Source organism: Glutamicibacter sp. NPDC087831 (assembly GCF_044742845.1).
Lineage (GTDB): Bacteria > Actinomycetota > Actinomycetes > Actinomycetales > Micrococcaceae > Glutamicibacter.
This window is the reverse complement of sequence record NZ_JBIUVH010000001.1, coordinates 1,102,433-1,333,118: the sequence shown is the minus strand read 5'-3', so window position 1 is coordinate 1,333,118 and position 230,686 is coordinate 1,102,433. Positions and strand designations below refer to the sequence as shown.

Genomic DNA, 230,686 nt, shown 5'->3' with positions numbered 1-230,686 from the left:
GAGCTAACATGAAATCCACTTATTTGGGATTCCGTGCGACTGAGTTGTCGCCAACCTCTGAGCTTCTGGGCTCTCTGCATGCTTCTAAATCCGATATTGGAGACCAACACCTACTGGCATATACACCGGTTGCGAGGGTCAATCCCTATCAGGCCCTGTGTTACAAGCAATTTCCGAATGAAGGAATTCTGGCGGCGCCCGTTCTCCAGCCGGCTAAGTTTTTGGATCTGCAGAACTTATCCCTGAGGCCACTAACAAAGACTCTGCATTTACACTGGAACTCATGGATGACCCAGGGGATGGAAGACCCGGAGCGTGCCAGAATGATGGGCTTGGGTATGGCTGGAAGGCTGCAACGTCTCCAAAAGTTCGGTTTCAATATTGTCTGGACTGTTCATAACGTCTATCCGCATGACGCAATGCATGTACATGTTGAACTTGAAATCCAGCAACGGATCGCCGACACTGCAGACGTTTTACACGTGATGTCTGGAGCCACGGCCGATGCTATGTCAGGTATTACCGAGATTGATAGTTCCAAGATTCTAGTTTCACCGCATCCGAGCTATAAAGGTGCCTACCCTGATTATGTGAGCCGAGAGGACGCGCGAGCGGCGTTAGGAATCCATGGCGACGAGATTGTTTTCCTTGTTTTTGGTGCACTTAAGGCTTACAAGGGTCTAAGCCGTACGCTCGATGCGTTTGATCATTTGGTTGCCAAGAACCCCATGCAGCGATTTAGAATGATATTTGCTGGTAAAGCAGACAACTCAGATGAAGTGCAAGAGTTTATAACCAGAGCGAACGTTCACCCACGTGTTTTGATCGAAGACTCAAACATACCAACGGATAAAGTGCAGTACTTTATGCGCGCGTCAGATGTTGGAGTTGTTCATTATGCTCGATCGTTGAATAGCGGTGCCGCGTTATTGTACGGCGCATTCGATCTCCCAATTGTTGCTTCGGCGACTCCTACGTTTCTGGCGGAACTAAATTCAGAGAGTACGATTTTTGTAGAGGATGAAACCGTAGCGTCCCTAGCAGATTCCATGATGGAATCCATAGATCTAATCGGGAGTAAGGCTGTTCTAGCGGCCATTTCTGCCGAACAGAAGAGACTTTCCGCAGATAAAGTTAGCTCGCAGTTTGCCCAGGATTTGCTTATACGACTCAAGTGACGGACTTGTTGAAATCAGCAGTTAATCGACTGGGCAAAGAATAGTTACATAATTCCTATCGCCAATCAGCCACTCCGATTTTTTTTGGGGCTGGTTGGCGCGGAATTATGAACTAAGCATATTGATTTCTCTGAGTCGTTTTCTGACCGTCGCGTCGACTTTCTGGCGTTTGCGGTACTTCTTTAGACGGCTGATGTGTAATCAAACTTACGTGTTGGTGAATTATCGACATTATGATTTCGCTCGTTGCTTGACCACAATCACGTGAAGACTAGGTACGCGAGGCCGGTTCTGCTTGATCGGGGCAAGGTCAACAGTATGTATTCATGGGCGTGTGAAGTCGTTTTACTGGGAGCCCGCATCATCAACGCCTACACATTGCTGGCGGGGCCCAACCTTGCTGGAATCGAACGATTGTGCCTGGCGACAATGGACGAATATTTCACCGACAACCCAATGGGTCAGGAAGTGTTTCGCTGAATTGCTATCGCTAGGTTGTGTCAAACCTCGGCTCTTCCAATCGAACCGCTAGAATTACTTGCGGATAGGACTACAAAGTTGAGGGAGTTTCCTCGTTGAAACGATCGAATCGCAAGACCGCTCAAGCAATGAGTTCGCGTGCCGAACTTTTTAGCATTAGACAGGAATATCTGAATCTTGAAGGTGACTTTGAGATCAGGGTACTGGATGATTTGGCTAAGTACCGTGCGCAATCATCGAAATTATCGCGGGAGAACGAGTCTCTGCGATCGCGCAAGGTGAAGTCAGATGGTCTAATCGCAAGGCTCGAACGAGAACTTGCTGCCGCTAAGGACGCACGACAGAAATTCAGCCGTGAGGCATCGATTCTCAAGAAGCAACTCGCGAATGAGCATGACCGGGCCGAGAAATTCAAAACGGCGTATGAGAATCTAAAGAACCATCCGGTCGTTAGAGCCGCACGCGGTTTGAAGAGCCCCTTTGCGCGTAAGCCTGTTGCTCCTCGCCAGGTTCAAAAGAATGTTCCAGTCCTGGCGGCATCACCAAGCATTTCCAACTTCGACAATGTAAGTCGGCCAGGCAGTCCTGCCGGAACCGGCATCGAAGAAAGCTTCATCGATGCTATTAAGCGTGAAGCGGATGCATATATAGCCCGTTACCGCGACCAGGGCGAGATTGTTGAACCTTCAGAAGGGTTAGTTGCTCTTGCTGCGAAGGAGGAATCGCCTTCAAGCTTCGGAGCCTTGCACGATCAGATTCTGGGACAAGCCCGACTATTCGATTCCTTGCCGGTAGTTCCGCCGAAGACCTCTACGCCTGCTTATATGCCGCAGCCGGATAAAGTGATGTATTGCGCGCACAGCACTGGCGAATACAACAGCAACGGTTATTCGACGCGTACGACTGGTCTCACCACTGCCGTCACCGAAGCCGGCATGGATCTCTTCATTGCAGCGCGACCTGGCTACCCTTGGGACTCCAAAGTCAACAAGAAGATGCCGAAAGAAAAGCGCCTGATTCGCGATTACCAGGGCGTCGATACGTACTTTAACCCAGGTGTGTCACTACGTAGCGATCCACTGGATAAGTTTGTGCAGATCGCGGCGGATATCTATGTTCGCGAAGCGATGATGAATCGACCTTCAGTAATCGTTTCTGCGTCCAATCACATTACGGCGTTGCCAGCATTGATCGCAGCTCGTCGTCTTGGAATCCCGTTCATCTACGAAGTACGTGGGCTTTGGGAAATTACCGCAGCCGCTGGTAACGAAACCTGGCATAAATCGGAACGATTCGAACTAGCACGCCGCATTGAGACTCTGGTGGCGAACGAAGCGGATCGCGCCTTCGCAATCACGGAGGAAGTCCGTGAGGAACTGGTGAAGCGCGGTGCAGAAAGAGACAAGATTGAAATCTTGCCGAATGCTGCGAACATTTTCCAGTACGTCCCTCTCCCAGCTGAGCGATCGAAGGTCGTTGACAAGAAAAAGAAGGGCGAGTTCCTTCTTGGATATGCTGGCAGCCTTGTGGACTACGAGGGGCTGGATCTACTAATCAACGCGGTAGCCGAGCTACCAGAATCTCTGTCGCACGTTGGCGCACTAATCGTTGGCGACGGCTTGGTCTTACCCGCGCTCAAGCGGCAAGTGACCGAATTGGGCTTGGAAGAGCGAATTCGTTTCACCGGGCGCGTACCGAATGAACAAATCAACGATTACCTGGCAATTTTTGACGCCGTGGTCTGCCCGCGAAAATCGAATATTGTTACAGAACTAGTTTCACCATTGAAGCCTATTGAAGCAATGGCTGCAGGCCGTCCGGTGATCGGTTCCAACGTTTCGCCAATTGCTACGTTGCTTGGTACCGATAGTGCTCGAGGCTTGCTCTTCGAAGCGGATCAAGTGCAGTCCTTGGCTGAATCGATCGCCCTCCTGGCTAATGATCCGAGGACCGCGCAGGATATGGGGCGTCGTGCCCGTAAGTGGACGGTAGAGAACCGTACATGGCCAATCGTGGCAAAAACTTTCGTTGCCCAAGCTGCCAGTGTCCAGAGCCGTAGGCCAGCGGGCAAGAAGCTTAATGAGATTCGGATGGCTCTTATCGCTGACGAATTTACGACCTCAACCATCAGCCGCGAAGTTAATGTGGTGTCGCCAACTCCTGAGAACTGGCGAGAAGCCTTGACATCGAATCCGGTCGATGTGCTCTTCGTAGAATCGGCGTGGGCAGGCAATGATGGAACTTGGACCCGCAAGGTCGGTTACTACGATGATGAGCAATGTGCGGATCTAGTAGCGCTAATTGGCTACTGCCGCAGCAAGAACATCCCAACAATCTTCTGGAACAAGGAAGACCCGGTTCACTTCAATCGATTCCGCCGTACCGCAAAGTACTTCGACGTTGTTTTGACTACTGACGCCAACTGCTTGCGGGACTACTGGGATCACCGTGGTGGAAATCTCAAGGCGTTGGGCAGCCTTTCCTTCTGGGCGCAAGCGGAAATCCACAATCCAATGGGATCTTCCCGCACCTACTCGCATACTGTGGCGTACGGTGGCTCCTATTATGGTGATCGTTATGCGGAGCGTTCGAAGGAACTGCGCGCAATCCTCGAGGGAGCACGTCCCCAGGGGCTGACCATCTATGATCGCCAAGCCGATAATCCTGAATCGCCATACAAGTTCCCACCAGCATTGCAGGACTATGTCCAGGGTGGTCTGACTTACGAAGAAATGGTAGAGGCTTACAAGTCTCATCCGGTGCACGTGAACGTTAACTCGGTGAATGCCTCGCCAACTATGTTCTCCCGTCGAGTTTTCGAGCTTGCGGCATGTGGTACTCCGGTAATTAGCGGCAAGAGCTTCGGCGTTACTTGGATGTTTGATGGGTCGGTTCCTGTGGTCGGTTCGCGCCGGGAATCGGAACTGATTTCAACACTGTGGATGAACTCCGAAGCTGATCGCGTGGCCGATGCTTGGGAGCCATTGCGTGTGACCTTCCGCAAACATCTGGCGCACCATCGTTTGGCCATGGCGCTTCGCATGGCTGGTCTCGCAGTTGATATCCCGACTTTGCCATCACTTGGCATTGAACTGAAGACGTTAACCGAAGAAATTGCTTGGGATCTTGTAGCAGCTAGCGTGCGACCTATGCAGGTATACGTTGCCGGGTTCAACGACGATGATACTGCAGTAAACATTCTGCGAACTGCAGGAATTGCAGTAATGAGCAATGACGCAGTTCGTGAAGCAGAGGTGATTGCCTCCAACGCTGAAGAAATTCTCCAAGATCATCAGGTTCTTGAAGACATGCTAACTGCCATGTTCTATGGCCAAGCTGCAACGGTACAGGTCTCTGACAAGTACGTGGGTACGCAGGGCCTGCCGCTCTGGATGCGCGAGCACGTGGATGCGCAGCTGCCCACCTTGACGCGCAGTAGCAACATCGCAGATTCTGCCGTAGAGACCATATGCCTTCGACGCCCACTTGACGTCGAAGAAGCGGACGGCACGCTCATTGACAATCCTGCGTCCAAGGACTCGCAGAACATCCTAGTCGCGGGACATGACCTGAAGTTTGCCGGGTCAATCATGGCCGGGATATCCGAACACGGGCACAACCTGAAGATCGATAAGTGGGACGGCCACGCTCAGCACAATGTTGAAGAGAGCCAGGATCTTCTAGAAGATGCTGACACGGTGTTCTGCGAATGGTCACTTGGCAATTTGGCGTGGTATTCAACGCATTTGAAGCCCGGGCAGAAACTGGTTACCAGATTCCACTCGCAGGAACTATTCACGGATTACCCTCGATCGGTGAACTTCAAGAAGGTTGACAAGGTGATCTTTGTCAGCGAGTTGATCCGAGGAATGGCGATTCAAAAGTTCGGAATTCCTGAGGAAAAAACGATGGTCATTCCTAACTCTGTGGATACCAGGAAGCTGGATCTTCCCAAGTCCGATGATTCTCAATTTGTATTGGGCTTCGTCGGCATGGTTCCGCAGATGAAGCGATTCGACCTCGTGCTTGATCTACTGGAAAAGTTGCGTGCAATCGATAGCCGCTTTATGTTGCGCGTCAAGGGCAAACGACCAGAAGATTACCCCTGGATGGCTGCACGCGAGGAAGAAATGGCCTTCTACGAGGCGCAGTATGCTCGTATTGAAGAATCTGATCTACTCCGCGGTGCTGTGGTCTTCGATCCTCAAGGCGATAATATGGCCCAGTGGTACCAGGAGATCGGTGTTGCCGTATCCACCAGTGATTTCGAGTCCTTCCACTTCACTCTTGCAGATGGAGCGGCATCTCGTGCGTTGCCGGTAGGCCTGGCCTGGCCGGGAGCGGAATGGCTGTACCCGAATGAGTGGTTGCATGCAGACACTGCGTCAGCAGCTCAATACGTGATCAGTCAGGTACAGGATCAAGCGAAACTGGCAGAGCAGGTTGAATCTGCACGCGAGTTCACTGTGAAGAACTACGATTCCAACGATGTGCTTGCTCGAATCATGAATGAAATTGAAGCTAACTAGCGCTCTTTAGTGCTTTTCTCTAGTGAGGTGCGTTCAGTGGCAATCGCCACCGAATGCACCTCACTGTATTATTGATCTAGTCTGCATTGAAGATAAAGTGAGTTGAGAAGTGAAAATTGCATTAGGGGACTTCCGAAAAGCACTTTGGCATCTTCGCCAGGGTGGTCCACAGCAATTGCAGGAGTGGTACCAGCGCCGCAACTATGATTTGCGCATCGGGGGACAGCAGCGCTACTTGCGAACAGATGTTGAGAAATTGCTTGGACTGCAATTCCCACCGGTAGAATTTGAACCTTCAGAGGACCACGATGGAAAGTTAAACGTTGCCGTCATTCTTGATGATTTCAGCGCGAAAGCTTGGGCGCCTGAATGGAACTGCACCTTTATCACCCCCAGCTCATGGCAGGATGAACTTGAAACACGAGAATTTGATCTTCTCTTCGTGGAGTCGGCCTGGGCTGGAAACAACAAGTCTTGGCAGTACCACCTAACCGGTCCGTCGGCACCTCGACCAGCGTTTGTCGAGATGGTGGAAGCGTTTAAAGAACGATCTGTTCCAGCAGTTTTCTGGAATAAAGAAGACCCACCGCACTTCGCCGACTTCCTCGATTCTGCAAGGCTGTTCGATGTCGTTTTCACATCAGATTCCCGCAAAATTCCGGAATACCATGAAGCACTGGGCCATGAACGTGTCGCAGCGTTGAGCTTTGCAGCTCAGCCGAAGTTCCATAATCCGGTACGGACACTTAGCCAAGAACGCCGAGATGTAGCTTTCGCCGGAATGTATTTTGCGGACAAGTACCCCGAACGACAAGAACAGATGGAGATCGTGCTTGGCGGAGCCATGGATATCTCGCCAAAGCTCACTAGCGGGCTAGACATTTTCTCCCGGCAGCACGGCGGAGACGCGAAGTACCAGTTCCCGGCACCGTATGACCAGAATGTTGTCGGCTCGCTCGACTATGACAAGATGCTTTCTGCGTACAAGAACTACAACGTTTTTCTGAACGTCAACTCCGTGGTCGATTCGCCAAGCATGTGTGCCCGTCGAATATTCGAGATCACCGCCGCTGGCACTCCTGTGGTTTCGGCTCCAAGCGCAGCGATAGAGAATTTCTTCACGCCTTCAGAGGTACTTCAGGTATCCACCAGGGAACAAGCATCTAACTCGATTCGCAGCTTGGTTCGGAGCCCAGAACTTCGCCAGCGAATGGTCCATATGGGTCAGCGCAGGATCTGGAAGAACCATACTTATGCGCATCGTGCTCAACAGGTTGAACAATTCGTTGGGATCCGTTCTGCTCACGGTCAGCCAATGTCCATGTCCTGTACTCCAAAGGTAAGTGCGATTGTTTCGACCATAAGGCCTCACCAGCTTCAGCATATATTCGAGACTGTAGGGAAACAGAAGGATGTTGAAGTTGAGCTCGTCCTCGTGGCTCATAAGTTCTCGGCCGCCACTGGACAACTGGCCGATATGGCATCAGCAGCTGGAGTAGCGAACTACCAACTGCTTGAGATGGGTGAAGAAAATACTTTGGGTGACTGCCTGAACGCCGCGGTGGCCATGGCCAACGGCGACTTCATCACCAAAATGGATGATGACGACCTATACGGGGAGTACTATCTCTTCGATCAAGTTTCAGCGCTTCGATACAGTGGCGCCTCGATAGTAGGCAAGCAGGCGCATTACATGTACCTCGCGGATTCAGATGCTACTTTGCTGAGATTTGCCGAACGTGAGCACCGCTTTACAAACCTCGTGATGGGTCCGACGATGCTTGGCCGCGCGCACGTTTTCCGCGAGACACCCTTTGATACACGTAACCGTGGCGAAGATACAAGATTCCTAAAAGACGTCATTGAACGTGGAGGAACCATTTATTCGAGTGACCGTTTCAACTTTACCCAGATGCGCGGGAATGATGGGCTAGCGCATACCTGGGATCTGAGTGATGCGGAGTTGACTGCAACTGGTAGTATTCAGTGGTTTGGACGCAATGATAAACATGTCTTTTTCTAGGAAAGTCTTATTGTGCAAATAGTACGAGGTAAATCAGGGGAGTGAAGAAGATGAAAGTTATGCTTCTGACTCACTCGTTCACGCCTGAGATCTCGCCACCTCAGCGACGCTGGTCAATTATTGCCGACGAACTGGGGCAATTGGGGCACGAAGTTACTGTAGTGACCCCGAAATCAAATCGGATTGCAACTAAACGGCAAAGTCGTCTTCTTGATAATCATTATTTGAATCTGCAGCACTATCCATCAATGCGTCGTTCCAAAACGATGCTCGGAAAAGTATTGAAGCATGGCGTTGATGCAGTTTTGAGCGTCCCTGCTGCATTCCGAGGGCAAAAGCCTGACGTTATTATCGCAACTGTCCCAGCAATTCCAACGCTAATTGTTGGCTTCGTGGCCAGCCGTTTACGGGGTGTACCCTTAGTTGTCGACCTCCGGGATGCTTGGCCAGATTTGCTCAGTGAATCACAAGTTATCAAGTTCCGCTGGGTCGAGCCAGCTATTTCGAAGATCATCAGTTTCGTTGTGAATAAAAGCGATATGCTCGTCACGGTGACGTACGGCCTGGCGGGGAAGATGAAGCGAAATGGCGTGAAGAACGTCGCCACAATCACCAACGGCGCTGAAACCGAACGCGAAGATCTTACAGTTTCTCAACGCGAGATCGATGGCGAATTCCATATTCTCTATCTAGGGAACATTGGTCGGAGCCAGGGTCTGGAGACCGTTATCCGAGCGATGGAGTACGTACCAGAATTTGTACGTCTGCGCATTGTTGGCCAGGGTACTGAAAAGAGTAAATTGATGAGCCTAGCGATGGATCTTGGGCTTGATATTGACTTCCAAGACCCTGTCTACGGCCAGGAGGTACTGGAAAATTACTCGTGGGCGGATACATGCCTAGTTTCTCTGCGTCCTGACTGGCCGAGCTTTAATCACACAGTGCCTTCGAAACTCTATGAACTTCTTTACTTGAATCTGCACGTCAGCGGTTTGGTCAGAGGAGAAGCAGCGGAAATTATTCGTGATTCCGAGGCTGGGACTGTGATTGAACAAGATGTACCTTCCCTGGCCGCTTACATTAACAACTTGGTTGCGAACCCTGGAATTTTGCGGACCGATCGTCGCGGGACCGACTGGGTCAGGAAACATGGATCGCTACGTCAAGCCGGGCGGGAATATGCCGAACTACTAGCCACAGTCGTCGATGCGTACTCCAAGAGATAGAGCAGAACTTTTGAATCTAAAAGTCATTCCGAATGCAATCAACACCGGTAATTTGGTACTTTCCAACATTGCTGATGATCCTACTTATTTTGCGCTCCAAGTTGCTCGCCGCTTCAAGTCCAAGCCGGTTCTACGCTCGTTGATTATTACTCTTGGGAGTGATAAATCCAGCATTCGGCTACGCGCGCTCTCGGCCATGCTGAAGGATGACACTAGTGCCCTGCTCTCTGCCTGCAGAGAATGGTTAAGCTCCGACAGCAACCCAAGGCAGTCAGTATTCCTGGCTAACCTTTGCATTGCTTCCAATGAGTGGGAACTTGCAGAAGAATTACTCAATAGGGGCAAACCTTCCATCGCCCACGTACGTGCCAAGGCCCGTCTATTGTGGTCATTGGGCTGGATGACAGATGCCATTGAGCTGTTGCAGCAGAATCGCAGTGGCCGTCAACTTCGTCACTATGAATCAGAATTGGCATCCTTCAAGGGGGCAGAGCCCTGTCTTTCTCCGCTCCGTACCGCCGGTATATCGACTAGCGCGACTCGTTCTGTTCTTTACGTTGCTACCAATTCGTTGCCACACACTGGTAGCGGTTACGCACAACGAACTCATTCAATTCTCGCGTCATTAAGGGATGCAGGATGGGGAGTCAAAGGACTTACCCGTGTGAATTATCCCTTGAATATCGGCAAACTATCCGTCTCAGAAGCTGACGTGGTTTCTGGTATCGAATACCAGCGCTGCCTGCCTTTTCCAGCGAAGCATGACTTCACCGGAAGAATCCAGCAACAAGCTGAAGACCTACTGAGCAGAGTCCTTCAAGAGGCCCCTTCTGTACTTCACACGACGACAGATTTTTCTAACGCTCTAGCGGTTAAGTCCGTTGCAGAAGCGACCGGTATACCGTGGGTTTATGAAGTTCGCGGACAGCTGGCAGACACGTGGCTTTCTACGCGTCCCGAGCGCTCGAAAGATTCAGAACGATACCGACTATTCGTGGAACGCGAAGCGTTTGTAGCTCGGCATGCCGATCATGTCTTCACCTTGGGCGATGCCATGAAACGCAACCTGATTGACGCGGGCGTTGATGAATCAAAGATTTCAATATTACCGAACGGGATAGGGGAAAAGTTCCTAGAGGAACCCGTGCCCAGGGTCCAAGCTCGTGCGCAGCTGGACCTCGATTCTGAAGCATTTTATGTGGGGACGGTTAGCAGCTTGGTCCCTTATGAGGGGCTTTCGACAGTTGTCCGTGCTGTTGCTGAACTTGCGAAGCAGCACAAGGAGTTACGTTTGTTGATCGTTGGCGATGGTACGGATCGCGAGAATCTGATCAGTCTTGCCAAAAGTCTAGGCATCGCCGCGCGTTGTGTTTTTCCTGGTCGCATTCCGCGGGAACAGTCGCATGTCTATCATGCTGCGTTGAACGCTTTCGTCGTGCCACGAATTGACTCTGCTGTCACTCGCTCGGTAACTCCGCTCAAACCAGTTGAAGCAATGGCATCGAACGTAACTGTCTTGGCATCCGATCTTCCTGCCCTGCAGGAGCTGATCACTGACGGTGAGAACGGTCACTTGATACCTGCGGGGGATGTGGCTGAGTGGGCCGAAAATATCGAAAAGTTGATTTTAAACCAAGGGGCAGCTGAACGCATGGGCAAGTCAGGGCGGGAATTCGTGCTTGCCAATAGAACTTGGGAGCAAAACGCGCTTAGCGTTGTCCAAGTTTACGAGCAAGTAATAAGTAAAGCTCCGTGACAATGAGGCTGTCGCTGAACTCAGTGATGGGATATGGTTTATAGGGCTAATCTTGCACTTCTTGTGCTTCAAGATCAGCTTGCAGGCCCTTTCGTAGGGAACATCGCTCGTACCAGAAGGAAAGTCACTTTAGTGAACAACATTAAAGAAGTCGCCGTAATCGGTTTGGGTTACATCGGATTGCCAACTGCTGCAATTCTTGCCTCGAAGGGCATCACCGTAAAAGGCGTCGATGTAACTCCTCGAACTGTAGAGGCAGTCAACAAGGGCGAGGTGCCGTTCGTAGAGCCGGCGTTGGGCGAATTCGTTTCCGCCGCGGTGACTGCAGGTACCTTGTCTGCAAGCTTCGATACTCCAGAAGCTGAAGCGTACATTGTTGCTGTGCCAACGCCGTTCAACGATGACTACACCGCTGACCTTTCATACATTGAGGCTGCAGCAGAGGGCATCGCTCCAAAGCTGAAGGGCGGCGAACTGGTTATCCTCGAGTCGACCTCGCCTCCAGGTGCAACCCAGCACCTCTTCGACTACCTGCTGAAGAAGCGTCCCGACCTGAACAAGGACAGCCTGCTTGTAGCACACTGCCCAGAGCGCGTACTTCCTGGCTACGTCATGGAAGAATTGGTCACCAATGACCGTATTGTCGGCGGTATCACCCCAGAAGCTGCAGAGAAGGCCAAGGCTCTTTACGAGACCTTCTGCCAGGCAGCTATCCTCACCACCGATGCTAAGACTGCTGAAATGGCAAAGCTGGTCGAGAATTCGTACCGCGACGTGAACATCGCCTTTGCTAACGAATTGTCGGTCATCTCCGACAAGCTGGGCATTGACGTTTGGGAACTGATCTCCCTGGCCAACCGCCACCCACGCGTAAACATTCTTCAGCCCGGTCCAGGTGTTGGCGGTCACTGCATCGCAGTTGATCCATGGTTCATTGTCTCGGCTGCTCCTGAAGAATCAAAGCTGATCCGCATGGCTCGTAACACCAACGATGCAAAGCCGAACTGGGTTATCGACAAGGTTGTAGAAGCTACAAAACTCCCATCCTTCAACGGCAAGGTAGCGGTCATGGGTTTGGCTTTCAAAGCGAACATTGACGACATGCGTGAATCGCCATCGATTGCGATCGCTCGCAAGTTGGCTGAAGCCAACCCAACCGTCGAGTTCCTTGCAGTGGAGCCACATGTAGAAGAATTGCCTAAGAATCTTGCGGGCATCGCCAACCTGAAGCTGGTTGCAACCGATGAAGCCCTAGAATCGGCAAGTGTAATTACTTTGCTGGTCGACCACGACCAGTTCAAGTCCGTACCAGCAACCGCGCTGGCCGGCAAGGAAGTTATCGACACTCGCGGTCTCTGGCGCTAGTTCTCCAAGCTGACAAGGTATATATCTATGAAGAAGATCATGCCGATCTATGGCACTCGTCCTGAGGCCATCAAGGTTGCGCCGATCGTCAAGGCTTTGAAAGAAGCTGACGAGTTTGAATGCGTTGTTGTCGTAACTGGACAGCACCGGGAAATGCTGGATCAGGTCAACGAGCTCTTTGGCATCACGCCGGACTATGACTTGGACGTCATTCAGCCGCGCCAGACCCTGAATGGTCTGCTTACTAAGACCATTGCTGGTCTTGACGAGATTTTCGAAAAGGAAAAGCCTGACGCTGTAGTGGTCCAGGGCGACACCACCACTTCGACGGCTGGCGCAATCGCTGCTTTCTACCGTGGTATCCCAGTGGTTCACGCTGAGGCTGGACTTCGGAGCTATGACATCTTCTCTCCATTCCCGGAGGAAGCTAACCGCAAGCTGACCAGCCAGATCGCCAGCCTGCATTTGGCTCCAACGTCGTTGAGCAAGCGTAACCTTGAGCGTGAAACGTTCAAGGGAAGTGACATCGTTATCACCGGTAACTCTGTCATTGACGCACTGCTGACTGTTGTCGAAAAGAAGGTTCCTTTCTCGGATCCCAAGTTGGAAGAATTGGTTTCTTCTGACAAGCGCATTGTTCTGGTGACGACGCACCGTCGTGAGAACCAAGGCGAACCAATGCGCGGCATCGGCCGTGCATTGGCAAAGCTCTCCAAGGCGGAACCAGATGTTGAATTCATCTTGCCGTTGCATCGCAACCCTGCGGTTCGCGAAGCGTTGCTTCCGGAAATCGATGGACTGCCTAACGTGACTTTGACCGAGCCGCTGGCTTACGGCGAATTCACTCGCATCATTGATGCTTCGACCGTCGTCTTGACCGATTCCGGTGGCGTCCAGGAAGAAGCTCCAAGCCTCGGCAAGCCTGTTCTGGTCATGCGCCTGAACACCGAGCGTCCTGAAGCTGTTACCGCGGGTACCGTACGCCTGATCGGCACCGATGAAAACCGCATCTTCGAATCGGTCACTGAGCTGTTGCATGATGAAGCGGCTTACAACGAAATGGCTAACGCTGTAAACCCTTACGGTGATGGCAGGGCTTCCGTACGTACCGTCGCTGCAATTGCAGAATTGCTTGGCGTAGGTTCGCGTATCGAGGAATTCGATTCCAGTCTGTCAGATCCAGAAGACATGATGCGGGCAACCAGCATCTAGTTCCGTTCAAAAGACCAGTTCAACACCAGTTGAACTGGTCTTTTCTGGTTTACACCGGAAAGAGTCATGCGATGCAGGCCCTTTCAATATGGTTTGCCTAGTTTTATCAGTACGATCGAATCATGATGAATCAAACTGCAATATTTATTGATGCCGGATTTCTGCTCTCACTAGGCGGTCATCGTGCCGCCGGAACGACCTTAAGATCAGCCTTTACAACCCATTACGAGGCGCTGGTACGCGGGATCGTGCAAACCGTAAAGAAGAATACGGGTCTTAATAACCTCCGCGTGTATTGGTATGACGCCTCGAAAGACGGGCTATTTACTGAGCAGCATAAGCGGATTGGCTTGATACCCGGCGTTAAAGTGCGCTTAGGTCGTATCTCTTATAACGGAGAGCAAAAAGGTGTGGACCTGAGACTGGCGCTGGACCTTGTAGGGGTTGCCCGTAATGGCTCGGCATCAATTGCTTACTTGGTCTCCGGCGATGACGACCTCGCCGAGGCCGTCGAAGAAGCGCAAGACTTGGGCATGAAAGTAGTGTTACTAGGCGTAGCGAAATCCGATAGCCGTCTTGGAGTAGCCTCGGTGGCTGAACACCTGGCTTTGACCGCTGACTACATTGAAATCGTTTCGAATCAACTATTGGATAGCGCATTCACCAAGGTTCTTGAATGGGACAAGAATCATTCTGAAAAGACGTCTCTAATTGCTAGTGCGTCTTTGGAGACAGAAGCAAAGCCAGCAGCGAAGCCATCGGTTCCTACTCCTGCCGTCATGGCTCAGAAGCCAGTTATCAGGCCAGCCGTTGAACCGGAAGCCGAACCTGTGGTGATCTACTCCAGTGGTGGTGAAGCTTCTGGCTATCAGGGTTCCGCGGCTTATGAGCAACAAGAGTTGAAGGTTGCAGAAGAGATCGGCGCAAAGGTTGCTGAATCCTGGCTTGCCTTCACGACACAGTCTGACGTAGTAGAACTCATTGCTGACAAGCCGCAGCTGCCACCCGAAATTGACAGGACTTTGCTCAAGGATTGCGCTCAAGTGCTTGGGGAATGGAAAACTGATCAGCAGATCATCCGCCGCACACTTCGTGGCGCCTTCTGGGAGTATTTGGGCAAGATCATGTGACGAGTCAGTACAATCTGGAAATCCGCTTTCCGACGCTAGCTAAGGTAAATTTATATCGTGACTTCTCAGCAGAAACCTTTTTACATCACCACGGCTATTTCTTACCCGAACGGTACCCCGCACATTGGGCATGCCTACGAGGTAGTGGCTACCGACGTTATGGCTCGATTCAAGCGCCTGGATGGTTTTGACGTCTTCTTCCTGACCGGCACCGATGAGCATGGCCAGAAGATGATGCAGACCGCAGAGAATCTTGGGGTCACGCCGGCTCAGCTGGCCCAGCGTAACTCGGATGCATTCCAGGCCATGAATGATGAGCTGGGTACAAGCTACGACCGCTTCATCCGTACCACTGATGCAGACCATCATGCGGCTGCGCAGGAACTCTGGCGCCGCATGGAAGCCAATGATGACATTTACTTGGATAAGTACGCAGGATGGTACTCGGTACGCGATGAGGCCTTTTACACCGAAGACCAGACGGAAGTGCGCAAGGACGGTATTCGTTATGCCGTTGAAACCGACACTGAAGTTACTTGGACTGAAGAAGAGTCCTACTTCTTCCGCTTATCCAAGTACCAGGACAAGTTGCTGGAGTACTACCAGAACAACCCTGAATTCGGCGCGCCACGTTCCCGCTTCAATGAAGTAGTACGGTTTGTCGAAGGCGGTCTGATGGACCTTTCGATCTCTCGAACGACCTTTGATTGGGGCATCCCGGTACCGGGCAACGAGAAGCATGTCATGTACGTGTGGGTAGACGCGCTGACCAATTACCTGACGGGCGTTGGATTTCCGGACGTTGAGTCTGCTTCTTTCCAGAAATACTGGCCGGCAGATGTCCACGTGATCGGCAAAGACATCTCGCGATTCCACGCGATCTACTGGCCAGCATTCTTGATGTCTGCAAAACTGCCATTGCCTAAGCGCGTCATGATCCATGGATTCCTGCATAATAACGGCGTGAAGATGTCCAAATCCCTGGGCAACACTGTTTCCCCAGATGATTTTGTGAACCGTTATGGCTTGGACCAGGTACGCTACTTCTTCTTGCGTGAAGTTCCGTTCGGTGCCGATGGCAGCTACAACCACGAGACCATCGTTGCCCGTATTAACGGTGACCTGGCCAATAACTTCGGCAACCTTGCACAGCGTTCACTTTCGATGGTCGCAAAGAACTGTGGGGGAGTAGTCCCGACCCCGGGCGAATTGCTGGAAGCTGATCAGCAGATTCTGGAAGCAGCCGGCAAGCTGCTGGAGATCAACCGAGATGCTTTCTCGCGTCAGGAATTCAGCAAGGCACTTGAATCCGTTTGGCACGTTCTGGGCGATACCAATGCCTACTTCGCTGAGCAGGAGCCATGGAAGCTGAAGAAGACCGATCCTGAGCGTATGGCTACTGTCTTGTACGTGACCATTGAGATTGTCCGCAAGGTGGCGTTGCTGCTTCAGCCAGTATTGCCGCAGGCCATGACTTCTATGCTCAATGCGTTGGCAGTTGGCGAAGGTTCGGCGCGAACCTTCGAGTCCTTTGATAGCGCTTTGGTCCCAGGCACTGAGCTCCCAGCTCCTTCTCCTGTGTTCCCACGTTACGAGGAAGAGAAGTAAGAATTTTCCTGAGAGGAAATTGAGGAGTTCTGCTTGATTCTGAATCCGAGCAGAACACCTCAATTTTTTTCATTCAGTCAGGGTGTGACGACTCCGGTCTGGTAGGCGATGACTACAGCCTGGACCCGGTCACGAGCTTCCAGTTTGGCCAGAATATGACCCACATGGGTTTTGACTGTAGCTTCTGACAGGAATAGTTTTTCTGCGATTTCCGGGTTGGAAAAACCTTCTGCAATCAGGCCAAACACTTCCCGCTCGCGAGGCGTCAGCGATTCAACCGCGGCAATCAGGTGATCCTTGTGCTGTGACGAGCTCTTCTTGAGCATTGGCGCCATGTGGTCCAGCAACCGTCGAGTGGTCGATGGCGCTATGACGGCATCTCCTCGATTGACGGTGCGTACTGACTCCAAGAGTTCTTCTGGGGGCGCATCCTTCAAAAGAAAGCCGCTGGCGCCGGCTTGAATGGCGCTTAGCGCATATTCGTCCATGTCGAAAGTCGTCAGCACGATGATCTTGGGACCATCAGCGGCCTTCTTATCTGGATCCAATAGGCGTTCGGTAGCTTCGATGCCGTCCATTTCCGGCATTCGCACGTCCATCAAGATGACATCCGCCTGAGCCATCAGTGGTGCAGCTAGTGCTTCACGGCCATTGCCAGCTTCAACAATGACTTCCATATCCTCTTGGGAATTAATGAGCATTCTGAAGCCACTGCGAACCAAGAGCTGATCATCGACCAAGCCGACCTTGATGGCATCTGTATTAGGCATTTGAATATTAGTCCTCGGTGTAAGGGATGAAAACATTAACGGCGAAACCGCCCCCGGTCCGGGGGAGTGCAGTGCAGGTACCTTCATATAAGGCTACGCGTTCTTTCATTCCCTGCAGACCTTGTCCTACGCCTTCCAGGACGATGGAACCGGCACCTCGCCCATCGTCGCTGACGCTCAAATTCAGGCCCCGGGAAGTCCACTCAATATGGACTTGGGTCTGTGTATCAGGACCAGCGTGCTTAATGACATTTGTGAGCGATTCTTGAACGCATCGATAGATTGTGAGCTCCGCGCCTGCCGGTAGTTCTTTCCGCGGGGTTCCAGAAGTTTCGAGATGGACATTCAGTCCGGACACGGCAACGCTTTCTACGAGTTCAGGTACGTTTGCCAATGACGGAAGAGGGCGATTCTCCAATTCCTCATCTTTGCGTAGAACTCCCAGAAGCCTGCGCATTTCTTTCAGTGAAGCGCGGCCAGTATCTGAAACTGTCTTCAGGGTCTCGATGGCAATCTCCGGGTCTTTCGCCGCCGCATATCGTGCCCCGTTAGCCTGGGTGATGATGACAGAGAGCGAATGGGCCACGATGTCATGCATCTCGCGGGCGATGTGGTTTCTCTCGTCGGAAGCTGCCAGGGCGCGCTCGGTGAGGCGTTCTTTCTCGAGGCGTTCGGCGTGATCCCTCAGGGACTTCATGGCCAGACGCCTCGTTCGCGCTAAGTCACCGAAGGTCCAAGAAAGGGTGACAACCAATGCAAGACCCACGAAAGAAATCATCATGTCGAAGGTGAAGACGGGGGATGGATCAGGCGAGTACCTTGAGGCGCCGAACATGCTGAACGTCGCCAACAACGCGCCAATCAGCCCCAGCCCCAGCGTGCTGAATGACTGCCAGCGTTTCCCGTAGACAGCCATGGTATAAACCATGATTGGAACGGATACTTGCGAGAACATCATTAGCCCGTCAAAGCCCAGTTGCAATACATGCCCGGTGGCGACAACGAGGGTCGCTGCCCATGGGCAGCGACGCCGCACCATCAGCGGAGCTGACTGGAGAAGAGAAATGCTCAGCACGGCGAGAACGGCGGCAACTGACATCGAAGAAGCGAGGCTGAGGGCGGCCGGTATGCAGAACAGCGTGTACAGCAGGCCGGTGATGAAATCTACCCGTCCGGGATTCTCGCGGATCCAACCGTCAATTCGACGGTGGGGATTGGCAAAGATCAAGAGTTCCTGCAATTCAACGTTTTAGTAGCTGTTGATCCGTATAGCGAAGCAAAGGATCTGTTTATCCAAGGTTATCGGCAATGAAGACGGCGATGCCTCATGCCCAGGGAGGAAATATGTCGGCGGAAACTCATCAAATCTCATTATTTGAGATGAACTCTCAAATGGCGGACGCTAGTCGATAGAATCTGTGCCATGGGAAATGTAATTGATATTGCGGTCATTCCGGGTGACGGTATTGGCCCAGAAGTTGTTGCCGAAGCGGTTAAGGTTCTGAAGTTCGTCACTAATGGTGGCAAGAACGAGATCAAGCTGACCGACTACAAGCTTGGTGCAGAGCATTGGCTGGCGACTGGCGAAACACTTCCGGATGCGACGCTGGAAGCTCTTAAGAAGCACGATGCCATTCTCTTCGGCGCTGTTGGCGCTGCCCCTGGAGATACGCGCATTCCGTCCGGAATTATCGAGCGCGAAATGCTTCTGAAGCTCCGCTTCTCGCTGGATCATTTCGTGAATCTGCGTCCGGCTAAGCTCTATCCTGGAATTGAGAGCCCCCTGGCTAACCCCGGTGAAATTGACTTCGTGGTGGTTCGCGAAGGTACCGAAGGCCCGTATGTAGGCAACGGCGGTTCGGTGCGCACGGGCACCTCGCATGAAATCGCTACCGAAGTATCGGTAAATACCGCCTATGGTGTGGAACGTGTTGTCCGCGACGCATTCCGCCGTGCATCAGGGCGTGAACGCAAGCGTGTCACCCTGGTGCACAAGCACAACGTGCTGGTGCACGCCGGGCATTTGTGGAAGCGCACTGTCGAAATGGTGGCGCAGGAATTCCCAGAGGTTACCCACGATTACCTGCACGTGGATGCGGCTACCATCTTCTTGACCACGGACCCATCGCGTTTCGACGTGATTGTCACTGACAACCTCTTTGGCGACATCCTCACCGACCAGGCCGGCGCCATTACCGGTGGTATTGGCCTGGCAGCCAGTGGCAACATCAATATGGACCGTACCTACCCATCGATGTTTGAGCCGGTTCATGGTTCGGCTCCTGATATTGCCGGCCAGCACAAGGCAGACCCAACCGCGGCGATTCTGTCCGTGGCACTGATGCTTGATCACCTCGGGTTGGCTGAAGAAGCTCGCACAGTTGAGCAAGCTGTTGAAAAAGAGATCACTTCACGTCAAGAATTGACCGATAATCGCACCACAAGTGAAATTGGCGATGCAATTGTGGCGTTACTGGCATAAGCTGAAAGTGACGTTTCTGGTTAGCTGATAGCCAGTAGCAAATTCCACGAACGGATGTTCCGCTGAGGCGTGGAGCATCCGTTCTTTGTTTATTGAACTAGGAAGTCCAGGGTAGATGGAATTCACCGAAAATCTCTCAACGAATCGCAAGAGCGAACAGGACCGAGCCGGCGTCTTGGCTAATCCTGGGTTCGGAGACTTCTTCACTGACCACACCGCAGTCATCGACTGGTCAGCAGACGATAGCGGCCGTAACGGTGAATGGCATGATGCTCGAATTGAGCCATACGGCCCTATCGCCATGGACCCGGCCGCTTCAGTTCTGCATTATGGCCAGGAAATCTTCGAAGGCCTGAAGGCCTACCGCCACGCCGATGGTTCGGTATGGACTTTCCGCCCGCAGGCCAACGCTGCCCGCATGAATAAGTCGGCTCAGCGCCTAGCACTCCCGCAGCTGGATGAAGACGTTTTCGTCGACTCGCTGCGCAAGCTGGTAGCAACGGATATCGATTGGGTTCCTACCGGTGACGGTGAAGCCCTGTACCTGCGTCCATTCATGATTGCTACCGAAGCATTCCTCGGTGTGCGTGCAGCGCGTGAGGTTTCCTACCGCGTCATCGCCTCTCCAGCAGGCAATTACTTCGGTGGCGAACTCAAGCCAGTGGCCATTTGGGTATCGAAGAACTACGCACGAGCAGGCCGAGGCGGTACAGGTTCGGCTAAGTGCGGTGGCAACTACGCGGCCTCGCTCGTAGCCCAGCTGGAAGCTGAAGAAAACGGCTGCAAGCAGGTTCTGTTCCTTGACTCCTTCAATGACAATGCCGTTGAAGAGCTCGGGGGCATGAATGTCTTCTTCGTAACGAAGGACAACAAGCTGGTGACCCCAGCGTTGACCGGAACCATTCTTGAAGGCGTGACCCGTTCATCGGTCATCCAGCTCGCGAAGGATCGCGGCATGGAGGTGGAAGAACGCAAGATCACCCTGGATGAGTGGCGTGAAGGCATCGCCTCAGGCGACATTGCCGAGGTCTTTGCTTGCGGTACAGCGGCGGTGATCACCCCAATCGGCCTGCTGAAGAACGGCGAAGAGCTCATTGGTGAGGAGAATGCTGCAGCCGGTGAGGTGACCATGTCCATTCGCGAAGAACTGCTGGGAATTCAGCGGGGTACCGTGGAAGACCGTCACGGTTGGCTGGAACGTTTGGCGTAAAGCTAGCTCAAAGTTGCTGGTCTCGAGACTTATAGTCTCGGGACCAGTGGTTTTTAAACCGAATTGGTCATGTGCAAACGCAGTTGCTAGCGTCAGTACGTAGCAGACGCTGCTCCGCTGCAAGAAGTTCTGGGGCCGATCGAACGGAGTAATGTTTGTCTGGAGAAGAGCGCAGGGAAAATAGAAGCATTGCAAGACGAAGCTTGCTCGGTCTGGCTGTTGTTGGTGGAACCGCCGCAGGGCTTTCTTTCCTCTTCCCGGACCGTCGGGCCTCTGAGATTAGCGCTCCTTCAGTGACCCCGTCTCCGAGCCCCACGCCGAAACCGACTCCCGATATGCGGTATTTAGCGAATCTGAAGAGTGGGAAGGAAATTAGTGGCCATGAAAAGGTCTTCGGCAGAGCATATTCGACGCTGAAGATTCTAGAGGCGGTACCTCTAACCAACTATCGCAATTCTTCGAAGCTTCGGTTGGCGGTGTCTGTTGTCGGGCATATCAATGAACTGCAAATAATCGATCCCTCCGTCGGCAACGCTATTCACACGTTGAATTTGCCCGATGACAGCGGGCACGGAATTGATTCGATGGTTTGGGATGAACCCCGGCAAAGACTATATGTCAGTGTGGACGGGAGTGTTCTCGCATGGAATCCAGCGATTCCTGAGCAGTTCAATACCCTGGTGGACGTTGAAGGCGCCTCGGTTGCATATGAGCTTCGGCTTGATTCGAGCGGCAATTTATGGGGAGGGACCTATCCACTCGGCGCAAGCTTCAACTACAACGTCGAAAGCAAGAAACTTCGAGTGTTTGATCGTGTAGCCGAAGACACCGACTATATCCGCCGGCTGGCATTGGATGGCCGGGGCAGGGTATGGATGGGAACGGGGTCTCGGAATCCTAGGATATTCACCTTTGAGGCGGGGAAGCCGGATGCAGTACGTGAAATAAACCTTCCAGTGGATGTGGCCCATGGATTCATTGGGTCAATCGACCCTATCGGGCACTACCTCGCTGTTACCGTTAGCTCCGTTTCCGAACAACTCATACTCGATACCCGGACGATGAAATGGCACGAGCCAGTGACCCGGGTATGGGCATCGCGCGAGATTTCCAAGGCCAGTTCGGGGAGATTCTTCAGCATCACTGCCGGCCATCTGCATTCAACTGCATTCCAGGGAATGGACGACAAGCAGCTCGGAAAAGTCGAGGCGCGCGGCATCTTGTGCATCATTCCGCAGAATGGGCGCATCCTCATCATCAGTACGACAACCGATGGGATTCTCTGTGAAACATTCGATCTGGGTTTGAATCGCGTACGCGCTACCCGCGAAATCCGATTGACCCCGAGCGCCATCAAGATCCAATCGCTGCTCGGACACAGTGACGGAAACATCTATATCGGAGGATACAAGGCGAACGGTGTCGCCGCATTGAATCCGGAAACTGGCGTTCGTTGGAACTCCGGCGATGACGAGCAGGTGATCAACCAGATCGAAGGAATGGTCGAATACGACCAGAACAAGACCTATATCGGTTCCTACGGTAGCGCTGACCTGGTCCTCATGGAAACACCTCAAAACAATGCCGACAGAAAATACGACCGCATTGCACGTCTGCTCACCGAGTACTCGCAATCGAGGCCCTTCGGCTGGGCATCGAATTCATCCAGCGTGTTTTTCGGAACTGTTCCGGAATATGGAGTCTCAGGCGGTGTTCTGGGGAAGATTGATCCTGCTACTGATACGGTCTCTTGGGTTCTTGACGGGGATGGCAAAGGATTCGTTTCAGGCCATTCCATCATCGGGCTAGCCGCCGATGAATCGCATCTCTATGGCACCACTTCGGTGCGCAACGGATATGGCGTTGAAGATACGAAAAGTCCTGCCAAGGTCTTCAAGATGCACATAGCGTCCCGCAAGATCCTCTGGGAAACAAGTCCTGTGGAATCCGCGGGCGCGTTGTATTCACCTGCGATTACCGGCGGTTGGCTGGCCGTAGCCGATCTGCAAGGTGTGGCCTTGCTGGACTTGGACAGCGGACAGTTGAAGAAACGGCATATCGTCAACAACGTTAAAAACACTTCCTATCGTCCTGGATGGCTAGCTGCAGACGTAAGGGCAACGCCGGATGGGCAGAAGATGGTTCATGCTGCAGGGGGCGGAATAACAGTGTTGGATTATGTTGCAGGAACTACTCATTCCGTTGTGTCCACACGAAGCCATGACCGGCATGGCACCAGATTGACCGTTGGTGCCGACGGCCACGTGTACGGGATTCTAAATCAAACCACACTGGTGCAGCTTGCCCTGGAGCCGGAATTGCCCTAGCCGAGTTCGCGGCGACGAGCCGAGGTGGATTGCCGTCCGAGGATTTTCTTTCCCTTCATTAGCCGTATTTCATAGTCGCAGTTCCTGCAGTGAAGGAAAAGCCGAGACGTCATAGTTTAGGCTTGTATTCATGCGCATTGCACGATTTGTAGTAGATAGCGACCCGCTGTACGGCGTCGTCGACGGTAACGATATTCATGTTTTGGCTGGAGATCCATTTTTCCAGGGGATCAAGACCACTGGTGCTACGCACTCCTTGGATGATGTTCGGTTGGTAGCCCCGATCATCCCTCGCTCAAAGGTGGTGGGCTTTGGCCGCACGTACCGCGAGCACGCCAAGGAACTTGGAAATGAAGTTCCTGCTGAGCCGCTGATGTTCTTGAAACCGAATACTTCCGTAGTCGGCCATGGAGACCCCGTCACCCTGCCGGAGTTTTCAAATGAAGTTTCCTTCGAAGGTGAACTTGCCGTGGTGATCGGCCGTATTTGCAAGGACGTTCCAGCCGACAAAGCGCAGGACGTGATCTTCGGCTACACGGTAGCAAACGATCTGACCGCCCGCGATGCTCAGCGCACCGATCCGCAATGGGCTCGTGCCAAGGGCTTTGATGGTTCTTGCCCGCTGGGCCCGTGGATTGAGACCGAGATTGCCGACCCGGATGATCTGGGAATTATCAGCCGCGTCAATGGAGAGGTTCGCCAAGATGGAACTACCAACGACATGATCTGGCCAGTCAACGAATTGGTTGCTCGTGCGTCCGAAGCTTTCACCTTGCTGCCAGGCGATGTCATCATGACCGGCACCCCGGCGGGCGTCGGCTTAGTAAATGCAGGCGACGTTGTCGAAGTGGAAGTCGAAGGTATCGGTTCATTGAGAACCGTCTTCCGTCGCTAGGAACCATCACTGATGTTGTGAGGCTTTCGATCGCTAATGTGATCGGGAGCCTCGCGCTTTAACTGCAAGTTTCTTTGCAGAAGGCATAGAATGAAAACATCATGACTGATCTTTCGTTGATTCCCGTTGTTACCGAAGATACCCCGGTACGCGTTCGTTTTTGCCCATCCCCAACTGGTACCCCTCACGTAGGTTTGATCCGTACTGCCCTTTTCAACTGGGCCTACGCGCGTCACACCGGCGGCAAGATGGTCTTCCGCATCGAAGACACCGATGCCAAGCGTGACTCCGAAGAAAGCTACAACCAGCTTTTGGATGCTCTGGCATGGTTGGGTATCGATTGGGACGAGGGCGTCAACGCGGGCGGTCCGCATGAGCCATACCGCCAGTCGCAGCGTGGTGGCATCTACGAGGACGTCATTGCCAAGCTTCGTGCTGCAGGCCATCTGTACGAGTCCTACTCGACCCCAGAAGAAGTTGAAGCACGCCACAAGGCAGCCGGCCGTGACCCGAAGCTGGGCTACGACAACTTCGACCGCGAGCTGACCGATGAGCAGAAAGCTGCATTCAAGGCCGAGGGCCGTGAACCGGTATTGCGTGTTCGCATGCCGGATCACGACATCACCTTCAACGACTTGGTACGTGGCGAGATCACCTTCAAGGCTGGATCCGTTCCCGACTACGTGGTGGTGCGCGCCAACGGCAAGCCACTGTACACCCTGGTCAACCCAATCGATGATGCGCTGATGGGTATTACCCACGTACTTCGTGGCGAAGACCTGTTGTCCTCGACCCCACGCCAGGTCGTCTTGTATGCGTTGCTGCACGATATCGGCGTTGCCCAGTACATGCCGCGCTTTGGCCACCTGCCATACGTTATGGGACAGGGCAACAAGAAGCTCTCCAAGCGTGATCCAGAATCCAGCGTATTCCTGCACCGCGACAATGGTTTCATCCCGGAAGGCCTGCTGAACTACCTCGCGCTGCTTGGCTGGTCGCTGAGTGCTGATGAAGATATCTTCTCGCGTGAACAGCTGGTAGAAGCCTTTGACGTAGCAGATGTGCTGTCCAATCCTGCCCGCTTCGATGTGAAGAAGGCAGAAGCAATCAACGGAACCCACGTGCGCATGCTCGAAGCACAGGATTTCCGTGATCGTTTGGTTCCTTACCTGAAGGCCGCTGGCCTGGTGGGCGAAGAGCTGACTGAACGTGAAAACGTCATCCTGGACCAGGCTGCACCACTGGTGCAGGAACGTATTGCCCTGTTGGGTGAAGCGACCGACATGCTTGAATTCCTCTTCAAATCTGATGACGAAATTGTCATTGACGAGAAAGCGCTCAAGGGAATGCCGGCAAACCTGGTTGAGGTTGTCGATGCTACCGTCCAGGGCCTCGAAACCCTTACCGAATGGAACGCCGAAACCATCCAGGCAGCACTGCGCACGAAGCTTGTGGACGAACTGGAACTGAAGCCTCGTCAGGCATTCGGTCCAGCCCGTGTTGCTATCTCCGGAAAGCGCGTATCTCCACCGCTCTTCGAGTCCATGGAAATTCTTGGACGCGAGTCGAGCCTCAAGCGTTTGCGCGCATTTGGCGAGTCCCGCTAGCTATTCGCCGAAAGCCCGCTGAGAAGCAATTTGAACGCCTCGGATGGTTCCAGTCCTGTGACTGGTTCTGTCCGAGGCGTTCTCTTTGAGTTTGATGACGTGCGCGTAGATTTGCAAACGCCCGCAATCCGCGGTTTCTTGTCCATGTCGGAGCCGGAGCTGGCGAATCTGTATCCTGAGTGACTGGCCGGAATTGCGGCAGGTCTTGCGGATGATGGTGCTTATGTCCGGGAGAGGTGCATGGCAGGCGGGCTTATGTTCATGGGGCAGCGAGAAGTGCGGTTCCTGCGTCCGTGGAGTTTGGCAGGATTAACCGCGTCACGCGCTACGTTTATACGCCTTGGATCGCTGGATACGATACCGCCGGTGTTCCTAAACCCCATTTTTGTCCCGTTCCTTGGCCGGTACGCTGAACTAGAGGGTCTGCCGGCAAAGGCGCTTTGCATAGGGGATGACCCTGTTGGCGGCTATCAATGTGCCGTTGACGCGGGACTCCAGTATTTTCTCACGGACAGTGCCTCACTTCACAAGAATTTCTCTGGTTAACTAGTGGAGGTTTTCGGATCTCTGACAGCTGTTCCTGGTTGATTTTCCGCGGATTCTGCGTGGGGTACCGGTCGCGGGACTCGATTTGTGTACTGAACATTAGGCCGGTATAGTTTTATCTCGTGCTACGGCAGTGGCCGGAATGACGCTCAGCTGAATTCCGGAAAGGCCAAGTCACAGTGGGATATGGTGTAATTGGCAACACAACGGTTTCTGGTTCCGTCATTCTAGGTTCGAGTCCTGGTATCCCAGCGCTTCACCAAAGAGATTTGGTGAGCTGAAGATTTATCTTCAGCATACGGCCCCATCGTATAGCGGCCTAGTACTCCGCCCTCTCACGGCGGCAACACGGGTTCGAATCCCGTTGGGGTCACCACAGTAAAACCGCGGAGAATTCCGCGGTTTTTGCGTTTCCCGGACAAAATCTGCATCAGGCTCGCGGGTTTCCCTGTTGGCATGAGGCAAGATAGTTCTCATGGAGTCGAATTCAGATCTGGCTAAGAGCTCAGGGCAGGAAACTGCCTCGCAAACCGAAATTGGCAGTGATTCCGCGGCGCGTTTGAGCGAGCTCCAGGAGCTGCTCGAAGAGCTTTCCTTTGTAAATGGCCAGCCACGAGAAGCCTCTGCCTTCGAAGAACTGCGCAACAAGGCATTGCATCAAATCTCGGACTACCTGATTCCACGAGTTTCGAATCTCGGCGCACCGCTACTGCTGGTCGTCGGTGGCTCCACGGGCTCGGGCAAATCGACTCTGGTCAATTCCCTCCTGGGGGAACCCGTCAGTCTCTCCGGCGCTGTGCGTCCGACCACGCGGACTCCGGTCTTGGCTTTCAACCCTGTTGACCAATCCTTCTTTGAATCTGAACGGATTCTTCCCGAACTTAAACGCGTAGCCGGCCGTGGCTTCAATGCACATGCCGGAGCAGCCAGTAACCATGCGCTGTTGATGACGCCTCGTGAGCAGGTTCCACGAGGTTTGGCCATCCTCGATGCCCCGGATATCGACTCGGTTTCCGACGAGAACAGGGAATTGGCGGGCCAGCTTCTGAACGCAGCAGATCTGTGGATTTTTGTCACCACAGCCAATAGATACGCCGATGCTCTTCCTTGGGATATGCTCACCGAAGCCGGCGCACGGAAAATTACCGTCTGCGTCGTCTTGAACAGGGTGCCACCGGGAGCCGAAGACGATATTGTTCCGGATTTGAAACGCCTGTTAAGCGAGAAGGACCTGGATCCGTCGTTGCTGCATGTCCTGAACGAGACGCAACTGGATGACCAGAAATTGATTCCAAGTGAGCACGTGGAACCCTTGCTCGCATGGCTGAACTCATTGGCAGCAGATTCCGCTAAACGGCAGCAGATTGCGGCCCAAACACTTGACGGCGCGTTGCGGCGCGCCACCGCAGATGTCAGTGAGCTTATCGCTGAACTGCAAGAGCAGGAGAAACAGCTCGGTGAATTGCGCGCCCTTACCAATGAGCGCTTTGAGCAATCGTTGGCCAGAATTAGCGATTCCCTCAATGACGGCTCATTGCTGCGTGGCGAAATCCTGGCCCGGTGGCAGGACTTCGTAGGAGCGGGCGAGCTGCTGCGCGGAATCGAAGGCGCCATTGGACGGATGAGGGATCGTGTTGGCGCATTCCTGACTGGAAAACCGCCAGCGACCCATCGTGTTGAACAAGCCATCGAATCAGGCCTGCACATGGTCTTCATTGCCGAGGCAACCAAGGCCTGCCATGACGTTGACAGATCGTGGAAGAACACGCCATTTGGCCAAGCGCTACGCTCTAATCTGCAATCGCCGCGCCCGCCACAGGATCTCAATGAGCAAGCTTCGGAAAGCATCCGGCTTTGGCAAAAAGATGTCTTGGACATGATTCGGCAGGAGGGCGCCGGGAAGCGCAAGACGGCCCGCATGGCGGCATTTGGAGTCAACGGGGTGGCGGTCATCCTGATGGTTGTGGTCTTTGCGTCAACAGCGGGCCTCACCGGTCTGGAAATCGGTATTGCCGGCGGCTCCGCATTGGTAGGGCAGAAACTGCTGGAAGCAATTTTTGGCGAGGATGCGGTACGTCGCATGGCCACCAAAGCCCGCAAGATGCTTGACACCCGGGCACGGGATCTACTGGATAGGACCTCGTCGATCTATCTGGACGAGTTAGCTGCAAAATCGCAGCCGGAGCTTGCCGATCAATTGGGCAAGATTACCTCAGCCTTGAGCAGCAAAGGGGCTCACTAATGTCCGAGCGCAAGATTCTCAGAGCAGTCAGCGGTCTCAACTCGCAAATCAACAGCATCGTGGAAGCGATGCAGCTTGCAGAACCATATCTGGAACCAGAAACCATCGATCTAGCCGCGGACGTTATCACGCGTGCTGAATCTCGGCGCCAGCTTTCATCCGAACATGTGGTTGTAGGACTTTTCGGTGCCACGGGCAGCGGAAAATCAACGATGTTCAACGCTTTGGTAGGGCAGGAGTTGGCGGCCACGGGTGTCATCCGCCCGACTACTACTGATACTGTCGCTGCAATCTGGGAACCAGAAGGATCAAGCGAACTACTGGACTGGCTGGAAGTGACTACTCGCCACGTCATGGGCGATCAGGACAGCCGGGCGCAACCTGGCAAGAAAAAGAAGTTCGACTCCGGTCTCTTGCTGTTGGACCTACCGGACATGGATTCCACGGCAGTGGATCACCACAAGATTGCTGCTCGTTTGGTGGGCCAAGTGGATTATCTGGTATGGGTGCTTGATCCGCAGAAATACGCCGACGCGTCAATACACCATGGATATCTCAATTCCTTGCGCAGCCAGCAGGGGAACCTGCTGATCGTCCTGAACCAGATCGACAAGATTGCAGAACACGAACGCAAGCAAGTCGTCGATTCCTTGCGCGGCATCTTGGCAACGTCGGGTTTGGAGAACCTTCCCATCGTTTGCGCCTCTGCTGCCACGGGTGAAGGCGTCGCAGATGTGCATGCCAAGATTGCGGCCGCGGCGAAAAACAAGGCACTTTCCACACGTCGGCTCCGCGCAGATGTTGATCAAGTCATCCACCGCCTGAGTGAGGAACTCCAGGTGGAGAAGGTGCGCCTGCCTAGCCAGCTGCACCAAGCGGAGTTGGAGCGTGTGATCGCAAAAGCGCACGGCGCCCAGTACATTGCTGACGCAGTGGAGACCTCCTACCTGCTTCGGGGTGCTTCGCGAACAGGATGGCCTTTGACCACGTGGCTGGTGAAGCTGCGCAACGATCCGCTGAAGCGGATGAATCTCGGGCGCCGGCATGAAGACACGGAATTGTCCTTGACTTCGCGTCCAGAGCTTTCTGTCGCGGAGACTGCGGCTATCGAACATGGCATCGACCAGTATGTTTCCGAGGCTTCCAATGATCTTCCGGAAAGCTGGAAAGAGCCACTGCGTGAAAAGGTGCACGCGAATACGGAGGTACTACATGACGGCATCGATGCGGCTATAGCCGGGACACCGCTGGGTGTTGAACGGTCATCCTGGTGGTGGCCGGTAGTTAAAGTCATCCAATGGGTGGCACTTCTTGCGGCCTTGGGCGGCGCCTTGTGGCTCGCGGGCTATCCGGTGGCTGGATACTTCCAATTCGACCTGCCGCAGGCTCCCCGGGTTGAAGGAATCGCTGTCCCGACGCTGCTGGTTTTCATAGGAATACTGCTGGGTATTGTCCTTGGCTTGGCTTGCTCGTTTGTCAACCGAATAGTCGCTAAAGTTAAGCGTAGGAAAGCGTTGAAGAACATTGAACGCTCGGTATCCCACTTGGTCAGGCAGGCCGTGATTGATCCTGTTGACCAGCATTTGGACACCTTCAATAGTTATTCAGCATTGATCACCTCAGCAGCCAAGAAAGCCGATTAGAACTCTGTGACTACAAACCAACCAAACGTCGATGCAACGGTAGGTGACCTTGGGGAACAAGGCATCCTGGACGCGATGTTGCCGCTGCTTGATTCAGAACAAGCAAGTCTCGGGCCCGGCGACGACGCAGGTGCGCTGCGCGTGCGCGGAACGGAAGTTCTCGTCTCCGTGGATACCCTGGTTGAGAATCAAGATTTTCGGTTGATCTGGCCCAGCGGGCTAGAGCATAGAGCCTATGACATCGGGTGGAAATCCATTGCACAGAATGTTTCGGACATTAATGCAATGGGCGGTCACGCTACTGGCGCCGTGATTTCTTTGTCCCTGCCGAAGGACACTTCCTTGGAATGGGTCAGGGACTTCAGCCGCGGCGTTGCCGAGGCTATACAGGGACTTGGCGCACAGGAACTTACCATTCTCGGGGGAGACCTCGGGAAGTCCCAAGAAATTTCCGTTACCACTACCGTTCTGGGCGAATGCGAGCATGGCAAGGTCCTGAGGAGCGGAGTCCAAGTTGGCGACCGCATTGCCGTGGCGGGACGTGTCGGTGCTGCTGGGGCAGGGCTTTCCGTCCTGGAACATGATCGCAACGAACAAGGCTGGAGCCGGGCGGTGCGCCGGCTGGTCCAGGCGCAGTGCCGTCCCGTGCCACCGTTGGAATCCGGCCCGCGTGCCGCGGAATCGAGTGCTACAGCCATGATGGACATATCTGATGGGCTGATCCGTGACGCTGGTCGCTTGGCCAAAGCCAGCCATGTGAATCTCGAGTTAGAGTCTTCCGCATTGCAGGATTATGCTGTTCGCTTGGAAGCCGCCTCAGAACTGACCGGCACCGATCCTATGTCGTGGGTATTGTACGGCGGCGAAGATTTTGGACTCCTTGCTGCCTTCCCAGAGGGAATTGAAATCCCAGAGGAATTCACCGTAATTGGTGCTGCCAAGCCGGCTAACGGCCGCCGCGCAGTAGTGAAACTCGATGGCAAGGTCTCAAAGCCTGAGACAGGCTTTGACCACTTCGGCTAGCTGCTCCGAACGTGCTTCATGAGTTGGCTACGCGCGGTCATTCTGGATGCGCAGCAGTTCGGAAAGCTCGTGGGCGGCGCTAGTCACGGCTTCGTGGTGAATCTTCCCTGGCTGGCGCGTGAGCCGTTCAATCGGGCCGGACAAGGACAGCGCCGCGATGACTCGTCCGGACTGCCCGCGAACTGGTGCTGATACGGAAGCTACACCTGGCTCGCGTTCGCCCAGCGACTGGGCCCAGCCACGCCGACGGACGCCAGCCAGAATTGTCGGCGTGAAGCGCGCGTGATGCAATCCGTCGACCATGCGTTCATTGTCTTCCCAGGCGAGCAGAATCTGGGCTGCCGAGCCGGCTTTCATGGACAGCTGGGTTCCAACAGGGATGGTGTCACGCAGGCCGACTGGACGCTCAGCACTGGCGATGCACACACGATAATCGCCCTGCTTGCGGAAAATCTGCGTGCTTTCACCGGTGAGGTCGCGAAGCTTGATGAGCACGGGGCCAGCGGCGCTGACCAATCGGTCTTCGCCAGCGGCGCTGGCGAGTTCCACCAGACGGTTCCCCAGTTCAAAGCGGCCGTGCATGTCGCGTCCCACCAATCCATGGTGAACCAGCGATTGGGCAATACGGTGCACCGTAGGACGCGAGATTTCGGTGAGTTCTACCAGCTGGGACAGGGAAGTGGGACCATTCTCCAATGCGTTGAGAATGGCTGCTGCCTTGTCCAGTACGCCTACGCCGCTGCCTGTTGTCATGGTTCCAGTATCACGTCTCAGTATTTGAGATTCAAGTCCGCATACTGGAAAAGTCGATCTATGAAGTGTCAAAGTTGGAGTATCAAATGTTCGTAGCTTGAGGAGTGTGTCGCATGTCCGCCATGCAGTCGCCCCAGACATTGGCAGAAAAAGTCTGGAATGCACATGTTGTGCGCCGAGGAGAAGGCGAAGGCGAAGCCCGCCAGCCGGATTTGATCTACATTGATCTCCACTTGCTGCACGAGGTGACCTCGCCGCAGGCCTTCGAGGGCCTGCGCCTGGCTGGCCGTCCGCTGCGTCGTCCGGACCTGACGATTGCTACCGAAGACCACAACACTCCCACGCTGGATATTGACAAGCCCATTGCCGACCTGACCAGCCGCACCCAGATCCACACCCTGCGGGATAACTGCAAGGAATTCGGTGTCCGCCTGCACTCCTTGGGCGACAAGGAGCAGGGCATCGTTCACGTGGTAGGTCCGCAGCTGGGGCTGACCCAGCCAGGCATGACTGTGGTCTGCGGTGATTCGCATACCTCGACCCATGGCGCCTTCGGAGCCCTGGCTTTGGGTATCGGCACCTCGGAAGTCGAGCATGTCATGGCCACCCAGTCGCTGAGCCTGAAGCCGTTCAAGACCATGGCCATTAACGTCGAAGGCACCTTGAAACCTGGTGTTACCTCCAAGGACATCATCTTGGCGGTCATCGCCAAGATCGGTACCGGTGGCGGCCAGGGATACGTGCTGGAGTACCGTGGTTCTGCGATTCGCTCGCTGTCCATGGATGCCCGCATGACCATCTGCAACATGTCCATCGAGGCTGGCGCCCGTGCCGGCATGATCGCTCCGGACGAGACCACCTTCGAATACGTCAAGGGGCGCCCGCACGCACCAGCCGGTGAAGACTGGGACGCCGCCGTCGAGGACTGGAAGCAGCTGCACACCGATGAAGGCGCGCGCTTCGACGCTGAAGTCTTCTTGAATGCAGACGAACTCGAACCATTTGTCACCTGGGGTACCAACCCCGGCCAGGGTGTCTCGCTGTCTGAGAATGTGCCTTCTCCGGAAGACTTCGAAGACGAGAATGACCGCAAGGCTTGCGAGCGTGCCTTGAACTACATGGGTCTGACCGGTGGCACTCCGCTGAAGGACATCCGCGTGGATACCGTCTTCCTGGGGTCCTGCACCAACTCCCGCATGGAGGACCTGCGTGCAGCTGCCCAGGTCATCAAGGGCAAGGAAAAGGATCCTGATGTCCGCATGATCGTGGTACCCGGCTCGGCGCGTGTTCGGCTGGAAGCCGAAGCAGAAGGCCTGGATCAGATTTTCAAGGATTTCGGTGCTGAATGGCGTTTTGCAGGTTGCTCCATGTGCCTGGGCATGAACCCGGATCAATTGGCCGAGGGGGAGCGCTGCGCGTCCACCTCCAACCGCAACTTCGAAGGACGCCAGGGCAAGGGCGGACGTACCCACCTGGTGTCGCCGCTGGTGGCCGCGGCTACCGCAATCCGTGGAACACTCTCGTCGCCTAGCGACCTCGTCAACGCACCGGCTTCGGTCTAGGAAGGATCACCGTCATGGAAAAGATTGTCAGCCACACCGGTATTGGTGTTCCACTGCGCCAGAGCAATGTGGACACGGACCAGATTATTCCTGCCGTTTACCTCAAGCGCATCACCCGCACCGGATTCGAGGATGCGTTGTTCGCGGGTTGGCGACGGGATGAGAACTTCATCTTGAACCAGGAACCTTTCAATACGGGCTCCGTGCTGGTGGCAGGTCCCGACTTCGGCACCGGTTCTTCGCGCGAGCACGCTGTCTGGGCGTTGAAGGACTACGGATTCAAGGCTGTGATCTCCGCTCGTTTTGCCGATATTTTCCGTGGCAACTCGGGCAAGCAGGGACTGGTTGCTGCTGAAGTGGCCCAGAGCGATATTGAATTGATCTGGAAGGAACTGGAGAACAATCCAGGCACCACGGTCACCGTTGACCTGGAATCGCGTACGGTCCAGTGCGGTTCCATCTCGGCACCGTTCCAGATTGACGACTACACCCGCTGGCGCCTGATGGAAGGCCTGGACGATATCGGCCTGACCTTGCAGCATGAGGAAGATATCACCGCATACGAGGCCAAGCGTCCTGCGCATAAGCCGCAGACTTTGCCGGCACGAACCGCAGGCTAAGCACCGAGTTCAAAATAAATGGAATGGTCCGCTCCTCCCTGACGTTGTTAGGGGTGAGCGGATTATTGCATTCCTAATGGAATGATTTTCGGCAGAGCATAATAGGTCTGTCTGAAAGCATGCTCACAAAGTGTGCGCCACGAGATGATCTGGGCATACTGGCAGGTACAGAGGCGGTATGCTTACTTAGTCCTGCCAGTTCGAAAGCCTAGAAGCTTCGGCGGGCGATAACGACTACGCGATGAGGTAATTCATACATGGGTAAGATCCTGACGATCCATGGTGGTGTCCCGCTCAAGGGCACCGTACGAGTCGGCGGAGCAAAGAACCTAGTGCCAAAAGCCATGGTCGCGGCTCTGCTTGGCGATACCCCTTCGGTATTGCGCAACGTACCGGAGATCAAAGATGTAGCTGTCGTGCGCAGCCTCCTTGAAATCCACGGTGTCAAGGTTGACCAGGACCCTGAAACCGGCGATCTGACCATGGACCCTACCCAGGTCAAGACCGCCTCGAACCAGGCGATCGATGCCCATGCCGGTGACTCGCGTATCCCTATTCTTTTCTGCGGACCATTGATCCACGCCCTGGGCGAAGCGTTCATCCCGGATCTGGGTGGCTGCCGCATCGGCGACCGCCCAATTGACTTCCACCTGGAAGTGCTGCGCGACTTTGGAGCGATCGTTGACAAGGCTGCCGATGGCATCCGCATCTCGGCCCCTAATGGGCTAACCGGCGCCAAGGTTGAACTGCAATACCCAAGTGTTGGCACCACCGAACAGGTCCTGCTCTCGGCCGTTCGAGCCAAGGGTGTCACCGAAGTCAGCAACGCGGCCATTGAGCCAGAAATCCTTGACCTGATCTCGCTGCTGCAGAAGATGGGCGCCATCATCTCCGTGCACCGCGACCGCGTGATCCGCATCCAGGGTGTCGAGAAGCTTACGGGCTTCGACCACTCCGCTTTGCCTGATCGCAACGAAGCCGCGTCATGGGCCTCTGCCGCGCTGGTCACCAAGGGCGACATTTTCGTCCAGGACGCGACCCAGCGTGATTTGACTGCTTTCCTGCACGTCTACCGCCAGATCGGTGGTGAATTCGACGTCAAGTCCGACGGTATTCGCTTCTATCATCCAGGTGGAGACCTTAACCCACTGATCCTGGAAACCGACGTTCACCCGGGCTTCATGACTGACTGGCAGCAGCCGCTGGTAGTGGCCCTGACCCAGGCCAAGGGCGTATCGGTCATTCACGAGACTGTGTATGAGAACCGCTTCGGATTCACCGATGCGCTGGTTCGCATGGGTTCCACCGTCCAGGTTCACACCGACTGCCTCGGCTCCACCCCTTGCCGCTTCGGACAGCGCAACTTCAAGCATTCTGCTGTTGTCGTAGGCCCAGCGCAGCTGACCGGTGCCGACATCGATGTTCCTGATCTTCGTGGCGGTTTCTCCCATTTGATCGCTGCTCTGGCTGCCGAAGGCACCAGCAAGGTCACCGGCATTGAGATCATCAACCGAGGCTACGAGCACTTCATGGAGAAGCTGCAGGCCCTGGGCGCAAATGTCGAGCTGAGCAACTAAAGGGGATCCGAATCGTGGTAAAGATTCTGGCCCCTGGCGAATCTGCTAAGACTAAACGGGTTTTCTCGCTATTGGCGGGCATTGTCCGTTCTGCCATGAACGGTTTGATGGGCAAAACGTGGAAGGGCTTCGAAACCCTCCCTCCGGGCGGGTACATCCTCTGCCCCAATCACCTGACCGAGATTGATCCGCTGGTTGTCGGCCATGCTATTTACAGCAATGGCCGGCTGCCACGCTGGCTGGCCAAGGAATCCTTGTTCAAGATCCCAGTGCTCGGATGGATGCTGCGCGAGACCGGCCAGGTTCCGGTGTCACGCAGCGCATCCAATGCTGGCGAATCGCTGGCCGCGGCCCGAAAAGTCCTGGACGCAGGCGGGGTCATAGTCATCTACCCGGAAGGGACGCTGACCCGCGACCCTGATCTGTGGCCAATGGTAGGGCGAACCGGTGCCGCACGTTTGGCCCTGCAGACTGGCGCACCAGTGGTACCGATGGCTCACTGGGGCGACCAGGAACTGCTGCCGCGCTATTCCAAGAAAATGTATCCGTTCCCGCGAAAGCACGTCACCGTGTCAGTTGGCCAGCCCGTGGATCTTGATGACTTGCGTGGTGGCCCGCGTACTCGGGCAGTGCTGCAAGAAGCCACTGATCGCATCATGGACGCGATCACCGCACTGACCGCAGAACTGCGCCAAGAAGAAGCACCAGCTGCGCGGTGGGATCCCAGCAAGCATGGCCAGTCGAAGACTGGCCGCAATTTCGATACCCCGGATAACTAATTACCTTGATCAACACCTTCCAGAGGACTGACATTGACTAAGCCGCTACCACGCAAAATCGCCGTCATGGGCGCTGGCAGCTGGGGGACAACCTTCGCCAAGGTACTTGCTGATTCCGTTGCAGACAAGGGCATCGACGTTCAGATTTGGGCCCGTCGCGAAGACGCCGCCAATGAAATCAATGAACGCCACACCAATTCACGCTACCTGCGCGAAACCAAGCTTCCGGCCAACATCACGGCATCATCGGATCCGAAGACCGTTCTCAACGACGCTGACCTTGTCGTCTTGGCGATTCCGGCTCAGTCGTTGCGCCAGGAATTGGCGAAGTTCAAAGAATTCTTTGAACCCGGTGCGGTCTTGCTTTCACTGATGAAGGGTCTTGAACGCGGGACCGATCTGCGCATGAGCCAGGTCATCGCCGAAGTCACCGGGCTGCCTGCAGAGCAGATCGCTGTGCTGTCCGGACCAAACCTGGCAATGGAAATCGCACGCGAGCAGCCAACGGCTTCGGTCGTGGCCTGCACCGATTCTGATATTGCGCAGTGGATTGCTGAACTGTGCTCCGCTGCATACTTCCGTCCCTACACTAATGACGATGTCTTGGGTGTTGAGCTTGGCGGAATCGTCAAGAACATCATCGCCCTTGCCGTTGGCATGTGCGATGGCATGGGAATGGGCGATAACACCAAGTCCACCGTCATCACGCGCGGCTTGGCTGAAACCACTCGCTTGGTCCTCGCCCTGGGTGGCCGTTTGGACACCTTGGCAGGTCTTTCTGGCCTAGGCGACCTTGTGGCTACCTGTTCTTCCTCGCTCTCCCGCAACAACACTGCAGGACGCCTGCTTGGCCAGGGGCTCTTCTTGGAAGAGGTCAATGACCGCATGTCGCAGACTGCGGAAGGCATCAAATCAGCACGTGCCGTATTCGACCTGTCCCAGGCCCATCACGTGGAAATGCCAATCACCGAAGCGGTGGTCATGGTCCTGGAGGGCACCTTGAGCGTTGAAAATATGGCTGCACGCCTGTTGTCGCGTGAATTGAAATCTGAAGGAGAACGTCACTAATGACTGAACGCAAGCTCCGCGTCCTCTTGCTCTTCGGTGGCCGTTCCTCAGAGCATTCCGTTTCCTGCGTTACTGCGGCCGGCGTCATGCACGCCATCGACCGCGAGCGTTTCGAAATTGTTCCGGTGGGTATCACCCGCGACGGCGGTTGGACCCTGCTGGACGAGGATCCAGAAGGCTGGGCACTGAATACTGGCAAGCTGCCAGAAATTTCCTCGGTGGATCATCCGGTGCATCTTTCCACCGACGCGCAGAAGACATCATTGCTGTCCTACTCGGACTCCACGGTGGCAGATCTGGGCGAGATCGACGTGGTCTTCCCGTTGCTTCATGGTCCGTTCGGCGAGGATGGATCAATCCAGGGCATGCTGGAAATGGCTGGCGTTTCCTACGTTGGCTCCGGTATCGCAGCCAGTGCGATGGGCATGGACAAGCATTTCATGAAGGTAGTCTTCGAAGGAGCAGGCTTCAAAGTAGGCCCGTACGAAGTCATCACCAACAAGCAGTGGCTGCGCAACAGCGAAGCTGCCATGAAGCGTTGCGAAGACCTGCAGTACCCGTTGTTCGTCAAGCCGGCCCGCGCGGGATCCTCGGTAGGCATCACCAAGGTAGACGAGCCTTCGGGGCTTCGTGCCGCTATTGAGATTGCCCGTGCTGAAGATCCCAAGGTGATCATCGAGCAGGGGATCGTTGGCCGTGAAATCGAATGCGGTGTTCTTGAAGGCCGCGGCTGCGAACCTTCGCGTGCCTCATTGCCAGGCGAAATCGCGGTGGCAGATAATGAGCACACCTTCTATGATTTCGAAGCGAAGTATGTTGATGGCGCCGCCGCCGAGCTCAGCTGCCCAGCAGATTTGAGCGAAGAAGCCACTCGCCAGATCCGCGAACTTGCAGTCAAGGCCTTCGATGCTATTGATGCAGAAGGCCTATCTCGAGTTGATTTCTTCCATACTCCCGAAGGGGAGTGGATCATCAATGAAATCAACACCATGCCCGGCTTCACGCCGTCAAGCATGTACCCGCAAATGTGGGCCAAAACGGGAATTGAGTACCGTGAACTTATTGATGAGCTGATTGGGCTGGCTACTGACCGGAATATCGGTTTGCGCTAATCCGGGAATAGCCGTTAAAGCGTGAGGGTGTGTTGAAGAATCAACACACCCTCAGGCTTTGCTTGTAGGCGATCCGCTTACAAGTTCACTGACTTGTCAACGCTGACGCACTTTTTGGAAGCCGGGATCTTCTGGGCTGCATCCGACAGCGTGGCCAGCACGGTACTTGACGGGATGACGTTAGGATCCAAGACGACTTCGGTCGCTGGCGTCCGGCCATAAGTAGTCAAGGTCCAGATACCTGATTCTTCATCCTCATTCGCTACCCAGTCGACGTCATTCACGGATACACAGGGGTCAGTAGTGGGTCCTGGAACTTCGACACCGCAACGCAAGACAACTTTTGACGGGTCGCCCCAGGCCGAGGTTGCCTGCGAGGTCGTTGAACGGCGCTCGGCATCATCGATGGCTTCAGGCAGGACGACCATCATTTCCGCACAAAGCGGGTTGGCTGCGTCCGGGGCAGCATCCACGGAAGCGGCTGATGCGCAGCCTGCAAGTACTGGTAGTAATAAAGTACCGCTCATCACCAATGCCGAAGTTTGAGCAAGTTTTCGGTTAAGTTTTGGTGACAGTCGGGCTTTCAAGCTGATTTTAGACACGTTATAAGACTACATCGGCACTCTGAAAGATAGGATGTACAGAGTTGAAACTGTGAAAGGTAGCAAATGTCCTTTGAAGAGCACCCAGCGCGACCGCGCAAAAAGAAAAAGCGCACCGGGCGAGCCATCGTCTTAAGCGTGCTTGCCCTCGTCATGGTCGCGGCGCTTGTTGCCGCCGGTTACCTTTGGAACCTTGGCAGAACTTTCGACTCTGAAAGCCAGACGATTACGGATGCCTTCCCCGCGGAAGAAACTCGTCCTGAAGTCAATGACGAGTCCAAGGACGCCGTCAACATCCTGCTGCTCGGAAGCGATACTCGCGCAACTCGTGAGGCGGATGAGGACAGCGAAGACTTTGGTACCCTGCCTAACGGTGGCCGCTCAGACACCATGATGCTGGTTCATATTCCTGCAGACCGCGAGAATGTGTTTGTCACCTCCGTCATGCGCGACACCTGGCTTGATATTCCGGGCGTAGGCACTGCCAAGATCAACCGCGCTTTTGCCAGCGGTGGAGTGCCCAAAGCAGTCGAAACCCTTGAGGGGCTCTTTGGCGTTCGCATTAACCACGTCGCGTCCGTCGATTTCGAAGGATTCAAGGGTCTAACCGACGCAGTGGGCGGAGTTACCGTCAATAACCCGCGAGGCTTCAAGCAGTCAATTGTTAATGGCATGTACTTCCCAGAGGGTGTTCAAACCCTGGACGGTGAACAGGCACTGGCATTTGTCCGTGAACGCAAGTCCTTCCCAGGCAGCGACTACGAGCGCGTCAAGAACCAGCAGCTTTTCGTCAAGGCTTTGCTTGGTCAGTTGATGTCCAAGGAAACCCTGACCAACCCGGGTAAGGTCTCTGAAGTTGTTTCTCAAATTGCACCGTTCATTGCAGTTGATGAAACTCTGGATTCTGGCAAGGTTGCCTCTTACGCTTCCTCCATGCTGAACCTGCGTTCGAACGATATGGAATTCTTCACCCTTCCTAACAAGGGCCCGGGACGTTCGGCCGACGGACAGTCAATTGTCATTCCGGATATGGAAGTGATTGAGAAGTTTGGCAAGGCACTGCAAGAAGACAAGATGGCAGAGTTCGTAGAAAATACTGACCTGTCACGATAACTCCACTGAAGGACCAACTTTCCATGACTCCCCAAAAACTCGATACCTCGGTGCGTGCCATCAGAGAATGGCTCGCACGGAGTGTCAAGAGTCTCGGGAACCATTCTGACCGGCTCAATGCCATCAACGTTTTCCCGGTAGCAGACGGAGATACGGGCAGTAACCTGTATCTGACTGCACGGGCAGGTCACGATGCAGTGAGTAAACTGGAAAGCGACGACATCGGTGGCTTCTTAGAAGTTGCCGCGCGCGCGTCAATGGAATCGGCGCGCGGCAACTCTGGAACCCTGTTGGCTGTATTCCTCAGCGGCCTGAGTGAACCGTGGGTCGGTTACGAGCGGCTTACCGCGCCGCTGCTAGCCCTTGGGCTTGAACGTGCCAAGGTGCGCTCATGGTCAGCACTTAGCGAACCAGTCGAAGGCACCATGCTCTCCGTGATCAACGCCATCGCGTTGGCCGCAGGCTCAACCCTTGCTCACTTGAAGTGCGATTTAGAAAGCCGTGCAGCGTTGGACACGGTATTGACCCAGATGAGCCAAGCGGCTCGATTGGCAGTGAAGGGAACTGAAACAGAGCTCCCGTCCCTCGTTGAAGCCGGTGTAGTAGATGCGGGCGCGGTGGGCATGCTGATCATCATCGATGAACTTTGCGCTGCTATTCGAAGCGACGCCACTGATTTTGAGTCCTACGAGAAATTCCATGGCTATCAGGTCCAGGATCCGCATGTTCATCTGAACAATGACACTGAAACCGGCGTCGAAGTCATGTGCACTGTCTCTCTGGACGCATTAGGCGCTGCTACTCTGCGCGGTCAGCTAGATGCCATGGGCAATTCCGTGATCATGTCCCCGGTAAACCAGCTTGAAGAAGACACCTACCGTTGGCGCGTACATGTGCATGTTCCGGAGTCTGAAAAAGCCTTGGACCTGATCAAGAAATACGGTGACCCAGTGAATATCAGCGTCACCGACCTGTGCACCCACGATGGCTGAAACAACGCTGACCACGTTTGAGAATGCAGAACTCTCAACATTCCTCGGAAATAAGAACGCCACCGCGCTGGAAAAGGCATTCGGCTACAGCACAGTGGGGGAGTTCCTCTGGCATTTTCCGCGGCGCTATGTCGAAGTAGGCGAACTTACGCCGATTTCAGAGCTTCCCTTTGACGAGCACGTCACCGTTGTGGCCCAGGTGGTCAACGTTAGCCAGCGACAGATGCACTCGCGTCGCGGTTTCATTTTTGAAGTGACCGTTAGCGATGAACTCAGTGCAGGCGGCCAAGAGCTGAAGATGACCTTCTTCAATGGTTACCAAGCCCGAACGGACCTGGATATTGGAACTATTGCAATGTTCAGCGGCAAGGTTGGCTGGTACCAGGACCACCTGCAGCTGAGCCAGCCCGAATACGCGATCCTGGATGAGGCATCACAAGCGGATCCGCGCCCTATCCCGATCTATCCGGCCTCGGCGAAGATGCCGAATAAGCGCATCAGGGATTTGATGGCGTTGTTGATGGAAGAATTCACAGATCAGAATCTTCCTGAATTTCTTCCAGCAGACCTCCTACGCACCCATCATTACCCAGTACGCCATCAAGCGTTCTTGGATCGACATTTTCCCAAAGAAATCAAGCAGGCTTACGTCGCTCGACAGCGCTTGGCCTTTGAAGAAGCCTTCATGCTGCAGCTGGCATTAGGGGAACGCGGTCGCCAGCTGGGAGCGCAGAAAGCTATCCCGCGTCCACAGGTGACAGGACGACTGGCCGATAAATTTGATGCCATCCTGCCGTTTACCCTCACTGAAGACCAGCTCCTTGTCGGAGAACAAATCTCTGCCGATCTGGCACAGCCACATCCGATGCATCGATTGCTGCAGGGAGAGGTGGGCTCCGGCAAGACCATTGTCGCGCTACGTGCCATCTTGCAGGTGATCGATGCCGGAGGCCAAGCAGCACTCCTTGCACCGACAGAAGTCCTGGCCGCACAGCACTATGCGTCTATCAAGAAGATGCTTGGCAACCTTGCAGAACCCGGATTGTTCGGCGAAGGCGAAGGAACTGGAGTCGCGCTCCTGACAGGTTCGGCAAAAACTGCACAGCGTCGTGAAGCTCTATTAGGTATTGCCAGCGGTGAAACAGGACTGGTGATTGGGACGCATGCCCTGCTGGGCGATCAGGTGCAATTTGCTGAACTTGGCCTAGTCGTCGTGGATGAGCAACATCGTTTTGGCGTTGAACAGCGCGATGCCTTGCGGGCTAAGGCGGCCGGCTCTGTTCCGCATACACTGGTCATGACCGCTACGCCGATCCCGAGAACCGTCGCTATGACCGTGTTCGGCGATTTGGACACGTCGACAATCAAGCGCATGCCCGCCGGGCGCGCACCGATCCAAACGCATATTGTTCCCATGCAGCTGACCGGTTTCCGGGACAGGTTGTTCTCAAGGATCATTGAGGAAGTCGGGAAGGGCCACCAAGTCTATGTGGTGTGTCCAAGAATTTCGGACACGACAGCGGAACAAGGCGTTCTCCTAGCGACCTATGAAGATTCTGCCGGACAAACCATGAGCGTCGAAGCCATGCAGGAGTTGCTGGGTGGGATGCCTGAATTTGTTGGGATACGTACCGAAGCGCTGCACTCGCAACTGGATGCAGCAGACAAGCAAGAATCCATGGATTCCTTTGCACGTGGCGAAATTGACGTGCTGATTTCTACGACTGTCATTGAAGTCGGTGTTGACGTTCATAATGCGACGTTGATGGTGATCATGGACGCTGAGCGCTTTGGCATCTCGCAGCTCCACCAGCTGCGTGGCCGCGTAGGCCGTGGCGGATTTCCCGGGACGTGCCTCATGACCACATGGTTGGACGCGGACCATCCGTCGGTTGGACGTTTGAAGACGATCGAGTCAACAATCGATGGCTTTGAGCTAGCCGAAGCAGACTTGGCGGAACGCAAAGAAGGAAACATCCTCGGCGTTCAGCAATCGGGTAGCCGATCGTCGTTGCGGGAACTGAGCATCATCAAGGATCGCTCGCTCATTGAGCGGGCTAGAACCGATGCGGGTCTCCTCCTTGCCGATGGCAACTGGGGACGTCATCACCCCGGACTCCTGGTGGCTGCCGGGAATTGGCTTGATGAGTCCACCAAAGAATATTTAAATAAGAACTGATTGAAGGTAGATCTAGGCAATGAGCCGAATAATCGCTGGAGCCGCTGGCGGGCGTCCACTGAAGTCCGTACCTGGTGATGCAACACGCCCTACAACGGACCGGGTCAAAGAGGCTCTCTTCTCCCGTTTGGAAAGCTGGGATATCCTCTCTGGCGCACGAGTACTGGATCTCTTTGCAGGATCAGGGTCGCTAGGCGTCGAGACAGCCAGCCGCGGGGCGCGGCAGGTTGTTCTGGTAGAAAAGGCGCCCAAAGCGGTCTCTGTTTGCCAGCAAAATGCGGCACTGGTGAATAAGGTTCTGAAGACCGATACCGTTACGGTTCAGCGCGGGAGTGTTGATAGCGTCCTCGATGGGTATTACAACGCGGTTTCGGGAGTGCCCAGCAAGACCTTTGACGTGGTCTTGCTGGATCCTCCTTACCCGCTGACTGAAGAAGAACTAGCTGTCACGCTCGAGAAGATATCCAGAATCCTAGCTGAAGATGCCACCGTGATCGTCGAGCGTTCCGGTCGTTCACCAGAACCAACATGGCCGAGCGCCATGGAGAAGTTCGCCGACAAGAAATACGGCGAAACGCACCTATGGTTTGCAGAACCCATCTAGATCCATCGAATGGCGAACCTCTGACGGGTGTGGTCCCGCTGCCTGGCATTGGAGTATTAGATCGTCCCGGAATCGTTGGCGGGACGCTGTCAATATCAAGTTCCCGGGGAAGCGCTTGGTAAACATTTCCGGACTTGAACTCAGCATCACGAATTCAAAGCTGGAACCTGCTGCCTCAACTTGAGAACAAGTGAAATCCAAGGGAGGATCATCGCCAATGTTCACAAACAGCAATCCGTCGTTGGCCAATGAATTCTTGAGTTCTGCGTAGTAGCCGTCGGTGGTGAGGTGTTCTGGTGCGTCCGGCCCAGAGAAGATATCCAGTACGATGACGTCAAACTTTTCATCGACCAGTTGTTCGGCAAGCACGCTCCTTGCATCGGCAACAATTGGGGATAGATCGCAGCCTTGAGGCAAAGGCAGATGCGTGAGAACGAAATCAAGAAGTTCCCGCTCAATGTCTACAGCTACGTGAGTACTCGACGGATAAACCACACTCGCCCAGCGAGCCAGAGTCAAAGCGCCTGCGCCGAGATGCAGCATCTTCATTGGACGCTCCTCTGGGCGCAGGACCTTCAGATGATTGGCAATGCGCGCGAGATATTCGTAGAAGACTTCTTCCGGATGCGAAAGATTGACATGCGACTGGGGCGCGTCGCCGATGGCGAGTATTTTTGACCCGGGGACCAAGTCATCGTCGTAAATCGTGGCGTGTTCCTGGACAAAACCAAGCCACCGTTTAGCCAGCTTTCGTGTCAATTGGAGAGCACCTCTGGCAGGCGCTGCAATCGCTGAACTGCATCGGAAATCACGTCAGGCTTTTTGCAGAAGGCGAAGCGCAGCAGGCCCTGGTAGTCATTTCGGTTTTCGGGATGGACAAAGGCCGACATCGGTATCGCCGCAACTCCGAGGTGCTCGGGCATCATTCGTGCTACTTCAGCAGCATCATTCAATTCAAAGCCACGTACATCAGCAACCAAGAAGTAGGTACCCTTTGGGCGAATCACCGGGATGCCAGCTGTTTCCAGACCTGATGCGAGAATTTCTCCCGACTGTCCGAGATCGGCGGCGAAGCGCTCGAAGAAGGCGTCTGGAAGTTGCAGGGCTTTCGCTACTGCCGGTTGGAACGCTGGGCCCGAGGAGTAGGTCAGGAACTGTTTCACTGTACGGACAGCAGTGATCAGTTGGCGAGGACCGGTTGCCCAGCCTACTTTCCAGCCAGTAAAGGAGAAAGACTTGCCCGCTGAAGAAATGGTGATGGTTCGCTCTGGTCCACCGGGCAAGCTCGCGATGGGAACATGTCGCACACCGAAAGTCAGATGTTCATAGACCTCATCGGCGATGATGATGCAGTTGTGCTGATGCGCCAGGGCAATGATTTCTTGGAGCACTGAAACATCTAATACGGTGCCAGTTGGATTATGGGGATTATTCACGAGGATTACCCGCGTCTGGTCAGTGACTGCACGTCGAAGGTCATCCAAATCTGGTTCGAAATTCGGAGCCTTGAGCTGAACGACCTTATGCACAGCGTTGGTCAACCCAATCATGGCTGCATAGGAGTCGTAGTAAGGCTCAAAGGTCACAACTTCATCGCCAGGTTCCAGGAATGCCAGCAGAGAAGCGGCGATGGCTTCAGTTGCGCCTGTGGAAACGACAATCTCAGTCTCCGGGTCAAGCTTCAACGAATAGAACCGTTCCTGATGCGCAGCGATAGCTTCGCGGAGGTTCAGGGTCCCTGAACCTGGTGCGTATTGGTTAGCGCCATTTTGAATTGCGTCGATGGCAATTTGCTTGATTTCTGGTGGACCCTCGGAATCGGGAAACCCCTGGCCTAGATTGATGGCCTTGTGGTGATTCGCTAATGCGGTGATTTCTTCAAAGATCGTCACTCCGGGCTGTCCATTGGAATCTAGTAGGTTGGCACCATATGCGGTTCGCTGCCATGGAGTGAATTCAATGCTCATGAGTCCATTATCGTCTCGTACAGAGGAACGAGGGTATTAAGTCATGGAATCTTTACGAGACATTCACACCAGATCGCTAATTTGACATGAGTTCTTGATAGATTCAGTTCATGCGAAGAGCGGTATGCCCGGGTTCTTTTGACCCAATTCATAATGGACACGTCGAAATCATTGCGCGTGCGGCGAGCCTTTTTGATGAGGTGATCGTGGCAGTGTCCACGAATTACTCCAAGAAGTATCGCTTCAGCGAAGACGAACGAGTCGCCATGGTAGAAGAAACTGTCGGTGGACTGCGTGGGGTTTCCGCTGTGCCGATGGGCCAGGGGCTGCTAGCTGATTTCTGCAAGGAGCAGGGAGCGGAAGCAATCGTCAAGGGATTGCGTAGCACTGTTGACTACGCCTATGAGATTCCCATGGCCACGATGAATCGGCATCTGACAGGTGTTGAAACGGTCTTCCTTCAGGCTGATACGCGATACACGCATCTTTCCTCATCTCTGCTCAAGGAAGTACAGGCTCTTGGCGGGGACGTTGATGAGTACTTCCCGCGCGCTGTAATCAAGAGGCTTACTCATCCGTAGGTAGTTGCGCAATACTGTCGCCATTAACTAATCCGAAGATAGGGGATTCAACACTATGTCTGCACCTCGCGCTATTACCAAAGCGGTCATTCCGGCAGCCGGTTTAGGGACACGTTTCCTTCCTGCAACGAAGGCAATGCCAAAGGAAATGCTCCCAGTCGTCGACAAGCCAGCGATTCAATACGTTGTCGCCGAAGCTGCTCGTGCTGGGCTTAATGATGTCCTGATGATTACCGGACGAAACAAGCGCGCTCTTGAAGACCATTTTGATCGTGTTCCGTCACTGGAAGCGTCTTTGGAAGCGAAGGGTGATACGAAGAAGCTCGCGTTGGTGCAAGATGCCACAGCGTTGGGGGATATCCATTATGTACGGCAACGCGATCCTCGCGGGCTGGGTCATGCAGTCTTATGTGCCAAGCAACATGTAGGGGATGAACCATTTGCGGTTCTTCTCGGTGATGACTTGATCCATGAAGATGATGACTTGCTTTCTTCCATGATTGACATTCAAAAGTCGACTGGCGGTTCAGTTATTGCTCTGATGGAAGTTGATCCGAAACAAATCAGTGCTTATGGATGTGCAGATGTGTCCCCGGTAGAGGATGCCGACTACGTCAAAGTTAATGGATTGGTTGAGAAACCGAGCGTTGAAGAAGCACCGAGTAATCTAGCTGTCATTGGACGTTATTTACTGCATCCCCGTGTATTCGAGATTCTGAAGCACACGGCTCCCGGTAGGGGCAATGAAATTCAGTTAACGGATGCTCTACAAGAGTTGGCGACTGCCGACGGGGAGGGAGCTGGTGTGCACGCTGTAGTTTTCCGAGGTCGGCGTTACGACACAGGCGACAAACTAAGTTATCTGCAAGCGAACATTGCCCTTGCTGTGGAGAACGAAGAACTCGGGGCCAACTTGAAGACTTGGCTGAAGAATTTCGTTAGAACTCTAGAAGACTAGTTCTTGACCTAGGCTACTCAGGATAATCACATTTATCTTGGGTAGTCTTTTTCATTGCGCGAAGTCACCCAGGCTGCCGTTGACCTTGGGGGATCGTTGCCCGGTGGAGTAGGAATGAGAATAGTGCAAGACCAAGATTCAGTCTTTTTGTCGCGGAGCGCGCGGACTCGATCTGAACGTCGGAAAAAGAAGAGAACACAAGGCGTCGTCGTGTCTGTAGTTGTAGTGCTCCTGGTGGCAGTGCTCAGCACCGGCTATGTTCTTTTCGATTTGCAGCGCCAGTTCAACACGAAATCTAATACCGTGGATTTAGGATTTTCAGACGCCGAGGAGCAAGCTCGTCCGATCAAAGATCCTGAAGATAAGTCCATGAATGTCTTATTACTGGGCGTCGATCATGCAGATGAAGGTACTGCCGATGCTCAAGCTCTTGATGGGGCAGTTTCACAACGTAGCGATTCAATGATGCTTGTTCATATCCCGGAAGACCGCTCACAGGTCTACGTTATGTCGATGGTTCGAGACATGTATCTGGAGATTCCGGGGCATGGAAAGAACAAGCTCAATGCCGCGATATCGCTTGGCGGGGTTCCTCTGTTGATGCAAACGATTGAAGGACTCTTCAGCACCAAGCTTGATCATGTAGCCATGGTTGATTTCGAAGGGTTCCGTGAATTATCGACTGCTCTCGGTGGTGTGACTGTAAATAATGAGATCCCATTCACGGCAAACGACACGGACTACTTCTACCCAGCCGGCGACATCACGCTGGAAGGCGACCGCGCACTTCGGTTTGTGCGCGAGCGAAAGTCGTTTACCAATGGTGATTACCAACGTGTCGCGAATCAACGCAAGTTCATCGCTGCAGCAGCAAATCAGGTGCTCTCATCAGGAACATTAACTAACCCTGTCAAGCTGTACGACATCGTCGACAAGGTTTCTCCCTATCTCACCTTTGACGACAACTTTGATGCCGCAACCTTGGTCGGACTGGGTTTGCAACTCAAAAACGTGGACACGGAGAATATGGAGATGTTCACCATGCCAACTGCTGGAACATCGACTAGTGCAGACGGGCAATCAATAGAATTGGCAAGCGAACTCGCTATTGCTCAAATTAGCGAAGCTTTGCAAGGCGATGCCATGGCTGACTACCTTCGCGAAAACCCGCCTGAAACACCGTAAGTAGTAGATGTGGGATGTACTACACCAAGCTGAAGAGCGAAAGCCAGAAGAACAGCTCTCCATCTACTAGACTTTGTACATCTATGCTTAGCCGATAATGCATCAAGAAGCATTCGAACAAGAGGACATAATTCGCATGACAGTTGCAGATGAGGCCGAAAAATACGGCTTGCACCGTGTTGGTGCAAGACCAACATTGGTCAACTATCTGAAGCAGACATGGCAACGCCGCGAGTTCATTTATGAGCTGGCTAAAGCACGCGTCCAATCGCAGAACCAGCGAAATCGCCTGGGGATGGTATGGATCGTAATCAAGCCGACATTCAATGCTTTGGTGTACGGATTTGTCTTCGGCATCTTGCAGGGCGGCGCACGAGGTGTCGATTTCCCCGTTTATGTCGTGATCGGCGTTTTCCTTTTCGAGTTCTTCTCAACCTCGATGAACGGCGGAGCCAAGTCGATCACGGGGAATGCGGCTTTGGTGCAATCTCTTGCCTTCCCACGATTATCTCTGCCTGTCGCTCAGGTTACCCAGAACTTGCTGACTCTCATGCCAATGATCGCAGTGATGTTCATTTACGCTCTGATTCTTGGTACCAGCCCTAAGTGGACTTGGTTTGGGATTATACCGATCCTTGCAATCTTTACTGTTTTCAACCTCGGAGTCGCGTTAATTTGTGCTCGCATCACTGTGCACGTCCGTGACTTCTCGAACGTGTTACCCATGATTGGCCGCGTTCTGTTTTACACCTCAGGAGTGCTTTTCAGCGCAGAACGACTTCTGAATCATTGGCCCTGGATGATTGCAATCTTCGACATACATCCGATATATCAGACCCTGCAATTGGCTCGTGGATTCATCATGGATCATGCTGAGTATGACCCGCAGGCATGGTGGGTTATATCCGTTTGGGCAATTTTCATGCTTATCGCTGGGTTGATCTTCTTCTGGAAGGCCGAAGAAAGGTACGGACGTGCGAATTAGTTTCGATGATCTGATTAACCCGCAGCTGCATCCGGAGTACGAGCCAGCGCCTATATTCTCAGATGACACCTCCTTCATCGATGTTGTGACGCCTGACCAAGTCGAGTCGCAGTCGATTACTGTGGATTCGTCAAGGCAGCCTGTCGTCATCGTCGATAATCTGCATGTGAAGTATGAGGTGTTTGCAAGTGGCAAGGCAATTGGAAACGCAGGCGCCCGCCGCCTTCTCCAACCAAAGCTCAGAGGTGTTCGAACAGTTCATGCGCTCAAGGGAATTTCCTTTGTCGCCTATGAAAATGAATCAATCGGTGTAATTGGTTCGAACGGCTCGGGCAAATCCACGTTGCTTAGGGCCATCACTGGACTGACTCCGCCATCGGATGGCGCAGTATTCGCTCGTTCACGCCCCAGCCTACTTGGCGTAGGCGCAGCTTTAATCCCCGATCTTTCAGGCGACAAGAACATTACCCTAGGCGGGTTGGCGCTTGGATATAGCCGCGCTGAAGTCGAGAAGATGCGGGAAGAGATTACGAAATTTGCCGAGCTCGAAGAGTTTATCGACCTCCCAATGCGTACATATTCTTCGGGCATGGGCGCAAGGCTAAAGTTCGCGATTGCAGCTTCTAAAAAACATGACATCCTCATTGTTGATGAGGCTCTTGCTGTAGGCGATGCGAAATTCCGAAAGCGCAGTGAGGCCAAAATCCGCGAAATCCGGGATAGCGCGGGTACCATTTTCAATGTTTCCCACTCTATGAATTCCATCAAGGAAACCTGTGATCGTTGCATCTGGATTGAAAAGGGTGTGCAAATGATGGATGGTGACACTGCTTCAGTGATAAAGGAATATCAGAAATTCTTGAAAGCGAAGAAGTAAGGCCCGCATGACTCAACTTCCTGGCGTTTCCTATGTCATGCCCGTGCTGAACGAAGCGGACTACCTTGAAGAAGCGGTAAGTTCGATCTTGGGGCAGGACTATTCTGGCGAGAAGGAACTTGTACTAGCATTAGGGCCCAGTACTGATACAACATACAACGTTGCCCGACGCCTGGCTGATGCCGACGCAAGAATCGTATTAGTCCATAATCCTCTTGGCAGAACACCCATTGGTCTCAACTTGGCTATTCGGGCGTCTACTTTGCCGATAGTTATTCGCGTCGACGCCCATAGCGAGCTGCCGTCGCACTACACACAACGTGGAATCGAAACTCTTTTTCGCGTGAATGCGCACGACGTTGGGGGACTGATGGACGCAAAAGGGCGTACACCTGTCCAGCGAGGAATCGCAGCGGCTTATCATTCGAAGTTTGGTTTTGGCGGACCGGCATATCATTCGGGTGCCCCAGAAGGCCCTGCTGAATCTGCGTACCTCGGTATCTTTCGTCGCGAAGTATTTGAAGAAGTCGGTTACTACAACGAGGAACTATGGCGAGCCCAGGATTGGGAACTCTGCTTGCGTATTCGCCAGGCGGGCCACACCGTTTGGTTCGATCCAGAACTAAAGGTCGGCTACTATCCGCGTGATAGCTTCAAATCCTTGATTAGCCAGTCCAAGGCCTCGGGGACTTGGCGAGCAGAAATTGCGCGGCGCTTCCCTGAAGGTAAGTCGTTGCGCCACGATGTTCCACCACTATTGCTTTTGGGGGTTGCAACGGGACTAGCGGCAACTGTAATTGAGCCGCTAGTTCGCGAAGCAGCCCCAACCGGTGTGAGCGTAGTTTTGAACTTGGCCAAGGCCGTACCTGCGGTCTATGCAGCGATCGCGTTGGCTGCGGGGCTGACTAGCAACGCAAAAGGATTGAAAGACAAGTTGCTGGCAGCATGTGCTTTCCCCGCAATCCATTTGCCTTGGGCTTTTGGATACATCAAGGGTCGTTTTTGCGGGGCAGCCGGCACTGTCGACAAAGGGCGCGTTAGGTAATCATGGTTGAACGTCCAAAGAATCCAACGCTCGAACAGCTGCGTGCGGTCTGCCAACCTCCGGAAGTCCGTGCGCGTAAGAATGCCGAGCACTGGACAGCTGAGCTGTACCTGCGCCATATCTCCATTTACCTCACCGCAATACTGGTGCGCACGCGTATCAGTGCCAATGGCGTTACCGGCTTGATGATTCTTGCGGGTTGGTTCATGTCTCTAGCGCTGTTGATTCCTGGCATCTGGGGACCGTTGCTGGCAGTAATCTTGTCGCAGCTCCAGCTGTATTTTGACTGTTCTGACGGAGAAGTCGCACGTTGGAGGGGAACTCAATCTCCCCGCGGTATTTTCATTGACATGGTTGGGCACCACACAACAGAGGCGCTGATCCCAATTGCTTTGGGCTACCGGGCCTTCATAGAACTGTCTGCGGATGATTCCTCAGTTGAGCAGGCCTGGCCTACACTGTTCATGGCCGCTTGCCTGTCGGTTCTTCTGGTCCTGAACCGTTCGCAGTCACTCATGGTTCATGCAGCCAGAGGCATGGCTGGCCTCGGAAAATTGCCGGATACTGCAGCCGCCAGATCAGTTCCAACAACTTCACTCGTTGGAAAGCTGCGTTCCCTGGCTCGCTTCTTGCCATTCCATAAGCTCCTGCACGCAGTTGAACTATCGCTGATCATTCTTGGATGCTCGGTTATCTCCGCAATCGTGGGTATTCCAGGAGCCGCCGAAAAGTGGATGGTCTGGATCCTATTGCCGGCATGCGTCCTAGTGAACTTTGGGCATTTCCTTTCCAATATGGCCTCGTCCCGGCTCAAAGCATAGTTTGACCTAATTCCGTATAGCCCACCGCCTTAGAGGACAAATGCCTGCAGAGATCAAACCGACCATCGGCGTAGTTGTGTTGACCATGGGTAACCGCCCGGTTGAGCTCCGACGCGCCCTGGAATCTTTGCTGGCCCAACGTTCAGTGCAGATTGACGCTGTAGTCGTAGGCAACGGATGGGATCCAACGGATATCCCTGAAGGGATCAAGACTCATTTTCTTCCAGAGAATTTGGGCATTCCGGCCGGCCGCAATGCTGGAGTGAACCAGATAAATGGCGAATACTTGTGCTTCCTCGATGACGATTCATGGTTCATCGATGATGACTTCTTGATTACGGCTGTCGAACGGTTCAAGCATTACCCTCGCATGGGGCTGTTGCAGCCGCGCATCACTGATCCTGAAAACGAAGAACAGAATCCACGACGTTGGATCCCGCGCTTGAAAAAACGAACGGCAGTGGAACCAAGCAAAGTTTTCCACGTGGGGGAAACTTGCCTAGTTACTACCCGTAGAATTTTTGATTCCACGGGTGGCTGGGCGGGGGGATTCTGGTACGCGCATGAAGGCATCGAACTTGCCTGGCGCGTATGGGACACAGGCACTTACGTCTGGTATGCCGGCGACATGCAGATTGGCCATCCGATCGTGGATCCACGACGCCACGACGAGTTCTATCGTTTGAATGCCCGAAACCGGGTGTGGCTGGCTCGCCGTAACTTGCCCGTGCCGCTGCGTTGGATCTATCCAACAACCTGGATGCTCATTGAGTGCTTGCGGCTGCGACACAACAAAAGCGCTGTGTCCCAGTACATAGCCGGATGGCGGGCAGGTTGGACCGGCAGCCCCTGGTACCGTGAACCACGGCCTAAACTTAGATGGAAAACAATAGTTCGCATGACCCTCGCGGGTCGTCTGCCTATTATCTAACGACGAACACAAGTGAGCGCCACTAGCTAAGCAAGCGAAGCTATTACCTTACTTCGAAAGGGACCCATGACTAAAACTGTTTTGACGTACGGAACTTTTGACCTGTTCCATATCGGCCACCTGAATATCCTGAAGCGTCTCAAGGAGAAGGGCGACCGCCTGGTTGTTGGCGTATCCACTGATGAGTTCAACGCCATCAAGGGCAAGAAGCCTGTAGTTCCTTTCGAACAGCGTCTTGAGATCGTCCAAGCCATCAAATACGTAGACCTCGCCATTCCCGAAGAGAACTGGGAACAGAAACGTACTGACATCAAGAAGTACGATGCAAAGGTCTTCGGCATCGGCGAAGACTGGAAGGGCAAGTTTGACGACCTCGGTGATGAAGTCGAAGTTGTCTACCTTCCACGTACCTCAGGTATCTCGACAACCGAAATGAAACGTGTCCTGAGCGAGTTCGATGAGCGACATGTCACGTCGTTAAAGAACACATTGGACACTTTGAGCCAGATCGTGAAGGAACTGAGCTAGTAAACTCGTTTAGTTGTAAGTTGTTGTTTTCGAGATTTGAAAGTACTCATGGCTAGCGAGCACATCACAGACTCCATCAAGTCCAGCGTAAAGGGCGCCCTGCAAAAAGTGGGGCGACGTCCGGAAGCAAAACGGATATCCCGTCTGATGGGGCTAACCGGTCGTCCGTCGGCCAATGTGAATGTTGGTGTATCCAATATTCCGGTACCAGGATCTGTAGCGGTTTACTTCGGAGATGGCGCTGACAAGATCTATCAGGTGACTCAGTGGCTTCCGGTGCTTGAAGAACTGCATGTGAAAGAAGAAGTACTGCTGGTCTTCCGTACTTTGAGTGCTTTCAAAGCGGCGGAGAAATTTACAGACCTGCCAAGGATCTATGTACGCCGATTGACTGATCTCATGGATCTGTATGATGACAATGACCTGAAGCTGGTCATATACACCAACAATTCGCGCACGAATTTCCAGTCCCTGGATCACCCAAGGCTTGTTCACGTGCATGTAAACCATGGTGAGAGCGACAAACTCTCGATGGTTTCGAATAAGGCCAAGGCCTACGACAAGGTTTTTGTCGCAGGCCCTGCAGCCATCAAGCGCCACGAGGCAATGTTGATTGACTTCGAGTTCAACAAATTGGAAGTCACCGGTCGTCCGCAGCTGGATATCAACTTCGAACTCGAATTGGAACCAAGCGAGAAGTTCGATGTCATGTATGCGCCGACGTGGGAAGGGGAAAACGAAGACAACAACTACACCTCGTTGGACAAATATGGTGTTGCCATTGTCGAGTCATTGTTGGAGAACCCTTCTTGGCGCGTCGTCTATAAGCCGCACCCACGAATTCAGGAAAGCAATACTCCTGGCGTTGCTCAGGCACACGCACGCATTCTGGAAATGATCGAAGCTGCCAATGAAGCCGGCGCAGAGCACGTGATATCCGAACAGGGCAATATCTTGGCCATGTTCGAGTCGACCGATGCGCTGATTACCGATGTTTCCAGCGTAGGCCTGGACTACCTGTACCTCCACCCGGGCAATCCGTTAGTCATTTCCGACCGACGTACCAACCGCGAAATTCTTCACCGCGATGCACCAGTTGCGCAGGCCTGCCACGTAGTAGACCAAGATAGCGTGAAGAACGTTGGAGACCTGCTCGCCGATGCACTGACTCGTGACGGACACAAAGATCAGCGCATTGAAATGCGCCAGTTCTACTTTGGCGACCTGAACCGAGGGGATTCAACTAAGCGATTCCAGAACGTCATTCAGAAGCTGATTGTTGAACGTCAAGGAAAGCTGGAGAACTTCCGGGGTTGGCACAGCTAGAGGTCCGCTGACTCCTTGGTCCCAATTCGTACCATACGAATTGGGACCAATTGCTTTAAGCGCCAGATAATGACAACGCTCCAGTCGAAGCAGACTCTATGGCCATTTGCAGGTGTCCGTGGCGGTTTCAAACTGATTTGATCGCCCATGGGCGGTAATCTTAGACTGTGGATCACATGAAATGACGGCCACTGCCGTGTGGTGCTAGCGGCCTATTCATGTTGTACACGCGCGATTTCCAGGCTGTTCCGCTGAACGACTTAAGCGGGGGATAGCAGCTAAAACATTGAAGGACACTATTCGTGGCAGTTGAAATTCGAGCTATGCAAGACTTGGCGCAGTCAGCGATGCAGACTTTGCGTACCCAGCGGTTAAAGCGCAAAAAGTATCGCTACTACAGCGGCTACCAAGAGCTGAACCTTGCAATTCGTGATGAAGTTCTGCATCTGGACGCTAGCGTTGCCCATCCCGTGCAATCCGTTTCGGTATTACACGGTAGCCACATCGTTCTTTCTGTTGCGCCACTTACGTCTGATCTAGTCAAAATCGGTCACGATGAATCCCATCGAATCTATGCTGAGATCTCTCTGGATCCCCTTCTTGATCGGTGGCAAGACTATCGCGAACTCGCTTCCAGCAACGAAGAGCCGGAATCCAGCGTTCCTGATTCGGATGACGCAGATGACAACCAAGTGACTCTGGAAAATGACCTGTACGCCGGTACGGTTCGTCTTGCACTGACCTTCAGCTCCGAATTCGATCAATTGCCTCCGGGAATCGCATGGTTGCAGCTAACTGAAGACGGTGAACTGCTCAGGCGCAAAGAGGTCCGGGAACGGATCGACGCCGGGGAACTAATCCTCAACGGCCCTGTTATCGCCCACCGTATTCTGGGGCGGTTTTCGTCGACTACTTTTAGCCATGACACGGTCTATAATTCAGGCGAACGCAGCGTAGGACTTTATATCAATAAGAAGGCCGAAGTGGCTTTGGCCCTGAACCGTCCTCTACGCTTCAAATATCGAATTCGTACTGACATCACCCGGATCCACGACGGCATGCTGTCGTTGGGCGGAGTTCTGGAAACGCAGAGCGACCGGTTGTCCTCAGTCACTTTGCAACTGGTTGGACGTAAATCGGAATTTGCAGTTGAAGTTCCAGCGGAGCTGGTTTTCGACGAAAAGCATGCAGCAAAGCGCTTTGGACGTGCTATCTACAGCTGGTCAGCAACCCTGGATTTCAAATCTGCTGACTGGGAGGCGATCGATCGTGGCGATAACTACGATCTCTATCTGCTGGCGACTTCGAATTCCAGCGGTGAGCTTGCACGCATTCGAGTGACTCGTACCCCGTTTGCCGTGCGCAGCACGACGCGTGCAGATGCGGTGACAATCGGTGAAAAGACTCTAGCGATTTCTCCGTATTTCACCTTCAAAGCAAAATCAACATCGGTGATTTTGGAAGTGTTCGACAAAGAAGCCTTTGCCGTACTTGCTAACGCTAAACAGCGCAGTTTCCCAATCAGCCAGCCATCGGATTCGAAGCCGATTTGGATCGTCGGCGAACTATCCTACAAGGCTCAGGACAACGGGCTGCATCTGTTCAAATACCTGCGCAAAGAACGCCCAGATATTGATGCATACTATGTCATCGATGAGAAAGCTCCCGATTTGCGGAATTTCGATTCCATGGATCACGTCGTTTTCCATGGCAGCAAAGAACATTTTGAATTGGCTATTCGTGCGCAACGAGTCATCGGCACGCACCATGCCGATTACTTGTACCCAACAAGGCACCATAGCTTCTCCTCGCGTTGCCGCGCTACTCGGGTGTTCTTGCAGCATGGCGTCATGGGAACCAAATGGATGGTTCCTAACTACGGCAAGAATTCACCTGGCTTTGCGACGGACCTTTTCATGGTTTCCTCTGAGCGCGAGAAGCAGTACATCGTTAGGGACTTCCTCTACTCGCCTGGCGAAGTCAAGGTCACCGGGCTATCGCGGTTCGATTCCTTGCTGGCGACGGATTTGAGTGTTAACGAGAACATGCTCCTGATCATCCCAACGTGGCGTGATTGGTTGCAGAATGAGGAAGTTTTCCTAGAATCGGACTACCTCGAGCAATGGAAAAACCTGCTTAATTCGGCGGAACTTGCAGAATTAGTCCAGAGGTATGGCCTGGAAGTTGTTTTCTGCCTCCATCCCAACATGATGCAATTCAGGGATCATTTTGCTGGCGCGCCCGCTCGACTAATTGTCCAAGGTGAAATTGACGTCCAGGAACTAATCAAGACCGCGGCAATCATGGTCACGGATTACTCTTCAGTGAACTTTGACTTCAGCTTCCTGCACAAGCCTGTTCACTACTACCAGTTCGATCGCTCTCGCTTCTTGGGACCGAGCGGATCGCATTTGAACTTGGACGACGAATTGCCAGGCCGCATTGCCTTTGACGCAGAAACATTGCTGGATGATCTTTCACGTACCCTGCAACGAGGGAAAGCCATGGAAGACAAGTACCGCCAACGTGCTGACGTGTTCATGACCCATCGGGACCAAAACAATTCGCAACGCATAACGGAAGAAATCGAGCGAGCCGAGCTGCGCGGCAGACCCAACGTTGGCTGGCGTGCCGAATTGCCGGTTAAGTTGAAGAACAAGTTCCGTAGGAACAAGCGGTACTTTGACGTCATGCGCAAGCTATACAAGTTGTACAAGCTTGCTCCCATGGAAGAAGACCTCATCGTCTTCGAATCGGGTCTCGGGAATCAGTACGGCGACTCTCCTCGGTATATTTACGAGGAATTGCTGCGACAAGGTGACACACGTCGCAAGGTATGGGTTTACTCGGGAAAGCACCGCTTCTCCGATCCTTTGACGACTACCGTTAAGCGATTGTCACCGGAATATTTCTGGCACCTCGCACGGGCAAAATACTGGGTGAATAACCAGAGCTTCCCGCACTATGTGAAGCGTCGCGCGAAGGGAGTGTTCCTGCAGACCTGGCACGGAACACCACTCAAGCAGATGGCACTCGATGTTCGCGAAGTTCAAGGCCGCGATGTGGGGTATCTTGAGCGTGTTACACGAGCAACGCGCCAATGGACGCACCTCATTTCGCCTTCTCGCTACACGAGCGAGATCATGCGATCCGCCTATGCATTCTCAGGCGAAGCCGTGGAGCTTGGCTATCCCCGAAACGACATCTTGACCGGTACCGACGTTGCTGAGCAAGAAAAGCGTGTTCGTGATGAGCTTGCAATACCCCCAGGAATCAAGACCGTACTTTACGCGCCGACATTCCGTGACGATGCGGCTTCAAGCCGCGGTAAATTCAGATTCGACCTGCCAATGGATCTGGAGGAGTTCGACCGTCGTTTTGGCGAAGATACCATCTTGATGTTGCGCATGCATGTGCTGGTATCAAATGCCGTGTCGATTCCGGAGAGCCTGCGGCACCGCATTATCGATGTCTCGAGTCATCCAGATATTCAGGAACTGTACCTTGCTTCTGATGTATTGATTACTGATTATTCGTCGGTGTTCTTCGACTACTCGCTGTTGCGACGACCAATTATCTTCTATGCATACGATCTGGAGAACTACCGGGACAATCTGCGTGGTTTCTATTTGGACTACGAGAGTGCGTTGCCTGGCCCAATTGTTGAAGAAGAGAGCGACCTTTGGGATGCACTATCGTCAGCCTTGGCGGGGGTTGATCTGCCAGGGGTGAATCGAGACGAATTCATTGAAAAGTTTGCCCCAAACGATGACGGACATGCTGCGCGACGCGTTGTTGAGCGCTTCTTCAAATAAGGAAGACTCCGCAGCTTATTGAAATTGTGTTGCCGGGCCTCTTGCAGGCCCGGCACCACTATGCTGCTGAAGCTGGCTAGTGATCAGTGACGCTGTCTTCTTGCACTAGCGCCAGCGTTTCTGCAATGAAACGTTGCATGCTGGCACCGGGGGAAACGTCGCCAAAGTAGTAATTGACCAGTCCTCGTAGCTGCGGGTTGCTGCCGGCCAAGGCCTCTCGCGCCAGCCGGCTGATTTCCGTTGCCGATGCAGCTGTAAGGGCAGGCACCTGTTGCAGCGCTGGAGTTTCATCAACTGTAGCCTCGGTGGACACTGGTTGCGTCACGAACATTGGTTTCCCTGTCGCCAAAAAGTCATAAGCAACTGCGGAAATGTCAGTCACGCAAAGGTCGGCAGCTGACCACTGCCAGCCCCAGTGGGCCGAGTCATCGAAAATGAATTGGGCTTTTGAAGTTTCGCTGTGCGCCCTCAGCTGTTTTCGGATTCTTTCTACGCCTTGCCCATAGGGTTTCGCACCCATTCCAGAACGTGGATGGGGACGAAAAATAACGTTGAATCCGCCGTCCTTGATCAGGGCGTCAATTAATTGTTCACCATGGGATAGTACTGAGCCATAATTCATGGAAGGCCGGTCGCCTTCCCACGTTGGGGCATAGAGAAGTGTTGGTAGTTCCTTATTCAGGTTCACCGGCGACGCATAATCCACATCTATTTGCGGACGCCCAATTAACCGGCATCGCAACGAAGCGTCGAAATTGCGCAAGTGATTTACCAGGCGATCTTTAGCTGCTTCACCGGCTGAAAATACATAATCGTAGGCCTTGAGCTGGTTGGACCACATGTAGGCTTTTTCGCTTTCGCCATGGCAGATGAAGACATGATTAGGCGCATTGAACCGCATGATTTGAAAGTTCCGGATATTTTGATTCACGTAGAACACCACACGTAGATCCTGGGATTGCATGAATCGCTCAACATCTACAACGGCGGGGGCGAAGTGAATCGGTAGCGGGCATTCCTTGCGCAGCGACAGTGCAGTATCAGGACTTCGTACGATGATTACCACCGGCACGAATTCTGCCAAGGCTAAAAGCGGTTCGTACCATTGCCTGATCTGGTAGGCGTTGGCCATCTCATCGGGAAAGTGCAGCGCTACCTTGTACCGGTCAGCGTCCACGGGCAGGTGACGTAGTTCTGTGGCGTGGTTCTGAATGAACTTCAGGTGTCGCCGTGTCTCAAAGCGCGATTGCACTTTCTTGACGACGCTATTGACGGTTCGTAACACTTTCACAGAGAATCCCTCACCACTTAATTCGAAGCATGACCAAGCATAATTCGCTGGGCAGGCTTTCTTCGGGACGTTTGCTATAAGCCGTTTTGCGTCGCGCTCGCCCGTGGCGTTATTCCGATTCTTCTTCGAAGTCCGCGGCCCGGATTGCAAGGTCGGGAATGTTGGATTAGCAACGCGTGCAAGTAGGGATCGGCAGGTCGTCTACGATATGCTGTGGTGAGTGCAACACCGGCATCGAGCTCTGAAAACTGGTTTCAGTTTGGGAACTTGGCCTACGGCAAGCTAAGATGAAATGTCGGACTATGTTTCTATAGGAGTCATCATTAGCGAAAAGCGTTCTGATCGATCGTCACACGGCGAACTCGATCGCAACTCGCCTCTGGTTTTTTCAACCAGGGAGCTCGGCCGTTCGCCTGGCTCAATGAAAACTCTCAATGAGCAGGTTTCGGCACCCGCAGATGTGGGAAATGCACTCATCGGTATTCGTGGAGGATCTGAGCTTGACTTAGATCTTCGCTTTGAAGCCGTGCATGAAGGAATTCTGGTATCGGGTACCGCTACAGCGCAAATCGCTGGGGAATGTGGACGATGCTTGGAGCCCATCGAGTACGACTTCGAGGCTGATATTCAAGAGCTCTTCTATTATGAAGAGAGCGAAGAATTCGAAGACGATGATGATGTGGATCAGTATTGGGTGGTCGGTGACTTGATTGACATCGATCCGGTAGTACGGAGCGCAGTGGTTACCGCCCTGCCGTTCCAGCCGGTTTGCCGGGAAGATTGCTTGGGGCTCTGCAGTGAATGCGGAATCAGTCTCAACGATGACCCTCAGCATGATCATGAGATTCTGGATCCACGTTGGGCAGCGCTAGCGCAGCTGTCCGACATTGTCGCAGAGGATGCGACAAATGATAAAACGTCAGACAAGAGAGAAGAGAAGTAGTCGTGGCTGTTCCAAAGCGGAAGATGTCCCGTGCGAATACTCGTGCCCGCCGTTCTCAGTGGAAGGCTACCGCACCGAACCTGGTGAAGACCGTTGAAAACGGTCGCGTAACCTACAGCCTGCCTCACCAGGCTAAGGTTGTCACCGACTCGGCTGGTACCGAATTGTTCCTTGAGTACAAGGGTCGCAAGGTCGCAGACGTCTAAGACATGTCTTCAAAAGAAGAACTTATGAAGCGTCTCGGAATCAATATTGATTCCGAGACGTTTCGTCTTGCATTTACCCACCGCTCATATTCCTATGAGAACGGTGGCATTCCAACGAATGAACGCCTTGAATTCTTAGGCGATTCGATTCTTGGCTTCTGCGTTGCAGAATACCTATACGCAACTTTCCCGAATCTGCCAGAAGGCGATCTCGCGAAGCGGCGAGCGGCTATCGTCAGTACCCGCGCATTGGCGATCATTGCCCGTGATCTGGAAGTGGGGGAGCACCTGCTCCTAGGACGTGGGGAAGCCCAGTCCAACGGAGCCAATAAATCCTCCATTCTGGCAGACACCATGGAAGCAATTCTTGGGGCCACCTATTTGGTTCAAGGCATGGAAGCTGCGCGCTCGTTTGTGCTTCGTTTCGTCACTCCACTGCTGGAAGATCATCGGCTGCTGGGCGCGACGACTGACTGGAAAACTGTAATCCAGGAAGAAGTAGCTTCCCAAAAGCTAGGCGAGATGCACTACCAGGTCACTGGTTCCGGTCCCGACCACGCACGCACCTACCTTGCCGAACTCCGCATCGGAAACGAGGGATACGGCCAGGGACATGGGCCATCCAAGAAGGAAGCTGAGCAGGAAGCGGCGCACAAGACTTGGCTGTTGCTGCATCCAGGTGAGCAGCTACCTAAGGGATAGCGTTTAGTTCATGCCAGAACTGCCAGAAGTTGAAGTAGTCCGAGAAGGACTGGATAAGTGGGTTCGCACTCGAACGGTACTAACCGCTCAAGTGCTGGACCCGCGTTCCGTCCGCCGTCATACCGACGGTGTTGAAGATTTTGAACAGACATTGAGTGGTTGCTCTATCGCTTCTGTGGTTCGCCGCGGCAAGTTCCTCTGGATGGACCTCGAAGGCCTTTCAACTCCTGCAGCATTGGTTGCCCACCTCGGCATGAGCGGTCAACTTCTTGTAGAAGAACCTGATGCTCCCGATGAGAAACATCTAAAAGTCAGGCTCTCACTCAGCGAAAAATCCGATTTCCCCAACGAACTGCGTTTTATAGACCAGCGAATCTTTGGGGGAATGTTCCTCTCCCCACTGGTTGCAACATCTGATGGTTTGCCTGCCGGAGCCGGGTCGCTAAAAGCATCGATCCCACAGGCGGCTGCTCACATTGCCCGAGACGTGATGGATCCTCACCGCAAGCCCGAAGACCTGTACGTCGCGCTTCGCAAAAAGACGACAGAACTCAAGAGAGCCATTCTGGACCAGGGGATCATTTCCGGAGTCGGCAACATCTATGCGGATGAAGCACTTTGGCAAGCAGGCCTTTCAGGTTTGCGCAATACTGGCACTATCAGGCGTCCAGAAGTGCAACGCCTCAATGATGCTTTGGTTGATGTGATGACACGCGCCCTCGCCGCTGGTGGTACGAGCTTTGATTCTCTATACGTGAATGTTAACGGCGCTAGCGGTTATTTCTCCAGGTCCTTGAACGCCTACGGGCGCGAAGGCAAAGCCTGTTTGCGTTGCAGAGAAAACGGCCGTGAGTCTCTGATTCGTCGTGATCCCTTCATGGGCCGTTCTTCCTACAGCTGTCCCGTGTGCCAGCCGCGACCACGCCGAACAAGACGTTAGCTGCGATTCCAAAGTATCGTTTACTCGTGGCTGGCACTCCCGGGGATCCGATCAAGAGGCAACACGCGATTCGTGCTAGCCACGGGAAGTCAATTCACATGTTCGATGAACAACGACTACGTGATCCTGAACCCCACAGTGACGATTCCGTCCCAGGCTGAAAGCTGTGCGGATTGTCCGCAAAAGTCCGAAACTTTATCGACAAGTGGTTGTGCCGCAGACTCTGAACTAGCGGCAACAAATAATTCAAGTGCACCATCCGGGCGGCTTGTAATTTTACCTGAAATGCCTCCAATTCGTGCTAATTTCTTGATGGTTCTACCTGAATATGGACGTAACTGAACAGAACCGCTCTCAGAGTCGAAAAGGTACCTTTGACGAAACGGAAAACCGTGCTTAGGCAGTGCGGGTAACGTTAGTTTCGAAGCCAAACCTTCTGCGAACAGATTACGCACCGCAGAGGGATCAAAGCGGATCGTTTTGAACGAGTCACCGGTGGGCCTGGAAGAGCTAGGGAAGAACGAGTCAAGTATGGCTTTTGGAACGTCGCGACCAGTGCCGATCGATGGATACATATTCACGCCAATCTGTGGCCGCGAATTGATTTCAATTATCACGTAGTTTGTCTCTTCAGATCCGTCGTAGAGCACGTCTACTCCAGCTATATGGATATTTGGGAGAACGCGCACTGCTCGTATCGCGGCTTCCTTGATAGCATCAGGAATAGTCTCTGTTACGTCCTGGACATCGCCACCGGCAGATGCATTTGCAACCCTGCGTAATGTCACTTGTTGATTTTTCCGTGGAATAGTGTCAATGGTCAGTCCTTGGTCCGTCAGACACTTGCGGACCTCGTAATCAACTTTGATTAACCCAGAACCCAAAAATGGATTTCTGGTCCGACGGTTGTTTTTGATGGCGATTAGTTCTTCGATGGTGGATCTTCCATCACCAACAATATTGGCGGGTATCCGCTTGACCGCGCCGACAACACGATTTCCTATCACAAGTAGACGGTAGTCGTCTCCTCCATGATGACGCTCTAAAAGGATCGTATCTTGTTTAAGCATGACAGTCAGTTCATGGAAAGCATCCCGAAGTTCGTTCCAATCGTTGAGGTTCGAGAAGACACCACGGCCCATTGAACCTTGATTTGGCTTCAAAACGAGAGGATATCCCATTATTAAACCGAGTTCACGCAGCTGTTCGTATGTTGTGTTCGATGTCTCTAGCAGAATACTCCGTGGCGAAGGTATTGCGTGTCTTGCGAGTATCTGGTTGGTTTCTCCCTTTCTATCGAGGCGAAGATAGTCTGCTCGTGGGGTAAGTGAGTCGGGCCTAGCGAAATTGAAGTCGATCGTAGTGGTGCCATCTGAAATGGAGTAGAGGTGTAGCTCGGGCGCCGTGAATGTCACTTCTAGTCCTCGTCGCCATGCTTCTAAAGCGATCGCGAAACTTGAAAGGCCACTACTCCCCAAGCGCCGGCCCATCAATCGAGATGAGAAGTGAACGGGCCAAACTACTACCATGCTTATCTCCTTCGAGGGGGGGGGCACCCAACTAATCTATGTTCTCGTAATCATTGTTTCACGGATGGTCGTCAACTGAATCGTGACCCAACGCGTTCGTCTCCCCCGAGTTTGGCTGAAGTTATTCTATTCGTAAGTGACACAGCTGCGCGATTTATTCTGCCTATATTTTTGATTGTAGAAGTGCGAATCTTAAGCTAGCAGCTGGGGACACACATCGCCTATAATCAATAGTTCTACGCCACCACTTGCGCGGTGGAGAACCCGCATTCAACAATGTTGCTAACCTAGGGGACAAGAACCCAGTCGGACGTGAAAGCCTTCATGGCATGGTTTGCACCTTTAGGAAAAATTCTGGCTCGGTATCTACCTTTCCGCGTTACAGTGAAGGCCATACTTTTAACCAACCCTCGGTGCTCGTGTACTAGTTCGTTTTCGTAGTAAATACGGATCACTGCTCGTGTGTCTTTGCTGCAACGATCAAGTCGAAGAACATGGTTAAGGCAAAGCAGAGTACCAAACTGTGATCTTTGACGATCCTTCACTTCGACTCCTTCCTGTGGAATGGAAGGGAGGGCACTAGAAACCTTTGGAGTCTCCTGCAGGCTAGTTATTTGCTTTGGGGTGGAGTTTCCGAGCTTCTTCGCTTCAAAGTCGAAGGTTGTGATGAAGGTAGTTACACTTTCCGACCGGCCCTCGAATATAACTTGAATCTGTGAGCCAGGGACTTTGTGACCAAAACTCGGAAAGCGCCATCCTCGCGGACGAGATCCACTCCGCCCGGTAAAGCGAATGATCTTCTGGATATCGACGCCAGAAAAATCGAGCCTGATGACAGGTAAGGAATCGATACAACCTATGACATAATTCTCAAAGATTTCAACTCTGAGAAACGGACCAAAATTCCAAATTAATGAGTAGATATGGTTAGATTCTGAAATTAGTTTGTCTACCACTCGGATGCGTTGCAGATCATCGGACATGAATAATGATCGATTATGGATAGTGCCGGTGAACCTGGAGTTTGATGCTCTTACATAAATTTCACCCAGTTCTCCGACTCGGCTGCGAGTCATCGACACATGGTCATATTGTCTGTCATGCCGGGATAAAGATTTATGATCCAGCACAATTGAATTGTGTGCAAATTGACTGAAAGCATACTTTGTCATGGCATCTTGCATTTGATAGCCGAAAGGTCCAGCTTCAGTCAGTAATTCGTAGCCATATTTCCAAAGGTACACGTGGAGATCATCCGAATGTTTGTGGTAGGCCCCGTTGTATGCAGCTATAAACGCCAGATATCCAGCCGAACTATCGCTCCAAGACGTGCGATGAAAAAAGTATCCAGAGACCGGTTCCGACAATGTGCGGGTACCGGGTTCACTACCTCGCGAACCGCAAGAAGACACGTAAGCAAACTCCTCGCTATTGAAAACGTTGTTCCGTGCTCCTGAAAGAGCAACTTGCGCAGTATCACTTAGTGGGAGAAATTTCCCGTCTGGTTGAACACAATGAATCGTATGCGATTCGGCACTCGCGAGTATCTTGCTTAGCTCAGGGGGAATAACACCGAAAGCAGCCTCCATGAACAATGAGTGTTCGTGAATATGTCTAGCTATCATTAGGTGATAGGACGGACTGTGTTCGATATGCACTCCTTCGGACGTGAAGGAATATGCAAAATACTCAGAAATACGCGTCAGGGAGCGGGCTAAGAAGTTGGATCGAGTGGCATGCTCTGCCCAGTCAGCATAAACTGCATAGTCTCGCAGAGACTTTGCCTGGAACATACCGTGATTGTTTTTTCCAGCATAGAAATCGTCTGTGTACAGGAGTGCCGCGGTTTGGTCCATTAAACGTTGTAGTTCACTGATCAAACGGGTTCTTTTATGCCTCATGCAAAGTTGATGTAAATGGATAGCTGCAGCTAATCTTTGCGCGGTGGTTTCATCATGATAAACAGTCTTGTAGCTTAAATCGGATTCCTGCAATGAGCCATATTGTTCAATCCAGATTAGAACGAAATTTTCAACATGGTCGAAGTCTTCGGCGGAGGACTCCAAAGCTGCGTACCACCCAGAAAGAAATATCCACCCCTGTACAAAACGATTCACGCTATTATTATTCGATAGTTGAATAATTCCATTCATTAATATCTCCACAGATCCCCAGTTGGGATGTGAGAGCGAGCCGGACAGAGTAAAATTCTGGAGATTCCTGAGTGTGCTCATGGTTGAACTTGATTTAAAACGATTCACGATGTACTGACGAATGCGGATTTGGTCCAGAGAATCGAAGACGTCAGGATCGTTGATATTTCTCTCCAATGAAAACAACTTTCTACGTGATCCTCTGGAAGTTCAGAGAAGAGTGCTATCTAGTGAATGTAGAGTCAAATGCAAGATATTAACACTTCAATAAATTTTATCATTGAGTCACCAGCATACATATTTTTCTGAAAGCAATGGAGTACTATTTCCATTCAGTAAAAAGTACCCGCGCGGAAACAATAAGGATTAATTTGGGCGAAAGAACTTCTCGAAGCTCACAAAAATCGAGAGGTGCTTGAAGGGTTGATAGCAGACTCGGGCGTCAAGATCCACGCAAGATCACGAAAAGTCGACCACTGTTTACCGTACGCGGTTTGATGCCACTGTCTTTCGAGAGAAAGATGACACAATACCCAAGAAGTAGCCTTCCGAAGATCGTGACCGTGCCGTACATCTGGTCCTGGATCGGCTCCCCGAACACCCATGCGTGCACGCGGCTTGCAAGGTCTTTGCTCCGATGCTGGATGCCGGTCCCGAGTCCTTGCGTCGTTGGGTGTTCCCGACCCAGGTTGACACCGGAGTGAAGGATCGGTCAACCACCGATTATCAGGATTAGCGCAAGCGCCAACCTGCCCAAAACCGGGATCTGAAGGAAGTCAATGAAACCCTGAGGATTACATCGATTCTCTTCGCGATGAAGCTGGACCCTCGCCGACGCTGATCTGCCGGGGCATTGAACAGTTCAGGGCCGAAGGTTATGTGGTCGAGTTGATCTGCGCCGTCCTCCGCCAGCAGGCGTGCGGGTCGATGCACGAACCAGCGGGTCTGGAAAACAAGACAGCGGCCACTGCGCGCCATCGAGGACGCCTAGATCATCGACTCGTGGCGCGGGCGCCGCGATCCAGATGCTAGGGGAGCGGCTTGGGCCGGAAATCCTCTACAGTCGTCAGAAGATTGCCGCATAGCTGCGCCGCAGAGGCTTCCCCGTGCTCTCCAAACACACGGTTGACCGGCTAATGCGGGACACGGGCACGAACGGCCTGGTCAGAAGACACGCCCTGCATCGCCACCCGTGACGGTGTATGTTTAAAAGTCAGCTCGGTGAGCTTTATCTGGTTAATTTTCAGGTCGCAATCCAGCCCGTTGATCTGTTGTGCGCTGGACGTACAGCTTCACCGAGGGCGATACCAGTGCCAAGTGGCTCATCTCGTTCGCGCCATGTTGTTATACTCTTGCTCTGCATTGCGCTCAGCGGCTTGCGGGCATTCATATTTGAATCATTCGCCCGTATCAGCCTCGCCAGTGCGTTATTGACTCGAAGCCGATCAGTAATCATCTGGTCGCGCCTGACGCTATGTACTCTAAGCGCGGTCTGCACATCGCCTGCTCGACGGTCACACAGCTTTTCAAGATCCATTACTAGTGCCGACCTAGTTGCTGTATTTTCGTCCAGATTGTCTGTTTTCCCTTGCCTCGGAGCCATTTGGCTGAAGGAGTGGGCGCTTCAACCACACCACATATCTTTCCGGCGTTAGTCGTTCGGACATGTCGGCTCCGTAAGAACCGGTGGACTCGCCCAAGCTAAGAACAGTGTCGATATTGTCCTCGGTTCGGCGCCTGATCCAGGTTGCTACATGGGTGAGGCCGGTGGAACTGGTCGAGAAGGTTTCTTGAGCCAGAACCCGACCTGAAGCCGATTCGAAAATCGCGTATGCATGCGTTGCTGCGTGAGTGTCAACGCAGAAATTAAATTGCTAGTGATCAGCCGTAATTGGCATAAGATGCCGCCTTCTTGTGAGCCGTGTCGTGTCCGATATCGGCCCGGGAGAAGTTCACTACGAGGCAGGCCTGTATGGGGCCACAATCCACGAAGATTGGGGTTGGCTTCTAGTCAGGCCGTCGCGGTAGTCGGGGTCGATGCCTGTCCGTCCAGCCAGACGGACAGATACCGGAAATGACACCCTTTAGGAGTCAATTGGTTCATGAGTCACATCGGGTCCAAGGAACCAATATCACCCTGCCAGCTAGTCCCAGGCCAGCCCCTACAAACAGTTACAGACGGTTCAGAAGGGATTGCGAGCCCTACATTTCTTTCAGGTTCACCTCGCTATAAGTCGAAGAGGGCTTACCGCTAATAAACTCGTATTCTGCTGGCGCACCAGCAGTATTCGCTTCTATGATCCTATGGATAGATAAAGGCTAGACGTCGTGACACGGATGGATAGCCGAGAGTAGAAATGTCCCCTCCTTCAGGAAGTATGCAAGATACCGGAAACGTCTGAGAATACTTCGTTGTTCTCTGGAAATTTCCTGGTGCCTATCGAAACCTGCATTGCTGAAAGTGTTTCTAACTTTCGATAAAGTATCATTCTGCTCGAAGTGGAGATGTTCTATGGATCGCAGATGGCCGGATGATGACTAATTTGTATAAGCAGCTGCTGCTGCTATGAACTTCAGGTGCATTTCGAAAGATAAGTTATCAAGGTGTTATATTGGGCGAATGGATAATATTTCTGTCCCAGAAGCTGCGGATTCCAAAACGATAACTCGCACCGTTGCGCCCGTCATCAGATATGACCCATTGCGACAAGACGGCGCTAAAATGGCTCTCCTGAACGGGCAATCCACAAACGTTGTCGGAGATAGAAGATACACGATAGACGGAGCGGCTATATTCGACGGCCGCGTCATTTCGGCTCGTGAGAATCTAGATTCTCTCGTCCCGTTGATCGCTGGTAGTGATACGCTTCGGAGCACCGGAGCAAGCTGGATATCTCGGACCCGCAACCCCAATGCTCTATTTGTGGTGGACGAGACGAACCAAGAAGCCGTAGTGGTGCCAGACCCGCTCGGCGGCGCGATAGTCTACTACTACAATGTAGAAGGGAAATACTATGCTTCAACAGATATAGCTTCATTGAATAGCGCATTGCAAGCTGACGGTGTTCGAACGACTAAGTCATACAATTTCCAAGTCGAACGACTTTTAATTGGTAATTGTGGTACTAGTGATTCTAGCTATGACGAGATTCAGACACTAGATTCATTTGAATTCATCCAGATCAAATCTGGAACATTCCAAATAGTTAATATGAGAAATGAACTTTTGGAAAGCAACTCAGAATCTTATTTCGAGTTGCTCAGGAAGACGCGGCAAGACATTATCGAGAACGTTGTTGCTGTCGCAGGGTCTCGTTCTCAGATGAAAATCGCTCACATTACCGGCGGGTTTGATTCGCGTCTGGTGCTAGGAGCAATCACCCACGCAGGAGTAAAGGATAAGTTCAGATTTTTCTGTTCCGGTCCCGAGAAAACTCGGGATCGAATCATCGCGGATGGCTTGACCGAGCAATACGGATTAAAAAGGACAACTGGTCCAGGACTTGTCCCTGGACCAGCGCATTCCATCACTGAGCGACTTTTAGGTCCGCTATTTCACAGTGGGGGAATTCTTACCACAGGTCCTAATGGTAGAGAGATCCCAGTCGATGTTGTTGCTGTCGGTGGTGGATACGGCGAAATGTACCGAACCGTCTATGCAGACCGATTCGCCGAAATTGACAGGAATGATCCGAATGCAGCTATGCGGTCGATGCTTCCATGGTCTAACAAAGATTCTACGTATATTTCAGAGGAAGCCTGGGCCTCCTTATCACGGTCGATCAACGCAAAATGGCAGTCGGTCGCCGATCAGTACGAAGAAAAGGATTTCCGGGGTGATGCCCTATGGATACATCGTCGCGCTAGGTTTCACTTTGGACAAGGTTCGATGGCCTGGAGCCGCGTAGGGACCCGAATCGATCCGGCTTATTCCCTCCATGGATTCAGGCTCGCAATGTCAACACCAATTCTCCTACGTTCGGGTAATGCCCTAGGCTACGATCTCATGCAATCATTCGATCCGGATCTGGTTAGCTTCGAGTTTGATAAACCGCGCTTTGAATCTGACGAATTCCAGAACTTGAGACGATTCAATGGTGTGCGTTCGTTGCCTTTGGGCAGACCGAGTTCTTATGAAAATGCTCCCAGCACGCCTCATACCAAGAATCGTGTCATTCCTAACACGTTGGATCCATTTATTTTGGACGATAAGAATCCCACTGCCGCGGAGAGAGCAAAATTCGTCGAGCAGGCAAACCGTCTTGGCGTTAATTTTTGGCAGTCCGCTAGTTATACTGATGCTCAATCTGTTTTGACCAGGATGTTAGCGGATAAACAAATTCGTGGAGCGGCACCGGACTTAAACTGGGCGTACGTAAACGACCTATTGAAAGACAAACCCTTAACTCGTGGACGAATCAGGGATATATATTCGGTAGTCGCCTTAATCTCCTGGCATGCATCATAACAAAACTGGGCACCGTTCTTTACCCCTTTTCTCGTATAAATCGTGGGGTAAAGAACGGTCCATGGCATATCAACCCAAAATATTTAAGATTTAGGGTAGCTAGATAAATTCATCTAGAGAGGTCAAATCCTTAACCGCGAGGGTTGTATTCATCAACTCCCGTAGGACAGACCCAATGAGCGTCCCGGATGGCGGAGCATGGCCCAATGCGAACTCTGCTAGGTAGACACCATGGTCATCTCCCAATAGATTTTTCCCTTGTACCAACTCACGCGTTGTCGTCTTGAACCAAAGCGGCTGCAAATGTTCTATACGGTGTGAATCACCTAGATTTTGAAGGTAAACCAATCTGCGCGGTCTATGTAGAGTTGATTCAGTGACCACTGACGTTCGTGACGCACGATCAGTACGGATTCGGCAGTATTCTTTCCAATCATCGCGGCGCAGAGTGTCGTGCGAAAAATTGTATTGACTACGAAGATAGTCCTTGACGAATCTGGGGGAGTATTCGAATATATCGGTTTGTGGGTTCCAAACCAATGTCGTAGTTCGGCTCGAAGTGTCTAGCCCGGCGTTCAAAGCAGCATATCCACCACCGGATCCACCAACCAGAATCAGTTCAGTCTCTATAATCTGATGCAAGGCATCGAGAGTTGCGGACAGGTTTTCTCCGAAATTGTCGGTTGCGTCCCCTAAGTACCAGGCCAGCTTGAGATCGCGATCAGCATCGAGAGCTGGATCCGCAATCGCAATCAATGGTAGCCCAAGCCTCTTAGTCATGCCGAGACCGGAAAAAAATGGTCCTAATTGAGTGGTTCGATTCGATATCGCTCCACTGAAAAATATCGGAGTAGCCTTATGAGTAGTCTCTTTAATATTTTCGTTGATGTAGAGGTCAATGTTTTTCTGCCCAGCTGCAAACTGGATAGTGTGAATTCCCGGAATGCGATTCCACGTATTCCTGAAATGCTCTAAAGAATCCCACAAATAGTGAAACTGTTTCCATTGTGCGTAGTTCGAATAGTTCATATTAAAATCTCACCATACCTAAATTTTTTGATTAAATATCAGTGCGATGTTTTTGGATCGATTTAAAATGCTCAAATTTCTTACCTGAAATGAGGTCCGTTCTCAATCGGGCATCTGCGCTCACCAAGTGGTTGCCTAAAGAATTGTCGATCGATGCAGCGAATAGATGTGCACCCCCAGGCTTGGGAGTAATTTCATTAACAACGGCACCGCTTGGTGAGGCCAACAAATCAACTCTGACAAATGGTGCTGGAATGCTATGACCTATTCGCTCAGCGATTTCGTAGAATTCTGGAGGAATCCCGTGCCCAACAAAAAGTTCCTTCGAGTATTTACCTGTGTTAACTAGGTTTGAATAGTTGTCATACCAGCAACGTTGTACTTTAGGAATGCGAACGGTCTCCAGCGCAAGGAGCGGCTGACCGTAAAAGGTGTAGAATTTAATGTCGCGAGCAGGCTGGTCTACGACTTTATCATCAAGAATCAAACGTTCGCGGATCCACTGATCTTCCTTGATCTTACCGCTCGTTATAAGATTCTTCATACACTGGCGTAAGTCAGTGAAATTAGAAATTGTGTGATTATTAACAAGGTCTATGATGGAATCAGCGGTTATGAGAAATACGCCCTGCGACATGACTCCTGTGAGTGGCTTTACGACAGTATTTCGCTCAAGGGGTATTTGATCGTGGTTAAAACTCCTCAATTCTAGTGCAGGGCTAGACAGTCCAAGACTTTCAGCGAAGGCATAGGCATTTAGTTTCTCGTCCAATAGCCACGCACTATTCTCTCGGTGGCCGAAAGCTTTTCTGCTCTCCCAATAGAGTAATGAATGAAAAGAAGCAGGAGGCTGATGGGCAGGGTGTGGTTTTAAAGTCCGCGGCCTTATCATCTGTTTGTTAAGTCCGAAGTCAAAAGGTAGGCTCGAAACTACTTCCATGGAAGAATTGGTTCGAATCATGCACGTAAAATGGTATTTGCCCGGAGCTAGAGATGGTGGCGTTTCCCATGTGTTCGAACTGCCTGCTTTGGACGTCGCGGTGACCTCGTTGCCACGGTGCAGTTTGAACGTGTATTCGGCGTCGTCAGGTCCGCCCGTCAGCCGCGCGTTGACTTTTAGGCCCAAACCTCTTGTCAATAATCTATAATTAGTCATTTAGTGTCCTAGCCCTTAGCGAGTTCTTCAATTATTTTATTGTAGAAGTCGTTTTGGTAGTGGTATTGAGAAGGGCCCCATTTGTGATTTTTGTCAGATAGAGAAATCTCAGGTCCTGGTTCTATGGTTGCGAAACCTAATCCAGAAAGGTAATCGTAGTATCGTTGGTATAGGGTGTTCGCCGATGCTGAGTCCATGCCCCTGAATTGCGGAGTTGGAGTTCCCTGTATCGTTATGTCTGTCCAATTTGCCTTGATTAAGCGCGATTTTTCCAAGAGCCCCTTAGCCTGCAATAGGATCTTTAGTTGATCCGCGGATTTTGACCAAATATCAAAATGCCTATCGCTACCAAATCGAATTAGCGTTCGTGGAATCTTAAACGTTGACAGTAGATTTGAGCTAACAAGTTCAGTGGAATTCGTTATATAAGTTCCGCCGTGTATGCGGTATGCGCCTAGGCGCTCACTCAATATATCGAACAGGAAGATATCAATTTCGTCACTGTTTTGGATGATTTTAGGGAAAAGGGAGGACTCGATGTCTCCTCTAACCATTCGAGAGTTAAAGTTTAGCGGCAATGACTGAACTGGAATTCGTTTTTCGGGCTTAGATGCCGCACTAATTAGCGATTGCCTCGCGACATAGTGCGTTAAGGAGTTTTCATTTTTTATTAGCTCGTATGTGTCGCGCGAAACGCAACCGCCGTATACGAAAAATTTCTTCATTTCGTCCTGGAAAGTCGTTTAGATATCGTAAACATTCATATCTCGTCTGTATTGGCATGTATTCTTGTTGCTATAATACCGGTATTCTGATGTGCGGTCGCGAAGGGGAGACTCAGTGTCAGGCTTGGACCTCTTGGAGGGATCCAGTCGGACTTGAGAAATTCGAATGTCACTTGACCTTAGGGTGTTGGAAGTACATCGGATTCAGAACCGCAGGAAGTACGGAAAACTACGTTAGCTCAGACAAGATTTGCTCATTGAACGGCGCCCAAGCGTCAACAGCCCACTGGCCAAAGCCTTTGTCGGTGAGCGTCACACAGGCCAGACGATGTTCCGGGTCCACCCAGAGGAATGTGCCGGACTGGCCAAAATGCCCGAAAGTGGTACCGGGATGGTTTGCACCTGTCCAGTGCGGCGCTTTGGATGAACGGATTTCAAACCCGAGTCCCCAATCATTCGGGTTCTGCCGGCCATAGCCGGGCAGAATTCCAGCCAGGTTCTCGAAATGCACACGCGTTGCCTCGCTCAATGTTTCTTGCGCCACGATAGTTGGGTGCAAAAGTTCGGCAGCGAATTTTGCTAGGTCCGTAGCGGTGGAGCGGCCATCCTTTGCGCAGCTGCCGGCAATTTCCGTGTCAGCCATGCCCAGGCGAGCGAAGACCGCTTCCTGGGCATACTGGGCCATGCTGATTCCGGTCTGTTGTTCCAGATGCTCTGCGAGCTTTTCAAAGCCGTAGTTGGAGTATCCGCGTTTAGTCCCTACAGCAAAGCGGATGGTTTCCGAATCAAAATCGTAGCCTGCGGTGTGCGCCAACAGGTGGTGCACGGTTGAACCCTCTGGCCCTGCAGGGTCTTCGAGGGTGATGGCTTCTTCTTCCAGAGCAACCAAGAACGTGTAGGCACTGAGCAACTTGGTCACCGAAGCCAAGGGGTAAACACGTGCAGTATCGCCGTGCTGGTCAACGATTGCACCATTGCCGTTCACCACCACGGATACCGCGTTGTCACTTGGCCACTGGTCAATCTGCGTCAGAATGCTCATAGAATGATCTATCCCTCGATTTTCTTCCTCGGATTTTGCGAGCACAACCAGATAATCCCCAGTGCGCTTCGCTAGAATTGCCACAAGGATTGGGTTTGATTGCCCAACCCAACTTTAGCGATTTGGCCCAAACATAGGAACTTCACGCCGTGCATCTCAAGACTCTCACCGTTCGCGGATTCAAGTCTTTCGCATCGGCGACCACTTTTGAGTTTGAACCGGGTGTCACGGCTGTTGTAGGACCTAACGGTTCCGGCAAGTCCAATGTGGTTGACGCGCTGTCCTGGGTCATGGGTGAACAGGGTGCCAAGACGCTTCGCGGCGGCAAGATGGAAGACGTGATCTTTGCTGGCACTTCTGGCCGCCCACCACTGGGCCGTGCCCATGTGTCCCTGACAATCGATAACTCTGATGGCCAGCTGCCTATCGACTACGCAGAAGTCACTATCTCCCGCACGCTGTTCCGTACTGGTGGCTCCGAATACGCCATTAATGGAAGTTCGTGCCGTCTTCTGGACATTCAAGAGCTGCTTTCGGATTCCGGTCTGGGTCGAGAAATGCATGTCATTGTCGGACAGGGGCAGCTGGACCGCATCCTGCACGCTACTGCTGAAGATCGGCGTGGCTTCATCGAGGAAGCGGCCGGCGTGCTCAAGCACCGCCGGCGCAAGGAGAAAACCCTGCGCAAGCTTCAAGCGATGCAAGGAAATCTGGATCGCCTTGAAGATTTGAGCGCCGAGGTTCGCCGCCAATTGGCTCCGTTGGGACGGCAAGCGAAAATCGCTCGCCGTGCGCAGACGGTGCAGCTCGATGTCAGGGATGCAAAGTCCCGCCTGCTGGCAGATGATTTGGTCACACTGAACAACAAGCTTGCCCAGGATATTGATGACGAATCCAAGATCCAAGCTCAGCAAGAAGACGCTGCGGCACGCCTGGAACGCATCAAGAAGCACATCGCTGAACTGACTGCCCAGATGGAAACCATTACCCCGCGACTGGTTCAGATCCAGGAAACGTGGGTTTCGTTGAGCACGCAGGCAGAGCGTTATCGATCGCTGGCCGCGTTGGCTCGTGAACGCGGGAAATTGCTGGAAAGCAATGAAACCCATTTCGATTCCAGCCGAGATCCTGAGCGTTTGGAAGCTCAAGCTGAGCGAATGAGCGAAGAACTTGAGGAACTTGAAGAAGCTCTTGAAGACCGCCACGAGATTCTTGCCGAAGCTGTAGAGGCTAAAGAGCAGGCCGAGGAAGCATCACGCGCCGAACAGCAGCGAATGGCTGCCATGCTCCGTGCCGCAGCGGACCGTCGAGAAGGCATGTCACGGCTCGCCTCGCAGGTGGCTTCCGCACGCAGCCGTGTCGACGTGACCCGGGCCGAAATATCCCGACTCCAGGAAAGCGTCCAGTCCTTCGACTCGGACCTTGAATTGGATTTGCGCTCTCACGCAGAAGTTGCCAGTGATCTTGAAAAACAATTGGCTGGCGAAGCCCAACTGAATATCGATTTTGAGAGTTTAGATCGGGAACACGCAGCATTGTCAGAAGAGCACAATGCCGATAGCCAGCGTGAACGCGAGCTATCGGTGCGTGTTTCCGGATTGCGTGCTCGCCTTGAAGCCCTGAAGCTGAACTCCAAACCAGATGATCAGTCGTCACAGCTTCTTGGATCAACATCCGGACTGCTCCTCGGTCGTTTGGGGGAGCTGATTACGGTTAATCCGGGATATGAACAGGCCATCGCCGCGATTTTGCGTGACAGTGCCGAAGCTTTGGTAGCCAAGAACCTCGGTGATGCGTTGGATCTCATCGAGGACCTCCAACAGCAGCAGGCCAGCCAGGTATTCCTGCACGCCGAAGTTCTGCCAAGTGGTGCAAAGGCTACTGCAATGCCTAATGCCGTCAGCGCTCGTGAAGTTGTAGCTGCCGATGGCCCGCTGGACAGCTTGCTTGATCAGCTTCTTGTTGGCCATTACATCATTGAGGAAATGAGCCAAGCACCTGCGGCCTTGGTGCAGAACCCATCTGCGCTGCTCACCACCTTGGATGGCATCACGGTTTCGGCAGTCCGCAGTTCCGTGGGGGACTCAGCAGGCGCTTCCCTGATCGCGCAGCAGGCCTTAGTGGAGCAGACGGAAACTGAACTCTCCCAGTGCCAGGAAGAACTTTCCACAGTCGAGCAAAGATTGGCTCAGCGGGGACCAGAGCTTTCCATCGCTCAGCAACAGCGAGATGAAGCCCTGTCGGCGCTGGCTGAATCTGACGCCACCATTGATGAATTGTCCTCGTATCTGGCACGTCTTGGACAGAAACTTCGCAGCGCGCGATCGGACAAAGCCAAGCTGGAAGAAAAGCTCGAAGCAACGCTGGAGAAGCTGGAAATCGAGCAGGAATCTCTGGAAGAGATTACCGAGCGCATGGAGCTAGCTTCAACGGATCAAGATGAAGAAACCGTTGATGACGCGGCACGAGCGGCTCTTGCAGATGCTGCAGCCGCGGCACGACAGCAGGAATTAGAAGCCCGGCTTGCCTTGCGCAGTAGTGAAGAGCGCGTTTCTGCGTTGCGTTCGCGCGTTGAGGGTCTGCGCCGCACTGCGGCAGCTGAGCGCAATCACCGTGAAGTTGCAGCTCGTCGAGCGGAGCAGCGCAAGGCGCAAGCAGCCAATGCGATCCGTATTGAGCAAGCTGCTGAGCGCGTCCTGCGTTTCATTGAAGTATCGGTATCGATGGCTGGCCAAGAACGCGAAGAGCTGGCTGGAAAGAAATCCGAACTGGAATCCATGCTGAGCAGCCAACGCAAGGAAGCGGAGCAGCTCTCCGCCGAGCTGGCCCGTCTTGCTGATGCTGTGCATCGTGATGAGATGGCCCGTGCGGAACTGCGGATGCGCATTGAGAATCTTGAGACCAAGGCCCTGGAAGAACTGGGATACACCCCTGATCACCTCATCGCCAACTACGGTCCAGACCAGCTGATTCCGGAGGCCCTCGACGAAGATGACAAGTGGGGCGCGCTGCGGCAAAACGTTGATGAAGAAGGCAATCCTGTCGGCACCCGGGCATATGATCGCGTCGAGCAGGAAAAGCGGCTGAAGAAGTCCGAACGCGACCTGGCGGCCTTGGGCAAAGTCAATCCGTTGGCACTTGAAGAGTTCGCTGCCTTGGAGGAACGCCATAAGTTCCTCTCCGGCCAGCTCGAGGATTTGAAGAAGTCCAGAGGGGATTTGCAGCAGATCATTGCCGACGTTGATTCCCACGTCGAGCGGGTGTTCACCGAAGCCTACAACGACACCGCCGTTCAGTTCAGGCGGATCTTCGATCGCCTCTTCCCAGGCGGCGAGGGCCAGCTGGTGCTCACCGATCCCGAGAATATGCTCACCACAGGCATCGAGGTGGAAGCGCGTCCGGCCGGCAAGAAGATCAAGCGGCTCTCGCTGCTCTCCGGTGGAGAGCGTTCGCTGACTGCTGTCGCGTTGCTGGTCGCCATCTTCAAGGCTCGCCCGTCGCCGTTCTACGTGATGGACGAGGTGGAGGCGGCCTTGGACGATATGAATTTGGGACGCCTGATCACGATCTTCGAAGAGCTGCGCGAGTCATCGCAGCTGATTGTGATTACCCACCAGAAGAAGACCATGGAAGTAGCTGATGCTCTGTACGGCGTCACTATGCGCGGAGACGGGGTTTCTACAGTGATTAGCCAGAAAATGGAACGAGCTGTGACGACGTAGCTATTGCGGTAAAGTAGGGATTTGCAGGGGCGAACTTGCATGCTCCGTAATTCACTGTCTCTACTGAGGATGACATGGCATTTTTCCGTAAACGTATCAATGATAACCCTGCTGTTTCGAAGAGTCCGGCACATCGGGAAACAGGGGAGGAGGATGTCCTCCCGAGCGGGTCGATGCTCCAGGGATCTTCTCCATTGGTGAGTGTGGTTATTCCCGTTTATAACGCCATGCCGTTCCTTACGGAACTGCTTAATTCTCTAGAAGCCCAGGACCTGGAACCAGAAGAATTTGAAGTCATTGCAGTGGATGATGGCTCGACGGATTTTGGCGGAGAGATTTTGGATGTCTATGCGAAGCGAAATTCGAACTTCATCGCCTTGCATCAAGAGAACAGTGGTTGGCCGGGCAAGCCGCGCAATGTAGGCATTGAAAATGCGCGTGGAGAATATGTTTTCTTCATCGACAGTGATGACCGGCTCGGTCCCCAAGCGCTCAGGCGCATGACTTCATTTGCGCTGGAGCATGACGTGGATGTCCTCGTTCCGAAAATGGTCGGTTTGGACGGCCGGAGAGTTCAAGCGAAGCTGTTTGAAAAAACAATTCTCGATGTGGACTACGACTTCATTCTGCGGACCCTTTCGCCGCAAAAGATGATCCGGCGACGGCTTCTCAATTCGCATGGCATCCGCTTTGTCGAAGAAAAAGTCAGGCTTGAAGATGGCATCGCCATGGTCGAAGCCTATTCCGCTGCTCAGCGAATCAGCATCCTGGGCGATTACAACTACTACGAGATCCGGCTAAGGTCGGACGGCCAAAATATTAGTACGCAGCAAATCGATCCTGCCGGTTACGTAGGTTCTTTGACCAAGATCGCGGAAACTATCGCGACGTACACTGGGCCGGATCTGGAAGTGGCCAGGAAGCGCATTGCCGGATTGTTCGTTCGCAAGGGTTTGCGTTTCTATGACGGACAACGTTTCCTGCGTTATACCGCCGAACAGCGCGCAGCATGGGTGTCGAGCCACAAGAGCTTCTTGGAAACCTTCCATCTGGATAATTCTGCAGCGCTCTTCAAGCCGCAAGAGGCAAAGCTGGTCGACGCCATCCTCGCCGGCGACTTGGAATACCTGGAGCAGCTTGCCCAGAATAAAATGGAAGCTGAGAAAGCGCCTGCAGTTGTTTCGGTCGAGAATACTGCTGAACGCATCTGTCTGGTCGTCGATTTTCCAGTCTCGGGACCGTCGCCAATCGGCATTCATATAAGGGATCGAGACACCGAAACCGTGGCAAGAGGCGAGCTTGCAGTTGACGAAAGCGGATCGCGGCTCACTGCATCTTTCCCGCGTGCCGCCGTGCTTGAATCGATTTCTCGCTTGGGCAACATCTTCATCGAGTATCAGGGCGTTCCTGCAAAGCGGATCAGGATGGGGAAAAGCGTTGCGAGCCAGGAATTCTCGGGTTTGCTGGTCTACGCAACAGCCAATGGGTATATGAGCATAGATGCTCGCCAAGCTAAGTAGCACCGCGCTATAGGGAGCCGGGGTACCAGCCTTTCCCGGGACAGGCTCCCTCCTGCAGAACACAGAGAGGCTCGTAGTTGCCCCAAACAGCAACTACGAGCCTCTGTGCAGCTAGGCGAACCCTAACTCGCAACGCCTACGAACACGTATTGAGGGTTCCGTCATTTCGGTAGGCAACAGTCTCGTCGAGAACCAGCGGACCGCCAATCAGCACATTAGTCCAACCTTCCATGCCGGTCAGCGCTGAGCCTATGGACTTAGGCAGGCAGGACTTTTTAGCCAGCAGCATTGGCGCGCCGTTGTAGCCTGCAGCAACGGCACCGCTCAGTCCGTCGGGGAAGCTCTTGCCGTTGGCAATGAACTGGCGCTGCGCACCATTTGGCCAGAAGGCCTTCGCGATGACAGCACTGGTGTCATAACGCGTTTCTCCGCCGTAACGAGCGATCCTGGCATTCGGAAGCGCTTTTCGGATCTCGTTTTCCGCATTTCTGGAGATTGCCAGTGGCCCACCAGCCAAGTACACGGTGGAGGGATTCAGGCGCTTGAGCTGCTTCAAGATGGTGCTTGGCACGTATTTCTTACTGCTCAGCAGCAATGGAGCCTTGCGGTCTGCCGCGACAGCTGCCATGGACAGGGCATCAGGGAACGAGCGTCCAGATGCCACAAACACGTTCTTGGCAGAAGACCAATTCGTAGCAATCTCTGCGCTGGTTCCATAGCGCGTGTTTCCTGCTTCTCGGGATACCGGTGCATACTTCTTCAGCTGCGTGAACGTCTTGCTGCTGACTGCGGTTGGGCCACCTGCAATGACGATGCGGGACGGATTGAGCCGCTTGATTTCCGCAGCCACTGCGCTCGGCAGATAGGCCTGCTTGGTCAGCAACAGGGGTGCATTGTGGCGGTTGGCCAGCGAGGTAACTGATAGTGCGTCAGCGAAGTGCTCGCCGGAAGCCACGACAACAGTTTTGGCCCCGTAGGGGAAGGTGCGCTTGGAGATCGCAACAGGCGTTCCATAACGGTTGGCGCCAGACATGCGTGATGGGCCCAAGCGGGTCGGCCAGACATCCATATTGCCAAAGTAGCTGGTAGTCAGCTTGTACTGCGTGCTGCGGCGGTTCTTCGCGAAGTCGCGCAGCGACGTCAGATCGCCGTTCCACACGTTGGCATCCACATTCTTCGTTGACCCCAACAAATTGGAGTTGGAAGAATACTGCCAGACATTGAACGTGGTCCAGCCTTCAGGAAGTTCGCGGGGATTCTTCGCAACGTCAGCGGTGGGGAAGATCGAGACATGCAGTGGCCAGGACTTGAACGCTGCGGAATCACCCGTGCACTCATCCCACCACGACTGGGCCGTGTAGATCATCGGCAGGCGACCGGTCTTGGCCTTGACAGTATTGCCGAAGTCCTTGATCCAGGTAACCAATTGGGAAGGCGTCATGCCGTAGCACATATCGCCCTTGCCCTGCGGATAAGCGGTCTTGTTGTACGGGTTCCACTCGATATCCAGCAGTGGGGGCATGGTGTACCCGTCATTGGTCCACCCACCACCGTTAGCCATGAATTCCCTGGCCTGAACAGCACCGGAAGAATGGGCAGGCATGGCGAAATGGTACGCACCGCGAATCAGGCCGGCATTGCGCGACTTGGTGTAGTTCTGGCTGAACTTAGGGTCCTTGTACAAGGAAGAAGGCCACGACTGGGTGGCCTTGATGTAGGCGAAACGTGCCCCGTTTGTCTTGGCAGTGGACCAGTCCACGTCGCCCTGATGGCGGGAAACATCGATCCCAAGGGTGCCGGGTGGACGCCAGGTCCGCAACTCATCAAGTGAAGCCGGCGCACCCACCTGGAACGGAACGGATGCCGCAGAATCATTTGAAGACAGCTTCGCGAGATCCGCTAGCTCGTCCATGGTAGGGATCGTCGCGTCACCGGTTTCGGCAATTCGCTTGGCTCCCTGGCCCAGCTGGGCATCGAGGTGCTCGAGCTCCATTTCGGCCAGCGCCTTGTCGGCTAGCCGTACGCGTTCTTTCTTGGAAAGATCATCGTCTTTGGACAGTGCCTTGGAAATTTCTTCAGCTGCTGGAGTGGCAATAGCAGCCGGCGCACTTGGTGCTGGCGCCTCGGACTCAACTTCGCTGGTGCTGGTCCCAGTGGCCTCGGCCTCGCGAGACGGCGTAGACGATGGTTCCGGCGCATCAGCCACGGTAGCAGTGGGCGAGGGAGACTGAACAGTTTGAGCGGAGGGCTCTTCTGTTGGCGAGGCGAACCCCGGACCAGCAGAAAGCGGGATGGAAAGTGCGGCTATAACCGCAATTGATAGAGCTTTGGATCGTCGCGTCCGGATAGCCGGCATGGATTCCCCTGAATAATCGAGTGCAAGTGAAATGGCGAAAGCCTTTGCTAGTATATCTACCCGATGTTTCCCGGCAAGATTCCGGGAATTAATATCGCCGCCGATGCCAAGGGAAATCTAAAACTGCGGAATTGCTTAATCGGCCAATTCCACCGGTTTTATGGTCTTTGGAACCAACAGCCAGGCAATCACTCCGACCAGGCCCACGACAGCCGAAATGTTGAAGGCCAATTGGAAGCTGATCATGTCGGCCATGGCCCCGGCCAGCAGCGGGCCGATGATGGAGCCTAGATCGGTGCACATCTGGAATCCGGCCAGTGCCTTGCCGCCGTTGCGGCCGGAACCAATCACGTCAGCCACGGACGCTTGCTGTGCTGGGCCCAGCAGCCCGCCGCCAATGCCTGCCAGGACCGAGAAGACGATGAAGCCAGCCAGGGAGGTCGAATACCCCATCGCGCCAATGGACACGAGCAGGACACTCATGCCAATGACCACGGGGATCTTGCGTCCAATGCTGTCTGTCAGGCGACCGGAGAACACCAGTGCGCAACCATTGCCGATGGCAAACACCGTCATGGAGATTCCGGCGGCCGTGGCACCCATGGTTTGGCCGAACACGGCCAAGGCGAAAAGCGGGATCATGCTGTTGCGCACGCCGAACGCCAGCCAGCCGTAGCTGAACCCGGAGAACAATGCCGCCCGGTAGGCGGGGGAGACCAGCGCCTCGCGGGTGGTCACCACTTCAATATCGGAATGCCTTGATCGCGGGTTTGCCGCATCTGCATCCAGATCGCGGCGACGGCCCAAGGCCATGTAGACCACGCCTGCGGCAATCACCAGGGCGGTACCGTAAATCAAGAACGGAATACGCATGCCCAGCGGGGCAAGCAAGGTTCCAAGAACCGGGCCGAAGACGTTGCCCAAGAGGAATGAGCCGGCGTACAAGCCTGAGATGCGTCCACGGGATTTCTCCGGAGCCAGGCGCGCAATTAATGCCATCGCTGAAATGGTGAACATGGTCGAACCGAACCCGCCCAGTCCACGAGCAATCAATAGCTGCGTATAGTCCTGGACCACCGCGCAAAGCAAAGTCGATACCGCTACCAGCAGAACGCCAGTGACGTAGATCTTGGGCTCGCCGAGCTTGCCTACCAGAACGCCTGCTACCGGTGCGAAAATCAAACGGGTAAAGGCGAAAATGCTGACAATAATCGTGGCGGCCGCATTGCCGACATCAAAGCTCACTGCATACTGGGGCAAGATGGGGGCGATGAGCCCGAAACCCAATGCGATGATGAATGCCGCAACCAGCAATACGCTGATCTCTTGGGGGATGGGCGCCTTGGCAGCACGGGTGGTTTTCAATGCCATATCAATTGAACAGATGGTTCTGCCGCTCAGCGAGCAGTAACCCTCAGCCTTTCTGGAACGACGAGCGGGGCTAAGCAACCCACCTGCCAGTCTAGCCTTGAATGCAAAATGTGCTGATGCTGGTGCTGCCTGCCATATGATCCCTAAATCGTTGGAGATATGAGACGATTTAGAGCGTGTCTGATTCGCTTATATTAACCATCATCATTGTCGCGGTTGTTGCCGTGGTGGCCATTGGCGTCATTGCCTTCGTCACCAAGGGCCGCAAGCCCAAGACTCCGTATACGTCAGAGCGCGATGCAGACGACTTGCCAGCTGGCCAGAGCGCTGAGGGCGATACTGATGCCGCAGCGGACACCGCCGGTGCAAGCGATGCGCCTGTCGCGGTCCAAGAGCCTGCCGCACCTGCTGCGCCACAGCTCGATGTTCCAGAACCAGTGCAGGGCCGTCTGGCCCGGCTGCGTGCGCGACTGACCAAATCCAACAGCATGTTCTCCAAGGGCCTGCTGGCCCTGCTCAGCCAAGACTCGATTGACGAGGATGTCTGGGAAGAGATTGAAGAAAATCTGCTGATGGCAGACCTGGGTACCGAGCCTGCGCTTGAGCTTGTTGACGCACTGCGTGAACGAGTGAAGATTGAAGGCAGCAAGGACCCGGCTCGCGTCAAGGCAATGCTTCGCGAGGAACTGCTCAAGCTGGTGGATCCTAGCCTGGACCGCAGCTACCTGCCTGAACCGCATCCGGACCGCCCAAGCATCATCATGGTGGTCGGGGTCAACGGTGTTGGCAAGACCACCACCATCGGCAAGCTGGCGCGAGTACTCGTTGCGGAAGACAAGGACGTCCTGCTGGGCGCCGCCGATACCTTCCGTGCCGCCGCCGCCGAGCAGCTGGCTACCTGGGGCGACCGCGTGGGCGTGCCTACCGTGCGTTCCGAGATCGACGGCGCCGACCCGGCCTCCGTTGCCTTTGAAGCCGTTTCCGCGGGCATCGAGCAGGAAGTCGACATTGTCATGATCGACACCGCCGGCCGCCTGCAGAACAAGGTCGGCCTGATGGACGAGCTGGGCAAGATCAAGCGTGTGGTCGAGAAGAAGGCCACCATTGACGAAGTCCTGCTGGTGCTCGATGCGACTACCGGGCAGAACGGCCTGCAGCAGGCCAAGGTCTTCTCCGAGGTTGTCAACGTTTCGGGTATCGTGCTGACCAAGCTCGATGGCACGGCCAAGGGCGGCATCGTCGTGGCTATCCAGCGTCAGCTCGGTGTTCCGGTAAAGCTCGTGGGATTGGGCGAGGGCCCGGATGATCTCGCGCCATTCAATCCGGAAGACTTCGTGGACGCACTGCTCGAAGGCTAATCGATAATTCCATATTTTCTTGATCTCCCCGTCGTCTCCTGCGGCGGGGAGATCTTGTTTAAGCGGGCGCTGCGCATCTGCAATTCCTGCACAGAGCGGTTTTGTTCCTGTTGGGCCATGGGGCGCACACAGGGGTTGGAATCAAGGAAATCTTGCAGTGAGGTCAGTCACACCACTCGATCCCGGGTCCGAAACTCTCCTTGGGGCCTCCACGGAAAAGATCTAGTCAGTGAGTGAATGGAACTTTTCCGGCGCCTTCTGGCCGCAGGTCACCCAAGGAAGCAGTGACCAGCGCTACAGAAAACGTCCAGATTACTTGGGTAAAGATGTTTTCTGGGGAAGTGTGTCCCTTCAATCTGTACGCACTGCATGAGGGATACTCCGGTTGATTCTGGATGCCCCCGTGCGGCCAGACCAGCCGGTAAAGGATCCATCCAGAAGTGTCGTCGAACCAAGACCTGCCCATACCAGTCAAGCAGGACCCTCAGCCCAGAGCCTTCCGCATGGACATCCAGGGCCTGCGCGCCATCGCCGTAGGTGTTGTTGTGCTGTACCACTTCTGGGGGCACTATCTGCCCGGCGGCTTCGTCGGAGTCGACGTGTTCTTCGTGATCTCGGGATTCCTGATCACTTCGCATCTGCTCGCCAAGCCGCCGAAGAATATTGGCGATGTCGTCAATTTCTGGATGAGGCGAGTCAAGCGGCTGATCCCTGCCTCCTTCTTGGTGATCCTGGCCAGCGTATTGGGCATCTGGTTCTTCGCACCGTCCACGGTGTGGCAGGACTGGGGGCTGCAAGCGATGGCCGCGACGTTCTACTTCCAGAACTGGTACCTGGCACTGACCAAGGTCGATTACCTTGCCGAAGGCGAAGCTCCAAGCCCCTTCCAGCATTTCTGGTCCCTGTCTGCAGAAGAGCAGTTCTATTTCGTATGGCCAATTCTGATCGGCGTGCTGATCTTCGCCGCAATCAAGTCCGGAATCAAGCCGGCAACCGCCGCGTTGGCCGGAATCAGCGCCGTCTTCTTGATTTCCTTCGGATACTCGCTATACGCAACCGCGACTGAACCGGGCAGCGCGTACTTCTCGACCTTTACCCGAGTCTGGGAATTCTCGGCAGGCGCCCTGGTGGCGGCTTTGGGAGCGCGTGCGTATGCGGCCAAGAAGGATGCGATGAGCTTGATCGGGTCGTGGGGCGGAGTCCTTGCCATCGCATTCAGCGCGGTGGCCTTTACCGGGCAGATGCCGTTCCCCGGATACATCGCAGCGATTCCCGTATTCGGCACCGCACTGATCCTGCTCTGCCATTCCACGCATAAGTACTCGCCGAACATGTTCTTGAGCAGCAAGCCGTTCCAGTTCTTCGGTGACAATTCCTATGCCATCTACCTCTGGCATTGGCCGCTATTGATCCTGATGCCGTTCATGGTGGATGACTTCAAATGGCCCCAGAAGATCATTGCCCTGGCCTTGACGCTGGTTTTGGCTGTTTTGACGCAGAAGTTTGTCGAGGTTCGATTCCGTAAGTTCATTGACGCCTCGGTACTGCTCACGGCGCCACGCTTCCTTGCCACGGGCAGCCTCGTCTTGGCTTTGGTTGCCGGAGCTTTCTACCTCAACACCGAACGCATTATCAATGACGCCCAAGACGTCGACAAGGCCTTGGCCCAGGTCGAAAAGGAGCTGGGCGAAGACTGCTTCGGTGCCGCGTCGCTCAGTGAATCATGCGGTGAAGCAGTGAATATCGAGACGGCCTACCAGCCGGTGGCTCCCGCCCCGGTAGTTGCGAAGACCGACAAGCCGGTTGTCTACAAGGACGATTGCTTCGCCAGCCAGGACGCCGACTACAAGGACCGCCCGGTATGCAACTACGGTGATGGCAAGATCAAGGTAGCACTGGTTGGAAACTCGCATGCAGGCCAGTGGATTCCTGCCTTGGAACCTATGGCGAAGAAGAATGGCTGGAGTATTGATACCTATTTGGCCAGCCGATGCGCCGTCATGGGCGAACCCCAGGTCTTTGACTCCAAGGCACGGGAAAAGGGCTGCGCTGATTATGGCAGCTGGGTGACCAAGCAGATCGAAAAGGAAGACTATGATCTGGTGATCAGCTCCAACCGCCAGTCCCTTCCGGTTTCCGGATACGAAATGGAAAACACCGCTGAGCCTGCCCAGAAGGCCTACGAAAAGATTCTCCAGGACTGGGCCGGCACCGGCGCCGCTGTAGCGGTCATCCGGGATACGTCCTTCCCGGGGGAGACCGTGGAGAATGTGCCTGACTGCGTGGCCTCCAGCGATGGCGAATTCAGCGAATGCAGTGGCGAGGCGAAGCAATGGATTCCGATGGATCCGCAAGCCGACGCGGTGAAGGCCCTGGATAAGCCGAATATTATCGACGTCGACATGAATGACCAGCTGTGCGAGGACGGACGCTGCTTTGCGGTAGTCGGTGGCATCGTGGCCTATTGGGACCACTCGCACCTGACCGAAACCTTTGCCGAGTCCCTGTCCCAGACCCTGGAATCCCGGCTGAAGAAGGAACTGGATTCGAAGGAACTGTTCCCGGCAGCATAGGGCTTTGCGGCACCTTGCTCGATAGGCTCTGGCTTCAACGCATTAATTGCGTTGCAGCCAGAGCCTATTTCTGATTCCTGATGCCCGTGACTGCCCCAGGAGCATCGCGGCCCGGGCGAAAAGCGGAAACGCTTGGCTCATCGGGCAGCCAGAATCGCCAGGGGAACTGCGGACCGCCGGCTATCCCCGCGACGCCAACAAGGGGTCCGGTGCGCAAAGCCTCCGGGGGACCAGAGGCAGCATGGAGGGTAAAGGGTGCAGCGAACAGATCCAGCCCGTCATGTTCCAATCTCGTGAGTCCCAATGCGGTGGCCAAGTTCCCCGGTCCACGGGCCAGCTGGATTTCCGGGATGGGATTGCGGGCGTAGCGGATGGGCCGCTTCTCCAGTCTTCGTGCGTGGGCCAGGTCGGCGCCGGAAATAATTTCGCCAGAACGTATCAGCACCCCGGACGCAGCTCCTGGCGGTGAGCAAACGAAATTCAGGGCGTAATGCATTCCATAGGTGAAGTACACGTACGCGTGCCCGGGTTCCAGGAACATGGACGCGTTGCGATCGGTTTTCCTGTCCTTCGAGTGGCTGCCCGGATCATAGGGCCCTGCGGTTCCCAGGCCCATGTACGCTTCGGTTTCGGTGATGCGCACGCTGACCGGTCCATCACTGGAATCCACGGTGAGTACTGCCCCGAGCAACCGGGGCGCAACGTCCAAGGCATCGGGCAAGAAGAAAGATCGGTCCATGCTTCCAGTGTGCCTGCTCCAGCTAAATTGTCCCCGGCCCCTGTAAGGATCATGGGTACTTGAAACTTGGGGGTTCAAGCAACTCGCACTCGTGAAATGGGGAATGAGCATGAAAAGGTTCTTAGCAACTGCAACCGCACTGGCCGGAATTCTATCGATGGCTGCCTGCGGGGTATCGGCAGAAGAGTTTGAGGCTGCGCAAACCTCGAGCGCAGCCATAGCTGCTGAAAAGGAAGCACTGCAAGCCCAGCTGGCAGAAGCAGAAGTGCAATTGGCCCTGGCCCCAAGGAAGAAGCAGCAGAGCTTCGCGCAGCCGCGGCTGAGAAAGCCACGGCCAACAAGGCCAAGAAGGTCACCAAGCGTGCTCTGGCGCACATCATGAAGCAACCGGACTCGCACATTGATCAGAATGTGATTCTCTACGGGCTGGTCACCCAGTTCGACTCCGCGACCGGTCCATGCACCTTCCATACCGAGCTGAGCCACGCGCAGGTGGGCAAATACGACTACGAGCACAATCCGATGTTCACTGCCGGTGACGGCCTGGCGGACTGCGAGGCGCCGGATGGCGTCGTGGCCGAGGGCATCGTCCAAATCACCGCCACGGTGACCGGATCCCTGAGCTACGACACGAGAATCGGCGGATCCCCTACGGTGCCGAAGTCCCGAGTCGTGAAGATCAAGCGGCTATAGCCGCTGCCGGCGTCCGCCCCGGGCTGTTCTTTTGACCGTCGGCCAGCAGCACCGTGAACTGTTCGAAACGGCGGCGAAACATTGCCGAGAAGCAAACGTTACCCCCGGCAGGAACTTGATACACAGCGGAAACGAAGCAGCGAGTGTTCGGAAACATCGGGCGCGTTAGATAGTCATAACACCACCGATACACCGAATACCTTGAGGGGAAGTGATCCAGATGGAGTTGGATGTAGCCAGCTTATGGATCCTGATAGCTGCCGCACTCGTATTGCTGATGACACCGGCACTGGGACTTTTCTACGGCGGCATGACTCGCGCCACCGGCGTGGTGAACATGATGCTGATGAGTTTCTCCGCCGCGGCGATCACCGCCGTTGTCTGGGTGCTCTGGGGCTACTCGTTCTCCGCCGGGGAACCAGCCATCGCCGGAATCGTCGGCAATCCAATCAGCGACTTTGCCATGCACAATACCGAGCAGTCCGAGCTGCTCGCCGCCGGATTCGCCGGTACCTTCGCCATGATCTCGGTAGCCATCATCTCCGGAGCCATCGCCGACCGTGCCCGCTTTGCGCCATGGCTGTTCTTCGTCCCGCTGTGGGTCACCCTGGTGTACGCACCGGTGGCCTTCTGGGTCTGGGGTGGAGGCTTGCTCTCCGCAGACGGATTCCTGGGCAGCATCTTCGGCGAAGCCATTGACTTCGCCGGCGGCGCAGTGGTCCACACCAACGCAGGTATCGCAGCCCTGGTCCTGGCCCTGAAGTTGGGCCAGCGCCACAACTTCCACGATCGTCCGCAGCCGCACAACACCCCGCTGGTCATGCTCGGTGCCGGCCTGCTGTGGTTCGGCTGGTTCGGTTTCAACGCCGGTGCGGCGACCACCGTCGAGCAGGCTGGACTCATCTGGGTCAACACCCTGGCAGCTCCGGGTGCGGCCGTCCTTGGCTGGATCCTGGTTGAGAAGCTTCGCGGTTCCCGCCCCAGCTCGCTGGGTGTCGCCTCCGGCCTGGTGGCCGGCCTGGTCGCCATCACCCCTTCCTGCGCAGATGTGGCCCCGTGGGCCGCGATGCTGCTGGGCGTACTGGCTGGCGCCGGTGCAGCCTGGGCAGTGAACTTGAAATGGAAGCTGGGCTACGACGACTCGCTGGATGTTGTCGGCGTGCACCTGGTCGCCGGCTTGATCGGAACCCTGTTCCTGGGCTTCTTCGCCCTGCCAACCGAGGAGAGCGCTGGCGGACTGTTCTACGGCGGAGGCGTCGCCCAGCTGATCGCCCAGGCAGCCACCCTGATTGTGGTCATGGTCTTCTCCGCGGTGATGACCTGGGTCATCGCCACGGTCATTGGAAAGTTCAGCCCATGGCGTGTCGCGGCAGATATCGAAATTGCCGGCATCGACGAGGCGGAGCACAACGAAAATGGATACCAGCTGGTTTCCAAGTAAGGAGCGGAATCTGGAAAATAACGCAGCACAAGCACGAGGGGCAGGGCGTTTCTGAAACGTCCTACCAGGACCGCCGGTGGGCCATGCAGCCACCGGCGGTCCTGGCGTGTTCACGCCCGGGGGCGGGCACATGTGTAAATCATGGGAATCGCCTAGTTCGCTGGCATCAGCGGTGCACCGGCCCCTAGCGTGGCATTCACCAGCCGATTATTCCCAAGCAGCTAGGAGAGTGCCATGGCCAGCGAACCACAACAGCAAGCAAGCCCGGGAGGGGAACCGGTCTTGTCCGGCCCCGGCCAGGACAGCGAATTCCTGACCACCAACCAGGGAGCTCCCGTCAGCGATACCGACCACTCGCTGAAAGCCGGAGAGCGCGGGCCCACCTTGCTGCAGGATCACCACCTGCGCGAGAAGATCATGCATTTCGACCATGAGCGGATTCCGGAGCGCGTGGTCCACGCCCGCGGGGCTGGCGCCCACGGCTCCTTCATCAGCTACGGCAACGCCTCCGAGCTGTGCCGGGCCGATTTCCTCAAGCCGGGAAAGCAGACCCGGGTCTTCGTGCGGTTCTCCACCGTGGTCGGTTCCCGCGGCTCGATGGACACGGCCCGCGATACCCGCGGCTTTGCCACGAAGTTCTATACCGAAGAGGGCATTTTCGACCTGGTGGGCAACAACATCCCGGTGTTCTTTATCCAGGATGGCATCAAGTTCCCGGATCTGGTCCATGCCGCGAAGCCGCACCCGGATACCGAGATCCCGCAGGCGCAATCGGCCCACGATACCTTCTGGGATTTCGTCTCCCTGCATACCCCTGCCCAAGCCCACGTGATGTGGCAGATGAGCGACCGCGCGATACCCCGCTCGCTGCGCATGATGGAAGGCTTCGGCGTGCACACCTTCCGCATGGTCAACGAGGCGGGCAAAGCGTCACTGGTGAAGTTCCATTGGAAGCCCAAGCTCGGCGTGCACTCGCTGGCCTGGGAAGAGTCCCAGCTGGCCGCCGGCGCGGATCCGGACTTCCACCGCCGCGATCTGGCCGAAGCCATTGACGCAGGCGCCTACCCCGAATGGGAACTGGGCGTGCAGATCTTCCCCGACGACGGCTCGGGGGTCTTCGAAGGCATCGACCTGCTGGATCCGACGAAATTCGTGCCAGAAGAACTGGCCCCGGTCCAGCCGCTGGGCAAGATGGTGCTGGACCGCAACCCGGAGAACTACTTCGCGCAGACCGAGCAGGTCGCCTTCCACCCCGGGCATCTGGTGCCGGGCATCGATATCAGCGACGACCCGCTGCTGCAGGCGCGGCTCTTCTCCTACCTGGACACCCAGCTGACCCGCTTGGGCGGACCGAACTTCGCGCAGATCCCTATCAACTCGCCGGACTCTCCGGTCAACGACATGTTCCGCGACGGCTTCCACCAGCACCGGGTGCCCAAGGGCATCGCGCCGTACAAGCCGAACTCGCTGGATGGCGGCTGCCCGTACATGTCGCAGGTTCTCTCTGGCCAGCAGCCTCCGCTGGACTTCCCGCAGCCTGTGGCCTCCGGGAAGAAGGTGCGTTCCGAGCCGGCCAGCTTCTCGGACCACTACAGCCAGGCGCGCCTGTTCTACATCAGCCTCTCGGCCGTGGAGCGCGCCCACGTGCAGCAGGCCTACTCCTTTGAACTGGGCAAGTGCACCGATACCGCGATCCGCCAGCGGCAGGTGGAATGCCTGGCGAAGATCGATACCCAGCTGGCCGCCGGGGTCGCCCAGGCACTGGGCCTTCCGGCACCGGCCGCAGTGCAGCTGGATGACCCGGTGGCCAGCCCCGCGCTGTCCCAGATCGGAAAAGCCTGGCCAGTGGACGGGCGCAAGGTCGGGGTGGTGTTCAACAGCGGAAACCACCAGCACGTGCCGGCAATAGCCCAGGCGCTGGCCGAACGGGGCATGTCCCCGCTGCTCGTTTCGGCCTCCGGCGGCGAGGTGGCCCCGGACCTGCCCATTGACCGCACCTACCTGACGGCGCGCTCCATCGAATTCGATGCGCTGGTGCTCATCGGCCCGTTGCCGCCGGCCCCGGACGCCGCGGTTGCGCTGGATGCCAAGGCCGGCGCCTTGGGGGCAGGCGGGGTTCCCATCGACCCGCGCGTGGCGTTGCTGGTCGCGGAGGCCTACCGGCACAACAAGGCCATCATCACCCTGGACGGGCTCTCCGATGGCCTGCTGCAAGCGGTGGGCCTGGAAGATGACGCGCCGGGCATCGCGCTGGTCGAGCTTTCGGCGGTGGCCGAAAGCGCCGAACAGCTGCTGTCCACCCACCGCGCGTGGGAGCGTTTCCCGGTCGCCGAGTAGCAGCGTGGCCCAGCTGGCCTAGCGGGCGGCGCGGCAGGTGCATGATTCGATTTGCCTGACGCGCCGGCCTGGCCCAGCAGCAGGGCCGGCGGCAATCAACTGGCACAGATAGCTGATGAAGAGAGGTGCAAGATGCCTTCAGGAACCGATAGCCATGCCGGGAACGGGAACGCGGCCGAAACCGCTGCCAAGGCCCGGCACGCTCCTGGACCCGATGCCGAATCCAAACCCGGTTCCCCGCCGGATATGCACTCCAGGTCATGGAAATACGCGGGCAAGCGCTCCATCAGGGAATTCTCCCGGAAGAAATGCACGGATATGGCGGCCTCGCTGACCTATTTCGCGATGCTCTCCATCTTCCCGGCCCTGCTGGCGGTAGTCTCCCTGCTCGGAGTTGCCGGCCAGGCGGAGAACATGACCCGCAACATCCTCTCGCTGATCGAGGAACTGGCCAGCAAGGAAGTGGTCGAAACCCTGCGCCAGCCCATCGAGCAGCTGGCATCGGCCCCGTCGGCAGGCCTGGCGCTGATTGCCGGTCTGCTCGGTGCGCTATGGAGCGCCTCGGGGTATGTCGGGGCGTTTGGACGGGCAATGAACCAGATCTACGAGGTGGCCGAAGGCCGGCCGTTCTACAAGCTACGCCCGCTGATGCTGCTGCTGACACTGGTGCTTCTTGTGGCCGTGTCCGTGCTGGGGATGCTGCTGATCGTCTCCGGTCCGCTGGCCCAGGCGCTGGGCAACGCCATGGGGCTGGGCGAGGGCGCGGTGGCGATATGGAATATCGCCAAATGGCCGGTGATCGTGCTGTGCGCGATTGTGCTGGTGGCCGTGCTCTACTACGGGGCTCCCAATGTGAAGCAACCGAAGTTCCGCTGGATCAGCCTCGGCTCGGCCATCGCGCTGCTCGTGCTGGCGGTAGCGACCGTAGGCTTCTTCTTCTACGTTTCGAACTTCGGCAACTACAACAAGACCTACGGCGCCATCGGCGGGGTCATCGTGCTGCTGCTGTGGCTGTGGATCGCTAACCTGTCGCTGCTGTTCGGCGCGGTCTTCGACGCGGAAGCCGAGCGCGGGCGCCAGCTGCAGGCGGGGATTGCGGCCGAACGCTCGGTCCAGCTTCCGCCGCGGGATACCAAGGCCAGCATGAAGCAGGAGGAAAAAGAAGAGCAGGACATCAGCGACGGACGGCAGCTGCGTTTCGCCAGCGAGCTGGACGCCGAAGAGCAAGCGGATGCGGAATCCAGGCGGAACCCGGAAAGCTGAGCAGGAGCCGAAGCTGGCAATCGCCTGGGCGCCCCTTGGCGCGGGCCAGCACCTCGGTAGCGTGTGAAACGACCAGATCATTCCAAGACAAAGGAGCTCTTCATGGCCAACGACGAGGCAAGCAAAGTCATCAGCATCATCCAGGACCTGCGGATCGCCATGGTCTCAACCCTCAGCGCTGGACGGCTGGCCAGCCGCCCCCTGACGCTGATTGAAGCCACCGACGAAGGAGAACTCTGGTTCTTCTCTACCGCCGACGCCGGGATTGTCCAGGAAATCCGGGCCCAGGGACTGGTCAATGCCGCGTTCAGCGGATCCAAGGCGTGGGTGTCGGTCAGCGGCCACGCCGAGGTGGTGCTCGATGTCGCCAAGAAGAAGGAACTGTGGAACGCCGCGGTGGAGACCTTCGCCAGCGAAGGCCCGGAATCTGCGCAGACTGTGCTGCTGCGCGTCGATGCCGACTCCGCTGAATACTGGGAGAACCCCGGTGGGGCAGCGAGCCTGGTGGCCGGCTGGGTGAAGCAGAAGCTCACCGGCAAACCTGCCGAGCCCGGGGACTCGAATAGCGTCGAACTCTAGGACGCCGAAAACCGCCAACGGCCGCTGCTCCAAATTCCTGGAGCAGCGGCCGTATTCCTGTGCACATTGCCTGGCGCAGAGCTATGCCCCATGGATTCGTATCCATGGGGCATAGCTGGTGGTGCGGTTTAGGACAGGTCGTCCTTGACATCCTTGGCGGCGTCCTTGACGTGTTCTCCTGCTTGCTTTGCCTTGGCGGCGGCCTGGTCCTTCACGCCTTCGGCTTGCAGGCGCTCATTATCAGTGGCATCGCCGTAGGCCTCCTTGGCCTTGCCAGATGCTTCCTGGGCCTTGTTCTGGATCTTGTCTCCAATTCCCATGATTCTTACCTCCTGTGTGGATCTGGTTACTGACAACTTGAACTATAGGGCAGATTGCAAATTGGGGTTCCGAAGCTGAAAGTTTGCTTGCGGCCAACTTTGCAGATCATCACAGTGCCGCCGTCGCGGCGGCCAATCCCATAAACTGCCTCGCTGCGTTGCGCTGTTCTTTGCGGTTATCAGGAGTCATTCAGCTGGGCCGGGCACGAATGGGCCGTGACCTAGACTGGCCAAAAGTTCCGCGCAGAGAAGGAGAATCGATGGACCAGCGGCCGGTGTCGTTTAGTGCAGCCGAACCAGGATCCCGCCCCCGCAACAGCGAGTTATGGTGGGGCGCCGAAGTCGCGGTGCGTGCGGCCGCCGTGCGCTGCGAGGGCAACCCGGAAGCGATGCTGCGTACGCTGGAAAGTTCGGGGGAGGAACCTCCGGTGCCAGCGGCCGGACAGACCCAGCGCCTGTGGGAGCTGCTGGCCTCCGTGGCCGCCACCGACCTGGTCGCGGCCAGGACGCTGGAACCGCATTTGGATGCCGCGGGAATCCTGAACCAGGCGGGCATGTCGTGGCCGGCCGGCACTGCATGGGGCGTTTTCGCCGCGCAGCCGCCCAACGCCACCCTGGAAGCGGTTCGCCAGTCCGGCGGGGGATGGGAGCTGAACGGCACCAAGCCCTGGTGCTCGTTGGCCGCGCAGCTGACGCATGCCCTGGTCACCGCCCCCACGCCCGATGGTGGCCGGCTGTTCATGGTTTCCTTGCGGCATCCGGGCGTTGAACCGGCATCGGATGCCTGGGTCAGCCGCGGCATGGCGCAGCTGCCCAGCGGCAGCGTGAACTTCACCGGCGTGCCGGCACAACCGGTGCAGGACGCCGGCTGGTACCTGTCCCGTCCCGGGTTCGCTGTCGGGGGCGTTGGCGTGGCCGCCTGCTGGTTCGGGGCAGCGGTGGGAATCTACCGCCATCTGCTGCGCAGCGCCCAAGCGCGCACCCCGGATCAGCTGGCCCTTGCTTGGCTCGGCGAAGCAGACCGCTTGCTGGCCAGCTGCGCCGCGCTGCTGGAACAGGCCGCCGGGCTGGCCGATGCCGGAGCGCTGGATGCCATTTCGGCCCATCGGGTCCGCGGCCAGGTGGCCGGGGCCTGCGAGCGGGTGTTGCAGCTCAGCGGCCAGTCCACCGGTCCGGGCCCGCTGACCGCCGATGAGGAGCATGCGCGGCGTGCAGCTGACCTGGGCATATATCTGCGCCAGCACCACGCGGCCCGCGACGACGCGGCGCTGGGCCAGTTGATTGCGGACCGCGCCGGAACGGAAAGTGGCAGCGCATGGTGAACTTCACGCATCAGGACCAGGGAACATCTGCAAGCTGCTGGCAGCAGGCTGGGCTTGAGCGGATCGCCGCACTGGATCCGGAGAAGCTCTTCCACGCAATCGCATCGGTGGTTGTCCTGGCCGCCCACCCGGATGACGAGACGCTGGGAGCCGGAGGGCTGATCCGCATGGCCCTTGGCCGGGGGATCGATGTCCACGTGATCGTCTGCAGCTTCGGGGAAGCCTCGCATCCGGACTCCACCACACACTCCCCGGCCCAGTTGGCCGCGCTGCGCCAGGCCGAGCTGGCCGAGGCCATGGACACGCTGCGCGCACAAGGACCGCGCAGCGGAACGCTGCATCTGCACTGCTTGGGCCTGGGCGACGGGAAACTCGAAGCGCAGCAGGAGCCGATCCGCGCAGCCCTTGAGCAGCACGCCGGCGAGCGCTGCCTGATCGCCAGCACCTACCGCAGCGACGGGCACCCGGACCACGAAATCCTGGGCCTGCTCGCCGCGGACTGCGCCCTGGCGCACAATGCCTGCCATCTGGAATTCCCCATTTGGTTCTGGCACTGGGCGCAACCGGACCGGCAGCCCAGCTTCAGGCATTGGCGCCGGCTGGCCCTGGATGCATCCAGCGCGGATGCCAAGGCCCGCGCCCTGGAGGCCCACCGTTCCCAAACCAGGCCGCTGTCCGCCCTGCCAGGAGACGAAGTCCTCCTTAGCGAAGGCTTCCTGCAGCATTTTTCCCGCGGCGCCGAGATCTTCCGCGCCACCTGGCCTGGCCACAAGGACGCCGCGTCGGCTCCGGTGGTCTTCGACGAGCTCTACGGGCAACGCGAAGATCCGTGGGAATACCGCAGCAGCCGCTACGAGCAGCGCAAGCAGCAGATCCTGCTCGCCTCCCTGCCCCGGGAACAGTATGCGGCGGTTTTGGAGCTGGGATGCTCCATCGGGGTGCAGAGCGCCGAACTGGGCCGCCGCAGCACCAGCCTGCTGGCGGTGGATGCCAGCGCTACAGCGCTAGTCCAGGCCCGGCGTGCCGTGGCCGGAATGGAGCATGTCAGCTTGCTGCAGGCCACGGTGCCCCAACAATTTCCGCAGCTGGAGCCGGGGAGCGTGCAGCTGGTAGTGCTCAGCGAGATCGGCTATTTCCTGGCCGCCGACGAATTGGCGCAGGTGCTCGCCGCCAGTGCTGCCGCACTGGAAGCCGGCGGAGAGCTGGTGCTCTGCCATTGGCTGCATCCCATTGAAGGCTGGCCGCTGGACGGGGAGGATGTGCACCGGATGGCGGGAGAACTGGGGTGGGAGCGCATCGTGGAGCATCGCGAGGCCGATTTCCTGCTTGAAATACTGCGCAAGCCCGCTGGTGCCCATGGGTAGGCAGCTGGCGGCCATGGCGGTCATCATCCCGGCCCATGACGAGGAAGAACGCCTGGGCCGCTGCCTGGATTCGGTGCGCGCGGCCATGGACCGGTTGGCGCGTGCCCGCCCGCAGCTGCAGGTCCGGGCCATCGTGGTTGCCGATAGCTGCACCGACGGCACGGTACAGGTTGCCCAGCGGCAGATTAGCGCAGATCAGCGGATCAGCTTGCTGCAGGCCAGCTTCGGTAATGTCGGAGCCAGCCGGGCTGCCGGGGCACGCCACGCCCTGGCCAGCTTCGGCGCGGACGCGGACCCGAGCGCCATCTGGCTGGCCAGCACCGACGCGGATACCTGCGTCGCCGAGCATTGGCTGGAGGGCTTTGCCACCCTGCACGCCGGCGGGGCCGATGCGGTGGCCGGAACCGTGGAACCGGACCGCGGCGAACTCGATGAGCATATCTTCGCCTTATGGGAGCAGGCCTACCAGCCGATCGAGGGGCATGGCCATATCCACGGCGCGAACTTCGGAGTGTGCGCTGCTGCCTACCTGGATGTTGGAGGCTTCGAGCCCTTGGCGGCCCGGGAGGATGTGGCCTTGGTCGAGGCGCTGCGCCGCGCCGGCTACCGGGTCCAGGCCACGGCCCGCCTGCAGGCGATCACCTCGGGGCGCTTGCGCGGGCGGTTGTGCGAGGGCTTCGCGGACTATCTTGCCGCGCTGGATCACCAGATGCTCCACGCCCGGTAGTGCCCAAGTAAGCGGTCCCGGTCCCTGGCATAGGAACAGCCCCCGGCGAATCTGCGCGGATGCGCGATTTCCCGGGGGCTGTGCCCGTTGCGGCGGTGCTTGCGGTTACACGCTGCTGCCGGACTCCTGCGTGGCGTACCTGTGTCCCAGCTTGCTGGCGTCGAAAGCCGGAACCGCGTGGGCGAGCGCAGTGTATTGCCAGTACTTCACACGGAATGCAGCCATTCCGCTGTGCTCGGCCTGGCCGAACAGATCCTTGATCTTGCTGCGCGGCGCGCTGGCCTGAACCACTTCCAAGACTGGAGACGGCTCGGAAATGTGCAAGAACTTCAGTTCCTCGGTCTGCGGTTCAACCATCGCGACCAGCACCGGCCGCTTGTGCACCGAGACCAGGCCCATCACATCATCGAGCGCTTCCAAAGGCTGTGTCATGACCACTGGCATTCCTTGGGTCCAGCCATAGCTGCTCAGATGCCTTCTTCCCTCGCGTGATCCCAGCAGCTCTGCTACGCGCAACGCGGTCTGGGACCTGACTAGCCTTCCTGGCATGTGAACTACCCTCCACTTCTAGACGATACTTCTCACTTCAACAATGCAGTTATCTGTCCCTCCGGACTGGGCAGCGTGGCCCTTGAAATGCGCTGTGGACCCTGCGGCCAGCGGTGGGGACTTGATAAAAAATTATCATTGGCCCACCAAGTTGTTGCGAACAGGCCGCGATTCTGAGGAAATTCCCAGACTTTATTCTTTACTAGTCAGTATCCCTATTCAGCTACCGTGGTTGCGCTGCTGAGCGCTGTACCCGCCAGTGCCATCCAGCGCGCCGCGGCTCAGTCCCGCCCAAGATCACGCAGCGCCCGGTGCGCCGCATGCCAGCCGGCCATGCCATGCACCCCGCCGCCCGGAGGGGTGGAGGAGGAGCACAGGTACAGTCCCGGCACGCCCAGCGAATAGGGATTCAGCGAGGGCGAGGGGCGGAAGAACTGCTGGGTGCCGGCCAGTGATCCGCCGCCGATATCCCCGCCGACCAGATTCGGATTCCAGGCCTGCAGCTGAGCCGGGCCGGTGACTACCCGCTGCACGATCCGGTCCTTGAAGTCCGGCGCGAACCGCTGGATCTGCGCATCGATGAGCGCCCCGGCATCCCCGTCATAGCCTTGGGGCACGTGGGCGTAAGACCAGATGACCTGGCGGCCGGCCGGGGCGCGCGAGGCATCGGCGCTCGAAGGCTGGACCACCATCACGAACGGGCGTTCGGGCATTGACCCGGCGGCGACCTGGCGCTCGGCCCGGGCCAGCTCGGCGGCATCGCCGATCACATGCACGGTGCCGGCCTGCGCGGTGCGCGCATCCTTCCAGGGGATCGGTCCATCGAGCAGGTAGTCCACCTTGTAGGCCGCGGTGCCATGGCGCCAGCGCTCGAACCGCCGGCGCAGGCGTGCCGGGAGCTGGTCGCCGGCGAGCTGCACCGCTTGGCGGGGCGTGGCATCCAGGAAGGTGAGGTCCGCATCGGGAAGCTGCGCGAGGTGGGTGATCTGGTGCCCGGTATGGATCTGCACCCCCAGCCCGTCGAGCACCCGCAGCAGCGCGTCGATGATGCTGCCGGTGCCCCCGTGCGCCACCGGCCAGCCCCAGGATTGGCCCAAGGCCCCGAAGAGCGCGCCGAATCCCGAGGTGAACGGGTGGGAGAGCGGCAGCATGGAATGCGCGCTGGATCCGGCGAAGAGCGCCGCGGCCTGCCGGGTCCGGAACGCGGCGGAAGCCAGCAGCTTCGCCGGCGGCAGCGCGCGCAGCCCGAAGCGTGCCATGAGCACGGGATGCGGCGGGATGCCCAGCAGCGGGCTGGTGGCGTTGTCCAGGATCTCCTGCGGATGGCGCACCAGCGGGCCATGCAGCAGCTGCCAGATCTTCCGGTCTGCGGGGAACTGCGCCATGGTGGCTTCGAGGTCCTGGTGCAGGAAGACCGACTCGGCGTCGTCCAGCGGGTGGGCCAGCGGATAGCCGTGGAAATCCCACTGCAAACCATGTCCGGCCAGATCGAAATGCGCGAAGGCGCGGCTGCCATAGGCGAAGGGGTGGGCGGCAGCTCCCAGGTCCACAATGGTGCCTTCGCCCAGCGTGCTGCCGGAGGCCGCGGCACCGCCGGGACGGGCGTTGCGCTCGAAGACCTGGACGTCGAATCCCTGCTCGGCCAGGACCGCCGCGGCGACCAGCCCGTTGGGCCCGGCGCCGACAATGTTCGCTTTCCTGCCGGTCATGGGCGGTGTTCCCCCTGCTCATCGTTCACTGGCGGGGCGAAGCGCTCGGGCCAGGTTTCGTCGCTGAGCGCCTTGAGCTGGCTGATCTGCGACTCGGCCCGGTGCGACAGGTCCTGCAGCAGCGTCTGGTCCAGGCGCGGATCATGGGGCAGCATCAGCAGCAGCGTCTGCCACATGCGCAGCTTGGCATTGAGCAGCCCGGTGAGCACATCGAGCTGCACCTGCGCGGCAGCCAGCTTGCGCATGCGCAGCGGATTGAACGGGTTGACGTGCCCGGCCAGCTTGGCCGCCGGAGCGAGCAGGCGGGCCATCGGCCGCTTGGTGCAGCCCAGCCGGTCCATGATCCGTTTCAGGTCATCCTGATCCGCTTGGACCTGCTGGTGCAGCGATTCGAAGCGCTGGGCATAGGCGGTGTCCGCCCAGGTGCCGTGGGCGGCCTTGAAGTGGTTCAGTCCCGATTCGGAACCCAGCAGGTGTTCGCTCAGGTACCGGTGCAAGGTCGTCTGGTCGATGGTGTTGTGCGGCATGGGCCCGTCCTTAGTTCTCGCCTGGGGTCGCAGTCTTCTGCTGGCTGAAACGCTAGGGCACCGGCCGCCGCTGGCCAATGGCCGGGCACTGATCCGCAGGCTGCACCCAGCATCCGGCGGCTATCGGGCGGGGAAAGGCCGGGCTTCGAGCAGCCGCGCCAGATGCGCCGCGTTGCGCGTGGCGATCTGCGTGGCGTTCGCCGTGACCTGCGGGGTCTGGTCCAGATCCTGGTAGTCGGTGGTGTGCATGGCCTGCCCCACCCAATAGGTGGAGCCCTGGGCCGGCAGGGTGAACCCGACATCGGCCAGGCCCTGGCCCAGATCCGCAATCACGTGGTGCGCGCCGTCCTCATTGCCCACCACGGCCACCACGCCCACCTTGCCGAAGAGGATCGGGCGGCCCTGCTCGTCGGTCTGGGACAACTCGGCATCCAGCCGCTCCAGCACTCGCTGGGCCAGACTCGAGGGGTGGCCCAGCCAGATCGGGGGTGGCCAGCACCAGGATGTCCGCGGCCAGCAGCTTCTGCCGGATCCCCGGCCACTGGTCGCCGCCTCCCATGTCCTTGAGCACTCCGGGCCTCACGTCGAAATCGGCAATGCGCAGGATCTCGGAGTGGACCTGGTGCCCCGTGAATTCCGCCGCCACCTGCCGGGCCAGCAGATCGCTGCTGGAGGCTTTGGGCTAAGGGGAAAGGGTGCAGACCAGGATCAGTGCATTGATCGGTGTCTGGGCCATGGCTATCATTCCTTGTCATCGAGGGTGCTCCCGGGCAGCCGGATCAGCGCTTGATGCGTGCATCAACGCGTGCGGCCAGCTGCGTGGCGGTCTGCATCGCCCGCTCCAGCGATGCTGCGGTATCCCATAATCCGGAGTGCTGCGCGTGCGCCGGGCCGAAGGGCAGCTGGGACAGGTCGTAGCGCAGGTTGCTGCTGGCGGCCTGCAGCACTGCGCGGACCATGCCCAGCGCTGCGGCGACATCGGCCACCAATTGCGGTTTCGCATGCTGGTCAAGCCAGCGCAGGTCATTCACTGCGGTCATGGCCAGCGCGCCGAGTGCGGCCGAGGATTTCGCGGCCTGCAAGCAGGCCTCGGCGAGCTGGCGGTCGCGCTGCTCCGAGGGCGGTTGCGCGGAGGCTTCCCCGAAATCCGCGGAGGCCTTGGCATCCCGGTCGGCCAGGCCCAGCGCGTCGATCCGCAGCTGCTTGGCCCGGGCCTGCAGGCCGGCGAGCTCTGCGTGGGCGGGTCCGGAGGCCGAGACGTAGCCGGCGGACATGGACATCAGCGCGGCGGCAGCACCGAGCATTAGTGCCGCCGCCGCTCCGCCGCCCGGGTTCCCGTCCGATTCGGCCAGTTCTTCAAGCCAGCGTCCTATGCGCGCCTCGCTGATCGGACGCTGCGGGCCGCTATTCGCCATGCCCCTGGTCTTGGCTCATCGAGCCTTCACCGGGAGGGGTTTCGCCCGGCGGCACCGAACCGCCCGGCTCCAGTCCGGTAATCAGTTGCTGCTCTGGGTCGGGGTTGGATGTGGCTGCGGCTTCGCGATTGGCCTCTTGGGCTTCATCCAACTGTGCGTCGGGCTGCGACGCGGAGGATTCCTGCGGGTCCATCGGCTGCTCCTATTCTGCATCTGGGCTGCGGGCTGGGGATCCAGCCCTTGTCCGCTCACGCTAGGCCAGGGCCCCGGCGGGCTCAACAGCACCGGGCGATTCACACGGAACGCACGGATTGCGGTGCGCTGCCTGCCGGAATTCAGCTGGCCGGCGGCAGTCCAGGCGCCAAGTGCTTGAGCACTGCGGCGTGCAGGCGCGCATCGCCCAGCAAGCGGAAATGCCCCAGTGTAGGCAGCTTGATGTTGGTGGCTCCGGCCAGGTCGCAGCCGCCGGGGATGTGCGGGTCGAAGCTGCTGTAGATGGAGATGATCCGGGAATTCACGCTCAGGTTGGCCGAGAGCTTGAGCAGACCCTGGTCGTTGGGCGACAGGGAACGCAGGGAGCGGACCGGCGCATAGCGTGCATAGCGCGAACCGGAGAAGGGGGTGCCAATGGCGATCATCCGATTGATCCGGTAGCCCTGCGGCGAGGCGGACATCAGGTACTTGCCGATCAGACCGCCCTTGCTGTGCGCCACCAGCACCGCATCGTCGAGCTGCGCCCGGCCCAGGTAGCTGGAGACCACCTGGGACATCTCCGGCACCGTGCCGCGGTTGAAGCCGAGCTGCGGGATCACGTGCACCGGGTGGCCGGCCTGGTGCAGCGCGTCGGCCAGCGGGAGCAGGAATTTCCAGGATTCCCAGATACCCGGAATCAGCACCACCGGTTCGGCTGCCGGATGGCTGCCGGAGCGCAGCCGGCCGGCCTCCGTACCTGGCAGCAGCGAACGCAGCTGCCAGGCACCGGCATAGAGATAATCCTGCAGCCAGGCGCGGGACAATACCGCCCACCGCGATAGCCTGCTGGACAGGGTGCTGGTCTCCACCGGTGCTCCTTTGCTGCGTGTTGCGCTGTGGGACCGGTTGCGCCGAGGCGCAGTCCCAAGAGCATTATCACCACATGAGTAGGGCTGAGTCCGGCAGCGACATTGCCCGGCCTGGGGAATTCCGGGCGTGGGGCCGCCGGCCGTCCCGCTGCCGCGACGAGCCGAAGCGCTCTTCATGGCCCGTGCCAGCCCACGAGCCAGGTGGGGGCTCTAAAAATTTCAGCCCGAATCGGGTTACCGCGGGTGCTGGCTGGGATGGCGAGGCATGGTGCTTTGGCGGATTCCAGGGTGCTTCGGGCCTCGCCCAGGTCCCGAAACCGCATCGAGCCGGTACTGGATTTCCACGCGCGTGGCGTGGCCGCGATGGCGCAGGGGGGAAAGAGGTGGTGCATGGAATCCTCACGCTGCTGAAGAGGCTTCAACTAGCCATGGATTAATCATCGTGCCGGGGCTATTCTGAGGTTCTGTTGAGTAGTTGCAGTTTTTGGGGGACTGGCAAGTTATGAAACGACAACATCATGGTTTAAGCAGTTCTGTGCCGCGCGGCGTTTTGGGGAATGGCCGGCGGCTTCCGTATGGGGCGCTGGCCATTGCCGCGGCTTTCGCTTTAAGCAGTGCATTGGCTTGGCCCGGGGCGGCCGGTGCAGTGCCAGCCAGAACCCAATCAAGCACACTGGCCTTTCCCGCCGCGCCAGCGCCGGCGCTCGGGAGCGAGGCTGTCACCGCACCGGATCTGGGCGGAACATCCGCTCTCCAAGTGCTCGGACTGAGTTCACTTGGCGGAAGAACTGGAAGGTCCGCGCCCGACCCGCTGGCCCACGTGGCCGCCAATCGGGCAGCGATGACAGCAAAGACAAGCCCTGGAGCGCTGGCACAGCCCGCGCCGCTAGCTGCCGACCAGGGCATTCGTCCGGCAATGCTGAGCCCTGGTTTGCTCTTGGAGCATCCAGTGGCCACCCGCCGGATTTCCAGCCCGTACGGTTGGAGGTTCAATCCGACCGGGTTCGGCCGCCAAATCCATATCGGCCAGGACTATCCAATTTCCTGCGGTTCGCCCGTGCGCGCCAGCGAGTCGGGCCGGGTGGTCGTCGCGGGCTGGGCCGGGCACTCGGGCCAGCGGGTCACCATCGACCACGGGCATGAGGTGCAGACCGGGTACAGCCACAATTCGCTCTTGCTCGTCAGAGTGGGCGAGCTTGTTATCCAAGGCCAGATCATCGCCCTGGCCGGGACCACCGGCAACTCCACGGGGTGCCATGTGCACTTCGAGGTCATCGTCAATGGCCAATGGCATAATCCGCGCAACTACCTTCCTTCAGGCGGAGGGCAGCGCCAGGCATTGTTCGCTTCGACGCAATTTGCAGTCGATGCCGGCAGCGCGATCCGCCATCAACCGGCAACAGGAAGAAGCGGGCAGTACACCGGGGCGGCCAGGCATCACGGATCGGCCCGAACTGAGCATCCAGCGCCGCCGAAGACCACGAGGCACTCCCACGCGGATCCGCTCCAGCCGCCAGCGGCGAGCAAGAAGAAACAAGCCGCGCCAGCCAAGCCGAAGGCCCAGCTGAAAAAGGAATCCGGCAAACTCCGCCCGACCCCGCGTCCGGCGCAACCGGCACCAGAGCCGAGCAAGAAACTCGAGCCGCCGCAAAAGTTGAATACCGGAAGCCCGAAGGCCACGCCATCTGCATCAGCGTCACCAGCACCCGTTTCGGCCAAGCCGAGCGCGCCGAGCGTAGCGCCGACGCCCAGCACTGCACCAGTTGCTGAGCCGAGCCCGTCGGCGGCGCCGACCGCCTCGCCAAGTCCTTCGGCATCACCTTCCAGCGTGTCGCCATCAGCTACGGATAGCGTTCCGGAGGCAACGGAATCGACCAACTCCACGCGAACCTCTGAACCAACCCAAGTGCCTGGACCCAGCGAGGAAACTGGCGTCGAGCCCCGGGAGGACCAGGGCCCAGGCGGTAAAGATGCTCCAGCCAGCGAGGAACCCACCGACCCCGCAGCTCGTGTCGAGCGCCAAATAGGTGCAGCCCAACCCAAAACCGTGGACTTGCAAGCACAAGAGCCGGAGAAGAAACCGCCAGTGGCCAAGGCCCTGCCACCGGCCAAGTCCACAACTGCGAAAAAGCCGGCCGCGAAGGAAGTACCGGCTGAAAAGTCCAAGCCCGAGGTCGCGGTGCCGGCTGCGAAAAAGCAAGCCAAGCCGCCAGCGAAGCCCAAGGCCCCGGCCAAGCCTAAAGTTGCAGCGCCCGTGAAGCAGGTCGCCAAGGCGCCGGTAGCAACTCTGCCCAAGTCCAAGCCGAAGCCCACGCCTGCTATTGCAGCGCCGGCAGTGCAAAAAGTTGCCCCGGCACCGGCCAAACCGAAGCCTCAGGCGACAGCGGCGGTGAAGCCCCAAGCGGGCGCCCCGGCCAAGCTCCCGCAGGCGCCGGCTGCAGCCGCACCACCTGCCAGCGAGGCCAAGCCGTAGTCCGTGGCTGCCCGGTCCCTGATGCTGCTCCCGTCCCTTTGGGCGGGAGCAGCGTGGCGCTGGGGAAGAGACAACGGGTGAAACGCTGCACAGCTGGTTAGTCCAGCGCCCGATTATTGATATTCTTGGGAGTTGAGTCCTGTGCGATTTTCCAATGCGCACCACAAGACCTATCGAAAGAAGTGCCCGGCACGTGTTTAATTCACTTTCCGATCGCCTGACAGCAACCTTCAAGAACCTGCGCGGCAAGGGCCGCCTGACTGAAGCGGATATCGACGGTACCGCACGCGAGATCCGCCGCGCCCTGCTTGACGCCGACGTTGCCGTACCGGTGGTCCGCGGCTTCGTGGCCCAGGTGAAGGAACGCGCTCTGGGTGCCGAGGTCTCCGAGTCGCTGAACCCGGGCCAGCAGGTCGTCAAGATCGTCAACGAGGAACTCGTTGGCATCCTGGGCGGGGAAACCCGCCGCCTGAACCTGGCCAAGAACCCGCCGACGGTGATCATGCTCGCCGGCCTGCAGGGTGCCGGCAAGACCACCCTGGCCGGCAAGCTGGCCAAGCACCTGAAGTCCGAGGGCCACACCCCGTTGCTGGTGGCCTGCGACCTCCAGCGCCCCAACGCCGTCAAGCAGCTGCAGATCAACGGCGAGCGTGCCGGCGTGCCTGTCTACGCGCCGCACCCGGGCGTCTCCTCGGAATTCGACACCGCCACCGGCGACCCGGTAGCGGTAGCCCGCGACGGCGTGGCCGAGGCCAAGGCCAAGCTGCACGACATCGTGATTGTCGATACCGCCGGCCGCCTGGGCGTGGACACCGAGATGATGGCCCAGGCCGCGAACATCCGCGCCGCCATCAACCCGGATGAAGTCCTCTTCGTCATCGACGCGATGATCGGCCAGGACGCGGTCAACACCGCCCAGGCCTTCCACGAGGGCGTCGACTTCACCGGTGTCGTGCTCTCCAAGCTCGATGGCGATGCCCGCGGCGGCGCCGCCCTGTCGGTCGCCTCGGTCACCGGCAAGCCGGTCATGTTCGCCTCCACCGGCGAGAACCTGGACGACTTCGAGATCTTCCACCCGGACCGCATGGCTTCGCGCATCCTGGACATGGGCGATGTGATGACGCTCATCGAGCAGGCCGAGAAGAACTGGGACAAGACCGAAGCCGAGCGCATGGCGAAGAAATTCGCCGACCAGGAAGACTTCACCCTGGACGACTTCCTGGCCCAGATGGCCCAGATCAAGAAGATGGGCTCGATGAAGAAGCTGCTGGGCATGATGCCCGGCGCACAGATCTCCCGCCAGCAGCTCGAGCAGTTCGACGAACGCCAGATCGACCGCGTTGAGGCCATCGTCCGTTCGATGACCCAGCACGAGCGCGTGGCTCCGAAGATCATCAACGGCTCCCGCCGCGCGCGTATCGCCAAGGGTTCGGGTGTTTCGGTCTCCGAGGTGAACCAGATGCTGGAGCGTTTCGCCGAAGCGCAGAAGATGATGAAGAAGATGGCTGCCGGCGGCGGCATCCCGGGCATGCCGGGGGCCGGCAAGGGCGCTGCCCGCAAGGCGAAGGCCAAGGGCAAGGGCAAGAAGCAGCAGAAGTTCGGCAACCCGGCCAAGGCCGCGCAGGCCGAGCTGGAGGCCAAGAACAAGAAGGCCGCCGCCCCGAGCGGTGCCGCCTTTGGGCAGGGCGCCAACCAGGACTTCGATTCTTCGAGCCTGAACCTGCCGGCGGGCTTCGAAAAGTACCTTGGCAACAAGTAGCAACCAGTCCTTGCAGGGCGGCGACCAGGAGCACACGCTGGTCGCCGCCCTGACTCTTTTCTTCGAAGAACCCCAGGCGCAGCAGGCCGAAGCCAAGGTCCGCGAGCTGCTGGCCGCCCGCGAAGTGATCTCGCTGGTCTCCGTGCCGGTGCCCTGGAACGGGCTGGCGATGATCGAGGCCAGCCTTGCGGTGAACCACGAGGGGCTCTTGCTGCTCGCTGGCGCCGCGGGCGCCATCAGGCTGGGCCAGCAGGTCGAGGACTTCGCGCTGGCGCTGAAGCTGGGCACCGGTGCGCTGTACATCGACCAGGACGACGCCGAGGTGCAAACCGGGGAGCCCATCGAGGATCCGCGGCTCGATGCCATGCCGCCGGGGCGGACCGTGGCCATCGGCGCGCTGAACGAGCCGGACATGGGGGTGTGGGCCGCGGCGAGCAAAACCAGCTGGCAGCTCCTGCCGCCGGAATCCGCCGGCGCGGCCGTGGCCGTGCACGAAGGCTTCCTGGTGGGCGGCGTGCTGGCTGCCAGCCAGCATCCGGCGATCATGCTCAGCCGCACCGGCGCGCGCTTCACCGCGAGCTTCTGGTTCGACAAGCAGCCTGCCAAGCTCGGCGGGCACCCGGCCTGGGTGCACATCTGGCCGGTCGCGGCCAGCCCCGCCTTCTGGCCTCAGGCCTCAACACCCGCCCGGCGCGAACTGGACTGGCTGCTCGCCAACCAGGACAGCGTGGATGGCCAGGAACTCGACGAGCTGGCCGGGCTTGTGGTCGATGCCGAGAACATCGAGCGGCTCAAGCTGGCGCTGGTGGGCACCGGCAGCCTGCAGTCGGCCCAGCGGGTGCTGGAGACCTTCGGGCATCCACCGGTCCTGGCCCGCTATCTGGACGACGCCGATCTTCCCGGGGGCGCGCGATGGATCGAACCGGTGTCAATGGCCAGGGCAGTGGGCCGTGCACTGATCACCGAATCCCGCACCTCTGGTGCCCGGCCGCGATGGTACAACACGTTGTCGTGGAAACCCGCCGCGCAGCTGGCGCTGGGGCTCATCGAGGCCCTGGTATTCTCGCTGGTGCTTGCGGCCACCCATTGGCAGCAGCCCTGGGCGCCGCCCTGGGTAATCGTGCTGCTGCTGGTGCTCGGCTATGTTGATGCCACCGGGAACACCGTCCTCGGCGCGGTCCGCTGGTTCCGCGCCCGGCGCCGGCGCTAGCGCCAGGCAACCACCCGGGCGCTGCCTGCCAGGACGGCACGGGTTACCGCCTATGATTGACTTATCGCCATATCCAAATAACCAAAGGGGTTACTTTTCGTGGATTCAACCGGGTTCAACTACCTCAACCTAGAGTTCATTTTCATGGGCGACAAGCCTGAATCTGCACAACTGGTACGCACCGCGCTGGCCGATCGCCGCCTGCTGGGTTTCATCGGCGGAGCTGTTGAGCGCGAGAATTCCACTGAAGTAGCCGCCGAGGTGGCCACGGTGAGCGAAGCCCGCGATGCGGTGCTCTACCGCATCGATGCCAAGGGCAAGCTGCGCGAAGGCTCGCGCGTGACCAAACTGGTCCACGAACTGAAGAACTCCACCGGCGCCGACTACGTACTGGTTGACGGGGACGAAATTGACGGCCCCAACCCGGATGACGAGCAGCTCGGCGAGTACGGCGGCACCAACGAGCTGCTGCACGGGCCAAAGCTCAAGGGTTCCGAGCTGGTGCTGGCAGCCGGCTTTGCCGAGAACGAGATCACCGTTTGGGAAAATGCATCCGGGCTGATGGCCATGCCCAAGGAACCGGTCTATGCCCCGAGCATCTCGCGCTCGAACCGCCCGTACCTGTGCTTGGACCGTACCGGCAATGTCATTACCGCAACCATCGAGGCCAAGGGCCCGCGCCGGACCATGTTCGGTTCCTCGGTGTCCATGGTGGTGGACCTGGAACGCACGGCAATCCTGGAACCGGAAGCCGGCTCGCCGGCAGCGGTGCGCCTGGATGAGCTCAACAGCTTGCTCTTCGGCTGGGACGAAGAAGAAATGCAGATCATCGAGCAGCTGATTCCGGATCCGGCCGACCGCTCCGAGGCCCAGCAGCTGCTGTGCAGCAGCGGGGACCTGAAGGACATGAAGCGCCTGGTCTCGCTCTTCGGCTTCGACCCGCGCAGCATCGATTATCTCACCGGCCGCCCGCTGCCCGAAGACCGCAGGGTCATTGCCACCGGCGGCCCGTTCAAGACCTTGAAGTCCGCACTGGCTGAGCAGGAGCGCGAGGCCAAGGGCCTGGAACGGCTGCTGCACCGGCACAACTGGAATCCGAAAGCGCTGATGGGTTCGGGTGCCGCCGTACTGGCCTCCGGCGCGGCAGCACACCTGGTCCTGGCCAAGAGCGGCAAGTTCGCCTGGTTGCCCAAGCCGGCGCGCCAGCTGCTGATGCTGGCCTGGTACGCCGACGGCGCCTTCTATCTGGGCAAGGGCATCGTCGATGCGCTGAAGGCCAAATGAAACATTGAAGCACTTTCTTTAACGCCGGACCGATCGTCCCTTGATGCGTACTGAGACTTTTATGATACCTATCTGAGAAATTTCCTTCAGTCGCGCTGAGTTCTAGTTTTCTGTCGGATCAAAGTAAGTAGTATATTTAAACGAAACGTTCTCTTTTCTGGTGTCAAGACTTCAAATTTTTGTGCAACCATAGCGTTTACGCGGAATCATAATTTCACTCCAATCACCCTGAAATCTTGAATTCAACAAAATTTAACCAACTTTCTAACAGTATTGCCGCTACTTGTTGTATGGTTCCTTGCATTATTCAACCAGAATAAGGGTTTTGCGGAACTTATCGTATACTCGATCGCTAGAGGCTGGTTCGGTTTTCTTGAGAAGGAATTTCGGTAAATGAACTTAATTTGGGAAACTCTTGCATCTATCTGTCTCGGTGCAATTGCAGGTATTCTACTCAAGCCTATATTTCGTGCTTATGCGTTGGAGTGGCCTGCGCAGTACTCTGATGTAGCCAACGTCGTAGACTCGGGCAGTAGCCGAAATCACTGGGTATATTTTGTTTTTCGCTTCGTTCCTGTGCTTCTTACTTCTGCGCTGCTTGTTGGAGTAAACAGCGCTTTCGAATTGAGTTCTTTCTGGTCGATAGTTGCACTTATTGTCGTTCATCTCGCTGTTACGACACTTTCTCCAGGTGTCTGGCGTGACGTAGGTCGTCAGTCATGGGGAACTAAGGTCAGGCGAGTGCTTGTTCATACATTGTCGCTTCTGATAGTGGTGTTTGCGGCAGTGATCCCGTACCTGCTTCGAAGATTCACGGATGTCTGGACTCCGAGTGCACTTGAGTTGAAGGAAGCCTTCTGGGGCTCTTTATTGATAGGCGCGTTGTTTCTGCTTTATCGCAAACTGACTAGGTTTACTGAAGCGCAGTCGCAATTATCGATTCAGGACATCCTAGGGAAAATTAGCAAAAGTAACCAGTCCTTAGTTCTAAAATATGCAAGGAAGTATTCGACTTCTCCAAGATTTATTATTTCGATAGTCGCCACGGAAAACATTAATCGCCCTGTTGTTCTGCGTCGTTTCGAACGTGCGGTGGGTTTGATTTTTCCAAAAGGCACCTATGGAATTGCTCAGATCTTCTCAGAGAATCCAATTAACGATGAAGAGTCGATTCGACGTTTATGCAGAAAATATGAGGGTTTTTTTCCTGTTGAATTAGACGATCGCTTCAAACGGGTAAACCTTATAGCCAAATTTGCGGAACATAATGTTGGGTCGAAATTCATAGATCAGGCAACGAGTATTTACGACTTATTTATGGAGGAGTTCCACGCGAAATCAGATAATGTAGATTATGAAAATGATCTACCTGTATTGATGTTGGTTAATTCTCGTGTGGTCGGCGCAGGTGTTCAAATTCGCTTTTCAGTTTCGTCAGATGTTACTCAAGTCAGTCTTGAATGCGATGGTGTTCCGATTGGATTAAAGCGCGAAGAAAGTACTTGGTTGGACAGAGATGTGCATGAAGGAATGTTGACTTGTCCTTTGTCTGGTTCGATTGTGATTAGGGGACAATCTAGTGGCTATGAGGACGAAGTTACTCTAAAAATTGGTAGTGATTGGGCCCTGTTATCTTAGCTATCCCATCTGAAGAGACACGACAGGATCGGGCAGCAGTTTGGTGCGCACGGTGACTGTATTGGCATCGTCCGGAAAATTTTGTCGTCCGACGAGGACAGGCTGCACCGCTCAAATTTCATTAATCCTGTATCTCAGTATGCGGATTTCATCTGAAACGATTGCGTCAAGCACAAAGGGTGCTATGTAAGGCCTTTACTCACCCGCGTTCCTTCAGCTCAGGGAAGTCGGTATCGCGGTATTCGCCGCTCGGGGTCGTGCCGGCCGCATGCTGCTCTTCCTCCGCCAGGCGCAGCTCCACGCGGCGGATCTTGCCTGAAATGGTTTTGGGCAGCGCGGAGAATTCGAGCCGCCGGATCCGCTTGTACGGCGCCAGGTGCTCGCGGCAGAAGCCGAGGATGTCCTTGGCGATCTCCGCGCCTGGCTCGACGTGCGATGCCAGCACCACAAAGGCCTTGGGCACCGAGAGCTTCAGTGGATCCGGCGAAGGCACCACCGCCACCTCGGCCACCGCGGGATGCTCCAGGACCACTGACTCCAGCTCGAAGGGGCTGAGCTTGTAGTCGCTGGATTTGAAGATGTCGTCGGCACGCCCCACATAGGTCAAGACGCCCTCATCATCGCGTTCGGCGATATCTCCCGTGTGGTACACGCCGCCACGCAGCGCCTCGGCGGTTTTCTCCGGATCGGCGAAATAGCCCTTCATCAACCCGGCAGGCCGGGGATCCAGTCGCAGGCAGATTTCCCCGATTTCGGCCAGCTGCCCGGTGGTCGGATTGCGCAGCTCCACCGCATAGCCCGGCATCGGGCGGCCCATCGCGCCGACCTTCACCTCGGTACCCGGCGAATTGGCAATCTGCACGGTGGTCTCGGTCTGCCCGTAGCCATCACGGATCACCTGCCCCCACGCGGTGCGCACCTGGTCGATGACTTCGGCGTTCAACGGCTCGCCGGCAGAGACCAGCTTGCGCGGGGGAGTCTGCAAGCTGCCTAAGTCCGCCTGGATCAGGTAGCGCCAGACGGTGGGCGGTGCGCAGAAGCTGGTGACCTTCTCCGTATCCATCTGGTTCATCAGCGCCAGCGGATCAAAGCGCTCGTAGTTGTAGACGAAGACCGTCGCTTCGGCGATCCACGGGCCGAAGAAATTCGACCAGGCGTGCTTTCCCCACCCGGGGGACGCCACATTCAGATGGACATCGCCTGGTTCCAGGCCGATCCAGAACATCGTTGCCAGGTGGCCGATGGTGTACGAGGTATGGGTGTGCTGGACCAGCTTCGCCAACGAGGTGGTGCCCGAGGTGAAGTAGAGCAGCATGTTCTCATCGGCCAGGGTCGGGGAGTCCAGGCGGAATTCGGCCGGAGCGTCGTGGGACTTGGCATAGTGCAAGGTCCCTTCGGCGGCCTGCCCGCGGACTTGCACGATCCGGTAGTCCCCGGGGACTGCTTCGAATTTGGCGACCTGGTCATGGCTGGTGATCACCCAGTTCGCGTTGCCGCGCTCGATGCGGTCGGCGAGGTCCGCGCTGACCAGCTGCGTGGTGGTCGGGATGATGACCGCACCGAGCTTCATGCCGGCCAGCATCACTTCCCAGAGGGCCACCTCGTTGCCCAGCATGACGATGATGGTATCGCCGCGCTGCAGGCCTTCGTCGGAAAGCCAGCGGGCCACCTGGGTGGAGCGGCGCGAAAGTTCGGCCCAGCTGTAGCGTGCCGAGCTGCCATCGGGTTCGGTGAGGATCAGTGCCGGTTCGTTGGCTCGCGCCGGGTCCTTGGCTACCTCGTCGAACCAGTCATAGGCGAAGTTGAAATCGGTGAATTCCGGCCACGTGAACTCCGCCCGAGCCCGGTCGTAGTCATCGCGTGCCGCCAGCAGCAGATCGCGTGCTGCCCGGAACTTCTCGGTATTGCCCATGGGGGTCCTTTGCGTGATGGGCGCCTGCGCCCGACAGAATTCTTCGGTCTTCAGGATTCAATATACTTCAGTGCACAGTTCTGGCGAATTGTTGCGTCACCATGCGTGGTGCAGGTGCTGAAGTTCACGAATTTTGTCCACTAGCTTCCTGTGCGGGCATGCATAGTGACCGAATGCCCGATCCGGCTGAACCCGCTGGCGGGGACGCTGCCGGTGGCGGGCTGGCCAAGGCGCCTGCGAGCAGTGCCGGGTAGGCAACTGGACTCGCAGATGCCGATGGTCTAGCGTCTGGAATATGCCAAAGGAAGAGACCCCCGCCAAGAAGCACAACCCCTTGTTGGTCTTGGGAAAAATCAGTTCCATCCTCGATTCCTTTTCACTGCGCCAGCCGGTGATGAACTTGGCCGATATCCGTGAAGCAACGGATTTGCCTGCCTCCACGGTGCAGCGGCTTGTCGCGAATTTGGTGGGACAGGGTTTCTTGGACCGCGAGGATGACGGCTTCCGCATCGGGATGAAGATGGCCTACTGGGCCGCGCCGGCGACCCGGGGGCGGGAAGTGCTGGACGTCATCAGCCCATCGTTGCGCGAACTGCGCGACTTCACCGGGGAAACAGCCTGCCTTTTCCGTGCCGAGCAGCAATTCCGCGTGTGCGTGGGCATTGCCGAAACACGCCACGCGCTGCGCAGGGAAATGCACCTGGGCGAGCTCGCCCCATTGCATGCCGGATCTGCCGGCCGCGTGCTGCTGGCCTGGAAGCCCGAGCTCATGCAGCGGTTGCAGGAATCACAGCTGCAGCCGTTGACCGATGCCACGATTACCGGCATGGCCAACCTGGAAAAAGCGGTTCAGCAGACCCGCGCCGATGGCTTCGCGATCACCACGGGGGAGCGTGAAAGCGGGGCCTCGGGACTGTCCGCACCGGTGTTCGATTCCGCGGCGGGCCTGGTGGCGGCGGTGACCATCAGCGGACCCACCCTGCGCATGCCGCGGGAGATCTGCCAGAGCTGGATCGAGCCGTTGCTGGACACTGCTGAACGGATGACCCGGCTGATCGGCGGACGCTTCCCGGGCGAAACCCACCGGCCTTCCGCCTAGCGCCGCCCGCCCGGTCCGAGGGCTGCGGCGGCACCAGGCAATAGCGGCACTAGAGGCTGGTACCGCAATCCGGGGTGGCATCAGAGGGGATCACCCAGGCAAAGGCTTCTGCCTTGGAACGCGCCCCCTGGGCCGACTTGGAGCGGTTCGGCTCGCCCAGCTCCTGCAGCAAGGATTCGGAGAGCCCGACGAGCCCGGCAAAGCGCTGCGGCGTGAGCCATGGCGGCTGGGTAGCGAAGAGGATGTCCTCGCTGGAAGTGTTCCCGCTGGCCCCGGGGGCGAAGGGACAGCCTCCCAGGCCGCCGAGCGCTCCATCAACCAGGGTGGCTCCTGCCGAAATGGCTGCCAGCGTATTGGCAACACCCAGCCCCCAGGTATCGTGGCCGTGGAACACGATGCGCCGTTGCGGGGTTTCGCCGCGCACCCTGGAAATGAGCGAGGCGACCTGTGCCGGAACTGCTTGGCCCAGGGTGTCGCAGATGACGATGTCGCTGGTGCCCTCGGCCCGTGGATCGTTGGCGATGTCCAGCACGCGCTCGGCGGGGACTTGCCCCTCGAAAGGGCAGGTGAACGAGGTGGCCAGGCATAGCTGGATGCGCCCGCCGGCTTCCTGGGCATAGCGCACGGCTTCTGGCAGGGCGGCAAGGCTTGCCTCCGTGCTGCGCCCGATATTCGCCTGGTTGTGCGCATCGGAAACAGAGAGGCAATACTGGAAGTTCCGGATGCCCGACTTGGCCGCCTTGGCCACATGCCCCGGGGTCGCCACCCAAATCCAGCAGCGTTCCAGCTCGTCGGGGCGCAGCCCCCGGGCAACTTCGAGGGTATTGGCCATGGGCGGCACCAGGTCGGCACGCGCCATGGAGCCGAGCTCGATTTCCTGGACTCCGAGCCGGATCAACTCGCGCACGGTCCTGATTTTCTCCGGGGTGCTCAAAAGCTTCCCGGTCAGCTGCAGCCCGTCACGCAGCGTGACGTCGCGCAACGCGGCTGCGGGGGTGAATGAGTAGCTCACGCGATATTCCTTTCGCCAGCCGAGGCTTGCGCAATTTGCGCATCGGTCATTCCCAGCAATCCGCCCAGTACCTGTTCGGTATGCTCGCCGAGGTCGGGGCCGAGGTTCCGAATAGGCAGCGAGGTGCCTCCCATGACCGGGACGATGCCGGGGAAGCCGACACCTTGCAAGGTTTCCTCGCCGGTGGAGACATCCAGATGCTGGATCATGTTCCGGCAGATGTATTGCGGCTCGTTGGCAATGTCCTTGGCGGTGTAGATCGGGCCGGCAGGAACTCCTGCCGCATCGAGGATGGCCAGGGCCGTGCTCGAATCCACGCTTGCGGCCCACTGGCCAATGGCGGCATCCAGCATTTCCCTTGCCTCCCAACGCTGGGCATTGCCCTGCAGCCGCGGATCGGCCCCGAGCTCCGGCCTGCCGATGGCTTCCATGTAGCGGCGGTAGATCCCGTCACCGTTTCCGGCGACCACAATGCTGGCCCCATCGGCGCAGACATAGGCATTGGATGGCGCAATGCCTTCCATGCGTCCACCGGTGCGGGTCCGGGTTTCGCCGTAGGCGCCGTGGTCCGGGAGCAAAGATTCCATCATGGAGAACATCGCCTCGTGCAGCGCCACATCGATCACGCGATGGTCCAGACCGAGGGAGGCCTTTTCCCCGCGCGCCATCTCCCGCTGGTAGAGCGCCATCACCGCGCCGAACGCGGCATACAGTCCGGCAATGGAATCGCCAATCGATACGCCGACACGAACCGGCGCGCGATCTGGATCGCCCACCAGATTGCGGAAGCCGCTGAAGGCCTCGGCCACGGCGGCAAAGCCCGGGCGCTCGGAGAGCGGCCCGGTCTGGCCGAAGGCCGAGATGCGGGTGATCACCAGGTCCGGATTCACGGCGCTGAGTTCCTCTGGACCCAGGCCCCACTTCTCCAAGGTGCCCGGACGGAAGTTTTCCAGCAGCACATCGCAGTGCTTGGCCAGTTCCAGCACGGCCTCCCGGCCGGCGTCGCTGCGCAGGTCCAGGACGATGGACTTCTTGTTGCGGTTGATCGTCCGGTACAGCATCGAGACGCTGCCCTTCTTGAGCCGCCAATTTCGCAGCTCGTCCCCGGTTCCCGGGCGTTCCACCTTGATGACTTCGGCGCCGAAGTCCGCCAGGAGCCGGCCTGCAGTGGGGGCGGCAATGTAGTTGCCCAATTCGAGAACGCGGACACCCTTCAATGGGGCGATGTGCTCTGACATGTTCTGCCGTTCCTTTGCTGTCGCGCTAAATGAAGATGTTGAGGATCATGACCATTCCAAGGGCCACGATGGATGCGACCGACACGCCTACGCTGACGGTCTTAAGGGCACCGCGCACGGTCTGCCCGAACAACGACTGCAGGAGCCAGAAGGTGTTCGAGGTGACATGGACCATGAACAGCGCTCCGGAACCTGCCGCCAACGCGATGAGCACCGGGTCGATGCCCAGGCTCGGGGCGATCGGTGCCAAGAGGCTTGCGGCAGTAATCCCGGAAAGGGTCACCGAGCCAACGGCAATGTGAAGCAGGGCCGCGATGCCCCAGACAACTACCAGTGGTGCAACGGTGCTGGCCGAGAAGAACTGGCCCATGATGTCGCCCAATCCAGCCGTGGAAACCGTGGCTGCCAAGGAGCCGCCGACACCGGTCAGCAGCAGGATCTGCCCGCTTTCCCTGAACCCGCTGGCCACGCCGCGGTCAATCGCCTTCTGGCCGATGGTGTAGCGTGCCACGGCGATCGTTCCGACCAGGCCGATGAGCAGGGCAACTACCGGATTGCCGACCAGCTGGATCCAGCTGGCCTCATAGCCGAGGATTTCGGCCAGCGCGCCGCTGGCGATGAGCAGCAAGGATGCGAGCAGCGGCAGGAAGAGCAGGAACAGGGGCGCCTCGCGGCGCTGCCCGGTCTGCACCGCGGTGGCCGCGGCGGCCGTTCCGGCGTTGCCGGTGCGTGCCGCATCCTGGCCGGTCCCTTCGCCGCGCTCCAGCTTGCGGGTTCCCGGTGTCGGCTCGTCTTGCGCCAGCAGCTGCTCATCGCTCTCGGCTTTCCAGAAGCCGCGGTCGAAGAAGAAGGACATGATGGCGACGGAAATCAAGACCGTGGGCACGACGACCAGCAGGCCGAAGATCAGCATCTTGCCCAGGGGAACTTCAAGCATGCCGGCCAAGGCGACCGCGCCGACGCCAGGAACCATGAGGACGATGCCGACCTCGCCGGCGATGGCCATGGCCGTGGCAATGCGCGCGGTTCCGTGCTTGCCGATTTTCGGCGCCATGCGCCGGGCCAAGGGGGCCGCGATGACCAGCAGCACATCGAGGAAAATGGTCTGCAACGCGGTGCTGACAGCCAACGCCATGGTGTATGGCAGTCGTTTGGGGCCGAAGGTGTTCAGCAGGTGCTCGACCAGGCGGCGGATGGCGCCGGTCTCATTGAGGATGGAACCCATCAGCACGCCGAAAGCCACCAGGAGTCCGACTTCCACCATGATGTCGCCGAAACCCTGGGTGATGGTCTCGATGGTCTTGGTGACTCCCAAGCCGGTGGATAGGCCCAGGTAGAGCGAGCCAATGACCAAGGCGATGACTGGGTTGACCTTGAATCTCACGATAAGCACCACGGCGGCAAGCACGGCCACCGCGGTATTTATCAGAATCGCGATATCGGACATGTTGGATCCGTTCTAGAGGAATCGGGGAGCAGTGTGACATAAGCCACGGCATAAGAACTCATAGTATGAGTGTCAGCTCACGATGTAAACTATTGGCTTCTTAAGCGGGAAACCTCTGGAAATAAACCCGATGCGAACCCTGGCGGCTTGACGCGAGGAAGGGGAGTAGCGATGGGCTGGCGAAAGTTTCGAGGGAAGAGAAAAATCCAGGGCGCCTGCCGAAGCCATGTCCGGAACGCGCCCTGGATGCTCGAGGTCTCTACCCCTTGAGATTCGGGAAGTCGGTGTCCCTGTATTCGGTGCCCGCCGGGGCGCCGGCGCGGTGCCGGTCCTCTTCAGTCTGGCGCAGCTCCACCCGTCGGATCTTGCCCGAGATCGTCTTGGGCAGGTCCGCGAATTCCAGCCGGCGGATGCGCTTGAAAGCCGAAAGGTGCTCGCGGCAGTAGGCCAGGATCGATTCGGCTAATTCCGGTCCGGGCTCATGCCCGCCGGACGCGACGATGTAGGCCTTGGGCACCGTGAGCCGCAGCTCATCCGGTGCTGGAACGACGGCCGCTTCGGCCACGCCCGGATGCTCAATCAGAACCGATTCGAGTTCGAAAGGGCTGATCTTGTAGTCGCTGGATTTGAAGACGTCATCGGCGCGCCCCACATAGGTCAGGACGCCGCGTTCGTCCCGCTCGGCGATATCCCCGGTGTGGTAGACCCCGTCCCGGAAGACCTCATTGGTCTTTTCCTCGTTCTCGAAATAGCCTTTCATCAGCCCCAGCGGGCGCTGGGCGGTGACCAGGCAGATCTCGCCCACATCGCCTTCTTCCCCGGTGACCGGATCGCGCAGCACGATCTCGTAGCCGGGCATCGGGCGCCCCATGGCGCCGATGGTGATGGGCTCTGCCGGGGGATTGGCGATCTGCACCGTGGTTTCGGTCTGCCCGAACCCGTCGCGGATCACCTGCCCCCAGGCCTTGTGGACCTGGTCGATGACCTCTGCGTTCAGCGGCTCGCCGGCCGAGACCAGTTTCTGCGGCGGATGCTCCAGCGCACCGAGGTCGGCCTGGATGAGCAGGCGCCAGACGGTCGGCGGCGCGCAGAAGCTGGTGACCTGCTGGGCGTCCATCTGGTTCATCAGGGCCACTGGATCGAAGCGGTCGTAGTTGTAGATGAAGACCGTCGCTTCGGCGATCCACGGGGTGAAGAAGTTGGACCACGCGTGCTTTGCCCAGCCCGGCGAGGCGACGTTCAGGTGGACATCGCCTGGTTCGAGGCCGATCCAGAACATCGTGCTCAAGTGCCCGACCGGATACGAGGTATGCGTATGCTCGACCAGCTTGGCCTTCGAGGTGGTGCCGGAGGTGAAATAGCGTAGCAGCGTTTCATCGGCGCGGGTCGGATGCTCCAGTGCGAAGGCCGCTTCTGCCGCGGACGACTGGGAGTAGTCGAGGATGCCAGCCGGCGGCTGCCCGCCGATCTGGATCAGCGTGTAATCGCCCGGCACCGATTCGAACTTGGGGATTTCGCCCTCGTTGGTGACGACCCATTGGATATGGCCGCGGGCAATGCGGTCGGCCAGATCGGTGGGCGTCAGCTGCGTGGTGCACGGGACCATGACCGCCCCCAGCTTGATGCCTGCCAGCATCGATTCCCAAAGCTCTACTTGGTTGCCCAGCATGATGGCGATTGAATCCCCGCGCTTGATGCCCTGGTCGCTGAGCCAGCGCGCAAGTTGGGTGGACCGGGTTGATAGTTCTGCCCAGGTCCGCTGGGTGCAGCTGCCGTCGGATTCGGCGATGACCAGTGCTGGGCGCTCGGAGCGCTGCGGATCCCGGGCGACGTGGTCGAACCAGTCGAAGCCGAAATTGAACTCGGTGAATTCCGGCCATGCGAACTCGGCGCGAGCCTGGTGGTAATCCTCCCTTAGCTCCAGGAGACGGTCACGGGCTGCTCTGAATTCTTCGGTAACGCTCACAACTAACCTTCCGTAGCTCTGGGTAAACCACCAAAACCCAAGGTGAGGTGGATCACCAGTCAATATACTTGGAAGTCCTAGCGAGTGGCAGATCGCCACCGATATAAAACCGGGCCACCCCATGATTGCTGTGCGAAGTCGGACTGAATCCCGGTCCCTGGTTACGCGGTGGCCAGAGCCCAGCTAGCAGTTTGTTCCCGATATCCCGTCTGCAGCCGCGGCGTGTGGCCTTGCATTATTTCTGGGGTCCGACTGCCCGGATGCAGGCTTCTTCGTTGTTGGCCTTTGAGGTCTTCGGCCAGGGCTGTTAATGCTGCATTTCCAGGGCAGTGGTTTTACCGATCCTCGCGGATGCAACCCGTACGCCGGGGCAACGGCATGGAATGCAGTGGCTGCAGTGTGGCCCGGGGCCGCTGCGGAATCTGCCTGATCGGCGAGCTCGTCTGCCTGTTCCATTGTTGTCGCATCAGCGGTTTCGCTTGCGACCGGAGTAGTTGAAGCGGGTAGAAACGTGCTGTTGATTGATCTGGATCCACGAGCAGTCCAGGCCTATCCTCTATTAAGTGCCGACGAAGAAATGGGACTGGGTGACCCATGGTTAAAGCCAAGCGGCTTTGTCCGGGCAGCCCATTTTCCGTGAAATCTGAGTATCAACTGCGATGCCCCATGGAAACAGGGATCGGGTTGCACTTGGGGATAGAGTCTCTCGAAGACGGCTAGAAGTTGTACCATATCCAGTACTGACCAAGGAGGGGCATGGCAATCACAGCGAGTGAGGCGCGCCGCGATCTTTGCGGCTTGATCGAACGAGTCAATCTTGACCGTGCCGAAGTGGAGATCTTGTCAAAGCGCGGATCTGCAGTCCTCATGTCAAAAGATGAGTATGACTCTCTGGTGGAAACGAGCTACCTTCTGCGCTCGCCGAGGAATGCGCTCCGCCTGCTTGCTTCGCTGGAAGCGGTACGCGGTAGCCAAGTGTCCGAGCGTGGACCTATTGATCCCTGAGTGAAAGACTGCTGACCTGGACGGCTGCCGGCTGACTATTTCCACTGGCAGACCCAAGATCGCAAAACGCTCAGGCGCATCCATGCGTTGATTGAGGCTGTGCTGCGCTGTGACCCATTTGAGGGTATTGGCAAGCCTGAACTGTTGAGGCGTACCCTGGCTGGCGCGTGGTTGCGCCGCATTGATGAAGCTAATTGACTGGTCTATATTGCCGATGATCGCGCGGTGGCAATCCTGCAGGCCAGATACCGTTAGTGAACGGTTTCAAGCATTCGGTCGCCTGGCAGGCGTGCGTTGTCGCGGCGCTTCGAGGGGAACGCGCGGGCGATATCTCTATTGATGGGCAGATCGCTTCCAGGGACGGCCGCAAGGGTCCGGCACGCATGGTCCGTGCGGGGCACGTTGTAATCCCAAGCTGACTCTTTGTCCTGCCGGCAGGGCGTGCTCAAGATATTCGGCAGCCGCTGGCCCGAGGCATTTGACCCCATTGCCCGGGTGAATGGCTTCGGGGATGTCGATGTTCAGCAGCTGGACTCGAGTTTCTGCGCCCGCCACCCTGGCATCCATGGTGTCGCCATCGCCATCGGCAACCCGGGTGGCCGTACCGCGATTCTCCGATCCGCCACTGCTGGTGAGTTCTATGGCACTGGCAAACAGCGACCTTGCTGCCGCAAGGAAATCCGGATGGCCTTCGTAGTTTTTGCAGCGGGGTTCTTGGTGTGCGAGCAGGGGAGGCTAATGCCATCCCCGGAACAGAATTCGCTGTGATCGGCTGAACATCCCAATTTCATTGAAGCATCAAGTAATTTGCGATAGGCTGTTAATCAATAGGGAATCGATGCACTTGGAAAAGGAGCTTGCCATGTCAGTACTCCAGCAAGACAAACTAGCGGCCAACACCCACATGAACGCAGTCCAGCTCAAGGTCGGCGACATGAAAACCATGAGCGAGTACTACCAGAAGGCCCTGGGCCTTGAAGTGCTGGCCGAATCAGCCGAAGGCACCCGCCTGGGCCGCGGTACCCAGGAACTGGTCAACCTGCAGAACGCGCCAGGACTGCAGCTCCCGTCGCGCAACGAAGCGGGCCTGTTCCATACCGCGCTGCTCTTCGACACCAAGGCTGATCTGGCTGCGACCGTCCTGTCGGCAGCCCAGTTCGACCAGAGCCGCTTCGTGGGCAGCTCCGATCACCTGGTATCCGAAGCGTTCTACTTCACCGACCCGGAGGGCAACGGCATCGAGCTGTACTGGGACCGCCCGCGCGAGACCTGGAGCTGGAGCGGCGGCGAGGTGGCCATGGACACCATCTACCTGGATCCGAACAAGTTCCTCAATGAGCACCTGACCGAGCAGTCCATTGCCGGACAGCGCAAGGCCGCCGCGGATGTAGGCCACGTGCACCTGCAGGTGGGCGATGTCGCAACCGCCCGCCAGTTCTACGTCAGCACCCTGGGCTTTGACGAAACCACCACCCTGGGCGAGCAGGCACTGTTCGTCTCGGCTGGCGGGTACCACCACCATATGGCCATGAACGTCTGGAACTCGCGCGGAGCCGGCCCGCGCAAGGACACGCTGGGGCTGGGTGAAGTGCTGATCAACGTCCCGACCGAAGAAGAAGTGGGCAAGCTGGCCGAGCGGCTGGCCTACGCCAAGGTGGCAAACCACCACACCGGAGCCGAACTTCGCTTCCGGGACCCGTGGAACAACGAACTGCGCGTCGCCGTAGGCTAACGCGGATCCAACGCCCAGAGGCTTTAGTGCCCCCGGGCGCTCGCCGAATCGGCGAGCGCCCGGGGGCACTTCCTGTCTTCACCCGGTTCCGGTGCCCAGGGCCTCCAGGTGCTCGGCAATGGTCTTGGCGGTCAAGGGCCTCGTCTGGAATGGCCGCACAGTCCCTGCCTCGGCCTGCTCGAGCACCTGCTGGGCGAAGGCGGCCGGGTTGGCCACGTCCAGGTGGGTCAGGTTCTCCGGGGCGTACTGCCACCACTGCGATGCCTGGAGGGCCTGGACGGTCGGCGCATCGAAGCGGTCGCGGATCTTCTTGGCCGGCAGGCCGCCGACCACGGTGTACGGCTCGACGTCGCTGGTGACTACGGAATTCGAGGCGGTGACCGCGCCGTCGCCGATGGCGACCCCATGGCCCAGCGTGACCTTTTCGCCGATCCATACATCGTTGCCGATGGAGATCTTCCCCGGCGTGTAGCCGTACTTCGTCGTGCCCAGATCCACGCCGTGATCAGCCGCGTAGGTGCGCATCAGCAGCCGCTGGTTGTAGAACACCGGGCTGGTCGATGCCCACTCCAGGGGGTGCTTGGCTCCCATGACAGTCATGCCCTTGGCGATCGAGGTGAACCGTCCGACGCTGATGGCCTTGTTGAGCTTTGAATGGGTGTAGGAGAACGCGCCCATGCGCGGAAGGGCTGTTCCGCTGGTTCCCCAGAAGGTGGTGTAGGGATCCAGCGCGAGGTCTTCCCGGTAGCTGATCCACGCCTCGGGATTGCAGGTGCTTCCGGTGTCCTGGAAATCCTTCATGCCCGGAACCGTCATGAGGATCCGGTGGCTTTTGAGCAGCGGTCGCAGTTGGGACATCTGAATTCGCATGCGATCGACTTTATGGGACCGGACTTGGAGAATTGTCAGCAAGTCCCGAACGCGCGCTGGATGCGACCTGCTGCCCGGCTACTGCTTGGGGCGGAAGGAGAGGTTCTTGTGCGTGGTGAAGTACGGCAGGATCATTGATTCGGGCAGACCCAGGCGCTTCATTTCCATGGCCCTGCCCACGCGCAGGCGCAGGTTCACGTCCACCGCCGCATCCTGTTCCTGGGTCTCGCCCAAGAGCTGCGGTTCCACATCGAAGACCGCCAGCTGCTCGTCCACACTGCTGCTGGCCACGGCCGCGATTTCTTCCTTGCTGTCCCGATTGACGAAGACCAGCTCGAAGGTTGCCGGATCGGGCAGGTCTTCGACGTGGGCCCGATGCTCCACCCGCACCTGCAATCCCTGGCCGTCAGGGAAGTCGACGCCCCGCAGCCTTGCTTCGAAATGCGGGACGCGGTTCTTCGCGCCGAGCTTCTTGAGCATCTTCGCTATGGACATGGTGTCCTCCCAAAGTGAGACTAGATCGCGGGCTTGGTACTCGCTGGCAAAAGTGCGGGCCTGCTGCGACATCCGGGCGGCCAGGGCGGGATCGTCCATGAGCTGCTGCACCCGGTCGGCCATGGCCTGGATATCGCCATGGCGGACCAGGAAGCCGTTATGCCCATCGGTGATGCTGTCGGCAGGGCCGAAGTTGATGTCGAAGGACACCGGGATGCATCCCTGGGCCTGGGCCTCGAGGATGACCAGCGCCTGGCCCTCGTTGGTCGAGGTGAATAATTGGGCCGTGCAGGAAGCGAAGTGCCGGGGGAGCTGGTCGGAGTAGCCGTGGAAGATCACCGACTCGCGCAGGCCCAGCTCGGCGGCCCGTTCCGCTAGCGCGTCGCATTCGCTGCCCTGGCCGACAATGTGCAGGGTTGGCCGCTTGCCGCGAAGAGCCAGCTCGTGGAGGACATCCAGGGCGGCGGCTACGTTCTTGTTGGGGGTCAGCGAGCCGGCCACGATCAGGCTGGTCGAGCTGCGTGCCGGTACCGGCGGTTGCACGGTGGACGGGTTCAGCGGGTTGGGAATGACGAATGCCGAGTCGGCTTCGCCGAAGCGGTCGACATAGGCCTGGCGCTGGGCGTGGGTCAGGAAGACGAAGGCATCCCAGTTGGAGCGTTCTTCGATGATGGGCCCGTGGCCCTTGGAGAGCTGGCCGCTGGCAAGGTCCTGCCCCTTGGCCACATGGATGCTGTGGAACGCGAACACCTTGGGCACGTGCACCGGTTTCCAGGAAGCGAGCATGGCCGCGGTGTACTTGCTGTCGATGACCACCAAGGAGTTCGGGTGGTCGACGATCTGCGACAGCCAATGGCGGTAGAACGACGCCGCGCTGGGGAAGCGGGCCACCAGGGTTCCGCTGCGGTCAAAAGCCTCAACGATGCGGCGGGCCTTCCCGTCGTGGAACTTCATATCGGACAAGAAGGCGGTGCCATCGGCCCGGTAGTACGTGGTCTTCTTGATCCCGCCTTCGGGGCCGGCAACGCTGTGCTCGCAGAACAAGGCGGCGTCCTGGCCAGGGTGGTGGACGGACTCGCGCACCGTGAAGTCCAGGCAGCCCGGTTCGGCCTTCCGCTCGGGGATGCTGGTCTGCGGCTGCAGGTCATGGTCCGCCAGGTGGAGGTAGGGATTGAGCACCCGGACCGTGGGCGAAAGCTTGCCGCGCGCGACGAGTTCCTCGACGATCTGCGGGAGCTGTTCGTTGGGGCCGAAGGTCACCACCGCGGCAGAACCGTGCCGCTGGGCGAAAGCGGCCGCGCGCTGGGTACAGACGGTGGTCATCCCGCCGAATTCGCGCTCAAGCTTCCACGTGACCATGTAGGCGTCCAGCTGCTGTTCCCTGATATCCACGGAGAATGATCCTTAGTTTGACCACGACAAAGTTAATTTCGCGCGAGGATATGCAGTTCCTCGCGCCACATTCCAGACTACGCGGTGAAGCTAGGCGGGCGCTGGGAAGACGCCGTCGTGTCGGCCTCGATTTCCCTGGCCTGCACCGCAGGGATGGCCCAGTGGCCGAAGAAGCCGCCAACGCGGATTCGAACGTATCCTCGAAAATGCCATGGCGCTCGCCGAAAGCCGTGGGAGAATCGCCGGGAAGGCTCCAGCCCTTGCTCTTCGGTGCGAAACTTCCTATGGTTCAGGTTATGGGGTACTCTCCCCACATTTGTTGGAGGCGCAGCGCGTCTCCGGTAAAGGACGGCACGTCATGTCGAGCAAATCCCCACGCAAGGGCGAAGCGAAAAAACCAGGCAAGAGCATCAAGGAAAAGCGCGCTGAGAAGCGGCTGAAGCACGCGGAGGTCGCTGTCGATCCGGTGCGCAAAGCTGCCAGATAACCACTGATTGGCACCGGTTCCCGCGCGCGGAGCCGGTAAATGAATCGAGTCCCTGCCTACGGCGAACGACGCCGGGCAGGGACTCGAGTATTTTAATTGCCGGTTTTCCGGGCGCCGCTTAGGGCAGCTGCGGGTCGACCTCGAAGTGCTCGGCGACCTGGGTGATGACCTCGTGGGCGCCCTGCAGCGACACCGAGGAGAGGAAGATCGAGTCGTCGACCTGCATGACCTCGCCTTCCAGCTTCTCCCACAACGGGTTGGAGGTGAACTTGTCTTCCTGGGCGCGCGACGCGTCGCCCTCGGCGCCTTCCGGGGCCCAGGTGGACTGGAAGATCACTTCGGCGTCGGCCTTCAGGATTTCCTCCGGCGACAGCGGAACGAAGATCGACTCGGTGGTATCCGGGGCATCCTCCGGGCGCGGAATGCCCATGTCCACCATGATCTCGCCGATGAACGAATCGGTGGCGTACAGGCGCGCGGTGTCCTCGCCGGCGAAACGCACCAGCGAGTAAGTGGTCTCGGGCTTCTTCGCCAGGATTTCCTTGCCCACCGCGGCGGCGCGGGCCTCGTAGTCAGCCACGGCCGTTACCGCCTGCTCCTTCTTGCCCAGGGCCTCGCCCAGCAGCACCACGTTTTCCTTCCAAGTTGGTCCGGTGGACTCGGAGAAGATGGTCGGGGCGATCTTGTTCAGCTGGTCGTACATGGCGCCCTGGCGCACGTCGGCGGAGATGATCACGTCCGGCTCGGTGGCCAGCAGCTTTTCCAGATCCGGTTCGGTGATGGTGCCGACGTTCACGGCTTCGTCGGTCTGCTCGGTGATGTCGCCGAGGTACTCGGGGAAGGGATTGTTGCCCTTGCGGTATTCGGTGTAGGCCACCAGCTCGGCTCCCAGCAGCATGGCGGCATCCACGTAGGAAGGGTCCAGTGCGGCGACGCGCAGCGGGCGTTCGGCCAGCTCGGTGGTGCCGCGGAAGTGCTTGATGGCCGCCGGGAAGCTGGAATCGGCTTCCGCGGTGGCGGCGGTTTCTGCTGGCTCGGTGCTCGGGGAAGAGCTGGCGCAGGAGGACAGGGCCAGTGCGGCCGCGGCCAGGGCGGCGCTCAGGGCGAGAATGCGGGGAGTGTGCATGCGAGTGCTTTCCATGAAGGTGATTGACTAATTAGCGCATGATGTATTTTTGCTTGCCCCACTTAGGCAAGGGTAAGCTTAGCGCGCGAGAAGAACAGTAGCATGGATCCGGCCGTCCTGGTCAAGGTCCTGCGACATCATTGCTTCGCATATCCTGCACGCACCCGCCGCGCACTCCGCGGCCCGAGAAAGGCCACCGACCATCGACCGCACCACACCGCGCATCAGCTCGCTGCTGGCCCTGGCCGCCGGCGTGGGCGCCGCCATCGGGCTCAGCCTGTGGATCGGCAGCACCACCTCCAGCTTCGCCGAGCTGCGCCACGCGCTGCTGGCCCCCGACGGCCAGGTCAGCGACATCGCCATTCGCGAGATCCGCTGGCCGCGCACCGTTACCGCGCTGGCCGCCGGCGCCGCTTTGGGCATGGCCGGCACGCTGATCCAGGGCCACACCCGCAACCCGATAGCCGAACCCGGCCTGCTGGGCATCAACCAGGGCGCGGCCCTGGCCATCGTCTCGGTCGCCGCTTTCACCGGCCCGCTGCCGGCGTGGACCCAGGCGCTGCTGGCCCTGGGCGGAGCGCTGCTGGCGGCCCTGGTGGTCTTCGGCATCGGGCGCATCGACGGGCGCGGGGGATCGCCCATCACCTTGCTGCTGGTGGGCGCCGCGGTCACCGCGCTCTGCGCCGGAGTGGTGTCGGCCATCGTGCTGCTCAGCGAGGCCGCCCTGGAAACCCTGCGCTTCTGGCAGGTCGGCTCCGTGGTCCAAGGCTACGAATCCTTCTTGTCGCTGTGGCCGCTGCTGGTGGCCGGTACCGTGCTGGCGCTGGCCAATGCCCGCGGGCTGAACGCGCTGACCCTGGGCGAGGATTCCGCCCGCAGCCTCGGGGTCACCGCCCTGCATGCCCGCGGGCTGGGGCTGGCGGCGATCGTGGCACTGTCCGGGCTGGCGGTCACCCTGGCCGGGCCGATCGCCTTCCTGGGCCTGCTGGTACCGCATATTTCGCGGCGCATCTTCGGCGCCGACTACCGCTGGGTGATTCCCGGCTCGGCCCTGTGCGGCGCGCTGCTGCTGTGCGTGGCCGATGTGCTCGGCCGCATGCTGGCCCGCCCCGGGGAACTGCCCGTGGGCGTGGTCATCGCGCTGCTCGGCGCGCCCTTCTTCATCTACGTGGCCCGGCGCCGCAAGGCGGTCACCGTATGAGCGCCCCGGCGATCCGCACCCCCGCTTCCGCGGTGCGCGCCCGGCGCGCTGTGGCTACCGGCCTGATCCTGCTGGCCGTGGCCCTCGCGGCCTTCTGCCTGCACCTGGCCATCGGGGGCACCCCGATCGCGCTGGGCGATGTGGTGGCCACGCTCTTCGGCGCGGCCCCGGATCCGCGCACCGAGCTGTCGATCATCGAGTTCCGGCTGCCGCGCAGCGTGGCTGCGGTGCTGGCCGGGGCCGGCTTCGGAGTGGCCGGGGCGCTGACCCAGAACGTGGCGCGCAACCCGCTGGCCAGCCCCGACATCCTCGGGGTGACCAACGGCGCGGCCCTGGGCGCAGTGGCCGTGCTGGCCCTGAGCGTGCACGCCGGCGGGCGTTCGGAACTGCTGGTGCACTACGGGCTGCCCATTGCCGCCACCTTGGGCGGCTTGCTGGTCTCCGCCCTGGTCTTCGCGCTGGTCTGGCACAGTTCCCTGGAAAGCAACCGGCTGGTGCTGGTGGGCCTGGGCTTTTCCGGGCTGTGCGCCGCACTGACCTCCTGGATGCTGACCCTGGGAGAAATCTACAACGCCCAGCAGGCGCTGACCTGGCTGGCCGGGACCATCAACGCGATCTCCTGGGCCGACCTGGCCTTCGCGCCGGCGGTCATCGCGCTGGGACTGGCCGCGGCCGCGCTGCTGCGCAACCAGCGCGAGGTGCTGGCGCTGGATTCGGATACCTCCCGCGCGCTGGGCATGAACCTGGGGCGCGACCGGGTCCTGATGCTCGGCCTCGCCTCGCTGCTGGCCATCGCCGCGACCGTGATCGCCGGGCCGCTGGCCTTCGTTGCGCTGGCCAGCGGGCATGCCGCGCGGCTGGTGGCCCGCGGCACCATCCCGCCGGTGCCCCATGCCGCGCTGATCGGGGCGATCTTCGTGCTGCTGGCCGACCTGGTTGCGGCCCGGGCTTTCCCGGTGATCCTGCCCGCCGGGGTGGCCACCGCGGTGATTGGCGCCCCGTACCTGATCTTCCTGGTCATCCGCCAATCCAAGGTCCGCCAACGCGGCTAGCGGTTTATCCACAGTTGGCGATGGCTGCCAGCTCGGGCCTCTGGCCGCGCCCATGATGGGTCCATGGGCATCCACCAGCTAGCCGCAGCGATCCAGATCCTGCGCGAATCCATCACCGGGTCGCTCCCGCGCGGAGCGATCCAAGTGCTCCTTGAGCTGATGGCTTCCTGCTGCGCGCTGCTGGCCAAGCTCTCCTGCACCCTGCGCGAGTCCGATGACCCGCGGGTGGCGGCGGGGCATGCACGGCTGATTGAAACGCTCTACCGCTACACCCTGCGGGAGCAATTGCACTGCGCTATCCATCTCGAATCAACCGGCGCCCACCTGCTGGAAGACGATGAGCTGGCGGCCATTTCCGCATCGCGGACCAGCTACGACCGCCCCGCCCGCCAGCATTCAGGCCGCGCCCACTACCAGAACACCGGCGACTTCCTGGCCAGCTGGCTGGGGATCAACGCCCATGAGGGGCAGCACCGGGTGAATGACGCGCACCTGCTCATCGCCCGGCGCCTCATGGATGGCAGCACCGCCGCGCCGCGCTTGTCCCAGCTGGCCAGGCTCTACGCCGAAGCGCCGGACCTGGACCCGCGGCTGATTGCCCGCACGGCCCGCGCACTGGACAAATTCGAGCCGGCTGACACGAGCTTCCAAGGCCGGCCGCTGGAATCGTCCGCCCGCAATGAACAGGGCCAGCTGCTCGATCACCAAGCCGCGGCCCTGCTGCAGGAACCTGACCGTGCCACCCGCGAGACCCAGCTCGCGGCAATGCTTTCCGCTGAGCGCAAGGCCCGCAAGCAAACCAGGAACCCGGCACCCGGCATCTATCCGCGAGGCACCGTGGGCGACTGCGACAAGTACGAGCTCTACATCGCCGGGACCCAGCGCGAGGAATTCCGCTCCACCCTGGCCCAGGCCGATAACCCGCGTACCAAGGCAGGCAAAGCCGCCCGTGCCGCCAAATCCGGTTCAGGCGCTGCCCCTGATGATGGCCAGAACGCCTCAGAGGACCAGCAGGAAGCGGATCCCGGGGCAAATGCCGGGCAATCAGCCACCGACGACCTGTTCAGCAGCAAGGAACCACCACCGCCATGGGCCCAGGACGGGCACGGGGAGGAAGAATCCTTGTCCGGAGCGCAGCAACAACCTGACAAGCTTGTTGATGAGCAGGAAACGCGCGGCGCAGGCCGAGCAGGTGAAGGCCTCCAAACGTCCCTGCTGCTTGGCTATGGGGAGGTTCCGGTGGCCCAGCGCCGGCTCAACGCACTATTGGCCGCGCTGAGAGCGCGCACGGCAGGTGCCGCGCCCAATGGAATCATTCCAAGGATCGGCATCCATATCCAGTTGCGCGATCCGCAGGATCTTGGCGATCCGGCCAAGCTTCGCGCCACCTCCGACCACGGGGTGAAACTCGATTCCGCGGACACCGCACAGCTGATCTGCCAAGGCGAGATCTACCGGGTGGTCTTCGGACCCGATGGGCAACCGCTGGATGTAGGACGCAAGGAACGCTTCTTCACGGATGCAATGAAGCGCGCAATTTTCGCCCGCGACCGCGGATGCATCGTCCCGGGATGCACCGCACCGCCTGAAATGCTCGAATACCATCACGACAACTGGTGGGAACGTGGCGGGTGCACTTCATCGCGCAATGGCAGCTGCCTGTGTCGGAGGCACCACCATGCCATTCATGCAGGATTGCTGACCCTGGTTACCGTTGGGGGACTGGCTCACATCCTGCTGCCCAAGCACCTGGACCCGATGCAGGTACCGCGAAGAAACAGTGTTCCGGTGGCCGCCTGAGCACCCGGAGCCGCGAACTGCTGCACCTGCCGGCGTGGCCAAGATGCTATGGGCGCGAGAGCGCAACTTTCAGTCCGAACCCGATCAGCACTGTCCCGGTGATCCGGTCCATCCAGGACACCGACTTCGCGGAGCCCAGCCAGCGGCCAGCGATCCGAACCCCGTATACCAAGGCCACTGCCCACACCAGGGTCAGTGCAACATGCACCGCCGATAGCCCCATGCCCATGAATAGGGCGTTGGTGCCCGCCGGGGTGAACTGCGGGATCGCGGCGATATAGAAGACGCCGATCTTCGGGTTCAGCACGTTGGTCACCAGCCCGGTCAGGTAGGTTCGATACCTGCTGTGCGATACCGGGACATGGATCGTGGCCAACTGCTTGCCCCGCAGGCTCCGATGGATCATCTGCCCGCCCAGGAACACCAGATAGGCTGCGCCGGCATAGGCCAGCACCTGGTAGGCCAGGGATGAGGCGGCCAGAATTGCCGAAGCTCCCGCGGCCGCGGCCACACCCCAAACGAATACTCCCGTGCAGATCCCCAGCGCCGCCAGCAGCGCTTCACCGCGTCCCCGGGCAATGGCCGATCGCAGGATCAGCGCGGTATCGACACCCGGAATCAACGTCATCAGGGCGGCAACTATACTGAAACCCAGCAAGGCGGAAGCAACGGTCATGCACTCAATGCTAGAAGCTGCAGCTGGGCGCAGGCCCCAGGGTGAGCAAGCTCATGATCTTCGCCCGACGCGCGGGGCCAATTAGAGTTGGCCACCGCGCACGCTCTCTGGCATAATTGCAGGGTACTCGATTCGCAGTGGCCCCTCTCTCCGCTATGAGTCCTGTCCTTTTAGAATCCGACCAGTAAGGCCTGCCCCACAGGTGCTAAAAATTGGATTCGACCATGTTGAGAAACAGGAGACCACAAAAGTGGCCGTAAAGATTCGTCTGAAGCGCTTCGGTAAGATGCGCGCACCTTTCTACCGCGTTGTCGTCATGGACTCGCGCGCTAAGCGCGATGGCCGTGCCATCGAGGAGATCGGCAAGTACCACCCAACCGAGAACCCATCGGTTATCGAGATCGATTCGGATCGTGCACAGTACTGGCTGTCCGTTGGCGCTCAGCCAACCGAGCAGGTACACGCACTGCTGAAGATCACCGGTGACTGGCAGAAGTTCAAGGGCATCGATGGCCAGGAAGGCACCTACAAGGTTGCCGAGCCTAAGCCAGCATTCGTTGCTCCTGACAAGGGTTCGGTGATCCTCCCAGAGGCAATCACCAAGAAGGCTGAAAAGCCAGCTGCTGAAGAGGCAGAGGCCGAAGCTACCGAGGCTGAGTAACAGTGCTCGTTGACGCGCTAGACCACCTGGTACGCGGGGTTGTCGAGGAACCGGAAGACGTCAAGGTCGCCTTGAAGTCCACCCGCCGCGGCGACCTGCTCGAAGTACGTGTGAACCCTGAGGATCTAGGTCGTGTGATCGGACGCCAGGGACGCACCGCACGAGCACTGCGCACCGTAATGGCAGCGTTGGCCAAGGAGCCGGTACGTGTCGATGTAATCGACACCGACCGTCGCCGAGGCTAAGCAACTTAGAGGTCTGGCTTTTAAGTTGGCTTCGAAACGAAAGGAGTTTCCGTCCTAACTAGTGACGGAAACTCCTTTCGTGTTTACCCCTAGAATTTCCATTCCAGTCTCCCGGCACACGCCACGGAACACAGTGCAGAAAGAGCAGCAGACTATGCGATTGCAGGTTGCCCGCATCGGCAAGCCCCACGGCATCCGTGGCGAAGTCACCGCCCAGGTCATGACCGACACCCCGGAAGAGCGCTTCACCGCTGGCGAAGAACTCATCGTCGTCGACGGCCCGGTCAAGACGCTGACCATCGCCAATGCGCGCTGGAACAAGACCATCCTGCTGCTCTCCTTCAAGGAAATCGCCGACCGCAACCAGGCTGAAACCCTGCGCGGCGCGCGCCTTGAGATTGAAGTTTCCGATCAGCCGGAAGATGACTCGGACGAATGGTACGAGCATGAACTGCTGGACCTGAAGGTCATGCTCGATGGCGAGCAGGTCGGTACCATCACCGCACTGCGCACCAATCCCGCCCAGGACCTGCTGGTCTTCGAAGACGCTGACGGCCAGGAGATCTACCTCCCGTTCGTCGACGAATTCGTCCCGGAGATCGATCCGGAAGCCGGCATCGTAGTCATTACCCCGCCGGCAGGCCTGCTGACCTTGAACAGCGATGAAGACGGCAGCGACGAAGAGGGACAAAAGTAAGCCATGCGTCTTGACGTCATCTCGATTTTCCCTGAGTACCTCCAGCCACTCTCGCTTTCGCTGATCGGCCGCGCCGCCGAAGACGGCATCTTGGATCTGAACGTCACCAACCTGCGCGACTTCACTGCCGACAAGCACCGCAAGGTCGACGACACCCCGTACGGTGGCGGCGCCGGCATGGTGATGATGCCGGAACCATGGGGACAGGCACTGGACGCGGTGCGCCCAGCCGATGCTGGCGGCCCCAAGCCAACCCTGATTGTCCCTTCGCCTGCAGGCGCCGTCTTCAACCAGCAGATGGCTTACGACCTTGCCGAGGAAGAGCATCTGGTCTTCGCCTGCGGCCGCTACGAAGGCATCGATGAGCGCGTCATCGAATACGCGCACGAGAACTTCAACGTCATCCCCGTATCCATCGGCGATTACGTGCTCAACGGGGGAGAAGTGGCCGTGATGGTGATGGTGGAAGCCATCGCCCGGCTGATCCCAGGAGTCATCGGCAACCCGGAATCGCTGGTAGAAGAATCCCACTCGGATGTTCTGCTGGAATACCCGGTGTACACCAAGCCGGCCTCCTGGCGCGGCCGCGATGTCCCCGAGGTGCTGCTCGGTGGCAACCACCAGCGGGTGGGACGGTTCCGCCGCGACGAGCAGATCAAGCGCACCGCAGCGCGTCGCCCCGACCTGATCACGCAGCTGGATGCCGAGAGCCTGAACCGCAGGGACCGCGATGCCCTATGGCACAGCGGATTCGCGCTCGTTGACGGTGCCATAACCCCCAAGTCCGAATTGGACTGGGCTACCGGCGCCGGCACCGAGAGCGACTAAGAGGCCAAAATCACTCGAAAGCCATTTCGGGCAAACTCGCATCGGCTTCGCTGATACGGCATAATTGTTTCTTGGTGTGTTTTTGTTCGACTCCTGCCGCAGGGGGAAGCTCGAGCCACAGAAGACCGCCGCACCGTTTGCTAGAGGCAATCGGTGGTACAACGTTCCGGGGATTTCACTGGTTTCGACCGGTGTCGGGCCCCGCTACGAGGATTCGGTGACCTGCGGCATTGATCCTAGGAGATGCACTATGCATATTCTTGACTCTGTTAACGCAGCCTCGCTGCGCTCCGACGTTCCAGCCTTCGGCCCAGGCGACACCCTGAAGGTTCACGTCAACATCATCGAAGGCAAGAACTCCCGTGTTCAGGTCTTCCAGGGCTACGTCCTTGGTCGCCAGGGCCAGGGTGTTGGCGAGACCTTCACCGTTCGCAAGGTTTCCTTCGGCACCGGTGTTGAGCGTACCTTCCCAGTTCACTCCCCAATCATCGACAAGATTGAGGTTGTGACCAAGGGTGACGTTCGTCGTGCAAAGCTGTACTACATGCGCGATCGTCACGGCAAGGCTGCTCGCATCCGCGAGAAGCGCGACTTCAGCGCAAAGAAGTAATCTGCGTTCTTCAATGAACCGGATTGCACGCACTGAGCGGGCAACAATGAAGCGCCGGGCCTTTTCATGGGTCTGGCGCTTCGCTGTACTCGCCATCACTCTTGGTCTGCTAGCCACCATCGTCATTCGCGCCACCCTGATCGACGTCTTCCATATCGAGTCCAACTCCATGGAATCCACGCTCAACCCTGGCCAGAGCATCGCCGTAGACCGCCGCGCTTACTCGGATGCCGAACCGCAACGCGGAGACATCATCGTCTTCGATGGCCGCGGCTCGTTCCTGCCCTACGCCAAGGCCAGCTTCGCTGATGATCTGCTGGGGGCGTTCAGCCTCACCGGGAGCAGCAATAAGTACGTCAAGCGCGTCATTGGCGTTGGGGGAGACACAGTGGAATGCTGCAGCGCCGATGGGCGACTGCTCGTCAACGGCGAGCCTGCAGACGAGCAGTACATCTTCGCCGGGGACGCTCCGAGCGAACAGAAGTTTTCCGTAGAAGTGCCGGTTGGCCGCTTGTGGGTCATGGGCGATCACCGCTCCACTTCCAAGGATTCGCGGGCATTGCTGGGCGCAAGCGGCGGCGGAATGATCAGCGTCGAGCGCGTCACGGGCAAAGCGACCGAGGTGATTTGGCCGCTCGATCAGCGTTCAGTAATCAGATGACACGCCGTAACAACCGGCGATTTTGATAGCGCCAGATGGGTAGAACTACCCATCTGGCGCTATTTTTCTAGGTTAATGGAATTAATTCGGATGGATTTCCATCCCACCCGATTTGCTGTGCAATTGGTGTGTAAATTTCGCGACAACACTCAGGATCCACCAAGCTGACTAGGGATTAGAAAGAGAAGTCCAATCTTAAACCAATACTACTGGCACGTAAGTTGTAACCAAGCTCGATGAGGGTAGAGCTATTTGACTAGGTGAAACGGGTTCTGGAATTTATATTTTTGTTGGATTCGATGGTTGAAAAGCTGTGTCGGAACAAAGTATTGTTTCATTTTGGTAACAACACCTGTGCTTACGCGCGCGCCCTTAGGTAAGGGGACGCGCGGGCACTCGCACCATAAATCTGGGAGAAGCATTAATGCCACATCCAAAAAAGAAGACTGCGCAACGCGGCATCGTTGCAGCAGCCGCGACCGCCTTGGTGGTCGGCTCTAGCTTCATGCCTGCCGCAGCGGCGCCAACGGCCTCCGAATCGCCGTCTGCGTCCGCTACGGCAAGCGAGAAGCCTTTGGCCAGCGAAACCGCTCTGGACACCGAGGGGCTCGACAAGGCTATTGAGAAGGACCTCAATAAGTCCGTTGAAGAGTACGTCAAGGACGGGGAGACCAGCGACGCTGCTTCCAAGGTCCGCGATGAACTGAATGCGAAAGGCATTGACGCCACTGCCTCGGTGAAGGACGGCAAAGCCGAGATCACCGTAAGCAAGAAGGACGCTGCCAAGGCCAAGGAGATCGTCAAGGCCAGTGCAGCTCCGGCTCCTATCGTAGTGACCGAAGTTGACTCGCAGGTCAAGACCGTAGACAAGGTCTACACCGAGCTTTTGGCCAACATCGAGCCGAAGGAACTGAAGCGCATCACCGCTATCCTTCAGACCAACGATGGCTTGAAGATCTACGCAAAGGGCTTCGACGAGAAGGAAGCTGCGGACGAACTGAAGTCCAAGTCCGCTGGCTCCCTGCCTGAGAAGCTGACCGTTGAGCAGTTCGTCAGCGAAGCTACGCACGTTGACGGTGTAGAAAGTTCGGGTGTTGCCAAGACCACCGCCGCAGAGGATATTTACGGTGCCCTGGGTTACGCAATGGACAAGTCCGGCGCACCTACTAGCACGTCGACGGTCTGCTCGCTCGGATTCACTGCGTGGACCGCAGAGGGTGAAGATGCCATCATCTCGGCTGGGCACTGCTCGGAAGATGGCGCCACCAAGATTTTGGGCCTTGCCGAACAGTCGGTACCAGGCCAATCGCCAACGCTGGGTGCCGAGCTGGGTACCTTTGGATTCAACCAGTTCGGTGGTCCGGGTAATTCGGGCCTATCTGCCGAAGAACTGAACTCCTTGACCGAGGAAGAGTTCAATAACCTGGAACCAGGCACGGATATCTCGGTGATCGATAACATCAATCCTGCGCTGAACTTGCACGCTGCTGTGTCCGAATGGGCTGACGGCAAGGAACCTCGCGACGAAGTTATCAACGTGACTGGCACGACCAAGGCACTAGTTGGGTCGGAAGCTTGCTCTTCGGGTCGTACGACCGGTTGGAGCTGCTCCCCGATTATCGGTGAAGGCGTCTTCTTCGTTGGTGGCTCGGATAAGACCTACCGTTCAGTTGCTGGCTATGTCGCTGAAAATCCTGGCCAGAGCGTGCTTGACCAGGGTGACTCCGGTGGCCCAATGCTCGTAGGCAGCAAGGCGGCAGGCATCAACTCGGCCAACGCCGCAGGTGAAGACCTGAAGGAAAACACCGCTGATGACATCGCCATGTACACCTCGCTCGATGATGTCTTCGACAAGGGCTACATTGATGGCTACACGCTGAAATTCCATATCAATACCCCTGCCATCACGGTGGAAAACGGTACTGAAGTTGAACCTGGTGAAGCAATCACCGGTACCCTTGCCAATGCTCCGGCTGGCACCATCATCCGTGTGGTCGTTGACGGCAAGCTCTACAAGAAGGTTGAGCTGGACGCTAAAGGAAACTTCTCGTTCCCAGCCCCGGAAGAACCAGGAAAGTTTGCGTTCAGCGTTGTGGCCAAGAACGGCTTCAACACCTCTGAGCGGGTCAACGCCAACGTCGTGATCGTTGCTGCGCCGACTCCAACTCCAACTCCAACTCCAACCGAGGAACCAACCGAGGAACCGACTGAGGAGCCTACCGAGGAACCGACTGAGGAGCCTACCGAGGAACCGACTGAGGAACCAACTACGGAGCCTTCCGAGGAACCAACTACTGAGCCTTCCGAGAGCACCTCGCCATCGCCTTCCGAAGAAGAAAGCGACAAGCCTTCCGAGAGCACCTCGCCATCGCCTTCCGAGGACGAAAGCGACAAGCCATCGGAGAGCACCTCTCCTTCCGCTTCGGAGGACGACGACAAGTCGGAAGCTCCGAAGGACCAGAAGGACGACGAGCCAAGCAAGTCTGCAACTCCAAAGGAAACTCCTAAGAAGGACGATCCTTTGGCGGATACCGGTTCGAACAGCGTTCCGCTGATCGCCGCCGGTGGCGCAATGGCCCTGGCCGGTGCGGCATTCCTGCTGTTCCGCCGCAACGCACGTCGCCACGGCTAAGGGATTCTGTTCCGGCGGGACTGGGTCCTGCTGAAAATGCCCCGCTACTTGAGAACAAGTAGCGGGGCATTTTTACTTGGCACACATGTAGTTCCTTGGTTGCTCTACGATTTCGGCACTAGTCTCAAAGCTAAGATCGTTGCGGCAACGTGAATATCACCGAGGTGTAAATTATGAATTTCAACGCTAGAACTTCACGCACGCCAATCATGCTGGCCTCTACTGCCGCCATGGCTGCCCTATTGCTAACCGGCTGCGGCCAGGGCACCGATCCAGGTGCGCAGGCTACGGCCAGCGCCACGGGATCGGAATCCTCGCAGCAAACAGAAAACTCGAGCGGGAACACCGTGGATCAAGACGCACTGCTCCAGACCAATGACCAGCTCTCCGAAGCCTTGGGCGATGAATACGTCCAGGGTTGGATCAAGGACGGGCAGCTGAATGTTTCGACGACCAGCGAAGAGCAGCTATCCGCTATTGAAGAAGCCGGGGCCATCGGGCACCTAGTCCGATTCAGCAGCGAGGAGCTTCGTTCGGCGATTTCCGAAATCATGAAGTGGCAGGGCAAGCAGGAAAACCCCGTGCGCACTGCCATCCATGCATACACGCTGAATCCTGAAACGGGCGGCATCACCCTGTCGGTGGACAAGAGCCAGCTGGACGAAGTCCAAAAGCTGATTGAAGCTGAGAAGCCCATCGGCGAAATCCCCGTGGACTACAAGCAGAGCGGTGGCATCATGTCGCCTGCTGCCACCCAGTAGCCCGCAGTCCGCTTGTACGGACGCACCAATGGCCAGGCCCGGCGACGGACCTGGCCATTGGTGCGTTTCTGGGCAACTGGCCGTGGCTATGCAATGATCCGTTGCGCCTGGCAAGACACGTAAGATGGGGATTACACGCGACAATGGAAGGTACTAATCGAATCGTGAGCGCAGCATCAGCAGAGACTCCTCCAAGCAGGGGACCCCTATACAAAATATGGCGCTTCGTCCGCGAGATTGTCATCATCATCGCGATCGCGCTGTTGCTCTCGTTCGTGATCAAGACCTTCTTCTTCCGTGCCTACTACATCCCATCAGGCTCCATGGAGCATACCCTCGAGGTCAACGACCGGATTTTCGCCAACCTCATGGTTCCCGGGCCGTTCGAGCTGGAACGTGGCGACGTCGTCGTCTTCCGCGATGACCAGGAATGGCTGCCACCGCTGACCGAGTACCCCACCGCGTTCCAGAATGCGCTCTCCTTTGTCGGCGTGCTGCCAGCGGCTGATGAGCAGTACCTGGTCAAGCGCATCATCGGCATGCCCGGTGACACCGTGGAATGCTGCACCGCGGAAGGCGCCATCACGATCAACGGCGAGCCCATTGACGAGCCGTACATCTTTGACGGCGACAGCCCGTCAGACATGGAATTCAAGGCGACCGTCCCAGAAGGAAAAATCTGGGTGATGGGTGATCACCGAGGTGCCAGCGCGGATTCCCGCTTCCACGCCGATCGCCAGGGCGGTTTCGTCGACCTCGAATCCGTCCAGGGCCGCGCTTCGGTGATCTCTTGGCCAACCTCGCGCTGGGGCATCGTCGACTCGCACGAAGAAGTCTTCGCCAACGTCCCGCACGCAGTGGCGAAGTAGGGGCACCGCCCATGGCCGTTTTGAAGAGCAAGGCAACCACGCTAGAACATGAGCGCGCCTTGGCAGCCAAGCATGGGTTCCGCTATATCGCAGCGGTCGATGAGGTGGGACGCGGCGCCTTGGCTGGTCCGATTACCGTCGGCATGACGGTGATAGATATTGAGCAGGTCACGGAGTTCCCAGCGCTGCGCGACTCCAAGCTGCTGAGCCCGGAAACCCGTACGGAACTGGTCGATCCAGTTCGCCAGTGGGCCGTGGGCTACGGCGTCGGGCATGCCTCTGCGGCTGAAATCGATGAGCTGGGAGTTACTGGCGCCCTGCGCCTGGCCGGATCGCGGGCCATGGAGCTGTGCGCGGTACAGCCCGAGGCGGCGCTTCTGGATGGCAGCTACGACTGGCTGACCGCACCGGAACCGGACCTCTTCGACATCCTGGCCGATGACCGCGAACCCGTGGGCCTGCACATCCCGGTGACGACCATCATCAAAGGCGACATGACCTGCCAGGCGATCGCCGGAGCTTCCATCCTGGCCAAGGTCGAACGCGATGGAATCATGGTTGATCTGGCCACCGAGCATCCGGCCTTCGGCTGGGAGATCAACAAGGGGTATGCCACCGCTGCGCATCGTGCCGCGATCGTTGCGCAGGGTCCCTGCGACTACCACCGCAAGAGCTGGAACTTGACTTCGGGTGCTGATCAGGCCCAAGGTGAAGCCACGACAAAGAAAGCAAAGTGATGGCTGCCGACGACCTGGAAAACTACGAGTCCGACATGGAACTGCAGCTATACCGCGAGTACAAGACCGTGGTGGGGCTGTTCAATTACGTGGTCGAGACCGAGCGCCGCTTCTACCTGGCCAACCAAGTGGACGTGAAGACCCTGTCCAACGCCGGGGAAGTGTACTTCGAGTTGAACCTCACCGACGCGTGGGTCTGGGACATCTACCGCCAAGGGCGCTTCGTGAAGTCCGTCAAGGTGCTGACCTTCAAGGACGTCAACGTCGAAGAACTGAACCCTGACGAGTTCCAGATCCCGAAGGATGGGCTGGGCTCCTAACGCGAGGCACTGCGGCATTCGATCGCCGGCTCTGTTCCTGGAACAGAGCCGGCGATCTCGCTTAAAGCGAATTGTCCACATTCCGCGGCGGGCGCCGCCGCTGTGGACCATAATTCTCCGACGATGTTTCCATTACGGATCGCAGACATCGAGGAGCAAACATGCAGACCGCGAAGCAACGCCTAGGGACCGATGGCGAACAAGCTGCCGCCACATTTCTCACCGGGCAGCACTACGAAATTCTCGATCGCAATTGGAGATGCCCAGCAGGGGAGCTGGACCTGGTAGCAAGAGCCGGCAACGGCCAGATCACCGCCATCGAAGTCAAAACGAGGTCCTCGCAACGCTATGGATCAGGCTTCGAGGCGATCAGCGCGGCAAAATTCCGCCGGCTCAACAGGCTGCTGATTTCCTGGGCCCAATGCCATCGCATGTTTCTCGCCGAACTTCGCGTGGACATCGTCGAGGTCTATCTGACAACAACAGGGTTCGAATGCCGGCTGCATGAGAACGTGCGCTCATGAGCACCGCCCGGACCAGCGCAGTGGCCCTGCACGGGGTCAGCGCCTCACTGGTGGAAGTCGAGGCCGACCTCGGCAACGGCATCCCAGGATTCGTCCTGCTGGGCTTGCCCGATGCATCTTTGAGCGAGGCCCGCGAACGAATCAAAGCCGCGGCTAGGAACTCAGGGATTCCTCTGGCAAACCGGAAACTGACGGTCAATCTTTCGCCAGCCACCCTGCCCAAGTATGGATCAGCTTTCGATCTGGCCATCGTCATCGCCGCCTTGGCCGCTGATCAACAGCTGTTCGCGTCACCGAGCACGCTGTACATGGCGGAACTCGGCTTGGATGGCACCTTGCGGCCAGTACCCGGGGTGCTGCCAGCGGTGCAGCTTGCCAAGGTCCATGGTCTTGACCGGGTGATCGTGGCCGAGGCTAACGGGGCAGAAGCGAGGCTGGTGCATGGAATCGAGGTCATGGCGCTACGCCATCTGGGACAGGTCCTCACCTGCTGCGGAGCCCCAGCCGAACAGGTCACCACTTACCTGCGCCACCGGCAGCCGCAGGCGCCTACCGAATCTGCCGGCCCTGCCGCAGGAACTGCTGCCTCGGGCGATGCGGACCTGGGCCTGGTCAACGGGCAGCAGGAAGCACGGCTCGCCTTGGAACTGGCCGCGGCCGGCGGGCACCACCTGATCATGGTCGGACCGGCCGGCGCCGGCAAAACCATGCTGGCCAAGTGCCTGCCATCGATTCTGCCGCCACTTGATGACCTGCAAGCCCTTGAAGCCACCGCGGTGCATTCCATTACTCGGGGCGGATCCGGGGAATTGGACCAGCTGCAACGCACCCCGCCTTTCGTGGCGCCGCACCACACCGCGTCCCGCTCAGCCCTGATTGGCGGCGGAACCGCACAACTCATTCCCGGGGCCATTACCCGCGCGCACCAGGGCATTCTATTCCTCGATGAAGCAGCGCAATTCCACACCGGAGTACTTGATGCGCTTCGCCAACCGATCGAGGAAGGCTATATCAACCTCGCGCGGATACGCGGCCACCAGCGGCTGCCGGCCCGTTTCCAACTCATCATGGCCTCCAATCCGTGTCCCTGCGGAAAAAACTTCGGCACCGGTACCGGGTGCACCTGCACGCCCATGGCCCGCCGGCACTATTTCGCCCGGCTTTCAGGACCCATCCTCGACCGTGTGGATCTGCAAGTCAGAGTCAATCCGGTAGCGCAAGCACAGCTTCTTAGCGGGGTACCAAATGAATCCAGTGCACAGGTGCGTGAACGCGTCTTGGCCACCCGGGCACGCAGCAAGGAGCGGCTGGGAAAGTTCTCCATTGCTTGCAACGCGCAAATACCAACTCAGATCCTCAGGAATGAACTGGAATACCCGGCCAAGACCCGGGCGGCGCTTGAACAACTCGCCACACGACGCGGGCTATCTGCGCGCGCCATCCACCGCCTCCTGCGGGTCGCGTGGACGGTTGCAGACCAGCAAGGGCATGCAGCACCGACCGAGGATGATCTGGCCATCGCCGCTCACCTTCGCCAGAACTTGGAAAATAGCTAGGTAAGGCCATGACTTTCAACGATGTGAACACTGCCGGAAAAGCCTCGCCTCCAACCAGCCAGGAGCGCCGGGTCTACGCCCATCTGAACCAACTTATCGAGCCCAACGACTATGTGGCCACGGCCTTGCTGGAACTGATGAGCCCACAGGAACTGCTGCGCCTGATCCAGCGGGAGGATTTCTACCCGGCCGCGCTCAAAGCGCCGGTCGACGGAATCCTCGGATTCCACCCGCCCGGGGATGGCGCACAAGACTTGAGGGTAGCCTTGGCCCGATGGAGAAAGCGCCTGTCGCTGAGCAACCCGGCGGGAGCCTTGGATGCCGCTGCGCACGCGGGTGGCGGATTGCTGATCCCGGACGATGCTTCGTGGCCGCGACAGCTAGCCGACCTGGAACTGGGACGTCCCCTGTGCCTGTGGTGGCGTTCAGCGAACCCGCAATTGCTCGACGGCCAAGAGCTGGCGCGCAGCGTGTCCATCGTCGGCTCCCGCGATGCCAGTGACTACGGTGATCAAGTCACCTTCGATCTTGGCCGGACCCTGGCCTTGAACGGGTACACCATTGTCTCGGGTGGCGCTTACGGCATTGACGCCAGCGCGCACCGGGCCGCTCTGAGCGTGGACGATTGGCAGCATCCGAACCCGCCAACGATCACGGTTATGGCTGGCGGCATCGATCGGCTCTACCCTTCGGGCAACAGCAACCTGCTCAACCAGATTGTTGCTCGCGGCGTGCTGATCTCAGAGGTGCCTCCCGGAACCACATCAGCACGCTTCCGCTTCCTGAACCGCAACCGGCTGATCGCGGCATTGAGCAGGCTGGTTATCGTCAGCGAAGCGCGCCACCGCTCAGGAGCGCTGAACACCGCCAGCCATGCAGTCGAGTTGGGACGCGATGTAGCGGCCGTTCCCGGAAGCGTTTTCGCGCCCAACTCCGCAGGGTGCCACCGATTGATTGCAGAAGGCAGTGCGGCCTTGCTCGCCAGCCCGCAAGATGCGCTGGGCCTGGTTGGCCACCACTGCCAAGCAGAGCCGCGGAGTGCCAAAGTTCAGCAACGCCCGACGGACATCCTGGGTAGGGACGAAGCAATGGTGTACGACATCATGTCCTTCACCAAAGGACTGCTGGTCGATGAGATCTCTGCCCGCAGCGGGGTGCCGCTGATCCAGACGCTACGCGCCATCAATCGATTGGAGACACTGCAAATGGCTGCCACCGATGGCCTGGCATGGAAGTTGGTGCGCCAAAACTGACCGGTGACGCAGCTGAGGGTATCCTCAATAGTGATGAAGCAAGAATCAACGACGCACGCCAGCAATGCGACGTCAGCAAAATTCGCTGAGCCGGTGGCAGACTACCTGGAGTACCTGCAACGCGAACGCGGCCGCAGCACTAATACCCTGCGAGCCTACGAAGTGGATTTGCGGAACCTCGGCCAGTTCTTGCTCCACCATGCGCAGGATCCGAGCCTCAAGCAGATTTCAGTTGATACGCTCCGCGATTGGTTGGCACAGCTTCATGAATCGCAGATTTCCCGCACCACCTTGGCCCGCAGGATCTCTGCGGTGAAGAGCTTCTTCGCGTGGGCGCTGAAGCATCAGCTGATCGACGCGGACCCTGCCCTGCGGCTGGCCGCGCCCAGGAAGGAACGGCGTCTTCCGCATGTTTTGCAGCCAAGCCAGATCGACCGCTTGCTCTCCGAAACAGCCCAGCCGCCTGCTGGAAAAGAAGTCAGCGAGAGCAAGCCGGAACCTGCCCCCGATGCCAAGAGCCAGGCAGTAGCGGCACGCGATAAAGTCATCGCCGAGTTGCTGTACGCATCCGGCCTGCGTATCAGCGAGCTCGTGGCCTTGGACGTTGACGACATCGACTTCGAACGACGCACCGTCAGGGTTCTCGGCAAGGGCAACAAGGAACGGGTTGTTCCGTTTGGCAAGCCCGCCGAACGCGTGATCATCGGGTGGATTCGGTCGCATCGCAAGGTCCTGGCCCGCCAGGAAGCTCAAGGCGCTTTGCTCGTAGGGGTGCGCGGTGCGCGCTTGAATGTACGCCAGGCACGAGAGGTCATTTCCAAGGCCTTGCAATCGCTGGGGGATACCGCTGCCAGCGGCCCGCACGCGTTAAGGCACACCGTAGCCACGCATCTGCTGGATGGCGGCGCAGATTTGCGTGCTGTCCAGGAATTCCTCGGGCATGCTTCGCTGGCAACGACCCAGCTATATACTCACGTTTCGGTTGACCGATTGAGGCAAAGCTACCGCCAAGCCCATCCCCGAGCCTGACTATTTGGTACCAATCTGCAAAAATAGCCTTTCTGGGTGGCGAAAGGCCTCTTCATCGGGCAAAATGGAAGTATCGGCGGCGATGGCACCGGAACGATGTTGACGTAGGGGAAGACGATCAACACCGCAACGGAGGATGGCATGTCTGCACCGATGTCCAGAGGCGTGATTTATATTCATTCCGCCCCTGCAGCGCTATGCCCACATCTGGAATGGGCAATCGGGTCCGTGCTCGGTACTCCAGTAAAAATGGAGTGGACCGAACAGCACGTCGCACCCGGATTTTGTCGCGCCGAAATCGAGTGGGTAGGTACGCAAGGTACAGGCGCTTTGCTGACCAGTGAGATGCATGGTTGGCAGCACCTTCGTTTCGAAATCACCGAAGACCCAAGCCCGGGTGCCGACGGCAGCCGTTGGTCCGTGACCCCTGATCTTGGCATCTTCCACGCCACCGTTGATTGCGCTGGCAACGTCATGGTCAGCGAAGAACGCATCCGGTGGGCCTATGAAAAGGGCGACGGCAATCCCTCGGTCTTCTACCAGGAGATGTCCATCGCTCTCGGCGAGCCCTGGGATGAAGAACTTGAACCCTTCCGTCACGCAGGCGAAGACGCGCCTGTTCGATGGCTCAACCAGGTGGTTTAGCAACTGGTTATCTAGTCCCTGAGTGACTTATCAACAGACACTCAGATACAACCCCGATGGTGCGGGGTTGTTACCCAAAAGAAGTGGGATCCCATGCCGGGGATCCCACTTCTTGCTTTAAAAACTGCGGTTGTGGAGAAGTGCCGAAGCGCAGTGCTATGCTCGATGGCGATGAAGACCAGTCAGGCCGCATGCGGCCACTCCCGGAACGGCAAACTGGTCGTTCCCTGATCCGCGGCCCTCCCGTGCCAGATGCATTCCACCAAAGAACAGCACATCTGAACCACGAAAGGGAGACATGACCGCACAGTTCAACCACACCATCATCGCTTCACTCGACCCGCAACGCATGGCAAAGTTCTATCTTGAGTTGCTCGAAGCCCGCGCGGAATCAAGCTGGGGACCATTTACCAACATCAGCCTGGCCCACGGGGTGCTGCTTCAATTCGCTGCACCACCGATGGACTTCCCAGCGCAGCACTATGCCTACCTGCTCGATGACGAGCATTTCGACCGCGCCTACGCGACTATCCGCGAGGGGAAAATGGAGCATTGGGCCGATCCCCAACGGCAGCTGCCAGGGCAGATTAATCATGAACACGGCGGCCGGGGAGTCTATCTGCTTGATCCTTCCGGGCACTACCTGGAATTGATCACCCGGCCTTACCTGCCCGCAGCCAGCTAGGACCAGCTAGCGCTGAACCTTGAACACGTTCTTCTGGATGCCGTTGGAGTAGACCTGCGAATCAATAAGGGCCAGCTTCTGCGCGTCCAGGCTCGCGTCGCTGAAAAGGCGCTTGCCTGCACCAAGCAAAACCGGGAAGACCAGCAGGTTGTACTGGTCGATGAGCTGATGTTCTTGCAGCGAGTGGACCATCGTTGCCGATCCATGGATACTGATCGGGCCGCCGTCGCCGGCTCGAAGCCGCGCCACATCGGCGACCGAGCGCAAGATCGCAGTCTCGCCCCAGTTCCCGGCCAAGTCCTTCTCCCGCAAGGTAGTGGAGAGCACGTACTTGGGCATCGCGTTGTACTGCGGGAACTGCTCGGTCATCGAGGGCCACACCGCGCAGAAGGCCTCGTAGCTGTGCCGGCCCAAGAGCATGGCGCTGGCTTCTTCTTGCTCGGCGCCCTTCAGTTCGTAGGCGGCGGGGTCGAACTCGACCGAGTTCATCGTCCAGCCTGAATTGCGGTAGCCGGGTTCGCCGCCCGGGGCTTGGACGACACCGTCCAAGGAGACGAAGGAAGTGGCGATCAGGGTGCGCATGGGAAGGGATCCTTTGCTCGTGGCATGTACCGTCAGTTGCCTCCGACATGAGGCGGTACTTGAGCTTAACGAACATGTCAGGACCGAAGCAATGGCTCTGAGCCAATTCTTTCGGGGTTAAAGACCACTGGGCTGGTTGAAGATTACTCTTCAACCAGCCCAGTGGCGCGCTCGCCTGCAGCTGCCGGAACGGCTAGACGCTGCGGATGGCGACCACGGCGTTATGGCCGCCGAAGCCGAAGGAGTTATTCAGCGCAACGATGGAGCCCTCTGCAGGCAGCTGCGCAGGCTGGCCGGTGACGACCTTCAACGGGATCTCTGGATCCTGGTTGTCCAGGTTAATGGTCACCGGGGCCTTGCGGTTGTAGATGGCCAGTGCGCACAGCACGGACTCCACGGCACCGGAAGCGCCCAGCAGGTGGCCCATCTGTGACTTGGTCGCGGATACCCACACGTTCTCGAGGTGATCGCCCAGGGCGTTCTTCAGCGCAGCGTATTCCGGCTTGTCGCCAACTGGGGTGGAGGTTGCGTGGGCGTTCACATGGACCACGTCCTCTGGCTGGATGCGGCCATCGAACATGGCAGCCTTCAGCGCACGGGTTGCACCCATGCCTTCTGGATCCGGTGCGGTGATGTGGTGCGCATCGGAGGTGACCGAGGAGCCTGCCAGCTCGGCGTAGATGCGTGCGCCGCGGGCGATTGCATGCTCTTCGGCTTCCAGTACCAGCGCGCCAGCGCCCTCGCCCATGACAAAGCCATCACGGTCGGTGTCGTAGGGACGCGAAGCCTTGGTCGGATCATCGTTGCGGCGGGAGAGTGCATGCATGGACGCGAAGGCGGCCATCGGCATGGGGTGGATCGCGGCTTCTGCGCCACCGACCATGACCACATCGGCCTTGCCCGAACGGATCAGTTCCAGGCCAACGTGCATCGCTTCGGTACCCGAAGCGCAAGCCGAAACCGGGGTATGCGCGCCACCGGCGGCGCCCAGGTCCAGCGACACGGCAGCTGCTGGGCCGTTAGGCATCAGCATTGGCACGGTCATGGGCAGGACGCGGCGTGGGCCCTTTTCACGCAGGGTGTCCCAGGCGTTGAGCAGGGTCCAGACGCCGCCGATGCCGGTAGCGAAGGCAACGGCCAGCTTGTTCTGGTCCATCTCTTCCTTGACCAGGCCTGAGTCGGCCCAGGCTTCACGGGCCGCAACCACAGCGAACTGGGTCGATGGGTCCATGCGCTTGGTCTCCGGGCGGGAGAGTACCTCGGTCGGCTGCACAGCAGCGCGGGCGGCGAAGGTGACCGGCAGGTCGTATTCCTTAACCCAGTCATCTTCCAGGGTTACGGCGCCGGAGACGCCCTTGAGGGCGTTTGCCCATAGGGTGGGGACGTCCCCGCCGATTGGGGTGGTGGCTCCGAGACCGGTGATCACTACTTTGCGCGCCATCATCAAACTCTCTACTGTGCGAATAAGAACTGTGCTTGGAAATTCAGGGGGCCGGCTTGACGTACCGGCCGGTGTGCGCGGCTTGCCCGCACAACGGTGTGGCGAAAAACGCCGGGAAGCTTAGGCCTGTGCCGCAGCGATGAAGTTGACGGCGTCGCCGACGGTCTTCAGGTTCTTGACCTCTTCGTCAGGGATCTTGACCTCGAACTTTTCCTCAGCCTCAACGACGATGGTCATCATCGAGATCGAGTCGATGTCCAGGTCCTCGGTGAAGGACTTGTCCATCTGCACGTCTGCTTCGTCCAGGCCGGTCTCGGAGTTGACGATTTCGGCGAGGCCCGCCAGGATTTCTTCGTTGCTAGCCATGGATGGCTCCTTTTCTTCTTAGCCGGAGGACTCCGGTCATTTTTGTGGCTGGGCGCAGATCCTGTTTCCAGGAACCGGTTCCAGCCGGCTTAATGAAACTTTGGTGGCGCATCAAGAATGCGCGGCACGTTTCGTCGGTTTAAAGCTTAGGCCAGAGACGCGCTCGGCGGACGCAACATGACGTTCCCGGCGTGCACAATCTGTGAACGGCGCAAAAGCCTAGTTGGCGGTGTGCTCGGCGATGAACGCCTTGGCAGCTTCCAGATCCGCTGGACTCTTCACCGCCAGGGTCTTCACGCCCTTGAGCCCGCGGCGGGCCAATCCCACCAGGGTTCCGGCCGGTGCCAGTTCCAGCACACCGGTCACGCCAGCTTCGGCCAGCGTCTGCATGCACAGGTCCCAGCGGACCGGACGCGATACCTGGGCGACCAGCGAATCGAGGTTCGCCTGGCCATCGGCTACGGCCTTGCCGTCGAAGTTCGAGAGCAGGGTTTCCGCTGGTTCCTTCGGGGTGATGGTTCCGGCCAGTTCCTCCAGGATGCCAACTGCGGGCTGCATGTGCGCGGTATGGAATGCGCCGGCAACCTTCAGGGGGATCACGCGAGCCTTGGCCGGCGGGTTCTCGCCCAGGGCCGCGAGCTGCTCCATGGTTCCTGCGGCCACAATCTGGCCGCCGCCATTGGCGTTGGCCGGGGTCAGGCCCAGTTCGTCGAGCATGGCCAGGACCTCATCCGGGTCGCCGCCGAGCACTGCTGCCATGCCGGTCGGAGCCGCCGCAGCGGCTTCGGCCATGGCGTTGGCGCGGACCTTCACGAAATTCATGGCGTCAGCTTCGTCCAGCGCGCCGGCCAGGGCCGACGCGGTGATCTCGCCAACCGAGTGGCCGGCCACAACGGCGCCTGCCGGCAGCGAGCTGCCAAAGAGCGCACGGGCGGTGACCAGGCCGGCAGCGACGATCAGCGGCTGGGCGACGGCGGTGTCCTTGATGGTCTCTTCATCGGAGGTGGTGCCGTGGGCGGTGAGGTCGCGCTCGGTGATCGAGCTGAGCGCCTGCAAATGCTCGGCCACGCCATCGACGTCGAGCCATTCGGTGAGGAAACCTGGGGTCTGGGAGCCCTGTCCGGGGCAAACGATTGCTAACACTCTTACAGCTTTCCAAATGTTGGGAGCTTTTGGCGCTTCATTTGAGTACCAAGCTCGTGGTGACTGTTTGTAGGATCTCTACAAAAGCCTAGCGTATCCAGAAGCTGAATTCCGCTGTAATGCGCGATCAACTCGGAATTATCGATGTCGGGAGCTCGACGCTCTTTGGTTGAAGCCTACAAGTTCGATTCGTGGAGCCGTCCGAAAAGCAGCGCGGTTTGCAGGACGAAGGCATCCCGGGGAACCAGTGGATCCCAACCGGTGACTTCGCTGACCCGCTTGAGCCGGTAGCGCACCGTGTTTGCATGGACAAACAGTTCCCGGGCGGTGCCTTCGAGCGAGTGGCCGAGCGCCAAGTAGCTGGAGAGCGTTTCAGCCAGGCCATTGGAGGCCTGCTGCAGCGGAATGTAGACCTGGTCCACCAGCGCCGTGCGGGCCAATTCATCGCCGTTGCAGGCGCGTTCTGGCCACAGGTCATCGGCACCGACCGGATTCGGCGCTTGCGGCCAGGCCTTGGCAGCGCTGAATCCCGCCACGGCTGCCACCGCGGCGTGGTGCATTTCCTTCACCGTCGGAGCCATGGGGGAGTAGACCAGCGGGCCGGGACCGAAGAACCGGGTCAGCCGGCTCAGATCCGCTTCTTCGAATTTGGTGTCCGAAAGCATCAGCACCGAGCGGTCGCCGAGCACGCCCACCAGCGAATCGCGCGAGTAGCGGATGGCAATACGGCGCAGGGCCGAGACGAAGGTGGCCGGGTTGGACGAAGGGGTGGTGCCCACCAGGATGCGGATATTCTTCTGCGACTTCCAGCCAATGGCCGCAATGCGCGAGGAGAGCGAGTCGTGGGCCTCGCCGTGCAGCACCGCGTCGACCACGTGGGCCTCCAAGCGCGAGTCCCAGGCGCCGCGGGTTTCGGCGGCGCGGGCATAGACATCGGCGGCGGCGAAAGCGACCTCGCGCGAATAGCGCAGCACCGCTTCGCGCAGGGCTGCCTGCTCATGCTCGGCGGCGATGTCGGGCACCTGGGATTCGACCACTTCCACGATGGTGCGCAACAGGCCCAAGGCCTTCTGCAGGGAGATGGATCGGGTCAGCTCCGTGGGAGCGGCGCCGAAGACATCGGTCACCACCCAGGACGGGGTGGAGGAGGGATCCTCGTACCAGGTAACGAAGGTGGAGATGCCCTTCTGGGCGATCAGTCCCAAGGCGGCGCGCTCATTGGGCGCCAGCGATCGGTACCAGGGCAGTTGCTGGTCCAGGTACTTCAGCGCGGTGGTGGACAGGACGCCAATATGGCTTTTGAGTCGCTTGAGCGTTTCACTGCTGGGTGCCTGGGATCGGCTGGGACGGTTCTTCGGAGCTGCGGCGGCATCCATTTCAGGACTCATGGGTTCCAGCTTAGTTTCTTTTCTTCCCCCGCGCCCGGCACAGCAGGTAAAGGTGAGATTAAATGAGCCAGCTGCCCGGCAACGAGGAAAACCTCGTCATCGGGCAGCTGCTCAATGCGGCGCCGGAGCAAGCTCCGGGCACCTGGACCCTGGGGCCTAGGCGTCGCCGCCAGCGTTGCCGGACTGGCCGGCGTTGGCGTTATTCAGGTCGTACTTGGCGTGCGCCTTCACTGCGGTGTCCGCAGGGATTTCGCCGCGCTCAACCAGCGACTGCAAGGTCTGCACGACCAGCGAGTGCGCATCGATCTTGAAGAAGCGGCGGGCCGCGGCACGGGTGTCCGAGAAGCCGAAGCCGTCCGCGCCCAGGGTGTGGAATTCACCTGGCACGTACGGGCGCAGCTGCTCGGGCACGGCGCGCATGTAGTCGGTGGTCGCGATGACTGGGCCCGGGGTGGACTCCAGCTTCGAGGTCACGTACGGGGTGCGGCGCGGCTTCGATGGATCCACGAGCACGTCGGCGTCGGCGCGCTGGCCGTCGCGGGCCAGTTCGTTCCACGAGGTGACCGACCAGACATCAGCCGAAACGCCCCACTCCTCGGCCAGGATGGCCTGGGCTTCCAGCGCCCATGGCACGGCCACGCCCGAGGCCAGCAGCTGTGCGCGCGGGCCGTCGGTGGTAGCTTCCTTGAGCAGGTGGATGCCCTTGATGATGCCTTCGATGTCAACGTTCTCCGGCTCAGCTGGCTGGCTGATCGGCTCGTTGTACACGGTCAGGTAGTACATCACGTTCGGATCGGCGTGGGTTCCGCCGTACATGCGTTCCAGGCCGGAGCGCATGATGTGGCCGATTTCGTAGCCGTAGGCCGGATCGTAGGTGATCACAGCAGGGTTGGTCGAGGCCAGGATTGGCGAGTGGCCATCTGCGTGCTGCAGGCCTTCACCGGTCAGGGTGGTGCGGCCGGCGGTAGCGCCGATGATGAAGCCACGGGTCATCTGGTCCCCGGCTGCCCAGAACTGGTCGCCGGTGCGCTGGAAGCCGAACATCGAGTAGAACACGTAGATCGGGATCAGCGGTTCATCGTGGGTCGAGTAGCTGGTGCCGGCAGCGGTGAAGGCTGCGACAGCGCCGGCCTCGTTGATGCCCGGGTGGATCAGCTGGCCCTGAGGGGATTCCTTGTAGGCCAGGACCAGATCGCGGTCCACGGACAGGTAGTTCTGGCCGCCCGGGTTGTAGATCTTCGCAGTCGGGAAGAACGAGTCCATGCCGAAGGTACGGGACTCATCTGGCACGATCGGCACGATGCGGTGGCCGAATTCCTTGTCGCGCATCAGGTCCTTGAGCAGGCGCACGAAGGCCATGGTGGTGGCCGCCTGCTGCTTGCCCGAACCGCGCTTGGCGATCGCGTAGGTCTTCTCGCCTGGCAGGGCCAGCTTCTTCGAAGCTTCCTGGCGGCGGGTAGGCACCGAACCGCCCAGGGCCTCGCGGCGCTCCATCATGTACTTGTACTCAGCCGAATCCTCGGTTGGGCGGTAGTACGGAGGAGTGTAGAGGTCCGCTTCGAGCTGCTCGTCGGTGATAGGGATGCGCAGGTGATCACGGAACTTCTTCAAGTCCTCCATGGTCAGCTTCTTCATCTGGTGGGTCGCGTTGCGAGCCTCGAAGTGCGAACCCAGGCCGTAGCCCTTGACGGTCTTGGCCAAGATGACGGTCGGCTTGCCCTTGAACTCCGCAGCAGCCTTGTAGGCGGCGTAGACCTTGTGGTAATCGTGGCCGCCACGCTTCAGGTTCCAGATCTCGTCGTCGCTCATGTCGGCAACCAATTCCTTGGTTTCCGGACGCTGGCCGAAGAAGTGCTCGCGAACGAATGCGCCGGACTCAGCCTTGTAGGTCTGGTAGTCGCCATCCGGGGTCTGGTTCATGATGTCAACCAGCGCGTTGGTCTTGTCTGCTTCGAGCAGGGCATCCCACTCGCGGCCCCAAGCAACCTTGATGACATTCCAGCCGGCACCGCGGAAGAAGGCTTCCAGTTCCTGCATGATCTTGCCATTGCCGCGAACCGGGCCGTCAAGGCGCTGCAGGTTGCAGTTGATGACGAAGTTCAGATTGTCCAGCTTTTCGTTGGCGGCCAGCTGCAGGAAGCCGCGCGACTCCGGCTCGTCCATTTCGCCGTCGCCCAGGAAGGCCCAGACCTGCTGGTCCGAGGTGTCCTTGATGCCGCGGTTCTGCAGGTAGCGGTTCAGCTGCGCCTGGTAGATGGCGTTAGCTGGGCCGATGCCCATCGAGACGGTTGGGAATTCCCAGAAGTCAGGCAGGGAACGCGGGTGAGGGTAGGAAGGAAGCGCGTGGCCTTCCTTCGACTTTTCCTGGCGGAACCCGTCCATGTCCTCTTCGGACAGGCGGCCTTCGAGGAATGCGCGGGCGTACATGCCTGGCGAGGCGTGGCCCTGGAAGAAGACCTGGTCGCCGCCGCCTGGGTGGTTCTTGCCGCGGAAGAAGTGGTTGAAACCTACTTCATACAGGGTCGCTGCACCGGCGTAGGTGGAGATGTGCCCGCCAACGCCGATATGAGGGTTCTGGGCGCGGTGCACCATGATGGCGGCATTCCAGCGCATGAAGGCGCGGTAGCGGCGCTCGATGGCCTCATCGCCCGGGAATTCTGGTTCCTGGTCCACAGGAATGGTGTTCACGTAGTCGGTGGTGGTCACGTGAGGCACGCCCACGGACTTGGCACCTGCACGCTGCAGCAGCGAGCGGATAATGAACTGGGCACGCTCGGTGCCCTGGGTCTCTACGAGGGAGTCAAACGAGTCCATCCATTCCTGAGTTTCCTCAGGATCCCGATCGGACAGCTGGTAAGTCAACCCGCTACGGATCTGGGAGATGTGTTCCTCTACAGCCACGGAAGCTCCTTGATTGAATTGCGGCTCCGACGCTGTGCAGTTTTGCGCTGCGGTGCATCGGTATTGGGACAACGGGTGCAGTAGCACTGGAATGATGTGCACTGCCGGTTCATATGCAACTCTAGTGTTAAACGATCCAGTTTTGTGGCGCGTTTTCCAGCAAAAACCGGTTTAAATCAGATATTTGAAGTGACTTGCGCAACTAGGTACGGGAGCTAACTTCCCGATGGCCATGTCAATATGATGCGGGTCACTGGAATGTGGGTTATATTTGTTCGGCGTGTTATCGCTGTAGCGCTTGAACGGAGCGGCAAAACCGTGTTTCGTTGGTAGTAACGCTTTGCACCAGCAGGAGGAATGAAGTGAGCGACGCCGTATCGGCAAACTTGGAGCCCGCCAAAAAATTGGGCTTCGCTAATGAAGACCTTATTCAGGAACTGGGTTACGACGATGACGTGGACTACGATCTGCGCGAATCGATCGAGGACCTGATTGGTTCAGAGCTGCTCACCGAAGAGGACCATGACGTTGTCGACGCAGTCATTTTCTGGTGGCGCGACGGCGATGGAGATCTAGTTGACGCATTGATGGACGCGCTGAACTGCTTGGACGAGAGTGGCATCGTTTGGCTGCTTACTCCTAAGCAGGGCCGCGAGGGACATGTATCCCCAGCACTTATCCAGCAGGAGGCGCCAACCGCTGGCCTGCATGTAACTACTAGTGAAGGCGTTTCGGAGGATTGGTCCGCAATCCGCCTCGCCCCGCGTAAGAAGAACTAATGATTCAAACAGGTTCACGCCTGTTCGACTTCTCGCTGGAAAATCAGTACGGCGAAACGATAACCAGTACCGGGCTGTCTAGCGGCCGGGTGCTGGTTGTCTTTTATCCCTGGGCATTTTCGCGGGTATGCGGGTCGGAACTGGCAACACTCCAAGAGCACTACGAATTCTTCACGCAGCACCAGGTGCGCATCGTGGCCATTTCGGTGGACCATAAATTCACCCTGCGCAACTATGCGCAGTCGCTTGGCTTGGACTTCGAGCTGCTGGCCGATTTTTGGCCTCATGGGGCGGTGGCGCAACAGGCCGACGCCTTTGACCCTGAGCGTGGGGTCGCGGCCAGATTGACGCTGTACCTGGTTGACGGTGAAGTGCGCGATATTTTCCGCAGCGAGATGACGCAGCCAAGAAGCATTGATGATTACAAGGCGGCAGTGGAACGCGCCGTTTAGCGTGCCGATATGGGCTGTGCTCCAGTTCACGAAAAAAGTCGGCTCACCGATTTGCCCGGACGCAGAAACCTGTGTAGAGTTATTCCTCGTTGGCTTGCAAAAGCGAACATGGTAAGGGCCTTTAGCTCAGCTGGTAGAGCGTCACGTTTACACCGTGAATGTCATCGGTTCGATCCCGGTAGGGCCCACCAAATAAGAATCCTCGATCCATTCGGATCGGGGATTTTTTGTCTCCTTGAGGCGATTTTTCCACTCGGGCAAGTCCTGCGGTGCCCATAGTGCCGGCTTCATGGAATATTTGATCCTCGATGACGCTGGACTCCTGGCATTGTCGTCCGAAGCCAGCGTGGCTGAGCCGGTGGCCCTTGCGCGGCACCGGAGGGTGCTTCGAATCTGCGAACCCGGTACAGCGATCTGGCATCGCTGTTTTCCAATGCCCCGTGGAGGGTGGCGGGGTCGTCTTCGATCACCGCTTCCTGGTACGTGCTATCGCTCATCGAGCTGCTTCGCTTCCACCTGCGGGGCAAGTCCGCAGATCCAGGCGCCTCGTGTTCTTCCGCGCTGGACTGAGCTCGCGCCTCGGTGGCGCTGGTCCCAGTGGTGCAGCGGGGAATAAGCAGGTGTGGGGGCGATGCTGGCGATTGCGGATTACCCGTGCATGCGAACAGCCTCGAACTTGCCGGCAACGCCACTGGAGAGTAGGTTCCAAGATCAGGCGATGTGGTGACGCTCGGCACTCTTTTATGAAAACCTCCATTTCAATTTGCCAAGTCAGTTCGGGATGCATTAGATTATTACTTGTTGCAGCGAAGGACTGAAGGAAAGAAACTTCCCGATTTCACACACTGCAGGAGGGCCTTTAGCTCAGCTGGTAGAGCGTCACGTTTACACCGTGAATGTCATCGGTTCGATCCCGGTAGGGCCCACCAAAACGAAGACCGCTTCAATCACTCTGGAAAGAGTGATTGAAGCGGTCTTCTTCGTATTCCCGGCCGGCGCCAGCCAATCGCCGAATGCCAGCGAAAGTGCGAAACTGGATGCATGACTGCACCAGAAGAAAACCTTTGGCTCGCCACCGTTCGCAAGAACCCGGACCACTCGCAGAATTTTGCCCAGCGCTGGCGCACGCTTGCCGCCGAAGGCCAGGATATTTTCGGGGAAGCTCGCGCCGTTGACGCGATGGTTGCCCGGGGCAGCAGAATTCTGGATGCCGGATGCGGGACCGGGCGGATCGGCGGCTGGCTTTCCGAGCAAGGGCACCAAGTGGTTGGCGTGGACCTCGACCCGCATTTAATCGATGTTGCCCGGGCAGATTACCCCAAAGCCCAATGGCAGGTCGGCAATCTGGCTGACTTCACCATCGCTGACGCAGCGGGGGAGAACCAGGAATTCGACCTGATAGTTTCTGCCGGCAATGTCGTCACCTTCCTCTCCGAGTCCGAACGCCGCCCGGCGCTGCAGCAACTGCGCGGGCATCTGGCGGCAGACGGGCGCATGATCATCGGCTTCGGCTCGGGACGCGGCTACGGGTTCGATGACTTCGAGGCCGACGCTTTGGAGGCGGGGCTGGCACTGCAGCAACGCTATTCGACCTGGAGCTTCCATTTGCCTGCCGCCGATTTCCTGGTCGCCGTACTCGGGCGCAAATAGCTCCAAGCGCGACCCGAACACTGCAGGAAAAAAGCCACTTCGCTTCCATGCGACGTGCAATTGCTCTTGAAAGGCCTCTGGCCTGCGGCTTCTGCCGTGGGTCGAAAACGGCGGGGTGCGATTAGGCGCAGCTGCCAGAATGCGCCTCTTGCGGTAAGCCGTCGTTAGCGCTATCTTGAACTTTGTAATGCAAAGTGGTTTTCATCACGTACTGCTTTGCGGCTCGGAGGCGGTGATCGCCGAAGGAGGCAGTGCGCCATGGACAACACGAACAGCAATGACATCGACCCGGCTCGCATTCTGCGTGGAATCGAATCGGATGCACAGCAAGCCCGCGAGGGCATGAGCCCGAACCAGCAACTGCTGTTCTCCATCTGGGGCGGTGCCTGGATCATTGCCTTCCTCGGGCTCTACTTGGCACTCGCGCCGCAGGGCTCGCCGCTGCTGCCGCCGGCGGTTGGCATCGGCACCGCAGTTGCCTCATTCCTCATCGCGATCGTGACTTCCGGCGTGCATTCGGCCAAGCGCGGTTCGGGGACCAAAGGTCCGTCGATGGCGCAAGGGGCGATCTACGGCAACACTTTCAGTCTGGGCATGATCATCACCGCCTTGCTCGGTTGGCGGCTGCATGCCGAGGGGCTGAGCTCAATGGGCATGGCGACTTTTGCCCTCACCGGCCTGTGCCTGGTGATCGGCGTGCTCGTGGTTGCCGGCTCGGTGCTCTTCAACGACCGGGCCCAGCTGGTCTTCGGGTCCTGGATCCTGGCTATTGCCCTGCTCTCACTGGCCGCGCCGGCACCGCATAACCTCTTGGCCGGTGCAGTTGGCGGGCTGGGATTCATCGTGCTGGGCCTGCTGCACGGCAGCAAGCCGGAACTGGTCTCAGGAGCCTTGATCCGGGGTGGGCATGCAGGAGCTTGACCCGCTGATCCACGCCCAGGCACGGCTGAGGACCGTCACGGTCCTGGACACCTTGCGGGCCGGGGACAGCATCTCGTTTCCCAAGCTGCAGGGCCTGCTGTCGATGACCTCGGGTAATCTGGCCACGCATTTGCGCAAGCTGGAAGACGGTGACTACGTGAAGGTGGACAAGATCCTGGAGGGGCGCAGCCCAGTGACCTACATTGCCTTGACCCGCGCTGGGCGAACCGCCTTCGAAGAGTACAAGGAACAGCTTCGCGCATTGCTGGATACGGTGTGATCGTCGGACGAACGTGCAAGGATACACGCAATTGCGCAGCCGGGGAGGAACCGGGAAAATCTGCCAGCTAATGCAGAGGCCCGGGACAGGTGAATCATCTGCGCGGCCCATTAGGCTGGAGAAGGTACGCTGTCGAATCAACTGCAGAAGGAGATTTTCCAATGGGCCTAGGCGATAAGATCCAGAATAAGGCGCAAGAAGTTTCGGGCAAGGCCAAGAAATCCGTAGGCGATGCGACCGGCAATGAACGCCTGCAGGCTGAAGGCGTTAAGGACCAAGCCGCTGCGAAAGCCAAACAGGCCGGCGAGTCAGTCAAGGATGCGGCCAAGGACGTACGCGACGGCCTGGACAAGTAGCAACAGGCACGCAGGAGCTTAAACGGCAAAGGTGCCCGCGAATTCCGCGGGCACCTTTGCCGTTTCTGCATGGAACGCACTCGGGGCTACTTGGCCTTGAGCCTCCACAATGAAGTGACTTCCTTCGAACGGGCCGCATGCAGCACGTCCTGGGCATCCTGTGCGCGGTGGTGCCTTGGCGCGGTGTCGATCTTGTCGATGACTTCCAGGCCTGCCGCCTCGATGGCCTCCAGCAGCAGCGCGCGGGTACGCAAGCCCAGCAGCTCGGCGAGATCCGAGATGATCAGCCATCCTTCGCCGCTCTCGGTCAGGTGACCGGGCAATCCGCGCAGGAACTGCATCAGCATCTTGCTCTCGGGATCGTAGATGGCCGCATCCAGGGTGCTCGGCGCGCTGCCCGGAAGCCACGGGGGATTGCACACGACCAGCGGGGCCCGGCCCTCGGGGAACATGCTGGTCAGTTGCGCACGAGCGGCGCCGGAAATGCCCAAGCGCGCGAAGTTGTCGTTGGCGCAGTCCACCGCGCGCTGGTGAATGTCGGTTCCGATGACCTGCTTGACTCCGCGGCGGGCCAGCACTGCCGAGAGCACTCCGGTTCCGGTGCCGATGTCGAAAGCCAGCGAGAGGTCCTCCAGCGGAGCCACCGCCACCAGATCCACATATTCCTGGCGGGTGGGCATGAACGTCCCGTAGGCCGGGTGGATTTTCGCTCCCAGGGCCGGAACGTCCACACCCTTCAGGAACCACTGGTGGGCACTGAGCATGCCAGCTAGTTCCTGCAGGCTGGCCACAGCCCGGTGTCCAGCCAGGTCCGCGGCCTGCTCGTAGCCGAATGCCACCGCCGGACCGACGATCGGCGCCCGGGGCAAGTCCAGGACGGCCAGGCCGTCCTCGGCCTGGAAATCCAAGGGAACCAGGATCAGCGACAGCATCCGTGAACGCTGGGCCCGGGCCTGCCGGATGGCGTAGAACTTCTGCGCATCATCCAGGACCTTTTTCTTGGCCTTCGCGCTGCTGGCCTTGGCCGCGTTGGCGGCCGCCATGCGCCGGTCCATGGCGGCAAGCAGCTGCTTGGCGTTGTGGAAGTCGCCGGTCCACAGCATGGCCGTGCCGCGGGCCGCGTGGCGCATGGCCGCATCCGCGCTCAAGCGGTCATCGGCCACCACGATGTGTGCTGGTGCCCGGCGGGAATTGGCGGACAGCCAGATGGCTGTGGTGCTGGTTCCTTCGTGGTCCCAGGAAACGGTCACAGGGGCGGTGGCGGAATGGGAAGCGATGGGATAGCCCTGTCGATCAGCGTTGCTCAAGCGCATGGCAACCGCGCATGAGCTGTTCTGTTGCGAGGGGCTGGAGTTCCAATTCTACCGGTCCCGGCCAGGCTAGCTGGGCCGGTGCCTGGCGCCCAGCTGTTCGAGGATCCTTATCACTGGAATCGAGCTGTCCGTTTCGGCTGCCAGCTGCCGGGCAATTCGCCGGGCGCCATCGGCCAAGTCCTCATTGGCCAGGACTCCGGTAATTGAGGACGCGAGCCGCTGCGCAGTCAAGTGCTTGTAGGCAATGGGCTCGGCAGCCGCGCCGAGCCGGTGGATGCGCTGGGCCCAGAACGGCTGGTCGGTGAAGACCGGAACCGGAACTGCGGGGACGCCTGCCCGCAGGCCAGCGGCCGTGGTGCCGGCCCCTGCATGGTGCACGACGGCCGCCATCTGCGGAAACAGCCAGTGGTGGGGTACCGCGCCGATGCCCAGGATGCCGGGTTCGTCGATTTCCGGTTCCCCTTGCACGATAGTCCGTCTTCCGGTGCGCCGGGCAACATCCGTGATGAAGTCCGGTTCCAGCGCCTGCGTGCTGCCGAAGCCAATGAAGACTGGCGCCGGCCCCTCGTCGATGAAGTCGAGCAGCCTCTGCGGCGGTGTCCATGCCGGATCGGCTGGCGGCCACCAGTACCCGCAATTGACGATCCCCTCATGCCAATCAGCGGACCGTGGAACGATAACTGAACTGAAGCCGTGGAGAATGGGGCTCCGGTGCTGGCGGCGAAGGCGTTCGGAGGCGGCACGGCTGCGTGCGGGCAATCCCAGGGATTCGCGTACCCGCTTTGCTGGGAGGTCGTAGGGCGCCTTGGAAGCGGCGAAGAGCTGGCCGAGCAGCTTGTTGCCCAGTGGCCCGAAGCTGCGCGATGCACCCAAAGCCATGGGCGAGTACGCTGCACTGGGTTCAATGGGTTGCAGGTGCGCGCCGATCGCGGGGATGCCCATGGCCTCGGCCACGTCGTAGGCATAGGCTGCTACCGCATTGGTCATGATGATATCGGCACCTCGCTCGGCTGCGGCCATCGTTCCGGTAGCTGCCAGTTCGAAATAGTCCCGGAGCTCCCGGAGGTACCGGCGCAGATCCTTGGGGCTGGCCTTAGCGCCCGGAGCTGCCGGCTTGACCAAGGCAACCATGTCGCCGGGGAGCTCCCGGAATCGGCAGCCTGCGGAAACCGCAAGGTCCTTGTATGCCGGGTTTGCCGCAATGGATACATCGAAACCATGGAGCGCCAGCTTCTGGCCGAGGCCGGCCATCGGCGCGACATCGCCTCGTGTTCCCGGTGCGATCATCAGCAAGCGCATGGTTCCTCCTGTAGAGTTAAATGCGAACAGTGTTCGCGGTTAACTATACAGCCAGAGCACGGCGCGTGACGCGCCCTGCGGGAAAGGACGGGCGATGACCGGCAACCAGCCTCGCACCGGGCCCAGGCCCCGGCACTCCCGGGCCAAGATCGCCCAGGCGGCGATCGCGCTGGCCGATGAAGAAGGCATGGGAGCGGTATCCATCAGAGCCGTAGCTGCAAAGATCGGAGCAGGAGCCGCCTCCCTGTACCGTTACGTTGAGTCCCATGAGGAGCTCACCGGCCTCATGGTTGAGCAGATCAGCGCCGAATATGAACTGGAATCGCTGGCCGGTTCGGCTGCCCAGCAGCTGCTCGGCCTGGCCACCCAGGGCCTGCAGATCATGCGCAGGCATCCCTGGGTGCCCTCGCTGGCCATGGGCAAGGCGTCCATGGGGCCGAACGCCTTGGCCTACCTGGAACGTGGATTAGCGGCCCTGGAAGGCAGCGGGCTGGAGGCAGGGGCCAAGCTGCATTGCCTGGCGATGCTCAACGCCATCACCGCAGCATTCGCGCTCAATGAGCAAAGCCAGCAGCGGCCCGAAGACCCGGCGGCGCTGTTCGCCCAGCTGGAAACAGGCCGCTACCCCCACCTGTCGGCCGCGCTGGGCCAAGCGGCAAGGCCCGTGGACCAGCAAGAGGCCTTCGTGAACGCGATCATGCACTATCTGCGTGGTGCCGGTGTTATTCCCAACTAGCCAGAGGCCATTCTTTGACATCTTCTAGGTGGTGCGGGAGCAATATGGAAACATGAATCCATAGCATCATCGCCTAGAACCAGGAGCTGAAATGCCCGCGCCCAGCGAAGCAAGCATGAAAGAAATCCACGAGCTCATCGCCGTGGACACCACTAGCCGCGACAGCAACCTTGCGCTGATCGGGAATGTCGTGAAGAAGCTGGACGCCTATGGCATCAGCTCCCAGCTGATCCACAACGAACAGGGCACCAAGGCCAACCTGCTGGCCACCATCCCCGCCGCCGATGGAACCCGCACCGGCGGCATTGTGCTTTCCGGGCACACCGACGTGGTGCCAGTGGACGGGCAGAAATGGAGCAGCGATCCATTCGACGCCCAGGTGCGCGCAGACAAGCTCTATGGCCGCGGCACCTGCGACATGAAGGGCTTCCTCGGGGTGATCCTGGCCAAGCTGGACCAGTTCACCGGCGCAGAACTTGCCGAACCAATCCATCTGGCGCTGTCCTATGACGAAGAAGTCGGCTGCGTCGGCGCGGTGTCGCTGGTGCAGAGAATTGTTGACGAGAAGCTGGCGCCTCGCGGATGCTTCGTGGGGGAGCCATCGAGCATGCGGGCGATCCGCGGCCACAAGTCGATGAACGTTTTCCGCGCCGAATTCAACGGCGTCGCAGCGCACTCCTCGCTGCCTTCCGAGGGGGTCAACGCAATTTCCTATGCGCTGCGCTTCGCGAATTTCGTCGAGGAGGTTTCGGCCGAGCTGCGCAACCATGGCCCGCGCGATGAAGCATTCATCGAACCGACCACCACCATGAACGTGAACAAGTTCGACGGCGGCATCGCGGTGAACACCATTCCCTCGCAGGCGGTGGTGTTCTTCGAGTACCGCTCGCTCGCGGTGGTGGACCGCGAGGCGCTGACCGCGCGCTTGCGCGCAGAAGCGGCCAAGCTGGAAGCCCAGATGCGCGAGCAGAACCCGAGCTGCTCCGTGGAGTTCTCCCAGCAGGCGGGCGCTCCGGGACTGGATACCGCTGCGGAGGAAGGGATCGTGTCCTTCGCGGCCGCCTGCGGCGCCATTGCCACCGATGAAAAGGTTACCTATGGCACGGAGGCCGGGCTGTTCGCCGCGGCCGGCATTCCCACCGTGGTGTGCGGTCCTGGCGATATCGCCCAAGCCCACGCTCCGGACGAATACATCGAGCTGGAGCAGATCGTGGCGTGCGAGAACTTCATCGATTCGCTGATTGCGCAGGTCAGCTCGTGAGCGCCGAGGTGAAGGCGACACCAGAGCAGATCGTCAAAGCCCGCAAGGCGGTCATCTCCAGTTCCATCGGCGCGGCGCTGGAATGGTTCGACATCATTGTCTATGCCACTTTCGCGACGACCATTGCCAAGGTGTTCTATCCGGAATCGGACGGCACGTTCGCGCTGATTCTCACCTTCGCCACCTTCGCAATTTCCTACCTGATCCGCCCCCTGGGCGGCATGGTGCTGGGCAGCTACGCCGACCGCAAGGGACGCAAGAACGCGCTGACCCTCACGCTGGGCCTGATGATGCTCGGTACGCTGATCATGGCTGTGGCACCGCCCTATGAGGTGGCGGGCGTAGCCGGTGCCTTGATCATCCTGCTCTCGCGCATGATCCAGGGCTTCTCTGCCGGTGGCGAATTCGGCACGGCCACTGCATTCCTGATCGAAACCGCACCGCACAAGAAGGCGTTCTACTCTTCGTGGCAGGTCGCCAGCCAAGGTGCATCCATGCTGCTGGCTTCTGCCTTCGGCTACTTCCTGACCACCGGCCTGAGCCAGGAAGCCCTGGAGAGCTGGGGCTGGCGCGTGCCGTTCTTCGTTGGCCTGCTAATCGGGCCGGTAGGCCTGTACATCCGCGCCAAGCTGGATGAAACCGACGAGTTCGTTTCCGCCGCCAAGGAGAAATCGCCACTGGGCACGCTGTTCACCCAGCACTACGGCCGCCTGCTGGCGGCAGCGGCAACCATTGGCGTGGCCACGATTTCGGTGTACATGATCCTGTACATGCCGACCTTCGCCGTCACGAACCTGAAGATCCCTGCCGACGCGGCTTTCCTGGGCGGCATCTCGGCGGGCATCATCACATTGTGCGGCGTCCCGCTGGTGGGCCATCTGGCTGACCGCATTGGCCCGGCCCGGGTGATGACCTACGCAGCGGTCGCGGCGTTCGTGCTGGCCTACCCGCTGTTCAAGCTGATGACCTCGAACCCGAGCGTGATCGTGATGGTGATCGTGATCGCGGTTCTCGGCGTGATCATGTCCTTCTACTTCGGTCCGCTGCCGGCGTTGCTCTCCAACCTCTTCCCGGCTGCCATCCGGGGTTCGGGCCTGTCGGTGGCCTACAACGTGGGCGTGACCCTTTTGGGCGGAATTGCCCCGCTGGTACTGACGTGGCTGCTGGACCTGACCGGGTCGCTGGATGCACCAAGCCTGTACTACATGGCAATTGCCGTGATTTCGCTGATCGGCCTCGTGGTCGTGCGAAAGCGCTACGGCCAGCGCTAATCCAGCCTGGGATTCAGCCAATGATCGCCGCAAGCTTCCTCGTGGAACTTGCGGCGATCGCTTTTTCCAGCGGGTTCGCGCGCTTACAGGGCCACCAGAAGCACAGCCGTCCAGTGGCACAGGAAGGCCATGACGGTGCAGGCATGGAAGAGCTCGTGGAATCCGAAAACGCTCGGCAGCGGATTTGGCCGCTTCGTGGCGTAGAAAACCGCACCGATCGTGTAGGCCAAGCCGCCAGCGAGAATCAGGATCATCACCGCGGGGTTCGCGGCCCAGAACGCTGGCAACTGCATCAATGCGCCCCACCCGAGCAGGATGTAGAGGCTGACTCCAACCCAGCGGGGTGCCGCGGGCCAGAATGACTTGATGGCAATGCCGGCCAGTGCACCGGCCCAGATGACGGACAGCACGATGATCGCCTGCGGACCGGGCAAGGTCAATGCTGCTACCGGAGTGTAGGTGCCGGCAATGAGCAGGAAGATGTTCGCATGGTCGGCCCGGCGGAAGAGCCCCATGACCTTGTCGGTCCAGTTGCCACGATGGTAAAGCGCCGAGGTGCCAAAGAGCAGGATCGAGCAGAGCGCGAAGACCGCGGTGGTCCATTCCGCCAAGCGTCCGTTGGCCAGTACGACCAGCACCAGGCTCATGATGATAATGCCCGGGGTGGACCAGGCATGGATCAGCCCGCGCCAGCGAGTACGCTCGGTGCCGATGTGCGCGAAGGTTCGCCCGGCTCGGCCTTTGCCTGCAGATGGTAGCGGTGCGGTAGCCATGGGTCTCCTTAACGTCGTGCGCGGGCACTGGGCCCATCATCGAACTATACGATAATCGGCTGTCAGCGTGCTGTGGGGTCATCGCGATTAATCCCGATTAGGATTCGAATATGGCAGATGACCAAGAAATTACCGACCACCTGAAGACTATTGCTCAACTCAATGAGCCCGGAGAAGTGCTGGCCAATGATTCACCGTTCATCTCCGTGCGCAACCCTGACTGGTTCGAAGAAGTGGCCCCGGGCTCGTGGAAGGCGATCGGGGAACGCGACCAGTTGCATCGGCGGTTGATCGACCAGGAACTGCGGGCAGCGGGCGGCGCCCAAGCGCAGCGCCAAGCTGTTGTGCTTGCCGGAGCTCCGGGAGCCGGCAAGAGCAGCCTGCTGCGCGAACTGCTTGGCGGTCATGAAGATGACTATGTGGTGATCGATGCCGATGAATTCAAGGCGAATCTGATGCGCGAAGCGCAAGAAGACGGAACTTACGAAGGATTCTTCAAGCCTCGGGAAGTCAAAGAGCGCGAGCAGCGCGGTGAGCAGTTCTTCCCGATGGACATGGCGAGCCTGGTGCATGAGGAATCTTCCATGCTCAGCGAGAACCTGCGTGCCGCATGCTTCGAGCAAGGGCTGAATGTCGTCATTGACAAGGTCCTTGCGTCCGAGGATTCAGCGCAGAAGCTGGCAGCTCAGCTGCAGGAGGCCGGATACGAGATTCAGATCGTGGAGGCGTACGCGCCGCAAGATGTCTCGGAAGAACGGATCGTTGAACGCTGGGAAAAGCAGCAGGAAGCTTCCCTGGATGGCGACGACAACCTTGGTGCACGCTGGGTTCCCGAAGGATTTACCGATATGGTCTTCGACGCCCCGGGCCAGCGGTCCCGGCCTGCTGCCGTGGCCCAGATGTTCGCACGCAACTGCCCAGCGGTACTGAGCTTCAAGGTATTCCATACCGCACTTGGGGAAGCCTCGGACACGGAGGGGAGCCTTCTGCTTTTCGAATTGCGCAGGGAAGCCGTGGGCTCTGAGCTGCTGCGGGTGAAGTAGCCAAGACAAGAGAAAAACCCGCCGAGCAGCAGTTGGTACTGCTGCTCGGCGGGAATTCAAGATCCGCAGGACAATGGTCCCTCGGGAGGTGCCTTAGGCCCGTCGTTTGGTGATGAAGCCCCAAATGACCAAGACGATCAGGGCGCCGCCGATGGCAAGAAGCCAACTTGAGATCGAGAAGAACTCATCCACGCCCTCACCGAAGATAGCACTTCCGATCCAGCCTCCGAGTAGGGCGCCAACGACGCCGAGAATCAGGGTAGCGATCCAGCCGCCACCTTGCTTGCCGGGCAGAATGGCCTTTGCGATCGCTCCGGCAATCAAGCCCAAAACTATCCATCCAATGAATCCCATGATTCGCTCCAATGGTCAGACTGTGCAGTGGTCGGGTTCGATCCACTTAAAAACCGAGAGTACATGGCATTGAGCTGGGGTTCTACAACGACCTCGAAGAAATTCAGCATTTTCAAAGGCTAGGTTCAAGCCATGCTTGAACCTCGGGCCAATTGATCCGGAAATTCCCCTTCTGGCCACATGTTTTGCAGAATCTTCCCGGTGGACCAGGTGCAACCTGTTGACAGCGTCCGCTGCCGCTCCTACTCTAGTTAAATCATACTTTATGACTTTGGCTACAGCATAAGTCATATATTAGGTTCACGTACGACGGAGTAAATGGATGAGTGAACAGGTCCCGCCCCTTGTTGTAATGGGTGTCTCGGGCAGCGGCAAGACCACCATCGGAAAGATGCTGGCTGATCGGCTGCATCATGAATTCATTGATGGCGACAACCTGCACCCCAAGGCCAACAAGGAAAAAATGGCCGGCGGACAGTCTCTGGATGACGCTGACCGTGAGCCGTGGCTGCAGCTGATCGGCGCCAAACTGGCCGAAAGCAATCGGCACCAAGCGCCGCTGGTTATTGCCTGTTCTGCACTCAAGCGAAGCTACCGGGATCTCATCCTCAGCTTGGAGCCAGCAACGATCTTCATCCACCTCACCGGTGTCCCGACGCTGATACGGGACCGGATGAACGCGCGTTCGCATGAGTACATGCCCACCAGCCTGCTTGACAGCCAGCTGGCCACGCTTGAGGCTCCCGATGCGGACGAGCCGGTGCTCAGCGCCGATATTGCCGATAGCCCCGAGGACATCGTTCGACAGCTGATCGCCAAACTGTCCTAGTGCAGTGCGCCGACAGCAATCCACAGACCACCTATGGCATAAGCCTCCCATTGATCAAGGATGACAATGACAACTGAGCTTGAACTGAACTGGACGTTAAGTACGCCCGGGCTCCTGACGCTAGCGGTCGCGGCGGTAGCGCTGCTGCTGGTGCTGATTATCCGCTTCCGCGTCCACGCGTTCCTCGCACTGGTGCTCACCAGCTTGCTGACCGCGGTCGCTTCCGGCATCCCGGCTGAATCGGTCATCACGACGCTGACCGGCGGCTTCGGATCCACCTTGGCCAGTGTGGCCCTGCTGGTCGGCCTTGGCGCAATGCTCGGACGCATGCTGGAAACCAGTGGCGGCGCCGATGTGATGACCAACTGGCTGATCTCCAAGTTCGGCGAGAAGCGCGCGCCGCTGGCACTGTCAGTTGCCTCGCTGCTCTTCGGCTTCCCGATCTTCTTCGATGCCGGGCTGGTAGTCATGCTGCCGATCATCTTCACCGTGGCCCGCCGCTTGGGCGGCTCGCTGCTGCTCTACGCCATCCCATCGGCCACCGCATTCTCGGTGATGCACGTCTTCGTTCCGCCGCACCCGGGCCCTGTGGCCGCATCCGGCCTGCTGGAAGCCAATGTCGGGCTCGTGCTGGTGCTCGGCCTGGTCGTCGCGATTCCAACCTGGTTCGTTGCCGGCCATCTCTTTGGAAAGTTCGTTGGCAAGAAGTTCAACATCCCGGTACCGAATATCCTGGATGCGGCACTGGGCAACGGTGCAACGAAGGACGAGTTCAAGTCCTCTCCTTCCGTGGGCACGGTGTTCAGCTTGCTGCTGCTCCCGCTGCTGCTGATCTTCATGAACACCGGACTGAATATGCTCGGTTCCGCCGGCATTGTGGAACCGGAAGCCTCCTGGGTGCGCTGGCTTCGCCTGCTGGGTGAAACTCCGGTGGCCCTGCTCATCACCGTGCTGCTGGGCATTTTCCTGCTGGGCTTCCGCAAGGGCAAGGACAAGACCCTTACCGAGACCATCGTGGACTCCGCGCTGGGCCCGGTCTGCTCGATCATCCTGATCACCGGCGCTGGTGGCATGTTCGGCGGAGTGCTGCGTGCCAGCGGCATCGGCAACGCCATTGCCACCTCGCTTGAATCGGTGGGCATGCCGCTGATCGTCGCCGGCTTCCTGATCGCGGCCATCGTCCGACTGGCCCAGGGCTCGGCAACAGTGGCGCTGACCACTGCGGCGGCCATCGTCCAGCCGGCGGTGCTGGCGGATGCCTCGCTGACCGCATTCCAGGTCGCCGCCATGGTGCTCGCGCTGGCAGCAGGCTCGGTCTTCGCCGGCCACGTCAACGACTCGGGCTTCTGGCTGATCTCGCGCTTCCTGGACATCGATGTGCCAACCACCTTGAAGGTCTGGACCGTTGGCCAGGCGCTGGTATCGGTGGTCGGCTTCGCCTGCGTCATGGTGCTCTACGGCCTGGCGACCGCGCTGGCCTAAAAAGGGGCAGCGAGCAGGACAAAAAATCCGCCGGGGCAGCGATGCAGTCGCTGTCCCGGCGGATTCGCTTTTAAGAAGGGAATGCCGGGTTACTGGGCGCTCTTGGCCGGGTCCACGAACAAGCGCGGCGCGCCGTCCCAGAGGCTGCAGATCTCGTTGTGCGTCCGGCGCATGATGCTTTCCATGTTCTTCCGCGCGCTGGCGGAGTCCGAATTGGAGATGGCATCGGCGACCGACTGGTGCCAGAGCAACGCTTCCTCGTGCGGGCGTTCAGGCATCAGGCCCAATTCGGTGCGGCCGCGCAAAATCGCTCCGATCGGGGTGGAGAGGTTCGCGAACATCTCATTGCCGGAGGCGGCCAGCACCACAGCGTGGAATCGGATATCCAGTTCCAGGAAACGTCGCAAATCGCCTTGGCGCCCGTAATGGTTCATCTGCGCCGAGAGCATCATCAGCTCCTTGCGCATCGCTTCGGGGGCGAACTCGGCCGCCAGTTCCGCGGCCATCGGCTCTACGGAAATGCGCAGCTCGGTCAGCGAGCGCAGCTGTGCGCCCTTCTGGTCGCTGGCCAGCCGCCAACGGATGACATGATCGTCGTAGGGGTTCCAGCGTTCGGCCCCCAGCACGCGGATGCCCACGCGCTTGGTGCTGGTGACTAGGCCGCATTGGGCCAGAACGCGGATGGCTTCACGGATCACCGAACGCGAGACCTGGAGCTTCTGCTCGAGGTCGGCGGCGAGGATAATGGAGCCGCGCGGAATTTGCCCGCTGATAATGCGAGAGCCGAGGTGCTCAACCACATGAGCGTGCAGACTAGTTGCCATGGGCTCAGTTTAGCCAATGACTTGCGCCAAATCGGACTATGGCGAGTCGATCGGCGAAATAAATATGCTTTAATTTACGCGATCCTCTGTAAAACACGGGCGTCGCCCTTGTAGGATGGAAAGGTCACGTGGCCGTGAACAGGGATCGTGACTCATCCGGTCTCTGCTTGGCGGTTCAACTCCCCGTAATCGATGGAGACTTATTTTTATGCCTGCACAGATTGGTGTCACAGGTCTGGCCGTCATGGGCGCAAACCTTGCCCGTAACTTCGCTCGCAACGGATACACCGTCGCCCTGCACAACCGCTCGGTCGGCAAGACCGACGCGCTGCTGGAAGCTCATGGCGATGAGGGCGATTTCATTCGCACCGAAAGCCTGGAAGAGCTGGTAGCAAACCTCGAAACCCCGCGCCGCGTGCTGATCATGGTCAAGGCCGGCGGTCCAGTGGACTCGGTCATCGACCAGCTGGTGCCGCTGCTCGAAGAGGGCGACGTGGTCATCGACGCCGGCAACTCGCACTACACCGACACCCGCCGCCGCGAAGCTGCCCTGGCTGAAAAGGGCCTGCACTTCGTGGGCATCGGCGTTTCCGGTGGCGAAGAGGGCGCACTGCTCGGCCCATCGATCATGCCCGGCGGTTCCGCTGAATCCTACAAGTCGCTGGGCCCGATGCTGGAAAAGATCTCCGCCAAGGCCGACGACGGCGCACCGTGCTGCGCTTGGATCTCCACCGACGGCGCCGGCCACTTCGTGAAGATGGTCCACAACGGCATCGAATATGCCGACATGCAGGTTATCGGCGAAGCCTACGATCTGATGCGCAGCGCCGCCGGCATCGAGCCAGCCAAGCAGTCGGAGATCTTCAACGAATGGAACCAGGGCGAACTGTCCAGCTTCCTGATCGAGATCACCGCTGAGGTGCTCGGCCACGTCGATGCTTCCACCGGCAAGCCGCTGGTCGACGTTATCCAGGACTCCGCAGGCCAGAAGGGCACCGGCCGTTGGACCGTGCAGTCCGGCCTGGATATGGGCTCGCCTGTTTCGGCCATCGCCGAATCGGTCTTCGCCCGCTCCCTTTCCTCGCAGCGTGATATCCGCGCCGTGGGCCAGAAGGTGCTGACCGGCGAAACTGCCGAGGTCACCTTGCCGGAGAACTTCGTCGAGGATGTGCGCCAGGCGCTGTTCGCTTCGAAGCTCGTCTCCTACGCGCAGGGCCTCGACATGCTCACTTCGGCTGCCGGCGAATACAACTGGGACCTGAAGCTCGACGAGATCGCTGGCCTGTGGCGTGAAGGCTGCATCATCCGTGCAGCCCTGCTCAAGGACATCACCGCTGCCTACTCGGCAGGCGAGAAGCCTTCGAACCTGCTGTTCGCTCCGGCATTCGCTGAAGCCATCAACAAGGCAGTTCCAGCATGGCGCCGCGTGGTTTCCGTTGCTGTCCAGCTGGGCATCCCTGCACCAGTGTTCTCCTCGTCGCTGGCTTACTACGATGGCCTGCGCCGCGACCGTCTGCCAGCAGCCCTGACCCAGGGCCTGCGCGACTACTTCGGTGCGCACACCTACCGTCGCACCGACAAGGAAGGCACCTTCCACACGCAGTGGAGCGGTGACCGTACCGAAATCGCTGCCGAGGACACCCACTAAGCGGAGCGATTTGACGCTAGCAGCTGCTGGCTGATCCGAAGCCCACCAGTTCAATTCGATTGAACTGGTGGGCTTCTGCCATTTGAGCCCTTCTGCGCGCTGTCCCGCTTCGCTGGAACTGGCAGCCGTGGGGCATGCTCAGCCGAATGCTGGGTGGGACAGAGGCAGGTCCCGGCCAGTGCCATGCGCTCATGGAGGAACTGATCCCAGAGGTGCGGAAAATCGGTGCGGCAGCCAAAGCCAGTTGGATTTTCTGTGGCAAGCGCGACGAATAAGGCCCCCTGCGTGCGAACTCATCTGCCAAGCATGCGCCGGTGATTGCAGAACGATCTGCCGCTGGCAGCAGTCGGCGGAGCCCCCGCGCATCGAGCCGGCAGCCCTCCGCGATGCATTCACTGAATGGATCCGTGGATCAGTGCCTGGCTAGAAGCAATCCGGACAACAGATGCCCCGGGGCTTGCGCCTTAATCCTGGAAAGGAGCCGGTACTAGTCTTCCAGCAAGTTCTCGGCGCATTGCAACAAGCGAACAGCTTCGCTGGGGGAGATGCGCACCAGTGCGAAGGCCGCTACCACCAGACCGGTAATGGTGTCGCTCAGCAGGGCATGGCGTTCGACTGAAAGATCCGGCCGAAGGGCATGCAAGCCACGGCCCATGGCTTCATCAAGTTCTTCCCGGTACGCGGCAATGATGGCGGCGATTTCGTTCTCTGCTGCAATCGGTGCGCTGGCGGTGTTGATCAGCAGGCACCCATGGGCTGCAGGCAGGGACTCCGGCTTCGCGAAAACGGCAGCAAGCCCACGCAGATAGTCTCCCAATGCCTGTGAAGGTACTGGGTCCTGGAGCAGCGGACGCAACCGCGGGCGGACAATTTCATTGAGGTAGCTGTCCACTGCGGCATCGAACAGGCCGCGCTTGGAGCCGAAGGAGTTGTAGATGCTTGAACGGCTCAGGCCGGTGGCATTTTCAAGTTCGGGAATGGACGTGGCCTCGAAGCCCTTGGACCAGAACACCGAGCGGGCGTTCTGGATAGCCGCTTCCTTGTCGAATGCAGATGTACGCGCCATCACACCCACCTCCTCTTTTCGTAACGACCATTCCAGTATATATTGAAATGGTCGTTACAGAATAGTTGCCTTCCCAACACCAAGGACAAGCCATGATCATCGCCGCGCAGATCTTCGCAACCGCCGCTGCCCTGCTCCACGTCTACATCTTCTCGATGGAGTCCATCACCTGGACCACTGGAAAAACCCGCGCCTTGTTCAAGACCAGCGAGGCTGAAGCAGAAGCAACGCGCGAAATGGCCTTCAATCAGGGGTTCTACAACCTCTTCCTGGCGGTTGCCGCACTTGCCGGGGTGATTGCCTTGGGCATGGGCCACTTGGCTGTGGGTGCCACGTTGGTCTTCGCCGGGGCCGGCTCCATGCTGGCCGCTGCGTTGGTGCTGGCACTGGGAAGCCCGGGCAAAGCCAAGCTGGCCGTCAAGCAAGGGATGTTCCCGCTGCTGTCAGTTGCGCTGCTGGTCCTCGGCCTGGCGCTGGGCAACTAGAACGACACCGAGAGTTTCCAATATCACCGAGAATTGAAAGAACTGGTAACCATGACTGAAGCAACCAGCACGCAGATCCTGCTCGCCTCCCGTCCGTCCGGTTGGCCAACGCAGGAGAACTTCACCGTCCAGACCGTTGAGCTGCCGGAGCTGAAGACCGGTGAAATCCGGGTGCGCAACGAGTTCATTTCCGTGGACCCGTACATGCGCGGACGCATGAATGACACCCGTTCCTACATCCCGCCATTCAAGATTGGCGAGCAGATCCTCGGCGGCGCCATTGGCCGTGTCATCGAGACCGCGGACGAAGCGTTCCCGGCAGGTACCCTGGTCCAGCATCAGCTGGGCTGGTCTGACACCGTGCAGGCCGACTCTGCCAATTTCAAGTCCGCACCTGATCTGCCCGGCGTTTCCTCGTCGCTGCGCCTGCACATCTTGGGAATGACCGGCTTGACCGCCTATGTAGGCCTGAGCGCAGTCGCCAATCTTGCCGAGGGCGAGACCGTCTTCGTCTCCGGCGCTGCAGGTGCCGTGGGCACGGCTGCCGGGCAGATCGCCAAGCTCATGGGTGCCAAGCGCGTCATCGGCTCGGCCGGCAGTACAGAGAAGGTTGAACTGCTGACCAGCAAGTACGGCTACGATGCCGCCTTCAACTACAAGGATGGCGATGTCCGCGGGCAGCTGGCCGCCGCAGCCCCGGAAGGCATCGATGTCTTCTTCGACAACGTGGGCGGAGACCACCTCGAAGCCGCCCTGGCAGCGTTCAACGATGGCGGTCGTGCTGCCCTGTGCGGCGCTATCGCCAGCTACAACACCACCGAGTCGACTCCGGGCCCGAAGAACATGGCCAACCTGATCACCCGCGGCCTGAAACTGCAGGGATTCACCCTCTCCAGCTACCTTGACCTCGCCCCCGAGTTCGGCGAGCGCATGGGCAAGTGGTTCTCCGAAGGCAAAATCGCCTACGACGAGACGATCGTGGATGGCATCGAGAATACCGTGGACGCCTTCCTTGGCATGATGCGCGGTGCGAACACCGGCAAGATGCTGGTGCGCATCTAGTTCTTCCAACCCGAGGATTGCTCCGGTCCGACCCCGATTCAGGGGCTAGGATCGGAGCATGAACGGTTATGGTGGTAGCTGGGGCGCGGGGCTGGGGATCCTGCTCTCGCTCGTCCCGCTTTCGACAGTACTCATCGCGGCCGTAGGCGTTGTTCTGGCCTTGCGGACACTGCGGCTGCGCTCGGAGCTGGATACCGCCGGGCAATGGTGGCTGCGTGTCCAATACGCCATCGACCGGTGCCTGTCCCAAGACATCACCGAGCGGAACGTCGGTACCTCGATGCTCGACCACCTGCAAGGCGTCGGCGAGCTGCCCGAAGGCTTGGAGGGGGCGCGGCGCAAATCCTGGCTTCGTGGCCATAGGGATAGCTGGGCGGTGCAGCCAGAGGATTTGGCCTTGATCCGTGATGTGCTCAAGGAGCTGGCCATGGACAAATCGCGCCAACTCAGCGCCACGGGAATCCGCGCGACCCCCGATCCTGGCCCCGAATACGGCACACTGATTCGCCAGGCTCAGCTGGTGCTGAAAATCGACGCGAAACTGGGTCGTGGGAGCGACCCGGACATCGTCGGGATTCTCTCCGCTTGCTAGCTACCGGATCATTCTTGCGTCGGTAATTTTCGGAGCAGCCGGGTCGTCCTCGCTCACGCCGTCGAAGGCGAATCCGTTGCGTTCGTAGAATCGGATGGCACGCGGATTCTGGGCCGCCACCCACAGCACGGCCGGCTCATCGCCAAGGACTGCATCCAGCAGCGCCTGCCCTGTTCCGTCGCCATGGAAGTCTTCCAGCACATACAGGTTGTACAGCTGGCGAGAGACGTTCTCCGGTATCCCGTCGGTATTCCCCATGGGTGATGCAGAGAACGCGAATCCGACAAGCTTCCCGTCCTCATTTTCCGCCACCGAAATCCTGAAGAGCGGATTCGGGTCCTCCAGAACCCTGTCCCACATGCGCAGCCGCTGCTCACTGTGGGCAGGGTCGAAGAAACCATCTGGCAGCAGCTGCGTGTAGGTTTCTTTCCAGCATTCGACATGCAGCCTGGCAAGCTCCTGCGCGTCGGCAGGCAGCGGTTTCCTGAGCTTCTGTGCCATTCCTATCCCTTGATGTAGTCGGACAGATGAACTGCGGTCAGCGTGCCCGAGGCGGCAAGGTCAGCCGGGGTCCCTTCGAAGACAATGCTTCCTCCCTCGTGCCCTGCCCCGGGACCCAAGTCAATGACCCAGTCGCAGTGGGCTACCACCGCCAGATGATGCTCGATGACCACGACGGTATTGCCTTCATCGACCATCTCATCGAGCAGGCGCAGCAGGTTCTGCACGTCAGCCATGTGCAATCCTGTGGTTGGCTCGTCCAGGATGTAGGTACCGGCGCCCTGGCCCAAATGGATAGCCAGCCTGATTCGCTGCCGTTCGCCGCCAGAAAGCGTGTTCAGCCGCTGTCCCAGTTTCAGGTATCCCAGACCCACCTGGTTCAGGCGTTCGAGCACGGCCTTCGCCTTGGGTACTTTGAGCTGCTCAAGCGCTTCTTCCATGCTCAAGTCCAGGACTTCGGCAATGTTCAACCCATCCAGGGTGTATTCCAGCACATCAGCGGTGAATCGCTTGCCGCCGCACTGCTCGCAAGGCAAGGCCACTCCGGCCATGGATGCCAAGTCCGTATAGGTGTATCCGACACCGCTGCACCCCGGGCATGCTCCGGCCGAATTGGCGCTGAACAGGGCAGGCTTCACGCCGTTGGCTTTAGCAAACGCCGCACGGATCGGATCCATGATCCCGGTATAGGTGGCCGGGTTCGAACGCCGGGAGCCTCGGATGGCGGTTTGGTCCACCACCGCCACGTCATCACGTTTGGCGATTGTCGAATGGATCAGCGTGGATTTGCCCGAACCGGCGACACCGGTGATTGCGCACATCACGCCGGTAGGGATATCCACGGAAACATTCTTCAGGTTGTGCAAGGAAGCGCCGCGCACTTGCATTGACCCCTGTGCCTCGCGCGGGTTCGCATTGAGCGCAGCACGCGTGGTGAAGTGCTTTCCGGTCAGCGTATCGCTGGACAGCAGGCCGTCCACTGGACCGCTGTAGCAAATGGTGCCGCCATGGGTACCAGCGCCCGGGCCCAAGTCGATCACGTGGTCTGCGATGCCGATGACCTCGGGTTTGTGCTCCACCACCAGCACGGTATTGCCCTTGTCCCGAAGGCCAGCCAGCAGCCCGTTCATCCGCTGGATGTCATGGGGATGCAAACCAACGGTGGGCTCGTCGAAGACATACGTGACATCACTGAGTGCTGATCCAAGATGCCGGATCATCTTCACGCGCTGGGCTTCGCCGCCCGAAAGGGTCCCCGCCGGACGGTCAAGGGACAGGTATCCCAACCCCAAATCCACCATGGATTTGAGCACTGCCTTCAAATTGGTGGTCAATGGCGCTGCATCCGGGATCTGGATCTTCTCGAGGATTTCGAGCAGTTCGGAAACCTGCAGTGCAGTCATGTCCGCGATTCCCAAGGAATTGATCTTCGAATCACGAGCGGCCTGGCCGAGCCGTGATCCGGCGCAGGCAGAGCACGGTGCGGTCGTGGAGATGCGTTCGATCCAGGCACGAATATGGGCTTGCTTGATCTCCCTGCCCGAATGGATGTAGTTGGACTTGATGCGCGTGACCAAACCGGAGTAGCTCATGTTGGCCCCATTGAGCTTGACCTTGCCTGCTTCTTCGTAGAGCAAGCGGTCAAGCATGGCACTGGGCATGACCCTGAGCTTCATGTCCAGATCTGCCTGCGTGCCGGCAGTCAGCGTCTGCCACAGCCATGAATCCGGGGCAAAGTTCGGCGCCTTGATGGCCCCCTCGTTCAGCGACTTGTCCCAATCCAGCAGCTCATCAAGGTCGATGCTCGCCTCGGTGCCGAAACCCTCGCAGACAGGGCACGCGCCCTGGCCGAGATTAAACGAGTACGCGCCAGCGCCGCCGGCGCTCGGAGTGGAATAACGCGAATACAGAACGCGCAAGAGCGAGTAGGCGTCGGTCGCCGTGCCCACGGTAGAACGCGAATTCGCGCCCATGCGTTCCTGGTCGACCACGATGGCCGTGGAGAGGTTTTCCAGCACTTCTACATCAGGCCGGGGCATCGAGGGCATGAAGCTCTGGATGAAGGTCGTATACGTTTCATTGATCAGGCGCTGGGACTCTGCAGCAATCGTGCCGAACACCAGGGAGGACTTGCCGGAACCGGAAACACCGGTAAACGCGGTAATGCGCCGTTTTGGAATATCGACGTCAACACCTCGCAAGTTGTTTTCCCGGGCTTGGCGTACTCGAATGGTGTCATGGCTATCGGCAGGGTGCTGGCTCATGCCCCAAGCCTACTGAGAAATGCTCCAACCGACACCTGCTGGAGGGCGGCGGACTTGCAAACGCTGCCGATTCCGGTGGAGTATCGAACCCACAAGGAATCAGCGACCCCCTGCGAGAGCGGAGAAATCCATGCCGGACGCACCTAGGAAACTACTCAAGCTCAGTTCGGTGGCGGCGCTGGCCGGGTGCCTTGCGCTCGCCGGTTGCGGCAGCACTGCAGGTGGCACCGCAAGCCAGGAGCCGTCAAGTCCTGAAGCCAGCCCAACGCAGTCCGCATCGCCAACGGCATCCTCTCCCGGGGATGCCGGGGAGTCGGAGCAATCTGGAACTGTCGGAGGCCAAGAGCTGGGCAAGCTCCCATCGAGCGCTACCGAGTATGCAGATGCCCTGGTCGTCGCTTGGGGCAATGGAAATGAAGCGCAGATGCAACAGCTGGCCACCGATCAGGTGGTCGCCTTGCTCACCGGGCATTCGGCGGCGGGCGGACCGAACTGGTCGCAAACGGGCAGCGATGCCGGAGCCGGTTCGGTCTTCGTGAGTTATGAAAATGCCGATGACGGATCCGTGCTCAACCTCCGCGTGCAAAGCCAGGTGGTGGGCCAGGGCCAAGAACAAGGCGTGGTCGAAGCGAACTTCGAATAATCAATGAATCCAAGGTGGGGCGGGACTGCTTAATGGGGCAGATCCGCCCTGCTGCCGTTTAATCGACGAATATTCAGCTCCCGAACCCCCTCCGCACCAGGGATCGAACCTGATTGAGCGTGTTGCGATTTACGGTAGAGAATATTCGGCAGAAAGGCGTATTCTCGTAACACTCAATCCATTCACAGGATTTCGGTGTAACAAAAATTACGTCTATCATGATTGAGGCGTGCGCCACGACACACTTGTGGCCCGTCCAACAGTGCGCTCCGAGCCCGAACCGTTTAAAGGACATTCATGAAGCTGCTGAAATCTATCCCACTGCTTGGCTGGGTGGTCGTCGCCATTCTGCTGGGTATTCTGCTTGGCCCGGTCATGCCGGTCTGGTTGGGAAGCGTATTCCTGACCTACAACTCGATCTTCTCCGGATTCCTTGGCTTCGTCGTGCCTTTGATCATCTTCGGTTTGGTGGCACCCGCTATCGCTGAGCTCGGCAAAGGCGCCGGCAAGTGGTTGGGCATCACCGCAGCCATCGCCTACGCCTCCACCCTGTGCGCGGGCCTGCTCGCATACTTCGTGAGCCGTTGGCTATTCACCAAGTCGCTTTCCGGCGGTGGCGTCGAGGAAGTTGGCGGAGGCGAAGGATCCGGCTTTGAGCCGTACTTCTCCCTGGTCGGCAGCGCAGGCGAATCGGCAACAGAGATCGTGCTGGAACCGCTGATGGGCGTCATGACCGCGCTGGTCCTGGCATTCATGCTGGGCTTGGGCCTGACCGCCTTCCGTTCCACCGTCCTCTTCCGCGGGGCAGTGGAGTTCCGCAACATCATCGAGATGGTTATCCGCCGTGTGGTTGTTCCCGCATTGCCGCTGTTCATCTTCGGCATCTTCCTGGATCTGTCCGCTGCCGGTGACGCCGTCACCGTAGTGCAGAAGTTCCTCTTCGTTGCCGTGGTCTCCTTCGTGCTCACCCTGGTTGTCCTGCTGGTGCAGTACTCCATCGCTGGCGCGATGAACAAGCGCAACCCGCTGGCCGCCCTGTGGGGCATGCGCAATGCCTACTTCACCGCATTGGGTACCTCCTCCTCGGCCGCAACCATTCCAGTGACCTTGGAATCTGCGAAGAAGAACGGTGTTTCCGATGCGGTCGCCGGTTTCGTCATCCCGCTGTGCGCCACCATCCACCTGTCGGGCTCGATGGTCAAGATCACCTGCTTCTCCATCGCCGTGCTCCTGCTGACCGGTGGCGACGTTTCCTTCGGCGCCTACTTCCCGTTCATCCTGATGCTCGGCGTCATGATGGTTGCAGCTCCCGGCGTGCCTGGTGGCGCTATTGCGGCCGCTGCTGGCCTGCTCGCCCAGATGCTGGGCTTCGGCGAGGTCGAAGTCGGCCTGATGTTCGCAGCCTACATTGCCCTGGATAGCTTCGGCACCGCAACCAACGTGACCGGTGACGGCGCGCTGGCCATGATCATGCACAAGCTGACCCGTGGCAAGCTCGGCGCCCAGCCCCAGGATCCTGAGGACGAGGTCGTAGAGCTGGCCGATGGCACCGAAGCTGCGGACCACAAGCTGGCCTAAACGGCTTCCATCACTCGCATAGGCATCGATGCCCGGTACCAGACTCGCAGTGGTACCGGGCATCGATGTTTTGCTTTGCCCGCAAGGATCGGGGCGAAAGCGAAAACCCGCCCAGCAGGCGGACCGTGGCCGGTCCGTGTGCTGGGCGGGTTTGCTTTGCCGCAGTGGCAGCAGCGGTAGTACTAGATCCACATGGCCGGGTCGATGTACTCGGCCGGGTCTACAGCAGGCTTGCGTTCTTCAGGCCTGCGCGGACGGTTCTGTGCGGGGATTCCGGTGACAATCGAGCCTTCCGGAGCATCCTTGACGACCACGGCGTTCGCACCGATGGCGGAATCGGCGCCGATGACGATCGGGCCGAGCACCTTGGCTCCGGCACCGATGACCACGCGGTCACCGATGGTCGGGTGGCGCTTGACCTTGGCCAGTGAACGGCCGCCGAGGGTCACCCCGTGGTACAGCATGACGTCATCGCCGATTTCGGCAGTCTCGCCAATGACGATGCCCATGCCGTGGTCGATGAAGAAGCGGCGCCCAATGGTGGCGCCGGGATGGATCTCGATCCCGGTCAGGGCGCGGTTCGCCTGGGATAGCAAACGCGCTGGCCACTTCAACGAGGGGTTCTGCCACATCTTGTGGGCCAACCGGTGCAGCCAGATCGCGTGCAGTCCGGAATACACGAAGAAGTTTTCCGGATCGCTTCGCGCTGCCGGATCGTGCTGGCGTGCGTTGGCCAAATCCTCACGCAGGCGGGAGAAAAAACTCATGAATACTACCTTAGGGGTTGCGGTTCGCTCGGGGACAATCCGCAGATGTCACACAGCAAATCGGCGCGAGCTGCACCGATACAGGTCTCTCTATAGACCCAACAGTGGCTCGCGCCGATTTATTCTGCTTCTGCAAATTTACTTAGCCGCGGATGTCGTCGAAGAGCAGGGTGGAGATGTAGCGTTCACCGAAGTCAGGGATGATCGCAACGATCTGCTTGCCGGCGTTTTCTTCACGCGCGGCGATCTGTACCGCACCCCAAACGGCTGCGCCAGCGGAGATGCCGCCGAGGATGCCTTCCTTGACGCCCAGCGCGCGAGCGGTCGATACCGAATCCTCGATGCTGGCATCCAGGACTTCGTCGTACAGCTCGGTGTCGAGCACCTCTGGGATGAAGTTCGCTCCCAGTCCCTGGATCTTGTGCGGGCCGGGCTTTCCGCCGTTGAGGATCGGGGAATCCTTGGGCTCAACGGCCACGATCTTCAGGTTTGGGTTCTTTTCCTTCAGGTAGCGGCCTGCACCGGTGATAGTGCCACCGGTACCGATGCCGGCAACCAGGACATCGATCTTGCCTTCGGTATCGGACCAAATCTCCGGACCGGTGGTCTCTGCGTGGACCTGCGGGTTCGCGGTGTTAGCGAACTGCTGCGCCCAGATAGCGTTCTCGGAAGTCGCAACAATCTCCTTGGCCTTTTCCACAGCCCCGCGCATGCCGTCGGCGCCCGGGGTCAGCACGATCTCGGCGCCGAAAGCGCGCAGCATCACACGGCGCTCGGTGGACATGGTTTCAGGCATGGTCAAGATGACCTTGTAGCCGCGGGCTGCACCGACCATCGCCAGTGCAATGCCGGTGTTGCCCGAAGTGCCCTCAACGATGGTGCCGCCTGGCTTCAATGCACCAGAGGCCTCGGCTGCATCAACGATGGCCACGCCGATGCGGTCCTTGACGGAGTTCGCCGGGTTGTAGAATTCCAGCTTCACAGCGATGTTCCCTGGCAGGCCCTCGCCGACGCGGTTCAGCTTCACCAGCGGGGTGTTGCCGACGACTTCGGTGACGTTGTTGTAGATCTTGCCCATCTTGTATGCAATCCTTACGTGACTCTATGCAGCCGCAGTTAGTTGCGGCGAAATAATTGCCGGAATCTGGCGTAACCGCCGGACACCTATGAGGTTCACAACTAACCCTAGTAGGCCAAAAGCGCGACTAGGCTTCGTTTAGCCATTGAGCGTAATATTTCCTGACTTTCGCGATCTTTGGGTCGATAATCACGCGGCAATAGCCGACTTCCTGGTTTTCGGAGTAATAATCCTGATGGATTTGCTCGGCAGGATAGAAATCTTTGGACTCTTCGAGCGTAGTGACGATCGGATTGGGGTATACGCGCGAGAACTTCTCGATGGCGTCCTGGAAGAGATCGCGCTGCTGGTCATCGAGCGGGAACATCGCCGAGCGGTACTGCGTGCCCACATCGTAGCCCTGGCGGTTCAGCGTCGTCGGGTCGTGCACGGTAAAGAACATGTCCAAGATGACTTCGGCCGGAACCACTTGCGGGTCAAAGATCACGGCGACACCTTCGGCATGGCCAGTGGTGCCGCTGCAGACTTCGCGGTAGGCCGGATCCTTGGTGTGGCCGCCGATATATCCGGAAATCACGGCGTGGACGCCACGGGTTCGCTGGTACACGGCATCCAAGCACCAGAAGCAACCGCCGGCTAGTACGAAGGTGCTCAACTTGGTGTCCTGGACTTCCAGGAACGGGCTGAATTGATGAGGGGACTGAAGGCTGGGAATACTCACACAGTTCACAACGTTGCGGCGTTGCATTCTGTTCCATCCCCATACCCACCGCGTAGGGTGGTGGGTATGCAGAGCAAGGCAGATAACTCGCAAGACCTGGGGAAGAGCAGCGATTCCCTGGATGCCTCGACGCTCAAGCCCGTTACCGGAGAAACGCCTGAGCAACCGGTGGAAGACACCTCGGTTCCGCAGACCACCTTGGGTAACGTCCTTGAAGCAGCTGAGGAACTTTGGCCAAAATCATTGGCCGAAGATTGGGATGCCGTTGGCTTGGTGACCGGACGTACCAGCCAGCAGATTTCCAAGATCGTGATGGCTGTTGATCCAACGCTGGAGGTGATCGAGGATGCAATCGAGCGTGGGACCGATCTGCTGATCACTCACCACCCATTGCTCCTGCGCGGAGTCACCCAGGTTGCCGCCACCAATTTCAAGGGCGAAGCCATTCACCGCCTGATCGAATCCGGAACCGCATTGCTTACGGCGCACACCAATGCCGACAGCGCCATCGGGGGAGTCAACGACGCCCTCGCCGATGCCTTCGGGCTGAAGGACTGCGTGCCGTTGATCGAGTCCAAGGATGGACTGCCAGAAGAAGGCTTGGGGCGGGTGGGCTTCTTGGAGAAGCCGATGAAGCTCGAGGATTTCGCTGAACGCGTTTACACCGTGCTCCCAGCGGTGGCTGGCGGTGTTCGTGTCGCCGGAGACCGTACAGGCATCATCCGGAAGGTCGCCCTTTGCGGCGGTGCCGGCGATTCCCTGTTTGACGCGGTGCGCTCGCACCAGGCCGATGTCTACGTGACTGCTGATCTGCGTCACCACCCGGCAAGCGAAGCACGCGAAGCTGCCAACGGCGGGTTCCCTTACCTGATCGATGTCTCCCACTTCGCTTCGGAATGGGTCTGGCTGTCGGCTGGTGCCCGCGCCCTGGGCAATGTGCTCAACGATCTTGGCCACACCGTGGAGATCGAGGTTTCCCAAGTGAATTCCGATCCATGGGACTTCGTGCTGACTCCGTAGTCAGTGAGTTCCATGCTGCATCATCTGGAAATATGGGTTGAGGATTTGGCAGCCAGTACAGCTTCCCTGGGCTGGCTGCTCACTCGCCTTGGCTATGTGGTGGATTCCCAATGGGCTGATGGCATCAGCTATGCCCGCGATGGATTCTATATAGTCCTGGAATTCGGACCGGATGCCAAAAGGCAGCGGCATGACCGCCTGGCTCCCGGGCTGAACCATTTGGCTTTCCATGCTGGAACCAGGCAGGCGGTGGAAACGTTGGCTGCCCAGGCGCTGGATCACGGGTTCACCCTGATGTTCCCGGAGCTGCACCCGTACGCCGGGGGACCAAAGCACTACGCGGCGTATTTGGAAGATGCTGCCGGTTTCGAGATTGAGCTAGTAGCGGCCCTGACACAAGCTGAAGTGTGAACCAGCAACCGGTGCGATCCAGGAAATACCCAATCCCGGATCGCACCGGTTGCTTTCTTCAGGGTGCTGGCAGCAGCCGGATAGATCTGCCGCGGCCTCCTCGCGCACTTTTACGAGGTCCTAGCGCTCCGCCAGCTTCACCTCGGCCAGCGAATACTCGGCTTCAACTTCTCTGTGCCCGTTGCTGGCAGTTGCAAGCAACGAACCCTTGGTCAGTTTTCCTTCCGAGATTTCCAGGCTGGTTAGCAATCTGCTGATGGTTGCAGTCCTTGACTGCCCGGCCGCCAATTCGATGACGCTGAACCCCGGTCCTTCTAGATCGGTCAATCGCACGTTGCCTGTGTTGGTGACAGTCACCTCGAAGTTGACCCAAGCGCCGGCCCTCGAAGAGGAGTTCCCCGTACGGTCCGCTACTGCCGGCTCGGATACTTCAACGCTGAAGGCCGGTTGGCGATCCAGCAGATCTACTTCCTCGCCGGTAACGGTGTATTCATCCACAACGCTGGTGTATTCGCCGATGCGGCCTGAAGTCCAGCGGGTCTGAGGAACGAAATAACCGTCCGCTAGTTCCTGATCCGTCACCTCGTGGCGCGGGGTTGCGCAGGTGTAGGCCTTGTCAGCACCGAGGTTTGAGTAGCGGCAATTCCCTGCTGGACTGGATTCGCCTACCGGCTTGGCGGCAAACGGTGAGAAATTGCCTTCTGCGGGAACTACCCATTGATTGATATTGCCGATGTTGCTCACGCGGAAACTGTATGGCACCTTTTCACCCACCGCGTAGGGATCTGCTGCCAGGTCGCGGCTCGCATCGCCGCGCTGGCCGACTACCTCGATGCCGGTGACTTCTTGGCCGGCCACCTGAGCTGCGATGGTGGCCTGCGAAGTGCTTCCGGACGCACTCGTGAACTGCAGCTGCAATGATTGGGCGCCGAGAGCTGTCGCCGCAATGGTTATGGGCACGTTAACGGTGGTGCTCTGGCCCGGTGCAAGATCGGTGACCTGGGTAGCTGCCGCATTGAACAGGTTCGATGCACCGACGTCTATGGTTCCCGAAATGGTTTGGGCTTCCTGGTTGGTGATGGTGACCGGCACATCCACGGTCGTTCCAGCATCGGCTTTGAATGTGCTGGCTTGCATTGGGGCGCAAACGTAATTCAGCCACTCTTCATCAAAGGATGCGAATTGCATGCTGTCGGTATAGCCGGCCTCGTAGAACACACCGAACTTGCCCCCATCGAGCGCACCTGCCACCGAATAGGCAGACAACCCTCGGCGGATCGTGCGAAGCCCCGGCCAGGTCTTGCCGTCATCGCAGGAGATCCTCGCCGAGACGTTGGAGCGGGAGGCCTGCGAGTTGGCTCCGGTGTATAGCAGCTTCTTGGCCTGGCTGCTGTTGATTTCGGCATCGGGGAACATCTGCGTGATGTGGGCATTATTGGTGGGGTCAGGCAGGTTCCTGTCCTGAGTGACCGATGAATAGCTGTGGCCGCCATCGGACGAAATTGCGACCTTGCGGTAGCCGCCGCCGCTGTTATCGCGGGAGTTGAGCAGCAAGCGGCCATCAGAAAGCTCAACGACCTTGTTCTCGTCCATGGCTTTCCCGGTGAATTCGCCACGCTGCCAGGTAGCCCCGTGGTCATCCGAGTACACTGAATAGGCTTGGATAGCCCGCGATCCATCGGCTTGCATGACATCACCGGCATATTGCTGTACCAAGCGGCCGGCGTATTCACCGCGAGTGAGCTGGATTCCTTGGCCAGAGGTGGCAAAGGTGGTGCGGACCGCTCCGGGTACTGCGTGGTCGCCGGGCTTGACCACATCGGTGATCAACCGTGGCTTGCTCCAGGTAGCACCGTCATCAGTGGACTCGACCACCGCGGCGCTGATGACCTGGCGGTTCCCGTCATCGTGACCCCAGGTGCTGCCATGGAAACCTTGATCCTTTGAATAGACGAAGAAGGCGAATACCTTCCCCACCTCTTCATCCACCACGTAGCTTGGGTCGGAATAGCCGTATTTTCCTTCGTCAGCGGAGCCGGGGAAGCCGGCGGCGATGGTGGTCATCGCGCCCCATGTGGCACCGTTGTCGGTGCTCTTGCGTTGCACGATGCTGTTTGGATTCGGAGCGTCGGCGGCGCTGCCGGGGCGGGCATCCCAGGCAGCGATGATAACGCCATTGCCCAGATGGGCCATCGCCGGAATGCGGTAGAAGAAGTTCTGGGCAGTGCGGTCGGAACCCAGATTGATCTCGGAGAAGTTTCCGGGAGGTGCACCGGGATCAGCTTCGTCCAACGTGCTTGCCGCCAGCGCCCCGTGGGCGCTGATGACCGGGATGGCTAGGGAGATGGCGATGGCAGCCGCCAGGGTTTTTCCATGATGAAGCCTAGAGCGAATTCGCATGGGCCAGTTCCTCGCAGGTGAGTGGGATCCTGTAATCAGGAAGGACGTATGACGTAGGATGTCATACGTGAAGCCTAAGTGAACTGCATCACATTTGGAAGGGGTCTGCATGGAATAACGAAGCCCGGGGTGCTGCGAGGCCGGCGGTTGCAGTCAGGATTCTTCGCGTGGCAACGCCGGAGGGGTAGTGGACTGCAAATCCTGATTGGGCTATTTGGCGGTGGTGAACTGGTGGTCTTCCGGCAGCAGGATGTTCAGCGCCAAGCCCTTCTTGTCTTGGACGAGGGACGCTTCCCACTTGGTCTGGACCAGTTCGAGCAATTCTCCAGGGTTTTCCGGTGCGACCGGTTGCTGGACCAGGAAACCGGCGACCTCTCCGCGGGTGTGCTTGGCAAAGTGCGAGACCACCTTCGGGATCCCATTGCGCATCTGGAAGACGTTGACCGCAACGGTGTTGCCATTGGCCGGCTTGTAGGCGGCCGCATAGGTGCTCGACCGCGCGTCCACGATCAGCTGGTCGCCGGCCGCCGCATCCAGCACCGGAGCCAGGCGCTTCTTCCACCAGGTGGCCAGCTTGCCCAGCGGCTCGAGCTTGACCGACATGGATAAGCGGTAGGGCGGAATGCGATCGCCAAAACGCACGGCACCCCACAGGGCGGAGACCACGATGATGGATTCATCGGCGCGCCGCTGCGCTGCTTCATCCAGGCTTGCGTAGTCCAGGGCCTCGAAGAGCACGCCCGAGTAGATATCGTGCGCCTTGGCTGCGGGCTCGGTGTGCAGATTGATATTCCGCGCTACTTCCTTGGCCAGCGAGGCTCCGACTCCCAGCAGGTCCATGGCATCTTCGCGTGCTGAGACTTCAGCAAGGGCGTCAAGCACCAGGCGGCGTTCCCCGGAAAGCTCCGGAAAAGACAGGTCCTCGATTTCGAACGGAGAACCTTCGGCGTGGGCGGTCTTGCCTTCGGAAGGCGGCAACAGAATAAGCACGCGTTCCAGCTTATCGGAGTTCATCTGATCTTCTGCCCAGGGCATGTACCCGCAGAGCAGATCTGGCTAGGCTGAACCCACTACCCAGCAGCGCTTCACGCAGAGTAAGGACAGAGCATGCCCCAGCAGAACTCAAGAGCTAGCCAAACTGCCTCCGGGCAGCACTGCGACTTCGATGTGATCGTGATCGGCGCCGGGCCGGCCGGGGAGAACGCCGCCGACTATGCCACCCGGCAGGGCCTGAAGGCGGCCATCGTCGAATCCGAGCTGGTGGGCGGGGAATGCTCGTATTGGGCATGCATGCCTTCCAAGGCCCTGTTGCGCAGCGGCGATGCGCTGCGCGCGGCACGCCGGGTTCCTGGGGCCCGCGAAGCGGTGACTGGTGCGCTGGATCCCGAGGCGGTGCTCGCGCGGAGGGACGCCTTCACCAGCAACTGGGATGATGCCGGGCAGGAACGGTGGCTGCGCTCGGCGGGCATCGAGTTGATCCGCGGCCGGGCGCGGCTTTCCGGGCGCGGCCTGGTGCAGGTGGCGGATCGCGAGTACTCGGCCCGGGCCGTAGTCCTGGCCACCGGATCCACTCCAGTTCTGCCTGGGATCGAGGGATTGGCTGAAGCCAGGCCGTGGGGCACCCGGGAGGCCACTGCGGCCAAGGCGATCCCGCCAAGGCTGGCCATCATCGGTGGCGGAGTTGCCGGGGTGGAGCTGGCATTCGCCTTCGCCTCCCTCGATTCCAAGGTCACCATCCTTGCCCGCGGGTCGCTGCTGGGCCGCGAAGAGCCGTTCGCCGGCGAGCTGGTGGCCCAGTCGCTGGCCGAGGCCGGGGTAGTGGTGCACCAGGACACCACTCCGTTGCAGGTCCACCGCGATGAGCACGGGATAGCCGGCCTCCAGCTGCCCGGAGGATCCCTCGTGGAAGCCGAGGAAGTGCTCGTCTCCACCGGGCGGCGGCCGGACATCGGGAACCTGGGACTCGAAGCACTCGGGGTGGACCCGTCCCGGCGGTTGCAGGTCGATGACACGATGCTCGTGGCGGGCACCGACTGGCTCTACGCCGTGGGAGATGCCAGCGGGCGCAGCCCGCTGACCCACCAGGGCAAGTACCAGGCCCGGGCCGCGGGCGAGGCCATTGCCGCGAGGATCAATGGAACCGGGGTTCTCGATGCGCCCTGGGGCAGGCATGCGGCCACGGCGGACCACCATGCGGTGCCGCGCGTGGTCTTCAGCGATCCGCAGATCGCCGCGGTCGGACTCACCGAACGCCAGGCCCGCGACGCCGGTCTGCAGATTTCGGTTATCGAGCACGATCTGGGTGCGGTGGCCGGGGCGAGCCTGCACGCCGACGGGTATTCCGGGCGGGCCAAGCTGGTGATAGACCAGGCGCGTTCGGTGATCGTCGGCGCCACTTTCGCTGGCCAGGATGCCGCGGAACTGCTGCATGCGGCCACCATTGCGATCGTCGGCGAGGTCAGCCTGGACCGGCTGTGGCATGCGGTCCCCGCCTATCCGACGATCAGCGAAATCTGGTTGCGGTTGCTTGAGGCGCTGCGGTTCGGGTGAACCTGGCTGTGACCGAATCAGCGTTCGGAAGTGGTCTGCAGGCCGCGCCCAACGCATTAGACTGGTAGTGAATGGGATGGCCAGACGGTCGCGTGGCAAGTCAATTGCCCCGAGGAACGTCCGGGCTCCGCAGAACAGGGTGGTGGGTAACGCCCACTCGGGGTAACCCGCAGGCTAGTGCCACAGAAAATAGACCGCCAGGTTTTCCTGGTAAGGGTGAAACGGTGGTGTAAGAGACCACCAGCACCCCAAGCGATTGGGGTGGCTAGGTAAACCCCACTCGGAGCAAGGTCAGACAGACTGCGTCATGAGGGCTGTTCGCCCCATGCAGTCGGGTGGACCGCTAGAGGCTGCCGGCAACGGCAGTCGTAGATAGATGACCGTCCCGCTTCGGCGCGACAAAACCCGGCGTATCGGCCATCCCATTCACACTCTTCCTCCCTGCGATTGCGCCGGCATCAGCCTTTAGTGCGCTGGTGAGATGATTCACAGTCCCCGATCCTCAGTTTTTCTGCGCACGGTCTAGAATGGATCATGTACTTACGAGGATGATCCTGTTACCTCGTGCCACCGCAAAAGCAATGGTGCTTCCCACGGTGCCAACCGACTTTATGGATCTGCGAGTCGGCTGAATTGGAAGGATTTTCTGTGACCCAGCAGTCTGTCGTTGCCCAGCAAGAATGGAGCGGGCGCGAAGAGCTCGCCGAGGCCATGATCCCACTGATCGGACGTCTGTACCGCAAGAACAATGTGGTGACCTCCGTCTACGGCCGCAAGCTGATCAACCAGTCCGCCATCGACATCATCAAGGCCCACCGCGTAGTGCGCCGCATCGATGGCGAAGAGCTCGACCTGAACGACACCAAGGCCATCCTGGATGCCATCGAGGCCCTGAACGTCGGTTCGGTAGCAGTTGACCTCGGCCGCGTGAACAAGAAGTTCAAGGAATCCGGTTCCGCTGATTTGAACGCTTTCCTGGCTGATGAATTGGGCGAGAAGGTTGGCCAGGCCGGCGCAACCGACGCTGAACCCCAGGACGTTGTCCTCTACGGCTTCGGCCGCATCGGACGCCTGCTGGCCCGCATCCTGATCGAGCGTGGCGGCTACGGCCTGCGCCTGCGCGCCATCGTGGTCCGCAAGGGCTCGGATGACGACATCGTCAAGCGCGCTTCGCTGCTGCGCCGCGACTCGGTGCACGGCCGCTTCGAAGGCTCGATCACGGTCGACGAGGAAAACAGCACGATCCTCGCCAACGGCACCCTGATCAAGGTCATCTACTCGAATGACCCGACCACCGTCGACTACACCGAACACGGCATCGACAACGCCATCGTGGTGGACAACACCGGCCGCTGGCGCGATGAGGCCGGACTGTCCCAGCACCTGGCCGCCAAGGGCGTTTCCCGCGTGCTGCTGACCGCACCGGGCAAGGGCGATCTGAAGAACATCGTCCACGGCATCAACGATTCGTGGATCACCGCAGAAGACAAGATCGTCACCGCTGCCTCGTGCACCACCAATGCCATCACCCCAGTGCTCAAGGCCCTGAACGACAAGTTCGGTGTCACCCACGGGCACGTCGAGACCGTTCACTCGTTCACCAACGACCAGAACCTGATCGACAACTTCCACAAGGGCGAGCGCCGCGGCCGTTCGGCAGCGCTGAACATGGTGATCACCGAAACCGGTGCCGCCAAGGCAGTGGCCAAGGCCCTGCCGGAGTTCGAAGGCAAGCTGACCGGCAACGCGATCCGTGTACCGACCCCGGATGTCTCCATGGCGATCTTGAACTTGAACCTGGAGAACGGGACCACCAAGGAAGAGCTCAATGCCTACCTGCGTGAAACCTCGCTGACCTCCAGCCTGCACAAGCAGATCGACTACATCGATTCGCCTGAGGTTGTCTCCACCGACTTCGTCGGCTCGCGCCGCGCCGGCATCGTTGACGGCCTGGCCACTATCGTGTCCGGCAAGAACGCTGTCGTCTACGTTTGGTACGACAACGAGTTCGGCTACTCCTGCCAGGTTGTGCGCGTCATCGAATCGATGGCCGGCACCCACCCGGCTGCAGTGCCTGCAGTGAAGGCTGAAGCCGTCACCGCCTAGGACCTCGCTGCTTGCAGCTGAAGGGACCATCCCAACGCATTGCGCGCTGGGATGGTCCCTTTTGCTATTCCATCCGGGTGGCACGAAGCCCTCCAAAGGACCTTCCGGGTCCAGGGGGCCAACGAGAACCAGTACCTGGCCAGCACCTCTCCAGCAAAGTCCAGGCAGGTCTCGACCTTTGCGCGCATCCGGGCGTGGAGGTCCGCTTGAGCCTGCGCCGTCCCTGCGTCAACGGCGGCTGCAGGTGCGCCGCTTCGCGGGCATCTCTGGACCCCCGCACTGCTAGGCTTTAGGCCATCAAGCATTGGATCGAGGTTGGTTAATGGACAGTACCCGGACGCTGGCGGCGCGCATGGCGAGCCAGCTGCTACTGGAGCCGGCAGAATCCGTACTGCAGGCCGCAGAACACATGCTCGCGTTCCAGTCCCAGGACTTCGCTGCAGGACGCTACGCGCTGGCTCAGCGCTCCGCAGCGCAAGAATCCCGCCAGCAAGTCGATGCGCTCTTCAGCGAAGGCCGGCTCGTGCGGTCATGGACCATGCGGGGCACGCTGCATATCTGCTTGGCCGAAGATGCGCGCTGGATGACTCGCGCAACACGTGAACGCACCTTGCGCTCCTCGGCCACACGGATGCGGGGACTGCAGATCGGCACCCAGGACATTGACCAGGCAGCTGGCATCATCAGCGCGCATCTGCAGGAGCACGGGCAAGCCAGCCGCTCCGCGCTCTTCAAGGCACTGAACCAGAATGGAATGGAGACCGGCCAGCAGCGAGGACTGGTTATCCTGCAGGTCCTCGTCCTGGACGGGTTGATCTGCCAGGGGCCCATTCCACAAGACGCGAAACTCATCGCGCAGGACTTCGTGCTCGTGGATGAATGGATTGCAAGTCACCGGGAACCAGGAGATCCGTTGGCGCAACTCTTGCGCCGGTACCTGCACTCGCATGGGCCAGCTACCCTTCGCGACGCAGCCTGGTACACGGGACAGACGCTGACCACCATGAGAACCGCCGCAGAAGCACTCGGCGGCTTGCTGTCCAGCGCAGGAAGCGATGAGCGCGGGGAGGGCTACTGGGTCATCGCCGGCAGCCGCGCCCACCGGGAGCTTGAAGCGATGGAGCCCACCGGGCTGCCACTGCGCCTGCTCGGTCCCTTTGACGAGTACTACCTGGGCTACGCGAATCGCACGCTGGTAGCCGACGAGCAGATGGCTGCGCAGATCCTGCCCGGCAAGAACGGCATGTTCCTGCCCTTCTGGCTAGAACAAGGCAGGGCTTCGAAGCTCTGGAACGCAGAAACAGCGCCCACCGGCAAAATCGGTGCGGCGCTGCATCAGCGGTATCTGGACTTCAAGACTGCCCGGTAGGCGGCGGGAGGCCTAGTGGCCGAATGGATCCTCATCGGTACCCGGCAACCAGGTGTTGCCAGGCACGCCCCAACCCAGAGCCTTCTTGGCCTTCTTCCACTTCTTCTCCCAGCGTGGCTGCAACTTGTCCACGTAGAGGTAGCCATCAAGGTGGTCGTACTCGTGCTGCATGATGCGCGCGAACCAGCCGTGCGCTTCGAAAGAGATCGGATTGCCGAACTCGTCGAAACCCTCCACCTTCGCATAGTCGGCACGCTGCAGCGGGTAGTTCAACCCGGGCACGGACAAGCAGCCCTCGGAGTCGTCATCAGCATCTGCGGGAGCCTGCGACACCTTTGAAAGCGTCAGCTTGGGGTTGATCACTACGCCCCGCTCGGGAGCATCGTCCTGGTCCGCGAAGACGTAGGTGAACATGCGCAGGCCCAAACCGATCTGCGGAGCCGCCAGGCCCACGCCATGCGCTTCATCCATGGTGAGGTGCATATCGGCAACGAGCTCGCGCAAGGCGCCATCAAACTCGGTGACCTCCACCGCACGCTTGTGAAGTACAGGTTCTCCGTAAACAGTGATCTGCCGAATAGGCACGTGATCGGTTCCTTTCAAAAGTGCTTAGAGTGCTCGTCCAATAGTTTCACGCATGATCTCGCTTGTGCCACCAAAGATGGTCAGCAAGCGGGAGGCAGTGAAGGACTGGGCAATCGGGTACTCCATGATGTAGCCATAGCCGCCATGCAGCTGCAATGCCTGATCGGAAAGCTTTTTAGCGCTCTCACTAGCCCAAAGCTTGACCTCGGCAGCCTCGGAAGGATCCAGCTCGCCGTCGTTGAATGCCAGGACGGCCCGGTCCACGAAGCTCTGGGTGACATGCGCCTCAGTCTTCAGGTTAGCCAGTTCGAAACGGGTGTTCTGGTACTCGGTCAGCGCCTGGCCAAAGGTCGAGCGGTTCTTCGCATGCTCCAGCGCCTGCTCGAAGGACGCGGTGCAGATCGCCGAGGCAGCCACGGCAATAGCCAGACGGGCCTGGGGAAGCTGCGCCTTGACATAGGACAGGCCCTGTCCAGCCTCGCCAACAAGATCCGCAGACGAGACGCGGACATCGTCGAAGAACAGCTCAGCGGTATCAGAAGCCCGCAGCCCAATCTTGTCGAAGGGGCTGCCGTTGGTGTACCCCTCGGAACGCTCGACCATGAACAGCGAGAATGACTGCTCGCCCGCACGTCCGCTCTCGCCATCGGTGCGCGCAAGCACCAGAGCGGCATCGCCAAACGCAGCATTGCCGATGAAAGTCTTCTGGCCGCTAATCAGCCAGTCATCCCCATCGCGGACCGCCTTGGTGCGCACCGCGCGCAGGTCAGATCCAGCGCCAGGCTCGGTAAACGCGCAGGAGGTAATGGTGGAGCCATCGACCATGCGTGGAAGCCACTTGGCCTTGAGCTCGGCAGAGCCGTAGGAGAGCAGGTACGGCAGCACCAGGTCGTCGTGCAGGTGGAAGGCCAAGGCTACGGACAGATGCCCCGAACGCACGAGCTGCTCATCAAGCACTACACGGAAGCGGTAATCATCGATGCCCATGCCACCGAACTGCTCAGGCACTGCAAGACCCAGCAGGCCGTTTTCACCGGCAGACTGCCACACCTCGCGGGGGATCTGATGATCCTTTTCCCACTGAGCGTATTTACCGGAAATCTCCCGGGCGTTGAATTCCGTAGCCAGTTCACGGAACTGCTCGTGGTCCTCTTCAAAGAGCGCGCGTTTCACAGGGGGAGTACCTTTCGGTGGATGGAACGAAGGCATAAAGCTCACTGGCTTGCCGAAGTACATCATCCATTATGGTCGCTCAGGCCAATGCGTGCCTATTCGCCAGGGCAAACAACGATTCAAGTCACTAGATAACGCAAAAAGTCTCGAAAAACACGGGGGTAGACCCCAAAACACAACGCATTCGAACATAGTTTCGAATCCGTGTTCCTAGCCACCGAAATATGACTTAACACCGCATCCGGGCAGCACTGCGCTCGCCGGCAGGTTCGAACTGCCTGTTCAATCGGTCCTGTCGGCGACGAATCTGCAACCGGCATCCGTGCGTGATGGCGTTGGCTTCACCGGAGACAGTGATACTTCGAATAGGGGCCTAGGGGAGGCAAGTGGCTCGTTATGCAGGGGCGGGCAGTGCCAATAATGCAACCCTGGACTGTCCCGCGGGTTGCGGATCACTCCACGCGAAATCGACCCGGTTGCCGCTTGATGGAATCTGTTTGTTTCGAGACTGCTGGCAGGGTTGCGTGCGATCGCGTCGAGGCGCCCGACCTGTGCCATGGAAGCGATCTTTTCGGCGTCGGCAGGGTGCCTGGGCATCTGGTGGTTCCATGCGGTGGCCATTGCCGGCGGTGAAGGCGGGTTGGCGGCTAGCGGCGCGATGCTGAACGCCGTGTCGGATTCGCTGGCGGGGACTGGTGGCGAGTGCCTCTGGATTCCAGATGTTCGGTCTGGAATCAACGAGGCCCGGTGCCTTGCTGATTGCGCTTCAAGGCGTCGGAAACGAGAAAAGACCTGGTTCGGAATTTCCATTCCGAACCAGGTCTTTCGATCTGGGGTGAGTAACGGGGTTTGAACCCGCGACCTTCTGGACCACAACCAGACGCTCTACCGACTGAGCTATACCCACCATGTCTACTTCGTTACTAGTCAGAAGCTGTAGTGCTCATGATCTCGTACCGGGCAACGAGAAATACTATACACGTATCCAGGCCGGAAATACCAATTCGCATGGAGCCATTTCCGGGATTGTGACGGGATGCTCATTATTCATGGCTGTGGGGCTGTTGCTCGCCGCTGAACTGCCTCATGAGATGGATCCCCGTGCCGTGATCACGCCTTTGCCAGCAGTACTTGCGGGAAATGCTTTGCTGCAGGTGCAGGGCCCGACGATGCTAGGCATCGACGGTGGAAGCCGATATAGTTCGAGCCACCGTGAAGAATTGATGATGGGGGGAATTCTTGGGCATTGACGATCTTCTGGAAGCCTTGAATGCTGGCCAGAGAATTACCGCCGGTTCGCCGCTGCATGCGCTCATGCATAGCACAAGCCAGGACGCGCTGCGCATTTGCGCGGAGCTGAACGACGGCTACCGCAGCCCAGGGCAAGTGCGGGATTTGCTGCGGCAGCTGACCGGAACGAACGTTGACGACTCGGTGGTGCTAGTCCCGCCGTTCAACTCGGAGTTTGGCCGCAATATCGAACTGGGGAAAAACGTCTTCATCAATGCTGGCTGCAAATTCCAGGACCAAGGCGGCATCAGTATCGGGGATGAGTGCTTGATTGGGCACAACGTCGTTGTGGCAACACTTAATCACGATCTTGAACCTGCTCGGCGGGCGGATATGATTCCGGCTCCAGTGATCATTGGGCGCAACGTCTGGATTGGCGCGAACGCGACCATACTTTCCGGTGTCACGATCGGCGAGAACGCAGTTGTCGCTGCCGCCGCGGTCGTAACGAAAGACGTACCTGCCGGCGCTGTTGTGGTTGGCTCGCCAGCCAGGGTGGTGCGCACGGTCTAATTCTGCGGCTCGTCAGCTGAGCGGCGGCGTTGCCAGGCGTGCGGGTAAAGCAAAAGACTCGATCCGGAACTTTCGTTCTGGATCGAGTCTTTGTCTCTGGGGTGAGTAACGGGGTTTGAACCCGCGACCTTCTGGACCACAACCAGACGCTCTACCGACTGAGCTATACCCACCATGTTTGCTTCGTTACTAGTCAGAACGCTTTTGCGAACCAATTCCGTATCTGGCAACGAGAAATACTATACACACAATTCCGCGCTTGATGCCAATCGGAAGGCCCCTGGGGCACTGTGCAGTGCATCACCAATGCGCCGGGGCCTTCGTTTAGCGGTTAGCCGGCGCTTTCGGTGATCCCGGCGGCGATCTTCCTGGCCTCAACGGAGGTTGGTCCCGGCGCCGGCACCATGATGGCGTCGCGGTAGTAGCGAAGCTCGTTGATCGAATCCTGGATGTCGCCCAGTGCGCGATGGTTGCCGGTCTTGGCTGGAGCGCCGTAGTGCGCCTTCGGGAACCAGCGGCGGCTCAGCTCCTTCAAGGTCGACACGTCGATAATGCGGTAGTGCAGGTGCTCAATGACCTCGGGCATATCGCGTGCCAAGAAGTTCTTGTCGGTGCCCACCGAGTTGCCGCCCAGCAACGCCTTGTTCGGCTCCGGAACGTGCTTCTTGATGTAGTCGACCACCAGGCGCTGGGCTTCCTCCATGGAAATGCCGTTCTCCAGCTCGGGCAGCAGGCCGCTAACCACATGCATATTGCGAACGAAATCATCCATCTGCGCCAGAGCTGCCGGCTCGGGCTTGATGACTACCTGGATGCCCTCGTCGACGATCTCCAGATCGGAGTCGGTAATGAGCACTGCTACTTCGATCAATGCGTCGTTAACCAGATCCAAGCCGGTCATTTCGCAATCGATCCATACAATTTTTTCTGAGTTACTAGCCACGTAACCAATCTACACTTCAAGCAGCGCTGTGGGGGAGCGCACCCTCGTCGCACGGCGGAAGGACAGTGTTTCAACCGGCCTGGACGCGTGCTCGATGCTAAAATCGTCTGAGATTTCCGGCTGTTGAATTGCCTGCTTGCAAGGGCGCGGCACATGCGACGCTGGCTTAATTACTCTCGAACTCATGTCCGTTACAGCCCGAGGTGTCAGTGTGTCAGCCAGCAAGCCAGCAGCAGTGAGCTCCCCGCCCTACGCTGGAGTGAATAGGACCCTTCTCAGCGGCGTCATCGGTTCCTCCCTGATCCTTTTCGGATCCTTCGGTACCGGGTGGCTGGCCAGCGTATCCCCGCTGAACCGCGACCCGTTCTTCATCATGCTGCGCACCGAACCCGCCGGCGTGATCACCTGCGTGATCCTGCTGGCCCTGGGTTGCTGGGTCCTCTTCCGTTCCTGGTGGCGCCTGGGCCAGAAGCTCAAGGGCTGGGGCGAGGGTTCGCTGAAGGTGGTCCGCCGTGCGGTCTGGCTGTGGAGCATCCCGATGTTCGTCACGTTGCCGATCATGAGCCGGGACGTGTTCGCCTACATCGGCCAAGGCCGGCTGGTGGATGCCGGGCAGGATCCTTATGTTGACGGAATATCCTCGCTGAATAACTGGTTCCAGCTCGGTGCCGACACCATGTGGGCGCAGGACGGCACCCCTTACGGCCCGCTCTACCTGAGCATCGAATTCCTCGTGGTCAAGCTGACTGGCCCTTCGACCGACGCGGCGGTCCTGGCCTTCCGCGCCATTGCATTCATCGGCGTGCTGCTCTGCCTGCGCTACGTGCCCAAGCTTGCCGAACTGCACGGTGTCTCCGGGGCCAAAGCCGCCTGGATGACCGTGGCGAACCCGCTGTTCCTGGTGAACTTCGTGGCCAGTGCGCACAACGATGCCCTGATGACCGGCCTGTCGGTCTGGGCTGTCTACCTGGCATGCAAGCGCTACGGCTTCTGGGCCATCGTGGTGCTGGCGGCCTCGGTGGGGGTCAAACCGATTACCCTGGTACTGCTGCCGTTTATCGGCCTGCTCTGGGCAGGGCCTAACGCTGCCTGGCCGCGCCGCATCCTCTACTGGTTCTACACCGGCATGATCTTCCTGGCCCTGATGACCGTGGTTGGGTGGCTCAATGGCTACTGGTTCGGTTGGCTGAAGGTCATGCTCTTCACCGGTACCGGATACTCCATCTTCTCCCCGGTAGGCATTGCGGTCATCGCGCTGAGCGGGCTGGTCTCCGCCATCGGGCTGTCCACCGAGTGGATCCTGCCCGCGGCCAAGCTCTTCGGCCGCCTGGTCGGCGTAGCCATCGCCTTTGTCTTGATCTTCCGAGGAAAGCACTCGCACCTGGTGCAGCGCATGGCCATCGCCTTCGCGGCGATTGTCGTGCTCTCCCCGGTGATCCAGCCGTGGTACCTCCTGTGGCTGCTGCCGTTCTTCGCCGCGACCGGCCTGCGCGATGACTGGCAGATGCTCTGGCTGCACCTGACCACCATCTTCTTCCTGGCCTACCAGGCCGCTGACCAGATCTTCGTTTGGCAGTTCCTGCAGGATTCCCTGGTTCCACGCGTCCAATTGATTTCCTGGGGCATCTCCATCGCCTGCGCCCTGTACCTTGTCTTCTTCGATCCGAAGACCAAGAACATCTGCGCTGATCTGCTCAGCTCGACCAACTGGCTGAAGAAGAGCAAGAAAGCCTAGTGGCAGTGGAGCAGCCGAAGCTGGCACCGCAGCGCGCAAGCCTGCGGTCACTATCATGGCAAGGGTTCACCGCCTCGGCCATGATTACCGTCGCCTCCTGGGGGATCGGCTGGTTCCCGCGCAACCAGCTGTCCCCGCTGGCACGCAGCGGCTTCTTCATAGAATTCCGAACCGAAGTGCCAGGTGTCATCAGCTGCATCGTGCTGATGGCCGTGGGAATTGTCTGGTTGACCCGAACCTGGATCCTGGCCCGGCCATGGGTCCAGGCTGCCGGTGAGATTACCGGGCGGGAACTGGCCCGCGTGCTGGCCATGTGGTCTGCTCCGCTGATGCTCAGCTTCCCGATCCTCAGCCGCGACGTCTACTCCTACCTGGCCCAGGGCCGCATGCTGCACGCCGGCAAATCCCCGTACGCCGAAGGCGTGTCCGCGCTTCCGGGCTGGTTCGATGGCGGATCCGACAGCCTGTGGGCGCAATCGCCCTCGCCCTATGGCCCGTTCTTCCTCGTGCTCGCCCGCATCATCTACTTCGCCTCCAACGGCATTCCCGAAATCGGCGTGGGCCTGCTGCGCGTCATTGCCGTGCTCGGTGTCTGGGGCTGCTATCACTTCACTGCGAAGCTGGCGCAGAAAATGGGGCAGAGCGCGAACTGGGCCAACTGGGCCATCGTGGGCAATCCGCTGTTCCTGCTGACCATGATCGGCGGCGTCCACAACGACGCGCTGATGATCGCCGGTGTCTTCAGCGCCTTCGCCTATGCCTACGACCGCCGTCCCATGGCCGCCACGATGGCGCTGGCCATAGCCGTGTCGGTCAAGCCGATCGTGCTGCTGGCGCTGCCTTTTATCGGCTTGGTCCTGCTGGGCAGGAGCCCGTCGATGCGCGAGAGGTGGAAAATCTGGGCCAAGGTCGCGGCCCTCTCCCTGACCTGGCTGCTTTTGATCGGTGCGGTCACCAACCTCTGGTTCGGCTGGCTGCTTGCCATGTTCACCGCGGGCGATGCGGCGTTCCCGTACGCTCCCGTGGGACTGATCGGCTGGTCCCTGAGCAATCTCGCTGGCATATTCGGCGCCGATATCTCCTTGGTGAATGCCATCGTGGTGGGCGTCTTCCAGGTCATCGCGCTGGCCATTGTGGCGCGCCTGGCGCTGGCCAAGGACACCTCCAGCCCGGTGCGCCTAGCGGCGTGGGCGCTCTCGGCGGTGGTGCTGCTGGCTCCGATTATCCAGCCGTGGTACATCCTGTGGCTGATGGCGCTGTTCGCCATTTCGCACAAGGTGTCCTGGGGATCGGAAAAGCTGATGATCTATGTATCCAGCCTGATCCTGGTGGCGGTTTTCGTCGACCAGCTCTCCATCGAGCAGTGGCACTCGGCCTGGCTGATGAAGACCCTGGCTGGCGTGCTCGTAGCGGGCTTGTTCATCGGCCTCTTCACTGCCGATGCCAGAACCAGGAAAGTGCTGCGCGGGCCGAAAGCATAGCCAAGGTCACATTCTGCAGCCCAGCTTTCTCCCGGAATATTCCGCTTAGATAGAAATATGCAAACAATGTTCTGGCCAGCGGCAATCGCCATTCTCGGCGGCGCCCTCTTCTTGGCGTCCGCCGGCGTTTTCCTGCTGGCCGTGCAATACCGCCGGCATGGACGGTTGTCCTGGCGCCGCACCATTACCACCGCAACCGCAGCGGTCTACGGATTCGGCCTCTTCAGCTACACCATGCTTCCGCTGCCGGCCACGCGCGACGAATTCTGCCGTCCCGGGGTGGCCATCCCGCAACTGGTGCCCGGCCGTTTCGTCGACGACTTCAGGGTGGCCATCGTGGAGCGCGGGCTGAGCGGCTTCGCCACCAGCTTCACGCTGTGGCAGGTGCTGTTCAACATCATCTTGTTCATGCCCCTGGGCATCTTGGCCGTGCGCTGGCTGCGCGGCAACATTTTCACCGGCGTCTTGCTGGGCTTCGCGGCCTCGTTGGCCATCGAGCTGACCCAGTACACCGCTATTTGGGGGTTGTACACCTGCGCCTACCGCGTGGCCGACGTCGATGACCTGATCACTAACACTGCCGGCGCGCTGCTGGGCGCGATGATCGCCTACCTTCCGATGTTCCGCTTCCTGTCCGGTCCGGTGGAAGCGAACGCGGCCAACGCGCCGGCGCGGCCGGTCACCCGCGCCCGCCGCGCACTGGCCAACATCTTCGATGCAGGCTTCACCTCGGCCGTGCTCTTCGTCATCGGCGCTGCACTGGAACTCCTGGAGCGCTTGGGTGCCCCGGAGTTCGGCCAACAGTGGATGAACTTCTGGCTTCCGCTGCTCGTGGTCTTCTGCGTCTTCTGGCTGCCGAGCCTGGCGCCGGGACGGGCTACCCTCGGCCAGCGCTGTGCCTGGCTGATGCTCACCGACGGGCAGGGGCAACCGGCTCCGGCCGGCCGGGCCTTGCTGCGCAGCCTGCTCGGATTTGGCGGGATTAACTTCCTCTTCCAGATTTCCACCAGCATGGTCGACTTCACGCCCTACCCGCTGCTGAACATGCTCGTTGTGATCTATATCGCGATCAGCGCCTTCTACTTCATCTTCGAGGCGAATCACCGGGGGCTGGCCGGAAAAATCAGCGGTACCGGTTTCATCGACCGTCGCGCCCTTTGAGCCAAGGCGCCCCAGCAACGCAAGGCGCACGCTAAAATGGAACGCGGTGGTCTGCGCCTGGGGTGCGGTCCAGCAAACTCGCGTTTGAAGACATACCGATAATTCCCAAAAGTTAGGTCTGCTCAGCAGCATGGAAGATAACAAACCAGAGGTCCCGGCCGAACCGCACCGCGCCGTCCTAGGCACGGCCGTAGGCGCGACGGTCCTCATTGCCATCGGCGCATTCGTGCTCTCGTTCGCTGCATTGACCGACCTGGCCGAACGCTCGGGCATCAGCCCGCGCCTGGCCTGGATCTGGCCAATCATCATCGACGGCATGATCGTGGCCGCCACCGTGGCCATCGTGGCCCTGAACGGCTTCCATCGCAAGGCCATGATCTACCCGTGGTCGCTGCTGTTCTTCGGTGCGATCGTTTCCACCGCGGCGAACTCCACCCACGCAATCCTGACCGTGGACTCGATCGAAAACGGAGTGCCGCCGCTGGTTTCCGCGCTGGTTGCCGCCATGCCGCCAATCGTCTTGCTGGCCATCACCCACCTGACCGTGCACATGTACCAGAAGAAGTCCGAAGCCGCGAAGCTGCGCGCTGAGCTGGAATACAACGAAGAGCAGGAAAACGCCGAGAAGTACGGCGTCGCTTATGATGATGGCTACAACGCTGCGCTGACCGACACCAAGACCGCCGAGGAAGAACGCCTATCGGTCCTGGAACAGGATCACCAGGACGCGCTGGCCCGAGCCCGCGCCGAAGGCATCGCGGCCGGCCGATCGGACTCGAAGGTCACCCCGATCAAGCAGAACGCGCAGCCAGCCAAGGAAACCAAGCCTGCAGCGCAGAAGAAGACCGAGGACAAGGCGCCATTGTTCGACGACATGGCTAAGCGCCTTTCCCGCCCATAAGGGCCGTCGCCGCACCCGGCTGGCGCCAGGGCATGAGCATGAGGACAGCATTTTCAGGAACGCTTTAGCATCCAGGAGGCATCAATGATGGATCCGGCGCAGGGCCAGGCGAACGACGAGTTCTCCGAACAGATTGCGGCCGCCGTTGAGCAGTACAAGTCTGTGACCGGCGAACTCAATACCGTCATGTCGGCCATGAAGGCGAAGATCCGCCGGTTGTTCGCGAATTCCGAGGTGCAACCGCTGTTCATTACCGGCCGGGTGAAATCGCCGCAGTCCTTCGCGGCCAAGGCCTCGCGCCGGCTGCAGGAAAGTTCCGAGACCGCCCCGGTGCTGGAATTCCCCAACCCGCTGCGCGAAATCCACGACATGGTGGGCATCCGCATCATCGTGATGCTGCCCCATGAAATCCAGCAGGTGGCCAGCCTGATCAAGTCGCACCGCGACTCCTTCGACTGCCGCAGCGACCGGGAGAAGGACATCGGCTCGGTGGAGTCCGGCACCTACGGCTACTCCTCGCGCCACCTGCTGCTCAAGACCCGCAGCGAGCCGATCGTGCGCAAATTCCAGGAGGCCTTGGGCAAGCCGGTGGTAGCCAGCGGCAACTTCGTCTTCGAAGTGCAGATCCGCACCGTGCTGCAGCATGCCTGGTCCGAAATGGAGCACGACATCCGCTTCAAGCATCCCGGCGAGGCCGCCTGGAATCCGCAGATCGACCGCCACTTCACCGCCACCGCGGCGATGCTGGAAACCGTGGAGGACTACTTCACGGACATCGACGAGCTGTACCACCGCCTGAACGGCTACCACGACCAGCAGGGCGCCGGATCCGAGCCGTTGACCGGCGAGAAGATCGGCGAAATATGGCAGACGCTGTTGCCGCACGTGGACCGCAAGCGCGATGACGATTGGTCCTGGGCCGCCGAGCTGCTCGGCTCCCACGGCATCGACCAGACCTGGCAGCTGGCGCAGCTGCTGGATGCGAATGTGGTCACCGATGTGCGTGCGGCGCTGGACCACCGGTACTCGCCGGGTCCGGACCGCTTGCTGGACGACGTGCTGCTCTGGCGCTTCGGCAAGGACCACATCGACAAGACCAGCGGCGGGGACCTGCGCCGCGAAGCCTCCTTGCGCCGCCGCCTGATCCAGATGATGGATTACCGATCGCAACCCAGCGACAAGGAATAATTTCGATTCGAAGCCCGGATTTCCACTGCGGTGGAAGTGCGGGCTTCGATTCTTTAGCCAGCTCAACCCCAAACTGTTAGTTTGTGCACGTTCCGCAGGCCACGGCGTGGTTGGCCGGTAGAATAGTCAAGTTGCCCAATTTGTGGGCCGCACAATTCTTGTACCCGCATGAAAGGGCCACACCATATGATTTCCGTAGCCAACCTTGAGCTACGCGTCGGCGCCCGCTTGCTGATGGACGAAGTGAACTTCCGCATCGACAAGGGCGACAAGATCGGACTGGTGGGACGCAACGGTGCCGGCAAGACGACGATGACCAAGGTCCTCGCCGGCGAGACCCAGCCAGCCTCGGGTGAGGTCACCTTCAAGGGCTCCATCGGCTACCTGCCGCAGGACCCCAAGACCCCTGACATGGAGCAGCTGGCGCGCAATCGCATCCTTGGCGCCCGCGGCCTGGACGTGGTGGTCACCAAGCTGGCCCAGAACCGCGAGGACATGGCCAGCGAGGACGCTGCCGTCTCCGCCAAGGCCATGCGCCAGTACGACCGGTTGGAAGCAGAATTCATCGCTGCCGGTGGCTACGCTGCCGAATCCGAAGCGGCCGCCATCTGCGCCAACCTGGATTTGCCGGACCGCATCCTGGACCAGCCGCTGCGCACCCTGTCCGGTGGACAGCGCCGCCGCGTCGAGCTGGCACGCATCCTCTACTCGGACGCCGAGACCCTGCTGCTCGATGAGCCGACCAACCACCTGGACGTCGACTCGATCATGTGGCTGCGCGACTTCATCAAGAACTACCCCGGCGGCGTGCTGATGATCAGCCACGATACCGGCCTGATGGAATCCACCGTGAACAAGGTGCTGAACCTCGACGCGAACCGCGGCGTGGTGGATGTCTACAACATGAACTGGAAGCGCTACAAGATCCAGCGCGAAACCGATGAGCGTGCCCGCAAGCGCGAGCGCGCCAACATCGAGAAGAAGGCTTCGGTCCTGCTGACCCAGGCGAACAAGATGAAGGCCCGCGCCTCCGGCGCCTCGGCGGCGCAGTCCATGCTCAAGCGCGTGGATCGCATGCTTTCCGGGCTGCAGGAGGAGCGTGCCTCCGACAAGGTTGCAGCCCTGCGCTTCCCGGATCCGGCTCCCTGCGGCAAGACCCCGCTCATGGCCGAAGGCCTGTCCAAGGCCTATGGCTCGCTGGAGATCTTCAACGATGTCTCGCTGGCCATCGACCGCGGCTCGAAGGTTGTCATCCTGGGCCTGAACGGTGCCGGCAAGACCACCTTGCTGCGCATGCTCGCCGGTGTCTCCGAACCCGATACCGGAAAGATCATTCCGGGCCACGGCCTGAAGATCGGCTACTTCGCCCAGGAGCATGACACCTTGGATCCGGAAGCCAGCGTGCTGGAGAACATGCGCCGCAACGCGCCTGACCACCTGAACGATGCCGACGTCCGCTCGATCCTCGGCTCGTTCCTGTTCGTCGGCGACGACGTGACCAAGCCGGCCGGCGTGCTCTCCGGCGGCGAGAAGACCCGTCTGGCCCTGGCCACCATCGTGGCTTCCAGCGCCAATGTGCTGCTGCTTGATGAGCCGACCAACAACCTCGACCCTGCCTCGCGCGCCGAGGTGCTGGGCGCGCTGTCCACCTTCCCGGGTGCCGTGGTCATGGTGTCCCACGATGAGGGCGCAGTGATGTCGTTGCAGCCTGAGCGCGTGGTCATCCTGCCTGATGGCGATGAGGACCTCTTCAACGAGGATTACCTGGAATTGGTTTCGCTGACTTAAATCCTGACAACGCGCAATAGCTCTCGTAGGCTTGGCAGATCACCATCTTCAAAGGGAGCTGCCAAGCCATGAGTGTTTTTGGACGCAAATTACCGCGGATCGCAGGCGCTGGGCTGCTGCTTGCCAGCGCGCTGGCCGGCTGCGCCGCACAGGTTTCCGATGAGATCAACGCCCAGTGGACGCTGCTGGACCCTGCCGGGGTGAATGCGTCGAGCACCAGCCTCGACCTCGGGGTCATGCGGCTTGCCTGTTCCTCCGGGTGACCGGCGACGTGACCGCCACCCAGGTGGAGCCGTCCAATGACCAGATCGCCATCGGGATCGTGGTTGAACCGCTGGAAGGCGAAGCGCATGCCTGCCAGGGCAACGAGACCGCGCCCTACACGCTGGAACTGCAGGAGCCGGTGGGGGACCGCACCCTCATCGATGCCTACTGCCTCGAAGGCGAGTGGCACAAGACTCCTGGGTGCAGCGACAGCGGGATCCGCTGGACGCCGCCGGCCAACGGCAGCTGAAAGAAAACTGCATTAAGCAGAGAACCGCGCGGCAACTGGAATATTCCAGCTGCCGCGCGGTTCCCTTGTTTCCCGCAGCTACTTCGGGAGGCCCCCTGGCGTGTGGTCGGCCTGGTCGAGCAGCGCATCCTCGATGGCTTCATCGGTCGGCGTGCCGTCACGGCGGAACTTCTTATCCGGCTTGGCGCGAATCTTGCGCACCTTGTGCAGCGGCTCGTCCAGGCCCAGCGCCTCGGCTTCGGCTTGCTCGGCGGCATCCTCGGCGTTCAGCTTCTTCTGCTGGCGAGCGGCATACCAGAAGCCGATGAAAGCCAGCACGCCAAAGATGTACCACTGGATCTCGTAGGAAAGATGCGGACCTTCATCCATATCCGGAGCGTCCAGCTGCAGTGGCGCAGTGGCCGGGGCCGGATCCTCTTCATACATCAGGCCGTAGGCGCCCTGGGCGATCTCGTAGTCCAGGAGCTTGGCGTAGTCTTCGAGCTGGATCGAAGCCAATTGGCCCTCCGGGGCGCCGCGGTCCAAGCGGATTTCCGATGGTTTCAAGCGCACATCCACAGTGACTTCTCCGGCAGGTGGCGCTGGAACAGCATCCGGGTGGCCGTTTTCCTGGTTGCCGATCGGCAGGTAGCCGCGGTTCACGACGACAGTTCCGCCCTCGGTGGTCCTGAACGGCACCAGCACCTCGTAGCCGGGGCTGCCGGCCTTGATGCGGTTGCGCACGATCATGGTATCCGCGGGCAGATATTGGCCTCTGAGCTGCGCGGTCATCCAGGTCTTGTCCTCGTCCAGGTCCTGGAAATTCTCCAGGGCCTGCGTGCCGGTGACCGGCTCTGCGAAGTAGTTGCGGTTGACCCGTTCGATGCCGTCGAGGACTTCGGCACGGCGGTCGGCTTGCCAATTGCCCAAGCCAATGCAGGCGGCGGCGAAGATCGCCACCAGAATGAGCCAGCCGACCCACCGGGTACTGGCCAGAAAACGATACATCTACTTGCTTTCTCCTTCATTGCCCGGCATCGGCAGCGTTTCCTTGTAGAGCAGGCGTTCCTTCAGATACGTTTCGAGCCAGTCGCGGTGCTCTTCGCAGGCCAGCCAGATTTTGCGCCGGTCCGGGGTGTGGATCTTCGGATTATTCCACAGCAGCTGGTGGCTGGCGGCGTTGCGGCAGCCCTTTCGCGAGCACTGGATTTCGGCGGCGGCAGGGGAGCCGCCGAGCGAACCTAGCAGATCCACTAGTCCTCCTTGGGAGCAGTTGTTGGCTGTTGCACCGGATCAGCTTCTTCGGCGAAGCTTCCGTCGATCACTTCTGGTTCCGGTGCCTGCTGCGCGGCCGGCGCGGTTTCGTCCGGTGCGGCGATAGCCTGGGCGCCGGGAGCCTTGTAGAACTCGGCGGGCGGTTCGCGTTTGGTCAGATCCGCACCGCCGTTGGCGATCACCACTGCGATATAGGGAAGGATAATTGCGCCCGCGAGCAAGACCCAGCGCAGCCAGCCATCGAAGAAGAAAGCGAGAACGAAGCAGATCAGGCGCACGGTCATGGAAATCGTGTATTTGCGCACACGTGAATCGCGCTCGGTGGTATGGGACTCGCGCGCTTCGGTAATGCGGTGAACTTCCGGTTGGCTGGAACCGTGATTCGTGGGCTGTGGGGACATGTAAAAGACTTCGCTTCGCAGTACGGGATCTGCTCCCATTGTCTCACCTGCGGCACGAAGAGTGTAATTTCTACGCGCTGTCGAAGCGGTAAAACTGGGTAGTAACTAATAGGATTGTTCACGGAGTAGCTACTTAACTAGGCAAAGTGCGCTTTTCGGCTGGCCCTTGGAGAGATTTACCATGCCAGGACAGCGAGCGCATGAACGGAGAAATACATTGACTACGGAACCAACCACTGGCCGCAGTGTCCTCGTGACCGGCGGCAACCGCGGGATCGGACTTGCTATTGCGCGCGCATTCGAAGCCAACGGCGACAAAGTGGCCATTACCTACCGCAGCGGCGAGGTTCCCGCCGGACTGCTCGGCGTCAAGGCCGATGTCACCGACGGCGAATCGATCGACGCGGCCTTCAAGGAAGTTGAAGCGGCCCACGGTCCGGTAGAAGTCCTCGTCGCCAATGCGGGGGTCACCAAGGACACCCTGCTGCTGCGCATGAGCGAAGACGACTTCACCTCGGTGATCGACACCAACCTCACCGGCGCCTTCCGCGTGATCAAGCGCGCGTCCAAGGGCATGATCCGGCTCAAGCGCGGCCGTGTCGTGCTGATTTCCTCGGTCGTCGGCCTTTACGGCTCGCCAGGGCAGATCAACTACGCGGCGTCCAAGGCCGGCCTGGTGGGCATCGCCCGCTCGCTGACCCGTGAACTGGGCTCACGCGGCATCACCGCCAACGTTGTGGCTCCGGGCTTCATCAACACCGAGATGACCGCTGTGCTGCCAGAGGACACCCAGAAGGAATACCTCTCCAGCATCCCGGCCAACCGCTTTGCTGAGCCTGAAGAGGTTGCCAACGTGGTCCGCTGGATCGCCAGCGACGAAGCAGGCTACATCTCCGGTGCCGTGATCCCGGTTGATGGCGGCCTGGGCATGGGCCACTAGAAGATTTAAGCAAGAAATCCAAAGGAGTACCACCATGAGTGAATTCAAAGGTGCCGTTGTAACCGGTTCCTCGCGCGGCATCGGTGCGGTGACCGCGCAGCTGCTGGCCGAGCAGGGCGTTGGCGTAGTGGTCAACTACCGCGCCAAGGCCCCGCGCGCCAACAAGATTGTTGCCGCTATTGAAGAAAAGGGCGGCAAGGCCGTTGCCGTGGGCGCCGACCTGACCACCGTTGAGGGTCCGCAGGCTCTGGTTGACGCGGCTGTTGAGAACTTCGGCTCGCTGGATGTCGTCGTGCTCAACGCTTCGGGCGGCATGGAAACCTCCATGGGCGAAAACTATGCGCTGCGCCTGAACCGCGACGCGCAGGTGGCCATGCTGGAAGCCGCGCTGCCCCAGCTGAGCGAGGGCGGCCGCGTGGTCTTCGTTACCAGCCACCAGGCGCACTTCATCAACGAAGTAACCACCATGGATGCCTACGACGCTGTGGCCAAGTCCAAGCGCGCCGGCGAAGATGCACTGCGCGAAATGATCCCGAAGCTGGCCGAGAAGAACATCACCTTCGTGGTGGTCTCCGGTGACATGATCGAAGGGACCATCACCGCAACCCTGCTCAACCGCATGGAGCCAGGTGCTATCGACGCCCGCCGCGAAGCTGCCGGCAAGCTGTACTCCGTCGAGGAGTTCGGCGCCGAGGTAGCCAAGATGGTCTTCGCCGACGTCGAGACCGGCCACACCGAGCTGGTTGGCGGCGCAGGCGACTTCCTGGAGCAGTCGGGCAAGTAAGCCCCCGCAGCAGCGCGCATCAGCTGGCGGCAGTTACCCCGTGCAGGGGTTCCGACCGCCAGCTTTTCCGTGCCTGGGGCAAAATGCGCAGGGTTAAGCGAAATCGCCGGGCACCTCCGAAAGGGAGGCGCCCGGCGATTTCGCTTGGATCAGTCCTTGGGCTTGTCGCCGCAGACGATCTTGTGCCATGGGCTGTAGGTCCAGCTCTTGGTTTCAGCTGGCAGCTTCTTGGATCCATCGAAGGCTTCCCGGTAGCGGGTGATATCGATGCTGAAGCCCTTCTTGCCACCAGATTCCGAGACGCACTTTTCGGCCGGGTTGTACTTGGTCTCGGGGTTGGTCTGGTTGTACTTGCCCGAGCTCTTCTGCGAGACATCCCAGTACTTGGTGGACCACAGGCGGGTATTGACCTTGTCGCCCGAAACCCAGGCCTGGATCATCACGCCGTAGGGGGTGTTGTTCTCCCAGATCATGTCGATCTGGCCTTCCCACAAGGTGGCTTCGCGTCCCGCGGGGTAGCGCTCGAACCAGCGCGAATGCGGCTTGTGGGTGATGTCGTCGTATCCGGCCAGGAAGCCGACGTTGTACATCTGGGTGGAGATCTGCGAGAGTCCGCCGCCTACGGCTTCGGTGCTGAAGCCGCTTTCCACGACCCCGGAGCTGTAATAGCCGTTGGCCACGGTGATCGGGCCCAAGGCCTGCAGCAGCGAGAAGCGTTCGCCGGGCTTGATGATATCGCCATTGACGCGCGCCGAACCGGCATGCAGGTTCTTGGTGCGTACGGTATCGGAAGCCGGGTAGGGAGTGGAGAAGGTGACGATCGGTTCCTTGATGCCGAGCTTCTTCGCATCTGCGGTGGTGAAGTCGGCTTCCTTCTCGGTCATCTCAACTTCGGCAGTGCGGTTCTTGGCAGCGGTGGCGGCCAGGACCTTGGCGCCCAGGCCCTTGGTCTCCAGCGAGATGCCCTTGGAGGACTTGATGATGGACGGCTTGCCGTCCTTCAAGACGATCTGCGCATCCTTGGCAGTGCTGGAAAGATCGGAATTCTTCGTCGCAGCCTTGTAGAGCTTCTCGTCATCCAATGCGATCGCTGGGGCGCCATCCTTGGGCGCGTACTTTGCCGCCGCGGCAATAGACGCGGCCGAGATGGACGCTTTCTTGTCATCCGATGCCAGGATGACCTCGTCCTTCAGCAGCGCCTTGACGTCCTTGTCGTAGAACGCCTGCAGGGCGTCGGCAGAGATTGCCGGCTTGCTGACCTCGGCAGGCAGGTCGATCGCCGCGCCGGCAATTTCCCATTCCTCGCTGATCAGTGTGGCGGCTTCTTCGGTCTTCAGCGCTACGCCGTCAACGGGCTTGGTCAGCTTCGAGGTGCCATCCTTGAAATCGATGGTTCCTTCGGCGACCTCGGCATTGGCCTTCTTGGCCAGCGCTTCAAGCTGCGCGCCCAGTTTTTCCTGATCTACGTCGACCGCTGGGGTGACGTGGAATTCGCCGGTGAGCCGCTCGTAGAGCTTGGCCGGGTTGATTTCGTAGGAAGTCAGTTCGTTGATGGTTTCATCAACGTTCAGTTCCAGGCCGGCCTTGGCCGGATCCAGGGTGTACTTTTCACCGTTGACGGTGACATCCATTGGCTTTTCAGCCAGGGGGAGTACCTCGCGTTCCAATTCGGCGCGAGCCTGGTCCTTGTTCATGGATCCGATGTTGACGCCCGCAATTGACGCGTTGGCTGGAACCTGGGAACTGACATAGGCGGCTCCGCCGAAATATGCTGCGGCTACGGCTGCAACACAAGAACCGGTAATGATCCAAGGCTTGGCCTTGCTCTTCGGCTTCTTCTTGTCTTGTGCGGAGTGCGTAGGCGTAGTTGAGGAACTGTCCGGGGAGGGGGTCTGCACTGGTCTGGTAGCTCTTTCGAAAGCGATAGGGGCTACGCGCGCGGCTAGGACTTATGCCGCCAGCCGTTAAACGCGTCAATAGAAATACTAACCGCTGGAACAACCGATCAAGTTACCGAAAGCCGCTATCGGCAGAATTGTTATGCAGTTGTTGGATTCCGCTAAGCCAAATCATTGAGTACTAGGTCGGCGATGACGTCCAGGCGCGAGAAGTCCAGGCGCACGTCCGCCTCATCGCGCAGGGCAGGCTTCGCATTGAAAGCCACACCCAAACCCGCGGCAGCAACCATGGCCAGATCATTGGCGCCATCACCGGCGGCGACGGTTGCCGTCATCGGGATGTGATGTTCCTCGGCCCAGGCGCGCAGCATCGTTTCCTTCATGCCGCGATCGACGATCTGGCCGTGAACGGTTCCGTCAAGAATTCCCTCGGAAATGCCCAAGGTGTTAGCCAGCGCATGGTCCAGGCCCAGATGGGCAGCCAACGGATCCAGGATCTGCTGGAACCCGCCGGAAACTACGCCGACCTTGTGCCCAGCAGCGTGGAACCGCTTGACCAGGGCTTCGGCGCCGTCCGAGAGGACAATGCGCTGGCCTACCTCGGCAAGGACAGTATCTGGCAGATCCTTCAAGGTAGCTACGCGCTGGATCAAGGACTGGGCGAAATCCAGTTCACCGCGCATCGCGGCTTCGGTCACCGCAGCCACTTCTTCTTCCCGTCCAGCGTGAGCGGCGAGCAGTTCGATGACTTCCTGCTTGATCAAGGTGGAATCGACATCCATCAGCAAGAGCAGCTGCGGAGCATCGACGAGTTCGGCCGGTACCACCGCTACGCACATGTCCGCGTATTCCAGTGCGCCGTCGGCGACCTGCGCATCGACGAATGCCGCAGCAGCCTGCTGCAGCTTCGCCTGATCGGCCTGTTCAAGGCGGAACTTGGCGACCAGCCGCTCTTCGCTGGCTTTGATCTGGCTCTCGTCCGCGGCGGGAATGAGCCCGGCGGCGGCCGCTTGCTGCAATACAGCGTTGAAGTCTGTGCGGGAGAAAGCGGGGCGGGATGCGAAAACCAATGATGAAGCCATGCAACCATTTTTCATTGCTTCGGTGTTTACGACCAAACATGACGTGTTGGCGCAAAGCTGCTGACCAGGCCCAGGGGAGCGAACTAGTATTGCCGTTGGACGCAATACAGGTCAATCCGGCGATCTCAGGCCCCGTTCGGCATTTCCAATTAGTGAAACAGGGGCGAAAAGTCTAATCTTGAATACCATGAGCGAAGTGCTAACTTTCAAAGATGTCAGCGTTGTACGCGGGCGAAAAGACCTGCTCAAGGACGTGTCCTGGGAAGTCAAAGAAGGACAGCGGTGGATTGTGATCGGCCCCAATGGCGCCGGCAAGTCGACCTTGATGAACATTGCGGCCACCCGGCTGCACCCAACCCGCGGTACCGCGGATATCCTTGGCGAACGTTTGGGCAAGGTGTCGGTCTTCGATCTGCGTCCGTTGATCGGCCTGAGCTCAGCCCTGGTTGCCAACTCCATTCCAGCCAACGAAACCGCGCTGAACGTAGTACTCACCGCGGCTTACGGCATGACCGGTCGCTGGCGCGAGAAGTACGAGAAGCTCGATGAGCGCCGTGCTTTCCATCTGCTGCACAACTGGGGCATGTCCACCTTCATGAACCAGCCTTTCGGCAAGCTTTCCGAAGGCGAGCGCAAGCGCGTGCTGATCGCCCGTGCCTTGATGACCGATCCCGAACTGCTGATCCTCGATGAGCCTGCAGCAGGCTTGGACCTTGCCGGGCGCGAAGACCTGGTTGGCAAGATGGCGGAACTGGCAGCCGACGAGGATGCCCCGGCGCTGGTTCTGGTAACCCACCACCTTGAAGAGGTGCCAGCGGGATTCACCCACATCCTGATGATGCGCGACGGCGAAGTTGTCGCTGCCGGCGAGATCGAATCCACGCTGAACGAAGCGAACCTGGAAGCAACCTACGGCATGCCGCTGAGCCTGCGGCGTGAAGGTGGACGCTACTCTGCTTTCGCACGCAGCTAACAGCAATAACTAAAGGGGAAAATTCCACGTGATCGAATTTTGGCGCGAAGCCCTGGTCTTCATTGGTGGACTGTGGGCCGGAACTATCAACACCGTCGTCGGTTCGGGCACGTTGGTCACTTTCCCCATTCTCGTGGCGTTGGGCATGGCTCCGGTGAATGCCGTCGTCTCCAACGCCATGGGTCTGGTTGCTGGTGGCTTCTCCGGTGCCTGGGGGTACCGTCGAGAAGCTGCCAGCGTCAAGAAGACGCTGCTCAAACTCGTGCCGGTTTCACTGATCGGCGGGTTGATCGGTTCCTTGCTCCTCCTGAACCTGCCGGAGTCCGTCTTCGGCATCGTTGCGCCGGTGCTGCTGGTTTGCGCGCTGGTGCTGGTGATCTTCCAGCCCCGTCTTGCCAAGTGGGCGAAGACCCGGCAGGCCGCTTCCGGCGGCACCGACCCGGATGATGCCGATCGCGCCCAGATTCCAATGGTCCTCTACATCCTGGTGTTCATCATCGGTGTCTACGGCGGCTACTTCACCGCCGCGCAGGGAGTCCTGCTGATGGCGGTATTCGGCGTGTTCTTGCAAGCATCCCTGCAGCAGTCCAATGCAATCAAGGTCATCCTCTCCCTGATCGTGAATCTCGTGGCGGCCGCGATGTACCTGATCATTGCGCCGGAACGCATCAATTGGCTCGTCGTCCTGCTTATCGCTGTCGGCTCGCTGATCGGCGGATTTGCCGGCGCCAAGATTGGCCGCAAGCTCTCGCCTGGGCTGCTGCGCCTGGTCATCGTCATCCTGGGCCTGGTCGCCCTGGGCAACATGCTCTACAAGTTGGTGTAGCTTCGTGGCTGAAATTCTCAACCCTGAACGGATCCTGCCGGTCGCGGATCTGGCCGATTCCCGCCTCGATGAGTACCTCCGGCTCTCCGAAGCGAACCTGCGTATGCGCACTGACGTGGAAAACGGGCTCTACATTGCCGAGAGCACCAAAGTGGTGCAGCGTGCGATCAACGCGGGCCACGTGCCGCGCAGCTTCTTGCTCGCCGAAAAGCATCTGGACCAGCTAACCGAGGAGTTCAACCGTTTCCCAGACGCGCCGATTTTCATTGGGGATGATCGGCAGCTCCAGGATCTGGTCGGCTTCCACTTGCACCGCGGCGCCATGGCAGCGATGAATCGTCCCGAACCGCTGGATCTGGACGAAGTGCTTGAAGCCAGTTCGCGCGTCGCCATCTTGGAAGACATCGCCGACCATACTAACCTCGGCGCAATTATCCGTTCGGCTTCAGGGCTCGGCGTTGACGCCGTGCTGCTCACCCCCAAATGCGTGGACCCCTGGTACCGTCGCAGCGCCCGCGTCTCAATGGGGACGGTCTTCGACCTTCCTTGGGTACGCATGCTGTCGTGGCCAGAGGACATCCAGACCTTGAAGAGGCATGGCTACGAGATGCTCGCCATGGAACTGACCGAGGACGCGATCCCGCTAAACGAAGTAGAGATCAAGTCTGGCCAGAAGGTCGCCATGATCTTGGGCAACGAAGGCAGGGGAGTTACCGATGAAGCTCTGGCCGCCGTTGACCGGACCGTGATCATCCCTATGTACCGCGAAGTGGATTCCCTGAATGTTGGTGCCGCTAGCGCAATTGCATTCTGGCATTTGTGCTCCGCGCCACGCTAAGAAGGTTTCTGCCGCCGCCGCTTTTGCGATAGGATGGACTGTCTGTGCATTGAGGTCTCTTCATGGAGCCCTGAATGCGGGACACAATTTCCGAGTAAGTAGCTACTGGCAAAATCCAGTGGCCATAAACAAAAAGGTGTATAGCTATGAAGGCTGATATCCATCCACAGTACGGCCCAGTTGTCTTCAACGACCTGGCATCCGGCGAGAAGATCCTGACCCGTTCGACCGCTAAGTCGGACAAGACCATCGAATGGGAAGATGGCAACACCTACCCAGTAATCGACGTCGAAATCTCGGCAGCTTCGCACCCGTTCTACACCGGCAAGCAGCGCATCATGGACACCGCTGGTCGTGTCGAGCGCTTCAACGCCCGCTTCAAGGGCTTCGGCGGCAAGAAGTAATACTTCGCCCCTAGCAAGCTTTCGCGGCGTGTTTCCAGTATTTGGAAACACGCCGCTGCTGCTTTAACAGCACACCTGTCCATCAGTGACTGAAAAATGTTTTCACGGAACCGTCTAAGAGGATTCGTTTTTCGCGCCACGATACGCATCGCGGCATCTTGGCAGTTTCCTGGATGCGCCAGTGACTGAAAAATATTGTCAGCAGCGTCCGCCCCAGCGTCTTCCGGCTCAATAGCCGTCGGGGCGGCAGGAGATGACTGAAAAATGCTCTCACTTAACTGACTAGGAGGATTCCTTTTTCGCGCCGTGATGCGCTAGTGGCATTTTGGTAGTCGTCTCGATGCGCCAGTGACTGAAAAATATTGTCAGCAGCGTTCGCCCCAGAGTCGTTCGGCGCAATAGCCGTCGGGGCAGCCGGGGATGACTGAAAAATATTTTCACGGAACTGTCGTAGAGGTCCCGTTTTAGGCACAGCGGTGCGCATCGGGCATTTTGGCAGTTGCCTGGAGGCGCCATTGACTGAAAAATATTGTCAGGAGCGTTTGCCCAGAGCTTTTCGGTGCTATAGCCGTCGGGGTTTCCAGTGGCGGCTGAATAAGGATTCGCTGACTCGTCGAAGCAGACGTCTTGGCCGCACTGCTCCGAGCAACTGGCTCCATCGCCGTTGCGTGAATGGTGTTATTGGTGGTGTGGAGGTGCTGGTGACTGAAAAATTCTGTCACCCAAAAACCGGTCAATCGGGATAGCGTCCTCAGCCTGTTTCCTTCTGGCCGTCATCTGGCGGCGATTCAGGACCGGGATCCTCGTCTGGAATGTCGACGCGAGGCTTGAGCCCAAGTACCCTGCGTACTTCTGCCGTGAGTCGAATATGCGGCAAAGGAATGACCTTAGGGCGCTCTGGGCAATGATCATTTACATGATCGAATTGGTCCACACGCTTGACGCTTTCCGGAATAACGAGTGCGCTCAGCCCGTGTGGAGTCACCCACATCTTGGATCCGTCAGGACGCGGAACGACTTTCCAACCCAATGCATGCTTGAACATTTGATGCTGCTTGCACAGCAGATGCGTATTGTCCCTGGTCGTATGCCCTCCGTGAGCCCAGCCATTTATATGGTCAATCTCGGAGCGGTCAGCTGGACGGCGACAGCCGGGGAAGCAGCAATGCTCATCGCGGTGCCGTAACAGATCCTTGAGGCTCTGCGAGGGCCGGTAGCGCCTTCGCTCGACATCTATCGCGGCGCCAGTCCATGGGTCGGTCAGCACGCGCTGGAACGAAGGCGCATCCTTTGCCAACACCAATGCGACCCCCAGTGGGATGGGGCCGTAGCCTTCCAGGTCAGCCACGGTCCTTGTAGGATCCGCCAGCATTTCCACCGCGGGAATCGTGATGGATACCCGTGGCTTGAGGGGCGTGCCTTCCCGGTCCGGCCAGCCGTTGAGGATGATGTCTGCAAAGGCGTCCGCTTCTATTAGCTCCCGGGTGCGGGGATCCTGCGGATCGTTATGCTGATCAGCTAGCCACTTGACGGAGTTCTTGATGGAATGAATCACTGCGGCACTGTTGTAGTACTTGAGGGTGGACATGCCATTTTCGTTATCCCATAGCGTGAGCTTGCGATTCTTTTCAGACTTCTTGTGCCTTTGTTCGGCGGCCTCCGGGCACATCCTGTCATGGAACCGGCGTGCGCGTTGGTATATCGCGTCATCAGACGCAGTCTTCGCCATGGGCAACAGCACGCGTTGCATCTGCATGATTTGTTCGGGGAGCAAGTCCTGCGAATACTTCACGATGTCATGCGCTGCCTTGGGCGTGATCTCTCCTGCAGCCAAAGCCGTGAGGGTTTCCTTGCAGGCGTAGCGAAGACCCTTGGCATAGAACATCCGCTTGCCTACCATGCGAGGGGTCTCACGCAGCGCGACAGCCGCTTCTGCGATGAAGTTGGAGTTGATGACCTGGTCACTGCCGCGGTCAACGCCATAGTATTGAGCACTTTTCCGAGCCTCGCGTTCCTCCTCCTCGGTAGTGGTCCCCGCGGTGGCGATCATATCGGCAAATGATTCACTGACTTGTTCTACTGAATCGGCCAGCAGCACAGATGTCATTGCATCGAGGGTGCTCTGAATGCGTTGGATCTTCTTCAGCCGTTCGAGGGCGTCGTCGGGGCCATTGAGCGGGCCCGCGTCGTAGAGCTCATCTGCCAATTGCTTCAGCGGACCATGGAACAGGTGATGTTCGAGATGGTCGCTGAATAACGAATCCTTGTGGGATTCTGTGCGAGTGCCAGCTGGGGGCAACGGTAGACGATGTTCATCATCGTCGTCATGGATGAAATCGGGTATAGCCATAGTTAATTATCCTGCCGGCAACAGACAGTTTGGCCCGGAAATCCGCGGAATGTGGAAGTATTCTCGAATATTTATTCGATTGTTATCCGGCGTCGAATGTTGCCACTGCGAACCACCGAATCCGGGGGTGCGTGGATTCGACTAGCGGGCAGCCGGGGATAGAATGAAACCATGAAGCATCATGGTGAATACAAGGTAGTCGGTGGCAAATTAGTCGTTGTAGATCTGGATACTTCCGATGGCGTGATCACCGAAGTGTCATTGAATGGCGACTTCTTCCTGGAACCAGATGATGCACTCGATGACTTGAATGATGCGCTACGCGGTTTGCCAGCGGACGCCAGCCACAGCACCATACGCAATGCGGTAACCGACAATCTGCGTGAAGGCGCAGTGATGTTCGGTTTTGACGAAGACGCCATCGCGCGCGTCGTCCGCCGCGCGCTGGGACACGCCACCAAGTGGGAAGACCACGAGTGGGAAGTCCTGGGCCCGGAGATCATTCCAATCACCGAGCAAGTGGCGCTGGATGAGGTGCTGACCCGGCAAATCGCCAAGGGGACCCGCAAGCCGACCATCCGTTTCTGGGACTGGAGCGAAGGTGCCGTCGTGATCGGATCCTTCCAGTCGCTGAAGAACGAAGTGGACATGGAGCAAGCCGAAAAGCACGGCATCCAGGTGGTTCGCCGCATTTCCGGAGGCGGCGCGATGTTCATGGAAGCTGGCAACTGCATTACCTACTCGCTCTACGCTCCTGAATCCCTGGTGGACGGCATGAGCTTTGCCGATTCCTACCCGTACCTGGACGCCTGGGTGATGGAAGCGCTGGAAAGCATCGGCCTGGAAGCGTACTACAAGCCGCTGAACGACATCGCGACCCCTGCCGGCAAGATCGGCGGCGCAGCGCAAAAGCGCCTGGCCAACGGTGCGATGCTGCACCACGTCACGATGAGCTACGACATCGACGCGGAGAAGATGACCCAGGTGCTGCGCATTGGCCGGGAGAAGATCTCCGACAAGGGCATCACCTCAGCGGTCAAGCGTGTGGATCCGCTGAAGTCGCAGACAAAGCTGGATCGCATGGAGATCATCAACGTCATGATGGACACCTTCGCCAAGCGCACCGGGGCCAAGCCGGCGCAGCTGGATGCCGAATCCCGTCTGGCGGCGAAGGAATTGGCCGAGGCCAAATTCGCTACCGCGCAGTGGACCGCGCGGGTTCCGTAGCGAGCCAAGATCCAAGGGGCTGTTCTCGATCAAGTTCGAGGCCAGGCCCATGTTTTGCTTGAGGCCATGGTTGCTGTGGCCCTGCCATCTCCGCTGCGCCGGCAGCGTGTAGCGGCACGGAAAAGCCGGCCCGCTGCGTGGATAAGCAGCGGGCCGGCTTCGGAGGGCCAGCGCCTAGCGGCTGGTGCGGCTGTAGGCCTGGGCCTTCAGCGAGCGTTCCAGTTCTGCGCGTTCCTCAAGCAGGATGCGCTTGAGGGCGGCCGGTGCGCTCTCATGGCGTTCCAGCCATGCGGTAGCGGTAGCCAGTGCATGGTTCTGCTCGATGGCGCCCTGGAGATCCTGGTGCCCTGGATACAGCCCCTCGATCACGCGCGTGGCGAATTCCATGCCCATGGTCTCGAAGACCGGCAGGATCGCGGCCCAGTAGCGTTCCTCGAACGGTGCCAGCAGGGCGGAGGAACCCATGGTGAAGCCCAGCGCGGTGGCCGAGAGGGCATCGTTGGACAGCTCCCCGTGTTCATCGCGCGCCATCAGCACGGTGTCGAAAGCGGTGTCCTTGGCCTGCGGATCCGGGCGCGCCGCCAGCGCGGTGCGAACCGAATTCTGCGCCACGCTGGTGGGGTTGGCCTTGGCCGCTTCGTGCATGGATGCCTCGGCGGCCTCGTCGAGCCGGCCGGAAGCGGCCAGCGCGATGTAGGAACCCCACAGCAGCTGCTCATCGACGGTGACCTGGTAGGCATTGGGCTGCTCGCCCAGGAAGGCGTCGAGCACCTCCGGAGCCACGCCGGCACGGGCCAGGCGAACCAGGGTGCGCGCGGTGGTGGTCTGCTGGTCTCCGCCGGCCTCGAACCGGGTGAGCCACCCGGTGAGGGTTGCGGCGGCCTTCTGGCGCAGCTCCGCGCGCAGCTCGGGGGCAACGTACTTGGAAATCGAGGTGGCCAACTGGTCGGTAAGCACCCCGAAGACGCCCGCGTCGGTGACGGCGTGCGCGTGATCGAGGATCGCCTGCACGTAGCTTTGCGCATCCAAGGTGGCCGAACGCACCGCATCCCACAGCGACGCCCAGCAGGTGGCGCGGGGCAGCGAGTCGCCCAGGCCCGAGAGGTGGCCGAGCAAGGTGGCACGCGAAACCGGGTCGAATTCGATCAGCGCATAGGTCTCATCGCCGTCGTTGGGCAGCAGCAGATCCGGGATCCGGCGTCCGACCAGGAAGTCCAGGGCCGCAGATTCGCCGGAGAGCTCCACGTCCACCGAGTCGGTGCGCACCAGCTGGCTCCCGTCCAGCTGGTAGGCGCCGACCGAAAGCACATGCGGGCGGGCGATCTTCTGCCCGGTGACCGGATCGGTGCCCGACTGGATCAGCGATGCCGCGGTGATGGTGCCGCCGGCATCGGTGGTGTACTCGACGTGCAGCTTCGGCACGCCGCTGGTCTTCAGCCAGGCATCCGCCCACTGGCCCATATCGCGGCCGCTGGCCGCTTCGAGCGCTTCGAGGAAGTCATCCAGCGAGGTATTGCCGTAGGCGTGCTTGCGGAAGTAGGCGCGGGCGGCGTCGCGGAAGGCCTCGGCGCCGACAAAGGCGGCCAGCTGCTTGAGCACGCTGGCGCCCTTGGCGTAGGTGATGCCATCGAAATTCTGGTCCGCGGCCAGCAGGTCAGGGATGTCGGCCACGATGGGGTGGGTGGTGGGCATCTGGTCGGCCACGTAGGCCCAGGCCTTGCGGCGCGCCGCGAAGGTGGTCCACGCGGTGGTGAAGTCGGTGGCTTCGTCGTTGGCCAGGGTGCCGATGTAGTCGGCGAAGGATTCCTTGAGCCACAGGTCATCCCACCACTTCATGGTGACCAGGTCGCCGAACCACATGTGCGCCATTTCGTGCATCAGGGTGTTGCCGCGCTGCTCGTACTGCCCTTCGGTGGCGTGCGAGGTGAAGACGTAGCGTTCGGTGAAGGTGACCAGGCCCGGGTTTTCCATGGCGCCGAGGTTGTACTCCGGCACGAACGCCGAGTCGTACTTGCCCCACGGGTAGGGGTAGTCGAACAGCTGGTGGTAGTAGTCCAGGCCCTGGCTGGTCAGCTTGATGATCTCGTCGCCGTCGAAGTGCCCGGCCAGCGAGGCACGGCAGGTGGCGGCCATCTCGATGCTCAGCTCTTCGCCGTCATCCAGCCGCTGGAGGTGCTCGCCGCGCACCACGTGGTACGGTCCGGCCAGCACCGCGGTGATGTAGCTGGAGATCGGGGGAGTCGGGGCGCAGGCCACGGTCTTGGTGCCGTCATCGTGCAGTACCTCATCGACGATCGGCTGGTTGCTGGCCAGATGCCAGGTTGCCGGGCCGGTGAGGGTGAAGCGGTAGCTGGTCTTCAGGTCGGGTTGCTCGAAGCAGGCGAAGACCCGGCGCGCCTCGGAAGGCTCGAACTGGGTGTAGAGGTAGGTTTGCCCATCCTGCGGATCCACGAAGCGGTGCAGACCCTCGCCGGAGCGCGAGTAGATCGCCCGCCCGGTGATCTTCACGGTGTTCGGCACGTCGGTGCGCAGCTGATCGAGGTAGATGCGTGCATCGAGCACTGCGGATTCCAGGTCGATCGCGGTGCCGTTGACCAGTACCTCGTCCACGGATTCGTGGATGAAGTCGATGAAGGCTGCCGGATCCTTGGAGCTGAAGTTCAGCGTGGTGATCGAGCTGAAGCTGGTGGCTGTGCGATCGGTGGCATTGGAAAGATCGAGCTGGACCTCGGCGAAGTGCCATTCGATATTCCGTGCGCGCCAGGCCGCTTCGTCGCGCCTGAGGTTTTCATTGGGTGCATAGCGTTGAAGTGTGTCCACCACCCCAGCTTAGCTGTGAAAGGAATGCTTTAGGGTTCTTTTTGCTAAACTTCCCGGCTCGCCAGCAGGGCGCGAATGCCGTGGAAGTGCTCGGAGATCAGCTGCCGGGCGGTTTCCACGTCCTTGGCGCGTACCGCGTCGAGGATATCGCGGTGGTCCTGGGCGGTCTTGGCCGGCTGGGTGATTTCCAGATCGGAGTCGATCGCATCGTAGATGGTGCGGTAGACATCCCAGAACACTCCGAGCAGGTTGGTCAGCAGCTGGTTGCCCAGCGGCTCGAAGAGGATGCGGTGGAAGGCCTTGTCCTGCTCGACGAAGGTCTCCTCGCGCGCCGCGTGCTGCTCCATCTGGCTTACGCACTGCTCCAAGGCCTCCAGGTGCTCGTCGGTGACCGCGCGGATGGCCAGGCCGATCAGGCCGGTTTCCAGTGCCTGGCGGACATCGACCAGCTCACTGGCCTCATGACCATGGTGGCGCAGCGACATCTGCCCGCGGAAGGCGAGGGAGTCATGCAGGGCGTTGAGATTTTCCTGGGCCACGAACATGCCGAAACCGTGGCGGGTGTCGATGATGCCCAGGGCCTGGAGCACCTTGATCGCCTCGCGCAGGGAGTTGCGCCCCACACCCAGCTCGGCCATGAGTTCCTGCTCGGTGGGCAGCGGGTCCCCGGGCAGCAATCCGCGTTCCAGGATCAGCGCGGTGATGTCATTGGTCAGCGCGCGCAGGCGGGCACGGGCATCTGATCGGCGGGCTGGCATCGTGCTCAACGGATCCTGCTTTCCTCGGCGGGCGGAGAAGTTCATGTGACGCAGTTGACCATGCGGCGTGACGTCCACTACAGTCTAGACCATAGATCGGACATCCTACGTCCTACAACACTCACTCATTTTCCTGGAGGTGGCAAGAATGGCTTTGAACGAAGTAGCCAACAAGCCCTTTGCACGACGAGATTTCCTGAAGATCACCGGCATGGTTGGCGCTGCTGCGGCATTCTCGGCCAGCCTGGCCGCCTGCTCCCCAGGAGCCAGCGGCGGCGCGGGCAGCACCGCAGCTGCCGGCACGGGCACCATCGAGGCAGGCATTTCCTACGCCCTGTCCACCGGTTTCGACCCGATGACCTCCTCCGGCGCGACCCCGTTCGCCGCCAACATGCACATCTTCGAAGGCCTGGTGGACCTGCACCCGGCCACCCGTGAACCGTACCTGGCGCTGGCAGCGGCGGAGCCGAAGCAGATTGACGACACCAGCTGGGAAATCACCCTGCGCGACGGGGCCACCTTCCACAACGGGGAAGCGGTCACCATCCAGGACGTCGTCTACTCCTTCGAGCGGGTGCTGGACACCGGCAACGCCTCGTTGTTCGCCCAGTTCATCCCCTTCATCAAGTCGGTGAAGGCCAAGGACGAGAAGACCGTGGCGTTCACGCTGAACTACGCCTTCCCGCTGTTCCCGACCCGCATCTCGGTGGTCAAGATCGTGCCGAAGGCCGTGGCTTCCAAGGACCAGGCCGCCTTCGACGCCGCACCGATCGGCACCGGCCCGTACAAGCTGGTCTCGGCCACCAAGGACGACAAGATCGTCTTCGAGAAGTTCGAGGACTACAACGGCAAGTACCCGGCGACCGCCAGCGGCATGACCTGGTTCCTGCTCTCCGATGCGGCGGCCCGCGTGACCGCCATGGAATCGGGCCGCGTGCAGGCCATCGAGGACGTGCCGTACCTCGACATGGACCGCCTGGCCTCGAAGGCCACGGTGAAGAGCGCCGATTCCTTCGGCCTGCTGTTCCTGATGTTCAACTGCGCCAAGAAGCCATTCGACAACGCCCTGGTCCGCCAGGCATTGCACTACGGCCTGGACACCGAGTCGATCATCAGCACCGCGCTGCTGGGCAACGCCAAGGCGGCCAGCTCCTATGTGCAAGAAAGCCACCCGCAGTACATCAAGGCGGATACGGTCTACGGCTACGACGCGGCGAAGGCCGCGGCGCTGCTGGCCGAAGCCGGCGTGGACAAGCTGGAATTCGAGCTGCTGACCACCGACACCTCGTGGGTCAAGGACATCGCCCCGCTGATCCTCGAATCCTGGAACAAGATCCCGGGCGTGAAGGTCACCATGAAGAACCTGCAGTCCGGCGCGCTGTACACCGACAACGTGGACAGCGGCACCTTCTCGGTGGTGGCCGCCCCGGGCGACCCATCGGTCTTCGGCAACGACCTGGACCTGCTGATGAGCTGGTTCTACCGAGGCGATGTCTGGCCGAAGAACCGCTTCCGCTGGAACGATACACCCGAATACAAGGAGCTGCAGAAGCAGCTGGACGCGGCCATCCAGACCGATGATTCGAACAAGGCCATGGCGGCGTGGGGCAAGGCGATCAACATCGTCGCCGACCAGGCCCCGCTCTACCCGGTGCTGCACCGCCAGCTGCCATCGGCCTGGGACGAAAACGCGCTGGAAGGCTTCGCACCGCTGCCAACCACCGGCATCTCCTTTGTCGGCGTGAACCGCAAGGCCTAGCTGGCCCCGGCCCCGCGCAGCAGGCCGGGAGGCACGGCACCCACGCCGTGCCGCCCGGCCCGCACAGCGCAATGACCTGCACACTTCGATACTCGACGGAGCTACTCCATGGGGAATTTCCTCAACCTGCTCTTACGCCGCCTGGCCGCGCTGCCGGTGATGGTCCTTGGCATCTCCGCCATGGTCTTCATCATCATGAAGCTGGCCCCGGGCGATGAAGCCACCTCCGCGCTGGGCGAGGGCGCCTCCGAGGCCGCCAAAGAGGCCTACCGCGAGGAACGCGGCCTGAACGACGCGCTGGTGGTCCAGTACATCAGCTTCATCGGCCGGCTCATCCGCCTGGACTTCGGCCTGACCACCCCGCCGGCCCAATCGGTCTCCCAGATGATCGCCGGCGCGTTCCCGCTGACCTTGCAGCTGACCTTCCTGGGCGTGGTCATCGCCGTGGTCATCTCGCTGGCCTTCGGCCTGCTCGGTGCGCTGTACCGCGATGGCTGGCCGGACCAGCTGGTCCGCATCTTCTCCATCGCGGCGATCGCCACCCCGTCCTTCTGGCTGGGCATCCTGCTCATCCAGTGGTTCGCCCTGGGTTCCAGCCCGCTGTTCCCCTCCGGGGGAGCGGCCCCTGAAGGATCGGGCCCGGGCACCTGGCTGCTGCATATGGCGCTGCCGGCCCTGGCCCTGGCCATCCCGGTCTCCGCCTCGCTCACCCGCGTGGTGCGCACCTCGATGGTCGAGGAACTGGACCGCGACTACGTGCGCACCGCCATCGGCAACGGCGTGCCGCGCGGCGAAGTGATCTCCAAGAACGTGCTGCGCAACGCCCTGGTCACCCCGGTGACCGTGCTCGGGCTGCGCATCGGCTACCTGCTGGGCGGTGCGGTGGTCATCGAGATGATCTTCTCCCTGCCCGGCATGGGACAGCTGATCATGAACGGCATTACCAACAAGGACACCAACCTGGTCCAGGGCGTCACGCTGACCATCGCGATCACCTTCGTGCTCGTGAACATCATCGTCGACTTGCTCTACCTGCTGATCAACCCACGAATTAGGACGGTGTAGGGATGAGCATCATGGCCCCACGCAACAACCTCGTGAACCGCCTTTCCGAGTCCGGCGCCCGCTTCAAGGCGCTGCCGGCAGGCTCCAAAATCGCCTTGGCCTTCCTGCTGGCCATTGCCGCGGTGGCCCTCTTCGCCCCGCTGATCGCCCCGCACGACCCGCTGGCCACCGGAATCCCGGCGCAGAAGCCGAGCGCCGAGCACTTCTTCGGCACCGACCGGCTGGGCCGCGACATCTACTCGCGCCTGCTCTTCGGCGCCCAAGCCTCGCTGCTGGTCGGCCTGGGGTCGGTGGCGCTGGCACTGGTCATGGGCGGGCTGCTCGGTGCGTTGGCCGCCACCAGCGCCAAATGGGCCAATGAGACGATCATGCGCATCATGGACATGGTGATGGCCTTCCCGGGCATCGCCCTGGCCGCCGCGCTGCTGGCTTCGCTGGGCAACACCTTGCCGGTGATCATCTTGTCCATCGCGATCATCTACACCCCGCAAATCGCCCGGGTGGTCCGTGCCAACGTGCTGGCCCAATGGGGCGAGGACTATGTGCGCGCCGAACGCGTCATCGGCGCCGGGCGCTTCTACATCCTGGGCACCCACGTGCTGCGCAACTGCGCGGCCCCGGTAATGGTCTTCGCCACCGTGATGGTGGCCGACGCCATCATCCTCGAAGCATCCCTTTCCTTCCTCGGTGCAGGCATCCAGGATCCGGCCCCGAGCTGGGGCAACGTGATCTCCTACGGCCGCACCCTGGTGCTCAACGGCGCGTGGTGGGCGACCACCTTCGCCGGCCTGGTGATCCTGCTGACCGTGCTGGCGCTGAACATGCTGGCCGAAGGCATGACCGATGCACTGGTGAATACCAAGGGCTCGGCCAGGAAGCAGGCGAAGAAGAACGGCGAGCCTGCGCTGGCCAAGGCCAAGGCGGCCGCGGACCCGCAGGCCGCCGAACGGCTGCGCGGGGAACTGGACCTGCTGGCAGCGGCCGAGGCCCAGCGCACCGACCGCCTGGTGCTCGATACCTCCCAGGGCGCGCCGCGCACCATCCTGGAGGTCAAGAACCTGTCCATCCGCTTCCCGGAGCGCTACGGGGACACCCCGATCGTGCAGGATGTCTCCTTCGCGGTGCGCGAGGGCGAAACCATGGCGCTGGTGGGCGAATCCGGCTGCGGCAAGTCCATCACCTCGTTGGCCATCATGGGCCTGCTGCCGGGCAGCGCCCAGCTCTCCGGTTCCATCACCTTCGAGGGCAGGGAACTGCTGCCGGCCACCACCGATGGCGGCACCCGGGCCGGGGACGACAAGGTCTACAAGGGCCTGCGCGGCGAGCAGATCGCGATGGTCTACCAGGACGCGCTGTCCAGCCTGAACCCCTCGATGCTCATCGGCGACCAGCTGCGCCAGCTCACCCGCCGCGGCGGGCGCCAGACCCCCGAGGAACTGCTCGCCCTGGTCAAGCTGGATGCCAAGCGCACCCTGCGCTCCTACCCGCATGAGCTCTCCGGCGGCCAGCGCCAGCGCGTGCTGATCGCCATGGCCCTCTCGCGCAGCCCCAAGCTGGTGGTCTGCGACGAGCCGACCACCGCGCTGGATGTCACCGTGCAGAAGCAAGTGGTCGACCTGCTCAACGAGCTGCGCGAGCAGCTGGGCTTCGCGATGGTCTTCGTCTCCCACGACCTGGCGCTGGTGGCCTCGCTGGCCCACCGGGTCACCGTGATGTACGCCGGCCAGGTGGTGGAGTCCGGTCCGATCAGCGAGGTGCTCTCTGACCCGCATCACGAATACACCCAGGGCCTGCTCGGCGCGGTGCTCTCCATCGAGTCGAAGGCGCAACGCCTGCACCAGATCCCGGGCACCGTCCCCAGCCCGTACGATTTCGCCGCCGGCGACCGCTTCGCCGAGCGTTCGCAGCGTGCCGGCGCCGACCCGGACCAGCACCTGTCCTTCGTCCCGGTGGACGCCGGCAGCGAGCACCGCTGGGCCAGCCACCAGGGCAATGGCAGCCAACTTCAAGGAGCCAGCAAATGAGCAACGCGATCATCGAGCTGCAGGATATCCACGTGCACCACAAGATCCGCGGCGGCAAGCTGTTCTCCCCGCGCCTGATCAAGGCCGTCAACGGGGTGGACTTCGCGGTGCGCCGCGGGCAGACCGTGGGCATCGTGGGCGAATCCGGTTGCGGCAAGTCCACCCTGGCTTCGGTGCTGGTGGGACTGCAGGAACCCACCAGCGGGCAGGTGCTGTTCAACGGCAAGCCGGTGGGCAAGCGCAACGCCGCAGGCCGCAAGGAGTTCGGGCGCAGCGTGGGCGTGGTCTTCCAGGACCCGGCCACCGCGCTGAATCCGCGCATGTCGATCATGGACACGCTCACCGACCCGCTGCGCGTGCATGGCATCGGCAGCGATGCTTCGCGCAAGGCCAAGGCGCTGGAACTGCTTGAGGTGGTGGGCCTGCCGGCTTCGGCGGCCTCGGCCCTGCCCAGCCAGGTCTCCGGCGGCCAGCGCCAGCGCGTGGCCATCGCCAGGGCGCTGGCCCTGGAACCTGCGGTGATCGTGGCCGATGAGCCCACCAGCGCGCTGGATGTCTCGGTGCGGGCGCAGGTGCTGAACCTGCTCACCGACCTGAAATCCGAGCTGAACCTGGGCATGGTGTTCATCTCCCACGATATCCAGACCGTGCGCTATGTTTCGGACACCATCTGCGTGATGAACTCCGGGCAAATCGTCGAGCGAGGCGATGCCGCACAGGTATTCGACGCGCCCACCAATGACTACACCCGCACCCTGTTGGGTGCTGCCCCGGCACTGCTGGAGCACTAACCAATCGCCGCAATTGCGGCACCTAGAGAAAGACCGAATCCCCGTGGCTTACACGAACAACCCGAAGTACTCCGGCGTCATCCCGCCGGTCATCACCCCGCGCACCGCCGATGGCGCCATTGACACCGCCGGCCTGGATGCCGTGGTGGAACACCTGATCGACGGGGGAGTGGCCGGCCTGTTCGTGCTCGGTTCCTCCGGAGAGGTGCCCTACCTGGCCAATGCCGAACGCGACGCGGTACTCACCCGGATCGTGGCCGCCAACGCAGGCCGCGTGCCGGTGCTGGTCGGTGCCAGCGAGCAGACCACCGCCCGCGTCATCGACGAGGGCCAGCGCCTGATCGCCCTGGGCGCCGACGCGCTGGTGGTCACCACCCCGTTCTATGCCATCTCCAACGGCCCGGAGATCGAAGCGCACTTCACCGCCATCCACGACGCCCTGCAGGTCGACATCTTCGCCTACGACGTGCCGGTGCGCACCCACCACAAGCTGCCGCTGGATGTGGCCATCCGGCTGGCGCAGTCCGGCGCCATCGTGGGCGTGAAGGACTCCTCGGGCGACGACGTGTCCTTCCGCCAGCTGCTGCTGGCCACCAAGGACATCGAGGGCTTCTCGGTGTTCACCGGCCATGAGGTCGTCGTCGACGGGGCGCTGCTGGGCGGAGCCCACGGCGTGGTGCCGGGCCTGGGCAACGTGGACCCAGCTGGCTACCGCCGCCTGTTCGAGAAGGCAGTGGCCGGCGACTGGGCCAGCGCCGCGGCCGAGCAGGACCGCCTGGCCCGCGTCTTCGACATCGTCTACACCCCGGATGCTTCCCGGGTGTCGCCAGGGGCTGCGGGCCTGGGCGCCTTCAAGACCGCCCTGGTGGAACTGGGCATCATCGCCAATAACGCCATGAGCGCCCCGATGGCGTCGCTGGATGCCTCCGAGGCCGCCGCGATCCGCGGGATCCTGGCCGAAACCGGCCTGTTGCCGGTGGCCGCCAAGTAGGCCCTGGCCCAGTGCAAGAACAACTAGCAGGCGCCGGCGAGGTGCTCGCCCTGGATCTGGGCGGCACCAAGATCGCCGGCGCCGTAGTGCGCCGCGATGGCACCATCACCGCGCGCAGCCAAGCACCCACACCGGCCCGCGAAGGCTCCGCCGCGATCATCGCGGCCATGGCCGGCGTGGTGCAGCAGCTGCGCGGTGCATGCTCGGCGCAGCCGGCCGGGTTGGGTATCGGCGCCGCCGGGGTCATCGACCCGGAAACCGCGAAGGTGGTATCGGCCACCGATACCTTAGCGGGCTGGGCCGGCACCGACATGGCGGCCGAACTGGGACGGCTCACCGGACTGGGAGTCCGCGCGGTCAATGACGTGCACGCCCACGGTTTGGGCGAGGCCCGCTTCGGCGCAGGCCGGGGAACCGGCCAGATGATGCTGTTGGCCATCGGCACCGGAATCGGCGGAGCCTACCTGCACGGCGGCCAGCTGGTCACCGGCTTCCACCACGTGGCCGGGCATATGGGGCACATCGATTCGGCTTACGCCACCGGGCTGGAATGCTCCTGCGGACGCACCGGGCAT

General features: G+C 59.1%; 194 protein-coding genes, 6 tRNA genes, 1 other RNA gene and 2 pseudogenes (2 of these 203 cut by a window edge). 137 read left to right on the top strand and 66 right to left on the bottom strand.

Annotation, left to right across the window (positions count from 1 at the left end; translation table 11 throughout):
• The 10 genes from ACIOJF_RS06420 to metG form a co-directional block, all read left to right on the top strand.
• On the top strand, positions 1-7 hold the 3' portion of the coding sequence (locus ACIOJF_RS06420) for a glycosyltransferase family 4 protein (protein WP_402741365.1). Its footprint begins 1,706 nt before the window's first position; 7 of the gene's 1,713 nt are visible here — the last part of the coding sequence; its start codon lies off the left edge, out of view; it ends in the stop codon at positions 5-7.
• A 1-nt stretch (position 8) separates the two neighbouring features.
• Entirely contained in the window at positions 9-1,178 is a 1,170-nt protein-coding gene (locus ACIOJF_RS06415) for a glycosyltransferase (protein ID WP_400288779.1), read from the top strand.
• Between the two features lie 575 nt (positions 1,179-1,753).
• Positions 1,754-6,187, top strand: a complete 4,434-nt coding sequence (locus ACIOJF_RS06410; RefSeq protein WP_402741364.1) for a glycosyltransferase — start codon at positions 1,754-1,756, stop codon at positions 6,185-6,187.
• A gap of 109 nt (positions 6,188-6,296) precedes the next feature.
• Complete coding sequence (locus ACIOJF_RS06405) at positions 6,297-8,210, top strand: glycosyltransferase (protein WP_286172285.1); 1,914 nt, start codon at positions 6,297-6,299, stop codon at positions 8,208-8,210.
• Positions 8,211-8,260: 50 nt separating this feature from the next.
• Positions 8,261-9,436, top strand: coding sequence for a glycosyltransferase family 4 protein (locus ACIOJF_RS06400; protein ID WP_402741377.1), 1,176 nt, complete (start codon positions 8,261-8,263; stop codon positions 9,434-9,436).
• Positions 9,417-11,192, top strand: coding sequence for a glycosyltransferase family 4 protein (locus ACIOJF_RS06395; RefSeq protein WP_402741363.1), 1,776 nt, complete (start codon positions 9,417-9,419; stop codon positions 11,190-11,192). Before ACIOJF_RS06400 ends, ACIOJF_RS06395 begins: the two co-directional genes overlap by 20 nt.
• A 132-nt stretch (positions 11,193-11,324) precedes the next feature.
• Positions 11,325-12,557, top strand: a complete 1,233-nt coding sequence (gene wecC / locus ACIOJF_RS06390; protein ID WP_133834664.1) for a UDP-N-acetyl-D-mannosamine dehydrogenase — start codon at positions 11,325-11,327, stop codon at positions 12,555-12,557.
• Positions 12,558-12,584: 27 nt separating this feature from the next.
• The gene (gene wecB / locus ACIOJF_RS06385) at positions 12,585-13,769 is read left to right on the top strand and encodes a non-hydrolyzing UDP-N-acetylglucosamine 2-epimerase (RefSeq protein WP_133834663.1); all 1,185 of its coding nucleotides are present in this window, start codon (positions 12,585-12,587) and stop codon (positions 13,767-13,769) included.
• Positions 13,770-13,891: 122 nt separating this feature from the next.
• Positions 13,892-14,899 carry an NYN domain-containing protein gene (locus ACIOJF_RS06380; protein ID WP_402741362.1) on the top strand — a complete coding sequence of 336 codons (1,008 nt, stop codon included), beginning with the start codon at positions 13,892-13,894 and terminating at the stop codon, positions 14,897-14,899.
• Between the two features lie 57 nt (positions 14,900-14,956).
• Complete coding sequence (gene metG, locus ACIOJF_RS06375; RefSeq protein WP_400288790.1) at positions 14,957-16,507, top strand: methionine--tRNA ligase; 1,551 nt, start codon at positions 14,957-14,959, stop codon at positions 16,505-16,507.
• A gap of 77 nt (positions 16,508-16,584) precedes the next feature.
• Here the strand turns inward: metG and ACIOJF_RS06370 are convergent, their stop codons facing one another.
• Together ACIOJF_RS06370 and ACIOJF_RS06365 are read right to left on the bottom strand one after the other, a co-directional pair.
• Positions 16,585-17,277 (bottom strand): response regulator transcription factor, encoded by a 693-nt coding sequence (locus tag ACIOJF_RS06370; RefSeq protein WP_105659141.1) that lies wholly within the window; start codon positions 17,275-17,277, stop codon positions 16,585-16,587.
• Between the two features lie 7 nt (positions 17,278-17,284).
• A complete protein-coding gene (locus ACIOJF_RS06365; protein WP_402741361.1) occupies positions 17,285-18,517 on the bottom strand; it encodes a sensor histidine kinase in 1,233 nt (410 codons plus the stop codon).
• A gap of 183 nt (positions 18,518-18,700) precedes the next feature.
• On the opposite strand from ACIOJF_RS06365, the gene ACIOJF_RS06360 reads away from it, so the two are divergent.
• The 10 genes from ACIOJF_RS06360 (at position 18,701) to thiL (ending at position 31,252) form a co-directional block, all read left to right on the top strand.
• Positions 18,701-19,759, top strand: a complete 1,059-nt coding sequence (locus tag ACIOJF_RS06360) for a 3-isopropylmalate dehydrogenase (RefSeq protein ID WP_402741360.1) — start codon at positions 18,701-18,703, stop codon at positions 19,757-19,759.
• A 115-nt stretch (positions 19,760-19,874) separates the two neighbouring features.
• The gene (locus ACIOJF_RS06355) at positions 19,875-20,969 is read left to right on the top strand and encodes a branched-chain amino acid aminotransferase (protein ID WP_400288793.1); all 1,095 of its coding nucleotides are present in this window, start codon (positions 19,875-19,877) and stop codon (positions 20,967-20,969) included.
• 155 nt (positions 20,970-21,124) lie between these two features.
• Entirely contained in the window at positions 21,125-23,296 is a 2,172-nt protein-coding gene (locus ACIOJF_RS06350; protein ID WP_402741359.1) for a hypothetical protein, read from the top strand.
• Positions 23,297-23,426: 130 nt separating this feature from the next.
• Positions 23,427-24,191 (top strand): fumarylacetoacetate hydrolase family protein, encoded by a 765-nt coding sequence (locus tag ACIOJF_RS06345; RefSeq protein ID WP_400342280.1) that lies wholly within the window; start codon positions 23,427-23,429, stop codon positions 24,189-24,191.
• A 101-nt stretch (positions 24,192-24,292) separates the two neighbouring features.
• Complete coding sequence (gltX, locus tag ACIOJF_RS06340; RefSeq protein WP_105661154.1) at positions 24,293-25,798, top strand: glutamate--tRNA ligase; 1,506 nt, start codon at positions 24,293-24,295, stop codon at positions 25,796-25,798.
• A gap of 726 nt (positions 25,799-26,524) precedes the next feature.
• Positions 26,525-26,596 (top strand) — tRNA-Gln (locus ACIOJF_RS06335).
• A gap of 48 nt (positions 26,597-26,644) precedes the next feature.
• Positions 26,645-26,720 (top strand) — tRNA-Glu (locus tag ACIOJF_RS06330).
• A gap of 99 nt (positions 26,721-26,819) precedes the next feature.
• Positions 26,820-28,586, top strand: a complete 1,767-nt coding sequence (locus ACIOJF_RS06325) for a dynamin family protein (protein WP_133833494.1) — start codon at positions 26,820-26,822, stop codon at positions 28,584-28,586.
• Positions 28,586-30,229 (top strand): GTPase, encoded by a 1,644-nt coding sequence (locus ACIOJF_RS06320; protein ID WP_133833493.1) that lies wholly within the window; start codon positions 28,586-28,588, stop codon positions 30,227-30,229. The genes ACIOJF_RS06325 and ACIOJF_RS06320 overlap by 1 nt, the downstream gene beginning before the upstream one ends.
• Before the next feature lie 6 nt (positions 30,230-30,235).
• Positions 30,236-31,252: a thiamine-phosphate kinase gene (thiL, locus tag ACIOJF_RS06315; protein WP_133833492.1), complete on the top strand. Its 1,017-nt coding sequence runs from the start codon at positions 30,236-30,238 to the stop codon at positions 31,250-31,252.
• Between the two features lie 27 nt (positions 31,253-31,279).
• Here thiL and ACIOJF_RS06310 read toward each other — a convergent pair whose 3' ends face one another.
• The gene (locus ACIOJF_RS06310; protein ID WP_402741358.1) at positions 31,280-32,005 is read right to left on the bottom strand and encodes an IclR family transcriptional regulator; all 726 of its coding nucleotides are present in this window, start codon (positions 32,003-32,005) and stop codon (positions 31,280-31,282) included.
• A 122-nt stretch (positions 32,006-32,127) separates the two neighbouring features.
• Here ACIOJF_RS06310 and leuC point away from each other — a divergent pair, with 122 nt between their 5' ends.
• From leuC to ACIOJF_RS06290, 4 genes and pseudogenes are all read left to right on the top strand, one after another.
• On the top strand, positions 32,128-33,567 hold the full coding sequence (leuC, locus tag ACIOJF_RS06305; RefSeq protein ID WP_041649644.1) for a 3-isopropylmalate dehydratase large subunit: 1,440 nt from the start codon (positions 32,128-32,130) through the stop codon (positions 33,565-33,567).
• Between the two features lie 14 nt (positions 33,568-33,581).
• On the top strand, positions 33,582-34,187 hold the full coding sequence (gene leuD, locus ACIOJF_RS06300) for a 3-isopropylmalate dehydratase small subunit (protein WP_013348787.1): 606 nt from the start codon (positions 33,582-33,584) through the stop codon (positions 34,185-34,187).
• Positions 34,188-34,444: 257 nt separating this feature from the next.
• A complete protein-coding gene (gene murA, locus ACIOJF_RS06295; RefSeq protein ID WP_105659152.1) occupies positions 34,445-35,764 on the top strand; it encodes a UDP-N-acetylglucosamine 1-carboxyvinyltransferase in 1,320 nt (439 codons plus the stop codon).
• A 95-nt stretch (positions 35,765-35,859) separates the two neighbouring features.
• Positions 35,860-36,252 (top strand): annotated as a pseudogene (locus ACIOJF_RS06290) (lysophospholipid acyltransferase family protein); the annotation flags it as partial.
• Positions 36,253-36,336: 84 nt separating this feature from the next.
• Here ACIOJF_RS06290 and ACIOJF_RS06285 read toward each other — a convergent pair.
• The gene (locus ACIOJF_RS06285; RefSeq protein ID WP_353653987.1) at positions 36,337-36,498 is read right to left on the bottom strand and encodes an NADH pyrophosphatase zinc ribbon domain-containing protein; all 162 of its coding nucleotides are present in this window, start codon (positions 36,496-36,498) and stop codon (positions 36,337-36,339) included.
• Positions 36,499-36,576: 78 nt separating this feature from the next.
• Here ACIOJF_RS06285 and ACIOJF_RS06280 point away from each other — a divergent pair, with 78 nt between their 5' ends.
• Together ACIOJF_RS06280 and ACIOJF_RS06275 are read left to right on the top strand one after the other, a co-directional pair.
• Positions 36,577-37,611, top strand: coding sequence for an NAD(P)H-dependent glycerol-3-phosphate dehydrogenase (locus ACIOJF_RS06280; protein ID WP_402472809.1), 1,035 nt, complete (start codon positions 36,577-36,579; stop codon positions 37,609-37,611).
• Entirely contained in the window at positions 37,611-38,723 is a 1,113-nt protein-coding gene (locus ACIOJF_RS06275) for a D-alanine--D-alanine ligase family protein (protein ID WP_402741357.1), read from the top strand. The genes ACIOJF_RS06280 and ACIOJF_RS06275 overlap by 1 nt, the downstream gene beginning before the upstream one ends.
• 77 nt (positions 38,724-38,800) lie before the next feature.
• On the opposite strand, the gene ACIOJF_RS06270 is transcribed toward ACIOJF_RS06275, so the two are convergent.
• Positions 38,801-39,250 carry a DUF3515 domain-containing protein gene (locus tag ACIOJF_RS06270; protein WP_402741376.1) on the bottom strand — a complete coding sequence of 150 codons (450 nt, stop codon included), beginning with the start codon at positions 39,248-39,250 and terminating at the stop codon, positions 38,801-38,803.
• A 141-nt stretch (positions 39,251-39,391) separates the two neighbouring features.
• Here ACIOJF_RS06270 and ACIOJF_RS06265 point away from each other — a divergent pair, with 141 nt between their 5' ends.
• From ACIOJF_RS06265 to rsmD, 4 genes are read left to right on the top strand one after another with little or no spacing between them, the layout of a single operon-like run.
• Positions 39,392-40,438: an LCP family protein gene (locus tag ACIOJF_RS06265; protein ID WP_105659157.1), complete on the top strand. Its 1,047-nt coding sequence runs from the start codon at positions 39,392-39,394 to the stop codon at positions 40,436-40,438.
• A gap of 23 nt (positions 40,439-40,461) precedes the next feature.
• Positions 40,462-41,430: a DAK2 domain-containing protein gene (locus tag ACIOJF_RS06260; protein ID WP_105659158.1), complete on the top strand. Its 969-nt coding sequence runs from the start codon at positions 40,462-40,464 to the stop codon at positions 41,428-41,430.
• Positions 41,423-43,609: an ATP-dependent DNA helicase RecG gene (locus tag ACIOJF_RS06255; protein ID WP_402741356.1), complete on the top strand. Its 2,187-nt coding sequence runs from the start codon at positions 41,423-41,425 to the stop codon at positions 43,607-43,609. The genes ACIOJF_RS06260 and ACIOJF_RS06255 overlap by 8 nt, the downstream gene beginning before the upstream one ends.
• Before the next feature lie 19 nt (positions 43,610-43,628).
• On the top strand, positions 43,629-44,213 hold the full coding sequence (gene rsmD, locus ACIOJF_RS06250; RefSeq protein ID WP_105661164.1) for a 16S rRNA (guanine(966)-N(2))-methyltransferase RsmD: 585 nt from the start codon (positions 43,629-43,631) through the stop codon (positions 44,211-44,213).
• On the opposite strand, the gene ACIOJF_RS06245 is transcribed toward rsmD, so the two are convergent.
• Both ACIOJF_RS06245 and ACIOJF_RS06240 read right to left on the bottom strand, forming a co-directional pair.
• Entirely contained in the window at positions 44,190-44,972 is a 783-nt protein-coding gene (locus tag ACIOJF_RS06245; RefSeq protein WP_286172114.1) for a spermidine synthase, read from the bottom strand. The genes rsmD and ACIOJF_RS06245 overlap by 24 nt on opposite strands.
• Positions 44,969-46,180, bottom strand: a complete 1,212-nt coding sequence (locus ACIOJF_RS06240) for an aminotransferase class I/II-fold pyridoxal phosphate-dependent enzyme (protein ID WP_133833490.1) — start codon at positions 46,178-46,180, stop codon at positions 44,969-44,971. The genes ACIOJF_RS06245 and ACIOJF_RS06240 overlap by 4 nt, the downstream gene beginning before the upstream one ends.
• Before the next feature lie 110 nt (positions 46,181-46,290).
• Between ACIOJF_RS06240 and coaD the strand changes: the two genes are divergently transcribed.
• From coaD to ACIOJF_RS06185, 11 genes are all read left to right on the top strand, one after another.
• Entirely contained in the window at positions 46,291-46,761 is a 471-nt protein-coding gene (gene coaD / locus ACIOJF_RS06235; RefSeq protein ID WP_105661166.1) for a pantetheine-phosphate adenylyltransferase, read from the top strand.
• 55 nt (positions 46,762-46,816) lie between these two features.
• Positions 46,817-47,719 (top strand): UTP--glucose-1-phosphate uridylyltransferase GalU, encoded by a 903-nt coding sequence (galU, locus tag ACIOJF_RS06230; RefSeq protein ID WP_133833489.1) that lies wholly within the window; start codon positions 46,817-46,819, stop codon positions 47,717-47,719.
• Positions 47,720-47,929: 210 nt separating this feature from the next.
• A complete protein-coding gene (locus ACIOJF_RS06225; RefSeq protein ID WP_286172113.1) occupies positions 47,930-48,904 on the top strand; it encodes an LCP family protein in 975 nt (324 codons plus the stop codon).
• Positions 48,905-49,040: 136 nt separating this feature from the next.
• Positions 49,041-49,889, top strand: coding sequence for an ABC transporter permease (locus ACIOJF_RS06220; RefSeq protein WP_133833488.1), 849 nt, complete (start codon positions 49,041-49,043; stop codon positions 49,887-49,889).
• Positions 49,890-49,974: 85 nt separating this feature from the next.
• Positions 49,975-50,766 (top strand): ABC transporter ATP-binding protein, encoded by a 792-nt coding sequence (locus ACIOJF_RS06215; RefSeq protein WP_388022946.1) that lies wholly within the window; start codon positions 49,975-49,977, stop codon positions 50,764-50,766.
• Between the two features lie 7 nt (positions 50,767-50,773).
• Positions 50,774-51,811, top strand: coding sequence for a glycosyltransferase family 2 protein (locus tag ACIOJF_RS06210; RefSeq protein ID WP_133833487.1), 1,038 nt, complete (start codon positions 50,774-50,776; stop codon positions 51,809-51,811).
• Positions 51,812-51,813: 2 nt separating this feature from the next.
• Positions 51,814-52,632: a CDP-alcohol phosphatidyltransferase family protein gene (locus ACIOJF_RS06205; RefSeq protein WP_402741355.1), complete on the top strand. Its 819-nt coding sequence runs from the start codon at positions 51,814-51,816 to the stop codon at positions 52,630-52,632.
• A 40-nt stretch (positions 52,633-52,672) separates the two neighbouring features.
• A complete protein-coding gene (locus tag ACIOJF_RS06200) occupies positions 52,673-53,563 on the top strand; it encodes a glycosyltransferase family 2 protein (RefSeq protein WP_133833485.1) in 891 nt (296 codons plus the stop codon).
• 66 nt (positions 53,564-53,629) lie between these two features.
• Positions 53,630-54,091: an adenylyltransferase/cytidyltransferase family protein gene (locus tag ACIOJF_RS06195; protein WP_105659212.1), complete on the top strand. Its 462-nt coding sequence runs from the start codon at positions 53,630-53,632 to the stop codon at positions 54,089-54,091.
• Positions 54,092-54,139: 48 nt separating this feature from the next.
• On the top strand, positions 54,140-55,417 hold the full coding sequence (locus tag ACIOJF_RS06190) for a CDP-glycerol glycerophosphotransferase family protein (RefSeq protein WP_133833484.1): 1,278 nt from the start codon (positions 54,140-54,142) through the stop codon (positions 55,415-55,417).
• Positions 55,418-55,719: 302 nt separating this feature from the next.
• A complete protein-coding gene (locus ACIOJF_RS06185) occupies positions 55,720-59,232 on the top strand; it encodes a CDP-glycerol glycerophosphotransferase family protein (protein WP_402741354.1) in 3,513 nt (1,170 codons plus the stop codon).
• Positions 59,233-59,308: 76 nt separating this feature from the next.
• Here ACIOJF_RS06185 and ACIOJF_RS06180 read toward each other — a convergent pair whose 3' ends face one another.
• Positions 59,309-60,517, bottom strand: a complete 1,209-nt coding sequence (locus ACIOJF_RS06180; protein WP_402741353.1) for a CDP-glycerol glycerophosphotransferase family protein — start codon at positions 60,515-60,517, stop codon at positions 59,309-59,311.
• 427 nt (positions 60,518-60,944) lie between these two features.
• Here ACIOJF_RS06180 and ACIOJF_RS06175 point away from each other — a divergent pair, with 427 nt between their 5' ends.
• From ACIOJF_RS06175 to mutM, 4 genes are read left to right on the top strand one after another with little or no spacing between them, the layout of a single operon-like run.
• Positions 60,945-61,466 (top strand): DUF177 domain-containing protein, encoded by a 522-nt coding sequence (locus tag ACIOJF_RS06175; RefSeq protein WP_181148963.1) that lies wholly within the window; start codon positions 60,945-60,947, stop codon positions 61,464-61,466.
• Positions 61,467-61,468: 2 nt separating this feature from the next.
• Positions 61,469-61,672, top strand: coding sequence for a 50S ribosomal protein L32 (gene rpmF, locus ACIOJF_RS06170; RefSeq protein WP_013348816.1), 204 nt, complete (start codon positions 61,469-61,471; stop codon positions 61,670-61,672).
• Positions 61,673-61,675: 3 nt separating this feature from the next.
• Positions 61,676-62,374: a ribonuclease III gene (gene rnc, locus ACIOJF_RS06165; RefSeq protein WP_105659217.1), complete on the top strand. Its 699-nt coding sequence runs from the start codon at positions 61,676-61,678 to the stop codon at positions 62,372-62,374.
• 10 nt (positions 62,375-62,384) lie between these two features.
• Positions 62,385-63,314, top strand: a complete 930-nt coding sequence (gene mutM, locus ACIOJF_RS06160) for a bifunctional DNA-formamidopyrimidine glycosylase/DNA-(apurinic or apyrimidinic site) lyase (protein WP_402741352.1) — start codon at positions 62,385-62,387, stop codon at positions 63,312-63,314.
• Positions 63,315-63,430: 116 nt separating this feature from the next.
• On the opposite strand, the gene ACIOJF_RS06155 is transcribed toward mutM, so the two are convergent.
• Both ACIOJF_RS06155 and ACIOJF_RS06150 read right to left on the bottom strand, forming a co-directional pair.
• On the bottom strand, positions 63,431-64,804 hold the full coding sequence (locus ACIOJF_RS06155; protein ID WP_402741375.1) for a hypothetical protein: 1,374 nt from the start codon (positions 64,802-64,804) through the stop codon (positions 63,431-63,433).
• A 326-nt stretch (positions 64,805-65,130) separates the two neighbouring features.
• Entirely contained in the window at positions 65,131-67,182 is a 2,052-nt protein-coding gene (locus ACIOJF_RS06150; RefSeq protein ID WP_402741351.1) for a heparinase II/III family protein, read from the bottom strand.
• Positions 67,183-69,616: 2,434 nt separating this feature from the next.
• Between ACIOJF_RS06150 and ACIOJF_RS06145 the strand changes: the two genes are divergently transcribed.
• Positions 69,617-71,464: a hypothetical protein gene (locus ACIOJF_RS06145; protein ID WP_402741350.1), complete on the top strand. Its 1,848-nt coding sequence runs from the start codon at positions 69,617-69,619 to the stop codon at positions 71,462-71,464.
• A gap of 99 nt (positions 71,465-71,563) precedes the next feature.
• Here ACIOJF_RS06145 and ACIOJF_RS06140 read toward each other — a convergent pair whose 3' ends face one another.
• The 4 genes from ACIOJF_RS06140 to ACIOJF_RS06125 all read right to left on the bottom strand — a co-directional run bounded on the left by ACIOJF_RS06140 (position 71,564) and on the right by ACIOJF_RS06125 (position 75,416).
• Complete coding sequence (locus tag ACIOJF_RS06140) at positions 71,564-72,493, bottom strand: hypothetical protein (RefSeq protein WP_402741349.1); 930 nt, start codon at positions 72,491-72,493, stop codon at positions 71,564-71,566.
• A 31-nt stretch (positions 72,494-72,524) separates the two neighbouring features.
• Positions 72,525-73,649 carry an ATP-grasp fold amidoligase family protein gene (locus ACIOJF_RS06135; protein ID WP_402741348.1) on the bottom strand — a complete coding sequence of 375 codons (1,125 nt, stop codon included), beginning with the start codon at positions 73,647-73,649 and terminating at the stop codon, positions 72,525-72,527.
• Between the two features lie 8 nt (positions 73,650-73,657).
• The gene (locus ACIOJF_RS06130) at positions 73,658-74,374 is read right to left on the bottom strand and encodes a DUF6270 domain-containing protein (protein ID WP_402741347.1); all 717 of its coding nucleotides are present in this window, start codon (positions 74,372-74,374) and stop codon (positions 73,658-73,660) included.
• Between the two features lie 229 nt (positions 74,375-74,603).
• Positions 74,604-75,416 (bottom strand): serine hydrolase domain-containing protein, encoded by an 813-nt coding sequence (locus ACIOJF_RS06125; RefSeq protein ID WP_402741346.1) that lies wholly within the window; start codon positions 75,414-75,416, stop codon positions 74,604-74,606.
• Positions 75,417-75,565: 149 nt separating this feature from the next.
• Between ACIOJF_RS06125 and smc the strand changes: the two genes are divergently transcribed.
• A complete protein-coding gene (gene smc, locus ACIOJF_RS06120; RefSeq protein WP_402741345.1) occupies positions 75,566-79,138 on the top strand; it encodes a chromosome segregation protein SMC in 3,573 nt (1,190 codons plus the stop codon).
• 74 nt (positions 79,139-79,212) lie between these two features.
• On the top strand, positions 79,213-80,658 hold the full coding sequence (locus ACIOJF_RS06115; protein ID WP_133833475.1) for a glycosyltransferase: 1,446 nt from the start codon (positions 79,213-79,215) through the stop codon (positions 80,656-80,658).
• Positions 80,659-80,794: 136 nt separating this feature from the next.
• Here the strand turns inward: ACIOJF_RS06115 and ACIOJF_RS06110 are convergent, their stop codons facing one another.
• Positions 80,795-82,864, bottom strand: a complete 2,070-nt coding sequence (locus ACIOJF_RS06110; RefSeq protein WP_402741344.1) for a cell wall-binding repeat-containing protein — start codon at positions 82,862-82,864, stop codon at positions 80,795-80,797.
• Positions 82,865-83,149: 285 nt separating this feature from the next.
• Positions 83,150-84,385, bottom strand: coding sequence for an MFS transporter (locus tag ACIOJF_RS06105; protein WP_105657693.1), 1,236 nt, complete (start codon positions 84,383-84,385; stop codon positions 83,150-83,152).
• Positions 84,386-84,561: 176 nt separating this feature from the next.
• On the opposite strand from ACIOJF_RS06105, the gene ftsY reads away from it, so the two are divergent.
• Positions 84,562-85,743, top strand: a complete 1,182-nt coding sequence (gene ftsY, locus ACIOJF_RS06100) for a signal recognition particle-docking protein FtsY (protein WP_105657694.1) — start codon at positions 84,562-84,564, stop codon at positions 85,741-85,743.
• A 440-nt stretch (positions 85,744-86,183) separates the two neighbouring features.
• Complete coding sequence (locus ACIOJF_RS06095; protein ID WP_402741343.1) at positions 86,184-88,316, top strand: acyltransferase family protein; 2,133 nt, start codon at positions 86,184-86,186, stop codon at positions 88,314-88,316.
• Positions 88,317-88,380: 64 nt separating this feature from the next.
• Here the strand turns inward: ACIOJF_RS06095 and ACIOJF_RS06090 are convergent, their stop codons facing one another.
• Positions 88,381-89,055 carry a DNA-3-methyladenine glycosylase gene (locus ACIOJF_RS06090; RefSeq protein ID WP_402741342.1) on the bottom strand — a complete coding sequence of 225 codons (675 nt, stop codon included), beginning with the start codon at positions 89,053-89,055 and terminating at the stop codon, positions 88,381-88,383.
• 378 nt (positions 89,056-89,433) lie between these two features.
• On the opposite strand from ACIOJF_RS06090, the gene ACIOJF_RS06085 reads away from it, so the two are divergent.
• The 5 genes from ACIOJF_RS06085 (at position 89,434) to ACIOJF_RS06065 (ending at position 95,368) form a co-directional block, all read left to right on the top strand.
• Positions 89,434-89,748: a hypothetical protein gene (locus tag ACIOJF_RS06085; RefSeq protein WP_105657697.1), complete on the top strand. Its 315-nt coding sequence runs from the start codon at positions 89,434-89,436 to the stop codon at positions 89,746-89,748.
• Positions 89,749-89,968: 220 nt separating this feature from the next.
• On the top strand, positions 89,969-91,189 hold the full coding sequence (locus ACIOJF_RS06080; protein WP_105657853.1) for an ammonium transporter: 1,221 nt from the start codon (positions 89,969-89,971) through the stop codon (positions 91,187-91,189).
• Between the two features lie 234 nt (positions 91,190-91,423).
• Complete coding sequence (locus ACIOJF_RS06075) at positions 91,424-93,526, top strand: catalase (protein ID WP_402741341.1); 2,103 nt, start codon at positions 91,424-91,426, stop codon at positions 93,524-93,526.
• 132 nt (positions 93,527-93,658) lie between these two features.
• On the top strand, positions 93,659-94,789 hold the full coding sequence (locus ACIOJF_RS06070) for a YihY/virulence factor BrkB family protein (protein ID WP_402741340.1): 1,131 nt from the start codon (positions 93,659-93,661) through the stop codon (positions 94,787-94,789).
• Between the two features lie 102 nt (positions 94,790-94,891).
• A complete protein-coding gene (locus tag ACIOJF_RS06065; RefSeq protein WP_133833468.1) occupies positions 94,892-95,368 on the top strand; it encodes a pyridoxamine 5'-phosphate oxidase family protein in 477 nt (158 codons plus the stop codon).
• 128 nt (positions 95,369-95,496) lie between these two features.
• Here ACIOJF_RS06065 and ACIOJF_RS06060 read toward each other — a convergent pair whose 3' ends face one another.
• Complete coding sequence (locus tag ACIOJF_RS06060) at positions 95,497-95,688, bottom strand: CsbD family protein (protein WP_105657701.1); 192 nt, start codon at positions 95,686-95,688, stop codon at positions 95,497-95,499.
• A 260-nt stretch (positions 95,689-95,948) separates the two neighbouring features.
• On the opposite strand from ACIOJF_RS06060, the gene ACIOJF_RS06055 reads away from it, so the two are divergent.
• The 3 genes from ACIOJF_RS06055 to ACIOJF_RS06045 are packed head-to-tail and all read left to right on the top strand — an operon-like array spanning position 95,949 to position 99,101.
• The gene (locus ACIOJF_RS06055; protein WP_133833467.1) at positions 95,949-97,010 is read left to right on the top strand and encodes an acyl-CoA dehydrogenase family protein; all 1,062 of its coding nucleotides are present in this window, start codon (positions 95,949-95,951) and stop codon (positions 97,008-97,010) included.
• Complete coding sequence (locus ACIOJF_RS06050; protein ID WP_402741339.1) at positions 97,004-98,374, top strand: PIG-L family deacetylase; 1,371 nt, start codon at positions 97,004-97,006, stop codon at positions 98,372-98,374. The genes ACIOJF_RS06055 and ACIOJF_RS06050 overlap by 7 nt, the downstream gene beginning before the upstream one ends.
• Complete coding sequence (locus tag ACIOJF_RS06045) at positions 98,367-99,101, top strand: glycosyltransferase (RefSeq protein WP_402741338.1); 735 nt, start codon at positions 98,367-98,369, stop codon at positions 99,099-99,101. Before ACIOJF_RS06050 ends, ACIOJF_RS06045 begins: the two co-directional genes overlap by 8 nt.
• Before the next feature lie 105 nt (positions 99,102-99,206).
• On the opposite strand, the gene ACIOJF_RS06040 is transcribed toward ACIOJF_RS06045, so the two are convergent.
• From ACIOJF_RS06040 to ACIOJF_RS06010, 7 genes and pseudogenes are all read right to left on the bottom strand, one after another.
• Entirely contained in the window at positions 99,207-99,533 is a 327-nt protein-coding gene (locus ACIOJF_RS06040; RefSeq protein WP_286134535.1) for a hypothetical protein, read from the bottom strand.
• A gap of 398 nt (positions 99,534-99,931) precedes the next feature.
• Complete coding sequence (locus ACIOJF_RS06035) at positions 99,932-101,359, bottom strand: phytoene desaturase family protein (protein WP_402741337.1); 1,428 nt, start codon at positions 101,357-101,359, stop codon at positions 99,932-99,934.
• Positions 101,356-101,886 (bottom strand): hypothetical protein, encoded by a 531-nt coding sequence (locus ACIOJF_RS06030; protein ID WP_105657707.1) that lies wholly within the window; start codon positions 101,884-101,886, stop codon positions 101,356-101,358. Before ACIOJF_RS06030 ends, ACIOJF_RS06035 begins: the two co-directional genes overlap by 4 nt.
• Positions 101,887-102,006: 120 nt before the next feature.
• Positions 102,007-102,547, bottom strand: a pseudogene (locus ACIOJF_RS06025) (flavodoxin family protein).
• 118 nt (positions 102,548-102,665) lie between these two features.
• A complete protein-coding gene (locus tag ACIOJF_RS06020; RefSeq protein ID WP_105657708.1) occupies positions 102,666-103,301 on the bottom strand; it encodes a cyclodeaminase/cyclohydrolase family protein in 636 nt (211 codons plus the stop codon).
• Entirely contained in the window at positions 103,291-103,494 is a 204-nt protein-coding gene (locus ACIOJF_RS06015) for a DUF6480 family protein (RefSeq protein ID WP_105657709.1), read from the bottom strand. Before ACIOJF_RS06015 ends, ACIOJF_RS06020 begins: the two co-directional genes overlap by 11 nt.
• Positions 103,495-103,636: 142 nt before the next feature.
• Positions 103,637-104,362: an alpha/beta hydrolase gene (locus tag ACIOJF_RS06010; protein ID WP_286134214.1), complete on the bottom strand. Its 726-nt coding sequence runs from the start codon at positions 104,360-104,362 to the stop codon at positions 103,637-103,639.
• Between the two features lie 841 nt (positions 104,363-105,203).
• Between ACIOJF_RS06010 and ACIOJF_RS06005 the strand changes: the two genes are divergently transcribed.
• The 5 genes from ACIOJF_RS06005 (at position 105,204) to ACIOJF_RS05985 (ending at position 112,726) form a co-directional block, all read left to right on the top strand.
• Positions 105,204-106,835 carry a peptidoglycan DD-metalloendopeptidase family protein gene (locus tag ACIOJF_RS06005; RefSeq protein ID WP_402741374.1) on the top strand — a complete coding sequence of 544 codons (1,632 nt, stop codon included), beginning with the start codon at positions 105,204-105,206 and terminating at the stop codon, positions 106,833-106,835.
• Between the two features lie 193 nt (positions 106,836-107,028).
• Positions 107,029-108,594: a signal recognition particle protein gene (gene ffh / locus ACIOJF_RS06000; protein ID WP_105657711.1), complete on the top strand. Its 1,566-nt coding sequence runs from the start codon at positions 107,029-107,031 to the stop codon at positions 108,592-108,594.
• Positions 108,581-109,804 carry a hypothetical protein gene (locus ACIOJF_RS05995; RefSeq protein WP_146112279.1) on the top strand — a complete coding sequence of 408 codons (1,224 nt, stop codon included), beginning with the start codon at positions 108,581-108,583 and terminating at the stop codon, positions 109,802-109,804. Before ffh ends, ACIOJF_RS05995 begins: the two co-directional genes overlap by 14 nt.
• A 99-nt stretch (positions 109,805-109,903) precedes the next feature.
• Entirely contained in the window at positions 109,904-111,088 is a 1,185-nt protein-coding gene (locus ACIOJF_RS05990; protein ID WP_402741336.1) for a hypothetical protein, read from the top strand.
• A 393-nt stretch (positions 111,089-111,481) separates the two neighbouring features.
• Positions 111,482-112,726 (top strand): hypothetical protein, encoded by a 1,245-nt coding sequence (locus ACIOJF_RS05985; RefSeq protein WP_146112280.1) that lies wholly within the window; start codon positions 111,482-111,484, stop codon positions 112,724-112,726.
• A gap of 199 nt (positions 112,727-112,925) precedes the next feature.
• Here ACIOJF_RS05985 and ACIOJF_RS05980 read toward each other — a convergent pair whose 3' ends face one another.
• Complete coding sequence (locus ACIOJF_RS05980) at positions 112,926-114,638, bottom strand: AMP-binding protein (RefSeq protein WP_105657714.1); 1,713 nt, start codon at positions 114,636-114,638, stop codon at positions 112,926-112,928.
• 295 nt (positions 114,639-114,933) lie between these two features.
• Here ACIOJF_RS05980 and ACIOJF_RS05975 point away from each other — a divergent pair, with 295 nt between their 5' ends.
• Positions 114,934-115,737, top strand: coding sequence for an IclR family transcriptional regulator (locus ACIOJF_RS05975; RefSeq protein WP_105657715.1), 804 nt, complete (start codon positions 114,934-114,936; stop codon positions 115,735-115,737).
• Between the two features lie 49 nt (positions 115,738-115,786).
• On the opposite strand, the gene ACIOJF_RS05970 is transcribed toward ACIOJF_RS05975, so the two are convergent.
• The 4 genes from ACIOJF_RS05970 to ACIOJF_RS05955 all read right to left on the bottom strand — a co-directional run bounded on the left by ACIOJF_RS05970 (position 115,787) and on the right by ACIOJF_RS05955 (position 121,400).
• Complete coding sequence (locus ACIOJF_RS05970) at positions 115,787-116,749, bottom strand: hydroxymethylglutaryl-CoA lyase (protein WP_105657716.1); 963 nt, start codon at positions 116,747-116,749, stop codon at positions 115,787-115,789.
• Positions 116,746-117,987 carry a CaiB/BaiF CoA-transferase family protein gene (locus tag ACIOJF_RS05965; RefSeq protein ID WP_105657717.1) on the bottom strand — a complete coding sequence of 414 codons (1,242 nt, stop codon included), beginning with the start codon at positions 117,985-117,987 and terminating at the stop codon, positions 116,746-116,748. Before ACIOJF_RS05965 ends, ACIOJF_RS05970 begins: the two co-directional genes overlap by 4 nt.
• A gap of 25 nt (positions 117,988-118,012) precedes the next feature.
• The gene (locus ACIOJF_RS05960) at positions 118,013-119,434 is read right to left on the bottom strand and encodes a GntP family permease (protein ID WP_105657718.1); all 1,422 of its coding nucleotides are present in this window, start codon (positions 119,432-119,434) and stop codon (positions 118,013-118,015) included.
• Positions 119,435-119,693: 259 nt separating this feature from the next.
• Entirely contained in the window at positions 119,694-121,400 is a 1,707-nt protein-coding gene (locus tag ACIOJF_RS05955; protein ID WP_105657719.1) for an AMP-binding protein, read from the bottom strand.
• A 756-nt stretch (positions 121,401-122,156) separates the two neighbouring features.
• Between ACIOJF_RS05955 and ACIOJF_RS05950 the strand changes: the two genes are divergently transcribed.
• From ACIOJF_RS05950 to ACIOJF_RS05940, 3 genes are all read left to right on the top strand, one after another.
• Entirely contained in the window at positions 122,157-122,405 is a 249-nt protein-coding gene (locus ACIOJF_RS05950; protein WP_402741335.1) for a type II toxin-antitoxin system Phd/YefM family antitoxin, read from the top strand.
• 87 nt (positions 122,406-122,492) lie between these two features.
• Positions 122,493-122,603, top strand: coding sequence for a type II toxin-antitoxin system YoeB family toxin (locus ACIOJF_RS05945; protein WP_353615991.1), 111 nt, complete (start codon positions 122,493-122,495; stop codon positions 122,601-122,603).
• Positions 122,604-123,267: 664 nt separating this feature from the next.
• Complete coding sequence (locus ACIOJF_RS05940) at positions 123,268-124,137, top strand: VOC family protein (RefSeq protein ID WP_105657722.1); 870 nt, start codon at positions 123,268-123,270, stop codon at positions 124,135-124,137.
• A 78-nt stretch (positions 124,138-124,215) separates the two neighbouring features.
• Here ACIOJF_RS05940 and ACIOJF_RS05935 read toward each other — a convergent pair whose 3' ends face one another.
• On the bottom strand, positions 124,216-125,007 hold the full coding sequence (locus tag ACIOJF_RS05935; RefSeq protein ID WP_402741334.1) for a CatB-related O-acetyltransferase: 792 nt from the start codon (positions 125,005-125,007) through the stop codon (positions 124,216-124,218).
• A 78-nt stretch (positions 125,008-125,085) separates the two neighbouring features.
• Positions 125,086-126,894: a glycosyltransferase gene (locus ACIOJF_RS05930; protein WP_105657724.1), complete on the bottom strand. Its 1,809-nt coding sequence runs from the start codon at positions 126,892-126,894 to the stop codon at positions 125,086-125,088.
• A gap of 358 nt (positions 126,895-127,252) precedes the next feature.
• Between ACIOJF_RS05930 and ACIOJF_RS05925 the strand changes: the two genes are divergently transcribed.
• Entirely contained in the window at positions 127,253-127,381 is a 129-nt protein-coding gene (locus tag ACIOJF_RS05925) for a hypothetical protein (RefSeq protein WP_286134218.1), read from the top strand.
• Positions 127,382-127,499: 118 nt separating this feature from the next.
• On the opposite strand, the gene ACIOJF_RS05920 is transcribed toward ACIOJF_RS05925, so the two are convergent.
• Positions 127,500-128,507 carry an iron-siderophore ABC transporter substrate-binding protein gene (locus ACIOJF_RS05920; protein ID WP_105657725.1) on the bottom strand — a complete coding sequence of 336 codons (1,008 nt, stop codon included), beginning with the start codon at positions 128,505-128,507 and terminating at the stop codon, positions 127,500-127,502.
• Positions 128,508-128,760: 253 nt separating this feature from the next.
• Between ACIOJF_RS05920 and ACIOJF_RS05915 the strand changes: the two genes are divergently transcribed.
• The 3 genes from ACIOJF_RS05915 to ACIOJF_RS05905 all read left to right on the top strand — a co-directional run bounded on the left by ACIOJF_RS05915 (position 128,761) and on the right by ACIOJF_RS05905 (position 132,560).
• Positions 128,761-129,708, top strand: coding sequence for an iron ABC transporter permease (locus tag ACIOJF_RS05915; RefSeq protein WP_286134219.1), 948 nt, complete (start codon positions 128,761-128,763; stop codon positions 129,706-129,708).
• Positions 129,705-130,760, top strand: coding sequence for an iron chelate uptake ABC transporter family permease subunit (locus tag ACIOJF_RS05910; RefSeq protein ID WP_105657727.1), 1,056 nt, complete (start codon positions 129,705-129,707; stop codon positions 130,758-130,760). Before ACIOJF_RS05915 ends, ACIOJF_RS05910 begins: the two co-directional genes overlap by 4 nt.
• A 63-nt stretch (positions 130,761-130,823) precedes the next feature.
• Positions 130,824-132,560: an HNH endonuclease signature motif containing protein gene (locus tag ACIOJF_RS05905; RefSeq protein WP_402696236.1), complete on the top strand. Its 1,737-nt coding sequence runs from the start codon at positions 130,824-130,826 to the stop codon at positions 132,558-132,560.
• 46 nt (positions 132,561-132,606) lie between these two features.
• Here ACIOJF_RS05905 and ACIOJF_RS05900 read toward each other — a convergent pair whose 3' ends face one another.
• On the bottom strand, positions 132,607-133,236 hold the full coding sequence (locus ACIOJF_RS05900) for a LysE family translocator (protein WP_105661208.1): 630 nt from the start codon (positions 133,234-133,236) through the stop codon (positions 132,607-132,609).
• 250 nt (positions 133,237-133,486) lie between these two features.
• Between ACIOJF_RS05900 and rpsP the strand changes: the two genes are divergently transcribed.
• From rpsP to ACIOJF_RS05815, 17 genes are all read left to right on the top strand, one after another.
• On the top strand, positions 133,487-133,897 hold the full coding sequence (gene rpsP, locus ACIOJF_RS05895; RefSeq protein WP_105657730.1) for a 30S ribosomal protein S16: 411 nt from the start codon (positions 133,487-133,489) through the stop codon (positions 133,895-133,897).
• Between the two features lie 2 nt (positions 133,898-133,899).
• Complete coding sequence (locus tag ACIOJF_RS05890; protein ID WP_038991490.1) at positions 133,900-134,142, top strand: RNA-binding protein; 243 nt, start codon at positions 133,900-133,902, stop codon at positions 134,140-134,142.
• Positions 134,143-134,296: 154 nt separating this feature from the next.
• Positions 134,297-134,839, top strand: coding sequence for a ribosome maturation factor RimM (gene rimM, locus ACIOJF_RS05885; protein ID WP_133833441.1), 543 nt, complete (start codon positions 134,297-134,299; stop codon positions 134,837-134,839).
• A 3-nt stretch (positions 134,840-134,842) separates the two neighbouring features.
• Positions 134,843-135,667, top strand: coding sequence for a tRNA (guanosine(37)-N1)-methyltransferase TrmD (gene trmD / locus ACIOJF_RS05880; RefSeq protein WP_105661210.1), 825 nt, complete (start codon positions 134,843-134,845; stop codon positions 135,665-135,667).
• Between the two features lie 250 nt (positions 135,668-135,917).
• The gene (gene rplS, locus ACIOJF_RS05875) at positions 135,918-136,277 is read left to right on the top strand and encodes a 50S ribosomal protein L19 (RefSeq protein WP_105657733.1); all 360 of its coding nucleotides are present in this window, start codon (positions 135,918-135,920) and stop codon (positions 136,275-136,277) included.
• 13 nt (positions 136,278-136,290) lie between these two features.
• Positions 136,291-136,938 carry a signal peptidase I gene (lepB, locus tag ACIOJF_RS05870; RefSeq protein WP_402741333.1) on the top strand — a complete coding sequence of 216 codons (648 nt, stop codon included), beginning with the start codon at positions 136,291-136,293 and terminating at the stop codon, positions 136,936-136,938.
• Positions 136,939-137,362: 424 nt separating this feature from the next.
• Positions 137,363-139,570 (top strand): S1 family peptidase, encoded by a 2,208-nt coding sequence (locus ACIOJF_RS05865; RefSeq protein WP_402741332.1) that lies wholly within the window; start codon positions 137,363-137,365, stop codon positions 139,568-139,570.
• 173 nt (positions 139,571-139,743) lie between these two features.
• Positions 139,744-140,331 (top strand): hypothetical protein, encoded by a 588-nt coding sequence (locus ACIOJF_RS05860; protein WP_402734881.1) that lies wholly within the window; start codon positions 139,744-139,746, stop codon positions 140,329-140,331.
• A 164-nt stretch (positions 140,332-140,495) separates the two neighbouring features.
• Positions 140,496-141,200: a signal peptidase I gene (lepB, locus tag ACIOJF_RS05855; RefSeq protein ID WP_286134539.1), complete on the top strand. Its 705-nt coding sequence runs from the start codon at positions 140,496-140,498 to the stop codon at positions 141,198-141,200.
• 11 nt (positions 141,201-141,211) lie between these two features.
• On the top strand, positions 141,212-141,937 hold the full coding sequence (locus ACIOJF_RS05850) for a ribonuclease HII (protein WP_105661214.1): 726 nt from the start codon (positions 141,212-141,214) through the stop codon (positions 141,935-141,937).
• Positions 141,937-142,257: a DUF2469 domain-containing protein gene (locus ACIOJF_RS05845; RefSeq protein ID WP_105657739.1), complete on the top strand. Its 321-nt coding sequence runs from the start codon at positions 141,937-141,939 to the stop codon at positions 142,255-142,257. The genes ACIOJF_RS05850 and ACIOJF_RS05845 overlap by 1 nt, the downstream gene beginning before the upstream one ends.
• Before the next feature lie 161 nt (positions 142,258-142,418).
• Positions 142,419-142,781: a YraN family protein gene (locus tag ACIOJF_RS05840; RefSeq protein WP_402734880.1), complete on the top strand. Its 363-nt coding sequence runs from the start codon at positions 142,419-142,421 to the stop codon at positions 142,779-142,781.
• Positions 142,778-144,337 carry a YifB family Mg chelatase-like AAA ATPase gene (locus ACIOJF_RS05835; protein ID WP_402741331.1) on the top strand — a complete coding sequence of 520 codons (1,560 nt, stop codon included), beginning with the start codon at positions 142,778-142,780 and terminating at the stop codon, positions 144,335-144,337. Before ACIOJF_RS05840 ends, ACIOJF_RS05835 begins: the two co-directional genes overlap by 4 nt.
• Positions 144,338-144,345: 8 nt before the next feature.
• Positions 144,346-145,590, top strand: a complete 1,245-nt coding sequence (gene dprA, locus ACIOJF_RS05830) for a DNA-processing protein DprA (RefSeq protein WP_402741330.1) — start codon at positions 144,346-144,348, stop codon at positions 145,588-145,590.
• A gap of 33 nt (positions 145,591-145,623) precedes the next feature.
• On the top strand, positions 145,624-146,619 hold the full coding sequence (locus ACIOJF_RS05825; protein ID WP_105657856.1) for a tyrosine recombinase XerC: 996 nt from the start codon (positions 145,624-145,626) through the stop codon (positions 146,617-146,619).
• A gap of 141 nt (positions 146,620-146,760) precedes the next feature.
• Positions 146,761-147,264 (top strand): DUF3145 domain-containing protein, encoded by a 504-nt coding sequence (locus tag ACIOJF_RS05820; protein WP_105657742.1) that lies wholly within the window; start codon positions 146,761-146,763, stop codon positions 147,262-147,264.
• Positions 147,265-147,562: 298 nt separating this feature from the next.
• A complete protein-coding gene (locus tag ACIOJF_RS05815; RefSeq protein ID WP_105657743.1) occupies positions 147,563-147,949 on the top strand; it encodes a VOC family protein in 387 nt (128 codons plus the stop codon).
• Between the two features lie 6 nt (positions 147,950-147,955).
• Here ACIOJF_RS05815 and ACIOJF_RS05810 read toward each other — a convergent pair whose 3' ends face one another.
• The 6 genes from ACIOJF_RS05810 to aceE all read right to left on the bottom strand — a co-directional run bounded on the left by ACIOJF_RS05810 (position 147,956) and on the right by aceE (position 155,770).
• Positions 147,956-148,531 carry a dihydrofolate reductase family protein gene (locus ACIOJF_RS05810; protein WP_105657744.1) on the bottom strand — a complete coding sequence of 192 codons (576 nt, stop codon included), beginning with the start codon at positions 148,529-148,531 and terminating at the stop codon, positions 147,956-147,958.
• 193 nt (positions 148,532-148,724) lie between these two features.
• Positions 148,725-149,972 carry a beta-ketoacyl-ACP synthase II gene (gene fabF / locus ACIOJF_RS05805; RefSeq protein WP_105657745.1) on the bottom strand — a complete coding sequence of 416 codons (1,248 nt, stop codon included), beginning with the start codon at positions 149,970-149,972 and terminating at the stop codon, positions 148,725-148,727.
• Positions 149,973-150,092: 120 nt separating this feature from the next.
• On the bottom strand, positions 150,093-150,338 hold the full coding sequence (locus tag ACIOJF_RS05800; protein ID WP_105657746.1) for an acyl carrier protein: 246 nt from the start codon (positions 150,336-150,338) through the stop codon (positions 150,093-150,095).
• Positions 150,339-150,557: 219 nt separating this feature from the next.
• Positions 150,558-151,481, bottom strand: coding sequence for an ACP S-malonyltransferase (locus tag ACIOJF_RS05795; RefSeq protein ID WP_402734876.1), 924 nt, complete (start codon positions 151,479-151,481; stop codon positions 150,558-150,560).
• Between the two features lie 176 nt (positions 151,482-151,657).
• Positions 151,658-152,869, bottom strand: coding sequence for a CdaR family transcriptional regulator (locus tag ACIOJF_RS05790; RefSeq protein WP_105657748.1), 1,212 nt, complete (start codon positions 152,867-152,869; stop codon positions 151,658-151,660).
• Between the two features lie 156 nt (positions 152,870-153,025).
• A complete protein-coding gene (gene aceE / locus ACIOJF_RS05785) occupies positions 153,026-155,770 on the bottom strand; it encodes a pyruvate dehydrogenase (acetyl-transferring), homodimeric type (RefSeq protein ID WP_105657749.1) in 2,745 nt (914 codons plus the stop codon).
• A 362-nt stretch (positions 155,771-156,132) separates the two neighbouring features.
• Here aceE and ACIOJF_RS05780 point away from each other — a divergent pair, with 362 nt between their 5' ends.
• The 8 genes from ACIOJF_RS05780 (at position 156,133) to ACIOJF_RS05745 (ending at position 160,208) form a co-directional block, all read left to right on the top strand.
• Entirely contained in the window at positions 156,133-156,549 is a 417-nt protein-coding gene (locus ACIOJF_RS05780) for a DUF3052 domain-containing protein (RefSeq protein ID WP_105657750.1), read from the top strand.
• Positions 156,549-157,001 carry a redoxin domain-containing protein gene (locus ACIOJF_RS05775; RefSeq protein WP_332498654.1) on the top strand — a complete coding sequence of 151 codons (453 nt, stop codon included), beginning with the start codon at positions 156,549-156,551 and terminating at the stop codon, positions 156,999-157,001. The genes ACIOJF_RS05780 and ACIOJF_RS05775 overlap by 1 nt, the downstream gene beginning before the upstream one ends.
• Positions 157,002-157,116: 115 nt before the next feature.
• Positions 157,117-157,192: transfer RNA gene (locus ACIOJF_RS05770), tRNA-Val, on the top strand.
• 662 nt (positions 157,193-157,854) lie between these two features.
• Positions 157,855-157,930: transfer RNA gene (locus tag ACIOJF_RS05765), tRNA-Val, on the top strand.
• 112 nt (positions 157,931-158,042) lie between these two features.
• Positions 158,043-158,651, top strand: coding sequence for a class I SAM-dependent methyltransferase (locus tag ACIOJF_RS05760; protein WP_332503844.1), 609 nt, complete (start codon positions 158,043-158,045; stop codon positions 158,649-158,651).
• Between the two features lie 258 nt (positions 158,652-158,909).
• Complete coding sequence (locus ACIOJF_RS05755) at positions 158,910-159,572, top strand: hypothetical protein (protein WP_332489097.1); 663 nt, start codon at positions 158,910-158,912, stop codon at positions 159,570-159,572.
• On the top strand, positions 159,559-159,852 hold the full coding sequence (locus tag ACIOJF_RS05750; RefSeq protein WP_402734985.1) for a transcriptional regulator: 294 nt from the start codon (positions 159,559-159,561) through the stop codon (positions 159,850-159,852). The genes ACIOJF_RS05755 and ACIOJF_RS05750 overlap by 14 nt, the downstream gene beginning before the upstream one ends.
• 161 nt (positions 159,853-160,013) lie before the next feature.
• The gene (locus ACIOJF_RS05745; protein WP_105657755.1) at positions 160,014-160,208 is read left to right on the top strand and encodes a CsbD family protein; all 195 of its coding nucleotides are present in this window, start codon (positions 160,014-160,016) and stop codon (positions 160,206-160,208) included.
• A gap of 86 nt (positions 160,209-160,294) precedes the next feature.
• Here the strand turns inward: ACIOJF_RS05745 and ACIOJF_RS05740 are convergent, their stop codons facing one another.
• Together ACIOJF_RS05740 and ACIOJF_RS05735 are read right to left on the bottom strand one after the other, a co-directional pair.
• On the bottom strand, positions 160,295-161,521 hold the full coding sequence (locus ACIOJF_RS05740; RefSeq protein WP_402734875.1) for a methyltransferase: 1,227 nt from the start codon (positions 161,519-161,521) through the stop codon (positions 160,295-160,297).
• A 66-nt stretch (positions 161,522-161,587) separates the two neighbouring features.
• On the bottom strand, positions 161,588-162,820 hold the full coding sequence (locus ACIOJF_RS05735) for a glycosyltransferase (RefSeq protein ID WP_402741329.1): 1,233 nt from the start codon (positions 162,818-162,820) through the stop codon (positions 161,588-161,590).
• Positions 162,821-162,914: 94 nt separating this feature from the next.
• Between ACIOJF_RS05735 and ACIOJF_RS05730 the strand changes: the two genes are divergently transcribed.
• The 3 genes from ACIOJF_RS05730 (at position 162,915) to ACIOJF_RS05720 (ending at position 166,088) form a co-directional block, all read left to right on the top strand.
• On the top strand, positions 162,915-163,556 hold the full coding sequence (locus ACIOJF_RS05730; RefSeq protein ID WP_133833425.1) for a TetR/AcrR family transcriptional regulator: 642 nt from the start codon (positions 162,915-162,917) through the stop codon (positions 163,554-163,556).
• Between the two features lie 91 nt (positions 163,557-163,647).
• Positions 163,648-164,817, top strand: a complete 1,170-nt coding sequence (gene argE, locus ACIOJF_RS05725) for an acetylornithine deacetylase (protein WP_402741328.1) — start codon at positions 163,648-163,650, stop codon at positions 164,815-164,817.
• Positions 164,814-166,088 (top strand): MFS transporter, encoded by a 1,275-nt coding sequence (locus ACIOJF_RS05720; RefSeq protein ID WP_105657759.1) that lies wholly within the window; start codon positions 164,814-164,816, stop codon positions 166,086-166,088. The genes argE and ACIOJF_RS05720 overlap by 4 nt, the downstream gene beginning before the upstream one ends.
• 83 nt (positions 166,089-166,171) lie before the next feature.
• Here ACIOJF_RS05720 and ACIOJF_RS05715 read toward each other — a convergent pair whose 3' ends face one another.
• Complete coding sequence (locus ACIOJF_RS05715) at positions 166,172-166,861, bottom strand: hemolysin III family protein (RefSeq protein ID WP_181148987.1); 690 nt, start codon at positions 166,859-166,861, stop codon at positions 166,172-166,174.
• Between the two features lie 110 nt (positions 166,862-166,971).
• Between ACIOJF_RS05715 and ACIOJF_RS05710 the strand changes: the two genes are divergently transcribed.
• Positions 166,972-167,904 (top strand): zeta toxin family protein, encoded by a 933-nt coding sequence (locus ACIOJF_RS05710; protein ID WP_105657760.1) that lies wholly within the window; start codon positions 166,972-166,974, stop codon positions 167,902-167,904.
• A gap of 93 nt (positions 167,905-167,997) precedes the next feature.
• Here the strand turns inward: ACIOJF_RS05710 and ACIOJF_RS05705 are convergent, their stop codons facing one another.
• A complete protein-coding gene (locus tag ACIOJF_RS05705) occupies positions 167,998-168,258 on the bottom strand; it encodes a GlsB/YeaQ/YmgE family stress response membrane protein (protein ID WP_105657761.1) in 261 nt (86 codons plus the stop codon).
• A 322-nt stretch (positions 168,259-168,580) separates the two neighbouring features.
• Between ACIOJF_RS05705 and ACIOJF_RS05700 the strand changes: the two genes are divergently transcribed.
• Complete coding sequence (locus ACIOJF_RS05700; protein WP_105657762.1) at positions 168,581-169,087, top strand: gluconokinase; 507 nt, start codon at positions 168,581-168,583, stop codon at positions 169,085-169,087.
• A gap of 66 nt (positions 169,088-169,153) precedes the next feature.
• Positions 169,154-170,569 carry a GntP family permease gene (locus ACIOJF_RS05695; RefSeq protein WP_105657763.1) on the top strand — a complete coding sequence of 472 codons (1,416 nt, stop codon included), beginning with the start codon at positions 169,154-169,156 and terminating at the stop codon, positions 170,567-170,569.
• A gap of 89 nt (positions 170,570-170,658) precedes the next feature.
• Here the strand turns inward: ACIOJF_RS05695 and ACIOJF_RS05690 are convergent, their stop codons facing one another.
• A complete protein-coding gene (locus ACIOJF_RS05690; RefSeq protein WP_105657764.1) occupies positions 170,659-171,393 on the bottom strand; it encodes a FadR/GntR family transcriptional regulator in 735 nt (244 codons plus the stop codon).
• 208 nt (positions 171,394-171,601) lie between these two features.
• Here ACIOJF_RS05690 and gndA point away from each other — a divergent pair, with 208 nt between their 5' ends.
• Positions 171,602-173,041: an NADP-dependent phosphogluconate dehydrogenase gene (gene gndA, locus ACIOJF_RS05685; RefSeq protein ID WP_105657765.1), complete on the top strand. Its 1,440-nt coding sequence runs from the start codon at positions 171,602-171,604 to the stop codon at positions 173,039-173,041.
• 487 nt (positions 173,042-173,528) lie between these two features.
• Here the strand turns inward: gndA and ACIOJF_RS05680 are convergent, their stop codons facing one another.
• On the bottom strand, positions 173,529-174,107 hold the full coding sequence (locus ACIOJF_RS05680; RefSeq protein ID WP_402472986.1) for a TetR/AcrR family transcriptional regulator: 579 nt from the start codon (positions 174,105-174,107) through the stop codon (positions 173,529-173,531).
• 92 nt (positions 174,108-174,199) lie between these two features.
• Here ACIOJF_RS05680 and ACIOJF_RS05675 point away from each other — a divergent pair, with 92 nt between their 5' ends.
• Genes ACIOJF_RS05675 through ACIOJF_RS05665 form a run of 3 tightly spaced genes read left to right on the top strand, consistent with a single transcriptional unit; the run spans position 174,200 to position 176,246 of the window.
• A complete protein-coding gene (locus tag ACIOJF_RS05675; RefSeq protein ID WP_402472989.1) occupies positions 174,200-174,592 on the top strand; it encodes a DUF1304 domain-containing protein in 393 nt (130 codons plus the stop codon).
• Positions 174,593-174,643: 51 nt separating this feature from the next.
• Positions 174,644-175,654: an NADP-dependent oxidoreductase gene (locus ACIOJF_RS05670; RefSeq protein ID WP_332731585.1), complete on the top strand. Its 1,011-nt coding sequence runs from the start codon at positions 174,644-174,646 to the stop codon at positions 175,652-175,654.
• 58 nt (positions 175,655-175,712) lie between these two features.
• On the top strand, positions 175,713-176,246 hold the full coding sequence (locus ACIOJF_RS05665) for a hypothetical protein (protein ID WP_402734871.1): 534 nt from the start codon (positions 175,713-175,715) through the stop codon (positions 176,244-176,246).
• On the opposite strand, the gene ACIOJF_RS05660 is transcribed toward ACIOJF_RS05665, so the two are convergent.
• Together ACIOJF_RS05660 and ACIOJF_RS05655 are read right to left on the bottom strand one after the other, a co-directional pair.
• Complete coding sequence (locus ACIOJF_RS05660) at positions 176,247-176,747, bottom strand: GNAT family N-acetyltransferase (protein ID WP_402734870.1); 501 nt, start codon at positions 176,745-176,747, stop codon at positions 176,247-176,249.
• 2 nt (positions 176,748-176,749) lie between these two features.
• Positions 176,750-179,011 carry an ATP-binding cassette domain-containing protein gene (locus tag ACIOJF_RS05655; RefSeq protein WP_402734869.1) on the bottom strand — a complete coding sequence of 754 codons (2,262 nt, stop codon included), beginning with the start codon at positions 179,009-179,011 and terminating at the stop codon, positions 176,750-176,752.
• 130 nt (positions 179,012-179,141) lie between these two features.
• Here ACIOJF_RS05655 and ACIOJF_RS05650 point away from each other — a divergent pair, with 130 nt between their 5' ends.
• Together ACIOJF_RS05650 and ACIOJF_RS05645 are read left to right on the top strand one after the other, a co-directional pair.
• Complete coding sequence (locus ACIOJF_RS05650) at positions 179,142-179,654, top strand: hypothetical protein (RefSeq protein ID WP_146112885.1); 513 nt, start codon at positions 179,142-179,144, stop codon at positions 179,652-179,654.
• A 297-nt stretch (positions 179,655-179,951) separates the two neighbouring features.
• Positions 179,952-181,232 carry a dicarboxylate/amino acid:cation symporter gene (locus ACIOJF_RS05645; protein ID WP_105661226.1) on the top strand — a complete coding sequence of 427 codons (1,281 nt, stop codon included), beginning with the start codon at positions 179,952-179,954 and terminating at the stop codon, positions 181,230-181,232.
• Positions 181,233-181,414: 182 nt separating this feature from the next.
• On the opposite strand, the gene epsC is transcribed toward ACIOJF_RS05645, so the two are convergent.
• The 3 genes from epsC to msrA form a co-directional block, all read right to left on the bottom strand.
• Entirely contained in the window at positions 181,415-181,999 is a 585-nt protein-coding gene (gene epsC, locus ACIOJF_RS05640; protein WP_105657773.1) for a serine O-acetyltransferase EpsC, read from the bottom strand.
• A gap of 142 nt (positions 182,000-182,141) precedes the next feature.
• Positions 182,142-183,077, bottom strand: a complete 936-nt coding sequence (gene cysK, locus ACIOJF_RS05635) for a cysteine synthase A (protein ID WP_105661227.1) — start codon at positions 183,075-183,077, stop codon at positions 182,142-182,144.
• Positions 183,078-183,204: 127 nt separating this feature from the next.
• Positions 183,205-183,732, bottom strand: a complete 528-nt coding sequence (gene msrA, locus ACIOJF_RS05630) for a peptide-methionine (S)-S-oxide reductase MsrA (RefSeq protein WP_105657859.1) — start codon at positions 183,730-183,732, stop codon at positions 183,205-183,207.
• A 132-nt stretch (positions 183,733-183,864) separates the two neighbouring features.
• Between msrA and ACIOJF_RS05625 the strand changes: the two genes are divergently transcribed.
• Entirely contained in the window at positions 183,865-184,818 is a 954-nt protein-coding gene (locus ACIOJF_RS05625; RefSeq protein ID WP_402741327.1) for a Nif3-like dinuclear metal center hexameric protein, read from the top strand.
• Positions 184,819-184,830: 12 nt separating this feature from the next.
• Positions 184,831-185,229 carry a VOC family protein gene (locus tag ACIOJF_RS05620; RefSeq protein WP_402734867.1) on the top strand — a complete coding sequence of 133 codons (399 nt, stop codon included), beginning with the start codon at positions 184,831-184,833 and terminating at the stop codon, positions 185,227-185,229.
• A gap of 120 nt (positions 185,230-185,349) precedes the next feature.
• Here ACIOJF_RS05620 and ACIOJF_RS05615 read toward each other — a convergent pair whose 3' ends face one another.
• Together ACIOJF_RS05615 and ACIOJF_RS05610 are read right to left on the bottom strand one after the other, a co-directional pair.
• The gene (locus tag ACIOJF_RS05615; RefSeq protein WP_402734866.1) at positions 185,350-187,629 is read right to left on the bottom strand and encodes an exo-alpha-sialidase; all 2,280 of its coding nucleotides are present in this window, start codon (positions 187,627-187,629) and stop codon (positions 185,350-185,352) included.
• Between the two features lie 210 nt (positions 187,630-187,839).
• The gene (locus ACIOJF_RS05610; protein WP_105661558.1) at positions 187,840-188,619 is read right to left on the bottom strand and encodes a YaaA family protein; all 780 of its coding nucleotides are present in this window, start codon (positions 188,617-188,619) and stop codon (positions 187,840-187,842) included.
• 117 nt (positions 188,620-188,736) lie between these two features.
• Between ACIOJF_RS05610 and ACIOJF_RS05605 the strand changes: the two genes are divergently transcribed.
• The 4 genes from ACIOJF_RS05605 (at position 188,737) to ACIOJF_RS05590 (ending at position 193,654) form a co-directional block, all read left to right on the top strand.
• On the top strand, positions 188,737-190,179 hold the full coding sequence (locus ACIOJF_RS05605) for an NAD(P)/FAD-dependent oxidoreductase (RefSeq protein ID WP_105661232.1): 1,443 nt from the start codon (positions 188,737-188,739) through the stop codon (positions 190,177-190,179).
• 72 nt (positions 190,180-190,251) lie between these two features.
• An RNA gene (gene rnpB, locus ACIOJF_RS05600) (RNase P RNA component class A) lies at positions 190,252-190,608 on the top strand.
• 219 nt (positions 190,609-190,827) lie between these two features.
• Positions 190,828-192,285, top strand: a complete 1,458-nt coding sequence (locus ACIOJF_RS05595; RefSeq protein ID WP_105657779.1) for a glyceraldehyde-3-phosphate dehydrogenase — start codon at positions 190,828-190,830, stop codon at positions 192,283-192,285.
• Positions 192,286-192,607: 322 nt separating this feature from the next.
• Complete coding sequence (locus ACIOJF_RS05590; RefSeq protein ID WP_388021954.1) at positions 192,608-193,654, top strand: winged helix DNA-binding domain-containing protein; 1,047 nt, start codon at positions 192,608-192,610, stop codon at positions 193,652-193,654.
• Positions 193,655-193,666: 12 nt separating this feature from the next.
• Here the strand turns inward: ACIOJF_RS05590 and def are convergent, their stop codons facing one another.
• From def to ACIOJF_RS05575, 3 genes are all read right to left on the bottom strand, one after another.
• Positions 193,667-194,239: a peptide deformylase gene (def, locus tag ACIOJF_RS05585; RefSeq protein ID WP_105657783.1), complete on the bottom strand. Its 573-nt coding sequence runs from the start codon at positions 194,237-194,239 to the stop codon at positions 193,667-193,669.
• Positions 194,240-194,263: 24 nt separating this feature from the next.
• Positions 194,264-195,412: an acyl-CoA dehydrogenase family protein gene (locus ACIOJF_RS05580; RefSeq protein WP_181148860.1), complete on the bottom strand. Its 1,149-nt coding sequence runs from the start codon at positions 195,410-195,412 to the stop codon at positions 194,264-194,266.
• An 831-nt stretch (positions 195,413-196,243) separates the two neighbouring features.
• Positions 196,244-196,319 (bottom strand) — tRNA-His (locus tag ACIOJF_RS05575).
• Between the two features lies 1 nt (position 196,320).
• Here ACIOJF_RS05575 and ACIOJF_RS05570 point away from each other — a divergent pair.
• Together ACIOJF_RS05570 and ACIOJF_RS05565 are read left to right on the top strand one after the other, a co-directional pair.
• Positions 196,321-196,662 carry a hypothetical protein gene (locus tag ACIOJF_RS05570; protein WP_402741326.1) on the top strand — a complete coding sequence of 114 codons (342 nt, stop codon included), beginning with the start codon at positions 196,321-196,323 and terminating at the stop codon, positions 196,660-196,662.
• Positions 196,652-197,215: a DapH/DapD/GlmU-related protein gene (locus ACIOJF_RS05565; RefSeq protein WP_402734863.1), complete on the top strand. Its 564-nt coding sequence runs from the start codon at positions 196,652-196,654 to the stop codon at positions 197,213-197,215. The genes ACIOJF_RS05570 and ACIOJF_RS05565 overlap by 11 nt, the downstream gene beginning before the upstream one ends.
• A gap of 97 nt (positions 197,216-197,312) precedes the next feature.
• Here ACIOJF_RS05565 and ACIOJF_RS05560 read toward each other — a convergent pair.
• Together ACIOJF_RS05560 and orn are read right to left on the bottom strand one after the other, a co-directional pair.
• Positions 197,313-197,388: transfer RNA gene (locus ACIOJF_RS05560), tRNA-His, on the bottom strand.
• Positions 197,389-197,546: 158 nt separating this feature from the next.
• A complete protein-coding gene (orn, locus tag ACIOJF_RS05555) occupies positions 197,547-198,158 on the bottom strand; it encodes an oligoribonuclease (RefSeq protein WP_105657785.1) in 612 nt (203 codons plus the stop codon).
• A 184-nt stretch (positions 198,159-198,342) separates the two neighbouring features.
• On the opposite strand from orn, the gene mptB (ACIOJF_RS05550) reads away from it, so the two are divergent.
• From mptB (ACIOJF_RS05550) to ACIOJF_RS05515, 8 genes are all read left to right on the top strand, one after another.
• Entirely contained in the window at positions 198,343-199,893 is a 1,551-nt protein-coding gene (gene mptB, locus ACIOJF_RS05550; RefSeq protein ID WP_402741325.1) for a polyprenol phosphomannose-dependent alpha 1,6 mannosyltransferase MptB, read from the top strand.
• 5 nt (positions 199,894-199,898) lie between these two features.
• Positions 199,899-201,374, top strand: coding sequence for a polyprenol phosphomannose-dependent alpha 1,6 mannosyltransferase MptB (gene mptB / locus ACIOJF_RS05545; protein WP_146112887.1), 1,476 nt, complete (start codon positions 199,899-199,901; stop codon positions 201,372-201,374).
• 57 nt (positions 201,375-201,431) lie between these two features.
• Entirely contained in the window at positions 201,432-202,535 is a 1,104-nt protein-coding gene (locus ACIOJF_RS05540; protein ID WP_402734862.1) for a VanZ family protein, read from the top strand.
• A 130-nt stretch (positions 202,536-202,665) separates the two neighbouring features.
• The gene (locus ACIOJF_RS05535) at positions 202,666-203,436 is read left to right on the top strand and encodes a DUF2637 domain-containing protein (protein WP_105657789.1); all 771 of its coding nucleotides are present in this window, start codon (positions 202,666-202,668) and stop codon (positions 203,434-203,436) included.
• Positions 203,437-203,520: 84 nt separating this feature from the next.
• Positions 203,521-204,624, top strand: coding sequence for a GTP pyrophosphokinase family protein (locus ACIOJF_RS05530; protein ID WP_105657790.1), 1,104 nt, complete (start codon positions 203,521-203,523; stop codon positions 204,622-204,624).
• Between the two features lie 186 nt (positions 204,625-204,810).
• Positions 204,811-206,412 carry an ABC-F family ATP-binding cassette domain-containing protein gene (locus tag ACIOJF_RS05525; protein WP_105657791.1) on the top strand — a complete coding sequence of 534 codons (1,602 nt, stop codon included), beginning with the start codon at positions 204,811-204,813 and terminating at the stop codon, positions 206,410-206,412.
• A gap of 68 nt (positions 206,413-206,480) precedes the next feature.
• Positions 206,481-206,675, top strand: a complete 195-nt coding sequence (locus ACIOJF_RS05520; protein WP_402734861.1) for a hypothetical protein — start codon at positions 206,481-206,483, stop codon at positions 206,673-206,675.
• A gap of 8 nt (positions 206,676-206,683) precedes the next feature.
• Entirely contained in the window at positions 206,684-206,926 is a 243-nt protein-coding gene (locus tag ACIOJF_RS05515; RefSeq protein ID WP_402734860.1) for a hypothetical protein, read from the top strand.
• A 78-nt stretch (positions 206,927-207,004) separates the two neighbouring features.
• On the opposite strand, the gene ACIOJF_RS05510 is transcribed toward ACIOJF_RS05515, so the two are convergent.
• Genes ACIOJF_RS05510 through ACIOJF_RS05500 form a run of 3 tightly spaced genes read right to left on the bottom strand, consistent with a single transcriptional unit; the run spans position 207,005 to position 208,581 of the window.
• The gene (locus tag ACIOJF_RS05510; RefSeq protein WP_402734859.1) at positions 207,005-207,913 is read right to left on the bottom strand and encodes an SURF1 family protein; all 909 of its coding nucleotides are present in this window, start codon (positions 207,911-207,913) and stop codon (positions 207,005-207,007) included.
• Complete coding sequence (locus ACIOJF_RS05505; protein ID WP_105657794.1) at positions 207,914-208,159, bottom strand: acetone carboxylase; 246 nt, start codon at positions 208,157-208,159, stop codon at positions 207,914-207,916. It abuts the gene before it with no gap.
• Entirely contained in the window at positions 208,159-208,581 is a 423-nt protein-coding gene (locus ACIOJF_RS05500) for a DUF3099 domain-containing protein (RefSeq protein WP_332731728.1), read from the bottom strand. Before ACIOJF_RS05500 ends, ACIOJF_RS05505 begins: the two co-directional genes overlap by 1 nt.
• Before the next feature lie 217 nt (positions 208,582-208,798).
• Here ACIOJF_RS05500 and ACIOJF_RS05495 point away from each other — a divergent pair, with 217 nt between their 5' ends.
• Both ACIOJF_RS05495 and ACIOJF_RS05490 read left to right on the top strand, forming a co-directional pair.
• On the top strand, positions 208,799-209,521 hold the full coding sequence (locus tag ACIOJF_RS05495; protein ID WP_105657795.1) for a beta-ketoacyl-ACP reductase: 723 nt from the start codon (positions 208,799-208,801) through the stop codon (positions 209,519-209,521).
• Positions 209,522-209,555: 34 nt separating this feature from the next.
• Positions 209,556-210,305 carry an SDR family oxidoreductase gene (locus tag ACIOJF_RS05490; protein ID WP_105661240.1) on the top strand — a complete coding sequence of 250 codons (750 nt, stop codon included), beginning with the start codon at positions 209,556-209,558 and terminating at the stop codon, positions 210,303-210,305.
• A 149-nt stretch (positions 210,306-210,454) separates the two neighbouring features.
• Here the strand turns inward: ACIOJF_RS05490 and ACIOJF_RS05485 are convergent, their stop codons facing one another.
• Positions 210,455-212,203 carry a VanW family protein gene (locus ACIOJF_RS05485; RefSeq protein ID WP_105657797.1) on the bottom strand — a complete coding sequence of 583 codons (1,749 nt, stop codon included), beginning with the start codon at positions 212,201-212,203 and terminating at the stop codon, positions 210,455-210,457.
• A 161-nt stretch (positions 212,204-212,364) separates the two neighbouring features.
• A complete protein-coding gene (gene serB / locus ACIOJF_RS05480) occupies positions 212,365-213,285 on the bottom strand; it encodes a phosphoserine phosphatase SerB (protein WP_105657798.1) in 921 nt (306 codons plus the stop codon).
• 187 nt (positions 213,286-213,472) lie between these two features.
• On the opposite strand from serB, the gene ACIOJF_RS05475 reads away from it, so the two are divergent.
• The 4 genes from ACIOJF_RS05475 (at position 213,473) to ACIOJF_RS05460 (ending at position 216,326) form a co-directional block, all read left to right on the top strand.
• Entirely contained in the window at positions 213,473-214,258 is a 786-nt protein-coding gene (locus ACIOJF_RS05475) for an ABC transporter ATP-binding protein (protein WP_133833402.1), read from the top strand.
• Positions 214,259-214,286: 28 nt separating this feature from the next.
• Positions 214,287-215,084, top strand: coding sequence for a sulfite exporter TauE/SafE family protein (locus ACIOJF_RS05470; protein ID WP_105657800.1), 798 nt, complete (start codon positions 214,287-214,289; stop codon positions 215,082-215,084).
• 4 nt (positions 215,085-215,088) lie between these two features.
• Positions 215,089-215,922: an RNA methyltransferase gene (locus ACIOJF_RS05465; RefSeq protein WP_105657801.1), complete on the top strand. Its 834-nt coding sequence runs from the start codon at positions 215,089-215,091 to the stop codon at positions 215,920-215,922.
• Between the two features lie 146 nt (positions 215,923-216,068).
• Positions 216,069-216,326 carry a type B 50S ribosomal protein L31 gene (locus ACIOJF_RS05460; protein WP_013348950.1) on the top strand — a complete coding sequence of 86 codons (258 nt, stop codon included), beginning with the start codon at positions 216,069-216,071 and terminating at the stop codon, positions 216,324-216,326.
• 751 nt (positions 216,327-217,077) lie between these two features.
• Here the strand turns inward: ACIOJF_RS05460 and ACIOJF_RS05455 are convergent.
• The gene (locus ACIOJF_RS05455) at positions 217,078-218,676 is read right to left on the bottom strand and encodes a DUF222 domain-containing protein (protein WP_402734857.1); all 1,599 of its coding nucleotides are present in this window, start codon (positions 218,674-218,676) and stop codon (positions 217,078-217,080) included.
• A gap of 171 nt (positions 218,677-218,847) precedes the next feature.
• Between ACIOJF_RS05455 and ACIOJF_RS05450 the strand changes: the two genes are divergently transcribed.
• A complete protein-coding gene (locus ACIOJF_RS05450) occupies positions 218,848-219,903 on the top strand; it encodes a biotin/lipoate A/B protein ligase family protein (RefSeq protein WP_400342360.1) in 1,056 nt (351 codons plus the stop codon).
• 174 nt (positions 219,904-220,077) lie between these two features.
• Here ACIOJF_RS05450 and pepN read toward each other — a convergent pair whose 3' ends face one another.
• Together pepN and ACIOJF_RS05440 are read right to left on the bottom strand one after the other, a co-directional pair.
• Entirely contained in the window at positions 220,078-222,723 is a 2,646-nt protein-coding gene (gene pepN, locus ACIOJF_RS05445; RefSeq protein WP_402741324.1) for an aminopeptidase N, read from the bottom strand.
• 44 nt (positions 222,724-222,767) lie between these two features.
• Entirely contained in the window at positions 222,768-223,526 is a 759-nt protein-coding gene (locus tag ACIOJF_RS05440; protein ID WP_286172099.1) for a FadR/GntR family transcriptional regulator, read from the bottom strand.
• A 103-nt stretch (positions 223,527-223,629) separates the two neighbouring features.
• Between ACIOJF_RS05440 and ACIOJF_RS05435 the strand changes: the two genes are divergently transcribed.
• The 6 genes from ACIOJF_RS05435 to ACIOJF_RS05410 all read left to right on the top strand — a co-directional run.
• Positions 223,630-225,240: an ABC transporter substrate-binding protein gene (locus ACIOJF_RS05435; protein WP_332595114.1), complete on the top strand. Its 1,611-nt coding sequence runs from the start codon at positions 223,630-223,632 to the stop codon at positions 225,238-225,240.
• Between the two features lie 108 nt (positions 225,241-225,348).
• Positions 225,349-226,305 (top strand): ABC transporter permease, encoded by a 957-nt coding sequence (locus ACIOJF_RS05430; protein WP_332488901.1) that lies wholly within the window; start codon positions 225,349-225,351, stop codon positions 226,303-226,305.
• A gap of 2 nt (positions 226,306-226,307) precedes the next feature.
• Positions 226,308-228,329 carry a dipeptide/oligopeptide/nickel ABC transporter permease/ATP-binding protein gene (locus ACIOJF_RS05425; RefSeq protein ID WP_402741323.1) on the top strand — a complete coding sequence of 674 codons (2,022 nt, stop codon included), beginning with the start codon at positions 226,308-226,310 and terminating at the stop codon, positions 228,327-228,329.
• Positions 228,326-229,120 (top strand): ABC transporter ATP-binding protein, encoded by a 795-nt coding sequence (locus tag ACIOJF_RS05420; RefSeq protein ID WP_105657809.1) that lies wholly within the window; start codon positions 228,326-228,328, stop codon positions 229,118-229,120. Before ACIOJF_RS05425 ends, ACIOJF_RS05420 begins: the two co-directional genes overlap by 4 nt.
• A gap of 43 nt (positions 229,121-229,163) precedes the next feature.
• Positions 229,164-230,111, top strand: a complete 948-nt coding sequence (locus tag ACIOJF_RS05415) for a dihydrodipicolinate synthase family protein (RefSeq protein WP_402741322.1) — start codon at positions 229,164-229,166, stop codon at positions 230,109-230,111.
• Positions 230,112-230,122: 11 nt separating this feature from the next.
• On the top strand, positions 230,123-230,686 hold the 5' portion of the coding sequence (locus tag ACIOJF_RS05410) for an ROK family protein (protein ID WP_402741321.1). 372 nt of this gene lie beyond the right edge of the window; the window shows 564 of its 936 coding nt (coding positions 1-564); it begins with the start codon at positions 230,123-230,125; its stop codon lies beyond the right edge, outside the window.

What these genes read in the sequence shown, in the direction of transcription:
- ACIOJF_RS06105 (WP_105657693.1), bottom strand. Translation starts at nt 84,385, where the DNA reads ATGGCATTGAAAACCACCCGTGCTGCCAAGGCGCCCATCCCCCAAGAG.
- ACIOJF_RS05475 (WP_133833402.1), top strand. Translation starts at nt 213,473, where the DNA reads ATGAGCGAAGTGCTAACTTTCAAAGATGTCAGCGTTGTACGCGGGCGA.
- ACIOJF_RS06045 (WP_402741338.1), top strand. Translation starts at nt 98,367, where the DNA reads ATGGGTAGGCAGCTGGCGGCCATGGCGGTCATCATCCCGGCCCATGAC.
- ACIOJF_RS05460 (WP_013348950.1), top strand. Translation starts at nt 216,069, where the DNA reads ATGAAGGCTGATATCCATCCACAGTACGGCCCAGTTGTCTTCAACGAC.
- ACIOJF_RS06190 (WP_133833484.1), top strand. Translation starts at nt 54,140, where the DNA reads ATGGCTAGCGAGCACATCACAGACTCCATCAAGTCCAGCGTAAAGGGC.
- ACIOJF_RS06220 (WP_133833488.1), top strand. Translation starts at nt 49,041, where the DNA reads ATGACAGTTGCAGATGAGGCCGAAAAATACGGCTTGCACCGTGTTGGT.
- ACIOJF_RS06090 (WP_402741342.1), bottom strand. Translation starts at nt 89,055, where the DNA reads ATGGACCGATCTTTCTTCTTGCCCGATGCCTTGGACGTTGCGCCCCGG.
- ACIOJF_RS06070 (WP_402741340.1), top strand. Translation starts at nt 93,659, where the DNA reads ATGCCTTCAGGAACCGATAGCCATGCCGGGAACGGGAACGCGGCCGAA.
- fabF (WP_105657745.1), bottom strand. Translation starts at nt 149,972, where the DNA reads ATGGCGCGCAAAGTAGTGATCACCGGTCTCGGAGCCACCACCCCAATC.
- ACIOJF_RS05860 (WP_402734881.1), top strand. Translation starts at nt 139,744, where the DNA reads ATGAATTTCAACGCTAGAACTTCACGCACGCCAATCATGCTGGCCTCT.
- ACIOJF_RS06055 (WP_133833467.1), top strand. Translation starts at nt 95,949, where the DNA reads ATGGACCAGCGGCCGGTGTCGTTTAGTGCAGCCGAACCAGGATCCCGC.
- epsC (WP_105657773.1), bottom strand. Translation starts at nt 181,999, where the DNA reads ATGAGTTTTTTCTCCCGCCTGCGTGAGGATTTGGCCAACGCACGCCAG.
- ACIOJF_RS05835 (WP_402741331.1), top strand. Translation starts at nt 142,778, where the DNA reads ATGAGCACCGCCCGGACCAGCGCAGTGGCCCTGCACGGGGTCAGCGCC.
- rimM (WP_133833441.1), top strand. Translation starts at nt 134,297, where the DNA reads ATGCGATTGCAGGTTGCCCGCATCGGCAAGCCCCACGGCATCCGTGGC.
- ACIOJF_RS06240 (WP_133833490.1), bottom strand. Translation starts at nt 46,180, where the DNA reads ATGAGCATTGAATTCACTCCATGGCAGCGAACCGCATATGGTGCCAAC.
- ACIOJF_RS05900 (WP_105661208.1), bottom strand. Translation starts at nt 133,236, where the DNA reads ATGACCGTTGCTTCCGCCTTGCTGGGTTTCAGTATAGTTGCCGCCCTG.
- ACIOJF_RS05790 (WP_105657748.1), bottom strand. Translation starts at nt 152,869, where the DNA reads ATGAGTCCTGAAATGGATGCCGCCGCAGCTCCGAAGAACCGTCCCAGC.
- ACIOJF_RS05745 (WP_105657755.1), top strand. Translation starts at nt 160,014, where the DNA reads ATGGGCCTAGGCGATAAGATCCAGAATAAGGCGCAAGAAGTTTCGGGC.
- serB (WP_105657798.1), bottom strand. Translation starts at nt 213,285, where the DNA reads ATGGCTTCATCATTGGTTTTCGCATCCCGCCCCGCTTTCTCCCGCACA.
- ACIOJF_RS06135 (WP_402741348.1), bottom strand. Translation starts at nt 73,649, where the DNA reads ATGACTAATTATAGATTATTGACAAGAGGTTTGGGCCTAAAAGTCAAC.
- ACIOJF_RS05450 (WP_400342360.1), top strand. Translation starts at nt 218,848, where the DNA reads ATGAAGCATCATGGTGAATACAAGGTAGTCGGTGGCAAATTAGTCGTT.
- ACIOJF_RS06175 (WP_181148963.1), top strand. Translation starts at nt 60,945, where the DNA reads ATGAAAACTCTCAATGAGCAGGTTTCGGCACCCGCAGATGTGGGAAAT.
- ACIOJF_RS05535 (WP_105657789.1), top strand. Translation starts at nt 202,666, where the DNA reads ATGGAAGATAACAAACCAGAGGTCCCGGCCGAACCGCACCGCGCCGTC.
- ACIOJF_RS06125 (WP_402741346.1), bottom strand. Translation starts at nt 75,416, where the DNA reads ATGAGCATTCTGACGCAGATTGACCAGTGGCCAAGTGACAACGCGGTA.
- ACIOJF_RS05530 (WP_105657790.1), top strand. Translation starts at nt 203,521, where the DNA reads ATGATGGATCCGGCGCAGGGCCAGGCGAACGACGAGTTCTCCGAACAG.
- ACIOJF_RS06040 (WP_286134535.1), bottom strand. Translation starts at nt 99,533, where the DNA reads ATGACACAGCCTTTGGAAGCGCTCGATGATGTGATGGGCCTGGTCTCG.
- ACIOJF_RS05935 (WP_402741334.1), bottom strand. Translation starts at nt 125,007, where the DNA reads ATGCGAATTCAGATGTCCCAACTGCGACCGCTGCTCAAAAGCCACCGG.
- ACIOJF_RS05925 (WP_286134218.1), top strand. Translation starts at nt 127,253, where the DNA reads ATGTCGAGCAAATCCCCACGCAAGGGCGAAGCGAAAAAACCAGGCAAG.
- ACIOJF_RS05665 (WP_402734871.1), top strand. Translation starts at nt 175,713, where the DNA reads ATGAACGGTTATGGTGGTAGCTGGGGCGCGGGGCTGGGGATCCTGCTC.
- ACIOJF_RS05735 (WP_402741329.1), bottom strand. Translation starts at nt 162,820, where the DNA reads ATGCGCTTGCTGATGATCGCACCGGGAACACGAGGCGATGTCGCGCCG.
- ACIOJF_RS06015 (WP_105657709.1), bottom strand. Translation starts at nt 103,494, where the DNA reads ATGGACCCGCAGGAATCCTCCGCGTCGCAGCCCGACGCACAGTTGGAT.
- ACIOJF_RS05670 (WP_332731585.1), top strand. Translation starts at nt 174,644, where the DNA reads ATGACTGAAGCAACCAGCACGCAGATCCTGCTCGCCTCCCGTCCGTCC.
- ACIOJF_RS05690 (WP_105657764.1), bottom strand. Translation starts at nt 171,393, where the DNA reads ATGGCAACTAGTCTGCACGCTCATGTGGTTGAGCACCTCGGCTCTCGC.
- ACIOJF_RS05820 (WP_105657742.1), top strand. Translation starts at nt 146,761, where the DNA reads ATGTCTGCACCGATGTCCAGAGGCGTGATTTATATTCATTCCGCCCCT.
- gndA (WP_105657765.1), top strand. Translation starts at nt 171,602, where the DNA reads ATGCCTGCACAGATTGGTGTCACAGGTCTGGCCGTCATGGGCGCAAAC.
- ACIOJF_RS06360 (WP_402741360.1), top strand. Translation starts at nt 18,701, where the DNA reads ATGGGAAATGTAATTGATATTGCGGTCATTCCGGGTGACGGTATTGGC.
- ACIOJF_RS05625 (WP_402741327.1), top strand. Translation starts at nt 183,865, where the DNA reads ATGCAGAGCAAGGCAGATAACTCGCAAGACCTGGGGAAGAGCAGCGAT.
- ACIOJF_RS05715 (WP_181148987.1), bottom strand. Translation starts at nt 166,861, where the DNA reads ATGGCTACCGCACCGCTACCATCTGCAGGCAAAGGCCGAGCCGGGCGA.
- ACIOJF_RS05905 (WP_402696236.1), top strand. Translation starts at nt 130,824, where the DNA reads ATGGGCATCCACCAGCTAGCCGCAGCGATCCAGATCCTGCGCGAATCC.
- ACIOJF_RS05940 (WP_105657722.1), top strand. Translation starts at nt 123,268, where the DNA reads ATGTCAGTACTCCAGCAAGACAAACTAGCGGCCAACACCCACATGAAC.
- ACIOJF_RS05435 (WP_332595114.1), top strand. Translation starts at nt 223,630, where the DNA reads ATGGCTTTGAACGAAGTAGCCAACAAGCCCTTTGCACGACGAGATTTC.
- ACIOJF_RS06400 (WP_402741377.1), top strand. Translation starts at nt 8,261, where the DNA reads ATGAAAGTTATGCTTCTGACTCACTCGTTCACGCCTGAGATCTCGCCA.
- ACIOJF_RS06265 (WP_105659157.1), top strand. Translation starts at nt 39,392, where the DNA reads ATGTCCTTTGAAGAGCACCCAGCGCGACCGCGCAAAAAGAAAAAGCGC.
- ACIOJF_RS06210 (WP_133833487.1), top strand. Translation starts at nt 50,774, where the DNA reads ATGACTCAACTTCCTGGCGTTTCCTATGTCATGCCCGTGCTGAACGAA.
- mutM (WP_402741352.1), top strand. Translation starts at nt 62,385, where the DNA reads ATGCCAGAACTGCCAGAAGTTGAAGTAGTCCGAGAAGGACTGGATAAG.
- ACIOJF_RS06370 (WP_105659141.1), bottom strand. Translation starts at nt 17,277, where the DNA reads ATGCCTAATACAGATGCCATCAAGGTCGGCTTGGTCGATGATCAGCTC.
- ACIOJF_RS06320 (WP_133833493.1), top strand. Translation starts at nt 28,586, where the DNA reads ATGTCCGAGCGCAAGATTCTCAGAGCAGTCAGCGGTCTCAACTCGCAA.
- ACIOJF_RS05975 (WP_105657715.1), top strand. Translation starts at nt 114,934, where the DNA reads ATGCCAAAGGAAGAGACCCCCGCCAAGAAGCACAACCCCTTGTTGGTC.
- dprA (WP_402741330.1), top strand. Translation starts at nt 144,346, where the DNA reads ATGACTTTCAACGATGTGAACACTGCCGGAAAAGCCTCGCCTCCAACC.
- ACIOJF_RS06060 (WP_105657701.1), bottom strand. Translation starts at nt 95,688, where the DNA reads ATGGGAATTGGAGACAAGATCCAGAACAAGGCCCAGGAAGCATCTGGC.
- ACIOJF_RS06345 (WP_400342280.1), top strand. Translation starts at nt 23,427, where the DNA reads ATGCGCATTGCACGATTTGTAGTAGATAGCGACCCGCTGTACGGCGTC.
- ACIOJF_RS06260 (WP_105659158.1), top strand. Translation starts at nt 40,462, where the DNA reads ATGACTCCCCAAAAACTCGATACCTCGGTGCGTGCCATCAGAGAATGG.
- ACIOJF_RS06155 (WP_402741375.1), bottom strand. Translation starts at nt 64,804, where the DNA reads ATGGGCCGGCGCTTGGGGAGTAGTGGCCTTTCAAGTTTCGCGATCGCT.
- lepB (WP_402741333.1), top strand. Translation starts at nt 136,291, where the DNA reads ATGAACCGGATTGCACGCACTGAGCGGGCAACAATGAAGCGCCGGGCC.
- trmD (WP_105661210.1), top strand. Translation starts at nt 134,843, where the DNA reads ATGCGTCTTGACGTCATCTCGATTTTCCCTGAGTACCTCCAGCCACTC.
- ACIOJF_RS06130 (WP_402741347.1), bottom strand. Translation starts at nt 74,374, where the DNA reads ATGAAGAAATTTTTCGTATACGGCGGTTGCGTTTCGCGCGACACATAC.
- ACIOJF_RS06065 (WP_133833468.1), top strand. Translation starts at nt 94,892, where the DNA reads ATGGCCAACGACGAGGCAAGCAAAGTCATCAGCATCATCCAGGACCTG.
- rsmD (WP_105661164.1), top strand. Translation starts at nt 43,629, where the DNA reads ATGAGCCGAATAATCGCTGGAGCCGCTGGCGGGCGTCCACTGAAGTCC.
- ACIOJF_RS05730 (WP_133833425.1), top strand. Translation starts at nt 162,915, where the DNA reads ATGACCGGCAACCAGCCTCGCACCGGGCCCAGGCCCCGGCACTCCCGG.
- ACIOJF_RS06195 (WP_105659212.1), top strand. Translation starts at nt 53,630, where the DNA reads ATGACTAAAACTGTTTTGACGTACGGAACTTTTGACCTGTTCCATATC.
- ACIOJF_RS05615 (WP_402734866.1), bottom strand. Translation starts at nt 187,629, where the DNA reads ATGCGAATTCGCTCTAGGCTTCATCATGGAAAAACCCTGGCGGCTGCC.
- ACIOJF_RS06115 (WP_133833475.1), top strand. Translation starts at nt 79,213, where the DNA reads ATGGCATTTTTCCGTAAACGTATCAATGATAACCCTGCTGTTTCGAAG.
- ACIOJF_RS05700 (WP_105657762.1), top strand. Translation starts at nt 168,581, where the DNA reads ATGAGTGAACAGGTCCCGCCCCTTGTTGTAATGGGTGTCTCGGGCAGC.
- ACIOJF_RS05455 (WP_402734857.1), bottom strand. Translation starts at nt 218,676, where the DNA reads ATGGCTATACCCGATTTCATCCATGACGACGATGATGAACATCGTCTA.
- ACIOJF_RS05960 (WP_105657718.1), bottom strand. Translation starts at nt 119,434, where the DNA reads ATGTCCGATATCGCGATTCTGATAAATACCGCGGTGGCCGTGCTTGCC.
- leuD (WP_013348787.1), top strand. Translation starts at nt 33,582, where the DNA reads ATGGAAAAGATTGTCAGCCACACCGGTATTGGTGTTCCACTGCGCCAG.
- ACIOJF_RS06020 (WP_105657708.1), bottom strand. Translation starts at nt 103,301, where the DNA reads ATGGCGAATAGCGGCCCGCAGCGTCCGATCAGCGAGGCGCGCATAGGA.
- ACIOJF_RS05680 (WP_402472986.1), bottom strand. Translation starts at nt 174,107, where the DNA reads ATGGCGCGTACATCTGCATTCGACAAGGAAGCGGCTATCCAGAACGCC.
- ACIOJF_RS05540 (WP_402734862.1), top strand. Translation starts at nt 201,432, where the DNA reads ATGCAAACAATGTTCTGGCCAGCGGCAATCGCCATTCTCGGCGGCGCC.
- ACIOJF_RS05695 (WP_105657763.1), top strand. Translation starts at nt 169,154, where the DNA reads ATGACAACTGAGCTTGAACTGAACTGGACGTTAAGTACGCCCGGGCTC.
- ACIOJF_RS05660 (WP_402734870.1), bottom strand. Translation starts at nt 176,747, where the DNA reads ATGGCACAGAAGCTCAGGAAACCGCTGCCTGCCGACGCGCAGGAGCTT.
- ACIOJF_RS05710 (WP_105657760.1), top strand. Translation starts at nt 166,972, where the DNA reads ATGGCAGATGACCAAGAAATTACCGACCACCTGAAGACTATTGCTCAA.
- ACIOJF_RS06145 (WP_402741350.1), top strand. Translation starts at nt 69,617, where the DNA reads ATGGATAATATTTCTGTCCCAGAAGCTGCGGATTCCAAAACGATAACT.
- ACIOJF_RS06395 (WP_402741363.1), top strand. Translation starts at nt 9,417, where the DNA reads ATGCGTACTCCAAGAGATAGAGCAGAACTTTTGAATCTAAAAGTCATT.
- ACIOJF_RS05500 (WP_332731728.1), bottom strand. Translation starts at nt 208,581, where the DNA reads ATGTCCCCACAGCCCACGAATCACGGTTCCAGCCAACCGGAAGTTCAC.
- ACIOJF_RS05425 (WP_402741323.1), top strand. Translation starts at nt 226,308, where the DNA reads ATGAGCATCATGGCCCCACGCAACAACCTCGTGAACCGCCTTTCCGAG.
- ACIOJF_RS05850 (WP_105661214.1), top strand. Translation starts at nt 141,212, where the DNA reads ATGGCCGTTTTGAAGAGCAAGGCAACCACGCTAGAACATGAGCGCGCC.
- ACIOJF_RS05605 (WP_105661232.1), top strand. Translation starts at nt 188,737, where the DNA reads ATGCCCCAGCAGAACTCAAGAGCTAGCCAAACTGCCTCCGGGCAGCAC.
- ACIOJF_RS05965 (WP_105657717.1), bottom strand. Translation starts at nt 117,987, where the DNA reads ATGTCAGAGCACATCGCCCCATTGAAGGGTGTCCGCGTTCTCGAATTG.
- ACIOJF_RS05620 (WP_402734867.1), top strand. Translation starts at nt 184,831, where the DNA reads ATGCTGCATCATCTGGAAATATGGGTTGAGGATTTGGCAGCCAGTACA.
- ACIOJF_RS06200 (WP_133833485.1), top strand. Translation starts at nt 52,673, where the DNA reads ATGCCTGCAGAGATCAAACCGACCATCGGCGTAGTTGTGTTGACCATG.
- ACIOJF_RS06205 (WP_402741355.1), top strand. Translation starts at nt 51,814, where the DNA reads ATGGTTGAACGTCCAAAGAATCCAACGCTCGAACAGCTGCGTGCGGTC.
- ACIOJF_RS05845 (WP_105657739.1), top strand. Translation starts at nt 141,937, where the DNA reads ATGGCTGCCGACGACCTGGAAAACTACGAGTCCGACATGGAACTGCAG.
- ACIOJF_RS05645 (WP_105661226.1), top strand. Translation starts at nt 179,952, where the DNA reads ATGAAGCTGCTGAAATCTATCCCACTGCTTGGCTGGGTGGTCGTCGCC.
- ACIOJF_RS05910 (WP_105657727.1), top strand. Translation starts at nt 129,705, where the DNA reads ATGAGCGCCCCGGCGATCCGCACCCCCGCTTCCGCGGTGCGCGCCCGG.
- rnc (WP_105659217.1), top strand. Translation starts at nt 61,676, where the DNA reads ATGTCTTCAAAAGAAGAACTTATGAAGCGTCTCGGAATCAATATTGAT.
- ACIOJF_RS05650 (WP_146112885.1), top strand. Translation starts at nt 179,142, where the DNA reads ATGCCGGACGCACCTAGGAAACTACTCAAGCTCAGTTCGGTGGCGGCG.
- ACIOJF_RS05675 (WP_402472989.1), top strand. Translation starts at nt 174,200, where the DNA reads ATGATCATCGCCGCGCAGATCTTCGCAACCGCCGCTGCCCTGCTCCAC.
- ACIOJF_RS05760 (WP_332503844.1), top strand. Translation starts at nt 158,043, where the DNA reads ATGACTGCACCAGAAGAAAACCTTTGGCTCGCCACCGTTCGCAAGAAC.
- rplS (WP_105657733.1), top strand. Translation starts at nt 135,918, where the DNA reads ATGCATATTCTTGACTCTGTTAACGCAGCCTCGCTGCGCTCCGACGTT.
- ACIOJF_RS05815 (WP_105657743.1), top strand. Translation starts at nt 147,563, where the DNA reads ATGACCGCACAGTTCAACCACACCATCATCGCTTCACTCGACCCGCAA.
- ACIOJF_RS06075 (WP_402741341.1), top strand. Translation starts at nt 91,424, where the DNA reads ATGGCCAGCGAACCACAACAGCAAGCAAGCCCGGGAGGGGAACCGGTC.
- murA (WP_105659152.1), top strand. Translation starts at nt 34,445, where the DNA reads ATGGGTAAGATCCTGACGATCCATGGTGGTGTCCCGCTCAAGGGCACC.
- gltX (WP_105661154.1), top strand. Translation starts at nt 24,293, where the DNA reads ATGACTGATCTTTCGTTGATTCCCGTTGTTACCGAAGATACCCCGGTA.
- ACIOJF_RS06325 (WP_133833494.1), top strand. Translation starts at nt 26,820, where the DNA reads ATGGAGTCGAATTCAGATCTGGCTAAGAGCTCAGGGCAGGAAACTGCC.
- cysK (WP_105661227.1), bottom strand. Translation starts at nt 183,077, where the DNA reads ATGGGCAAGATCTACAACAACGTCACCGAAGTCGTCGGCAACACCCCG.
- ACIOJF_RS05655 (WP_402734869.1), bottom strand. Translation starts at nt 179,011, where the DNA reads ATGAGCCAGCACCCTGCCGATAGCCATGACACCATTCGAGTACGCCAA.
- ACIOJF_RS06380 (WP_402741362.1), top strand. Translation starts at nt 13,892, where the DNA reads ATGATGAATCAAACTGCAATATTTATTGATGCCGGATTTCTGCTCTCA.
- ACIOJF_RS06355 (WP_400288793.1), top strand. Translation starts at nt 19,875, where the DNA reads ATGGAATTCACCGAAAATCTCTCAACGAATCGCAAGAGCGAACAGGAC.
- ACIOJF_RS05755 (WP_332489097.1), top strand. Translation starts at nt 158,910, where the DNA reads ATGGACAACACGAACAGCAATGACATCGACCCGGCTCGCATTCTGCGT.
- ACIOJF_RS05430 (WP_332488901.1), top strand. Translation starts at nt 225,349, where the DNA reads ATGGGGAATTTCCTCAACCTGCTCTTACGCCGCCTGGCCGCGCTGCCG.
- ACIOJF_RS05590 (WP_388021954.1), top strand. Translation starts at nt 192,608, where the DNA reads ATGGACAGTACCCGGACGCTGGCGGCGCGCATGGCGAGCCAGCTGCTA.
- ACIOJF_RS05525 (WP_105657791.1), top strand. Translation starts at nt 204,811, where the DNA reads ATGATTTCCGTAGCCAACCTTGAGCTACGCGTCGGCGCCCGCTTGCTG.
- ACIOJF_RS05490 (WP_105661240.1), top strand. Translation starts at nt 209,556, where the DNA reads ATGAGTGAATTCAAAGGTGCCGTTGTAACCGGTTCCTCGCGCGGCATC.
- ACIOJF_RS06030 (WP_105657707.1), bottom strand. Translation starts at nt 101,886, where the DNA reads ATGCCGCACAACACCATCGACCAGACGACCTTGCACCGGTACCTGAGC.
- ACIOJF_RS05510 (WP_402734859.1), bottom strand. Translation starts at nt 207,913, where the DNA reads ATGTATCGTTTTCTGGCCAGTACCCGGTGGGTCGGCTGGCTCATTCTG.
- ACIOJF_RS05750 (WP_402734985.1), top strand. Translation starts at nt 159,559, where the DNA reads ATGCAGGAGCTTGACCCGCTGATCCACGCCCAGGCACGGCTGAGGACC.
- wecB (WP_133834663.1), top strand. Translation starts at nt 12,585, where the DNA reads ATGAAGAAGATCATGCCGATCTATGGCACTCGTCCTGAGGCCATCAAG.
- ACIOJF_RS06270 (WP_402741376.1), bottom strand. Translation starts at nt 39,250, where the DNA reads ATGAGCGGTACTTTATTACTACCAGTACTTGCAGGCTGCGCATCAGCC.
- ACIOJF_RS05800 (WP_105657746.1), bottom strand. Translation starts at nt 150,338, where the DNA reads ATGGCTAGCAACGAAGAAATCCTGGCGGGCCTCGCCGAAATCGTCAAC.
- ACIOJF_RS05985 (WP_146112280.1), top strand. Translation starts at nt 111,482, where the DNA reads ATGAACTTAATTTGGGAAACTCTTGCATCTATCTGTCTCGGTGCAATT.
- ACIOJF_RS06050 (WP_402741339.1), top strand. Translation starts at nt 97,004, where the DNA reads ATGGTGAACTTCACGCATCAGGACCAGGGAACATCTGCAAGCTGCTGG.
- ACIOJF_RS05420 (WP_105657809.1), top strand. Translation starts at nt 228,326, where the DNA reads ATGAGCAACGCGATCATCGAGCTGCAGGATATCCACGTGCACCACAAG.
- ACIOJF_RS06035 (WP_402741337.1), bottom strand. Translation starts at nt 101,359, where the DNA reads ATGACCGGCAGGAAAGCGAACATTGTCGGCGCCGGGCCCAACGGGCTG.
- ACIOJF_RS05825 (WP_105657856.1), top strand. Translation starts at nt 145,624, where the DNA reads ATGAAGCAAGAATCAACGACGCACGCCAGCAATGCGACGTCAGCAAAA.
- ACIOJF_RS05865 (WP_402741332.1), top strand. Translation starts at nt 137,363, where the DNA reads ATGCCACATCCAAAAAAGAAGACTGCGCAACGCGGCATCGTTGCAGCA.
- ACIOJF_RS05440 (WP_286172099.1), bottom strand. Translation starts at nt 223,526, where the DNA reads ATGAACTTCTCCGCCCGCCGAGGAAAGCAGGATCCGTTGAGCACGATG.
- leuC (WP_041649644.1), top strand. Translation starts at nt 32,128, where the DNA reads ATGCAGTCGCCCCAGACATTGGCAGAAAAAGTCTGGAATGCACATGTT.
- galU (WP_133833489.1), top strand. Translation starts at nt 46,817, where the DNA reads ATGTCTGCACCTCGCGCTATTACCAAAGCGGTCATTCCGGCAGCCGGT.
- argE (WP_402741328.1), top strand. Translation starts at nt 163,648, where the DNA reads ATGCCCGCGCCCAGCGAAGCAAGCATGAAAGAAATCCACGAGCTCATC.
- ACIOJF_RS05705 (WP_105657761.1), bottom strand. Translation starts at nt 168,258, where the DNA reads ATGGGATTCATTGGATGGATAGTTTTGGGCTTGATTGCCGGAGCGATC.
- ACIOJF_RS06415 (WP_400288779.1), top strand. Translation starts at nt 9, where the DNA reads ATGAAATCCACTTATTTGGGATTCCGTGCGACTGAGTTGTCGCCAACC.
- ACIOJF_RS05920 (WP_105657725.1), bottom strand. Translation starts at nt 128,507, where the DNA reads ATGCACACTCCCCGCATTCTCGCCCTGAGCGCCGCCCTGGCCGCGGCC.
- ACIOJF_RS06140 (WP_402741349.1), bottom strand. Translation starts at nt 72,493, where the DNA reads ATGAACTATTCGAACTACGCACAATGGAAACAGTTTCACTATTTGTGG.
- ACIOJF_RS05775 (WP_332498654.1), top strand. Translation starts at nt 156,549, where the DNA reads ATGATTCAAACAGGTTCACGCCTGTTCGACTTCTCGCTGGAAAATCAG.
- ACIOJF_RS06005 (WP_402741374.1), top strand. Translation starts at nt 105,204, where the DNA reads ATGACAGCAAAGACAAGCCCTGGAGCGCTGGCACAGCCCGCGCCGCTA.
- ACIOJF_RS05840 (WP_402734880.1), top strand. Translation starts at nt 142,419, where the DNA reads ATGCAGACCGCGAAGCAACGCCTAGGGACCGATGGCGAACAAGCTGCC.
- ACIOJF_RS05740 (WP_402734875.1), bottom strand. Translation starts at nt 161,521, where the DNA reads ATGCGCTTGAGCAACGCTGATCGACAGGGCTATCCCATCGCTTCCCAT.
- ACIOJF_RS05520 (WP_402734861.1), top strand. Translation starts at nt 206,481, where the DNA reads ATGAGTGTTTTTGGACGCAAATTACCGCGGATCGCAGGCGCTGGGCTG.
- ACIOJF_RS05980 (WP_105657714.1), bottom strand. Translation starts at nt 114,638, where the DNA reads ATGGGCAATACCGAGAAGTTCCGGGCAGCACGCGATCTGCTGCTGGCG.
- ACIOJF_RS05810 (WP_105657744.1), bottom strand. Translation starts at nt 148,531, where the DNA reads ATGCGCACCCTGATCGCCACTTCCTTCGTCTCCTTGGACGGTGTCGTC.
- ACIOJF_RS05570 (WP_402741326.1), top strand. Translation starts at nt 196,321, where the DNA reads ATGTCTACTTCGTTACTAGTCAGAAGCTGTAGTGCTCATGATCTCGTA.
- ACIOJF_RS05950 (WP_402741335.1), top strand. Translation starts at nt 122,157, where the DNA reads ATGGCAATCACAGCGAGTGAGGCGCGCCGCGATCTTTGCGGCTTGATC.
- ACIOJF_RS06285 (WP_353653987.1), bottom strand. Translation starts at nt 36,498, where the DNA reads ATGCTTGCTGGGATCCCACCGCGCAGCTGGTGCTTCTTCTTGGCGCAG.
- mptB (WP_402741325.1), top strand. Translation starts at nt 198,343, where the DNA reads ATGTCCGTTACAGCCCGAGGTGTCAGTGTGTCAGCCAGCAAGCCAGCA.
- ACIOJF_RS06080 (WP_105657853.1), top strand. Translation starts at nt 89,969, where the DNA reads ATGGAGTTGGATGTAGCCAGCTTATGGATCCTGATAGCTGCCGCACTC.
- ACIOJF_RS06275 (WP_402741357.1), top strand. Translation starts at nt 37,611, where the DNA reads ATGACTGAACGCAAGCTCCGCGTCCTCTTGCTCTTCGGTGGCCGTTCC.
- ACIOJF_RS06085 (WP_105657697.1), top strand. Translation starts at nt 89,434, where the DNA reads ATGAAGCAACCGGACTCGCACATTGATCAGAATGTGATTCTCTACGGG.
- ACIOJF_RS06255 (WP_402741356.1), top strand. Translation starts at nt 41,423, where the DNA reads ATGGCTGAAACAACGCTGACCACGTTTGAGAATGCAGAACTCTCAACA.
- ACIOJF_RS06310 (WP_402741358.1), bottom strand. Translation starts at nt 32,005, where the DNA reads ATGACAACAGGCAGCGGCGTAGGCGTACTGGACAAGGCAGCAGCCATT.
- coaD (WP_105661166.1), top strand. Translation starts at nt 46,291, where the DNA reads ATGCGAAGAGCGGTATGCCCGGGTTCTTTTGACCCAATTCATAATGGA.